General features: G+C 70.0%; 195 protein-coding genes, 1 tRNA gene, 1 pseudogene and 2 riboswitches (1 of these 199 cut by a window edge). Of the genes and pseudogenes, 92 read left to right on the top strand and 105 right to left on the bottom strand.

Annotated elements, in window-relative coordinates; all coding sequences use genetic code 11:
• Both AFR_RS02750 and AFR_RS02745 read right to left on the bottom strand, forming a co-directional pair.
• On the bottom strand, nt 1–44 hold the beginning of the coding sequence (locus AFR_RS02750) for an SDR family NAD(P)-dependent oxidoreductase (protein WP_023357772.1). It extends 694 nt beyond the left edge of the window; only the first 44 of its 738 coding nucleotides appear in the window; the start codon lies at nt 42–44; its stop codon lies off the left edge, out of view.
• Nucleotides 37–279, bottom strand: coding sequence for an acyl carrier protein (locus AFR_RS02745; protein ID WP_041841717.1), 243 nt, complete (start codon nt 277–279; stop codon nt 37–39). The genes AFR_RS02750 and AFR_RS02745 overlap by 8 nt, the downstream gene beginning before the upstream one ends.
• Nucleotides 280–473: 194 nt before the next feature.
• Between AFR_RS02745 and pseB the strand changes: the two genes are divergently transcribed.
• Genes pseB through AFR_RS02710 form a run of 7 tightly spaced genes read left to right on the top strand, consistent with a single transcriptional unit; the run spans nt 474 to nt 6909 of the window.
• Nucleotides 474–1448: a UDP-N-acetylglucosamine 4,6-dehydratase (inverting) gene (pseB, locus tag AFR_RS02740; protein WP_202964013.1), complete on the top strand. Its 975-nt coding sequence runs from the start codon at nt 474–476 to the stop codon at nt 1446–1448.
• A complete protein-coding gene (locus AFR_RS02735) occupies nt 1448–2572 on the top strand; it encodes a DegT/DnrJ/EryC1/StrS family aminotransferase (protein ID WP_023357769.1) in 1125 nt (374 codons plus the stop codon). The genes pseB and AFR_RS02735 overlap by 1 nt, the downstream gene beginning before the upstream one ends.
• A 4-nt stretch (nt 2573–2576) precedes the next feature.
• Complete coding sequence (locus tag AFR_RS02730; RefSeq protein WP_023357768.1) at nt 2577–3401, top strand: hypothetical protein; 825 nt, start codon at nt 2577–2579, stop codon at nt 3399–3401.
• The gene (locus AFR_RS02725; protein WP_023357767.1) at nt 3398–4807 is read left to right on the top strand and encodes a class I SAM-dependent methyltransferase; all 1410 of its coding nucleotides are present in this window, start codon (nt 3398–3400) and stop codon (nt 4805–4807) included. Before AFR_RS02730 ends, AFR_RS02725 begins: the two co-directional genes overlap by 4 nt.
• Before the next feature lie 5 nt (nt 4808–4812).
• On the top strand, nt 4813–5547 hold the full coding sequence (locus AFR_RS02720; RefSeq protein WP_023357766.1) for a cytidylyltransferase domain-containing protein: 735 nt from the start codon (nt 4813–4815) through the stop codon (nt 5545–5547).
• Nucleotides 5548–5549: 2 nt separating this feature from the next.
• Entirely contained in the window at nt 5550–6593 is a 1044-nt protein-coding gene (locus AFR_RS02715) for a PseG/SpsG family protein (RefSeq protein WP_438829933.1), read from the top strand.
• A 10-nt stretch (nt 6594–6603) separates the two neighbouring features.
• On the top strand, nt 6604–6909 hold the full coding sequence (locus AFR_RS02710) for a MazG nucleotide pyrophosphohydrolase domain-containing protein (RefSeq protein WP_023357764.1): 306 nt from the start codon (nt 6604–6606) through the stop codon (nt 6907–6909).
• Nucleotides 6910–6913: 4 nt separating this feature from the next.
• Here AFR_RS02710 and AFR_RS43315 read toward each other — a convergent pair whose 3' ends face one another.
• The 5 genes from AFR_RS43315 to AFR_RS02690 form a co-directional block, all read right to left on the bottom strand.
• On the bottom strand, nt 6914–9139 hold the full coding sequence (locus AFR_RS43315; protein ID WP_148307859.1) for a putative bifunctional diguanylate cyclase/phosphodiesterase: 2226 nt from the start codon (nt 9137–9139) through the stop codon (nt 6914–6916).
• 51 nt (nt 9140–9190) lie between these two features.
• On the bottom strand, nt 9191–9457 hold the full coding sequence (locus tag AFR_RS44755; protein ID WP_023357762.1) for a hypothetical protein: 267 nt from the start codon (nt 9455–9457) through the stop codon (nt 9191–9193).
• The gene (locus AFR_RS48665; RefSeq protein WP_498368206.1) at nt 9442–9822 is read right to left on the bottom strand and encodes a HipA domain-containing protein; all 381 of its coding nucleotides are present in this window, start codon (nt 9820–9822) and stop codon (nt 9442–9444) included. Before AFR_RS48665 ends, AFR_RS44755 begins: the two co-directional genes overlap by 16 nt.
• Before the next feature lie 315 nt (nt 9823–10137).
• Nucleotides 10138–10380, bottom strand: a complete 243-nt coding sequence (locus AFR_RS45795) for a HipA N-terminal domain-containing protein (RefSeq protein ID WP_023357761.1) — start codon at nt 10378–10380, stop codon at nt 10138–10140.
• Nucleotides 10370–10639, bottom strand: a complete 270-nt coding sequence (locus tag AFR_RS02690) for a helix-turn-helix domain-containing protein (RefSeq protein ID WP_023357760.1) — start codon at nt 10637–10639, stop codon at nt 10370–10372. The genes AFR_RS45795 and AFR_RS02690 overlap by 11 nt, the downstream gene beginning before the upstream one ends.
• Before the next feature lie 193 nt (nt 10640–10832).
• Between AFR_RS02690 and AFR_RS02685 the strand changes: the two genes are divergently transcribed.
• Genes AFR_RS02685 through AFR_RS02670 form a run of 4 tightly spaced genes read left to right on the top strand, consistent with a single transcriptional unit; the run spans nt 10833 to nt 14744 of the window.
• Nucleotides 10833–11309, top strand: coding sequence for a response regulator transcription factor (locus AFR_RS02685; RefSeq protein ID WP_023357759.1), 477 nt, complete (start codon nt 10833–10835; stop codon nt 11307–11309).
• A gap of 50 nt (nt 11310–11359) precedes the next feature.
• A complete protein-coding gene (locus AFR_RS02680) occupies nt 11360–12130 on the top strand; it encodes an oxidoreductase (RefSeq protein ID WP_023357758.1) in 771 nt (256 codons plus the stop codon).
• A complete protein-coding gene (locus tag AFR_RS02675; protein ID WP_041840549.1) occupies nt 12127–13659 on the top strand; it encodes a DHA2 family efflux MFS transporter permease subunit in 1533 nt (510 codons plus the stop codon). Before AFR_RS02680 ends, AFR_RS02675 begins: the two co-directional genes overlap by 4 nt.
• 41 nt (nt 13660–13700) lie before the next feature.
• The gene (locus tag AFR_RS02670) at nt 13701–14744 is read left to right on the top strand and encodes a S66 peptidase family protein (RefSeq protein WP_023357756.1); all 1044 of its coding nucleotides are present in this window, start codon (nt 13701–13703) and stop codon (nt 14742–14744) included.
• Here the strand turns inward: AFR_RS02670 and AFR_RS02665 are convergent.
• A complete protein-coding gene (locus tag AFR_RS02665; protein WP_041840548.1) occupies nt 14728–15249 on the bottom strand; it encodes a TetR/AcrR family transcriptional regulator in 522 nt (173 codons plus the stop codon). The two genes, AFR_RS02670 and AFR_RS02665, sit on opposite strands and share 17 nt — an antisense overlap.
• A gap of 118 nt (nt 15250–15367) precedes the next feature.
• On the opposite strand from AFR_RS02665, the gene AFR_RS02660 reads away from it, so the two are divergent.
• Nucleotides 15368–17275, top strand: coding sequence for a glycosyltransferase (locus AFR_RS02660; protein ID WP_041840547.1), 1908 nt, complete (start codon nt 15368–15370; stop codon nt 17273–17275).
• Nucleotides 17196–18263 (top strand): hypothetical protein, encoded by a 1068-nt coding sequence (locus AFR_RS02655; protein WP_023357753.1) that lies wholly within the window; start codon nt 17196–17198, stop codon nt 18261–18263. Before AFR_RS02660 ends, AFR_RS02655 begins: the two co-directional genes overlap by 80 nt.
• On the opposite strand, the gene AFR_RS02650 is transcribed toward AFR_RS02655, so the two are convergent.
• The 4 genes from AFR_RS02650 to AFR_RS02635 all read right to left on the bottom strand — a co-directional run bounded on the left by AFR_RS02650 (nt 18260) and on the right by AFR_RS02635 (nt 22890).
• Entirely contained in the window at nt 18260–18517 is a 258-nt protein-coding gene (locus AFR_RS02650) for a DUF6582 domain-containing protein (RefSeq protein WP_238547228.1), read from the bottom strand. The two genes, AFR_RS02655 and AFR_RS02650, sit on opposite strands and share 4 nt — an antisense overlap.
• A gap of 298 nt (nt 18518–18815) precedes the next feature.
• Nucleotides 18816–21755: a hypothetical protein gene (locus AFR_RS02645; protein ID WP_023357751.1), complete on the bottom strand. Its 2940-nt coding sequence runs from the start codon at nt 21753–21755 to the stop codon at nt 18816–18818.
• 25 nt (nt 21756–21780) lie between these two features.
• Nucleotides 21781–22404 (bottom strand): helix-turn-helix transcriptional regulator, encoded by a 624-nt coding sequence (locus AFR_RS02640; protein WP_023357750.1) that lies wholly within the window; start codon nt 22402–22404, stop codon nt 21781–21783.
• A gap of 159 nt (nt 22405–22563) precedes the next feature.
• Complete coding sequence (locus AFR_RS02635) at nt 22564–22890, bottom strand: hypothetical protein (protein WP_023357749.1); 327 nt, start codon at nt 22888–22890, stop codon at nt 22564–22566.
• 428 nt (nt 22891–23318) lie between these two features.
• Here AFR_RS02635 and AFR_RS02630 point away from each other — a divergent pair, with 428 nt between their 5' ends.
• Nucleotides 23319–25622 (top strand): BTAD domain-containing putative transcriptional regulator, encoded by a 2304-nt coding sequence (locus AFR_RS02630; RefSeq protein WP_023357748.1) that lies wholly within the window; start codon nt 23319–23321, stop codon nt 25620–25622.
• Nucleotides 25623–25677: 55 nt separating this feature from the next.
• On the top strand, nt 25678–29136 hold the full coding sequence (locus AFR_RS02625; protein WP_023357747.1) for an ATP-binding protein: 3459 nt from the start codon (nt 25678–25680) through the stop codon (nt 29134–29136).
• Here the strand turns inward: AFR_RS02625 and AFR_RS02620 are convergent.
• The 11 genes from AFR_RS02620 to AFR_RS02570 all read right to left on the bottom strand — a co-directional run bounded on the left by AFR_RS02620 (nt 29130) and on the right by AFR_RS02570 (nt 47968).
• On the bottom strand, nt 29130–29462 hold the full coding sequence (locus tag AFR_RS02620) for a YbaB/EbfC family nucleoid-associated protein (RefSeq protein WP_438829923.1): 333 nt from the start codon (nt 29460–29462) through the stop codon (nt 29130–29132). The two genes, AFR_RS02625 and AFR_RS02620, sit on opposite strands and share 7 nt — an antisense overlap.
• Before the next feature lie 16 nt (nt 29463–29478).
• Complete coding sequence (locus tag AFR_RS02615) at nt 29479–32784, bottom strand: right-handed parallel beta-helix repeat-containing protein (protein WP_041840546.1); 3306 nt, start codon at nt 32782–32784, stop codon at nt 29479–29481.
• Nucleotides 32785–32788: 4 nt separating this feature from the next.
• On the bottom strand, nt 32789–35416 hold the full coding sequence (locus AFR_RS02610; RefSeq protein WP_023357744.1) for a hypothetical protein: 2628 nt from the start codon (nt 35414–35416) through the stop codon (nt 32789–32791).
• A 6-nt stretch (nt 35417–35422) separates the two neighbouring features.
• On the bottom strand, nt 35423–36781 hold the full coding sequence (gene eccB / locus AFR_RS02605; RefSeq protein ID WP_023357743.1) for a type VII secretion protein EccB: 1359 nt from the start codon (nt 36779–36781) through the stop codon (nt 35423–35425).
• Between the two features lie 6 nt (nt 36782–36787).
• Nucleotides 36788–38197 (bottom strand): type VII secretion integral membrane protein EccD, encoded by a 1410-nt coding sequence (gene eccD, locus AFR_RS02600; RefSeq protein ID WP_023357742.1) that lies wholly within the window; start codon nt 38195–38197, stop codon nt 36788–36790.
• Nucleotides 38194–42165, bottom strand: coding sequence for a type VII secretion protein EccC (locus AFR_RS02595; protein ID WP_023357741.1), 3972 nt, complete (start codon nt 42163–42165; stop codon nt 38194–38196). The genes eccD and AFR_RS02595 overlap by 4 nt, the downstream gene beginning before the upstream one ends.
• Nucleotides 42162–42503 carry a hypothetical protein gene (locus AFR_RS02590; RefSeq protein WP_023357740.1) on the bottom strand — a complete coding sequence of 114 codons (342 nt, stop codon included), beginning with the start codon at nt 42501–42503 and terminating at the stop codon, nt 42162–42164. Before AFR_RS02590 ends, AFR_RS02595 begins: the two co-directional genes overlap by 4 nt.
• The gene (locus AFR_RS43300; RefSeq protein WP_023357739.1) at nt 42484–46323 is read right to left on the bottom strand and encodes a WXG100 family type VII secretion target; all 3840 of its coding nucleotides are present in this window, start codon (nt 46321–46323) and stop codon (nt 42484–42486) included. Before AFR_RS43300 ends, AFR_RS02590 begins: the two co-directional genes overlap by 20 nt.
• A 68-nt stretch (nt 46324–46391) precedes the next feature.
• Nucleotides 46392–47222, bottom strand: coding sequence for a hypothetical protein (locus AFR_RS02580; RefSeq protein WP_023357738.1), 831 nt, complete (start codon nt 47220–47222; stop codon nt 46392–46394).
• A gap of 87 nt (nt 47223–47309) precedes the next feature.
• Nucleotides 47310–47612 (bottom strand): WXG100 family type VII secretion target, encoded by a 303-nt coding sequence (locus AFR_RS02575; RefSeq protein ID WP_023357737.1) that lies wholly within the window; start codon nt 47610–47612, stop codon nt 47310–47312.
• Nucleotides 47613–47647: 35 nt separating this feature from the next.
• The gene (locus AFR_RS02570; protein WP_041840545.1) at nt 47648–47968 is read right to left on the bottom strand and encodes a WXG100 family type VII secretion target; all 321 of its coding nucleotides are present in this window, start codon (nt 47966–47968) and stop codon (nt 47648–47650) included.
• Nucleotides 47969–48252: 284 nt separating this feature from the next.
• Here AFR_RS02570 and AFR_RS02565 point away from each other — a divergent pair, with 284 nt between their 5' ends.
• Together AFR_RS02565 and AFR_RS02560 are read left to right on the top strand one after the other, a co-directional pair.
• On the top strand, nt 48253–48669 hold the full coding sequence (locus AFR_RS02565; protein WP_023357735.1) for a YbaB/EbfC family nucleoid-associated protein: 417 nt from the start codon (nt 48253–48255) through the stop codon (nt 48667–48669).
• The gene (locus AFR_RS02560; RefSeq protein ID WP_023357734.1) at nt 48666–49793 is read left to right on the top strand and encodes a hypothetical protein; all 1128 of its coding nucleotides are present in this window, start codon (nt 48666–48668) and stop codon (nt 49791–49793) included. Before AFR_RS02565 ends, AFR_RS02560 begins: the two co-directional genes overlap by 4 nt.
• A gap of 602 nt (nt 49794–50395) precedes the next feature.
• Here AFR_RS02560 and AFR_RS43295 read toward each other — a convergent pair.
• Nucleotides 50396–50719, bottom strand: coding sequence for a hypothetical protein (locus AFR_RS43295; RefSeq protein WP_148307856.1), 324 nt, complete (start codon nt 50717–50719; stop codon nt 50396–50398).
• A gap of 104 nt (nt 50720–50823) precedes the next feature.
• On the opposite strand from AFR_RS43295, the gene AFR_RS43290 reads away from it, so the two are divergent.
• From AFR_RS43290 to AFR_RS02485, 14 genes are all read left to right on the top strand, one after another.
• The gene (locus AFR_RS43290; RefSeq protein WP_023357731.1) at nt 50824–51279 is read left to right on the top strand and encodes a hypothetical protein; all 456 of its coding nucleotides are present in this window, start codon (nt 50824–50826) and stop codon (nt 51277–51279) included.
• A gap of 1697 nt (nt 51280–52976) precedes the next feature.
• Nucleotides 52977–71234, top strand: coding sequence for a DUF8616 domain-containing protein (locus AFR_RS02545; protein ID WP_023357730.1), 18258 nt, complete (start codon nt 52977–52979; stop codon nt 71232–71234).
• A 20-nt stretch (nt 71235–71254) separates the two neighbouring features.
• Nucleotides 71255–72295, top strand: coding sequence for a hypothetical protein (locus tag AFR_RS02540; RefSeq protein ID WP_063749573.1), 1041 nt, complete (start codon nt 71255–71257; stop codon nt 72293–72295).
• Between the two features lie 129 nt (nt 72296–72424).
• Entirely contained in the window at nt 72425–73144 is a 720-nt protein-coding gene (locus tag AFR_RS02535) for a hypothetical protein (protein ID WP_041841709.1), read from the top strand.
• 5 nt (nt 73145–73149) lie between these two features.
• Nucleotides 73150–73632 carry a type VII secretion system-associated protein gene (locus AFR_RS02530; RefSeq protein WP_238547227.1) on the top strand — a complete coding sequence of 161 codons (483 nt, stop codon included), beginning with the start codon at nt 73150–73152 and terminating at the stop codon, nt 73630–73632.
• Nucleotides 73629–74606, top strand: a complete 978-nt coding sequence (locus AFR_RS02525) for a hypothetical protein (protein WP_023357726.1) — start codon at nt 73629–73631, stop codon at nt 74604–74606. The genes AFR_RS02530 and AFR_RS02525 overlap by 4 nt, the downstream gene beginning before the upstream one ends.
• On the top strand, nt 74593–74910 hold the full coding sequence (locus tag AFR_RS02520) for a YrhB family protein (RefSeq protein ID WP_041841707.1): 318 nt from the start codon (nt 74593–74595) through the stop codon (nt 74908–74910). Before AFR_RS02525 ends, AFR_RS02520 begins: the two co-directional genes overlap by 14 nt.
• Nucleotides 74907–75815, top strand: a complete 909-nt coding sequence (locus AFR_RS02515) for a GlcNAc-transferase family protein (protein ID WP_023357724.1) — start codon at nt 74907–74909, stop codon at nt 75813–75815. The genes AFR_RS02520 and AFR_RS02515 overlap by 4 nt, the downstream gene beginning before the upstream one ends.
• Nucleotides 75816–76062: 247 nt before the next feature.
• Nucleotides 76063–77157, top strand: a complete 1095-nt coding sequence (locus AFR_RS02510; RefSeq protein WP_041840543.1) for an ABC transporter substrate-binding protein — start codon at nt 76063–76065, stop codon at nt 77155–77157.
• A 185-nt stretch (nt 77158–77342) separates the two neighbouring features.
• Complete coding sequence (locus AFR_RS02505; RefSeq protein ID WP_041840542.1) at nt 77343–80096, top strand: AbfB domain-containing protein; 2754 nt, start codon at nt 77343–77345, stop codon at nt 80094–80096.
• A gap of 95 nt (nt 80097–80191) precedes the next feature.
• Complete coding sequence (locus AFR_RS02500) at nt 80192–81727, top strand: sugar ABC transporter ATP-binding protein (RefSeq protein WP_023357721.1); 1536 nt, start codon at nt 80192–80194, stop codon at nt 81725–81727.
• On the top strand, nt 81720–82691 hold the full coding sequence (locus AFR_RS02495; protein ID WP_023357720.1) for an ABC transporter permease: 972 nt from the start codon (nt 81720–81722) through the stop codon (nt 82689–82691). The genes AFR_RS02500 and AFR_RS02495 overlap by 8 nt, the downstream gene beginning before the upstream one ends.
• Nucleotides 82688–83704 (top strand): ABC transporter permease, encoded by a 1017-nt coding sequence (locus tag AFR_RS02490; protein WP_023357719.1) that lies wholly within the window; start codon nt 82688–82690, stop codon nt 83702–83704. Before AFR_RS02495 ends, AFR_RS02490 begins: the two co-directional genes overlap by 4 nt.
• A 12-nt stretch (nt 83705–83716) precedes the next feature.
• A complete protein-coding gene (locus AFR_RS02485) occupies nt 83717–84094 on the top strand; it encodes a thiol-disulfide oxidoreductase DCC family protein (protein ID WP_023357718.1) in 378 nt (125 codons plus the stop codon).
• A gap of 78 nt (nt 84095–84172) precedes the next feature.
• Here AFR_RS02485 and AFR_RS02480 read toward each other — a convergent pair whose 3' ends face one another.
• From AFR_RS02480 to AFR_RS02455, 6 genes are all read right to left on the bottom strand, one after another.
• Entirely contained in the window at nt 84173–85192 is a 1020-nt protein-coding gene (locus tag AFR_RS02480) for a hypothetical protein (RefSeq protein ID WP_023357717.1), read from the bottom strand.
• A gap of 2 nt (nt 85193–85194) precedes the next feature.
• Complete coding sequence (locus tag AFR_RS02475) at nt 85195–85719, bottom strand: RNA polymerase sigma factor (protein WP_052359299.1); 525 nt, start codon at nt 85717–85719, stop codon at nt 85195–85197.
• Between the two features lie 41 nt (nt 85720–85760).
• Entirely contained in the window at nt 85761–86465 is a 705-nt protein-coding gene (locus AFR_RS02470; protein WP_023357715.1) for a zf-HC2 domain-containing protein, read from the bottom strand.
• Nucleotides 86462–86983 (bottom strand): sigma-70 family RNA polymerase sigma factor, encoded by a 522-nt coding sequence (locus AFR_RS02465; protein WP_041840541.1) that lies wholly within the window; start codon nt 86981–86983, stop codon nt 86462–86464. The genes AFR_RS02470 and AFR_RS02465 overlap by 4 nt, the downstream gene beginning before the upstream one ends.
• 118 nt (nt 86984–87101) lie before the next feature.
• On the bottom strand, nt 87102–88154 hold the full coding sequence (locus AFR_RS02460) for a neprosin family prolyl endopeptidase (RefSeq protein WP_238547226.1): 1053 nt from the start codon (nt 88152–88154) through the stop codon (nt 87102–87104).
• Between the two features lie 637 nt (nt 88155–88791).
• Nucleotides 88792–89925 carry a glycosyltransferase family 4 protein gene (locus tag AFR_RS02455; RefSeq protein WP_238547225.1) on the bottom strand — a complete coding sequence of 378 codons (1134 nt, stop codon included), beginning with the start codon at nt 89923–89925 and terminating at the stop codon, nt 88792–88794.
• A gap of 130 nt (nt 89926–90055) precedes the next feature.
• On the opposite strand from AFR_RS02455, the gene AFR_RS02450 reads away from it, so the two are divergent.
• The 3 genes from AFR_RS02450 (at nt 90056) to AFR_RS02440 (ending at nt 92777) form a co-directional block, all read left to right on the top strand.
• Nucleotides 90056–91609, top strand: coding sequence for a serine/threonine-protein kinase (locus AFR_RS02450; protein ID WP_023357711.1), 1554 nt, complete (start codon nt 90056–90058; stop codon nt 91607–91609).
• Between the two features lie 290 nt (nt 91610–91899).
• A complete protein-coding gene (locus AFR_RS02445) occupies nt 91900–92373 on the top strand; it encodes a cysteine dioxygenase (RefSeq protein ID WP_023357710.1) in 474 nt (157 codons plus the stop codon).
• Nucleotides 92367–92777, top strand: a complete 411-nt coding sequence (locus AFR_RS02440; protein WP_023357709.1) for a rhodanese-like domain-containing protein — start codon at nt 92367–92369, stop codon at nt 92775–92777. Before AFR_RS02445 ends, AFR_RS02440 begins: the two co-directional genes overlap by 7 nt.
• Before the next feature lie 149 nt (nt 92778–92926).
• Here the strand turns inward: AFR_RS02440 and AFR_RS02435 are convergent, their stop codons facing one another.
• Nucleotides 92927–93541, bottom strand: a complete 615-nt coding sequence (locus AFR_RS02435) for a TetR/AcrR family transcriptional regulator (RefSeq protein ID WP_023357708.1) — start codon at nt 93539–93541, stop codon at nt 92927–92929.
• Nucleotides 93542–93591: 50 nt separating this feature from the next.
• Between AFR_RS02435 and AFR_RS02430 the strand changes: the two genes are divergently transcribed.
• Nucleotides 93592–93993, top strand: a complete 402-nt coding sequence (locus AFR_RS02430; protein WP_023357707.1) for a PPOX class F420-dependent oxidoreductase — start codon at nt 93592–93594, stop codon at nt 93991–93993.
• Between the two features lie 54 nt (nt 93994–94047).
• Here AFR_RS02430 and AFR_RS02425 read toward each other — a convergent pair whose 3' ends face one another.
• The gene (locus AFR_RS02425; RefSeq protein WP_023357706.1) at nt 94048–94752 is read right to left on the bottom strand and encodes an anti-sigma factor family protein; all 705 of its coding nucleotides are present in this window, start codon (nt 94750–94752) and stop codon (nt 94048–94050) included.
• A complete protein-coding gene (locus AFR_RS02420; protein ID WP_238547324.1) occupies nt 94749–95252 on the bottom strand; it encodes a sigma-70 family RNA polymerase sigma factor in 504 nt (167 codons plus the stop codon). The genes AFR_RS02425 and AFR_RS02420 overlap by 4 nt, the downstream gene beginning before the upstream one ends.
• A 248-nt stretch (nt 95253–95500) precedes the next feature.
• Between AFR_RS02420 and AFR_RS02415 the strand changes: the two genes are divergently transcribed.
• Complete coding sequence (locus AFR_RS02415; RefSeq protein WP_023357704.1) at nt 95501–96280, top strand: COG4315 family predicted lipoprotein; 780 nt, start codon at nt 95501–95503, stop codon at nt 96278–96280.
• On the opposite strand, the gene AFR_RS02410 is transcribed toward AFR_RS02415, so the two are convergent.
• The 3 genes from AFR_RS02410 to AFR_RS02400 form a co-directional block, all read right to left on the bottom strand.
• Nucleotides 96274–97179 (bottom strand): DUF1996 domain-containing protein, encoded by a 906-nt coding sequence (locus AFR_RS02410; protein ID WP_023357703.1) that lies wholly within the window; start codon nt 97177–97179, stop codon nt 96274–96276. The two genes, AFR_RS02415 and AFR_RS02410, sit on opposite strands and share 7 nt — an antisense overlap.
• 60 nt (nt 97180–97239) lie before the next feature.
• Nucleotides 97240–98940 (bottom strand): LamG domain-containing protein, encoded by a 1701-nt coding sequence (locus AFR_RS46630; RefSeq protein WP_023357702.1) that lies wholly within the window; start codon nt 98938–98940, stop codon nt 97240–97242.
• A 74-nt stretch (nt 98941–99014) separates the two neighbouring features.
• The gene (locus AFR_RS02400; protein WP_148307853.1) at nt 99015–99518 is read right to left on the bottom strand and encodes a hypothetical protein; all 504 of its coding nucleotides are present in this window, start codon (nt 99516–99518) and stop codon (nt 99015–99017) included.
• Between the two features lie 166 nt (nt 99519–99684).
• On the opposite strand from AFR_RS02400, the gene AFR_RS02395 reads away from it, so the two are divergent.
• Complete coding sequence (locus tag AFR_RS02395) at nt 99685–101244, top strand: GGDEF domain-containing protein (protein ID WP_023357700.1); 1560 nt, start codon at nt 99685–99687, stop codon at nt 101242–101244.
• Between the two features lie 107 nt (nt 101245–101351).
• Entirely contained in the window at nt 101352–101768 is a 417-nt protein-coding gene (locus AFR_RS02390) for a GNAT family N-acetyltransferase (RefSeq protein ID WP_023357699.1), read from the top strand.
• On the opposite strand, the gene ygiD is transcribed toward AFR_RS02390, so the two are convergent.
• The 5 genes from ygiD to AFR_RS02365 are packed head-to-tail and all read right to left on the bottom strand — an operon-like array spanning nt 101765 to nt 105285.
• On the bottom strand, nt 101765–102616 hold the full coding sequence (ygiD, locus tag AFR_RS02385; RefSeq protein ID WP_023357698.1) for a 4,5-DOPA-extradiol-dioxygenase: 852 nt from the start codon (nt 102614–102616) through the stop codon (nt 101765–101767). The genes AFR_RS02390 and ygiD overlap by 4 nt on opposite strands.
• Nucleotides 102617–102633: 17 nt before the next feature.
• Complete coding sequence (locus AFR_RS02380; protein ID WP_023357697.1) at nt 102634–103203, bottom strand: hypothetical protein; 570 nt, start codon at nt 103201–103203, stop codon at nt 102634–102636.
• Nucleotides 103204–103223: 20 nt separating this feature from the next.
• Entirely contained in the window at nt 103224–104297 is a 1074-nt protein-coding gene (locus AFR_RS02375; protein ID WP_023357696.1) for an AAA family ATPase, read from the bottom strand.
• The gene (gene pnuC / locus AFR_RS02370) at nt 104294–104899 is read right to left on the bottom strand and encodes a nicotinamide riboside transporter PnuC (protein ID WP_023357695.1); all 606 of its coding nucleotides are present in this window, start codon (nt 104897–104899) and stop codon (nt 104294–104296) included. Before pnuC ends, AFR_RS02375 begins: the two co-directional genes overlap by 4 nt.
• Nucleotides 104900–104931: 32 nt before the next feature.
• Nucleotides 104932–105285: a hypothetical protein gene (locus tag AFR_RS02365; RefSeq protein ID WP_023357694.1), complete on the bottom strand. Its 354-nt coding sequence runs from the start codon at nt 105283–105285 to the stop codon at nt 104932–104934.
• A 155-nt stretch (nt 105286–105440) separates the two neighbouring features.
• On the opposite strand from AFR_RS02365, the gene AFR_RS02360 reads away from it, so the two are divergent.
• Nucleotides 105441–106874 (top strand): glycoside hydrolase family 76 protein, encoded by a 1434-nt coding sequence (locus tag AFR_RS02360; protein WP_023357693.1) that lies wholly within the window; start codon nt 105441–105443, stop codon nt 106872–106874.
• A 71-nt stretch (nt 106875–106945) separates the two neighbouring features.
• Nucleotides 106946–109624, top strand: coding sequence for a putative bifunctional diguanylate cyclase/phosphodiesterase (locus AFR_RS43285; RefSeq protein WP_023357692.1), 2679 nt, complete (start codon nt 106946–106948; stop codon nt 109622–109624).
• Here AFR_RS43285 and AFR_RS02350 read toward each other — a convergent pair.
• Nucleotides 109587–110195 carry a TetR/AcrR family transcriptional regulator gene (locus AFR_RS02350; RefSeq protein WP_041840538.1) on the bottom strand — a complete coding sequence of 203 codons (609 nt, stop codon included), beginning with the start codon at nt 110193–110195 and terminating at the stop codon, nt 109587–109589. The two genes, AFR_RS43285 and AFR_RS02350, sit on opposite strands and share 38 nt — an antisense overlap.
• Nucleotides 110196–110367: 172 nt before the next feature.
• On the opposite strand from AFR_RS02350, the gene AFR_RS02345 reads away from it, so the two are divergent.
• The gene (locus AFR_RS02345; protein WP_023357690.1) at nt 110368–111264 is read left to right on the top strand and encodes an ABC transporter permease; all 897 of its coding nucleotides are present in this window, start codon (nt 110368–110370) and stop codon (nt 111262–111264) included.
• Complete coding sequence (locus AFR_RS02340) at nt 111257–112042, top strand: ABC transporter ATP-binding protein (RefSeq protein ID WP_023357689.1); 786 nt, start codon at nt 111257–111259, stop codon at nt 112040–112042. Before AFR_RS02345 ends, AFR_RS02340 begins: the two co-directional genes overlap by 8 nt.
• Nucleotides 112043–112063: 21 nt before the next feature.
• On the opposite strand, the gene AFR_RS02335 is transcribed toward AFR_RS02340, so the two are convergent.
• On the bottom strand, nt 112064–113143 hold the full coding sequence (locus AFR_RS02335; protein ID WP_023357688.1) for a coiled-coil domain-containing protein: 1080 nt from the start codon (nt 113141–113143) through the stop codon (nt 112064–112066).
• Between the two features lie 3 nt (nt 113144–113146).
• Nucleotides 113147–113283: riboswitch (cyclic di-AMP (ydaO/yuaA leader) on the bottom strand.
• A gap of 279 nt (nt 113284–113562) precedes the next feature.
• Nucleotides 113563–113699, top strand: a riboswitch (cyclic di-AMP (ydaO/yuaA leader).
• Between the two features lie 5 nt (nt 113700–113704).
• On the opposite strand from AFR_RS02335, the gene AFR_RS02330 reads away from it, so the two are divergent.
• Nucleotides 113705–114727: a coiled-coil domain-containing protein gene (locus tag AFR_RS02330; RefSeq protein WP_023357687.1), complete on the top strand. Its 1023-nt coding sequence runs from the start codon at nt 113705–113707 to the stop codon at nt 114725–114727.
• A 66-nt stretch (nt 114728–114793) separates the two neighbouring features.
• Here AFR_RS02330 and AFR_RS02325 read toward each other — a convergent pair whose 3' ends face one another.
• The 6 genes from AFR_RS02325 to AFR_RS02300 all read right to left on the bottom strand — a co-directional run bounded on the left by AFR_RS02325 (nt 114794) and on the right by AFR_RS02300 (nt 124350).
• On the bottom strand, nt 114794–117160 hold the full coding sequence (locus tag AFR_RS02325) for a glycoside hydrolase family 65 protein (RefSeq protein ID WP_023357686.1): 2367 nt from the start codon (nt 117158–117160) through the stop codon (nt 114794–114796).
• 39 nt (nt 117161–117199) lie between these two features.
• Nucleotides 117200–117937, bottom strand: coding sequence for a beta-phosphoglucomutase family hydrolase (locus AFR_RS02320; protein WP_041840537.1), 738 nt, complete (start codon nt 117935–117937; stop codon nt 117200–117202).
• A gap of 78 nt (nt 117938–118015) precedes the next feature.
• Nucleotides 118016–118612, bottom strand: coding sequence for an ATP-binding protein (locus AFR_RS02315; RefSeq protein WP_238547224.1), 597 nt, complete (start codon nt 118610–118612; stop codon nt 118016–118018).
• The gene (locus AFR_RS02310) at nt 118603–119901 is read right to left on the bottom strand and encodes an ABC transporter ATP-binding protein (RefSeq protein ID WP_023357683.1); all 1299 of its coding nucleotides are present in this window, start codon (nt 119899–119901) and stop codon (nt 118603–118605) included. The genes AFR_RS02315 and AFR_RS02310 overlap by 10 nt, the downstream gene beginning before the upstream one ends.
• A gap of 214 nt (nt 119902–120115) precedes the next feature.
• A complete protein-coding gene (locus tag AFR_RS02305) occupies nt 120116–122290 on the bottom strand; it encodes a bifunctional glycosyltransferase/CDP-glycerol:glycerophosphate glycerophosphotransferase (RefSeq protein ID WP_023357682.1) in 2175 nt (724 codons plus the stop codon).
• Entirely contained in the window at nt 122290–124350 is a 2061-nt protein-coding gene (locus tag AFR_RS02300) for a CDP-alcohol phosphatidyltransferase family protein (protein ID WP_023357681.1), read from the bottom strand. The genes AFR_RS02305 and AFR_RS02300 overlap by 1 nt, the downstream gene beginning before the upstream one ends.
• 221 nt (nt 124351–124571) lie before the next feature.
• Between AFR_RS02300 and AFR_RS47595 the strand changes: the two genes are divergently transcribed.
• Nucleotides 124572–124754: a PspC domain-containing protein gene (locus AFR_RS47595; RefSeq protein WP_084298321.1), complete on the top strand. Its 183-nt coding sequence runs from the start codon at nt 124572–124574 to the stop codon at nt 124752–124754.
• Nucleotides 124755–124852: 98 nt separating this feature from the next.
• Here the strand turns inward: AFR_RS47595 and AFR_RS02290 are convergent, their stop codons facing one another.
• The 7 genes from AFR_RS02290 to pdxH form a co-directional block, all read right to left on the bottom strand.
• A complete protein-coding gene (locus AFR_RS02290) occupies nt 124853–125590 on the bottom strand; it encodes a DUF4230 domain-containing protein (protein WP_023357679.1) in 738 nt (245 codons plus the stop codon).
• Nucleotides 125591–125650: 60 nt separating this feature from the next.
• Nucleotides 125651–126820, bottom strand: a complete 1170-nt coding sequence (locus AFR_RS02285; protein ID WP_023357678.1) for an acyl-CoA dehydrogenase family protein — start codon at nt 126818–126820, stop codon at nt 125651–125653.
• A gap of 19 nt (nt 126821–126839) precedes the next feature.
• Complete coding sequence (locus AFR_RS02280; protein WP_023357677.1) at nt 126840–127136, bottom strand: type II toxin-antitoxin system VapB family antitoxin; 297 nt, start codon at nt 127134–127136, stop codon at nt 126840–126842.
• A gap of 61 nt (nt 127137–127197) precedes the next feature.
• Complete coding sequence (locus tag AFR_RS02275) at nt 127198–127815, bottom strand: nitroreductase family protein (protein WP_023357676.1); 618 nt, start codon at nt 127813–127815, stop codon at nt 127198–127200.
• Nucleotide 127816: 1 nt separating this feature from the next.
• Nucleotides 127817–128746 (bottom strand): aldose 1-epimerase family protein, encoded by a 930-nt coding sequence (locus tag AFR_RS02270; protein ID WP_041840536.1) that lies wholly within the window; start codon nt 128744–128746, stop codon nt 127817–127819.
• 10 nt (nt 128747–128756) lie between these two features.
• A complete protein-coding gene (locus AFR_RS02265) occupies nt 128757–130067 on the bottom strand; it encodes an MFS transporter (RefSeq protein ID WP_084297885.1) in 1311 nt (436 codons plus the stop codon).
• Entirely contained in the window at nt 130064–130690 is a 627-nt protein-coding gene (pdxH, locus tag AFR_RS02260; protein ID WP_193786366.1) for a pyridoxamine 5'-phosphate oxidase, read from the bottom strand. The genes AFR_RS02265 and pdxH overlap by 4 nt, the downstream gene beginning before the upstream one ends.
• A gap of 205 nt (nt 130691–130895) precedes the next feature.
• Here pdxH and AFR_RS02255 point away from each other — a divergent pair, with 205 nt between their 5' ends.
• The 3 genes from AFR_RS02255 to AFR_RS02245 are packed head-to-tail and all read left to right on the top strand — an operon-like array spanning nt 130896 to nt 134474.
• Nucleotides 130896–132002 carry a citrate synthase 2 gene (locus AFR_RS02255; protein ID WP_023357672.1) on the top strand — a complete coding sequence of 369 codons (1107 nt, stop codon included), beginning with the start codon at nt 130896–130898 and terminating at the stop codon, nt 132000–132002.
• A gap of 30 nt (nt 132003–132032) precedes the next feature.
• Nucleotides 132033–133154: a phosphoserine transaminase gene (gene serC / locus AFR_RS02250; RefSeq protein ID WP_023357671.1), complete on the top strand. Its 1122-nt coding sequence runs from the start codon at nt 132033–132035 to the stop codon at nt 133152–133154.
• Between the two features lie 60 nt (nt 133155–133214).
• Nucleotides 133215–134474, top strand: coding sequence for a pyridoxal phosphate-dependent aminotransferase (locus AFR_RS02245; protein WP_041841694.1), 1260 nt, complete (start codon nt 133215–133217; stop codon nt 134472–134474).
• Here AFR_RS02245 and AFR_RS02240 read toward each other — a convergent pair.
• The gene (locus AFR_RS02240; RefSeq protein WP_023357669.1) at nt 134471–134911 is read right to left on the bottom strand and encodes a GNAT family N-acetyltransferase; all 441 of its coding nucleotides are present in this window, start codon (nt 134909–134911) and stop codon (nt 134471–134473) included. The genes AFR_RS02245 and AFR_RS02240 overlap by 4 nt on opposite strands.
• A gap of 65 nt (nt 134912–134976) precedes the next feature.
• Between AFR_RS02240 and AFR_RS02235 the strand changes: the two genes are divergently transcribed.
• From AFR_RS02235 to sepH, 3 genes are all read left to right on the top strand, one after another.
• Nucleotides 134977–135489 carry a SigE family RNA polymerase sigma factor gene (locus AFR_RS02235; RefSeq protein ID WP_023357668.1) on the top strand — a complete coding sequence of 171 codons (513 nt, stop codon included), beginning with the start codon at nt 134977–134979 and terminating at the stop codon, nt 135487–135489.
• Nucleotides 135486–136583: a hypothetical protein gene (locus AFR_RS02230; protein ID WP_023357667.1), complete on the top strand. Its 1098-nt coding sequence runs from the start codon at nt 135486–135488 to the stop codon at nt 136581–136583. Before AFR_RS02235 ends, AFR_RS02230 begins: the two co-directional genes overlap by 4 nt.
• A gap of 142 nt (nt 136584–136725) precedes the next feature.
• Nucleotides 136726–137802, top strand: a complete 1077-nt coding sequence (sepH, locus tag AFR_RS02225) for a septation protein SepH (protein ID WP_023357666.1) — start codon at nt 136726–136728, stop codon at nt 137800–137802.
• Here the strand turns inward: sepH and thpR are convergent, their stop codons facing one another.
• The 3 genes from thpR to AFR_RS02210 all read right to left on the bottom strand — a co-directional run bounded on the left by thpR (nt 137803) and on the right by AFR_RS02210 (nt 140528).
• The gene (gene thpR, locus AFR_RS02220) at nt 137803–138378 is read right to left on the bottom strand and encodes an RNA 2',3'-cyclic phosphodiesterase (RefSeq protein ID WP_148307852.1); all 576 of its coding nucleotides are present in this window, start codon (nt 138376–138378) and stop codon (nt 137803–137805) included.
• A 407-nt stretch (nt 138379–138785) separates the two neighbouring features.
• Nucleotides 138786–139241, bottom strand: a complete 456-nt coding sequence (locus AFR_RS02215; protein ID WP_041840535.1) for a hypothetical protein — start codon at nt 139239–139241, stop codon at nt 138786–138788.
• Between the two features lie 84 nt (nt 139242–139325).
• Complete coding sequence (locus AFR_RS02210) at nt 139326–140528, bottom strand: CynX/NimT family MFS transporter (protein ID WP_052359296.1); 1203 nt, start codon at nt 140526–140528, stop codon at nt 139326–139328.
• 23 nt (nt 140529–140551) lie between these two features.
• Here AFR_RS02210 and AFR_RS02205 point away from each other — a divergent pair, with 23 nt between their 5' ends.
• Both AFR_RS02205 and AFR_RS02200 read left to right on the top strand, forming a co-directional pair.
• Nucleotides 140552–141226 carry a FadR/GntR family transcriptional regulator gene (locus AFR_RS02205; RefSeq protein WP_041840534.1) on the top strand — a complete coding sequence of 225 codons (675 nt, stop codon included), beginning with the start codon at nt 140552–140554 and terminating at the stop codon, nt 141224–141226.
• A gap of 421 nt (nt 141227–141647) precedes the next feature.
• Nucleotides 141648–142610, top strand: a complete 963-nt coding sequence (locus tag AFR_RS02200) for a threonine ammonia-lyase (protein ID WP_041840533.1) — start codon at nt 141648–141650, stop codon at nt 142608–142610.
• Nucleotide 142611: 1 nt separating this feature from the next.
• Here AFR_RS02200 and AFR_RS02195 read toward each other — a convergent pair whose 3' ends face one another.
• The 3 genes from AFR_RS02195 to AFR_RS02185 form a co-directional block, all read right to left on the bottom strand.
• On the bottom strand, nt 142612–143931 hold the full coding sequence (locus AFR_RS02195; RefSeq protein WP_041840532.1) for an MFS transporter: 1320 nt from the start codon (nt 143929–143931) through the stop codon (nt 142612–142614).
• A 92-nt stretch (nt 143932–144023) separates the two neighbouring features.
• The gene (locus AFR_RS02190) at nt 144024–144467 is read right to left on the bottom strand and encodes a MarR family winged helix-turn-helix transcriptional regulator (protein WP_023357659.1); all 444 of its coding nucleotides are present in this window, start codon (nt 144465–144467) and stop codon (nt 144024–144026) included.
• Nucleotides 144468–144569: 102 nt separating this feature from the next.
• A complete protein-coding gene (locus AFR_RS02185) occupies nt 144570–146042 on the bottom strand; it encodes an NCS2 family permease (protein WP_052359295.1) in 1473 nt (490 codons plus the stop codon).
• A 250-nt stretch (nt 146043–146292) separates the two neighbouring features.
• On the opposite strand from AFR_RS02185, the gene AFR_RS47220 reads away from it, so the two are divergent.
• The gene (locus AFR_RS47220; protein ID WP_052359632.1) at nt 146293–146505 is read left to right on the top strand and encodes a DUF2530 domain-containing protein; all 213 of its coding nucleotides are present in this window, start codon (nt 146293–146295) and stop codon (nt 146503–146505) included.
• On the opposite strand, the gene AFR_RS02175 is transcribed toward AFR_RS47220, so the two are convergent.
• Nucleotides 146502–147323, bottom strand: coding sequence for a DUF3027 domain-containing protein (locus AFR_RS02175; protein WP_041840529.1), 822 nt, complete (start codon nt 147321–147323; stop codon nt 146502–146504). The genes AFR_RS47220 and AFR_RS02175 overlap by 4 nt on opposite strands.
• Nucleotides 147324–147424: 101 nt before the next feature.
• Between AFR_RS02175 and AFR_RS02170 the strand changes: the two genes are divergently transcribed.
• The 3 genes from AFR_RS02170 (at nt 147425) to AFR_RS02160 (ending at nt 150875) form a co-directional block, all read left to right on the top strand.
• Complete coding sequence (locus tag AFR_RS02170; protein ID WP_023357655.1) at nt 147425–149302, top strand: MFS transporter; 1878 nt, start codon at nt 147425–147427, stop codon at nt 149300–149302.
• A complete protein-coding gene (locus tag AFR_RS02165; RefSeq protein ID WP_023357654.1) occupies nt 149299–149964 on the top strand; it encodes a futalosine hydrolase in 666 nt (221 codons plus the stop codon). The genes AFR_RS02170 and AFR_RS02165 overlap by 4 nt, the downstream gene beginning before the upstream one ends.
• 95 nt (nt 149965–150059) lie before the next feature.
• A complete protein-coding gene (locus tag AFR_RS02160) occupies nt 150060–150875 on the top strand; it encodes a 1,4-dihydroxy-6-naphtoate synthase (RefSeq protein WP_023357653.1) in 816 nt (271 codons plus the stop codon).
• Here the strand turns inward: AFR_RS02160 and AFR_RS02155 are convergent.
• Genes AFR_RS02155 through AFR_RS02145 form a run of 3 tightly spaced genes read right to left on the bottom strand, consistent with a single transcriptional unit; the run spans nt 150872 to nt 152140 of the window.
• Entirely contained in the window at nt 150872–151258 is a 387-nt protein-coding gene (locus tag AFR_RS02155; protein WP_023357652.1) for a cold-shock protein, read from the bottom strand. The genes AFR_RS02160 and AFR_RS02155 overlap by 4 nt on opposite strands.
• Nucleotides 151259–151304: 46 nt before the next feature.
• Complete coding sequence (locus AFR_RS02150) at nt 151305–151901, bottom strand: HAD family hydrolase (RefSeq protein WP_169739467.1); 597 nt, start codon at nt 151899–151901, stop codon at nt 151305–151307.
• A 26-nt stretch (nt 151902–151927) separates the two neighbouring features.
• Nucleotides 151928–152140, bottom strand: coding sequence for a hypothetical protein (locus tag AFR_RS02145; protein WP_023357650.1), 213 nt, complete (start codon nt 152138–152140; stop codon nt 151928–151930).
• An 84-nt stretch (nt 152141–152224) separates the two neighbouring features.
• Here AFR_RS02145 and AFR_RS02140 point away from each other — a divergent pair, with 84 nt between their 5' ends.
• A complete protein-coding gene (locus AFR_RS02140) occupies nt 152225–154660 on the top strand; it encodes a helicase-associated domain-containing protein (protein ID WP_023357649.1) in 2436 nt (811 codons plus the stop codon).
• Between the two features lie 186 nt (nt 154661–154846).
• The gene (locus tag AFR_RS02135) at nt 154847–156508 is read left to right on the top strand and encodes a DNA repair helicase XPB (RefSeq protein WP_023357648.1); all 1662 of its coding nucleotides are present in this window, start codon (nt 154847–154849) and stop codon (nt 156506–156508) included.
• 54 nt (nt 156509–156562) lie between these two features.
• Here AFR_RS02135 and AFR_RS43280 read toward each other — a convergent pair whose 3' ends face one another.
• Genes AFR_RS43280 through ligD (AFR_RS02115) form a run of 4 tightly spaced genes read right to left on the bottom strand, consistent with a single transcriptional unit; the run spans nt 156563 to nt 159448 of the window.
• On the bottom strand, nt 156563–157213 hold the full coding sequence (locus AFR_RS43280) for an HAAS signaling domain-containing protein (RefSeq protein WP_023357647.1): 651 nt from the start codon (nt 157211–157213) through the stop codon (nt 156563–156565).
• Entirely contained in the window at nt 157210–157551 is a 342-nt protein-coding gene (locus AFR_RS02125) for a PadR family transcriptional regulator (RefSeq protein WP_023357646.1), read from the bottom strand. Before AFR_RS02125 ends, AFR_RS43280 begins: the two co-directional genes overlap by 4 nt.
• A gap of 48 nt (nt 157552–157599) precedes the next feature.
• Nucleotides 157600–158505 carry a non-homologous end-joining DNA ligase gene (gene ligD / locus AFR_RS02120; RefSeq protein WP_023357645.1) on the bottom strand — a complete coding sequence of 302 codons (906 nt, stop codon included), beginning with the start codon at nt 158503–158505 and terminating at the stop codon, nt 157600–157602.
• The gene (gene ligD / locus AFR_RS02115) at nt 158495–159448 is read right to left on the bottom strand and encodes a non-homologous end-joining DNA ligase (RefSeq protein WP_023357644.1); all 954 of its coding nucleotides are present in this window, start codon (nt 159446–159448) and stop codon (nt 158495–158497) included. The genes ligD (AFR_RS02120) and ligD (AFR_RS02115) overlap by 11 nt, the downstream gene beginning before the upstream one ends.
• Nucleotides 159449–159543: 95 nt before the next feature.
• Here ligD (AFR_RS02115) and ku point away from each other — a divergent pair, with 95 nt between their 5' ends.
• Both ku and AFR_RS02105 read left to right on the top strand, forming a co-directional pair.
• Nucleotides 159544–160503 carry a non-homologous end joining protein Ku gene (ku, locus tag AFR_RS02110; RefSeq protein WP_041840528.1) on the top strand — a complete coding sequence of 320 codons (960 nt, stop codon included), beginning with the start codon at nt 159544–159546 and terminating at the stop codon, nt 160501–160503.
• 13 nt (nt 160504–160516) lie between these two features.
• On the top strand, nt 160517–161005 hold the full coding sequence (locus AFR_RS02105; protein WP_041840527.1) for an NUDIX domain-containing protein: 489 nt from the start codon (nt 160517–160519) through the stop codon (nt 161003–161005).
• Nucleotides 161006–161008: 3 nt separating this feature from the next.
• On the opposite strand, the gene AFR_RS02100 is transcribed toward AFR_RS02105, so the two are convergent.
• Both AFR_RS02100 and AFR_RS02095 read right to left on the bottom strand, forming a co-directional pair.
• Nucleotides 161009–161548: a type 1 glutamine amidotransferase domain-containing protein gene (locus AFR_RS02100; protein ID WP_023357641.1), complete on the bottom strand. Its 540-nt coding sequence runs from the start codon at nt 161546–161548 to the stop codon at nt 161009–161011.
• A 25-nt stretch (nt 161549–161573) separates the two neighbouring features.
• Entirely contained in the window at nt 161574–162035 is a 462-nt protein-coding gene (locus AFR_RS02095; protein ID WP_023357640.1) for a DUF2231 domain-containing protein, read from the bottom strand.
• 176 nt (nt 162036–162211) lie between these two features.
• On the opposite strand from AFR_RS02095, the gene AFR_RS02090 reads away from it, so the two are divergent.
• The 7 genes from AFR_RS02090 (at nt 162212) to AFR_RS02060 (ending at nt 166414) form a co-directional block, all read left to right on the top strand.
• Nucleotides 162212–162565, top strand: coding sequence for a DUF1304 domain-containing protein (locus AFR_RS02090; protein ID WP_023357639.1), 354 nt, complete (start codon nt 162212–162214; stop codon nt 162563–162565).
• 274 nt (nt 162566–162839) lie between these two features.
• On the top strand, nt 162840–163283 hold the full coding sequence (locus AFR_RS02085) for a DUF6232 family protein (protein ID WP_023357638.1): 444 nt from the start codon (nt 162840–162842) through the stop codon (nt 163281–163283).
• Between the two features lie 256 nt (nt 163284–163539).
• On the top strand, nt 163540–163980 hold the full coding sequence (locus AFR_RS02080; protein ID WP_023357637.1) for a DUF6232 family protein: 441 nt from the start codon (nt 163540–163542) through the stop codon (nt 163978–163980).
• Between the two features lie 192 nt (nt 163981–164172).
• A complete protein-coding gene (locus tag AFR_RS02075; RefSeq protein WP_023357636.1) occupies nt 164173–165066 on the top strand; it encodes a helix-turn-helix domain-containing protein in 894 nt (297 codons plus the stop codon).
• A gap of 78 nt (nt 165067–165144) precedes the next feature.
• The gene (locus AFR_RS02070; RefSeq protein ID WP_023357635.1) at nt 165145–165348 is read left to right on the top strand and encodes a DUF397 domain-containing protein; all 204 of its coding nucleotides are present in this window, start codon (nt 165145–165147) and stop codon (nt 165346–165348) included.
• Nucleotides 165349–165591: 243 nt separating this feature from the next.
• Complete coding sequence (locus AFR_RS02065; protein WP_023357634.1) at nt 165592–165792, top strand: DUF397 domain-containing protein; 201 nt, start codon at nt 165592–165594, stop codon at nt 165790–165792.
• A 67-nt stretch (nt 165793–165859) separates the two neighbouring features.
• Nucleotides 165860–166414, top strand: coding sequence for a DUF6226 family protein (locus AFR_RS02060; RefSeq protein WP_052359294.1), 555 nt, complete (start codon nt 165860–165862; stop codon nt 166412–166414).
• A 6-nt stretch (nt 166415–166420) separates the two neighbouring features.
• On the opposite strand, the gene AFR_RS02055 is transcribed toward AFR_RS02060, so the two are convergent.
• Nucleotides 166421–167557: a geranylgeranyl reductase family protein gene (locus AFR_RS02055; protein WP_023357632.1), complete on the bottom strand. Its 1137-nt coding sequence runs from the start codon at nt 167555–167557 to the stop codon at nt 166421–166423.
• Nucleotides 167558–167617: 60 nt separating this feature from the next.
• On the opposite strand from AFR_RS02055, the gene AFR_RS02050 reads away from it, so the two are divergent.
• Genes AFR_RS02050 through AFR_RS02025 form a run of 6 tightly spaced genes read left to right on the top strand, consistent with a single transcriptional unit; the run spans nt 167618 to nt 172733 of the window.
• Nucleotides 167618–168184, top strand: a complete 567-nt coding sequence (locus AFR_RS02050) for a sugar O-acetyltransferase (RefSeq protein ID WP_041840525.1) — start codon at nt 167618–167620, stop codon at nt 168182–168184.
• On the top strand, nt 168181–168747 hold the full coding sequence (locus AFR_RS02045; protein ID WP_023357630.1) for a TetR/AcrR family transcriptional regulator: 567 nt from the start codon (nt 168181–168183) through the stop codon (nt 168745–168747). The genes AFR_RS02050 and AFR_RS02045 overlap by 4 nt, the downstream gene beginning before the upstream one ends.
• The gene (locus AFR_RS02040) at nt 168744–169961 is read left to right on the top strand and encodes an MFS transporter (RefSeq protein WP_023357629.1); all 1218 of its coding nucleotides are present in this window, start codon (nt 168744–168746) and stop codon (nt 169959–169961) included. The genes AFR_RS02045 and AFR_RS02040 overlap by 4 nt, the downstream gene beginning before the upstream one ends.
• Nucleotides 169962–169988: 27 nt before the next feature.
• On the top strand, nt 169989–171578 hold the full coding sequence (locus AFR_RS02035; protein ID WP_023357628.1) for a methyl-accepting chemotaxis protein: 1590 nt from the start codon (nt 169989–169991) through the stop codon (nt 171576–171578).
• Nucleotides 171579–171595: 17 nt separating this feature from the next.
• The gene (locus AFR_RS02030; protein WP_023357627.1) at nt 171596–172099 is read left to right on the top strand and encodes a YcxB family protein; all 504 of its coding nucleotides are present in this window, start codon (nt 171596–171598) and stop codon (nt 172097–172099) included.
• Between the two features lie 37 nt (nt 172100–172136).
• On the top strand, nt 172137–172733 hold the full coding sequence (locus AFR_RS02025) for a hypothetical protein (RefSeq protein ID WP_023357626.1): 597 nt from the start codon (nt 172137–172139) through the stop codon (nt 172731–172733).
• Between the two features lie 51 nt (nt 172734–172784).
• Here AFR_RS02025 and AFR_RS02020 read toward each other — a convergent pair.
• Nucleotides 172785–172858 (bottom strand) — tRNA-Thr (locus AFR_RS02020).
• A 167-nt stretch (nt 172859–173025) separates the two neighbouring features.
• Between AFR_RS02020 and AFR_RS02015 the strand changes: the two genes are divergently transcribed.
• Both AFR_RS02015 and AFR_RS02010 read left to right on the top strand, forming a co-directional pair.
• Nucleotides 173026–174717 (top strand): metallophosphoesterase family protein, encoded by a 1692-nt coding sequence (locus AFR_RS02015; RefSeq protein ID WP_023357625.1) that lies wholly within the window; start codon nt 173026–173028, stop codon nt 174715–174717.
• Between the two features lie 111 nt (nt 174718–174828).
• The gene (locus tag AFR_RS02010) at nt 174829–176295 is read left to right on the top strand and encodes a recombinase family protein (RefSeq protein WP_023357624.1); all 1467 of its coding nucleotides are present in this window, start codon (nt 174829–174831) and stop codon (nt 176293–176295) included.
• Here AFR_RS02010 and AFR_RS02005 read toward each other — a convergent pair.
• On the bottom strand, nt 176292–177131 hold the full coding sequence (locus tag AFR_RS02005) for a PSP1 domain-containing protein (protein WP_023357623.1): 840 nt from the start codon (nt 177129–177131) through the stop codon (nt 176292–176294). The two genes, AFR_RS02010 and AFR_RS02005, sit on opposite strands and share 4 nt — an antisense overlap.
• A gap of 151 nt (nt 177132–177282) precedes the next feature.
• Between AFR_RS02005 and AFR_RS02000 the strand changes: the two genes are divergently transcribed.
• On the top strand, nt 177283–178788 hold the full coding sequence (locus AFR_RS02000; RefSeq protein ID WP_148307850.1) for a hypothetical protein: 1506 nt from the start codon (nt 177283–177285) through the stop codon (nt 178786–178788).
• 245 nt (nt 178789–179033) lie between these two features.
• Here AFR_RS02000 and AFR_RS01995 read toward each other — a convergent pair whose 3' ends face one another.
• The 5 genes and pseudogenes from AFR_RS01995 to tmk form a co-directional block, all read right to left on the bottom strand.
• On the bottom strand, nt 179034–179639 hold the full coding sequence (locus AFR_RS01995) for a hypothetical protein (protein WP_023357621.1): 606 nt from the start codon (nt 179637–179639) through the stop codon (nt 179034–179036).
• Nucleotides 179639–179935 (bottom strand): type VII secretion target, encoded by a 297-nt coding sequence (locus AFR_RS01990; protein WP_023357620.1) that lies wholly within the window; start codon nt 179933–179935, stop codon nt 179639–179641. The genes AFR_RS01995 and AFR_RS01990 overlap by 1 nt, the downstream gene beginning before the upstream one ends.
• Complete coding sequence (locus AFR_RS01985) at nt 179935–180261, bottom strand: YbaB/EbfC family nucleoid-associated protein (RefSeq protein ID WP_023357619.1); 327 nt, start codon at nt 180259–180261, stop codon at nt 179935–179937. Before AFR_RS01985 ends, AFR_RS01990 begins: the two co-directional genes overlap by 1 nt.
• 99 nt (nt 180262–180360) lie before the next feature.
• The gene (locus tag AFR_RS01980; RefSeq protein ID WP_438829932.1) at nt 180361–181506 is read right to left on the bottom strand and encodes a DNA polymerase III subunit delta'; all 1146 of its coding nucleotides are present in this window, start codon (nt 181504–181506) and stop codon (nt 180361–180363) included.
• Nucleotides 181507–182605: 1099 nt separating this feature from the next.
• Nucleotides 182606–184678, bottom strand: a pseudogene (gene tmk / locus AFR_RS01975) (dTMP kinase); the annotation flags it as partial.
• Nucleotides 184679–184921: 243 nt separating this feature from the next.
• On the opposite strand from tmk, the gene AFR_RS01970 reads away from it, so the two are divergent.
• Nucleotides 184922–186127, top strand: a complete 1206-nt coding sequence (locus AFR_RS01970) for an amino acid deaminase/aldolase (RefSeq protein ID WP_023357616.1) — start codon at nt 184922–184924, stop codon at nt 186125–186127.
• A gap of 4 nt (nt 186128–186131) precedes the next feature.
• On the opposite strand, the gene AFR_RS01965 is transcribed toward AFR_RS01970, so the two are convergent.
• Nucleotides 186132–186761: a TetR/AcrR family transcriptional regulator gene (locus AFR_RS01965; protein WP_041840524.1), complete on the bottom strand. Its 630-nt coding sequence runs from the start codon at nt 186759–186761 to the stop codon at nt 186132–186134.
• Between the two features lie 137 nt (nt 186762–186898).
• Here AFR_RS01965 and AFR_RS01960 point away from each other — a divergent pair, with 137 nt between their 5' ends.
• Entirely contained in the window at nt 186899–188212 is a 1314-nt protein-coding gene (locus AFR_RS01960) for a D-arabinono-1,4-lactone oxidase (protein WP_023357614.1), read from the top strand.
• A gap of 33 nt (nt 188213–188245) precedes the next feature.
• Here AFR_RS01960 and topA read toward each other — a convergent pair whose 3' ends face one another.
• The 6 genes from topA to AFR_RS01930 all read right to left on the bottom strand — a co-directional run bounded on the left by topA (nt 188246) and on the right by AFR_RS01930 (nt 196201).
• Nucleotides 188246–191062: a type I DNA topoisomerase gene (topA, locus tag AFR_RS01955; protein WP_041841686.1), complete on the bottom strand. Its 2817-nt coding sequence runs from the start codon at nt 191060–191062 to the stop codon at nt 188246–188248.
• 198 nt (nt 191063–191260) lie between these two features.
• Nucleotides 191261–192049, bottom strand: a complete 789-nt coding sequence (locus AFR_RS01950) for a hypothetical protein (RefSeq protein ID WP_023357612.1) — start codon at nt 192047–192049, stop codon at nt 191261–191263.
• A gap of 44 nt (nt 192050–192093) precedes the next feature.
• Nucleotides 192094–192624 (bottom strand): hypothetical protein, encoded by a 531-nt coding sequence (locus tag AFR_RS01945; RefSeq protein WP_023357611.1) that lies wholly within the window; start codon nt 192622–192624, stop codon nt 192094–192096.
• Nucleotides 192625–192699: 75 nt separating this feature from the next.
• The gene (locus tag AFR_RS01940) at nt 192700–195066 is read right to left on the bottom strand and encodes a sodium-translocating pyrophosphatase (RefSeq protein ID WP_041840523.1); all 2367 of its coding nucleotides are present in this window, start codon (nt 195064–195066) and stop codon (nt 192700–192702) included.
• A 326-nt stretch (nt 195067–195392) separates the two neighbouring features.
• Nucleotides 195393–195833, bottom strand: a complete 441-nt coding sequence (locus tag AFR_RS01935) for an ATP-binding protein (RefSeq protein WP_041840522.1) — start codon at nt 195831–195833, stop codon at nt 195393–195395.
• Nucleotides 195830–196201, bottom strand: coding sequence for an STAS domain-containing protein (locus AFR_RS01930; RefSeq protein ID WP_023357608.1), 372 nt, complete (start codon nt 196199–196201; stop codon nt 195830–195832). Before AFR_RS01930 ends, AFR_RS01935 begins: the two co-directional genes overlap by 4 nt.
• A 133-nt stretch (nt 196202–196334) precedes the next feature.
• Between AFR_RS01930 and AFR_RS01925 the strand changes: the two genes are divergently transcribed.
• The gene (locus AFR_RS01925; protein ID WP_023357607.1) at nt 196335–198710 is read left to right on the top strand and encodes a DEAD/DEAH box helicase; all 2376 of its coding nucleotides are present in this window, start codon (nt 196335–196337) and stop codon (nt 198708–198710) included.
• Here AFR_RS01925 and AFR_RS01920 read toward each other — a convergent pair.
• The 7 genes from AFR_RS01920 to ssd form a co-directional block, all read right to left on the bottom strand.
• Nucleotides 198684–199028, bottom strand: a complete 345-nt coding sequence (locus AFR_RS01920; protein ID WP_238547223.1) for an Rv3654c family TadE-like protein — start codon at nt 199026–199028, stop codon at nt 198684–198686. The genes AFR_RS01925 and AFR_RS01920 overlap by 27 nt on opposite strands.
• Before the next feature lie 98 nt (nt 199029–199126).
• The gene (locus AFR_RS01915; protein WP_023357605.1) at nt 199127–199510 is read right to left on the bottom strand and encodes a TadE family protein; all 384 of its coding nucleotides are present in this window, start codon (nt 199508–199510) and stop codon (nt 199127–199129) included.
• Nucleotides 199507–199683 (bottom strand): DUF4244 domain-containing protein, encoded by a 177-nt coding sequence (locus tag AFR_RS01910; RefSeq protein WP_084298317.1) that lies wholly within the window; start codon nt 199681–199683, stop codon nt 199507–199509. Before AFR_RS01910 ends, AFR_RS01915 begins: the two co-directional genes overlap by 4 nt.
• A 41-nt stretch (nt 199684–199724) precedes the next feature.
• A complete protein-coding gene (locus AFR_RS01905) occupies nt 199725–200372 on the bottom strand; it encodes a type II secretion system F family protein (protein ID WP_023357603.1) in 648 nt (215 codons plus the stop codon).
• A 324-nt stretch (nt 200373–200696) separates the two neighbouring features.
• A complete protein-coding gene (locus AFR_RS01900) occupies nt 200697–201374 on the bottom strand; it encodes a hypothetical protein (protein ID WP_193786349.1) in 678 nt (225 codons plus the stop codon).
• A gap of 134 nt (nt 201375–201508) precedes the next feature.
• Nucleotides 201509–202741, bottom strand: coding sequence for a TadA family conjugal transfer-associated ATPase (locus AFR_RS01895; RefSeq protein ID WP_023357601.1), 1233 nt, complete (start codon nt 202739–202741; stop codon nt 201509–201511).
• Nucleotides 202738–203835 carry a septum site-determining protein Ssd gene (gene ssd, locus AFR_RS01890; protein ID WP_052359291.1) on the bottom strand — a complete coding sequence of 366 codons (1098 nt, stop codon included), beginning with the start codon at nt 203833–203835 and terminating at the stop codon, nt 202738–202740. The genes AFR_RS01895 and ssd overlap by 4 nt, the downstream gene beginning before the upstream one ends.
• Before the next feature lie 217 nt (nt 203836–204052).
• Here ssd and AFR_RS01885 point away from each other — a divergent pair, with 217 nt between their 5' ends.
• Entirely contained in the window at nt 204053–204409 is a 357-nt protein-coding gene (locus AFR_RS01885; protein WP_023357599.1) for an STAS domain-containing protein, read from the top strand.
• A 300-nt stretch (nt 204410–204709) separates the two neighbouring features.
• Nucleotides 204710–205510, top strand: coding sequence for an HAD family hydrolase (locus AFR_RS01880; RefSeq protein WP_023357598.1), 801 nt, complete (start codon nt 204710–204712; stop codon nt 205508–205510).
• A gap of 308 nt (nt 205511–205818) precedes the next feature.
• Here AFR_RS01880 and AFR_RS01875 read toward each other — a convergent pair whose 3' ends face one another.
• Nucleotides 205819–206298: a PH domain-containing protein gene (locus AFR_RS01875; protein WP_023357597.1), complete on the bottom strand. Its 480-nt coding sequence runs from the start codon at nt 206296–206298 to the stop codon at nt 205819–205821.
• 82 nt (nt 206299–206380) lie between these two features.
• Complete coding sequence (locus AFR_RS01870; protein WP_023357596.1) at nt 206381–207124, bottom strand: Fic family protein; 744 nt, start codon at nt 207122–207124, stop codon at nt 206381–206383.
• A 209-nt stretch (nt 207125–207333) separates the two neighbouring features.
• On the opposite strand from AFR_RS01870, the gene acs reads away from it, so the two are divergent.
• From acs to AFR_RS01840, 6 genes are all read left to right on the top strand, one after another.
• Complete coding sequence (gene acs / locus AFR_RS01865) at nt 207334–209319, top strand: acetate--CoA ligase (RefSeq protein WP_023357595.1); 1986 nt, start codon at nt 207334–207336, stop codon at nt 209317–209319.
• Between the two features lie 273 nt (nt 209320–209592).
• Nucleotides 209593–211962: an immune inhibitor A domain-containing protein gene (locus AFR_RS01860; protein ID WP_438829931.1), complete on the top strand. Its 2370-nt coding sequence runs from the start codon at nt 209593–209595 to the stop codon at nt 211960–211962.
• Between the two features lie 97 nt (nt 211963–212059).
• A complete protein-coding gene (locus tag AFR_RS01855; protein ID WP_023357593.1) occupies nt 212060–212398 on the top strand; it encodes a hypothetical protein in 339 nt (112 codons plus the stop codon).
• Between the two features lie 187 nt (nt 212399–212585).
• A complete protein-coding gene (locus AFR_RS01850; RefSeq protein WP_438829930.1) occupies nt 212586–214955 on the top strand; it encodes an immune inhibitor A domain-containing protein in 2370 nt (789 codons plus the stop codon).
• A 115-nt stretch (nt 214956–215070) separates the two neighbouring features.
• A complete protein-coding gene (locus AFR_RS01845) occupies nt 215071–215532 on the top strand; it encodes a hypothetical protein (protein ID WP_023357591.1) in 462 nt (153 codons plus the stop codon).
• Between the two features lie 17 nt (nt 215533–215549).
• On the top strand, nt 215550–216470 hold the full coding sequence (locus AFR_RS01840) for an alpha/beta fold hydrolase (RefSeq protein WP_041840518.1): 921 nt from the start codon (nt 215550–215552) through the stop codon (nt 216468–216470).
• Between the two features lie 3 nt (nt 216471–216473).
• On the opposite strand, the gene AFR_RS01835 is transcribed toward AFR_RS01840, so the two are convergent.
• The 4 genes from AFR_RS01835 to AFR_RS01820 all read right to left on the bottom strand — a co-directional run bounded on the left by AFR_RS01835 (nt 216474) and on the right by AFR_RS01820 (nt 221315).
• Nucleotides 216474–216839 carry a UCP033725 family protein gene (locus AFR_RS01835; protein ID WP_041840517.1) on the bottom strand — a complete coding sequence of 122 codons (366 nt, stop codon included), beginning with the start codon at nt 216837–216839 and terminating at the stop codon, nt 216474–216476.
• Nucleotides 216836–220387, bottom strand: coding sequence for an SseB family protein (locus AFR_RS48755; RefSeq protein ID WP_438829922.1), 3552 nt, complete (start codon nt 220385–220387; stop codon nt 216836–216838). The genes AFR_RS01835 and AFR_RS48755 overlap by 4 nt, the downstream gene beginning before the upstream one ends.
• 211 nt (nt 220388–220598) lie before the next feature.
• Nucleotides 220599–220892, bottom strand: a complete 294-nt coding sequence (locus AFR_RS01825) for a WXG100 family type VII secretion target (RefSeq protein ID WP_023357587.1) — start codon at nt 220890–220892, stop codon at nt 220599–220601.
• A gap of 18 nt (nt 220893–220910) precedes the next feature.
• Nucleotides 220911–221315: a WXG100 family type VII secretion target gene (locus tag AFR_RS01820; protein WP_238547222.1), complete on the bottom strand. Its 405-nt coding sequence runs from the start codon at nt 221313–221315 to the stop codon at nt 220911–220913.
• Between the two features lie 346 nt (nt 221316–221661).
• On the opposite strand from AFR_RS01820, the gene eccE reads away from it, so the two are divergent.
• The 4 genes from eccE to rarD all read left to right on the top strand — a co-directional run bounded on the left by eccE (nt 221662) and on the right by rarD (nt 225386).
• A complete protein-coding gene (gene eccE, locus AFR_RS01815; RefSeq protein WP_238547221.1) occupies nt 221662–223401 on the top strand; it encodes a type VII secretion protein EccE in 1740 nt (579 codons plus the stop codon).
• A 118-nt stretch (nt 223402–223519) separates the two neighbouring features.
• On the top strand, nt 223520–223906 hold the full coding sequence (locus tag AFR_RS01810) for a phage holin family protein (protein ID WP_023357584.1): 387 nt from the start codon (nt 223520–223522) through the stop codon (nt 223904–223906).
• A gap of 22 nt (nt 223907–223928) precedes the next feature.
• Nucleotides 223929–224381, top strand: coding sequence for a GNAT family N-acetyltransferase (locus AFR_RS01805; protein WP_023357583.1), 453 nt, complete (start codon nt 223929–223931; stop codon nt 224379–224381).
• Nucleotides 224382–224432: 51 nt separating this feature from the next.
• Nucleotides 224433–225386 (top strand): EamA family transporter RarD, encoded by a 954-nt coding sequence (gene rarD, locus AFR_RS01800; RefSeq protein ID WP_023357582.1) that lies wholly within the window; start codon nt 224433–224435, stop codon nt 225384–225386.
• 12 nt (nt 225387–225398) lie between these two features.
• Here the strand turns inward: rarD and AFR_RS01795 are convergent, their stop codons facing one another.
• The 3 genes from AFR_RS01795 to AFR_RS01785 form a co-directional block, all read right to left on the bottom strand.
• A complete protein-coding gene (locus AFR_RS01795; RefSeq protein WP_023357581.1) occupies nt 225399–226109 on the bottom strand; it encodes an anti-sigma factor family protein in 711 nt (236 codons plus the stop codon).
• Nucleotides 226106–226600 (bottom strand): sigma-70 family RNA polymerase sigma factor, encoded by a 495-nt coding sequence (locus AFR_RS01790; protein WP_041841678.1) that lies wholly within the window; start codon nt 226598–226600, stop codon nt 226106–226108. Before AFR_RS01790 ends, AFR_RS01795 begins: the two co-directional genes overlap by 4 nt.
• Nucleotides 226601–226703: 103 nt before the next feature.
• A complete protein-coding gene (locus AFR_RS01785) occupies nt 226704–227498 on the bottom strand; it encodes an IclR family transcriptional regulator (RefSeq protein ID WP_023357579.1) in 795 nt (264 codons plus the stop codon).
• A 153-nt stretch (nt 227499–227651) separates the two neighbouring features.
• On the opposite strand from AFR_RS01785, the gene AFR_RS01780 reads away from it, so the two are divergent.
• Complete coding sequence (locus AFR_RS01780) at nt 227652–228857, top strand: MFS transporter (protein ID WP_041840515.1); 1206 nt, start codon at nt 227652–227654, stop codon at nt 228855–228857.
• A gap of 48 nt (nt 228858–228905) precedes the next feature.
• Here AFR_RS01780 and AFR_RS01775 read toward each other — a convergent pair whose 3' ends face one another.
• Entirely contained in the window at nt 228906–229922 is a 1017-nt protein-coding gene (locus AFR_RS01775) for a polyprenyl synthetase family protein (RefSeq protein WP_023357577.1), read from the bottom strand.
• Nucleotides 229923–230686: the final 764 nt, after the last annotated feature.

Raw genomic sequence — 230686 nt, 5'->3', positions numbered from 1 at the left:
ATACCGCGGGAGGCTCCCGTGACGAGAGCAACCCGTTCACTCATTGAAGTCCACCCCGTATTTACCGAGAATTCGCATGGCCTCGCCGAAGCTGGACATATTGATGACGTCGTCGGTGTCGATCATTACCGAGAATTCATCTTCGATGGCCGCGACCAATGACATGTGCGCGAGCGAATCCCACTTCTCGTTGTCCTGGTAGTGCAGGTCGTCGACGGGTGCATCGGCGGGCAGATCCAGCGACGTCCGGAACGCTTCACGCAGTCTCTGCAGCTCAATCACGGGGTTACTCCAAGCACGGGTGGACGAAGGAACCCACCTTGCCTCAGCGGTCGCGACGCGGCGACAAAGCCGAGTTGAACTCGACATGAATTGCGGCAGGCGTTTCTTTCAGCCTCTGGAAATGCCTTGCGCCGCGGTTATGCTTCCGCCTCGTGAATGCCCGTGCCACCCCCCGGGAGCAATTAATGAGTGTGTTGAGTGGATCGTCGATCCTGGTCACCGGCGCGACCGGGTCGTTCGGCAAGGCCTTCCTGGGTCACGCGCTGGCCAACCTGGACCCGCAGCGCATCGTCGTGTTCTCCCGCGACGAGCTGAAGCAGTACGAGGTCCGGCAGATGTTCGGCGACGACCCGCGCCTGCGGTTCTTCATCGGCGACATCCGCGACCGTGACCGCCTGGCCCGCGCCATGCACGGCGTCGACCACGTCGTGCACGCCGCCGCCCTGAAGCAGGTCGACACCGCCGAGTACAACCCCTCGGAGTACGTCGCGACGAACATCAACGGCTCGCAGAACGTCATCGACGCCGCGATCAACGCCGGCGTCCAGCGGGTCGTCGCCCTGTCCACGGACAAGGCCTCCAGCCCGATCAACCTGTACGGCGCCACCAAGCTGGTCGCCGACAAGCTGTTCATCGCGGGCAACCACTACGCCGCCACGCACCCGACCCGGTTCGCGGTCGTGCGGTACGGCAACGTGATGGGCAGCCGCGGTTCGGTCGTGCCGCTGTTCCGCCGGCTCAACGCCGAGGGCAAGAGCCTGCCGATCACCGACAAGCGGATGACGCGCTTCTGGATCAGCCTCGACGCGGCCGTGAAGTTCGTCGTCGACTCGTTCGACGTGATGCAGGGTGGCGAGCTGTTCGTGCCGCGCATCCCCAGCATGCGGATCCTCGACCTGGTCGAGGCCGTCGCGCCGGACGCCCCGACGCACGAGATGGGCATGCGGCCGGGCGAGAAGCTGCACGAGGAGATGATCGCGGCCGACGACAGCCGTCGCACGCTGCGTTTCCCCGACCGTTACGTGGTGCAGCCGGTCGTCGCGAGCTGGGGATACCAGACCCCCGAGGGTGGCGAGCGTGTCGCCGACGGCTTCAACTACCGGTCGGACAACAACGACCTGTGGCTCGAGGTCGACGAGATGAGCGCCCTGCTCGAGGAGAAGTGATGCTGCCCTACGGGCGGCAGAACGTCACCGAAGCGGACATCGAAGCCGTCTCGACGGCACTGCGCAGCGACTGGCTCACCACCGGTCCCCGCGTCGACCTGTTCGAGAACGATCTCGAGCGGATCGCCGGTGCGCCCTGCGTCGCGGTCATCAACGGCACCGCGGCGCTGCACACGGCGTACGCGGCGGCCGGGGTCGGCCCGGGCGACGAGGTCGTCACCACGCCGATGACGTTCGTGGCGACGGCGTCGACCGCGGCCATGCTCGGCGCGACCGTGGTCTTCGCCGACGTCGAGGACGACACCGCCAACCTCGACCCGGCGGCTGCCGAAGCCGCGGTCACCTCGCGGACCAGGGCCGTCACCGCCGTCGACTACGCCGGGCACCCGGCCGAGTACGACCAGCTGCGCAAAGTCACCGATCAGGCCGGTGCGGTGCTGATCGCCGACGCCGCGCACGCGATCGGGTCGACGTACCACGGTCGCCCGGTCGGGACGCTCGCCGACCTGACCACGTTCTCGTTCTTCCCGACGAAGAACCTGACCACGGGTGAGGGTGGCGCGGTCGCCGGCACGGTTCCCGAGCTGCTGGACCGGGCCCGGAGGTTCCGCACGGTCGGCATCACCCGGGACAAGGCGATGCTGCGGCACCCGGACGAGGGCGGCTGGCACCAGGAGGTCCCCGAGTTCGGCCTCAACTACCGGCTCCCGGACGTGCTCTGCGCGCTCGGCAGCTCGCAGTTGCGGCGGCTGTCCGCGTTCAAGGCACGCCGGACCGCCCTGGCCGAACGGTACGACGAGTTGCTCGCGGGCGTGCCGGGGCTGCGACTGCCGGTCCGGCGGGCGTGGGCCGACCCGATGCGTCACCTCTACCCCGTACGGATCCAGGACGGCCGGCGGCGTGAGGTCTACGACCGGATGCGGTCGGCGGGCATCGGCGTGCAGGTCAACTACATCCCCGCGTACTGGCACCCGGCGTTCGAGGACCTCGGGTACCGCCGCGGCATGTGCCCGGTCGCCGAGGGTTTCTACGCCGAGCAGCTGTCACTGCCGCTGTTCGTCGACCTCAGCGACGCGGACCAGGACCGCGTCGTGGACACCTTGCGCACGATTCTGGAGAGCTGAGCCCGTGCACCACGCCAACCACTTCTACGGCCACGCGCACGTGCTGGCCGGCTACTGCGGGCTCGACCCCGAACATCCACCACGGATCGACGGGTACGTGCAGCACGGCTGGAACGTGGTGGACGGACTCGGCGCCGGGACGCCGTACGTGTCGGGTCGTCCGATCTTCGTCTGGTCGGAGCAGACGCGGCGGCGCGCCTGGTCGATGGGCCGCCGGTACGCGACCGTGATCGGCGCCCCCTTCCTCTATCTGCTGTCGACACAGCCGGCTTCGCAGGCACCCCGTGAAGGCACGATCTGGTACCCGTTCCACGGCTGGGAGGGCCAGCACATCGCCGGTGACCACCAGCGGCTGATCGACGAGATCCTCGAGACCGAGGACGGGCCGGTCACCTTCTGCCTCTACTGGCACGAGTTCCGCGACGACAGGGTGCGGCGGCGCTACGAGCAGGCCGGGCGGGTCATCTGTCACGGGTACCGCGGGCTGCGCTGGCTCGACACCGACACGAAGTTCCTGCACAACCAGCTCGCGGAGCTGCGGGCGCACCGCCGCGTCGCCTCCAACCGGCTCAGCAGCGCGGTCCTCTACGGCGCTGCCACCGGCTGCGAACCGGCCGTCTACGGCGACCCGATGCACCTCGACGGCGAGGTCCGCGTGACCGCCGAACGCATCCGCCGCCAGTGGCCCGAGCTGCACGGCACACACCCGGACCCCGCCGACGCCACCGCCTCCGCGCTGTACGAGCTCGGTGCGGGCACCCTCGCCTCACCCGCCGAGCTGCGCGCGATCCTCGGCTGGACCGGCGCCCGGACGGCGGTGCCCGCATGAAGCTCATCGGTGGCGAGATGGCCGGCTTCTCGGACCGCGAGCCCGTCGGCGGCCTGCTGCTGACCGAACTGATCGGGCTGCTCCGGCCGCTCGGTGACCGGGTCCTGGTGGCCGGCCCGCACGCACCGGAGCTGATCACCGCCCTCGCGGGCTTCGCGGAGGTGACCTGTCTCGTCCGCGGTGAGCCCGACGCGGCCGCCCTGACCGGCAGCGGTGTCACCGTCCTCTGTGGAAGCCTGGCCAAACTCACCGACACCGAGCAGTACGACGTGGTGGTCGCCCTCGACGGTGTCGACCGGTTGTGCTCGGTCGAGGGCCCGCAGTACGACTGGGCCGAGAGCGTCCAGGTGCTGCGCCGGGCCCTGCGCCCCGGCGGCGCCCTGCTGCTGTCGGTCGAGAACGAGCTCGGCGTGCACCGCCTCGTCGACCGGGTGACGGTCACCTTCGCGCACACCACCGACGCCTGGCGTCCGCTCGGGGAGTTCGGCACCAAGCCCGGAAACCCGGCCCGGCTCGAGGCGGGTCTGACCGCCGAGGGCCTGAGCATCGGCTGGCTCGGCGCCGCCTGGCCGCTGCCGTCCACCCCCACGTTCGCCGCCACTCCCGCGGGACTCCGGGAAGGAGCCGCCGGAGCGCTCGCCACGGCAGCGGTCGCCTCGGCCTTTGCGGGCCGCCCGGTCCTCAGCGACCCACGCCGGCTCACCGCCGCGGCAGTGCGGGCCGGCCTCGGGGCCGAGCTCGCGCCGTCCTGGCTGGTGCTCGCCTACCGGGGTCCGGCCGGCAGCCTGGTCCTCCCTCAGGTGCTGGGCCACGCCGCCGGGAATCTCCCCGAGGGCCGGCTGCTGGAGGAGCTGCTCATCGGCGCGTGCCTGCGCCACGACCTGCCCGCCATCCGTGGCCTGCTGTCCGGCTGGGCCGCCGCTGTGCCCACAGCGAGCTTCGACAACGTGCTGGTCGACGGCGACACCTTCGCGGTGCTCGACCCCACCGCCGCCGACGGCACTCCGGCCGAAGCGCTGCAGCGCTTCGCGCACACGCTGCTCGCCGGTGGTTATGCGCAGCCCTGGCCCGGCGCGGCCGACGTGCCGTCGCTGACCACGATCCTGCTCGCCGCGGCCGGGCTCGACCCCGATTCGCCCGTGCCCACCGCCGTCCCGGTCGTTCCCGACTCCCTGCGGGAGCACGAGGAACACGTCCGGCGGCTCGAAGAACAGCTGGCCGACGCGGCCGAACGCATCGCCTACGTCGAGACCGAACTTGTCCTGCGCGACGCCGAACTGCGCCGCGCCCGCCTCCAGATCGACGCGTTCAGCGGCCGGGCCGTCTACCGCATCACCAAGTTCAGCGCCCGCGCCGCCCGCAAGGCCGTCAGAGCAGCACGTCGTTCCCCCCTCTTCAAGGACTGAATCTCATGCGTACCCTCGGCATCGTCCAGGCCCGGATGGGCTCCTCCCGGCTACCGGGCAAGGTGCTCCGGCGCCTCGGTGGCCGTACCGTCCTCGACCGTGTGGTCCGGGCCGCCCGTGACAGCGGTGTCCTCGACGACCTGGTCGTCGCCACCACCACCGAGGAGATCGACGACCCGGTGGTCGCCGAGTGCGATGCGATCGGTGTGGCCGTGCACCGCGGCCCGGTCGACGACGTGCTCACCCGCTTCCTCGGTGTCCTCGACGAGTGCGAGTACGAGTCCGACGCCGTCCTGCGCTTCACCGCCGACTGCCCGCTGCTCGACCCCGAGCTGATCATGCTGGCGACCGACGTCTTCGCCGCCACCCCGGCACTGGACTACCTGAGCACGTCGATCGCCCGGACACTCCCCCGCGGGCTCGACGTGGAGATCGTGCGGACCGAGGTGCTGCGACAGCTGGACAAGCTGGCCACCGACCACCACCGGACGCACGTCACCTCGTACGTCTACTCCCACCCGTACGACTACAACGTGCTCGGGCTCACGCTGCAGCCCGATCTGTCCCACCTGAGGCTTACCCTCGACACCGAGGACGACTGGCGGCTCATCGAGGCTGTCGTCGCCCACTTCGGGGACCGGCCGGTGCCCGTACGCACCCTCGCCGACTGGCTCGCCGGACGGCCGGAGCTGACCGTGCTCAACGCGCACGTCCGGCAGAAGGAGCTCGCACAGGCGTGACGATCACCATCGGGATCCGCTGCGACGCCGGACCACGGACCGGGGTAGGGCATCTGCTGCGCTGCGTGGCCCTCGCCGAGGAGCTCACCGCACGCGGCCTGGCCGTGCACTTCCTCAGCGACCTGGGCGGCCTCGAGTGGGCGACCCAGCAGCTGACCAGCCGCGGCCTGCCGTGGCATCCGGCGCCCTACGACACCGTCGGGATGGTCGGCGCGGCGGACCGGCTCGGCCTCGACGCGGTGGTCATCGACTCCTACGAGGTGCCGGCGGCGCACTCCCGTGCCCTGCGGGCGAGCGGACGGGCCGTCGTGGCGATCGTCGACGGGGACCTGCGCGACCAGGACGCCGACATCTTCGTCGACCAGAACCTGGACGCCGAACGCCGGCACCCGCCGCTGCCCCCGGGTGCCGTGCGGCTCGCCGGGCTCGAGTACGCCTTGCTGCGCCACGCCGTCCGCGACTTGCGGCCCGCCACGGCGCCGAGTGGCGGCTCCGCGCGTACCCCGAAGGTTGTCGCCTTTTTCGGCGGGACCGACGCCTACCGGGCGGCGCCGGTCGTGGGCCGGCTGCTGGTCCGCACCGGCATGGACTGCACGGCCACGATCGTGGCCGCCGACGACAGCCTGCGCCGCGAGCTGCTCGCGCTCGAACCCGAACCGGGCCAGCGCTTCGACATCATCGCGCCGACCGACGACCTGCCCAAACTGCTCGCCGACGCCGATCTGGCGATCAGCGCCAGCGGCACGTCGACCTGGGAGCTCCTCTGCCTCGGCCTGCCCGCCGCCCTGGTCTGGGTCGTCGACAACCAGATCATCGGGTACGGCCGGACCACCGCACGCGGTCTCGCGGCCGGCCTGGGGCACCTGCCCGACCTGACGTCGTCCCCGTTCGAATCGGGGGCAGCGGTCGACCTGCTGCGCACCCTGCTGGTGAGCCCGTCACGCCGCGCCGCCCTGGCCGCCCGGGCCTGGTCCGCGGTCGACGGACGCGGCACCGCCCGGGTCGCCGACGCCCTGCTCGACCGTCTGCGCCCGGCCCCGCAGTAACTTCCACCGCATGGACCTGCACCGGCTCACCGAAGACCTCGAAATCGTCTCCCAGCGGTACGCCGAGGAGTTCGGCTTCCGCCGCGACGACACGTGGTTCCTGCTCAAGCTGCAGGAAGAGGTTGGCGAGCTGACGCAGGCCTTCCTGGCGCAGACCGGTCAGGCCCGCGCCAAGGGCCGCAGCCCGGACGAGCTGGCCGCGAACTTCCGGGCGGAGATCGCCGACGTGCTCTGCCAGGTGCTGCTGCTCGCCCGCCACCACAACGTGGACGTCGAAGCCGAAGTAACCCGCAAGTGGCTCTCCCGCCCCTGGTGACGGGTCAGCCGAGGGCCGCGGTGACCAGCTCGGAGATCTGCTCCGCGGGCTGGGGGCGGGCGAAGTGGAAGCCTTGCGCCTTGGTGCCGCCGAGCAGGGTCAGCTCTCTGGCCTGGGCGGCGGTCTCGACGCCCTCGGCAACGGTGTCGAGCCCCAGCACCCGGCTCAGGCGCAGCACGGCCTGGGCTACGGCGGCGCCCTCGGCCGTACCGTCGAGGGAGGCGACAAAACCGCGGTCGATCTTGAGGGTGTCGATCGGGAGCTGAGTCAGGTAACGCAGGGACGAGTAGCCCGTACCGAAGTCGTCGAGGGCGATCCGGATGCCCTCGTCGCTGAGGATCTGCAGGTGCGCCCGCGGCACCTCCTCCGCGATCAAGGCGCTCTCGGTCACCTCCAGCACCAGCAGTCCCGGGTCCATCCCCGTGGCTCGCACGATCGCGCGCACGTCGGTGCTGAAACGGTCCTCGTCCAGCTGACACGGTGACACGTTGACGTTCACCTGCAGGCCCGGCCACCGCTGCGCGCTCGTACAGGCCTCCCGCAGCACCCACAGACCCAGCTCACCGATGACACCGATGCGCTCGGCCAACGGGATGAAAACGTCGGGCGCGATCGTGCCGCGCCGCGGGTGCTCCCAGCGGACCAGCGCCTCGACACCGATCAGCTCCCCGTCCGGCAGCCCGACGATCGGCTGGTAGAGCAGGCGCAGCTGACCGCCGGCAACCGCGGTCCGGAGGTCGTCCTCGAGCGACGGCTCCCCGTCGTCGCCGCCCATCAGGTCGTCGAAGCAGGCCCAGCGGGTGGCGCCGCCGCGGCGCTTGGCGTGGTACATCGCCACGTCGGCGCGGTGCAGGAGCTCGTCCGGGGACAGCTCCGCCGGGCCGGACACCGCGATGCCGATGCTCACGGACACGCGGACGGGCGTCCCGTCGATCATGACCGGTTCGTCGGTCGCCGCGGCGATCCGGCGAGCGACCGCCTCAGCGTTGGCCACACCACCGATGTCGTGCAGCACCACCGCGAACTCGTCACCGCCGAGCCGCGCCGCGAGATCGGAGCCGAGGATCCCGTCCCGCAACATCCGGGCGAACGCGGTCAGCAGCGCATCACCGGCCTTGTGCCCCATCGTGTCGTTGACCTGCTTGAAGCCGTTCATGTCGACGAGCAGCACGGCCGTGGTGTGCCCGTTGCGGCCGCCGCGGTCCAGACCCCGGCCCAGCACCTCGGAAAAACGGAAGCGGTTCGCCAGACCGGTGAGCCCGTCGGTGGCCGCGACCTCGTCACTCTCCCGCTGCACCATGATCTGCCGCAGCACGACCAGGACGGTGATGGCGATGCCGCCGACGGTGAGCCCGCTCCACGGGAACCGGTTCTGCTCGTGCCAAGCCGCGATGATCATGAGCCCGTAGCCGACACCGATGGCCGCGTACGGGAGATTGCCGCCGAGCCGGTAACGGCCGGGCCGGGACGCGAGCCCGGTCCGCGGCCGGTTCTGGTCGATCGCGGCCGCCGTGAAGAGAAAATGCATGGTCAGCACGCAGGCAAAATCCCACTTGCCGTCCCGGTAGACGTCGGGCGTGTGCGCCTGCATGTAGCCGACCCACGCATCACCGGCGAAGAGGAAAAGCGTGCCGACCGCCAGCAGCAGAATCGGCCGCCGGGCCGAACTGTCGGTGCCGCGCAGCAACACCCGAGCCAAACCAAAGATCAACAGCAGGTCCAGCATCGGGTACACGGCCGCGGCGGCGACGATGCCGGCCGAGGTGCCCCGGTCCGCCATGTACGGCCCGAGGATCAGGTACCAGAGCAGCATCGACCCGGAAACCACCACGGTCAGCGCATCGAGCACCGACTTACGCCGCTCCAGCGACGTCGCCCGGCTCAACGGGAACGCCCACGTCGCCACGCACAGCAACACCACAAAGCTGATCCGCGCCCCGTCCGCCGGCGCGGGGAAGGTCATTTTCGCCCCGGGCACCGCGAACAGCACCATGGTGGCGATCTGGAACAGAAAACTCACCGCGATCAGCCGCCAGATGAGCCGGCTGCGCCGATCCGTACCGGGCCGGCCCGCAGCCCTGAGCCCCGCCACGAACCCGACCCCGGTGGAGAGCAGAATGCCCATCCCGAAGGCGATGGCAGCCACCTCCGGAGAAGCGGCGAAGACGATGACCAGGCTCACGACGTATCCGCCACCGACCCCGGCCAGCACACGGTTTCTCCAGCTCACGTCCCCCTATCGGCCTCGAAACCCCGCACAGTAGCCAAGCGCCGACCCTGGTCAAGCGTTCGCGAGAGCCTCCCGGCATCGCTTGGTGTGCTGCAAGACCCGATCGGCCAGCCGCTCCGGCAGATCGGAGCCGATGCCTGCGACAGCCGCGCTACCCCCGACCTCCCGGAACGCCTCAGGCAGCCGACCGGCCAGCTCATCGACCCGAGCGATGGTGCGCTTCGGATCCAGGCCGTTGGCAACAGCGAACGCGGTCCAATGGCGGCCTGTGATCGCCTCGATCCGATATTCAGACCCCACTTTCATCGCGAGGCGCATGCGCATCGGTCCCCGCAAATGAGCCAGTTGAGGGCGAGGGCATCCACAAATCGACCGACTTCCGCCTCCGCGACCCGAGCGGGCGAGACGGCCCTCCGCAGCAGCGTGATGATCGATTCCGGTGTCGGGCCACCGTCGCTCTGATATTTCAGAGTCGGCTCCAACCCGTTGGCCTGACACAGGTCCTCCTGGTGGATCCGGGTCACAGTGCCGCCACCAACCGGGAGCCGGTCGTAACGTTCGACGACCACAGCCCGTTCGGCCCCGAACGACACGACCTGCGAGACCGCCGCCCGTAGGCCGACCGATCGCGCAGCGGCCAGGCACAGGTGCTCGTTCAGATCATGGTCGTCAAAGCCTGCGATCGCCGGCTTGATGATGTGCGTGGTCGGCGTGACTCCACCAGGATCTCCCCATTGGCCGGACTCAAAATCCCGGTAGAGCGCCGTCTTGGCCTACGCGCCGGCAAGGCTGAATTGACCGGTGCCCGCCAAGTGCCAGGCCGACGGGTCACCACGCAAAGTTCGTAGCCGCTCGGCTATCTGATCCGCAGAGAGCGGAACGATTCCACCCTGCCTTGCGAGCAGAGCCTCGACACGTTCAGAACGGACAAATTGCACTGCGCCGGCGCAGTCCTCACCCACGTGGCTGAGCAGGGAGAACGGATTTCCGGCCGAGACCTAGAAGTCGCGCGCCCAGCGTTCGAGCACTCGTTCGCTGTCCGGCAGCAGGCCTTGGCAGTAGGCACGGACGACCGCACCGGTGTGGACGCGGGTCGTGAGCGGCATTGACAGCGAGATCGGTAGGGCACCGGCCGATTCGGTCCAGCCGGCCTCGTACTGCAGCGTGAGCACACCGCCCCGCCCCTGGGTGAGGGTGCCGATCCTACGACCGGACAGCAGGACGCTCAGTTCAGTGGTCATCTGAACCGCCGAGGTTGTCGAGGAACGCATCCAGGTCGATCTCCGGAGTGGGGGCCGGGCCGACTTCGAGAATGAGGTCCAAGGCGGCGATCACCTTCAGTGTCAGGCCTGCTTCCACCGTTACCTTGCCGCCCTCCAGGTCGGACAGCCAGCGGCGGCTGGTGCCGGACCGGATGGCGAGTTCTTCCTGGCTCAGGCCTTGCCGGCGTCGCTCGTCACGGACAAACAGGCCTAGATCGCCGATGCTGTCGATTCTCACCACGGCCTCCTGAGAACGTTCGTGCACATGTTAGCCGATGTGCACGTACGTGCGCATGACACATCTGGGGAACGTACGCGCTCAGAGGGGATCGGGTGTCAGATCCGGTCGGGGGAATGTGCTGGAAGGGCTCAGCGATCGAAACGGGTGTGCCGAACAGTTCTGCGAATGCCCACTGGCTGGAGGTGCTGCCGTGCCGACCGTGCTCATCGCCGATGATGATGCTGACCACCGCGAGCTGATCACGCTTGCGCTGGCGAAGCTCGGCCACCGGTCCGTGGAGGCCGCGGACGGGGAGACCGCACTGCGGCTGGCCGACGCCGGTGGGATCGATGCCGTGCTGCTCGATGTGCGGATGCCCGGGCTGTCGGGGATCGAGCTGTGCCGGCGGCTGCGGTCCGAGCCGGCCACCGCGCACCTGCCGATCATGATGATCAGTGCTGACGTGAACGGCCACCGGATCCTCGCCGGGATGGATGCGGGCGCCGACGACTACCTGACCAAGCCGTACCACCGGTCGGAGCTGTTCACGCGGCTGGAGACGCTGCTGGGCCGGAAGCGGACGCCGGTGAACAAGCCGGCGACTGCGGCCTCGGCCGCACTGCTCGCCGCGCGAGGCGGGATGGCCCGGCCCGTGCCGGCTGCGCAGCCGCTGCGGCGCACCGCCTGACCGTCGGTTGACGGATGCCGGGGGTGCCTGCCCGCGCGTAGGGTCCGGCCATGGATCTCGGGCTGGCAGGCAGAACCGCGGTGGTCACCGGCGGCAGCAAGGGCATCGGACTGGCCATCGTCTCGGAGCTGGTCGCGGAGGGCGTGCTGGTCACGGCCGGGGCCCGGAAGTTTCCGGGTGACGCGGCCGCGGGCGTGCGCACGGTCGAGGTCGACCTCAGTACGCCCGACGGCCCGCAACGCCTCGTCGACGACGCCGTCTCGGCGTACGGGAGGCTGGATCTGCTGGTCAACAACGTGGGCGCGGCGCATCCACGGACGGGCGGGTTTTTGTCGATCACCGACGAGGACTGGCTCGCGACGCTCACGCTGGACCTGCTCGCGACCGTGCGGGCGAGCCGGGCCGCGCTTCCGCACCTGCTGGAGAGCCGCGGGTCGATCGTGACGGTCTGCTCGGTCAACGCCACCCTGCCCGACCCGCTGGTCATGGATTACAGCGCCGCCAAGTCGGCGCTGGCCAGCTTTTGCAAGAGCCTGTCCAAGGAGTTCGGCCCCCAGGGTGTACGCGTCAACACCGTCAGCCCCGGACCGGTGGCGACGGATCTCTGGCTGGGCAAGGATGGCGTGGCCGCCACCGTGGGTTCGTCGGCCGGGGTCGACCCGGAGGCGGTCGCCGCGCAGGCGGCCGGCGGCTCGGTGACGGGTCGTTTCAGCACTCCGGAGGAGGTGGCGGCGTTGGTGGTGATGGTCGCGAGTGACCGGGCCGGCAACGTGACGGGCGCCGACTTCGTCATCGACGGAGGGCTGGTCAGCACCCTGTGACAACACCGCTCATCGAATATCGTAGTTCCGCCGGACGGTGGGTGCTGCTGGCGACCGTGCTCGGTTCGAGCCTGGCGTTCATCGACGCCACGGTGGTCAACATCGCGTTGCCCGCGATCGGGCGGGATCTCGACAGCAGCGCGGCGGGCCTGCAGTGGACCGTCAACGGGTACGCCCTGAGTCTCGCCTCGCTGATCCTGCTCGGCGGCTCGCTCGGTGACCGGTTCGGGCGCAAGCGGGTGTTCATGATCGGCATCGGCTGGTTCGCGCTGGCGTCGCTGCTGTGCGGGATCGCGCCGAACATCGAGACGCTCATCGCCGCCCGGACCCTGCAGGGCATCGGCGGCGCGCTGCTGACACCGGGTGCGCTGGCGATCCTCGAGGCGTCGTTCGTCCGTGAGGACCGGGCCAAGGCGATCGGCGCCTGGTCGGGTCTCGGCGGCATCGGCGGCGCGCTGGGCCCGTTCCTCGGTGGCTGGCTGGTCGAGGTGGCCAACTGGCGGTTCATCTTCCTGATCAACGTGCCGCTCGCGCTGCTGGTCATGGTGGTCGCGGCCCGGCACGTCCCCGAGTCCCGCAACCCGAACGCCGCCCGCCGGCTCGACGTCACCGGTGTCCTGACCGGGGCCGCGGGCCTCGGCGGGCTCACCTACGGCTTCACGGCCTGGCCGGCGAACGGTCCGGGCAGCCCGCAGGTGCTGGTCTCGCTGCTGATCGGTGTCGCCGGGCTGGCCGCGTTCGTGCTGACCGAGCGGCGGTCGGCCCACCCGATGCTCCCGCTGGGCGTCTTCAGCTCCAAGGCCTTCTCGGGCGCCAACCTGGTCACCTTCCTCGTGTACGCGGCCAACGGCGGTGTCTTTTTCCTCGTTGTCCTCAATCTGCAGGTGGTGTCCGGCTTCAGCCCCCTCACCGGCGGTCTGGCGCTGCTGCCCGTGACAGCGCTGATGCTGGTGCTGTCGGCGCGGGCCGGCGCCCTGGGCCAGCGCATCGGCCCCCGCCTCCCGATGACCGTCGGGCCACTCATCTGCGCCGTGGCATTGGCCTGGATGAGCCGCATCGGCGTGGGCGCCTCGTACTGGACGGACGTCCTGCCCCCGGTGATCATCTTCGGGCTCGGCCTGTCCCTGCTGGTGGCGCCGCTGACCGCCACGGCTCTGGGCGCGCTGGACGACACCTTCGCCGGCATCGCCAGTGGCGTGAACAACGCGGTGGCCCGGGCAGCCGGGCTGCTGTCGGTGGCCGTGCTGCCGCTGGCGGCGGGCATCGGCACCGGGAACCTCACCGACGCCCAGGACCTGCACCCGACCTACCGCAACTCGATGCTGATCTGCGCGGCCCTGATGGTGATCGGTGGTCTGCTGGCGGCCGTTCTCATCCCGCGCCGCCTGCCCGCGCACACGCCGGCAAAGAGGTCGCCCGTCGACGGCCGGGACGTGGTGACGATCGAACCGGTCGGCGGCGACCAGAGCCCGGTGCAGACGTACTGCGACATGGCCGGGCCGCCGGTCCACCCCCGGAGCCGCGCCTAAATGACGTGCGCCGACCGGCTGGACGCGGCTTGGATGTGTCCATGCGTCCTGTTTTCGCCGACCCGCCCAAGCTGTCTCCCGGCGACCGTGTCGCCGTCGTCTCGCCGGCCTTCGCGGCTCCGGCGGAGTTCCCCGCCCAGCACGAGCAGGGACTGCGCCGGCTCCGCGAGGAGTTCCAGCTGGAGCCGGTCGAATACCCGTCGACGCGCCGGCATTCGTCGGCAGCCGAACGGGCCGCGGATCTGACTGCAGCCTGGGCCGATCCGTCGATCCGCGCCGTCCTGGCGACGATCGGCGGTGACGACCAGATCACCGTGCTGCGGCACCTCGATCCCGGGCCGTTCCGGGCCGATCCGAAGCCGTTCTTCGGCTTCTCGGACAACACCAACCTGCTGAACTGGCTCTGGACCCACGGTGTCGCCGGGTACCACGGTGGCTCGACGATGATGCACGTCGCCCGGGGCGGCGGCCTGCAGGCAGTCTCCGCCGACTCGTTACGGGCTGCGCTCTTCACGCCGGGTGACCTCGAGATCCGGCCCCTGGAACGCTTCACCGACGAGGAGGTGGAGTGGAACGAGGGGACCTCCCTGACGCAGGCGCCGCCGGACTTCCCCAGCCCCGGGTGGTTCTGGCATCAGCCCGACCGGGTCGTCTCCGCGCCTGCGTGGGGTGGCAGCCTCGAGATCCTGCACTGGACGCTGGCGGCTGACCGGTGGGTCCGGCCCGTCGAGGACTACGCCGGGTGTGTGCTGCTGCTGGAGACGTCCGAGGAGATGCCGTCCGGTGGGGAGGTCCACCGGATGCTGCGCAACTTCGGCGAGCGCGGCCTGCTGGAGCAGTTCCCGGCGATCCTGGTCGCCACGGCCAAGGCCACGGTGTTCTTCGACCCCAGGCCCGTCGAGGAACGTGACCGATACCGGGAGGAGCAGCGGGAGGCCGTGCTGCGGGCGCTGGAGGCCTACAACCCCGGCGCCCTGGCCGTCTTCGGCGTGGACTTCGGGCACACCAGCCCGCAGTGGGTGCTGCCCTGCGGCGGGCGCATCACCGTCGACGGGCCGGCGCGGCGGATCACCGCGCACTACTGAGGGCTTCGACCTCGGCGGCGAAGAGGCCGTCGGGGTCGACTCCCATCGACGTGAAGTTGCCCTCGATCTCGAGGCTGACAAAACCGTGCAGGCGGCTCCACACGGCAACGGCCCCGAGCACGGTCAGCATCCGCTGCAAGGCGTCGTCGAGGCGCTCGTCGTGGGCGTCGTACCCGGGCAGCGGCGCGCCGAAGAGCAGCCTGTACCGGTGGGGATGGACAGCCGCCCACGTGCGGTAGGCCGCGGCCAGCTCCGGCAGACGGCGCGATGCGGCGGAGATCGCGGTGGTCAGGTCGGTGTACGCGTCCAGGATCAGCTCGGTGAGCAGGGCGTCGCGGCCGGCGAAGTAGCGGTAGAGCGCCGGGCCGGAGACGCCGAGCTCCTTGGCGATCGCGTTGATCGACAGCGCCTGCGGTCCGCCCTCGGCGAGCTGGCGCAGGGCCGCGTCCTTGACCTCCTGGCGCATCTGCGCGCGGAAACGGTCCCTGATCCCCCCGGGCGTCATCCCCCGAAGTTACAGCCGTGGCGCAAGGTGAGACCCACTAACTACCCGGATCGGACCTACCGTACGTCCGGTTTCTCCTAGCCTGACCTGGGGAGCCGACGGCGGTCAGGGGGACGGCATGGTTCAGTCACCTGTCGCACCCATGGCCGTGGGCGACCTCCTCGTCAACGCGAACCTGCTCACCCCGCAGCAGATGGCCGACGCGATCCGCGCCCGGATCCGCACCGGTTCACGCCTGGAGAGCATCGTCATCGCGGCCGGGATGGTCCGCCGGCACGACGTCTACCGGGTGCTCGCCGAGGCCTGGGACCTGCTCTACCTCGACGCGCTCGAGGAGGAGGACTTCGACGACGATCTGGTCGCCGGTCTCGATCCCGCCCAGCTCGTCGACGAGGGCTGGTTCCCCGTACGCCACATCGGCGGTAATCGGGTGCTGGTCGCGACGGCCGAGGCGCCCACCGACACCCGTCGTGCACACGTCGCCGGCATCCTCAAGGCCGACGTGGTCTTCGCCGCGGCCACCGGACTCGACATCGACACCGCCGTCGTGCGGGCGTTCCGGGGTCAGGTGCTCGACGAGGCGTGCCTCGGGTTGTGGCGGCGCGACGAGGACCGCTCCGCGCGTACCGTGCTCAACGGCCGGCAGAAGGTCCTGCTGGCGATCGGCCTGGTGCTGCTCCTGGCCGGCCTGGTTTTTGCCACCCGCTGGACGATCGTGGTGATCTCGGCCGCCGTTGGGCTCGCGTTCCTGGTCAGCGTGACGTTCAAGTTCGTCATGTGCCTCACCGGCGTGCGGTACGAGGGACTGCAACGTGTGACCAAGGAAGATGTCGACGCGCTCAAGGACACGGATCTGCCGCCGTACACGGTACTTGTCCCGGTGTTCCGGGAGAGCGAGGTGGTCAAGGACCTGGTGGCGAACCTCGGTGCGCTCGACTATCCGACCTCGAAGCTGCAGATCCTGCTGCTGCTGGAGGAGGACGACCGGGAGACGCGGGAGGCGGCGCTGGCGTCGAACCCGCCGGAGACGATCACCTTCGTCACCGTGCCCAGCGGCTCGCCGCAGACCAAACCGAAGGCCTGCAACGTGGGGTTGTTCCTGGCCCGCGGCGACTACCTGGTCATCTACGACGCCGAGGACCGGCCCGACCCCGACCAGCTCAAACGGGCCGTGGTGGCGTTCCGGCGCGGTGACCGGTCACTGGTCTGCGTGCAGGCGGCCCTGAATTACTTCAACGCCGACGAAAATGCCCTGACCAGGATGTTCACGCTCGAGTACTCGTTCTGGTTCGACTACATGCTGCCGGGGCTCGAGGCTTGGCGGATGCCGATCCCGCTCGGCGGCACGTCCAACCACTTCCGGACGAACGCCCTGAAGGTCCTCGGCGGCTGGGACCCGTTCAACGTCACCGAGGACGCCGACCTGGGCATCCGCGCCGCGGCGCTGGGCCGGACCGTCGGTGTCATCGAGTCGACGACGTTCGAGGAGGCGAACCGGGCGTACGGCAATTTCCTCCGCCAGCGCTCGCGGTGGATCAAGGGATACATGCAGACGACGCTGGTGCACCTGCGGCATCCGGTGAAGCTGTTCCGGCAGACCGGACCGCGGGCGGCGTTCGGCTTTGTGATGCTGGTCGGCGGCACGCCCGTGAGCTTCCTCTGCGTACCCCCGCTGTACGCGCTGTTCCTCGTCTCGCTGCTCGTCCCGCCGGACGCCCTCGCCCCGTACTTCCCCGGCTGGGTCATGTGGATGAGCCTGCTCAACCTGCTCCTCGGCAACGCCCTGATGATCTACGTGTCGATGATGGGCGCGTTCAAACGGCGCCGCTACAAGCTCGTCGCGTGGGCGCTGCTCAACCCGGCGTACTGGCTGATGCACTCGATCGCCGCCTACAAGGGGCTGTGGCAGCTCATCACCAAGCCGCACTACTGGGAGAAGACCGCCCATGGTCTCAGCACCGTCGACGCCAACGACCCGGCGCCCGGGAGCGCACCACAAACCGCCGACCACCCGGTCCGCACCTGAGTGGGTTCGCCGCCTGGCCCTCGGCGGCGCCATCGCCCTGCCCTACGTCCTCCTGGCGATCTTCCGCGGCGTCGGCCCCGACACCCCGAACGCCAAGCTCGACCGCCTCGGCAGCGAGATCAAGTGGGGTTCTAGCGACCTCGGTTTTGTCCGCGACATGTACCCGCCCCTGCCCTCCGGCATCGCCGGCGCCCTGCCCGGCGGCAGACTGGCCCTGGGGATAGCCGGCGCGCTGCTGGCGGCGTTCGTGCTGGAATTCCTGATCACCCGCCTCCGCCGCCGGCAGCACCCGTGGTGGCTGATCGCCCCGGTCATCATCGGCATCGGCGCGATGCCGGTCTACGCCCGCACCGCAATCGACGACCTGGCCACCTTCGCCGGCCTGGCCGCCCTGATCTTCGCCGTGGCGGGACTCCTCGAATTCACCGGCCTCGGCGACACCGGTGGTGGATTCCGCGCCGGCCTGGCCCTGGGCATCGGCGTTGCCTGCGACCTCAACGTGGCCGTCTACGCCGTGGCCATCGGCGTCGCGGCACCCCTCATCGCCCGCCGGCGCTACCAGGGCATCCCGTACGCCACCCAGGCCGCGATGCTCGTGCTGATCTTCCCCGCGTGCGCGGCGCTGACCGGCTGGGCGTACCTGGAATGGCGCTTCAGCGGCGGCGCCTTCCACGCGGTCCACCTCGTCGGCGGCGGCACGGACGGCCTCACCGCCACCCTGCTGGCGATCGCCACCTCGCCGGTCTTCCTGCTCTCCGCGGTGATCCTGCTCCGCCAGAACGCCGCAGCCGCCGTCGCCCTGGCCATCCCGGTCCTGAGCCTGATGATCAGTACCGGCCTGGGCCTGACCAACGGCGGCGGCACGGACCACATCGTCCTCGCCCTGATCGGCGCCTTCACCATCGCGGCAAACCCGAGCCTGACCGTCATCCGCCTCTACGCCCTGGCGGTCGTCATCCAGGTCGGCCTCGGCTCAGTCCTGGCCTAATGACTGCTGTTCGTGGTGTGCGGCTTCTTCCCGAACTGCCGCCAACTCGTCTCGGTCATCTCGATCCCATAATGCTTCGCGGCGACCTTGATGTTCTCGAAAGCCTCGTCCCGCTCAGCGTCCGTCACACCCTTCACCTGATCGAACCGAGCCATCGCATTCCGCACATGCTCAGCATCGGTCATCGGTTCCTTACGCTTACCCGCAAAGGCATAGGCGCTGTCCGGAAGCTCCTTACGCTCCTCAGCCGACAACGTCCCATGCTCATCCACAGGCTTCCAAGAAGTAGCCATGACCAGGAGATACCCCACTCTCAGGGATAAGAACATCCAATGAAGGCGATAAGGCCGACCACGCACGGGCCCCCGCACGGTGGCTACGGAACAAAACCACGACGAACATCCCACAGTGCCAGCAGTTGACCTGAACAACGAGCGCCACCGACCCGCAGCGGGACACCAACCGCAACCAACTACGGACACCATCCCCGCCGCCGGTGCGCAGTAACCCCGCCAACCACGCAGCGCTAGCAAGCGACGGCCGCACCGAGGGTCAGTAAAGACCGGGAACTGTCGTGAAGCGGTGAGTAGCAGCGGGCCCAAGAGCAGGCTGACTCGTCGACCGCGCCCATTGTTCGACAGAGCGCCGCAACGACGACAGAGCCAGATCATCGAAGGGCACATGACCACGGTCGGGTTCGTCGGTGGAGAGCTCACGAAGGAGCAGGTGGCCACGAGTCTCCGAACCAGGTTCGGCCGCGTCGAGAACCTTGAACGAGGTACCCGGCAGGAACAGCACACGACCATCAGCACGGTGGTCGTCATCGGGTTCGAGCAGACGGGTCCGCCGCGCGGTCATCGACCAGATGAGGATGTCGACGTTGCCCGGAAGGCCAGGCGGGGGCTCGGTCAGAGCCGAGGTGAAACCCCAGTCGGTGAGGACACCCCGGTCACGGATCTCCCGCAGGTCGGCGTCGGACAACTCAGCGGACAGCACCGTCGCACCACGATGGGAGGGCAACCGGCCAAGACCGCTGGCGACGCAGCGAGCGAACGGAACCTGCGGGCCGATCGCCCCGTCACGCAGAGCCGCATCGAGGCCCACACCCAGCGCCGACAGGTAGAGGCGGACGGCCACCGCGTCGACCATGGTGTCCGGCCCCGCCTGAAAGCCGGGGTGTTCGGACAGCACACGAGACACCGAGCTGGCCGCCGCGTCGTACTCACGGCTGAAGGTGCTGCGCAGCCAGGCACGCTCCTCCGCAAGACCCACCGGGGTCGGCAGGCCGCGAGCATCGGACTCAGGCGTGGTCTGGAACCGCAGGTGACGCGGAGTCGCGGCCAGCGGCAACACCGCGGGACCATCCTCGGGCTTGCCGGACTCGAAACGAACGGGCTCACTCGGCCCCGAGTCCCGTTGACCGGGCACGGTCGGCGCGGGCGGGTTGAGAGGCGGCCCCAAGCCTACGGTTCCGGAGTAGCCGAGAGCGGGAGAGCTCGGAGCCGATCCGGAGCGGCCGAGGTCGGACGGGTCGAAGCTGAGTTCAGCTGGTCTAGAACCGGCGCCCCCGAACCGGCCAAGATCCGACGAGCCGAGATCCGACGAGCCGCGGCCTGTCAGTTCGGAGGGGCCGACCCGGGACGGGCCGGCATGGGCGGGAACGTAGTCCGTCGCAGGAGGATCCTCGAGAAGGACCGACCCGGAGCCGTCCACCGTGGACGCGCTACGGGACACCGACTCGGCCACGGGACGACCACCGGCCTGGTCGAGGGCTTCCAGAACCCGGACCGCAACCTCAGGCGTGATCACCCGCTCACCCGGCGACGAGGCCTGCCCCGACCGTGATCCAGACGGCCGGGTCGGGAGCCGTGTCGGATGCGGGTCGAAGCGCGGTATCACTACGTCCGACGAAGCCTCGTCCCAGAGCGGAACCGAAACGCTGCGGTCCTGCTGCGGACCAGGCCGCGACGGAGGGCTGTCACGCACGCGCCGCTCGGGCACAGCCGGTTCGGCAGCAGCCAGGCTGCCGCCCGCCTTGCCGCGACTAGCAGCCCCGAGCACCACCGCCGGCGCTGCGTGACGGTCGGATTCCAGCTCGTCGGAGGCCAGACCGGCGGGAACCGCAACCTCCAGACTGCCGGCTGCCGCCACCTCGATGCCTGCGGCGGGAGGCGTCGGGATCTGGTCCAGCGCCAGATCGGCCTTGCTGAAGCGGAACGTCGAGCCGTCGGCCACAACACCCCCCGCCGCGGCCTGGGCACGCTGGCCGGTGCGGACGACCGCCGTCGCCAGCTGCATGGCGCTGCGGGAGCGGGTCGGGGGGTCGAGGCGGGCGACGAGGTCCTCGGCGAGTTCGCGGAGGCGGACCACGCGGGACGGGTCGGTGTCCTCGACGACGACGGCGTGCAGGGACGGGTCGGCGGCGCGGGCGCGGACACGTTCGGCGTGTCTGGGCGCCACCGGGCCGCGGATCCACAGCCCCGACTGGATGATCTCGACGACGGCGTCTTCCGCGTACCGGTAGATCAGGGGGCCGGCGGGGTCGCCGAGCATGAGGGGCGCGCGGTAGCTCAGGATTTTGGGGGTGCGGGCCGGCATCGTGGATCGGACGCGGGGGGTGTAGCCGAGTTCGCGGGCGAAGACCTGCCAGCCGAGGTCGCCGTCCTCGGTGACGGTGTGGATCCGGGGGCGCTCGGGGCGACCCACCGGTACGCCGGTGAAGCAGACGATCGGTGCTTCGAGCAGGTCGGCGAGCGCCTGCCCCAGTGGCTCACCCTCAGGGAGCTGCACGGGTCCGTAGTGGACGAAGCGGGCGCGGCTGCGACCCTCCTCGCCCAGGTCACGCCAGAAGCGGGCCACGTCGTCGAGGGCCAGGGGCGGGGTGCCGGGGCAGCCGAGCACGATGGTCAGCGCTTGCGGCTGGCAGGGCAGGGCCGCGGCGAGGCGCTGCCAGTGGTCGCCGATCGCCGGCTGGTCGCGGGTGTCGCGGATCCAGACGCCGCCGGGCAGGGGTTCGACGGCGCCGACCGCGCTGGTCGGCAGGAAGTCCGCGGCAGCGCCGTCCCAGGCCGGGGTCGGGTAGCGCTTGGCCTCCCATGCGGGCGGGCGGCCGGGGCTGTAGCGGACCCAGCCGCTGCCCTCGGCCGCGTGGACGAACAGGCCGCCGTGCGCGCCGCGGATCATGTGCCCGTAGGGCGCGATGACCGGGCGGCCGAGCCGGTCGGAGAGCCACTGTCCGGCGAGGACGGTGGTGTCCTGACCGGCGCCGCAGATGACCAGGCGGATGCCGCGCCGCTGCCGGTGCAGGGCGCCGGCCACCGACTCCCAGATGCCGACGGGCAGGTCGTCGTGCAGGTCGAGGACAACGATGTCATTGTCGGCGTCCTCGTCGACCGCGAGCGCCAGCGACTGTGCCTCCGGGCTGATCCGCTCGCGGGCGTGCAGGACCAAGGCGTTGCCTACCGTGTGTTTTTCGATCGACGCCGTGCGCACCGCTCACCTCCCAGCCGCAACGACCTCAGATCATGCCGGAGCGCAACGCGTACGCGACCGCGTGTGACCGGTTGCGCAGCTTCAGGCGATGGGTGACCCCGTAGATGACGTTCTTGACGGTGCGCTCGGAGTAGCAGAGCTCGCCGGCGATCTCGTTGGTGTCGAGCCCGTCCGCCATCAGCCGCAGCACGTCGATCTCCCGCGGGGTCAGGCCGGACGCGTTCAGGCCGTGCGGGGTGAGGACGTCGCGCTGGAGGCGTTCGATGTGCTTGAGGAGCTCACCGACGAGGTTCGGGGGCATGACGCCGCCACCGGCAGCCGCGGCGAGCACGCTGTGCACCAGGCGCTCGGCGGTCACGGCGGGCCGGGGCAGGATCGCGACGACCCGGCACTCGACGGCGGTCAGCAGCTCCGTCTCGGTGATCTCGTTGGTGATCAGCACGACGGGCGCACCCACCTCGGCCGCGGAACGGCGCAGCATGGCGACGACGTCGGTGGTGAGGCGGTCGACGGAGACGACGAGGACCTTGGCGTCGGCCCGGTCGGCGCTGCGCAGCAGCGTGAGCTCCGGGCGCGACTGCAGATAGCTGGCAAGTCCCGCCTGGCTGAGCGGATCCGATGCCTGCAGGGCTACGCGCACCTGTTCCACTGCTACCTCCGGTTTGGTCGTTATGGCCGGGTCAGTCTCCGGAAGCGTTCTTCAGAAAATCTCCACGGCGTCTTCATCGCCGTGAAGAAGTCCTGAAGGTTTAGCCATAGACGCAGCTCATTGCCGAACTATAAAAACATCTTCATGTTCTGCGGCGGGTTAATCGACGGGCGGGAGCAGTCCCCGGGCCCGGCGCAACGCCTCGATGTACTTCGGCAGCTCGGCGACCGCGCTCTCGAGACGCCCGGGTGCCAGCTGGTCGACGAAGACCGCGTCGACCACGTCCTGGCGCAGCTCGGGCGGCAACGCGTCCAGCTGCTGCACGGGCAGCTGCTGCCAGATGCGAATGACCCGCAGCCTCGCCCTGATCATCGCGAGGGTGCGCTCCAGCCCGGCAATGACCTCGTCGGCGTTGACCGGGTCCAGCACGAGGCGGCCCTCGGTCGCGAGCGTGAGGAACAGGTCACCGGCGAAATCCCCGCTCATCGACCCCTCCTCAGCGCACCCGGCAGGCACCTGGCACGGCAGCGAGTCCACCAAAGAAGCCGCGGTCACGGAAGGCCGTGGGCCCGGTCATGCCCGGGTCTCCCGCCTTCTTTGCCCGCGTCGTCGCGGGCGGGTTGACCGATCGCTGCCCGGATACGCGGCGCCACTGTGGGTTTTTGTGGATTCTGCCGGGAGCCCCGAACGGTAAAGAATCTGCAAAGGGCGACGCGCGGACCTGCTAAGGCAGCGCTATGGTGGTTCGCGCGCGGCGCATTCACACGCTTGCGCGGCCCCATTAAGAATGGGGACGGGGATTTTCGCACCTAGCAGGGCACCTGACGGGGACGTTGGTCGGCGGTGAACGAAAGCTTGCACGTTCAACTGCTGAGTGGCGGGAGCGATCCCACGACGACGAGGTTGGGAAACCGATGGCGGTAGCGCACGAGGGCATGGACCTTCGTCTGCTCGGCCCTGTCCGCGCCTGGCGTGACGGCGCCGAACTCGCCCTGGGGTCCGCCCGGCGTACGGCGGTCTTCAGCGTGCTCGCCCTGCACGCCAACCACGCGGTCTCCCGGGAACAGCTGGTCGCCGCGGTCTGGGGTGACGATCCGCCCGCGAGCGCGACCGGCAACGTCTACACCTATGTCTCCTCGCTGCGGCAGGTTCTCGAGCCCAGCCGCGACCGGTGGGCCGCCGGGCAGATGCTCACCTCCGGTGGCGGCAGTTACTGCCTGCACGTGCCGGGCCACGTTGTCGACGTCTACCGCTTCGAGTCGCTGCGGGAGGACAGCCGCCGGCACCGGGCCGCCGGTGACCGCCTCGGCGAGCTCGCCGCGCTGGAGGCGGCCATGGGCCTGTGGCAGGGCGAGGCGCTGACCGGCGTCCCCGGCCCGTACGCCGAGGCCCAGCGCCTGCGCCTCACCGAGCTGCGCCTGGCCACGGTGGAACGGCACGCCGGACTGCTGGTGGAGCTGGGCCGGCACGAGGAGGCGATCGCCGCGTTACGCACGCTGGTGGCGGCGTACCCGCTGCAGGAAAACCTGCACGGCCTGCTGATGTCCGCCCTGCACGCGAGCGGCCGCCGGTCCGAGGCCCTGGAGGTGCACAGCCGGCTGCGGACGCTGCTCCGGGACGAGCTGGGCACCGAGCCGAGTGCGGCGCTGCGCGCGGTTCACACCCGGGTCGTCGGCGGGCAGAGCAGCCCCGCCGCCGCACCGGTGGCCGACGTTTTCATCGGGCGGGCCGCCGAGCTGTGCCTGCTCCGTGACGCGGTCACCGAGGTCGCTGCGGGTCGTGGTGGCAGCGTCTGGCTTCAGGGCACCGCCGGCATGGGCAAGTCGGCCCTGCTCACGGCCGCGCTGCGGGACGCGACACCGGCCGGCTGCCGGGTCGGCTGGGGTGTCGGCGACGAGGTGGCCCGGCGCATGCCGCTCGGTGTGTTGCGCGAGTGCATCGAGTCGGCCCTGTCCGGCGAAGAGAGCCCTGAGCTGGTGACGGCGGAGGCGGCGGTGGCCGTGGTCCGCCGGATCGCCGCGTCCGGTCCCCTGGTGCTGATCATCGACGATCTGGAGCTGGCCGACGACGCCACGCTGCGGGTCTGGACGGAGCTGCACGCTCTGACCCGGGAGCTGCCGCTGCTGCTCGTGGGGGCGGGGGCACCGGCCACCGACGATCATCGCCTAGATCCGCTCCGGGCGGTGCGGCCGCGCCCGGTGCTGCTCGGCGGGCTGCCTCCCGGTGATGCGGCCGCGCTGATCCGCCTGCTGGCCGACGAGCTGCCCGAGCCCCGGGCGCTGCGGCGCCTCCTGGCCGACGCCGGCGGCAACCCCTTCTACCTGCGGCATCTTGCGGCCGCGGTGGGCGCGGAGACCGAGGCCGGCGACCCGCTGCCGGCCGAGGTGCTGGCCGCGGTCTCGGCTCATCTCGATCCGCTCGGTGAGGAGACACGGCAGATCCTGCGGGCCGTGGCCTACCTGAGCGCCGACCACACCGGTGCGGGCAGTGACGTCATCTGCACGGTGCCGGAGGTCGCGGCGGTGACCGGCCGCCCGATCGAGGAGATCGACCGGGTGCTGGCCCCGGCCCGTGCGGCGGGAGTGCTCGGCCGGGGACCACACCTGGTGTTCCAGCACCGGATCGTGGCCCGCGTCCTGCACGAGGGCACGCCGACCGCACTGCGGGTGATGCTGCACCGTTCGTTCGCCGAGAAGATCGCCGCCGCGGGGGCCGCTCCGGAACGTGTGGTGGCGCAGCTCCTGGCCGGGCCGGTGCCGCTGGACCCGTGGGCGAGTCAGTGGCTCACCGCGCACATCGACGAACTGCGCGTACGCGCCCCCAAGCCCACGATCGCCGTGCTGCAGCGGGCACGCGCGCAGTACAACCTCGACCACGACACCCGGCTCGAGCTGACAGCCTGGCTGGCCCGGCTGCTGTTCCGGGAGAACCGCAACGCCGTCGCGGAGGCGGGCTGGGTGGCGGCCCGGGCCACCGACCTGACCCTGGAGGCGGAGATGCGCTGGATCGTCGCCGCGACCCACGACCGCAGTGGCGACTATGCGGCCGCCGCCGAGGTCGTGCGTTTTGTGCTCAGCGCCCGCAGGGCCCCTGAGCAGTGGTTGAACCGCTTCCGGACGCTGCTCGCCCAGCTGCGCCCGAACCTGCCGGGTAACCCGACTGTGCCCCACATGCGGCGCTCGATCACCTCACCTGATCCAATTTCTGTTATCCGCTGACGGCTGCGTGGTCTCCACGTGTATGGGATCCCCGAACCTCGGAGACGGAGGACAGGTGCCGACCTCTTCCGATGACCGGCTCCGGATCTCGGTGCTGGGCCCGGTCCGGGCCTGGCTCGGGGAGCGGGAGCTCAATCTCGGTCCCGGCCGCCAGCGTGCGCTCTTCGCCGCGCTGACGGCGAACGCCAACCGGATGGTGAACCGCGACGAGCTGATCGAGGCGGTGTGGGGTGCGTCGGCCCCGGCCACCGCGACCGGCAGCGTCTACACCTACATCTCCGGGTTGCGGCGCAGCCTCGACCCGGACCGCACCCACCGGGGCACGGACGAGTTGCTGGCCTCCGGCCCGTCCGGTTACCTGCTGCGCGTCTCGCCGGGTGCGCTGGACAGCGACCGGTTCGCCGAGCTGTGCGCGCAGGCCACCGAGCTGCGCGAGTCCGGTGACCTCGCCGGCGCGGCGGCGCAGCTCGACGAAGCGCTGGCCCTGTGGCACGGCGAGGCGTACGGCGGCCTGTCCGGTCACCGGCTGGAGGTCGAGCGCGCCCACCTGGCCGAGCTCCGCCTGGCCGCGGTCGAGCAGCGGGCGCGCATCGTCATGGAGCTGGGTGACGACGGCCTGGTCGCGGAGCTGGCCGGACTCGTCCGTGACCACCCCCTGCACGAGCCGTTGCACGAGTTGCTGATGCTGGCCCTGCACCGCACCGGACGGCACGCCGAGGCGCTCGAGGTCTTCCGGGCGGCCCGGCGGACCCTGGTCGCGGAGCTGGGTGTCGAGCCCGGTCCCGCGCTGACCGAGCTGCACCGGCGGGTGCTGGCGGGATCGTCCGAACCGGACACCGCTCCCGGTCCGCAGCCGGTCGCCCCCATCGTGCCGACACCGGTGGCCAAGGCCATCCGGGACGGCCTGGCCGAGCGCCCGCTGGTCGGCCGCGACACCGAGCTCGGACGCCTCCGCGACCTGGTCCGCGCGGTCAGCACCGGCACGGGTGCCGCCGTCTGGATCGAGGGCGAGCCCGGCATCGGCAAGACCGAGCTGCTCACCGCCGCTTTCGCCGCTGTCGGGGACGACGGCTGCCAGCTCGCCTGGGGTGTGGCGGACGAGCTCGACCAGCACGTACCCCTGCAGGTGGTCACCCGCGCCCTCGGCATCGAGGTGGAGTCACCCGACCCGCGGCGGGCGGCCCTCGCCGGTGAGATGCACGGGGCCGACTCCGAGGATGCCGGTGCCGCGGAGCGTGTGCTCGCGTACGTCCGGGCGACCTGTGCCGTTGCGCCCCTCGTCCTCGTCGTCGACGATCTGCAGTGGGCCGACGACGCCAGCGTCCTGCTCTGGGACCGCCTGGTGGCGGCGACCCGGCGGATGCCGCTGCTGCTGGTGGCCGCGGCCCGGCCCGAGCCGAACGGTCGCGCGCTGGCGCAGCTGCGGCGTGGTGTCCAGTCCCGGCAGGGGCACACGCTGATGCTCCAGGCGTTGCCGGCCGCTGACATCGAGGCCCTGGTGACCACCCTGGTCGGGGCCCGGATCGGTCCGCATCTGCGCGGCATCGTGCCCCGCTCCGGCGGCAATCCGCTCTGCGCCCGCGAGATGGCGACCGCGCTGCTGCGCCGTGGGGTCGTGGAGATCAGCGACGGCCGGGCCGAGATCGACGCGTCGGTGTCCGTGGAGGCACCGCGGTCCCTGCTGGCCGTGGTGCGGGCGACGCTGGACTTCCTCACCGAGGACACCCAGGAGGTGCTGCGGCTCGCGGCCCTGCTGGGCACCGAGTTCGCCGTCGACGACGTGGTCGCCGTGACCGGCCGGTCACCGTTCGACCTGATGGTCAATCTCGAGGAGGCGCTGGCCGCGAACGTCGTGGTCGACGCCGGCACCGACCTGGCTTTCCGGCACCCGTTCCTGCGGCAGGCGCTGCACGAAAGCATCCCCGCGGCGGTCCGGTCGACACTGCACCGGCACACCGCCGAGGTCCTCTCCCGGGGTGGCAGCCCGGTGACCCGGGTCGCCGAGCAGCTCGCCGCCGAGACCCCGGTGGTCGACGAGTGGGTGGTGAGCTGGCTGGTCACGCATCACGCGGAGGTCGTCAAACGCACACCCCGCATCGCGGGCGAGCTGCTGCGTCAGGTGCTGGCCACGACCCTGCCCACGGTCGGGCAGCGGGAGGCCCTGCTGGTCGCCCTGGTCAAGCTGGAGTTCCGCCACGACCGGTACCCGATGGACGAGGCCCGCGAAGCGCTCGGCATCACCACCGACCCGGCCGACCGCGCGGAGATGCGCCAGCTGCTGGCGGCGATGCGCTTCCGGCGCGGTGACCCGGACGGTGCCATCGGCATGCTGGCCGGCGCCGTCGACGACCCCGACGTGCCGGAGATCTGGCGGACCCGGCACCGGGTGCTGCTGGCCAACTTCCGCCGCGGCGAGCTGAACGACCTCGACCGCGCCGACCGGAACGCGCAGCGGGTGCACGACGAGGCTGTTGCGGTGGGCCAGCCGTACGAGGCCGCGTTTGCGCTGCAGACGACGTGGCTGACCAACTCGATCCGCCGCGATCACGAACGCGCCCTGGAGTACGTCGATCGGGCGCTGGACATCATGCACGACCACCCGACCTTCGCCGGCATGTACTTCGACCTGCTCGACAACCGCATGTTCACGCTGCAGAACCTCGACCGGCTGGACGAGGCTGAGCGGACCCTGCGCGAGGCGGCACTCTTCGCCATTCGCCACCGGCTGCCCGCCAGCCTTCAGGTCGCCTCGGCCGTGCAGTACTACTGGCTCGGGCGCTGGGACGACGCGACCGCCGAGGTCAGTGCGGTCACCGACGACGCACCCGGTGTGACCTTCCTGGGCATGCGGGAGCCCGGTGCGGTGACGATGCTGCTGCACGGGGTGGCCGCCCTGATCGCCGGGCACCGCGACGACGCCGATCTGGCCGCAGCCCACCTGGACGCCGCCGACGCGCTGCCGGCGACCGACGCCGAGCGGGAGAGCTGCGACTTCCTGCTGGTCGCGCGGGCTCTGGGCGCCGAGCAGCAGGACCGGCCGGCCGACGCGCTGGCGATCCTCGCTCCCCTGCTGACCCCCGAGTACGCCCCGATGATGCTGCGCCATCAGTGGCTGCCGGACGCGATGCGGATCGCGCTGCAGATCGGCCGGGAGGACGTGGCCCGCCAGGCCACGAAGATCTGTGCCGACGAGGCGGCCAAGGAGGTGCGGCCCGCCCGTGCCTGGGCCGCCGCCGCCCGCTGCCAGGCGTTGCTCTCGGGCGACCCGCAGCCCGTGCTGGAGGTCGTCGCGCACTACCGGGCCGTGGGGCGGGTGCCCGAGCTGGCCGCGGCCTGCGAGGACGCCGCCGTGCTGCTGGCCGCCCGGCGCCGCCCGCACGAGGCGGCCCTCTGCGGCGGCGAGGCGGCCGAGGTCTACACCGTGCTCGGCGCGCGCTGGGACCTGCGCCGGCTCCGTCGCCGGCTGGCCGAGTACGGCATCGACCCCGTCCGGGTGGCGGTACCGGCTCAGTAAAGGTTGATCTCGACCGGGCCCATCTTCTGCTGCGCCAGCCGTCCCGCGGCCGCCGCCGCTGCCCGCACGGCCTCCGCGATCGCGTCCTGCAACTGCCGCGCGTCCCGCAGATCAAAAACCCGCGGATCTACCTGTACGGCCTTGAGCTGCCCGAGTCCACTCGTCAGCACCGTGACGGTCCCGTCGCCGGAGCGCCCGGTCACCACGGCACGCTCCAGATCGGACTGTGCGTCGATCATCTGCTGCTCGAACGCGCGGGCGTTGTCGAGAAAACCCTGGAAATCGGGCTGCACAGCTGCCTCCTCGCTCCTGTCAGCCGAGCTCATGTCAGCCGAGCTCATGTCAGCCGACCGCGGCCAGGCCGCCGGCCTGGCGGGCGGGGACCGGATCCGGGCTGCCCCGGCCGGCCAGTCCGGTGAGGTCGGCGAGGGCCAGCGTCCGTGACGCCGCCGTACGCGTGAGCCCCCACGAGAACAGGTGTGCCGCACGGACGGTCCGCTCGCTGAGCCCGGTGGTGAGACCGGTGATCGCCTGACGGACGTCGTCGGGCACCTCGTGGCCCCGCCGGACCAGATGCCGGACGACGATGTCGGCGAGCTCGGCGGTCGTGTAGTCCGGCACCGACCACTCCTGGCCGAACGCCTCGGCGAGGCCCGGCACGGTTGTCCGCAGGTGCGCCAGCGCGGCGTCCTCACCGATGAGCACGACCACGGGGTCACCGGGGCCGGCCCGCATCTGCTCGACCAGCGACTCGACGATCTCCACGCCGTTGCCCGAACCGTCGTCGGTGTAGTCGACCACCAGCACACCGCCCTCGGCGTCCTGCATCGCCGCCCGGACCAGGCTGCGTGCCTGACCCGGCCACTGCGGTGCCAGCTCCTGCCCGGTCGAGACCCGGACCAGGTGACCGACCGGTACGAGGTCCAGCTCGGACAGTCCGGCGGCGTAGAGGCGGGCGAACTCGCTGCGCCCGCTGCCCGAGCGGCCGCCGAGCAGGACGTTGCCGTGGCGCCCGTACGCGCGGCGCCGGTTGCGCAGCTCGCACAGCTGCAGCAGGGTCTCGCCGACGGCGTCGCGAACCCCCGTCGCGCCGACCAGATCGCAGACGCGGCGCCAGCTGCGCGCGGCGTTGATCGCCCCGGTGGGGTTGGTCGCCGAGTCCGGCTGGGTCACGTGCTCGACCGGCAGGTCCTCGAGCAGTGCCAGCTCGGGCGCCAGGTCCGCGCCGGTGAGCCGGTTGAGCTCGATGTCCTTGGTCGGCGGCACGGTGGCCAGCCGCGAAGCTTGGTTGTTGATCATTGCTTCGAAGAGCTTGCGGGCCACACGGCCGTTACCGAACGTCGAGTTCTTCGGGACCCTCTCGAAGTACGTGGTCAGCGCGTCGATCGCGTCGTCGGTGAGGTCGTAGTAGTGCTTGCTGCACAGGTTCGAGGTGATGGTGACGAGCTCGGCCACCGAGTAGTTCGGGAACTCCACGGTCCGGGTGAAGCGGGACGCCAGACCGGGGTTCGACTCGAGGAAGCGTTCCATCAGCTCCGAGTAGCCGGCCACGATGACCACCAGCTCGTCGCGGTGGTCCTCCATCATCTTCATCAGCGCGTCGATGGCCTCCTGACCGAAGTCCGGCCCCGAGCCGCCCGACCCCGCCGACAGCGTGTACGCCTCGTCGATGAAGAGCACCCCGCCGAGCGCCTTGGTGACCAGCTCGGTCGTCTTGATCGCCGTCGAGCCGATGTACTGCCCGACCAGGTCGGCGCGGGCCGCCTCGACCATGTGGCCCTTGGACAGGATGCCCAGCTCGGCCAGGACCGAGCCGTAGAGCCGGGCGACCGTGGTCTTACCGGTGCCGGGAGGACCCGCGAAGACCAGGTGCCGGCTCATCGGCGGCATCGGCAGGCCCATCTGGAGCCGGACCTGCGACATCTTGATCAGGTTGATCAGCGCGGTGACCTCGTGCTTCACGCCGCGCAGACCGATCAGGCTGTTCAGCTCACGCAGCGGGCCACTGAGCTCACCCTCGGGCTCGGGCGGCGCGCTCTCGTCGGCCTGTTCGGGCTCGGGAACGTAAGCGGCCGCAGCGGGCGTCGCGCGGCCACCGGTCGTGAGCGACTCGACCACCGGCTGGGCGTCCGCACCGCGATGGAGGTCCTCGGCGCCGCTGTCCTGCACCACACACCGGGTGATCGACACGGGCTCGGTCGTCTCGACGCTGATCCCGGCGCCGCCGCTGCCGAGGATCTCGCAGTCGGTCAGCGCACCCCGGGAGCCGGCTTCCCAGCGGACACCGGCCAGCCGCGCGGCGCGTACGCGGGTCTGCGTGGCGGTGACCGTGGCACCCGCGGTGACCAGCAGTCCGTCACCGGACGCGTCGACGATCTCGCTGTCCCGGATCTGCAGCTCGGAGGCGTCCCCCAGGCGCAGCCCGGCGCCGCGGAGCACGGTCGAACGCAGGTCCAGGGTGGAGCCGCCGTCGATCGTGAGGCTCGCTGTACCCGTACCGGTGAAGCGGGCCTCGCGGACCGTGCCGCGGGCGGCGCCGACCAGCTCGAGGGCCACGGCGTTGCCGCTCTCGACCTGGAGGTCACTGCCGTCCAGGGAGGCACCGTCCTTGACCAGCAGCCCGGCGCCCTGCGTCACGGTGGACCGCAGCCGGTCGACGGTCGCGGAGGCCTCGGCGCTGACGATCGCAACGTGGTCGGAGGTACCCCGGACGGTGAGGCCGGTGAAGCGGGGAGCCGCGGCACCGTCGACGTTGACGCCGATCTTGGAGTCCGTGACCGTGCAGTCGGTGAAGACGGGCCGGGCCTTGCCGGTGATGTGCGCGGCGGTGTGGCCGGCCGAGGCGAAGGTGCAGCCCTTGAACTCCGGCGCCGCACCGTCGGCGATGTGCACCGACTGCAACGCGGCACCGGTGAACTCGGAGTCGGTGATCACCACGTCGACCTCGCTCCGCAGGAAGACGTCGACGTTCGCGCTGCCCCGCACGGTCAGGCGGTTGACCCGCGCCCGGCCGCGCTGCTCGACCACCAGGGCCGGCTTGCCCGCACCGATGATCTCGCACTGCTCCATGACGAGCTTGGCGTCGCCGTTGACACAGATGCTGTTCGCGCCGGTGTCCCGGACCACGCAGCGGCGCAGGATCAGCGAACCCTGCTCACCGACGACGATGCCCGAAGTGCTGACGTCCCGGACCACGGTGTCCTCGACCGTGCTCGTGCCGGGGGCCGTGACCACGATGCCGGCGCCGCCGCTGTTGCGGACCTCGCAGCCGCGCAGGGCCAGCGACCCCTGCAGCCGGGCCAGCAGCGTGACCCAGGCCGAGCCACTGATGCGGCAGTCGTCCAGGGCGACCTCACCCGAGTACACGTCGACGGCGGCCAGCTTCGGGTCGGCGCTGGACAGCGTGATGCCGCGCAGCTGGGCACCCTCGCCGTGCACCGCGAGGACACTGCCCTCCTCGACGAAGACCTCGACGGCACCACCGGGTTCGGCGCTGATCGTGATGCGGTCACCGACGACCAGCTTCTCCGCGTACCGGCCGGGGTGGACCGAGATGGTCGCCCCCGCCTGGGCCCGGGCCAGCGCGGCACCGATCGTCGGGAACGATCCGGCCCGCTGGCCGCCCACTGTCAGCACCTGTCGGCTCATGGGGTCACCCCTTCCGCTCCAGGCCGGGCAGGACGCCGAAGCGGCCCGCCGAGGCCGCGCCGATGCGTTGCCTGGTCTCGGCACCGGTCCAGCGCTCGACGCTGCGGCGCAGCGAGGCGACCGCCAGCTCGTCCAGCGAGACCCGGTCCGGGTCGACCCGGCCGCCGTCGTCGATCTCGTTGCTGCCGATCTCGCGCAGCAGGATCGCGCCGCGCTCCGCACCGGACGGCGGGCGGCACTCGAGAACCTTGAAATTGGTCCCGGGCAGGAACAGCACCCGGTCCTCGATCCGTTCGTCACCCTCGGGCTCCAGCAGGGCCGTCCGGCGTGCGGTCATCGACCAGATCAGCACGTCGGTGCTGCCCTCCTGACCGGCGCAGGGCGCAGTCAGCATGCTGACGAAACTCCAGTCGGTGACCAGCTTGCGACCTGCGTAGACGTCCCACTCGGCGGCCGTCGGGGTGGCCCGGTAGACCGTCGTGCCCCGGAACGAAGGCAGGCGCGACAGACCCGAGACCGCGCACCGCGCGAAGGGCACGTGCGGGCCGTTCTTCCCGGACCGCAGCCCGGCATCGATGCCCTGACCTCTCCGGGACAGATACAGCCGTACGGCCACAGAATCGGCGAGCACGTCCGCGGCGGACAGGGCACCACCCTGCATGCCTGGGTGCTCGGACATGATGCGCGAGACGGAGCTGGCCATCGTGTCGAACTCGCGGCTGAGCATGCGGCGCAGCCAGGCCCGTTCCTCGTCGAGCGGGCGGCCCGGGAGCAGCGCGCTGGCGCCGGACGCCGGGACGGGCTGGACCCGCACGTCACCCTCGACCGGCTCCGGCTCCAGGACCTGCAGCTTTACGGTCTCCGGCTCGGGCTCGCGGGGTGGCAGCGGAACAGCCACCTGCACGGGCTCGACCACGGGCTCGACCACCTGGGCCTGGATCGGCTCGGCGACCGGAACCTGAACCGGCTCGGCCTCAACCGGCTCGGCCTGAACCGGCTCGGCTTGAATCGGCTCGGCCTGAATCGGCTCGGCCTGGATCAACTCGGCGTGGATCGGCTCGGCGACGGGGATCTCGACCGGCTCGGCCACCGGGGCCTGGCTGGGTGCCGCCACCGGCACCTCGGCCTGCGCGCGGACCGGCACCTGGATCGGGGTCTGGATCGGGGCCTGGATCGGGGTCTGGACCGGGGCCTCGATCGGCGCGGCCACCGGCTCGACCGGCACGGAGATCTCCGCGACCACCATCGCCGCGGGCGACGCCACCGGCGGCGTGAACTCCGCGACCGTCATCGCCGGCACCGCGGTCACCGGCGCGATGGCCTCGACGTGAGCATCCACGTACGCCTCGGCCCGGCCCGGACGCTTCATGCCCGGCACCAGCACCGACGCGGGCAGCAGCGCACTGCCGGCACCCGCCAGCTGGTCGAGCCGCGCGGCCAGATCCTCGGCGAGTTCCCGCATCCGCCCGGACTGCGTGTCGATCGTGTCGTCGAAGATCAGCGTGCTGCCCTCGGGGTCGAGTGCGGCTCCGCGGACGCGTTCGGCGTTGACCGGCTCCTCGGCGGCACGCACCCACAGACCGGCCTGCACGACCTCGACCACCGCGTCCGGGGCGTACCAGTAGACCCGGGGTGCGATCTCCTCGGTCCAGCGCAGCGGCGGGCGGTGGCTGAGCACCGACGGGCGGCGCGCCTTCGAGTTGGGGTGTGCCCGTGGCGAGTAGCCGAGCTCGAGCGCGAACGGCGGCCAGCCCAGCACGCCGTCCGGGCGTACCGTGCGGATCTCGAATTTGTTCGGGCTGCCGACCGGGACGCCGGAGTAGCAGACGATGTTGGTGGCGAGCAGGTCGGCGAGGGTCTGGCCGAACGACTCACCCTCGGGCAGGCGCAGGTCGCCGTACTGCACGAAGCGCGCCCGGGAGCGGCTGTCGTCGTCGAGGTCGCGCCAGAAGCGGACCACGTCGTCGAGCGACAGCGGCGCTGTCCCGGGGCAGCCGAGGAGCACGGTCATCGTCTCGGGCTGGCACGGGACGTCGGCGATCAGGCGTTCGCGGTGTTCGGTGACCGTCTCGGTCTCGCGGACGTCGTGGATCCAGACGCCGCCGGGCAGCGGCTCGATCTCCCCCGTGGAGCTGGACGCGCGCTTCTCGGTCGCCGCCTTGTCCCACAGCGGCGTCGGGTACCGCTTGGCGTCCCAGGTCGGCGGTTTGCCCGGGCGGAACCGCACCCAGCCGCTGCCGGGTGTCGAGTGCACGAAGAGCGCGCCGGCCGAGCCGCGGATCAGGTCACCGTCGGGCGCGATGACCGTACGGTTCAGGCGTTCCGACAGCCACTGCCCCGCCATCGCGGCCGCGTTCCGGTGCTGGCCGCACGCGACCAGGCGGATGCCGCGGCGCCGGCGCGGCAGCACACCGGCCATCGACTCCCAGGAACCGATCGGCAGTCCGGGACCGAGGTCGAGGACCACCACGTCGTTCTCGGTGTCCTCCACCACGGACAGCGCCAGCGACTGTGCCTCCGAGCTGATCTCGTCCTTGGCGTGCAGGACGAGCGCGTTGCCCACGGTGTGCTGGACGACCCCGCCGGGACCGCCCTTCCCACCGCGCAGCAGTGCTCTGATGCCGGTTGCCATGACGACCTACCTCCCTGCGAGACCGGAAACGGCCTCGCGGCTCAGCAACGGCCCCTGCGGCAGCGTCGCCAGCAGGCTCTTGGGGAACGGCACCAGTCCGATTTTGTCGAACTTGAGGGCCGACACGGTCGCCGAGTCGGCGAGCGTGAAGGCGGTGCCCTCCTCGGAGATGAGGGAGACCTCGGGGGTGATCCGTGACTCCTTCGGTACGGCGACGACAACCATCCCGGTGCCCGGACGGGCGTACACCGAGGTCCGGCCGTCGGGGTCCACGGCGGACCGGTCCTGCGGCACGTAGACGACCGTGCTGCTGAACGAGTCGGCCGAGGCGGGTTGCTGGCGCAGGCAGAGGACGGCTCGGCCCGGGTCCTGCCAGCGCAGGCCGGCCAGGTCGGGCAGCCGTGAGGTCAGCGACCGGTCCTCGGACTTGGGTGCGTCGACCACCGCGGCCGCGTCGAGCTCCACCGGTGCGCCGGCGCCCTTGGCGTCGGCGAAGAGGAACTCGGTCCGGCTCATCGGCGCGAGCCCGTCACGGCGGAGCACGAACAACTGTTCCTCACCGGCGGCGGGCTTCTGCCGGAAGAGCGTGCCGATGGCACGACGCTCCCCGCCGACCTCCGGTCCCTTCGTCCCGGCGCCCGGGATCGCCGCGGGGGCGAGCGCCTCACCGTCCGGAAGCCAGTCCAGCCAGACCTGCGGGGCCCGGATCGGGCGGACGTTCGCCGCGCCGAGCGCCACCAGCACGGCGTCGTCGGCGACGCGGAACTTCCTGCCCTCGGCCAGCAGGTACGGCACACCCTTGGCGTTCTGTGCCACCGCAAACCGGTCACCCGGCAGCGGCGCGTTGTCCGTACGCGGGTCGAGGTTGACCCCGAGCTGCGGTCCCGGGTTGTCGATGACGGATCCGGGCAGGCAGGTCAGCCACGGCCCGGGCACGAGGGCGTCCGCCGCGGGCAGCGACTGCGGCGCACCGGCGATGCCGATCGCGGCGCCGCGCGGCACGTCCTTGAGGGAGTTGCGGGAGATCAGCTTGACCTTGGCCGCGTTGCCCTGGATCAGCATGGCCGACGTGAGGTTCGGGGTCGGGTGCAGCACGCCGTTCAGGTAGACGTACCGGGTGCCGCTCTCCTTCTCGACCAGGATGGCCCCGGCCTGCCGGAACGCCTTGCTGCCGCCGGGGACGATCCAGCCGTAGACCGCAAAGCCGCCGGCGACGAGGACGACCAGGATGATGCCGATCAGCAGTCCGGTCTGCGCGCGACGGCCGGGGATCTCGGCGCTGGTCGGGTCGCCCTGCACGAGGGCGGAGCTGAGCCGGCCCATCATGAAGGTGTGGGCGTGGACGTGGTCCCGCTGGGTCTGCACGCGCGCCTACCCGAACAGTCCGCGGGCCCAGGCGTAGATGCCGAGCACCTGCGCCAGGACCGGGAGTACGGCCAGTCCGGTGGTCACGTCGAGGAACGTCGCGGCGTACTCCCAGAACGGCAGCATGCGCCTCGGCCACGGCCGCAGCGCCGCGAGGATCAGCGGCAGGAGCAGCGCGAGGAGAGCGCCCAGCATCGCGTACCGCCAGCCGGGCGTCATCATCTGGGAGAACTTCATGACGACCATGAGGTAGCCGACGGTACCGGCGCTGACCAGCGCGATCCGTTGCCAGACACCGAAGAAGGTACGCGCGCGCAACAGGATTGCACTGGCGACCACGAGCACCAGCGTCCAACCGGACCAGCCCGCCACCTGCATCGTGAAGTAGAACAGCACCGGCAGCACGATCGCGGTCGAGCACATCGCCACGGTCAGGTACGTGTCGGCGTCGTTGGTGCGGTCGCGGACCTGGTCCGACGGCGCCGGCTCGATGTCGTACGACATGTCCTCGCCCGTCTTGGGCAGCTGGGGCCCGCGCAGCCGGGAGAACTTGACGGCGGCCCGGGGTGCCAGCACCACGACCGCAAAGACCAGGGCAATCGCGGCCGCGGCCGTACGCTGCGACGTCATGTCCGAGCCGGACTGCATCAACAGCACGCCGATGATGACCAGCGCCGTCACGCCCACGACGAGCAGCGGCGCGAACGGCATCGCCGGCGTGACGGTCCGCTGGGCCAGGAGCAGCACCGCCACCACACCGGCGGCGGCCACCGACCCGGCGAGCACGGCCGGGCCGTTCCAGGCGAGACCGGCCGGGTCGCCGTCGACGGCACTGGACGCCGCCAGCGCCGCGAACGCCGCGGACGCACCCCCGAAGAGCAGGGCAAACGCGCCGTCGGTCAGATTGCGGGCCGACACCAGAGCGGCCGCGAAGAACACCCCGCCCAGGACACCGGCCCCGACAACCTGCGGCAGCACCGGCCCCCGGTCGACCAGGACGGCGGCGATCGCCCCCATCGCGATGACCGACAGCAGCAGGAAGAGGATCCGGCGGTACTCGGGCTGCCAGCGGTCGGAACGCCGGTTGACCACGGTCGCGACACCCTCGGCGAGGTCGTCGAAGTCGAGTTCCGGCAGCGGGTCCTCGGCCCGCCTGAGGTGCAACTCCTCGCCTTCGAGCCAGTCGAGCGTCTCCGGCGTACCGGTGAGCTCGAAGGGTGTCTGGCCGAGCCGTTGCAGCACCCAGGCGCCCTCGGGGGTGTCGCCGTCGACCGGCCGGCCCGCCGCCGTGGTGTGCTGCAGCAGCATCGGCAGCAGGTTCGCGACCGGCGTCGTGGCCGGCACGGCCAGGTCGACCTTGCGTTCCGGTCCGATGACCGTGATCCGGCACAGTTCGCCGTTGAGAGCGGTGGTCATCCGCGGTTTCCTTCCGCTACGTAGCCGGTCTGCATCAGGCGCACGCCCCGCCGGGTGACGAGCTGCGCGCGGCCCGGCGGCAGGCGCCGCGGCGCCGCCTCGCCGAGGAACTTGCCCTCTTCCTTCGGGTACGACAGGAGCGTCGCGGGTGAGCCCAGTTCCCACATGCGGCGGATGACCGGGTCCATCATCGCCCGGATCGCACCGGAGGTACTGCGGGCGACGATCACGTGCAGGCCGATCGAGACACCCTGCGCCAGCAGCGGCAACAGCGGCTCCAAGGTGGACCCGACGCCGATGCCCTTGGTCATCAGGTCGTAGTCGTCGACGATGACAAACAGCTCCGGGCCCTCCCACCAGTCGCGGCGGCGCATGCGCTCGGAGGAGATCTCCGGGCCGGGTACGCGCCGGTTCATCGAGACGGACGCCTGCGCGGCGAGCTCGTTGAGGCGGTCACCGGTGAAGCCGAAGCCGACCTGGTACTCCGGCGTGATCGCGGTGTCGAGGTCACGCCGCGAGTCGCCGAGCACCACCTTCGCCTGCTCGGGCGTGTAACGGCGCTGGATCGCCCGCAGCACCAGCCGCAGCATGTTGGACTTGCCGGTCTCGTTGTCACCGAAGACCAGCAGGTGCGGTGTGGTCATGAAGTCGTGCCAGACCGGGGCGAGACGCTGCTCGTCCTGGCCCAGGCAGACCTTGAACTCCGGCTGCGGCTCCGGCAACTGCTCGACCATCAGACGCGCGGGCAGCATCCGGACCGCGGGTGCGACCGGCCCCGGCCAGAAGGTGCTGATCTCCTCGGTGACCGACTTGGTGGCCTCGGCCAGGTCGTCGGTCGTCGAGCTGCCGTCCATCCGGGGCAGCGCGCCCAGGAAGTGCAGCCCGTCACCGGTGAGTCCACGGCCCGGCTGGTTGGGCACGGTCGCCGCCTTGCGGGAGCCGACGTCGGACTCCATCGCGTCGCCGAGCCGCAGCTCCAGCCGCGTACCCATCAGGTCGCGCAGCCAGGTGCGCATCTCCGACCAGCGGGTGGCCGTGACGATGACGTGGACACCGAAGGACAGACCCCGCGAGGCGATCTCCTGGAACTTCGTGTCCAGGTCCTGGAAGTCCTGCTTCATCGTGTACCAGCCGTCGACGACCAGGAAGACGTGCCCGAACGCGTCGTCGATCTCGCCGCGCGCCCGCAGAGCCAGGTAGGAGGTCATCGAGTCGAGGCCGCGGTCGGCGAACTCGTTCTCACGCTTCTCCATGACCTGGCGGATCTCCTCGATGGTCCGCACCACCCGGTCGCGTTCCATGCGGGTCGCGATCGAGCCGACGTGCGGCAGCCCGGCGATCGAGGCGAGACCGCCACCACCGAAGTCCAGCCCGTAGAACTGCACCTCCTTCGGTGTGTTCGTCAGGGCCAGACCGAGGATCATGCTGCGCAGCAGGGTCGACTTGCCGCTCTGCGGTGCACCGGCGATGCCGACGTGACCGTCCGCACCACCGAGGTCGGCGACGAGCAGCTCGCGCAGCTGGTCCTGGGGACGGTCCACGATGCCGACCGGCACCCGCAGGCGGCCCTGCGCGGCCGGGTCGTCGACCGTCATGCCGCGCCGCGGATCCGGCACGACGCTGGGCAGCAACGAGTCCAGGCTCGGCGCGGCCGACAGCGGCGGCAACCAGACCTGACGTGCGGGCGGACCCGAACCGGCCAGCCGGTCGAGCAGCACCTCGACGAGGCTCGGCCCGCCCGTGGTCTCCGGCTCGGCGGGCTGCTCCGAGGAGAGCTCGGCCGGCCGCGTACGCCCCGGGTCGTGCCGCACGGCGACCTGCCGCGTGGTGAACGGCACGACGTCGGTGCTGGTGACCTGCTCGTCGTCCTCGGTACCGCCGATCAGCCCGGTGCCGGTGTACGGACCCGACACGTACGCGGACTTGAACCGTACGAGATTGGTGGTGTCGACCTTGAGGTAGCCGTTGCCGGGCTCGGGTGGCAGCTCGTAGGCCTTGCCGACGCCGATGACCGCCCGCGACTCCATCGACGAGAACGTCCGCAGCGCCAGCCGGTACGACAGGTGGCCCTCGACGCGGTTGATCCGCCCCTCGTCCAGCCGCTGCGAGGCGAGCAGCAGGTGCACACCCAGGCTTCGCCCGAGCCGGCCGATCGACACGAACAGGTCCATGAACTCGCTCTTGCTGGACAGCAGCTCGCTGAACTCGTCGACGATGATCAGCAGCACCGGGAACGGCACGAGCTGCGCACCGGCCGCCCGCGCCTTCTCATAATCGAACAGCGAGGCATAACCGCTGGCCCGCAGCATCTCCTGCCGCCGGGTCATCTCACCGTTGAGCGCGTCCTGCATGCGGTCGACCAGCGGCAACTCGTCGGCCAGGTTGGTGATGACCGCGGAGGTGTGCGGCAACTTCTCCATGCCGATGAACGTCGCACCGCCCTTGAAGTCGACCAGGACGAGGTTCAGGATCTCCGAGCTGTGCGTGGCGGCGAGCGCGCAGACCAGCGTCCGCAGCAGCTCACTCTTGCCCGAGCCGGTCGCGCCGATCAGCAGCCCGTGCGGTCCCATGCCGCCCTGCGCCGACTCCTTGAGGTCCAGCTCGATGACCTCGCCGTCCTCGGTCACCCCGATCGGCACCTGCAGCCGGTTGCGCTGCGACTGCCTCGACCTCCACAGCGTCGGTACGTCGAAAGTGTTGGCGTCCCGGATCCCGAGCAGTGTGGTCAGCTCGAAACTGGTCTCCAGCGGCTCCTCGACGACGTCGAGCGTTCCACTGGTCCGCTTGGGCGCGATGATCCGGGCCAGCGCCTCGGCCTGCAGGGTGCCGAGCCCGTCCCGGACCGCCGACCCGACCGTGTCACCGGCCGGGAACTGCACGACCTGGTCCTCGAGGGACAGTCGCAGCACCTTCGGGCCGCCGGGCATCGACCCGGTCAGGTCGAGCAGCACCACGTTGCGCATGCCGGCGCCGAGCAGCCGCGAGCTGTCCGGCAGATCCACCAGGTGCGCGATGATGACCACGAACGGCTCGGTCGACGCCGGACGCGCGGCCCGGTCGTGGTCACCTCGGTCCGCGATCTCCGGCCCGAGCAGGTCCATCAGGTCGTCGTGGCTGCTCGCGAACATGCGTACGGGCCCGGCGGCGTCGAACGCCGTCGGGTGCGCGTTGTGCGGCAACCACTTGATCCAGTCCCACGGGCCGCGGTGCACCTCGGTGGCGAGCACCGCGACCCGCAGTTCATCAGGGGCGTGGAAGGTGACGAGTTGCGCCACCATCGCCCGGACGAGCTCGATCGCCGGGTCCGCGGCGCCCTCGAACTCGATGCTCGTGAAACTGCGCAGCCCCACCGAGGTGGGGATGCCGGAAACCGTCCGGTACGCCTCCGAGAAACGCCGCAACGAGATCGACGCGAGGGGTTCCAGGTCCTCGATCGGTTTGGTCTGCGGCGGCAGGAACCGCAGCATCGCGTTCTGCCGCCCGAGCCCGATCCGCACCCGCCCGAAGTCGTCGTGGCTGGGCCGGCGCTCCCACAAGCGGCTGCTCATCGCGACCGACCAGAGCCAGTCCGGCTGCGGGTTGTTCCACATCACCGACTGCCGCTGCTGATCGGCGGCCGCCCGGGCCTGCTTGCGCAGCTGGGCGATGTACCGCAGGAAGTCCCGCCGCTCACCGCGCATCTTGCGCTTGCGGTCGGAGGCGGCCTTGCCGATCTGCATGACACCCATGAGCAGCATGCCGCCGGCCATGGCGCCACCCATCACGTACATGATCGGCGCCCGGCTGTAAAGACCGAACATGGCCATCATCGCGCCCATGCCCAGACCCATCGGCACGATCATCGCGAACGACCGGAAGTCGAGCGGTGCCTCCTCCGCCATCAGCGGCGGCTCCTGAAGCTCGATCTCCCCTTCCGGCGCCTCGGGTCCGGCGGCACGCGGAGGCCGCTTGATGGTGACGGTACTCATCCGAGCATCCCCGAATCCGCGCCCGAGCCGCCCCAGGCCGAGTCGTCCTGGCGGAGCAGCTTCACGGCGTACCGGTCGTTGCGGCGGCGCTCGGCCGCCTTGTCCTCGTCCTCGTCGTCGTCCTTCGGCGGCTCGACCGGCTCCGGCTCAGGCTCCCGCCGCGCCGCGGCCTCTTCCGCCCGGCGCCGCATCCGCTCGGCCCGCCGCATGGCCAGCACCTCGGCGCGCGTGTAGCTCGGCCCGCCGCACCGCAACGGACGATCCTCGACAACGTGCTCGGCGGTGGCGGACCGTTCCCGCTTCCAGACCGGCAGGGCCTCATCCCGGGAGTCGCGCATCGGTCGCCCTCTCCTCGTGTCCGGTGTCCTCGTCGCCCCGCAACCACCAGGCGTCCCCGGTGTCGTCCCAGCCCGCGACGTCCTCGGCGACCTCGGCGGGCTGCACGACCGGCACCCGGTCCTCACCCTCCGCGCCGGCCCAGGTCACAACCTGCTCCTCGAGCAGCTCGGCAGCGTCGGGCCGCTCGGCCTCGTCACGCTCCCCGGCCCCCGGCAGAACAGGCATCATCCCGGGTACGGGCACACCGGCCTCGGGCAGACTCACACCCTGATGCCAGCCGCTCGCGGGGTCGACGGGCGGCGGCGGTGCTCCCGCACTCGGCACCTCGGCAACCCCTTCGGGCTCCCACATCTCCCCGTCACCCTCGACCAACCCGGCAGCATCCGGCCGCTCCGCGGCAGCCGCCTTCTCCCCCGCGCCGGCCCCGGGCATCATCGGCATCCCCGGTACGCCCCCAGCAGCCGTTTCGCCGGGCTGCCAGTCGCTCGTATCGCCCTCGACCAGCTCGGCCACGCCGGGCGTGCCATTGCCACTGCTGGGCTCGCCCTGAGCGGGCATCCCTGAGCTCGGCGCGCTCGGGGAGCTGTCGAACCAGTCACCGGGCACCGCCGGGGACGGCACCGCAGCATCGAGCCCAGCACCACCCGGTATGGCACCTCCGGGAGCACCAGGAATGTCCACACCGTCGCCGGTGCCGGACGGCGACCAGTCACTCGCATCCCCATCGACCAGCCCGGACGCATCCGGCCGCTCCGGAATGCCGTTGCCACCACCAGCGCCAGGAGAACCGCCACCGGGCATTCCCGGCATCATCGGCATTCCCGCACCCGGCGCACTCGACGAACCCTCAACGGGCGTTGTCAACGACGGCGCAGGCACGTCTAGGCCCGCACCACCCGGCGTCGCACCGCCGGGCGCGTCGGGAATGTCCACGCCACCACCGGCGCCGGACGGCGACCAGTCACTGGCGTCGCCACCGACCAGCCCTGACGCATCCGGACGCTCGGGCAGACCGTTGTTGCCACCAGCACCGGGCGAACCTCCGCCGGGCATCCCGGGCATCATCGGCATCCCCGCACCCGGCGACGAACCCTCACCAGGCGCGGTCAACGACGGTGTCGGCACGTCAAGACCAGCACCACCCGGCGTTGCACCGCCGGGAGCATCGGGAATGTCCACACCGCCGCCGGCACCCGACGGCGACCAGTCACTGGCATCGCCACCGACCAGCCCTGACGCATCCGGACGCTCGGGCAAACCGTTGTTGCCACCCGCGCCGGGCGAGCCACCGCCGGGCATCCCGGGCATCATCGGCATCCCCGGAGCAGACGGCGAATTCTCGAAACCCTCGGTCTCACCCGGGGCAGTCAACGACGGCGTCGGCACATCAAGACCAGCACCACCCGGCGTCGCACCACCGGGAGCATCCGGAATGTCCACACCACCACCGGCACCGGACGGCGACCAGTCACTCGCATCGCCACCGACCAGCCCAGACGCATCCGGACGCTCCGGCAGACCGTTGTTGCCACCCGCGCCAGGCGAACCACCACCAGGCATACCCGGCATCATCGGCATCCCCGGAGCAGACGGCGAATTCTCGAAACCCTCGGTCTCACCCGGGGCAGTCAACGACGGCGTCGGCACATCAAGACCAGCACCACCCGGCGTCGCACCGCCCGGCGCATCCGGAATGTCCACACCACCGGCACCCGACGGCGACCAGTCACTCTCGTCACCACCGACCAGGCCCGACGCGTCCGGACGCTCCGGAATGCCGTTGCCGTTGCCGTTACCGGCACCACCGCCACCCGGCGAGCCGGGCATCATCGGCATGCCACCGCCAGGAACCTGGCCGGCACCCGGGAACTGCCCGGTCTCGCCCGGACCGGAAACCGACGGCGACTGCACGTCAAGACCAGCACCGCCGGGCGTCGCACCACCAGGGGCATCGGGAATGTCCACACCACCGGCACCCGGCGCCGACCAGTCACTCTCGTCACCACCGACCAGCCCCGACGCGTCCGGACGCTCCGGAATGCCGTTGCCGTTACCGGCACCACCGCCACCCGGCGAACCCGGCATCATCGGCATGCCACCGCCGGGCATGCCCAGGCCGGCGCCACCGGGGTTCGCCCCGCCCGGGGCGTTCGGCACGTCAAAACCGGTGCCTGCGCCCGGCGGTGCCCAGTCGCTCGGGTCGCCGCCGACCAGGCCGGACGCGTCCGGGCGTTCCGGGGCGCCGGAGTTTCCGCCGCCGGCGCCGCCACCGGGTGAGCCCGGCATCATCGGCATGCCGCCGCCCGGGCTGCCGACACCTGGTGCGTCGAAACCGGGTGCGTTGGCGTTGGGTGCGTTGACGCCGGGCACGTCGACACCGTCGAAGGCACCGCCACCGGGGGCTTCCGGAGCGTTCACACCGCCGCCGCCGGAGCCGGGAGCGCCCGGGATCTCGGGTGGGTTGAAGTTGCCCACGCCGCCACCGGCGCCGGGCGAGTCGGGCAGGTCCGCGACCGGCGGGGGAGCAGCGCGACGGTTGTTGTCGCTGCCGCCACCCGAGGCCGGCGGGGCCGGGACGACCGGCGGCACGATGGGAGCGTTGTTCTGCGCGTTCACGCCCTGCGGGTCCGTGATCGGCGAGCCGTCGGGGTTCGTGAGGTTCTGGGAGTCGAAGCCCGGCAGGCCGCCCGGACCGTCGACCTGCGGGGCGTTCACGCCCTCGGGACCGCCCGGGATCTCGGGGGCCGCGAAGCTGTCCACCGGGCCACCACCGCCACCACCGGGGCCTTCGCCGATCGGCGGCGCCTCGAAGGCCTCCGGGCCGTTGACCGGGGGCGGCGAGACCGGGCCACCCGGACCGTTGACCGGCGGCGGGGTCACGAAGTTCTCGCCACCGGGCGGCGGCACCGAGCCGGACGGCGGGGGCGAGACCTGCGGAGGCGTGATCGGCGGTGGGGTGGTGATGTTCGGTGGCGGCGCCGTGGTGATGTCGACCGGCGGCGGCGTGGTGATGTTCAGGGGCGGCGGAGTGGTGATGTTCGGCGTGGTGAACAACGGTGTGGTGATCGAGCTCAGCACCGGTGTCGTGATGTTCTTCGGGTCCGGGGTGGTGAACTCCGGGCTGCCGTCACCGCCGGGGTGCTGCACCTTGTTGTAGGTGAGCTCGTACTGGCCGGCGAGGGTGCGGACCACCTCGAGCATCTGGTCCGTCATCGGCCGGGCGAACTTGGTGCTGCTGATCGCCACCAGGCCTTCATCGGTGTGGTTCGCGCCGTTGGCCGCGGCGATGTTGGCCCAGGCGACGTCCAGGTAGTCCATCGTGGACTGGGCCCAGGCCAGGTAGTTGGCGCTCTTCAGCAGCTGGTTCGGCACCGAGCTCTCGCTGCCCGTGCCGTCGCCACCCGCGATCCGCTCGGCCTGGTTGCCCAGGTAGTCGGCCAGGTACTCCATCTTGGCGATGAAGGCGTCCGCCGCGACCCCCTGCCAGGCCCGGTCGGGACCGGCGATGGCCTTCGAGTGGTCGCGGACGAACGTCTCCAGATAGCTGAGCGTGTCGTACGCCTGCTGGAACGCGCCCGCCGCCGTGGCCAGCGACTGCGGGTCGACGCGGTCGAGCGCCACCGCCTCCGCGTCGGCCGTACTCATGGCGGAGCCGCCGTTGACCGCGGCCTTGAGCTTGCGCCAGCCGGGCGGGTCCTCCCGCGCCCAGTCCTCGAAGTCGCCGAGGTTGGTGGTGGTGACGTTCGTCTGACCGAACGTGGCACCCTCTTCGGCCGGGTCCGTCCAGGCGTCGGAACCCGAGGGGTCTTCTGGGGGCATGACTGACCTCTTCGAGCGAGCAGGGCTACGGGCGAACGGGGGCGGGAACGCCGGTGATCAGGTGTGACCTACGTGCCGTCACCGTTGCCTTCGCCTTCGCCTTCACCGTCGCCGGCGCCGCCACCGGCGGTTGTGCTCTGGTTGCCGTAATCGTTGATGCTCTCGATGTAGCCCCAGCTGTCCTTCATCGCGTCACCCAGCTGGTCGGCGGTCATCTTGTTGAAGTCCTCGGCGTTCTGGTACTCGGTGACCATCTCGCGGAGGTTCTTCTTCAGGTCGAACAGCGCCGAGTGGACGGTCTCGAGCAGGCCCATGGTGTCGCCGCGCAGGCCCGCGTCGTTCGCGCTGGCGCCGGCGACACGCTGCCGCAGCACCTCGGCGATCGCAAAGGTGCCGGGCTTCATGTCGATGCCCTTCAGCGAGTTCCGGGCGTCGAGCAGGATGCCCTTGCCGTCCGGGGCGATCGCGTCGAGCTCGCGGCAGAAATACTCGATGGCCTCGGTGCTGACGACCATCTCGCCGTTCGGGTTGTTGCTGCCCGAATACTCCTTGGGGTTTCCCCCCGGTACACCCTCGAAGTTCGAGTCGATGTCGTATTTCGGATCCGTGTCACCGTACGCGTCGTACGGGACCTCGTTCGGATGGTCGTCTTTGGTCGACTCGTCCTGGACGTTTCCACCATGGTCCGCGAGAACGTCGTCGTAATGGTGGTAGGCGTCCTCGAAACGCTCGAAGAGAGCCGTTTCCTCGGGCGTGAACTTGTCCATGTACCAGACACTTGAGCCGTCGTACTGGCCGAACCAGTCGTCGATGTACTTGTCGGTCTCTTCCTTGGTGAAGATCCCGGCAGCCTCGGCCTTGTCCGGATTGAATCCGGAATAGCTGTCGTCCCAGCCCATGATGAGCCTCCGCGTAGACGTGATCGAGGGAAGGAAAAGGCAGCCGGGGCTGCCGGGCGGTCCGGCCCGGCAGCCCGGCAACGGCGGTCAGCCGCCGCGGACGTCGTTCCAGATCTGAGCGTGACGCTGCTCGGTGGTGCCGTAGTTGTCCGAGATCTGCAGCAGCGTGTTGCGCGCCTGCTCCAGGTAGATCGTCATCTCGTTCGCGGCCTGGTTCCAGGCGGCCTTCGACGCGTAGTACTGCGTCTGGGCGGCACCGGTCCACTCCTGCAGGGTCCGCTCGACGCTGCTCTCCATGTCGCTGAGCGCAGTCTTGATGCGGGTGTTGATCTGGTTCATGTCGGTGAGGGTGGCGTCGGCCTGGGTGAAGTCGAACCGGTAACTGGACACCGTCACTTCCTTTCGCAAAAGAGCAGGGGAAACGGTCAGATGCCGGGCAGAGCGGAGGCGAAGGACTGCGCGCTGGAAGCGGCGGTGTCCTCGGCCTGGGCGTAGCCCTTGGTGTTCACGCCCATCACTTCCATGATGTTGATGAGCTCGTTGATGACCTTCTGGAACGACGCTTCCCAGTTGTCCATCGCCTGGTTGAAACCGTTCGAGGCGGTACCGGTCCAGGTGGACTGCAGCGTGGCCATCTCGCTGTTCACGCTCTGCAGGTGGCCGGTGAACTCGGTGGCCCGGGCGGAGAATTCCTGAGCGGCCGCCTGCATGCCCGGTTCGGTGGTCTGCACCACTGGCATCGTCACAGCGACACTCCTTTCGTCGTGAGGACGCAGAACTCATCGATGGCTCGGCGTTCGTGCCAAGAGTGTTGGTGGACGTGAACCCGGCGCGGCAAGGTGAGCGGCCTCCGATGTCCGAACGTCGGGCCAACATTGCCTGCTTCGACTCCCATGGCAGCGATTTTTATCAATGTTTCTGCTGACTCGGGAAGACCGGCTGCACGTTTGCGCCCTGCCCGGCCTCCAACCCTTTCCGCCGGCGGTCCCGGGACCTCTACTGGAGCCTCTGACGGAAGGGGCCGGGCCGGATGGACTTCAACGAACGCATCGAGCACCTCTTCGAGGAGTACCAGCGCCAGCGCGCCAGTTTCAGCACGCTGCAGCAGCAGATGCGCGAGATCTCGGCGTCCGCGACGTCGGCCCGGCACGAGGTGACCGTGACCGTCGGCCAGAGCGGCGTCCTCACCGACATCCGCTTCCCGACCAGCGCCTACAAGCGACTGACGCCGGCCGAGCTCACCGCGACGATCATGCAGACCTTCGCCGAGGCCAAGGAGGAGGCGACCAGCCAGGCCGCCGCGATCCTGGCCCCGATGCTGCCCGACGGCATGGACGCGCGGGCCATGGTCAGCGGCCAGGCGGGTGTCGACACGTACCTGCCGGCGGAACCACGCATGGCGACCAGCGTGCGCGAGATCCTCGGTCTGGGCCGGGCCGCGAAGTGAGCCAGCCCAGCGGCCAGATCTGGGTCAACCCCGAGGGTGTCACCCAGCTCGGCGACAACTACGGCGAGCACGGCGCGCTCTACCAGGGTTACCTGGATCAACTTCAACTGCTCCGCGCCCAGTACGGCAACAGCTGGGGCGACGACGACATGGGCAAGCAGTTCTCCGAGAAGTTTCTCAAGGGCCTCGACGCGCTGGACGGCATGGTCACGGGCGTCAAGGAGACGCTCGACTACACGTCGGCCGGTCTGCGCGAGAGCGGCAAGGCGTACCGGCTGGCGGACGACGACGCCCGTGACACCGGGCACAAACTTGCCCGTGACTTCGAGGGCATGCCGCAGGGTGCGGGGCTCAACGCGTACACGGCGGGGGAAGCTCAGGAAGCACAGCCGGCGCAGAAGCTGCTGGGCCGGACCCGGAGGGTCGCTATGTCGGCCGGGGAAGTCCGCGAGGCGGAGCCGGCCCAGCGACTGCGCGGACGGCTGGCGGTGCGGGCCGAGCCGGTGGAACCGGTCCTGCGCAGCGAGAAGAACCTGCAGACCGGCCAGGACGAGCAATTCGTCGACGTGGGTGATCAGTCGTTCCGGCTGAAAGAGATCGTCTGGGCTTCCAACGACGAGTTCGTCCGCAAGGACGGCAACACCCGCCTGGTCTCCGAAGGTGTCGACCCCGAGACCGGCGAACCGAAATACACCCGCATCTCGATGGACGGCAAGGCCTACGAGCTCGAACCCCAGCTCCGCGCGATGATGTCGGTGATGCCGGCCCAGGAGGCCCAAGCCCACCAGGCCTTCCCGGCCATCTCGTCCTACCGCATGACCCCGGAGTACGCGACCGCGCTCGTCGACGGCCGGCCACTGGCCGAGGGCTACCACCTGCAGGCGCTCAACCGGTTCCCGGACGGCACGACCCGCGTGGACGCGAACCTCTTCGAGTCGATCGCCCCCGTCGTCGGCAGCACGGTCACCGGCGCCGACGGACAGCCCCTCGACCCGGGCGACGACCAGTTCTTCGTCGTCAAGGAGAACCCCGCCGCCGACGCGACCGCCGAGAACTACCAGCCGTTGATCGTCAGCTTCACCCCCGACGGTACGGCTGTCCCCCTCGTCACCGACCTGTACTGAGCACCCGTGGTCGACTTCCACATCCCCAACGACCCCGAGTGGCAGTGGGCCTACGACCTCATCCTGTACGGCGTAGGCGAACAGTTCCCCGAGGCGGACCCGACAGCGCTCCGCGCCATGGGCGACGAGCTGTACGGCTTCACCGGCACCCTGCTCAATGGCGTCTCGTCCACTGCCGCCCTCGGATACCAGCTCAACGGCAGCCTGGACGGCCCGGCCGCCGACGCCTTCGCACAGTTCCAGAACGGCATCACCCAGAACGTCCCCGTCGGCGCCAACGTCTCCACCCAGCTCGGCGGAGCCGCCTACCAGTACGCCCTGGACTCCGAAGCCACCCAGTACAACATCGTCATCGCGGCCTTCACCCAGGTCGTCGAGATCGCCATCGCCCTGGCCACCGGCTTCGGCGCGGCCCTGGTCCCGTCGTTCATCAAAATCGGCCAGGAACTCGTCAACGTCCTCATCTCCCAGCTCCGCAACCGCCTGGCCCAGTCCCTGGCCCGCCTGACGGTCGAAGCGATCGAGGAAGGCCTGGAAGAGCTGTGGCAGGGCGCAGCCGCCCAGCTCACCCAGATCCTCGAAGGCAACCGCAAAGGCATCGACTACAAAGACCTGGCCCTGAGCTTCCTCGGCGGCATGTTCATCGGCGGCGGCGCCAGCGCCGTCCAGATGATCGGCGGCAAGTGGTTCCCCAAGGTCGGCAAAAACCCGTACGGCCGTGAAGGCTTCTCCGGCGCCGGCGAAACCCTCTTCGAGGGCCTGTTCACGATGATGATGGGCGGCGGCGGCTTCAACCCCTTCGCCACCATGTCCTCCTCCATCCTGGGCGGCGTCCTCCACCACTGGGCGTCCGAATTCGGCGGCAACTTCAACCCGAACGGCACCGGCCCGTTCACACCGGCGCCGCCACCGCCCCGCTCGGGCATCGAAGGCCCGGAATCCCACTCACCCCCACCCCCGGCCGAAGGCCCACCCGTCCCCGCAGCCGGCCCGGGCGAGGGCCAAGGTGCCGGCCCGGCCGAGGGTCCGGGTGTCGGTTCGGGTGGCGGCCCCGGTGCTGGTCCAGGAGCCGGCGTTGGTGCTGGCGCTGGTTCGGGAGTCGGTGCTGGCGCTGGTGCCGGTCCGGGAGCCGGTGCCGGTTCTGGTTCGGGTGCGGGTCTTGGCGCTGGGCCGGGTGCGGATGCAGATGTCAGTCCTGGCGCCGGTCCAGGCGCCGGCTCGGGAACGGGTCCGGGTGCCGGTCCCGGTTCAGGCCCGGGCGTTCCCGGTTCAGGTCCGGGCGTTCCCGGTTCAGGTCCAGGCTTGTCCCCGGCAACCGGTCCCGGCGCGGATCCGACGACTGGTCGTGGCCTCGCTCCTGGCACTGGCCCCGGCGCTGCGCCTGCCACCGGAACCAACGTGGGCCCCGCGGCTGGGCCTGCTGTCAGTCCGAGCACGGATCCGGCAGCTGGGCCCGGCACGAACCCGGCCACAGGTCAGGGCGTGAACCCGGCCACAGGGCCCGGAACGAACCCGGCCACAGGTCAGGGCACGAACCCAGCCACTGGGCCAGGCGCAAACCCAGCCGCTGGGCCGGGCGCAAACCCAGCCGCTGGGCCGGGCGCAAACCCAGCCGCTGGGCCGGGCGCAAACCCAGCCGCTGGGCCGGGCGTAAGCCCAGCTACTGGGCTTGGTGCAAACCCGGCCACAGGTCAGGGCACGAATCCGGCCACCGCACCCGGCGCGGGTCCTACCGCTGGACCTGGTGCCAACCCAGCCGTGGACCCTGCCGCCGGATCAGGTGCCGGCCCGGTTGCAGGCTCCGGCACGAACCCCGCAGTGAGCCCACCTACCGGACCAGGCACGTCCCCGGTTGCCGGCCCCGGCACGAACCCTGCTGAAAGCCCAGCCACCGGATCAAGTGGCGGCCCGGTAGTCGGCCCCGGCACCAACCCCGCAGTAAACCCGGCCACCGGACCAGCTGACAGCCCGGCAACCGGCTCAGGTGCGGGCCCGGCCGCTGGGCCTCGTGCAGAACCTGCCGCGAGTCCGGCCACCGGGCCAGGGGCGGCGCCGAGCGTCGGACCCGCTGCCGCCCCGGTGGTTTCGGCCGGCTCGAACCCGGTCGGTGCACCCAGTTCTGGCCCTGGCACGGCACCCGGCGCGATCGCGCCTGCTCCGTCGACCGGCGGCGGTCTGCCTGGCTTCGACGCGCCTCCGTCTGCGGTGGAGCAGGGATCACCTCCGCCTCTGACCGGAGGGCTGCCTCCCGCCGCGGTTCAGATTCCCGTCGACGAGTCCTCCGATGCCCCGCAGAACAGTGCTCCTCCCGCCCAGGTGTCCTCCCCTGCACCGGTCCCCGGCGTCCAAACGGGCACCCAACCCGGCGGCAACACCACCACCGGCGCCCCACCTGCACAGACACCCGCCGCCGAATCCCCCGCCGCGCAGCCGCCACTCGGGCAAACCTCAGCCGCGCAGCCGCCTTTCGCACAGACTCCAGCCGCGCAGCCTCCGCTCGCACAGACTCCAGCCGCGCCGTCACCCGCGGCTCAGACGCCGACGGCACAGAACCCCACCGCGCAGCCACCCACCACGCAAAACCCAACCGCGCAGCCACCCACCGCGCAGAGCCCGACCGCGCAGCCACCCACCGCGCAGAACCCGGCCTCGCCGTCACCCGCGGCGCAAAACCCCACCCCGCAGTCACCCACCGCGCAGAACCCGGCCGTGCCGCCGCCGGTTGCATCGAACTCGGCTGTGCCGACGACCGCCGTGGACGTGCCGACTGCTCCTGCTGAGACGCCGGTCGAGCAGGCTACTGGTTCGACCACGCCTACGGCGCAAACGCCTGACGCGGCGTCACCGACTCCGGCCACGGAGACGCCCGCCGACCAGGACCGGGCGGCGGGGCAGACACCCGCTGCGCAGTCTCCCGGTCCCCTACCGAGCCCGGCGACACCAAACCCTGCTGCGCAGACGCATAGCGAGCCGGTCTCCGAAGGACAGACGCCCAGCGGGCCATCACCCATTGCCGGGCCGTCACCGATCACGGACACCAGGGCGCCGCAGTCGATCACCGCGCCGAGCACGCAAACGCCCGGTCAGCCGCCGCCCGCAGCATCGCCGCCGTCTTCACAAGGACCCAGCTCAAGCAACCAAGCACCCACCGCACCAACCGCGCCGACCGCGAACGGCCCGACCATGGTCGACGCTCCGACGGACATCGCCGACAACCCGGTCGAGGTCAGCCCGGTGGAGCATGCTTACGGCGCCCCCGACGCGGACGTCGACATGGCCGATGCCCCCGCGATGCCCGTGGAGCAGCCGACCGACGACGCCATGGACGTTGATCCGGCGCCGCAGCCCTCGCGGGGTGATCAGCTTCTTCAGCTGCAGCAGCAGGCCGTCCAACCCGGACTGAGCCAGCCCGAGGTAGCCGCGCTCAATCAGCAGATCGGCAACGCCCGCCTCGACCTGCTGAATCACGTGGCGATGTCGCCCGACAACGGCCCACCGCGTGTCCTCGCGGGCAACGTCAATGCGGGTCCGCACACCGCAGCCGACATCACCGTCCTGACCCGCGACCTCTTTCCGGGGTTGGACGGCATCAACCCGGTCAAGCTCGGCCCTCTGGACACGAACTGTCACATCACCACGCAGATCGTCGACAGCATGCTGGCCGGGAATCCGCCGCAGGTTGCGCCCAAGGCCGGCACCATTCCGGATCTGAAGTCGCTCGAGCAGCGGATGGGCGGCCGGTTTCAGGCGCGGGGAAGCCTGCGCAATCTGGTGGCCTACCTGGACACGCTGCCGCCCGGGTCGCGGGGGATCATCGCCTACGACAAGCCGTTCACCAACGTCACCGGCCATCTGATCAATGTGGTCAAGCTTGATCCGGGGCATCTGGTTTTCCTCGACGGGCAGAGCGGCGGACTGGCCACGTTGCCGCCGGCGGCCGGCAACCCGCGGTATTCGTTCATGCCGACGCACATTCCCGGCGTGCAGACGATCAGCAGCCCGTACCAGCCGCATTCGACCAACACGACACCGTTCGGTGGTGTGGCCACTGATCCCCGGACGGTCACCGCGACCACGTACGACGTCGTCGAGCTGCCGGCTCATCAGGGCGTACCGAAGGTCGTGGCTGACTCGTACCGGTCGGCGGGTCTGGATGTGCCGACCGAGGCCCGGCCGGATGTGGGCCGGATCGACGGGCTGATCGCTTTTGATCATCGGACGTTGCCGGGTGGCAAGCAGGACTTCACGGTCCGGGTGCACCTGAATCCGACGGACAGCACGGCCGCCCAGCAGCAGAAGCAGGTTGAGCAGCAGACGCGGGACGCTGTCGACAGCCTCTTCAACACCGATGACCGGCTCAATGTCACGGTCGAGTTCACCGATGATCCTGCCGCCGCGCACACCACCATCAACCTGTCGAGTACGCCCGTCGACACCACGCAGACGCAGTGGTCGACCAGCGATTCGGGGATCCAGAACGCGCACGAGATCGGGCACTACCTGGGGCTGCCGGACGAGTACGCCGACACCGGCCCGATCCGGCGGGTCCTGAACACCACCGCCCGCGATGACAACTCGCTGATGGCGACGACCGACCCGGACAGCAGTCCGGAGGTGCTCCCGCGCCACGTCGACAAGATTCTCGAGACGGCGGAGACGGCACCGGGCTCGACCACCGAGGATCACGAGGGTGCTCTCGGGACGCGGCCGGCGCCGCCGCCGCGGGTACCCGGTGGCACCAATCAGGCGTTCGACAATCTGGTGCGGAACCGCATCCCTGTGACGGCCGACTCGTACCGGTCGATCCGCGACAACCTGATGTACCGGGACACCAAGACTTCCGAAGCCCCGATGGGTTTTGTCGTCAACATGATGGTGTCCGCGGCGGACGTGCACCGGCTCCCGCAGGTGATCAACTCGATTGCGGCCGGGATGCGGCCCGACACCCCGGTGGCCTTCGTCGTGGGCGTCAACACCACCGCGACCAGCCCGAACAGTGCTTTGCAGCGCGGTGTCGACCAGGCCACGCAGCTCGCGCAGTCCATGCCGTTCCCGATCGCGATCGCCGGTCACGCGGTCGGTGCGGGCAAGAGCACCTTCCCGTACGGCAAGGCGCGCAACGCGGTCCTGAACAGTTCCGAGACCAAGGCGGCCGTGGAGGCGTTCGCCGCAAATCGCGCGTACCCGTATGTGGCGTTCCAGGATTTTGACACCGGCGCCCGGACCACGGGTTCGGGCAAGCACGTCTTCAACCAGTTGCAGGATCTGACGGCCTATTCGGACGACGAGCCGGACCGCCCGATGATGATGACCGGTGGTTACCGGGTCGGCGACGCAGCGGAGTTGATCAAAGACACCCGGCACCGGCTCGAAAGCCGCGTGGGCAACGAGAAAGGACCGGCAAAGCAGCGGATCGAGAACGCGATCGCCCGCCTGAACCATCCGGGCAACGCCGCGCAGTTCGTGTCCGACTTCTCGCGGGCGATCAGCGACGACATGCAGACCCGCGACCGGCAGAGCAAGATCCACCCCTTGCTCCCGTACGCGCCGGAGCCGAACCTCTTCGTCGACGGTCTACTGATCAGGGGTAACCGTGACGTCCAGTTCGGTGACGGTGCCGCGGAGTACGGCCAGCTCAGCACCAGCCTGAACCGTGCCTACGCGGAGGAGCTGGCCGCCGATTACGGCCACGGCACGCTGAAGCAGGTGCCGAAGGAGGTCCGCCAGGGCCAGCTGCAGGTCGACGCGCAGAACTACCGGCATCCGAAGCGTGGTCAGGCGTTCCTGGTCGACTACGCCGATTCGGCCGTACCGACCGACCTGTCGCGGCTGGCGGCCGACGTCATCATCGGCAAGGCCCTGCCGCAATCGCACACGAGCATGCTGACGGTCTCGGGCCGGTTCTTCGGTTACGACGCGGGTTACCAGGTGCCGGGCGGTCCGAGCGGCCCCAAGCAGGCCAAGGCCGGTACGGGTCTCACGGGGTACGCGACGAGCAGCGCCTCGACCGCGAGCGCGTTCACGACCCCGGTGTACCACCCGGCGACGATGTCCCCGTACTTCGGTGGCAGCGGCCAGACCGCCGTGCAGACCGCACCCTCGTGGACGACGTCGCTGACACCGCAGCAGAAGCAGCAGCTCGGCGGTCAGACGCACAACACGCTGAGCCCGGCCATCTCGATGGGCATCCCGGGCACGAGTGACACGATCGGGCTGCCGTCGAGTCAGAAGCTCTACGCCGCGCAGCAGCTGTCACTGTCGAACACGGCGAACACCATCCGCCAGGAGTTCGCCAACGCGGCGAGCGTCGTCAACCAGTCGAACCTCGGCGTCCGCGACACCTCGATCTACAGCGCGCTCGCGGCCCAGCTCAACCTGGACGCCAACCGCATCCGGGAGCGCACGCTCGCTACGGGCCAGAACGCCAATGCGAGTCTGCTGGAGCAGCTGGCGGATCAGCGGCGCGAGAACCCGTACCGGAACGGGCATTTTGTGGTCGCGGCGATCGGCGCGCCGCGCGCCGACACGCGCGCCTATGTCCCCTCGGCCGCGAGGGCCGAGTCGACGTCGCAGGAGCGTGACCAGCTGCGGTCGGCCTACGACGTGCTGACCGATGTGATCGCGCGGGATCTCGGCCTGAACATCCACGTGCACACCCCGCAGGGCACGGTCCGGCACACCGCACCGGGCGCCACGCAGACGCTGCACGTCGACCGCACGCGCGACAGCCACGACCGGATCGTCTTCCGCCCGCGGCCGTCGTCACGTCCGTCGCCGCTCGGGTCCGGCCCGGTCACCGGTGGCAAGCAGGACGCGCGGACGCCGGACCTCGTGCCGTCGCCCGCACCGAAGAGCGAGATCGACGCCCAGCGCAGCACCGTGACACCGCGGACGGCGAACACGTCGGCGTTCGACGTGGTCGAGTCGGCGCCGACCGGTCGCGGGGTGCCGGACATCGTCGCGGAGTCCTACCGGGCGGCCGGCCTGGAGGCACCGGCCACGGCCCGGCCGGACGTCACGCGGGTCGAGGGTCCGATCGCGTACGACTACCGGGCGCTACCGAACGGCGTGCGGGACTTCACCGTCAAGGTGCACCTGGACCCGCAGGACGCAACCGCCCGTGAACAGCGCGCCGACGTCGAGCAGCGGGCCAAGGACGCCGTCGACAGCATCTTCAACCAGGGCTTCCGCATCGGTGACGGCCAGCTCAACGTCAATGTCGAGTTCACCGACGACCCGGCCGAGGCCCACACGACGGTCGAGCTGCACGGTGATGTCCGGACAACGCAGACCGAGTGGTCCACCACCAGCAGTGACGTCGATCTGGCGCACGAGATCGGCCACTACCTCGGCCTGAGCGACGAGAACGTCGACAACCGCGTCTTCAACCGCACGCCGGAGTCCGCCGCGGTCTACAGCGACAACTCGCTGATGACCTCGGCCGACCCGGACAGCCGGCCCGAGGTGTTCCAGCGGCACCTGGACAAGATCGACCAGACCGCCGAGGCCGTTCTCTCGGCCGACCGCGGTGACAACGCGGCCCCGCGACCGTCGGCCGACCGTGATCGCGGTGGCCTCGGCTCACGGCCCGCACCGCCGCCGAAGGTGTCCGGCGGCCGCAACCGCGCCTTCGACGACCTGGTCGCCCGGCAGGTCCGGGTCGACGGCCGGTCGTACCCGATCGTGCGTGACGACCTGATCGGGCGCCGCGCCCCGATGGCCTTTGTGGTCAACATGATGGTCCCGGCCAGTGACGTCGCCCGGCTGCCGCAGGTCATGAACTCCATCATCGGTGGGATGCAGCCCGGCACCCGGGTCGCGTTCGTGGTCGGCGTCAACACCCCGTCGAGCTCGGTGAGCCGCGACCTCGAACGCGGTGTCGCCCAGGCCGTGCAACTGGCGAACCAGAGCCCGTGGCCGGTCGCCGTCACCGGTCACGCGGTCGGCAAGTCCAAGAGCACCGGCTCCTTCCTGTACGGCCGCGGCCGCAACGCCATCCTCGACAGCTCGGCCCTGACCTCCGCCGTGCAGGCCTACGCGGCCACGGGCGCCTACCCGTACGTGTCGTTCCAGGACTTCGACACGGGTGCCCGCACCACCGACTCCGGCACGCACGTGTTCGACCAGTTGCAGGAGCTGACCGCGTACGCGGACGACGACCCGGACCGGCCGCTGATGCTGACGGGTGGTTATCGCGTGGGGTCGGCGGCCGAGCTGATCCGTGACACCCGTGACCGGCTGGACCGGCGTATCGGCAAGGAGAAGGGTTCGGCCCGGCAGAAGTTGCGGGACGCGATCGACCGGCTCGACGATCCCGGCAACGCCGCGCAGTTCGTCCGCGACTTCACCAACGCGGTCCGCGACGACATGCAGACCCGGGACCGGCAGGCGGAGATCCACCCGCTGCTCCCGTACGCGCCGGAGCCGAACCTCTTCGTCGACGGTCTGCTCACCGTGGGCCGGCCGGGGGTTCGTTTCGGTGAGGGTTCCGCGGAGTTCGGGCAGCTCAGCACCAACCTGAACCGCGCCTACGCCGACGAGCTGGCCACCACCTACGGCGACGCGCGGGACACCCGTGTGCAGGTCGACTCGCAGAACAACCGGCACCCGAGCCGTGGTCGCGGCTTCCTGGTCGATTACGCCGACTCCGCTGTGCCGACCGACCTGTCGCGGCTCGCGGCCGACGTCATCATCGGCAAGGCCCTGCCGCAGTCGCACACCAGCATGCTGACCGTCTCGGGCCGGTTCTTCGGTTACGACGCCGGCAATCAGGTGCCGGGCGGTCCGAGCGGCCCCAAGCAGGCCAAGGCCGGTACGGGCCTCACCGGGTACGCGAGCAGCAGCGCCTCGACCGCAAACGCGTTCACCACCCCGGCGTACCACCCGGCGGCCACGTCGCACTACTTCGGCGGCACCGGCGCGAACGTGGTGACGGCCGCACCCTCGTGGGCCACCACGTTGTCGCCGGCGCAGAAGCAGCAGCTCGGCGGCCAGTCGCACAACACGCTGAACCCGGCGATCTCCCTGGGCATCCCGGGCACGAGTGACAGCGTCGGCCTGCCGTCGAGTCAGAAGCTCTACGCCGCGCAGCAGCTCTCGCTGTCGAACACCGCCAACACGATCCGGCAGGAGTTCGCCAACGCGGCCGCGATCGCCCGGCAGGGTGTCAACCTGCGCGCCGACTCGGTGTTCAACGCCCTCGCCGCCAATCTGAACCTCGACGGCTTCCAGATCCGCGACCGGGTGCTCGGCACGACGCCGTCCGCGGGCCTGCTCGAACAGCTCGCCGATCGGCGGCGGGAGAACCCGTACCGCAACGGGCACTTCGTCGTGGCGGCTCTCGGTGCGCCGCGGGCACAGACCGGCAGCTACGTGCCCGATGCGAGCACGGCCGAGAGCAGCCGCCGGGAGCGCGAGCAGCTGCGCGGCGCGTACGACGTGGTGCTGGACGCGTCGGCGCGGGCGCTCGGCCTGAACATCGACGTGCACACCCGGCAGGGGACCACGCGATATGCGGCGCCGGGCGCGACCGGCACCGTCCACGTCGAGCGCAGCCGCGACAACCAGGACCGTGTTGTCTTCGGCCCGTACCCGCCGACACGTCCCTCTCCGCTCGGCACCGGCCCGGTGGTCGGCGGCAAGCAGGACGCGCGGACACCGGAGACGGTCGAGGCACCCGCGTCCCGGGCACAGATCGACGCCCTGCGGGAGCAGACGCCGCCGCGCCGGGCGAACACGTCGGCGTTCGACGTGGTCGAGCAGCCGGCCACCGACCGTGGTGTCCCGGACTTTGTTGCCGAGTCCTACCGGGCCGCCGGGCTGGAGGTGCCGACAACGGCACGCCCCCAGGTCGGCCGGGTGGACGGGCCGATCGCCTACGACTACCGGGCGCTGCCCAACGGCGTGCGGGACTTCACCGTCAAGGTGCACCTGGACCCGCAGGACCCCACGGCCCGCGACCAGCGTGCCGAGGTCGAACAGCGGGCCAAGGACGCCGTCGACAGCGTTTTCAACCAGGGCTTCCGGATCGGTGACGGCCAGCTCAACGTCACCGTGGAGTTCACCGACGATCCCGCCGACGCCCACGCCACCATCGAGCTGCACGGCGACGCCCCGAACACCCAGACCACCTGGTCGACCACCGCCACCGACCTCGACCTGGCGCACGAGATCGGGCACTACCTGGGCCTGCGGGACGAGAACGTCGACAACCGCGTCTTCAACCGCACGCCGGAGTCCGCCGCGGTCTACAGCGACAACTCGCTGATGACCTCGGCGGATCCCGCCGACCGGCCGGAGATCTTCCAGCGGCACGTCGACCGCATCAACGAGATCGCCGACGCGTCGCTGTCCCCGGACAACCAGCAACAGATCGACGACAACCCCGAGGGGATCGGCGTTGCCCTCACCACCGACGGCGACCTCGCCCTGCCCGCCCCCGAGGCGGTACGCCAGAGTCTGCCCGCGTACCTGAAGGAAAGCCGGACCCTCGGTCTGGCCGAGCAGACGCGGGCGACCGACCGGGCCGATCTGGCCACTCCCCTTCGGGCGCTGGCACCGGGCCTGCCGGCCGAGGTGGTCGCCGACCTGCAGCAGGACATCCGGGACGACGTCGACCAGTTCCTCGGCACCGGGCGGCCCTATCCGGTGGTCATCGACGGCAAACCGGCCGAGCTGATCGTCACGGCCACGCTCGGCTGGGACGGCGTCCGCGTGACCGGCAAGTCCGACGCCGCGGGCCAGGCCTCGAGCAAGACCGAGGCCACCGGTACGCACTCCCTGCGGCACAGCCGCGACAAGCACCTCGAGCCCAAGGCCACGGTCACCGTGATGCCGCCGGCGGTGTTCGGCGCGGGTGCGAGCATCCCGACCGGCCCGGCGACCACACACTCGACGGCCAACCGCACGACCTTCACGACCACCACGTCGGTCGAGGTCGAGGACCAGGCCGAGGTCAGCGTGCCGATCACCTTCACCGCCACGCTGCGCGGAGTGGGCACGGCGACCGCCGAGGGTGAGGTGCCGCTGCGGGTGCCGACCAAGCTGGCGAAGCCGCCCGCGCTGCCGGCGCGGTCCCCTGACGATCCGCCGCTGGATGCCGCACCGCCCAAGCGTTTCGGTGTGGAGAGCGTCGTCAGCCGGCCTGCCGACAACACGTTCTTCGACCAGGCCGCGAAGCTGCTCGAGGACCAAGGACTCGGCGACATCACGCGGCTGGGCGCGCCCGGGCGGACCGTGCTGCAGCAGTTCTTCAGCGAGGCCAACATCTCGGCGAAGCTCGGCAAGATGGTCGTTCACGACCCCACCGACCGGCACCAGGGCTGGGTCACCTCCGACGCGCTGCTGCGCGCGCACGAAAAGCCGTGGCGGCGGCTCTTCCCGGGGCGCAACCGTGCGGTGCAGATGCGGCTCGTCGCCCGTCAGGTGCAGGTCGTCGAGACGGTCGACCGGGCGACACACACGGACACGTCGGCGTTCGCGAGTGAGAACACCGACCTCAGCAGCGCGGACCGGCCGTTCAACCTGTGGGGCATGGCCGGCGGCGGCACCGATGTGCCACTGGTGACGTTCCTCGTCGGGCCGAAGGTCTCCGCCACCCGCAAGGGGCCGAACACCCAGGAGATCAAGGAGGAGTCCGGCACCCGGCAGACCCTCACGGCGTCCGGCCCGGCGGTCCGCTACCGGACCGTCTACGACCTCCAGGTACGCCCGATCGGGCAACCGGCCCGCGAGCTGGACGGCACGGTCGAGACCCTGCAGTGGACGACCCAGGACCGGATCCGCGACACCGCCCTCGACCCCGACCGTGACCTCGCGAGCTGGCGGGGACGGACGGGCACCGGCCGCACCCACTTCGCGCCGCCGCCGATCGAGCACGGCAAGTCGTTCGGTGGCGCGTTCATCAACGACCTGCGCGGCGGCGACAAGATCTACGAGGCCGTCGCCGAGGCTCTGCGCAGCGTCCCGGGCAAACGTGGCTTCACGCTGCACCCCGACACCTTCGTGCAGCAGTTCGACGACCCGGCCTTCGCCGAGGGCATCAACGCCGGTGTGCAGGCGATCCTCTCCCGCGACACCGATGCCCGCACGATGCTCTCCAACCGGCAGCTGCGTTATCTGCTCGACCGCATCGTCGGTCCCGGCCTGCAGATCCCGCTGATCAAACAGGGCAAGCTGTACGACTACACCTCGGTCGTCACGGTCAGCGGCGCTCTCACCGACCTGTCCGACGGCGACCTGATCGACCGCGGCGATTTTGAGGCCGGCGACAAGCACAAGTCGAAGACGACCACCACCGCCGGTCAGGAACGCAGCCGCACGGTCGAGCTGAGCCTGGAGGCGCGCATCCTGGGCCCGGTCGGCCGGGCGTTCTCCACGCTGCTCGGCGGCCCGAAGGCCAGCCGCACGTCCACGAAGGCGCACGAGATCGGCGTCAGTCGTGGCCGCACCTCGGAGGCCACACATGCGCCCGGCCTGACCGAGGAGGGCAAACTCGGGGACCGGCCGATGCGGGAGTTCGCCGGCACCCTGCAGATCACGGCGACCACCGAATCGAGTGTCCGGCCGAACCAGAACGCCCGTCACCTCGTACCCGGAAGCCCCGGCCGTGGTCTGCCGGACGTGGTCGCGACCACCAGCAACCCTCCGACCTCGTACGAGCTGAAGGTGCACCTGCTCGTCCCTGAGCACCGGGTCTCCACGACCCCGCCGCCGGCCGTCCCGAGCCGGGAGCCGCGCGACCCGGAGTGGATCGAGCACCCGGCGCCGCTCAGCCGGATGACCGGTGGTTATCCGCACGACCTCACGGGCAGCCAGGTCGAGTCGTTCCTGGGCGCCGAGCACCTGCAGGCCGCGGCCAAGGAGGCGCTGACCGCCGCGTCGAAGGATCCGATCTACGGCTTCGCGGACGGGCGGATCTCGACCGTCATCGCCGACGCGCTCTCCCCCGAGCGGCTGGCCGGCGACCCGGAGGTCTTCACCCGACCGGTGGCGCTGAGCAACCTGCGGCACGGCCGCCGGTCCGCCGACGCGGACGCGGACGCCCGGGTGCGGCTGCGACCGACCAACCCGCGAATCCTGCCCGACTCGGAGTTCGCACGGGTCAAGGACGTGCTCTCCGGCGGCTCGGCGACGCGCAGCAAACACGGCCGCTCGTACGAGGTCAGCACCGCGATCACCGGCGTCGCGTCGGTGACCGGCACGGCCACCGACCACGGCGACACGAAGAGCACCCCCGGCGGTGTGGTCGTCGCGACGCTGACCCCCTGGCAGCGCACCTGGGGCGGTACGACCGACGACAGCCTCACCGGTGTCGGGAAGCTGAAGATCGGCAGCCGTCCCGAGCGGCGGGTGCTGGTGCAGCTGGACGTCGCCGCCGAGGTGATCGCCGAGGCTCGCCACGAGGGCAACCTCGACGTTCTGGACGTGCTGCCGGGTGAGAAGACGCAGCGGGCCGGGCAGAGCTTCACCCTGCCGGACTCGGTGCTGATGTGGATGACCGAGTCGCAGGTCCAGCAGATGCGCGAGCACGACCTGGCGCGGACGCAGCAGGACAACGACGTGAAACTCCAGCAGTGGCACGCCGGCCAGGCCACGCAGCAGCAGGCCGAGCACGACGCCGAACGCGCCCGCCAGACCGCCGAGCACCGGCGGGAACGCGCCGACCTGCGCCGCCACCAGTGGAATCAGGAGCAGCAGGACCGGGCGTTCGCCGAGCGGGTGGACCGCCGGACCGAGCCCGCCCGCCGCGAGCAGCTGGCCGCCGCGATCCAGGCCCGTGTCGCCCAGCACCACGCCGAGCGTGTCGCGCTGACCGCGCGGCAGCAGATCGAGACCGCCGACCTGCGGCAGAGTCAGCAGGACCGGCAGGACAGCCGTCTCGACCGCCAGCAGCGGGAACGCGACATCGTCGCCCGCGAACAGCAGCGGCAGCGTGACGACCTGGCCGGGCAACGACCGGCGCCCGCGGCCGAGGATCCGCGCGGTGCGGCGCTGGGTCCGGCACCCGACCGCTCGCTCGGCCTCGGGGGTGTCGACACGACCGTCGACCTCAGCGACCGCATCCCGCACCTGCGGCGACGAATCGCGGACACCGTGGGCGACGAGATCGCGGACGCGCTGCTGCCGCAGTCGGCTCTGGACACCCCGCACGACAACGTCCGGGCCCTGCAGACGTTCCTCGCCAACGCCCAGAGTCACGTCGGCGGGGCGCTGAACGGTGGGCGGACCCTGCCGCTGCGGATCGAGGGGCGGTTCCGCGGGCACACCTATCAGGCCACGCTGACGGCCGACTTCGTGCAGGCGCCGACGTTCACCGGCATCGAGCAGGTCGAGGACCTGACGGTCAGCGACAGCACGACAGTCAGCCACGCCGACACCCGCAGCAAGGGCAGCACGGTCGGCTCGGTGTCGGTGACGCTGCGGGCGCAGGGCACCGTCACCGAGGACGCGCAGTCCCCCGCACACGGCCCGGCGAGTCAGACCGTGGGTGGTGGTTACGTCGGCACCGCCAATCTGGGCGTACGGACGACGGACGAGACCAACACCGAGGCGCGGACCTATGCGCAGTCGCTGACCACGCACGGGCCCGTGGCGGCGTACCGGGGGAAGCTCGGTCTGGACATCACCGTGACGGGGAACGGCCTCGGGCCCGACGGCCTGACGCTCCGGGACGTGCGGGACGTGGGGCTGCACACGCATCCGGGGAGCTCCCGGCCGAACGGTCCGCTGGGTGTCGCGCGGCCCGCCACGCGCCTGCCCGCCGACCAGCTCACCGACGACGCCCGCGAGCAGTGGCGCACGGCCGAGGGTCACGACACGCTGCCGGAGAACGCCGCGGTCGAGCACGTCCTCGTCGATCTGACGGACCTGCACCGGGCCGGAGAGCAGGCGCTCGCCGACTCGGGTGTCCAGGTCGACGAGACCACCCGGTCCGCGATCCGCGACGGTCTGACCGGCACCAACCTCAAGGCCGGCCTGCCCGCGATGCTCGCCGGACGCTTCCCGGTGCCCGTGCCGGGCCGCCTCGGCCGCGACCTGTTCGTCGACGCGCGTCTGGTGCCGCTGCCGCGGTTCGCCGGGGCCGACGCGACCGTCGAGGTCACCAGCTCGGTCGAGCGCGCCCGCGGTCGCAAGGTGGAACGCAGCACCGGTCACACGTACGCGGTGAAGATGAACGGCCCGGTTGTCGCCGGTGGGGTCAACCATCCGGCGTCCGACAACGCGGTCGGTGAACGCGACAACTTCGGTGCGGTCAACGCGTCGACCTTCTACGAGCAGCCGCTCTACAGCACCGACCCGACCCGCCGGCAGAAGGCGGAGGCGGCGCTGCGGGACGACCACACCGGCAGCAAGCCGGTGACCGAGCCGGCCGACGACACGATGACCCGCAGCCTGTCGTACGGGATCGAGTTCCGGCTCGTGGCCCGCTCGCAGGAGACGACGCCGAAGCACAGTGCGGGCTCTCAGGTCACGGTTGCTGATGCGGCGACCGTGCGGATGCCCGACGCCGCCGCCCGCGAGCGCACCGGCACCGACCTGTCGCCGGAGCTGCGGCGGACCGCGACCGAGGTGGCCACGCGGGGTCGGGAGTGGACCACCGAGGACGCCTGGTGGGACGCGCAGCGGGCCCATCAGGCCGAGCTCGACAAGACCCGCCGGCAGGAGGACCACGACCGCGCGACGCCGGCGTACCTGCGCACCCAGCGTTTTGATCCCGCGGCCGATCCGATCGTCAGCGGCACCCACCTGCTGCGCGGTGAGAACACCACCATCAACTTCCGGGTGCGGGAGCTGCCCGGGCCGGTCCGGGCCTTCGACGTGCACCTCGACCTGGTCTCCCGCAACAACACGGTTCCGGCCGACGCCCGGCGGGAGTACGCCGAGAGGATCCGGCAGACCGTCGAGGAGAACATCAACGGCCGGTACACCTTCGCCGACGGCCACCGGCTGCAGGTCAACCTCACTTTCGACACACCGGCCTGGCGCGACGGCATGCTGGACGACTGGGACGGCGACCCGGACCGCAACCCGCCGGTCGAGATCACCACCAGCGGCGACACCCATCAGCACAGCTGGAACCTGACCGACTCACCCGACGTGGGTGTCCACGAGGTGCTGCACTTCCTCGGCGCGAAGGAGGGCTACAGCTCGGCGGACCGTCTCTTCCGGACTCCGGACCGTCCCGGGGTGATGGGCACCGAGGCGCGCACGGGTCCGGCCGACTACCTCACCGACACCGACCTCGCGACGATCGCGGACGTCGCGCGTACGGCCGGGCCGCGGCCGGTGACCGTGGCCGCACCCACCGAGGCCACGCCGGTGCAGACCCCGTCGCGGGCTCCCGGACGCCCGGAGACCCGGCAGGAGGCCGCCGAGCAGTACGAGCAACGCCTCGCCACCCACCTCTACCAGTCGGACCGTGTGCGGCAGGCGGCCACGCGGACCGTCGAGCGGCTGCGTGAGGTGCTGGCCCAGGTCACCCCGAACCCGCCCGCGCAGGGCGTACGCCGGTCGTTCGTCCAGGACCTGCTGGACAGCTCGGGGCAGGCCGGCACGCAGACCACCGGCGAGGACCTGCGCGCGTTGCTCACCGACGGCAACCTGCGTGAGGTCATGACGGCGTACTACAACGGCGCCTACTTCAACCGCACCCCACCCGCGGGTGAGCCCAGCCTCAAGGACGTGGTGCTCGACATCGTCCGGAGCAAGGACTGGGCCCGCTCGGACGCGCTCGGGCTCAACACCGCGGAGCTCAGGTCGTACGCGGAGTTCCTGGACAACCCGCTGCGGCCGGCGGTGAACGCGGCCCTGACCGCGCAGGGGAAGAACCCGGCCCCGCTGACCGACGATCCGTTCACGCCGGCCAACCTGATCGCGCGGTCGCAGCACTGGCAGGCGGACGCGTCCGAGCAGCAGCGCAGCCGCCGGGTCGCCCGCAGCGAACGCGACCAGAAGCGCGGCCCGCAGGCCGTCACCCCGCGGCAACTGCGGACGTCCGGTGCCGAGCTGGGCCGGTACGAGACCGCGTACCTGCAACGGCCCGGTCAGAAGCCGTTTGTCGTCGACACCGAGGAGGGCACGGCCGAGCACACCGAGCCGTGGCGCTCCTGGCTGCGGCCCGACGAGCAGGGTCCCGAGTTGCCGCTGCCGTGGGTCAGCGGGCACTCGTACTTCGCGTTCGACACGACGAGCGACTGGTACAAGGAGGTGCACGACGACGCCGCGATCCCGGTGACGGCCGGGCCCTCGCTGACCACGAGCCGGTTGCTGACCGCGTTCCGCTGGCTGAACGTGCCCGGCGTCTCCGAGCAGGAATTCCTCGGTGCGCTCGCCGGCTGGATGATGGCGGCCGACGACCACTCGCTCTACGAGATCCTGCGCGGCGGCGAGATCGCCGGTGTCCCCCTCCCGGGCCTGCGCCTGCACGACCTGACGTCGTCGGACGAGCTCTACGACAGCCTGGCGCGGATCGGCCTGGACACCCCGGCTGGTGATCGCCCGGCGGACGTCTCCGTCACGCGGAGCTTCCTCGACCCGGGCATCCAGAGCCCGTTCCCCGGGCCGGCGGGGCACTTCACCCTGCTGGCGCACGGCACGGCCGACGGGGTGGTCCGCGACGGCCGGCCGATGACCCCCGAGCAGCTCGCCGACTTCGTCCGGACCGACCCCGCGTGGCACGGGCAGCCGATCACGCTCGCCGCGTGCGACACCGGCATCCCCCAGGGGTACGCCCACCGCCTGTCGGAGCTGCTCCCGGGCACGACGATCCACGCCCCGGACGGTCCCGTGTGGACAACACCGTCGGGGGAAGCGTTTGTCACCGGCACTGCGGGTTACGACCCGGACGGCCGCCCGCGCCCCCAGCTGCCACCCACCGGCAGCTGGCGGACCTACTACCAACCTTCCGACACCACCGGTACGCGGACCGGCCCGTACCTCTCCGGCACCACCGCGACCAGGCCCCTGAACCCCGAGCTGTACGACGCCGACCGCATGGCACCGTGGGGACGGCCCTTCGCCGAGCGCCCGCTGCTGACCGAGCCGCAGGGCCCCCAGCGGTACGCCGAACTGGCCCGCGCGGGCACCGGCCCCCGGACGCCGTACGAGGCGCTCTACCAGCAGCGGCTCGACGGCCGGTTCGGCTCGTTCGCCAGTGTCGGTGCGGACGAGCAGGCCGACATCGCCGCCATCTACGAGAACCTGAACATCGTCAGCAGCAACGACCCGTCGGTGCCGCCGGAGGACAAGCAGGTCTACGCCGACTGGGAGACGCGCAACGGCATGACCCTGGCCGACGTGCTCGCCCGGGTCAGCCCGGCTCAGGCGGCGGCCGTCTACATGTACACGAACGGCAACTATCCGCTGGTCAACGCCGTTCTGGAGCAGCCGTCGGACCACGCCGCACCGGAGACGCCCGACGAGGTCCACCGCAAGCTCACGAAGATCACCGACAAGGATCTGCGGCAGGGTGCGCAGAACGGCCCCAACACCGCGGGCATCCTCAAGTACGACCCGCGCCTGGCCGATCTGCGCCGCATCTACCGCCGCACCCTCGAACTCCAGACCGGCGACTTCGTTCTCGACGCCGTCGCGAACCGGATGCACGAGCGCAACGCCGAGATCGCACCCGAGGTCTTCCAGGAGATGCGCATCCACGGCGACATGGCCATCGACGGCCTGCGCCGGCTGCCGGCGACCCGGGACACCGCGGTCTTCCGGGGCAACGAGGACCAGCCGGCACTGGTGGTGGGTCACGAGTTCGCGGTGAAGAGCCTGACCAGCACCAGCCGCGACAACCGCCAGGCCGTCGAGTTCCTGCCCTCGTCCGGACCACGGATGCTGCTCGACCTGCGGCTCACCGGGTACGGCGGCCGCGACATCAACATCTTCTCGGCGTTCCCGGTCGAGGCCGAGGTGCTGCTGCTGCCGGGGACGAGGTTCCGCGTCGACGAGGTGACCGACGTGGACGACCTCGACGGGCCGTACAGGCACATCGTCGCCACCGAGATCCCGCCGGCCGGTTTCGACCCGGACGCCGATCTGGTCGACCTCGACGCCGAGCCCGTCGCGTTCGAGCGCCAGATCGAGGACGAGCCCTCGGTGTCGCCCGAGCCGACCGTGGTGCGCTCACTGCTGAACCCCGAGGAGGCGGCCACCCGGGCCATGCCGGCGCACCCCGGGCACTACACGCTCTATGCGCACGGCACCGCCGACGGTGTGGTCGTCAACGACGTGACGATTCCCGCGGAGCACCTCGCCGACCTGATCCGCCAGGACCCGGCCTGGCACGGGCAGCCGATCACGCTGGTCGTCTGCGACACCGGCCGTCCGGACGGGTACGCCGCCCAACTCGCCCGTCACCTCCCCGGCACGCGCATCACGGCACCGGACCACGCCGCCTGGACCACACCGGGCGGGCACGCGTACGTGTCGGGCACGGTCGGCTACACCCCGGACGGCCGTCCGAAGCCGAAGCTCCCGCCGACCGGCGCCTGGCACACCTTCGTGGCGAGCCCGGCCGAGGTCGAGGAGGTCGGCGAGCCGGTCCAGTTCCTCACGCAGACGGCACCGAACCCGTTGACGGCCGACCTCGCCGACGCGCAGCGCTGGGCGCCGTGGGGGCGGCCCTACCAACAGCGGCCGATGCTCGACGAGCAGGGGATGAAACCGCGGGTCAGACCCCTGGAGATCGAGTACGAGGACCGGCTCGGCGAGACGTTCCGCAAGTCGCAGCGGGCCCACACCGCTGTGCAGCTGGCGGCGCAGAAGCTGCGCGCGGTCATCCTGACCTACCACCACCAGAACGCCGCGTGGGTGAAGGGCCATCCGGTGTTCCAGCAACTCGACTCGGACAACGTCGGTGTGCAGATGTCCGCCGTCTTCACCGCCACCGCGTCGATCGACGGCGGGCAGGAGAGCATCTTCAAGGCTCTGGTCCAGGACATCTTCAACGACAGGAAGTGGGCGCTGTCCGACCAGCTCGGGCTCTGGACGCCACAGCTGAAGAAGATGCGCGCGTTCGTGGACAATCCCGCGCTGCGCAACAGGGTCCGCGACGTGCTCGAGGACAACGGTGTGGTCATCACCAAGGCGAACCGCGACATCTTCGCGCCGGACGTCCTCGCCTCACAGCTGGTCGGGCTCAACCCGACCAAGGCCGACCTGGCCAACCTGGCCGCGCTGGCCCGCGACGAGCTGTCGTGGAAGGCCGCCCGGATGATGACGATGTACCGGCTGCTCAACATCACCAACGCGAAGACGGCCGACTTCCTGCAGGCGTTCTCCGGCTGGATGATGCTGCCCAAGAACAACAGCTACCTGCGGAAGCTGATGGTCGGCGCCGAGGTGGCCGACACCGCCATCCGCGGTGTGCGGATCTCCAGCATCAGCTCGGCCGAGGAGGTCTACGCGCGGCTGATCCACTCCGGCATCGTCAACGGCAACAAGTGGGGTGACCTGGGCCCGAACACCCGGCGCAAGCACACCCCGTACGAGTCGCTCTACTGGCAGCGGGTCAAGGGTGAACTGGGGTCGTTCGGCGCCATCAACTCCACCGAGCGCGCCCGCTTCAACACGCTCTACGACAACCTGCTGGCGATGGCCTGGGACCAGAAGAACCCGACCCGGCAGCTGATCAACTGGGAGCGGCGCAACGACGCCGACATCCGCCAGATGCTGTTCCGCATCAGCAAGGCGCAGATCTTCGCGGTCTGGATGTACACCAGCGGCAACTACCCGCTGATGAACGCGGCCCTGGAACGCGAGGCCAACCACGAGTCGCCGACGATGTCGCTGAGCACCGAGAAGAAGCTGCTCAAGCTGGTCGGCAAGGACATCAAGGGCGGCGCGCAGAACGGCCCCAACACCGCCGGCTTCCTCAAGTACGACCCGGTCCTCGCCGATCTGCGGGCGCGGTACCGCAGCGTGCCGTACATCGACTACTACGAGCCGTGGAAGGCGAAGAGCCTGACGGCGCAGATGGAGGAGCGGGCCCGGCTGATCGCGCCGTCCGTCTTCCGCGAGATGCGGATCCACAACGACATGGCGGTCGACGGGCTGCGGATGCTGCCGGCCGCCCGCGACATCTCGACCTACCGCGGCAACCCCGACAAGGCCGAGTACCAGGTCGGTCACGAGTTCTCGGTGAAGAGCCTGACCAGCACCAGCCGGGTCAAGGACAACGGCATCGGGTTCATGCCCGACAGCGAGCCGGCGATGCTGCTCGACCTGCGCCTCAAGGGTTACGGTGGCCGCGACATCGACATCTTCTCGGTCTTCGTCACCGAGGCCGAGGTGCTGCTGCTGCCCGGCACGCGGTTCCGGGTGGTCAAGGTGACCAAACGCTACGACCCGGACAAGGGCGGCTACCGGCACATCGTGGCGGAGGAGATCCGCCCGATCGGGTACGACCCCCAGCTGTGGGCCGGTTGGGCCGGCTGATGGACTCCCAGGAGGCGACGATGGCGCAGCCCGACGATGAGCTGCTCACACGGCATCACCAGCTGCTGCTGCGGGTGGCCGGCTGGGCACCGGACGACGTGGTCAGCGCCGCGCGGCAGTGGCTCGCCGAGGGGCGGGTGACCGAGGCGGCGCGGGCGGTCCTCGGCACGGTGCTCGCGGACCGGGTGCCGATCCGGCCCGACGACGCCGAGCTGCTCGTCCGCACCCTGCCGGACGTCAGCCAGGTCACGCAGCTGGCCGGTGCCACTCCGGCCGGTGATCCGGCCGCACATCCGGCGTTCGACTTCGCACCCGTACGCCCGGAGCCGTTCTCCCCCGCCCCCGCGCCCCTGCTGCTCGATCTGACCACCGCCGAACTCGATGCGGAGGACGCGGCCGCCGTCGCCGCCCTGGACGAGGTGACCGGCCCGGTGGCCCTGTGGCGGGTCTGGCGGTCACCGCAGCCGGACCGGGCCGCGGGTGGACCGGTCCGCGTCCACGTGCTGGAGACCAGCGCCGATCCCGCCCTGCTGCCGTCCGCGACCGCTGCACTGCAGAACGCCCTGGAAGCCGCCGGGGTCGAACACCCGCAGGTCGAGGCGTACACGACAGGTGTTGAACTGCCGTCCTATCAGCGCCTGGCCCGGGGGCGATCGGCCTTGCTGTGGGCCACTGCGAAGGCGCAGCCGATCACCATCGCGCGGGTCTTCGACTCCTACGACGCCGGGGGCGGGCAGTTCCGGGCCGACCATCCGGTGCTCTCGGCGGGCACCGAACCGGCCCAGGTGCTCGCTTATCTGGAGGGTGGTCAGGTGCTGCTCGCAACGACCGCCAAGGAGACGGACGTCTTCGACCCGGGCGCCGGTGCCGTCGTGCCGATGAGCTTCCGCACCGACGGCCGCTGGATCTGGACGGACACGGTCGCCTACTACCTGAGCACGTACGCGCTGAGCCCCGACGAGGAGTTCCTGGCCCACATCCGCGCGCTCGACTACCGGCTACCGACGGTCGACGCCGTGGCCGAGCACCGGGCGATGAGTGTCCTCGCCGACCCGGGGTAAGAACGGGTTCGGCCGCGGGACCGTTGGGGCAGCACCACGTCCGGGCCACGCCGCGCACCGGTCCTGTCATGTTCGAATGCTGATCGGGGTCGTGCCGGACGGGCGCGGCACAACACGAGGGTGACGGTGATGATCGACCAGGATCTTGCGGTGTTCGTGCCGGCGCTTCCCGACCCCGGGACCTTCGGCACCGCCGTACCGCCGCTGCTGGACCTGGTCGGCCGGTCCCTGCTCGACGACGCCGACAAGGCCGCCGTCGACGCCGTGACCGGTGCTTCCGGCTCGGTCGCCCTCTGGCGGGTGTGGCGGCTCACGCCCGACTCCCCTCCGGTACGCCTCTACGTGCTGGAGACCGCGGCCGCGGCTCCGGACGGCCTCGACGCCCTGGTCTACCGGACCGGTGACGAGGTGCCGGCCGAGCTGCGGCGCGCCCGCAACTCCGGCGCTCTGCTGTGGACGGCCGCCGATCCCGCGCCGCTGCGGGTGGCACCGGTCTTCGACAGCAACGCGGGATTCGACCCGGCGCACGTACGCCTGGACGACCCGGACCGCGACCGGATCGCCGACCGCCTCGACGGGGGTTCACCGATTCTGGCCACGGCCGACCGGCTGACCGACGTGGTCGACCCGGCGCGCGGCGCGGTTGTCCCGATGAGTTACCGCACCGACGGCCGCTGGATCTGGACAGAGTCGGTCTCCTACTACCTGCGCACCTACGGCCTGGCCCCGGGCACGGAGTTTCTCGCGCACCTGCGCGCAGCCGGCCGCCCGGCCACCGATGCGGCCGGTGAGCACCGGGCCCTCGCAGCGCTGTTCCAGTCGGCCGCCGCTGTCCGGGTGCAGGGGTGACGCCGGTGCTCGTGGATGATCACTTTCTGCTGCTGGACCCGGAATGGCAGCCGGACGACAGCACCGCGACGCCGCCCTTCGAGGCCGTCATCGGTCTGTGGCCGCGCCAGGCCGACGGGTCGGTCGGCCCGTTCCGCAGCAACCCCGAATACGTCCCGCGGTACGAGAACTCGCCGTCCGACCCGGTCGACGCGCTGCTGCGGCTGGCGCTGCGCGGCGACGCCGAGCTGGAAGATCTGCAGGCGGTGCTGCGTGACACCGTCGTCGACCTCGCGCTGAACGGTGACGGCCGGCCGCTGATCCAGGACTCCTGCGTTGTCGTCACGACCAGCGCGCTGCACCGCTCCCGGGTCTCCGCACCGGACTGGCGGCAGGCCGGGCTCACCGACGTTCTCGCCGTCCTGGCGGACTGGGACCTGCTGATCAATCCCGGCGGTCCGGCACCGGTACGCCTGGCCGGCGCCTTCGTCCGGGAGACCGCACGATGACCGGGCCTCTTGCCGGTCTGCCCGCGCCCGCCCAGCTGCACCTGCTGCTGCTGCGGGCCGCCGGCCGGATCACCGACGCCGAACTGACCGACCTTCGGCTGCGGCTCGCCGAGGGACGGTTCGGCGAATGTGCCGCGCGGCTGGCCGGTCGTTTCCCGACGACCGCCGACGAGATCGATGTCCTCCGCGCGTGTGCGCCACCGGGCACGCCGATGCCCCGGCCCGCGGACGGCCCGGTGGATGCCGCACCCGGTACGCCGTTCATCGCCGTACCGCCCGCGACCCTGCAACTGGCCGGTGAGGTGATCCCGCCGCTGCTCGACGTGACCGGGGACGCGGAGGCGACCGACGCGTACGACGCCGTGGTGCTCGAGGCGCTGGACCTGAAGGAGACCGTCGGCGTGTGGCGCTGCTGGCGCATCTCCGTCGACGCGGCCGGCACCGCCTCGGCCGCCCGGATCTACGTGGTCGAGATCGACGTGGCCCCCGCCGACCTGCCGCTGATCACCGCCGACGTGCAACGGGCGCTGCTCGACGCCGGTGACCGGATCTCGCAGATCGAGGTCTACCGGCCCGGTCTGCCGCTGCCCTCCTACCAGTGGGCTGCCCGGGCGCACGCGGCGCTGATCTGGGCGTCCTACCCCACGCCGGACATCCGTTTTGCGGTCGACCGGCCGACCGGCACCGAGGAGAGGCTGAGCCCCGACGAGCAGGCCGCCGCCTCGGACTACCTGCGCTCGGCCGCCGTCATGGCGACCGATCCCGCGCAGCAGGCGGCGCTGTTCACCGACGGCTGGTGGGTCTGGCCCGACAGCGTCGTCAGCCAGGTCGAGCAGCACGGGGTGCTGACCGATCCGGACCTGCTCGCACATCTGCGGGCCATCGCGTACACCGGCTGGGACATCGACGCCGTTGCCGTGCACCGGGCGATGGCCGCACTGCAACGTGCCGGGAGTGACCGTGGACCTCGCTGAGGCGCGCGACCGCGCCGCGGACAAACTGCGTGAGCTGCAGGACCCGGCAACACCGCTGCGACTGTCGGACGATCCGCCCGACGAGTACGCCTGGTGCTGGGTGTTCGGCTTCAACACCGAGCGCTGGTTCCGTACCGGGGAGCTCACCGACGGCGCCGTCAGCGGACCGGTCGTGGTGGACAAGGACGGTGGTGCCGTGTGGATCGCCCCGTCGGCGCCGCCGCTCGAGCGCTGGCTGAACGTCCACGCCGCCGAACGCGGACTCGGCCCGGTGCCTGTTCCGGAGGCGGGTGACCCCTGGTGACGATCTTCGTGTCGGTCGCGGCGTACCGGGATCCCGAGCTGGTGCCGACCGTGCTGGACTGCCTGGCCAAGGCCCGCCATCCGGAGCAGCTGCGGATCGTGGTGTGCTGGCAGCACTTCGGCGACGAGGACGTCTCGCCGCTGACCAGCCATCCCCGGGTCGAGCTGCTCGACTTCGACGCCCGGGAGAGCCGCGGTGCCTGCTGGGCGCGCGCCGAGATCATGCGCCGGTACGCCGGCGAGGACTGGTTTCTCCAGGTCGACAGCCACACGCGTTTTGCCCCCGGCTGGGATGTCCGCCTGATCGAGCTGGCCGCCGCGACGGGCGCCGACAAACCGCTCCTGAGCTGCTATCCGCCGACCTACGAGCCGGACGCGGCGTTCACCGGCGCGGGGCAGCCGACGCAGATCACGTTCGACCGGTGGACCGGTGACGGGCTGCCGGTCTTCGGCCAGGAGCACATCCCGGACTGGGAGCTGCGGGAGACGCCTGTGCCGGCCCACTACATCGCGGCCGGGTTCCTCTTCGCGCCCGGTTCCTTTGTCCACGAGGTCCCGTACGACCCCGGCATCTACTTCCACGGCGAGGAGATCACTATCTCCGCGCGGGCCTTCACCTGGGGTTACGACCTGTTCCACCCGGCCGAGGTGCTGTCCTGGCACTACTACATCCGGCAGGACAACCCCCGGCACTGGACCGATCACCTCGACAGCCCGGCCGGCAAGGGCTGGTTCGCGATGGACCGCGCGAGCCGCCGCCGTGTGGCCAACCTGCTGCGCTTCCCCTCGGTCGGCCGGTACGGCATCGGTCCGAAACGGACCATGACGGAGTACGAGACGCACATCGGTGTCGACTTTCGAAACCGTAAGCGCACGGCCGCGGATCCTCGGTACGTTCAATTGTGATCGGTAACAAACCTTCCGATCGACGGCCGTGATACGGCAAAATCACCCTTCCGACCTGCAGCTAAGCCTCTGACCTGCACGTCTGTTATCCCGGAGTCGAACCGCGACGCAGCGTCGCGTTCGTTTCTGATTGGTTATGACGGTGACCTTGACAGGAAAAGTTCGATAGTGCGTGAATGTGTTTCGGGATGGTTAAGCGTCGAAGCCCACCCGACGACGCCGCAGTCACCACTAAGGAGCCCATGTCATGAGCGCTATGTCCGGCCGCTGGAGGCCGGCGGTTCTTACCCTCGGCGCGGCCCTTCTTCTTGCCAGCGCGAGCGCGTGCGCGAAGTCCGAGGACAGCGACACGGCCGGCGGCAGCGGGACGTCCGCCTCCGCCGGTGCCCAGGTCGCCCAGTCGGCCGCACCCGGTGCGAAGAGCTGCACGCTGGAGCAGTTCGGCGGCACGAAGATCGACCTCAAGACCGCCAAGGTCGGCTTCTCCCAGTCGGAGAAGGAGGCGAACCCGTTCCGGATCGCCGAGACCAAGTCCATCAAGGACGAGGCGGCCAAGCTGGGCATCCCGGCCGGCAACCTCCAGACCACCAACGCGAACTCGCAGTTCAACAAGCAGATCAGCGACGTCGAGCAGATGATCGACTCGGGTGTGCAGCTGCTGGTCATCGCCCCGCTGAACTCCGACGGCTGGGACTCGGTCTTCGCCAAGGCCTCCGCCAAGAAGATCCCGATCATCACGATCGACCGCAAGATCAACGCGACCTCCTGCACCGACTACCTGACCTTCATCGGGTCGGACTTCGAGGAGCAGGGCAAGCGGGCGGCCGACAAGATGGCGGCGGCACTCGGCAACAAGGGCACCGTGGCGATCCTGCTCGGCGCGCCGGGCAACAACGTCACCACGCTGCGGACCAAGGGCTTCAAGGACCAGATCGCCAAGGTCGCGCCGGAGATCAAGATCTCGTTCGAGCAGACCGGTCAGTTCTCCCGCGAGGAGGGCCAGAAGGTCTCCGAGCAGCTGCTGCAGTCCAACTCGGACATCAACGGCATCTACGCGGAGAACGACGAGATGGCGCTCGGCGCCGAGGTGGCCCTGAAGGGTGCCGGCAAGAAGGCCGGTGACGTCAAGATCGTCTCGATCGACGGCACCAAGGGCGCGGTCCAGGGCATCGTCGACGGCTGGATCTACTCGGTCATCGAGTCCAACCCGCGCTTCGGCCCGCTCGCCTTCGAGACGGCCACCAAGTTCTTCAACGGTGAGCCGATCCCCGAGGACATCATCATCAGCGACCGCGAGTACGACGAGAGCAACGCGAAGACGGACCTGAACAGCGCTTACTGAGCACCACCTGTCGGCCTGTGCGGCGGCGTCGGACCCGTGTCCGGCGTCGCCGCGCGGCATCTGTACACATTGACTTATCTCTATTGTTCCCGGTGTTCAGTTACGTCAATATGTGTTTCAAGCTGGTTACCACCGCCGCCAGCACTCACCCCCCGAGCAGCACACTCCCTCGAAGGAGAGAGCACGTGACTGAACACCGACCCAGGTCCTGGCGACGCTTCCTCGCCGTGACCGTTGCGGCCCTGACCGCCTCAGCCGGCACCCTGATCGTCACGACGGGTCCCGCCGCGGCGTTCGTGCCGAAGACCCCGCCGCTGGTCACCCCGTGGACCAACCAGGTCTCGACGACCAACCCGCTCCCCGAATATCCCCGCCCGCAGCTCACCCGGCCCGACTGGCAGAACCTCAACGGCATCTGGCAGTTCGCCGGCGCCTCGAACATCAACACCCCGCCGGTGAACCAGACGCTGGCCGAGGAGGTCCTGGTTCCGTACCCCATCGAGAGCGCTCTCTCCGGGATCATGCGGCACCAGGACTACATGTACTACCGCCGGACGTTCACCGTTCCCGCCGGCTGGAGCGGCCGCAACGTGCAGCTCAACTTCGGCGCCGTCGACTGGCAGTCGAAGGTCTGGGTCAACGGCACGCTGCTCGGCACGCACGAGGGCGGTTACGACAAGTTCTCCTACGACGTGACCAGCACCCTGCGCGCCGGCGCCAACGAGGTCATCGTCGGCGTCTGGGACCCGACCAACGGCCAGGACATCCCGGTCGGCAAGCAGCGGACCAACCGCGGCGGCATCTTCTACACACCGTCGTCCGGCATCTGGCAGACCGTCTGGCTGGAGCCGACCAACCCGGCCCGGATCACCCGCCTCGACACCACCCCGAACGTCGGTGCCGGTGGTCTCGACCTGGTCGTGCAGGCCGCCAACGCGAGCGGCCAGGCAGTCACCGCGCAGGTGCTCAGCGGCGGCACGGTCGTCGGCACGGCGACGGGCACGGTCGGCACGAGCTTCCGGATCCCGGTCCCCAACGCCCACCTGTGGACCCCCGACGATCCCTTCCTGTACGACCTGAGGGTCACCCTCGCGTCCGGTGACGCGGTCGGCGGCTACTTCGGCATGCGCTCGCTCGGCAAGGCGATGCTCGGCGGCACCCTGCGCCCGACGCTGAACGGCAAGTTCGTCTTCCAGCTCGGCACCCTCGACCAGGGCTACTGGCCGGACGGCATCTCGACCGCACCGACCGACACCGCGCTGCGCTTCGACCTGGAGCAGCAGAAGGCGCTCGGTTTCAACATGGTCCGCAAGCACATCAAGGTGGAGAACGACCGCTGGTTCTACTGGGCGGACCGCCTCGGCCTGATGGTCTGGCAGGACATGCCGGCGCTGGCCAGCGGGCGCGACCCGTCGGCCATCGGGCGTACGCGGTTCGAGAAGGAACTCAAGGAGATGATCGACGAGCACAAGGGCATCACGTCGATCGTCCAGTGGGTGCCGTTCAACGAGGGCTGGGGCGAGTACGACGCCGGCCGCATCGCCGACCTGGTGAAGAGCTGGGACTCCACCCGTCTCGTCAACCACAACTCGGGCTCGAACTGCTGCGACTCCGACCCGGACCCGGGCAACGGCGACGTGATCGACGACCACATGTACGTCGGCCCCGGCATCACCCGCGCCCCGACGGCCACCCGCATCGCGGTCAACGGCGAGTACGGCGGCCTCGGCCTGCGCGTGCCCAACCACGAGTGGCCGACCGCCGGCAAGTTCGCCTACGAGTGGCTGCCCGACACCAACTCGCTGACCAACCGGTACGTGCAGATCACGAGCAAGCTGGTCGACCTGATCTCGGCCAACGGGCTCTCCGGTTCGGTCTACACCGAGCCCACGGACGTCGAGGAGGAGCTGAACGGCTTCTACACGTACGACCGGCAGATCCAGAAGATGAACTTCGCCAGCGTGCGCGCGGTCAACCTGCGGGTGCTCGGCGCGGCGACCGGCACGACGTTGCCGCTCAACAAGCTGGCCTCGCTGCGGGTCACCACACCCGGCTTCACCGACCGTTACCTGCGGCACTCGAACGGCACGGCGAACACCGCGGTGATCAACGGTTCGAGCCCCACGAGTGACAAGCAGGACGCGACGTTCTGGGTGCGTCCGGGTCTGTCCAACAGCGCCTGCTACTCCTTCGAGTCGCGCAACTTCCCGGGGCAGTACCTGCGGCACCGGGCGTACCGGGTCTACCGGGAGGCGAGCACCGGCGGCACATTCAACGCCGACGCCACCTTCTGTGCGCGGCCCGGACTGTCCGGCGGCGGCACGTCGCTGGAGGCCTCGAACCTGGCCGGCTACTACCTGCGGCACCGCAACTCCGAGGTCTGGATGGACCCCAACAACGGCGGGTCGTTCACCAACGACGCGACGTGGAGTGTGGTCAACCCGTTGTGGCGCAGCGGTGCGGACCTGACCGTCGGGCAGAACCGGTCGTTCCGGGTCACCACCGCCGGGTACGACACCCGGTACCTGCGGCACCGTGACTCGCTGGCCCGGACCGACGTGATCAGCTCGGGCAGCGTGCTGCAGGACCGGCAGGACGCCACCTTCACCGTGCGGGCCGGCCTCGCCGACAGCACCTGCTACACGTTCGAATCGGTCAACTACCCGGGACGTTTCCTGCGGCACGCCGCCTACCGGGTGCAGACCGCGACGAACGACGGCACCACCACCTTCCAGCAGGACGCCACCTTCTGTGCCCAGCCGGGCCTGAACGGCGGCAGCGGCAACGTGTCGCTGGAGTCCTTCAACTACGCCGGTTACTACTGGCGGCACTACGGCGAGGCTGTCTACATCGCCACCAACGGCGGCGGCAACGCCTGGGACAACCCGGGCGGCTTCAACGCCGACGTCACCTGGAACAACGCGGCCCCACTGGGCTGATGCACCGAGGGTGGGCCGGGCGGCCGACAAGCCGCCCGGCCCACTTTATGTTCGAAGTCTTGACGGATTATGTTGAGAAGTGAGTGAATGCGTTCATGGCGCTGCTAGAAGTCGTCGATGTTTCCAAGGTGTTCCCGGGCGTCCGCGCCCTGGACGACGTCTCCTTCACTCTCCAGGCGGGCGAAGTGCACGCCCTGGTCGGTGAGAACGGCGCCGGTAAATCCACTCTCATCAAGGTGCTGACCGGCGTCTACCAGCCGGACGGCGGCGAGTTGCGCTACCGCGACGAGCCCGCCCAGTTCGGCACACCGATGGACGCCCAGCGGGCGGGGATCTCCACGATTTACCAGGAGGTCAACCTCATCCCGCTGATGAGCGTCGCGCACAACCTCTTCCTCGGCCGCGAGCCGCGCACCGCGTTCGGCCTGCTCGACGAGTCCCGCATGCACCGCGAGGCGAGCGAGATCCTGGTCCGTTACGGCGTCACGACCGACGTCCGGCGGCAGCTCGGCACGCTCGCCCTGGGTGCACAACAGATGGTGGCCCTGGCCCGTGCCGTGATGATCGACGCCAAGGTCGTCATCATGGACGAACCCACCTCGTCGCTGGAGCCGCGCGAGGTCCAGACCCTCTTCGGTGTCATCCGCGACCTGCACGCCCAGGGCATCGGCATCGTCTACGTCAGCCACCGCCTCGACGAGCTCTACGAGATCTGCGACACCGTCACGATCCTGCGCGACGGCAAGCTCGTGCACACCGGCAAACTCGCCGACCTGGAACGCATCCAGCTCGTCTCGCTCATGCTCGGGCGCGACATGTCGGCCGTACGCCGTGAGGGCTTCACCGGTTTTGCCGGCGAACACGCCACCGAGGCGGACGCCGCACCCGTCCTCAAGGTGACCGACCTCAACAGCCGCCACAAGCTGCACGACGTCAGCTTCTCCGTACGCCCCGGCGAGGTCGTCGGGCTGGGCGGGCTGCTCGGCGCCGGTCGCAGCGAGACGATCAAGGCGATCGGCGGGGCGTACCCGATCGACAGCGGCACCATCGAGGTCGACGGCAAGGACCTCAAGCGGCCCACCACCGTGCAGGCCGTCAAGGCCGGCATCGCCGTGCAGCCCGAGGACCGCAAGGCCGAGGGCATCGTCGCCGGCCTGTCCGTGCGCGAGAACATCGCCCTCGCCGTGCTGCCCCGGCTGTCGAAGTTCGGCCTGGTCTCCGACCGCAAGATCGACGAGATCGTCCGCACCTACATGAGCCGGCTGCAGATCAAGGCGTCCAGCCCGGACCAGCGTGTCGGCGACCTCTCCGGCGGCAACCAGCAGAAGGTCCTGCTCGCCCGCCTGCTCGCCACCCAGCCCAAGGTCCTGCTGCTCGACGAGCCCACCCGCGGCATCGACGTCGGCGCCAAGGCCGAGGTGCAGTCGCTCATCGACGAGCTCGCCTCGGAAGGACTCGGCGTGGTGCTGGTGTCCTCCGACGCGGAAGAACTGATCGAGGGCGCCGACCGCGTCGTGGTGCTGCGCGACGGCGCCGTCGTCGGCGAACTGCTGAACGAGAACGTCACCACCGAAGCCCTGCTCGAGACGATCGCCGCGGCGGCAGTAGTGCTGGAGGACAACAATGAGTGAGGCGACGGCCACGGTCTCGCGCCCGGCCATCGACCTGGCGCGGATCAAGGCATGGCTGCCGGCGTACGGCGTCTACGTGGCGATCGCGCTGCTGCTGGTCTACAACGTGCTGTTCACACCGAACTTCCTGGCCTGGAGCAACCTGCGGATCCAGCTGATCCAGGTGGCACCGATCGTCATCGTGGCGCTCGGCATGGCCCTGGTCATCGGCACCGAGGGCATCGACCTCTCGGTCGGCTCGGTGATGGCGCTGGCCGCGGCCCTGATCCCGCTCTACCTCGGGTACGGCGTCATCGCGGCCATCCTCGTCTCGCTGGTCGCCGGGGTGCTGGTCGGCCTGATCAACGGCACGCTGGTCGCCAGAGTCGGGTTGCAACCCATCGTCGCGACGCTGGCGTTGTTCGTCGGCGGGCGCGGCCTGGCCCTGGTCATCTCCGACGGTCAGCTCAAGGACGTCCGCAACGACGACCTGATCTACCTCGGCTCCGGCGACTTCCTCCGGATCCCGGTGCTGGTCTGGATCGCCGCCCTGCTGGTGCTGGTGGTCGCGTTCGTGGTGCGGCGCACCGTTTTCGGCCGCCGGCTGCTCGCGATCGGTGGCAACCGGCCCGCGACCGAGCTGGCCGGCGTACCCGTCAAGCGGGTCCTGATCACGGTCTACGTGGTCTGCTCGGTGCTCGCCTCGATCGCCGGTCTGCTCGCCGTGGCCCGCATCCAGTCCAGTGACGCCTCCGCGGTCGGCCTGCTCATCGAGCTCTCCGCGATCACCGCGGTGGTCGTCGGCGGCACACCCCTCACCGGCGGCAAGGTCCGCGTCCTCGGCACCGTCGCCGGCGCGCTGCTCATGCAGCTGGTCGTCGCCACCATGATCAAGCACAACCTGCAGCCGTCGACGACCGAGATGGTGCAAGCCGTCATCATCCTCATCGCCGTGTACGTCGCCCGAGAGAGGAAGTCCCGGTGACCCAGATCGTCACGGATCCGGAGGTCGCGGCCACCGTCGCCGCCGACGAACGCCGGGCCGAACGCACCGACCGCATCGTCGGCCTGGTGCAGCGCCAGGGTGCGCTCGCGGTGCTCGTCGTGGTCGTCCTCATCGCGGCCGCCTCGTTCCCCAACTTCCGCAGCTTCGACAACGCCGGCACGATCCTGATCGCGGCGGCACCGCCCGCGCTCATCGCGCTGGGCATGACCTTCGTGATCATCACCGGCGGGATCGACCTGTCGGTCGGCTCGCTCTACGTGCTGGGTGGGGTCGTCTCCGCGTACGCGTCGCAGTGGGGTCTGGTCCCCGCGGTCCTCGCGCCGCTCGCGGTCTGTGGGCTCATCGGGGTGATCAACGGTGTGCTCATCGCGTACACGCGGATGGCGCCGTTCATCGTGACCCTGGCCGCCCTGCTGGGGGCGCGGGGTCTGATGCGCGCGATCAGCAGCGAGGGCTCGAACACCTACCTCGTCGAGAGCGACGCGTTTCGCAGCTTCGGCACCGGCTCGTTCCTCGGCATCGGCTACCCCGTCTGGCTCGTCGTGGTGATCTTCGTGCTCGGCATGGTGCTGCTGTCCCGCACCCGCTTCGGCCACGCCGTCTACGCCATCGGCGGCAGCGAGGACGCCGCGAGCCTGATGGGCATCGCCGTCCGGCGTACCAAGGTCTGGGTCTATGTGATGTCCGGCCTGCTCGCCGGTCTGGCCGGGGCGATCAACGCCGCCAAGCTCGGCTCGGGTGTCACGGTTCTCGGCACCGGCATGGAGCTCGACGCGATCGCCGCCGTTGTCATCGGCGGCACACTCCTGACCGGCGGCGCGGGCACGATCGCCGGCACCATCGCCGGTGTCCTCCTCCTCGGCGTGATCCAAAACATGATCAACCAGGTCGGCAACGTGCCCAGCAGCTACCAGCAGGTCATCAGCGGTGCGTTCCTCGCGGTGGTGGTCGTCGCCCAGACGTACCTGGTCAAGTTCCGCCGCGTGACCTGACAAGATAGGACCATGCAAAAGCCCACCTTCGTGTACGACGGCGACTGCTCGTTCTGCACGTCCTGCGCGCAGTTCATCGAGCGCCGCATCCCGTCACACGCGACCGTGGTGCCCTGGCAGTTCGCGGACCTCGACCGGCTCGGGCTCACCCTCGAGCAGGTCGAGGAAGCCGTGCAGTGGGTCGGCCCCGACGGCACGGTCGCCTCGGGCCCGGACGCCATCGCGCTGCTGCTGCGCGACGCCGGCCGCTTCTGGGAGGTCCCCGGCCGGGCCCTGCAGTTCAAGCCCGTCGGCCTGCTGGCCTGGCCGGCCTACCGCTGGGTCGCGGGCCACCGCCACCTTCTGCCCGGCGGCACCGCCGCCTGCTCCCTCCCCCAGGCCCAGCGCTAAAAGCTCTACGGCCCCACCGCCCGGCCCTGACCGCCCCCTGCACACGTTCCCGCGCGTGCACTTCCGGCATCGTGCGCTCTACGGCCCGGCCGTGATCGTGAAGGCCCGAACCTGCTGAGCTGGGCCGGCGGCAAAGGTCGCGACGCGCAGCTTGCGATCGTCCTGCCACGCGAGCGCCACCCTCGGCGCCGTCGGTATCTCCTGGTCAGCCTGGACCTTGCCGCCGTCGAGGCTGACGATCACCACCCGGTGGCCATCGTCCGCCTGGTAGGCCACGGCCAGGGAACGCGCGTCCGGAGACAACCGCAGACCGAGCACCCGGTCGCAGCGCAGCGGGGACAGGTCCGTCCACGCGACCACATCGTCGGTGCTCGTGTCGAGCACGGTGGGCCGGCACCTCGAGGACCGGGGAACCGCGGCCAGCCGATCACCGGCCACGTCGGCGGCGACGATCGTTCCGACCCGGTCCGCCGGCACGAGTGCAAGCTCGTTCCCGGTCGACAGGTCGTGCGCCACCAGACCGGTGCGGCGCCACAGGTACGCGGTGGTGGAGGTCGCGCCGACCAGGGTGAGCGGTGCACCGGCCTGCCCCGCCTCGCGAATCACTTCGGTGCTTCCGGTCGGGCCGACGACCACCAGTTGGTCACGCAGGGCCATGGGGACACCCCGGACAAGATTGCGGGGGCCGATAGCCACCACACGACCGTCGGGCGTACCGACAACGTGGTTCCAGGCGTCGGCGCCCACGACCCGATGCGCGACGAGGCGACCGTCCGGCAGGAGTTCACCGACCGCGTCCTCCTCGCCCAGGGAGACCGTGGCACCTCCGGCACCCGTGTAGGAACCGGCTGCGCCGTCGAGCATGAGCCGCTGGGCCACGGCCACGTCGGGGACAGCCGCGGGAGGCGGAGCCGGCTCAGCCGCGCGGTTCACCGACACCCCGATCCCGAGCAGCACAACCACCACGCCGGCGCAGGCCCCGGCAGCCGTTCGGCGACGCCGGCGCCGGTCGCGGACGCGCCGGTAGACGTCGTCGAGGCTCCCCGGATAACCACCCGTCGCCTGCGCCGCCGCCCGGATCGCCGTCTCCACCCGCATGGTCATTCCTTCTCTCCCAGCGCGGTACGCAGCACGGCCAGCCCCCGGGACAGCCGGCTCTTGACGGTGCCTTCACTGAGGCCGAGGGCCACAGCCGTCTCGGCGGTTGTCAGGTCGAGCAGGATGCGGCAGGTGACCACCGCACGCTGCGGTGTCGGCAGCTGCGCCAGAGCATCACGGGCCGCCAGTGCGCTGTCCGACGGTGGGGCCAAGGGCGACGCCGTGTCGGCGGCGGGCGGGCGTTCGCGGCGGACCTTCCGCCACCACGAGGTGGCCCAGTTGAGGCCGACCCGGAAGACCCACCCGGCGGGGTTGTCGAGGTGTCGGACCGTCGGCCATTTGGCGTAAGCCCTGGCCATCGCCTCGTCCACGGCTTCCCGGGCCAGCTCGTCGTGGCGCAGCGTCACCGCGAGCGCGCGAAAGACCCGGTCCACGTTGGCCCGGTAGAAAGCCTCGAAGGCTTCCGGTTCCGGGTCCCCGTGGCCGGGCGCCGCATCGTCGTCGACCGCCACCGGCAGAACTCCCATGCCTGGTACACGCGGCAGCATGCCCGGGGGTTCCCGATGATTCAGTTGAGGTGGGCCGTGCCGAGCACGTGGCCCTCGGTGTCGGCCACTGCGACGGCACTGACGTTGCGGAGCTGGATCGAGCTGGCCCCGGTGACCTTGGCGTTGCCGCTCGGGGTCGGGCCCCAGATCGCGGCCTGTTCGACCTGGCCGTCGGCGTTGCTGACCCGGCAGACGAACGGGCCGGCACCCGACAGCTTGGAGACCTGCAGGTCGATGGAGACACCCCAGGTCTTGCCGGTGAGGACGGCCTGGCCGGCCAGACCGCTTCCGTCGGACGGTTCAAAAACGGCGGTGATCAGCGGCTGGCTCGGCGCTGCCGCGATCGGCGGCGGAACGGGAGTCTCGTCCTGGTCGCGGCTGACGATGAAGCCCACCGCACCGGCCACGAGCAGCACCGCCGCGGCGACAGCAGCCAGCCGGCGGCCGAGGGTGCGGCGGCGGTCCCGGGTGCGTTCGGCGCGCATCCGGCCCAGCAGGCTCTCGATCCGCGCAGGGCTCGGCCTGGTGCCGGCCGCGACAGCAACCGGCGGGGCATTCTCCAAAGACCGGAGCAGCTCCGGTACGGGGGCGAGCCGGTCGAGTTCGGCGCGGCACTCGTCGCAGTGGAGCAGGTGTGCGTCGAGGCGGTCGGTGTCGGTGTCGTCGAGACCGCCCAGCAGATATCCGCCGAGCAGCCGGCGCAGGTCGTCGTGGTCGGCGCTCATCGCAGCACCCCCATCTCCTCGAACGCCTGCCGCAGCGCCCGCACCGCGTAGTAGGCGCGCGACTTGACCGTGCCCTCGGGCACCGACAGCTTGCGTGCCGCGTCGGCCACCGTCTGCCCTTCGTAGTACATGGCCTGGACGACGGCCCGGTGGTCGTCGGAGAGCCGTTCCAGCGCCTCGGCGACCAGCCAGCCCTCGACCAGCTGGTCGACGTTGTCGGCGGACGGTACGGACTCGACGACACCCTCGTCCGCGACCAGGTGGGGGCGGCGCTGTTCGGCCCGCCAGGCATTCGTGACGACGTTCCGGGCGATGGTGAGCAGGTAGGAACGCGTACGCCCGGGGTCCGGCTCCAGGTGGTCGATGTGCCGCCAGGCGCGCAGCAAGGTCTCCTGCACGAGGTCCTCGGCCTTGTGCCGATCCTGCACATATCGGGAGATGAAGCTGAGCAGCACCGCATAGTGCTCGGTGTAGAGCGCGGTCATCAGCTCCTCGTCGGGACTCACCCGTCGCCTCATCCGCTGCCCCCTCGTCGTCCCACCGCATCGTTGTACCCCGCCGGCGGCCCGCCGGTTCAGTACGCACAAAAAACGCCCGGTCCCACGACGGGGACCGGGCGTCTTCAGCGCTGAGCGATCAACACTTGAGGGGCAGCTTCTTCGCGTCCTCGGTGTCGGCGTCGTAGGGACCGCCGTACTGGAAGGTGTAGTCGCCCGACATGGCCGCCGAGTAGTACGGGCTCGTCGACCGCGGCTCGAACTTGACCTCGGGGCCGTTGGTGAGGGTGATGCTGCCGATCCGCGCGAAGTAGTCCTTCTGCTCGGGCAGGAGGGGCGCCCCGTTGCCCATCTCGCTGCAGGGCTTCTTCTTCGGGGAGGCGACCTCACCGAACCACTGGATCAGTCCGGCCTTGGTGTACTTGCCGTCCCAGAGGCTGTCCGGGAAGAAGCCGATCCACTCGGAGTCGTACGCGATCCACCAGACCGAGCCGGAGTGCTGGATGCCGAACCGCTTCTGGGTGCCCACCGGCAGGGTGTCACCGGGCTTGACCGTCTTGCTGTACATCTGGAAGCCGCAGGCGTTGTAGCAGGAGGGCTCGCGGTCCTTCCAGTAGTAGACGAACAGGTGCGGGTCGGAGTCGCCGTTGACCTTGCGGTCGATGTTCCAGCCGACCTCGACGATCTGGCGGCCGTCGGCGGACTGCACCGCCAGCTCGGCCAGCGTGTGGTAATCGCCGTCGGCCAGCTTGGGCTTGTGGACGGTCAGGTTGGCCCAGGTGCCGTCGGCCTCGGCGGTCTGGGTGCCGACCGCGTAGTGGAAGTAGACCTCGGTCGCGGCGGCAGCCTTGCCCGTGGTGGGCGGCGCCGGCGGCACGATCGTCGTCCTCATCGACTTGAGGGTGTTGCCCCGGGAGCTGCGGCCCTTGGGGGCGAACTCCGGCTCGGGAACCATCGAACCGCTCTTGTCCGCGGGCGCTGCGTCCGCACCGGCGGCGGCGACGGCGGCACTGCTGGCGCCGGCCTTGCCACGTGTGAGCTTGCGGGGCCGCTCGCCCCAGGGGAGCACCGCCGGCGGCACCGGGACGGGCTCGGCTGCGGGCTCGGCGACCGGCGCCTCGGCCGCTGCGGGCGTCTCGGCGGCCTGGGTCGTCTCGTCAGCGTTGGCGTTCAGGGTCCAGACGACCCCCATGGAGCCGACTACGGCGGCGGCTAGGCCGGCGGCGAGCAAACCGCGGCGTGAGTTCGACACGTGTCCGTCCTCGTTCATCGGGGGCTCGAAGGTCGGTGTGAGAGGGGAGTCTCAAACACCGGTCCTCAGCGGCAGAGGGACCATATAACGTTCTGAATACCGAACGCGCGGGTCGAGCGGCCTTTCCGCCTGAACGGTGGAGTCGATGGGCCGATCCGGTGAACGAACGCCCAAAGTGGTCGACGGTGCGTGTTCACGCAGTCGCTGTGGGGCATATTTTCGAGGACTGTTCTGAAAGAAGCTAACCGGCGCGAGGCTCTTTCGGGTCTGCTGCACCGAACAAGGGCGCCGCCAGGGCTCCGCAGCACGCGGACGAGGGTGGCAAATCGTCCTTTGTGGCGCAGTCAGGGCTTTGCCGACCTCGGACCGGGGCGGGCTCGGCCGTTCGATCCGGCCGCTCCCGGTTAATGATCTTCAACCGGCGATCGACATTGTTGATCAATTAGGCCGTAACGGTGATCTTGCCGACGAGGAGCGTTATATCCGGGGCAGAAAATGATCGGCCGCAACCGCGCATTTCTCCATTTGCGATCAAACACATCTGCCCCGGTTGCGGTGACCCTGTCCGCATAGGTGCTCAGCTGGGCGAAGCGCCGCGGCTGGTGCTGAGCTCGGTGAAGAGCCGCTCCCACTCCTGCCTGACCGTGAGCATCGAGTGGCGGTAGCTGCGCTCCCGGGCCGCTGCGCCCATCGCCCGGCGGTCGTCGGGGTGCTCGATGAGCCGGCAGATGCCCTCGGCCAGCGCTTCGACGTCCTCCGGCGGGATCAGCAACCCGTCCTTGCCGTCCGCGATGACCTCGGCCGGACCGGTCGGGCAGTCGAACGCCACCGCGGGCACCCCGGCGGCGGCCGCCTCGAGCAGCACCATCGGCAGCCCCTCGAAGCGGGAGCTGAGCACGTAGATCGACGCCTGCGACAGCTGCTCGTCCAGCCGCTTGTCGAGGCCGCGGAGCTCCACACCGCCCTCGAGACCGAGTTCGTCGATCTGCGCGGCCAGGCGCTTGTGCTTCGCGCCCGTACCGAAGATGCGCAGTTGCCAGTCCGGGTGCTTCGCGTGCACGCGGGCGAAGGCGTCGATCAGCAGGTCGAAGCCCTTCTGCGGGACGAGGCGGCCGGCGGCGACGAGCACCTTCGACGTCAGCTCGGCGGGCGGCAGCGGCCAGGGCGGGATGCCGTTGGGGATCCGCTCGAGGCGTACGCCGGTGCCGTCGAGCCCGGCGCGGTAGGTCTCCCGGTCGTGCTCGGTCAGCACCGCCACGGCGTCGAGCCTCGGGTACGCCTTCAGGATCGCCGCGCGCAGCGCAGGCTTGTAGTGGTCGAAGTTCATGTGGTCCTGGGCGACCCGGACCAGCCGCCGCGGCGCGAACCACGCGGAGAAGAGGTTGAGCCCCGGGCGCGTGGTGACCAGCACACCGTCCTTCGCCGCCCAGAGGTACCGCAGGATCGCCAGGTCGACCAGCGGGTCCCAGCGCTTGTAGCGGAAGTCGTTGCCGTGCGGCAGGCGGTTGGCGAACCGGCGTGTCTTGTGCGGCAGGCGGCGGCGCTTGCGCTCGGGCGGATCGGTCCACACCCGGCCGTCCCCGCGCAGGTTCGTCAGCGGCACCAGGCGCACCCGGGGATCGACGGCGAAGATCGGCACTTCGGCGCTGCGGTACACGCTGGCGATCTCGACGTCGTGGTCGGCGCAGAGCGAATTAGCCTGATTCACCACGGTTCGAATCGTTCCGCCGGTGCCGTAAGCGTTATGGAGGAGATACCGGATCTTCACGCGCGCCAACCTAGCAACGACCATAAAACGATCCTGGCCCATCCGCGGCATCCACGGCGCCGAATCCCCCCGTATGAACGCAGCGCAGGATCTGGTCGGCGGCCGCTACCGGCTGCTCGAAGTGATCGGCGCCGGCGGCATGGGGCGGGTCTGGCTCGCCGATGACGAGTTGCTGCGCCGCCGCGTCGCTGTCAAGGAGATCGGTACGCCCACCGACGTCAGCACGTCCGAGCTGCTCGACCTCCAGCTCACCACGATGCGCGAAGCGCGGGCCACCGCCCGGCTCGACCACCCCGGAGTCGTCGGCGTCTTCGACGTGGTGTGGCGCCCCGACCGCTCCTGGATCGTCATGGAGTACGTCGAATCGCGCTCGCTGCAGGACGTCGTCCGCGAGAACGGCCCGCTGCCGCACCGCGAGGTCGCCCGCATCGGCCTGAACGTCCTCGGCGCCCTGCGCGTGGCCCACGCCGCCGGAGTGCTGCACCGCGACGTCAAGCCGCACAACGTTCTCCTGGCCACGGACGGCCGGGTCGTTCTGACGGACTTCGGCCTGGCCAAGCTCGAGGGCATCGACCAGGGACCCGAGCCCCTGCTCGGCTCCCCGCACTTCGTCGCACCCGAGCGCCTGAGCGGTGTCGAGTCCAGCCCCGCCTCCGACCTCTGGTCCTTCGGCGCGATGCTCTACGCCGCCGTCGAGGGCCGGGCGCCGTTCCAGCGCGGCACGGCGACGGCTTCGCTGACCGCACTGACCAAGCAGGAGCGTCCGGACGGCGCCCAGCATCCCGGACCGCTCACCCCGATCATCGACGGTCTCCTGGTGAAGGATCCCGCGAAGCGGATGACGGCCGAGGACGCCGAGGACCGGTTGCGGCGCGTGGCCGACCGCGCGGTCGGGGTCTTCCCGATGCACATCCCGCGGCCGGGCACCGCGGCCGCCATCGCCTCCGCGCTGGGCCGGTCCATCCCGGCCCGGCCCGCACGGCGCCGGATCGCCCGCAGCACCAAGATCGCTCTCCTGGCCGCGGCCGTCCTGCTCGTCGGCACCACCGGCACGGCCTTGGCGCTCGACGTGCGGCCCGGCTCCTTCCCGGGCACCACCCCGAGCGCCGACGCGGTCTCGGCGATGGCCGCGGTCTGCGCCGCGGGAGGCCAGGCCGTCTCCGGCACGACCGACAACCGGGGGTACGCCGTACCGGCCGGCTGGCTCTGGCACTCCGACCCGAACGGCTTCGACGTCGCGGTGCCGCAGGGCTGGACCCGGTCACAGGACGGTACGACCGCCTGCTTCCGCGACCCGGGTGGCAGCCGCTCGTTCCGCGTCGACGCCACGGCCCGGCTCACCGGCACAGCACTGGCCTACTGGCAGGACCAGGAGCAGACGGCACTGACCGAACGCTCGCTGCCCGGGTACACCCGCGTTGCCATGACGACACTGACACAGAAGCAGGGCGGCGCCGACTGGGAGTTCACCTGGCAGCCGCCCGGCGAGCCCGTACGCCGCCACGAGCGCCGGGTCCTGCTGTCGATGGCTCCGGACCGCACGTACCTGGTGCAGTGGACGACCCGGGACCAGGACTGGACGAGCAACGAGGCGTACCTCGAACTGATCCTCGCCAGCCTCTCCTGATCGCCGTTCCCGCATGTTGGTACACGTTTGATTTTGCCCGTCCGGCCCGACGACGATGGGCGCATGCAGCGGCAGGGCATCCCTCTCACAGCCCGCCGGGTCATCGACCTGGCGCGCTGCGCCAGCGCGCGCTGTCCCCGCTGATCTGCGCTTTCTGCGCCCCCTTCGGGTAATTCCACCGGCCTGAGCGCCGGTTTCCAGGTTCTCTCCGCGCGTCGTCCGCTCCCGGCCGTACTGTGGCTGTAAACCTATAGAACTGATAGGCAATATATGCAAAGCGAGGAGCAGCAGTGACCGTCGTCGACATCCGCCTCGACCATCTCGCCACGGCCACCCGGTATGCCGCCGATCCGGACTCCTGGCCGGTCGCACCCCGGTACAACGCCGCCGACCGCTGGTACCACCGCCTGGCGCAGGAGCCCGACCACGAGGTGTGGCTGCTGACCTGGCTCCCGGGCCAGGGCACCGACCTGCACGACCACGGCGGCTCGGCCGGCGCGTTCTACATCCACTCCGGCACCCTGACCGAGGACACCGTCGCGACCAGCCCCGACGGACTCCCCCGGATCACCGCCCGCGAGCTGGGCGAGGGCGCCGGCCGCCGCTTCGGCACCCGGCACATCCACCGCATCACGAACCGCTCGAACCGCCCCGCGATCAGCATCCACGCGTACGGGCCGGCCCTGAGCACCATGACCCGGTACCGCATCGGCGCCGCCGGCCTGGACGTCGTGACCGTCGAGCGGGCGGGGGCCCAGTGGTGACCACGACACTGCTGCCCACCGCACCCGAAGGCTCCCAGGGCATCGACCAGCTGCTGTCCGCCGCGCGCGCCCGCCTCACCCGCGTCGGCCCCCACGAGACGTACCGTGCCCTGGCCCGCGGCGCGGTCCTGGTCGACATCCGCCCGGCCGCCCAGCGTGCCGAACACGGCGAGATCCCCGGCGCGATCGTCATCGAACGCAACGTCCTCGAATGGCGCCTCGATCCCCGCAGCGACGCCCGCCTCTCCTTCACCCGGTACGACCTCGAGGTGATCGTGACCTGCCAGGAGGGATACACGAGCAGCCTGGCCGCGGCCGCCCTGCAGGACCTCGGCCTGCTCCGCGCCACCGACCTCGACGGCGGCTTCAAAGCCTGGCAGGAAGCGGGACTCCCCACCGCCTGACGAGCGGGCCGTCGTCCGCTGGGCCGGTGCGATCGCGGCGGCCCGGATCGAAGGATCCGAGGCCGGCGCCCGGGTGCGCGCGGAGCTGTCCGCGGGGGCGGCCGGCGGCACCGACCGTCGCATCCCTACCTGGCCGGCGACCTCGGCGCCTACGCGTCCCGCACCCTGGCCCTGTGCGGCTGACCCGGTCCGCCGTGCGAGAGCAGCGGTAGCAACACCTCGTCGACCAGCGCGGACTGGTCGGCGGTGGTCGGTGGGGCGCCGCCGAGCAGCGTGGTGAGGAAGAGCTGGGCCACGGCCAAGTCGAGCACGCGCGCGACCCGGGCCGCGTCCACCTGCTCACCCCGCCCGGCGGCGCTGCCCGCGATCAGGGCGCCCTGGGCGATGCTGCGGTCGGCGATCTGGGCGCGTACGAGATCACGCAGGGTTCTGTCCTCGCGGAGGGCCTGCGTCAGGCCGATGATCGACGGGCCGGTGTGCCCGGTCAGGGCGCGGGTGATCGCGGCGACCGAGGCGAGAAGGTCTCCGCGCACCGTGCCGGTGTTCGTGGCCTGCGGCGGAACGGCTTCGGCGGTGCGGCGGACGGCTTCGGCGATGAGCGGCGCCTTGCCCGGCCACTTGCGGTAGATCGTGGCCTTGGAGGCGCGGGCGCGGGCGGCGATCGCGTCCATGCTGACCCGGTCGTACCCGATCTCGGCCACCAGCTCGACGGCGGCGGCCAGGATCGCCTCCTCGCGTGCGTGTCCGCGTAGGGCGCTCGTCACGTCTCCCGCTCCTTGACTTGTGTACGAAACGGTACCGTACAGTATTTGTCATGACCGATCTGCCCGCCGCCCTGCTGGAACTGCTCCGCAAGCCCAGCCCCTGCTTCATCGCCACGACCATGCCCGACGGTTCACCGCAGCTGACCCAGACCTGGGTGGGCACCGACGGTGAGCACATCCTGCTCAACACCGTCGAGGGCTTTCGCAAGGTCAAGAATGTCGAGCGTGACCCGCGGGTGGCAGTCACGATCGCCGACCCGGAGAACGTCTCGAACTACTTCTCCGTCCGCGGCCGTGTTGTCGACATCACCGACAAGGGCGGCGCCGAGAGCATCGAGGAGCTCGCCCAGAAGTACCTCGGCGGGCCGTACCCGTGGTTCGGCGGCCGTGACCAGGTCCGGCTGGTGCTGACCATCGAGGTGGAGAAGATCGTTCACGCGCCCTGGGGCTGACCTGACGAGCCGGGGACGGTCCTGGGCAAACCGTCCCCGGCTCGAGCTCCGCGGTCAGACGTCGACGCTGGTGTACTGCTTCCCGGCCTCGGTCACGACCCGGACCGAGCTGACCTGGTCCGGCGGCACGAGTGCGCTTCCGTCCAACGTGGTTCCCTCGGCGGCGCCCTTGTCGGACACCACCCAGCTGCCCGCGAGGACGGTCGTGCCGTCCTTGCCGATCACCTCGAGCCGGCAGCGCTCACCGGCCGGGATGCCGACCACGGCGGCCTTGATCCGGACCCAGCCGGGCGCCGGCGCCACCGCCACGGTGATGCGTGCCCCGGTGCCGGCGTCGACAGCGGTCGCCGTCTTCGTCCCCGGGATCGTCGTCGGTTCGGACGCGACCGGCGTGGGCAGCGCGACCGGCGCCGCCGGGTCCACCGACAGGCGGCCGACCGCGGCTCCGGAGGCGATCGCCGCGGCGACCACCACGGCCGCGGCCACACCTACCAGTGCGTTCCGCCGATGACGCCTCCCGGAGGACTCGTCACGGATCTGCCGCAGCGTGCGCTGCAACAGCAGGTCACCGCCCTCGGGCGGCCCGTCCAGCAGCATCGCCTCGGGCACGGCCTCGAGTGCCATCGTCCACTCCTGCAGGGATTCCACCTCGGCCCGGCACTCGGCGCAGCCGGCGAGGTGCTCCTCGACCTGCCTGATCTGCTCCGCGTCCAGCGACTTCGTCAGGTAACCGGCGAGGTCCACGTGATTGGTGTTCATGAGGCAGACCGTTCCGTTCCGGCGGCGCTCAGCGACCGGAGCTCGCGTAGTGCCCGGAGGGCGTAGAAGGACCGCGACTTGACCGTCCCGGGCGGAATGCCCAGTGCCTTGGCCGCTTCCGCGACCGTGCTGCCGAGCAGGTAGACCTGCTCGAGCACCTCGCGATGTTCGGTGGAGAGCCGGCTGAGTGCGTCGACCACCACCACCGAGTTGACCACCTGCTCGGCGTGGTCGCCCTCGATCGCGGTCTCGACCGGGGTCTCCCGGACCTCGGTCGCCCGGGCTCTGCGGGCCCGGACCTGGTCGGTGACGATGTTGCGGACGACCGTGAGCAGCCACCCGCGCACCGAACCCTTGCCGTTCACCAGGCTGTCGGGATGCCGCCAGGCCCGGACGAGCGCCTCCTGGACGACGTCCTCGGCTGCGGCACGGTCCCGCGTCAGCTGTGTCGCGTAAGCGAGCATCGCCGCCCCGTGTTCCTGGAACAGGGATCTGACCAGTGCTTCATCGGCCACCTCCCGGCGACGTTGGAGTCTCAACCCCGGCATCTCTTCCCCCCGGTGACGGCGGATCTTTCGCCGAGGCTGGCCGGACGGAGCGCGTGCCCGGCCACCCTCGACCCCCGTTTCGTCGGTCTGACTCCACACACACGAGGGGGTGCGGGAATCGGTTCAGATGAATTTTCTCCTGAACCGGATCGGGAAGCGACGCGTGTGGATGGCGTACCGGCTCACTCACAGGGGGAATCATGAAGCGCAGCCGAACCGTCTTCGCCGCAGTGGCACTGACCAGCGCTCTTGGTCTCGCCGCGTGTGCACGCACCGACCTGCCCACCGCCGTCAACTACGTCGCCGCCGACGACGCGCCGGCCGAGCCCACGGCCGACCCGACCGGCGTGCCGGAGCCGGCCATCGACACCGAGAAGCTCGCGGCCGAGGCCGAGGAGCGGGCCGAGGAGCCCGAACCGGAGGCCGCGCCCATTCCCGAGCCGACCGTGGCCAAGACCCAGAAGTGGGTGAAGATCTTCAGTGGAGCGTCCGACGAGGACATCACGCCGCCGAAGAGCATCCGCAAGGGCAGCAAGACCGTCGAGCTCAACACGGCCGAAAACAAGATCATCGGTACCTACGTCACTGACGGCGCCGGCCGCACGCTCTACCGCTTCGACGAGGACTCCAACAAGCCGCCGGAGGCCACCTGCAACGGCGACTGCGCCAAGGCCTGGCCGCCGCTGCTGATCAAGTCACCGGGCAAGATCTTCCCGCAGGGCCTCAACCCCAAGATCCTCGGGTACGTCGAACGCGCCGACGGCACCTGCCAGGTCACGATCAACGGCTGGCCCGTGTACTACTTCGCCAAGGACAAGAAGGCCGGCGACATCAACGGCCAGGGTGTCAAGGGGACCTGGTTCGCGATCGACCCCAAGGGTGGCAAGACCGGAGACCTGCCCGAGTCCGCCGGTGGCACGGGTGGCAACGACAGCGAGACCCCGCCGGAGGACGACGCCCCGACCGGCGACGGCTACTGACAGATCTGCCCGGTGTTCAGGCACCGCACGATCTCGCGCATCAGGGCACCCGGCATCAGATTGACAAAAAACGCGTGATCGGTGAGCGGACTGTGCCGCTGCGCGTGGAAAGCGTCGATCCGGTACCGGGTGCCCTTGCCGATGGCGTACGCGACGACGATCTCGAGGCGCGGCACCGCGAACGTCGAGATCGGACAACCACCGCCGGGCTGGGGGAAGACCAGATGCGCACGGTGATCACTGCTGTCGGTGCGGCGGCCGTCCCAGCAGCTCGGGAAGTCGAAGACCCGCAGCACCCGTTCACCACCGGGGCAGATCGGATAGCGGGTCGTACGCCGGTCCGGGCTTCCGGAGCAGCTCCAGACGGGTTCGGCGCGGGCACCACCGTTGGTGAAGGCGTACGCGTCACCGACCGCACCCCGCAGCAGCCGGGGCATCTCGACCACCGGACTGCGGACGTTGCCGTAGTAGGTCAGCGTCAGCGACACGGGCACCTGCACCGCCCCGCCGGCAAGACGCAGCACCGGCCAGTAATAGGTCGACCGATCACCGTTCGCGCAGCTGGTGTTGCCTTCAGCCAGCGACTTCACCGTCGAGCCGACGTCGACCGAGAGGTTGCCGACATAGTCGTGCACGTGGTGCGCCGGGCCGGCCTTCCCCGGTGTCACCACGACGTTGGCGGTGTTGCGGTGACCGCGCTCGTTGCGACCACAGTCCCAGGTGAAGGACCCGGTGCCGGCCACCGCAGGTCGCGCGGTCACGTCGGCGATGTTGACGTAATCCGGCCCGAGGGGATCGTGCCGCAGCACACCGGCGCCGATGGCCACACCGGCGAGCAGCAGTTCGATCGCCAGGGCCCACGACAGGGCTCTGCGCCGGCCACCCGCGGCATACGCCATAAATTCACCATACGCACATACGCGGTTGCTCAGGGTGGCGCAAACAGGACAGTTGCGGTCCTAGGTGCCGCGGCCGGCGCGGTAGTGGTCCGTGATCGTCGCCGGGGACAGCACCTGGCTGTAGACGGCGACCTCGTCGAGTGATCCACCGAAGAAGTAGGCGCCGGTGGCCGACCCGACCGTGAAGCCCGAGCCGTCCACAGTGGTGTCCAGCGTGGCGGTCAGCGGTGTCAGGCCGGTGCCGTCGAGGTAGACCCGCAGCACACCGCCGTCGTAGGTGACAACCACGTGATGCCAGACGTTGTCGCTGGTCGGGTAGGGCAGCGTGAAGTCGCGGTCCAGGGCGAAACCCCAGACCCGGAGGTTGTTCGCCGACGTCAGCCGGGCCGCGAAGAGCTTGGCGGCACTCGCCGACCCGTAGGAGAACAGCGCCGCGTCGGTCGTACCGCTGCGTTTGAACCAGATCTCGACCGACCGGGAGGCCGCGCCGACCGGCAGGCCCGTCGCCGGCGCCACCCGCATCGCACCGGTGGAGCCGTTGAGGACAACCGCGGCGTTCAGGTCACCGGCCAGGGCACCCGGCTCGTTCTGGACGACCGAGCCGAGATAGGCGCCGGAGTTGGCACCCGCGCTGTCGGACGCGGCCGAGCCGGAGTTCCGGAAGACCCTGAAGTTGTCGGCGTGCAGCCCCGTGCTGTCCGAGACGGCGGCGTTGACACCGTTCTCGCCCAGCTGCAGCCCGGCACGACCGGTCGCGGCCAGGGTCGCATCGGTGGCCGTGGCCACCACCATCCCGTCGATCGACAGCGTCAGGGTGGTGCCGGCCAGATCCAGCCGGACCCGGTACGTCTGACCGGCGCTGAGTGTCGCACCCGCGGAAGCGAGACTGGTGTTCGTGCCGCCGGCTGTCCGGTACAGGTGCCAGGACTGGTCGGACATCCGGTACCGCGCGGAGTAGTAACTGCTGGTCGACGTGTTGAGCCGGCCCACCACACCGATCGAGTCGCCGGCAACGAGCGTCGCGGCGTACACGTCGGCCTCGACGGTGTAGTCGGCGCTTGCCGGCGCCGTACCGGAGTGGACCAGCGACCAGCCCGGGACGCTGCGGCGGACACGGTTCGCGGCGGAGAGCACCGGGTCGGTGCCGGCGAAGGTCGTCCAGCTCGTCGCGACCGTACCGGTGTGGGCGGGCAGGGCGGTTGCGGGCGTACCGGTGAAGTTGTCCGCCACATCGGGATCCGCGCCCAGCCGCCAGTAGCTGACCAGCCCGGACGTGTTCCGGACCGCGGCGTAGGCATCGCGGTCGGTGGCCAGGTAGACGGAGAAGGTGGCGCCCTGGCAGGCGTTGGCGGCGGCGGTCGTCATGGTCAGCGCCCCGGCGAGCTGCAGGCTGAGTGCGCCGTTGGCCGGGATGGTCCAGCCGTCACCGCCGTTGCTCTGGGTCGCGAAGGCGAGCGACGCGACACCGCAGGCGGCATGGCCGGCGTCAACGGCAAACCCGCCGGTGCCCTGGGCGGTGTCGAGGGCCAGACGGCCGACTCTGACCGCGTACGGGTTGGGGTTGGTGACGGTGACCGCGACATCCGCGCTGCCGCCGGGGTAGAGACGCGTGGTGGGCGTGCCGGGGGTGAGCGTGAGCGGTGCGGCGGTTCCGGTCTGCGCCGAGCCGGAGCCCGTCCCCATCGTGCCCCAGTAGCCGTAGGCAGCGCCGGAGGCGAGCAGCGACAGCACGGCACCCGCGATCATGGCGCGCTTCACCACCGGCCTCCTTCCTTGATCATCTACAGCGACGGGTACGGCGGCAGCACGCCCGAGGCGTGCTGCCGCCGACCGCGTCAGGCTGCGGTGAGGTTGAGGCTCAGAGTGACGTTCTTGCAGCCGTTCTGGTTGTAGTTCGTGTTTTTCATGGCGATCGTCGCGTTTTTTGTCGTGAAGAAGGTGTCGCCGGGGTCGAGGTCGGTGTCGAGCGCGTCGGGCTGACGGATGTCGAAGTCAGCAGCCGAGCAGCCCACGGCGGTCAGGCTCGTCACGTTGCTGATGATGCTCCCGACCTGAATATCGACGCTGGAGATGTACTGCTTCGTCGACTTCGGGTTATTGATCTTGAAGTTGATGGCCTGCGCCGCCCCTCCGGGCACCAGACCGGTCACGGTGCTGGTCTGCGACACGGTGACAACATCGGAGGTGCCCGACGTACCGGAACCGGTACCCGTGCCGGACGTGGTCCAGTACGCGAAGGCGGTGCCGGCGACGAACACGCCCGCAACGGTCGGTACGAGGACGATGGCCGCCCGCCGACGACTCCTGCGACGCTCCTTGGCACTGCTCTTCGTAGCCATCCACCACTCCATTCCCCTGATCCGATGTGCGGCCGTCCCGCCGTCGTTCACCTGCACTTTCGGACGGCGTACGGGGCATCTTCGTAAAAACTCCAACTATCTGGAAAAGTCCGGCCATCCGGACGCGGCCATTTACTTGAGAAGTAAACGGCTGATACTTGGGGTCATGGCGGACTGGATCTCGCGGGGCGACCGGCTGCCCGTGCCCGTGACCGCGTACGGTCCGCTGCACCTGCTCGCCCGGCAGGTGCACCGGCTCGCCAACACCGGGCAGCCCCACGAGGCGATCACGGCGGCCGATGCGTTCCTGGTCATCGCCCGTACCGTCCGCGACGAGAAGACGATCCGCCTCCTCACCCAGGGCAAGATGTACGCCCTCCTGGCCATGGGCCGGTACGTCGAGGCGACGATGCTGGGCGAGGAACTCCTGCGCACCGCGGGATCGCTGCTCAACGAGGCCAAGACCCTCTGCGACCTCGCCCAGCTCCACCTGCTGCGCGGCCACTACGTCGACTGCATGCGCAACCTCGCCCGCGCCGGCGTACTGCTGAACGCCGGACCCGCGGGCACCGACCGGCACCGGTCCGCGATGTGCTCGTTCGCCGAAGCCGCCACCGTCGCCGAGATGTACGAGACCGCGGCGATCGCGTACGACCAGCTCTGCGCGGACGACTCCCCGAACCGCTCGACGTCGTTCGACCTGGTCCACGCGGTGACACTGCTCTACTGGGGTCTGCGCCTGGCCCACGTCGGCCGCTCCGAGGAGTCCCGCAGCCGCCTGCGCCGCAGCGCCGAGATCACCCGCAGCCGCCTCGACGACCAGCCCGACCTGCAGGTCATGGCCGTGCACGCCCTGGCCCTGGCCAAACTCGGCGAGACGACGGTCGCCGAAAAACTGGCCCGGGAAGCGGTGCTGCCGCTGCGCACCGGCGAGACCTACCAGTACGCCCGGATGGCCCACCTGGCCCTCGGCATCAGCCTGCGCGCCCACGGCCTGCTCCACGAGGCCCGCCGCGAGTTCATCGCCGCCCGCGACCTGAGCGAACACGGCTGCCGGCCCGACGAACGCCCGATCATCCGCTTCGAACTGGCACTGACCGCCCTGGAACTCGACAACGGCCAGTCCAGCCGCGACCTCTTCGAAACGGTCGAGGGACAGGTGCGCGAGCTGTGGCGCCTGCGACTCCAGCGCCTGGCGATGCTCCGCCAGGCCGGCCAGCGCGAGGAAGCCGAAGCCGCCCGCGCCCGGGCCGAACACGAGGTCATGCTCGACCCGCTGACCGGCCTCGGCAACCGCCGCAAGTTCGACCTGCTCCTCGACACCGTGGACGCCGGACGCGACCGCGGGCCCCTGACACTGCTCCTGATCGACGTCGACCACTTCAAGGCCGTCAACGACGCGTACTCCCACAGCGCCGGCGACCGCGCCCTCCGCGAAGTCGCCACGATCCTGCGCGCCCACTGCCGCACCGGCGACGAAGCGGTCCGCTACGCCGGCGACGAGTTCGTGGTCTTCCTCCGCGGCGACAGCACAGCCGGCCGCGACGTCGCCGAACGCATCCGCACGGCCGTCGCCGCAGCCACGATCCTCCCCGAGGCCCGCCTCACCGTCAGCATCGGCGTCGCCACCTGGTCCCCTGCCCTCACCGGCGACGCCCTCTTCCGAGCCGCCGACGACCGCCTCTACGCCGCCAAATGGAGCGGCCGCAACACCACGGCCGCATGAGGGAAAGCCGAGCAGTGCCGCAGCGCGTACGGGTTGTGCAGTTGGGTGGGGCGGTTTTTGCGGCGTTGGCGCGGGGGGATCTGGCGGGGGCCGAGGCGGTGAGTCCGGTGCGGCTGTCTGCGTTTCTGGCCGGGCCGGAGTGCCACGGCGTGTGGACGCGGCGCCTCGGTCAGGTGCAGCTGGATCCGGCCGAGGCGGCCTGGGTCACCGGCGTGATCTGGGACGTGGACAGGGAGATCGCCGTGGGGCGGGCCGGTTTTCACGCGAAGCCGGATGCGAGCGGCCTGGTGGAGATCGGCTACGCGGTTGATCCCGGGCAGAGACGCCAGGGTTACGCGCGGGCCGCTCTGGAGGTGCTGCTGGCCCGGGCGGTGGCTGAGCCGGAGGTGCGGCGTGTCCGCGTGAGCATCCGGCCGGACAACATCGCGTCCTTCAACCTGGCGATGCAGTACGGCTTCACGAAGGTCGGCGAGCAGTGGGACGACGAGGACGGCCTGGAGATCTGCTACGAGGTGGCGGCTTAGATGTTGACGCCGTCGGCGGGCAGCCCGTCCGGGATCGCCGCAGCGCTGCCACCCGTGGTCTGCGCGGCGGCGGGCATCCCGAGGGTGTACGCCGTCATCGACAGGCTGCCGTAGGCGTACCCGTCGACCAGCACGTCCGCGCCTTCGTGGCTTGCTCCGGCCAGGCCGGCCAGGTAGAGCAGCGGCAGGAAGTGGTCCGGGGTCGGGACGGCGTGCCGGAAGTCGCGGTGGGCGTCGAGGCGGGCGGCGTTCAGCGGGTCGTCGAGCATCGTCTCCTTGGCGTCGGAGTCGAAGCGCTGGGCCCAGTCGAAGCCGTCGTCGGGCATGTTCCTGTTCACGCCGCCGAGGTTGTGGACGACGTTGCCGCTGCCGAGGATCAGGACGCCGGAGTCCCGCAGCGGGGCGAGCTTGGCGCCGAGCTCGAGGTGGTAGTCGAAGCCCTTGTCGGCGTTGATGGAGAGCTGGGTGACCGGGATGTCGGCGTCCGGGAACGCGTGCACCAGCACCGACCAGGTGCCGTGGTCGATGCCCCACGAGTCGATGTCGGCGCCGACCCAGGTCGGCTTGACGATGTCGCTGACCTCCTCGGCCAGCGCCGGCAGGCCCGGCGCCGGATAGTCGACGTCGAAGAGCTGCTGCGGGAAGCCGAAGAAGTCGTGGATCGTGCGCGGTCGCGGCATCGCCGTGACGGCGGTGGCGTTGATGTACCAGTGGGCCGACACCACGAGGATCGCCCGCGGCCGGGGCACCGAGGCGCCGAAGGACCGCCACGCGCTCGTGTAGCGGTTGGTCTCGAGCGCGTTCATCGGGTTGCCGTGGCCGATGAACGCGGCGGGCATCGTGGTCATGGTTGCAGCTTAAACCTTCACAGCGGGTAGACCACCCCGGAGCGACCGCTGTACGGATGGCGCGTCCCGTCCAGCTCGTGGCCGGTGTTCGGCGCGTCGAGCCAGACGATGTAGGGCGTGCCCTTCTTGAGCCCGCTGATCGTGGCGGTGACCGTGCAGCCGGAACCGGCCGCGACGGCCTGCCACGGGTAGTCGGGCTGTTTGCCGAAGATCAGCGGCTGCTTCACCGCGGTGATCCGGTAGTCGGAGTTGTACTGCCGGGGCCAGGTCACGGTCAGCTTGCCCGCACCGGGCACGACCTCGAGCGGGATGAGCGGCTTGGCCACGGTCCAGTCCTTGGCGCAGCCCGGGTCGACAGGCAGGAATTTCACCGGCGGCAGCACCGGCGGTCGTGATTTGCCGGGCGACGGCACCGGGCTGGGGGTGGCGCTGCCGTTGGCGACGACCAGCCAGTTGTCGCCGGACTCCGGCGTCGCGCTCGCGGACGAGCCGGGTGTGCCGGTCGCCGAGTCGAGTCCGAGCATGCTGCAGCCGCCGAGCGCGACCGGCAGGGCGAGCAGCGGGAGCAGGAGCTTCATGAGCCGCATGCACCCTCCTTCGGCCCCGATCAGGAATGGCTTAGGGGAGGCGCAAAAGACCACCCCGACGCGAGCACCTCGTCACAGGCGGCCACCGCGGCGCGCAGCCGGTCCCCATAACTCCCGGTCAAAACCCGCCACGGTACGCCCTGAGCAGCCAGAACCTCACGGAAGCGCCCGGTCATCCAGGCCCGCACGGCCTCACCGTCGCGCAACCCGTCGTCGACGAACGGCACCTGCTCGTGATCGGTGAGGAGGTAGAGGGACGGCGGGCGCACCCGCTCGCGGACGGCGGCGGAGCCACTGCCGAGGTAGCGCTCCTCCCAGATGGTCGTGGCCAGCGCGTCCGTGTCGCCGATGACGAGGGGTGAGCTCTCGCGGGCCGCCCAGTCCTCCGCTGCGCTCTGCTCGTCGGCCACCGTCATGAAGTCGTCCCTGCCCCAGACCACCTCGTCGACCGTGGCCTCCGGGCGGGACCGCCGCAGCGCGTCGAGCTTGCGGACCGTCAGCTCGCGTCCGAACTCCGGCACCCAGCGCGTCTGCGCCCAGACGCCGCCCCTGGTGCGGTAGTGCCGGGCCAGGGCGCGGGCCATCGTGGTGGTCCCGGACGACTCGGCGCCGACAACGATGACGCGGCGGCACAGCCAGCTCCGCACGCCCGGCCCGAGCAGGTCCCAGTGAGCGACCGGATCGGCGCGCACCGCCGTACCGGAGACGGGGACCTTGATCCGGTCGAGGTCGACGGTGACCGCCTCCGCGCTGAACCGCCGGGCCAGTTCCTCGCCGTAGGCCTCCGAGGAGAAGACGGCGTCGACCGGGCCAGGGCCGGCCGCGGCCCGGAAGACGGCCACGTGGAGGTCCCAGACTGCAGGATCGGCGTAGTCGACGGGATGGTCGTCGTGCACACCGACGAAGCGGACGTTGGCCGTGTGTGTCTCGCGCAACCAGGCGAGCCGCAGGTCGAGCGGCACCGACTCGTGTGAGGAGGGCGCCACGACGACGGTGACCCGCTCGCAGGCCGCGGCCGCCGCGTCGATCAGCGCGTGGTGCCCGGCGTGCGGCGGATAGAACTTGCCGACGATCAGCCCGTGACCCCAGGTCATGCGCGCTCCGCGGCTCGCCAGGCCCGCAGGCCCAGGATGCACAGGATGAGGAAGGCGACGTAGAGGATCGCCGTCAGCCAGAGGTCCTTGTATCCGTAGAGCGGGATGTAGATCAGGTCGGCGGCGATCCACAGCCACCAGCTCTCGACCAGCTTGCGGGTCTGGCCGTAGGTCGCCAGCAACGACAGCGCGGTGGTGACCGCGTCGGCGAGCGGGACCGTCGAACCGGTGAAACGGTCGAGGAAGAACCACATCACGCCGGTCAGCAGCACACCGGCGACCGCCAGCAGCAGCCACTCGTGACGGGTCGTGCTGCGGACCACCAGGCGGGTGTGGCGCGCGCCGCCGTAGAGCCAGGCCCACCAGCCGTAGAAGCCCAGGATCACGTAGACGATCTGCAGGCCGGCGTCGGCATAGAGGCCCGCGGACCAGAAGACGAGCATCAGCAGCAGGACGTTGAGGATGCCGACTGGCCAGTTGAGGATGTGCTGACGCACCAGCAGACCCACGTTGACCAGGCCGGTCGCGAAGCCGAGCACCTCGGCCCAGGTGGTGCCCACGCCGAACGTGGTGAAGGCGACGCTGGAGAGCCAATCGATCACGCGGTCAGCATGGCATCAACCACCGACATTTCTCAGGCCCGGAAGAGCTGGTGTCCGGCCATCTCGAGGACGTCCTCGGCGACCGCCACCGCCGTACGCAGGCCGGAGACGTCACGCAGCACCAGGCCGGCGCCGTCGGGCCGGTAGGTGCCCTTGGCGCCGCGGTCCCGTCCCTCGACGCGGCCCTCGAACGACCAGTCCGCGGACAGGCGCAGCCGGACGGTGTGGTCGGGGTTGAGCCACTCCCCGATCAGCAGTGGCAGCTCGTCCGGGGTGATCGGCGTGGTGGCACCCTCGGTGATCCGTTCGGTGGGCACACCGCCGAGGGCCAGGGCGAGCAGCGGGGCCGCGCCGAAGATGGTCGCGTCTACGCGAGGTGATCGCATCGGTGTGCTCCGGGGGGACGGTGCGGGTGGGGGCCCCTAACTTCGGCAGGCCTGACGCGCGGCTTAAGAATTCACATCAGGCATTGACTGTTAACAATCTGCGTACTTTATTAACAGATAGCCCATGTGCACCCACCGGCACGGAGGTATCCCCCATGCGCCACAAGTGGATCGCGGCTCTCACGGTCGCCGCCACCGTCCTCCTCCAGGTCCAGACCAGCTCGGCGGCCCAGGCAGCCACCATCTGCAACCGCTACTGCGACGGCCGCGACCCCGCCCTGTCCCCCGGCGACCGGGTCGCGACGACCAGCACCCTGCACGGCCGCTCCTTCAAGGTCCACATCAACGACACCGACGCGATGATCTGGGCCACCGTCGAGAACGGTCAGGCCGGCGACCAAGTCTGGCTCGACCGCTCCTTCGACGGCGGCCGCACGTGGTCGGGCGACAGCCGGCTCGGCGACACCACGGTCCCCGCGGGTGCCGGCGGCTGGCGTACCAGCATGTTCAACGTCGACAACTGGGGCTCCCGCGGTGTCGGCGTGCTCCGCGCCTGCGGCAAGGCGAGCGACCGGCCCGAGCTCACCTGCACCGGCTGGGCCCGCAGCAACTGGAACGCCGCGGACCGGCGCACGGCCGCGGCCACCGCCCTGATGATGCGCTTCGACCAGGGCACCGGCCTCTTCGACACCAACGGCTGGTGGACGGGGGCGAACGCCCTCACCGCGCTGATCGACAACAGCCGGATCACCGGGATGCACAGTTACGACTACGCGATCGCCACCACGTACGACAAGCAGATCAACGCGCGGCAGGGGCAGTTCCGCAACGAGTACCTCGACGACACCGGCTGGTGGGGACTCGCGTGGGTGGCCGCGTACGACCGGACGGGCGACAGCCGCTACCTGAGCACCGCCCGTGCGGACGCCGACCACATGTTCAGCTACTGGGACACGCGCTGCGGCGGTGGCATCTACTGGCGCACCGACCGCACGGTCAAGAACGCCATCGCGAACAGCCTCTACATCCAGCTCAACGCGGCCCTGTCCCAGCGCATCGGCGGTGACAGCGTTTATCGCGGGCGCGCGCAGGCGGGCTGGAGCTGGTTCCAGAGCACCGGAATGATCAACAGCTCGAACCTGGTCAACGACGGTGTCAACCTCAGCACCTGCCGCAACAACGGTGACGTCACCTGGACCTACAACCAGGGTGTGCTGATCAACGCCCTGGTGCAGCTCAACCGGCTGACGGGCGACGCCAACGCGCTGACCGTGGCCCGCCGGATCGGCGACGCGGCCACCACGAGCACCTATCTCAACAACAACGGCATCCTGCGCGAGCCCAACGAACCGGACCAGTGCAGCGGTGACGGCGTCTCGTTCAAGGGCCCGTTCGTCCGCGGGCTGGGCGTCCTCAACGCTGCTGTGGGCCGGCCCTACGATGCCTACCTGCGGCGACAGGCCGATTCCGCGTACGCGAAGAACCGCACGAGCTTCGACGCGTACGGCAGCCACTGGGCCGGTCCGTACGTCAGCACGAACCATTCCTGCCAGCACAGCGTGCTCGACCTCTTGAACGCGGCTCCGTAGTCCGGAATGCTCATCCGGCTCCCGCCGGAACCGATCGTGCGGGTAACGGCGCCCCGCACGAGAGGAGAACCATGGACCACGCACCACGCACTTCGGCGTGGGACCGGCGGCTGCTCCTGATCTCCGGATCATTGGCAGTCGCCGGGACCGTGTGGTTCACCGTCGTCTACGCGTTCGGGGAGATCGGTCCGACGATCCTGGGCTGGGCGATGATGCCGGTCAGCGCCGCGGTGGCGACCGTGGTGTGCCGGCGCAGCAGCACCGACCCGAGCCTCACCGACGCCGCACGCCTCTTCTGGCGGCGGTTCGGTTTTGCGTTCGCCGTCCTGACCGCCGCGATGACCTCGCACGTCATCGACTCGATCGGTCCGGGGCTCGCCATGTCGACCCGGGTCGGCGCGGTCACCGGGCTGCTGCACGCGGCGTTCCTGCTGCTGCTCTCGTGGCCGCTCTTCGGGTTGCCGCTGGGTGCGCGTACGCGGGGCCAGCTGGTGACCACGGGCCTGGACGTGGGCATCCTGGTCTCGGGCGCGGCGGTCTTCTTCTGGCACTTCTCCGCGCAACGGCTCTTCGAGGGCTCGGCAGCCGGCACGGTCTCGATCGTCGCCAGCGTCAGCTTCGTGATCACGGGCCTGGTCACCATGCTCGCCATCGCCAAGGTCGCCGCCACCGGCGCCACGTCGCTCGGGCACCGCTCGATGTGGGCCCTGGGCTCCTCGCTGGTCGCCACCGGTCTGGTCACCGCTCTGACACCGCTGCTGGCGACCCGGCCCCACCTCGACATCACGCTGCTCGGCGTCCCCGTCGCGGCGTTCCTGGTCGCGTTCGGTGCGGCCGGGACGCGGGCTCACGGCCTGCCGCCGGCCCCGAACCGCCGCCGGACCTCCCCGCTGCCGTACGTGATGGCCGCCGCGACCAACGCGCTGCTGATCTACGTCGTCGCGGTCGACAGCAGCGACCGCCTGCCGGTGACCGTCGTGGCGGTGCTGCTGACGGGCCTGGTGATCATCCGTCAGCTCATCGCCCTGCGCGACAACGACAACCTGGTCACCCGGCTCGAGCACCGGGAAGAGCGCTTCCGCCTGCTGGTCCAGAACTCGACCGACGTCGTGACGATCACCGCGCCCAACGGCCGGATCCACTACATCAGCCCGGCCGTGCGGCGGGTCCTCGGCTCGGAGCCGGAGCCGATGGCCGGCACCAACATCGCGCACCGGGTGCACCCCGACGACCGCGAAGTCGTCGCGACCAACGTCGCGCACGTGATCAGCCGGCCCGGCAACTCCGCCACCTACCAGGCCCGGATGTCCCACGCCGACGGCTCGTGGCGGACGCTGGAGATCATCAGCGTGAACCTGACCGACGTGCCGAGTGTGGCCGGTGTGGTCAGCAACTCGCGGGACGTGACGGAGACCGTCCAGGCGCACGAGCGGCTCAGCTACGAGGCCACGCACGACGTGCTGACCGGGCTGGCCAACCGCGCACTCTTCGGCGACCGGGTCCAGGCCGGCGTGGCCAACGCGGGCCCCGGCAACACGATCAGCATCGTGCTGATCGACCTCGACGACTTCAAGACCGTCAACGACACCCTCGGCCACTCGGTCGGCGACGGGCTGCTCGTCGCCGTGGCCGACCGGATGCGCGCCAGCGTGCGCCCGACCGACATCGTGGCGCGCCTCGGCGGCGACGAGTTCGCCATCCTCTTCGAGGGGGTCGGTGGCGACACCGTCGACCGTGTGCTCGAACGCATCGCCGACGCGCTCGCCGTGCCGGTGGAGATCGACGGCCACCTGCTCGGCGTGCGTGCCAGCTTCGGGGTGGTCGACGGTCAGGCCGGTGACGACGACGCGGGTGACCTGCTGCGCCGGGCCGACATCGCCATGTACGAGGCCAAGGAACGCGGCGAGGGCGGCTACCAGCGGTACAGGCCCGGCATGGAGGCGCGCGGCGCCGAGCGCAACCGGCTCACCGCCGCTCTGCTGGCCGCGCTCGACCAGGACGAGCTGGTCCTGCGCTACCAGCCGGTGGTGACGCTGCCCGAGGGCCGGCTCACCGGTGTCGAGGCCCTGGTCCGCTGGCAGCACCCGGAGCGCGGGCTGCTCGGCCCGGGCGAGTTCATCCCGGGCGCGGAGGAGACCGGCCTGATCGTGCCGCTCGGCCGCTGGGTTCTGCGCGAGGCCTGCCGTCAGGCCACCGCGTGGATCGACGACCTGGGCGACCTGGCGCCGGGCACCATGTCGGTGAACGCGTCCGCCCGGCAGCTGCAGGAGCCCGGCTTCGCCGCCGAGGTGGCGGCCGCGCTGCGCGACTCCGGGCTGGCCGCGGGCCGTCTGACGATCGAGATCACCGAGTCCACGGCCGTGGGCGGCGGCGCGACGCAGGACAACCTGCGCGGGCTGCGGGCGCTGGGCGTACGCCTGTCGCTCGACGACTTCGGCACCGGCGCGTCGACGCTCAGCCTGCTGGCGAACTGCCCGGTGGACCAGATCAAGCTGGACCGGTCGTTCGCGCCCGGCCCGGGACCCGACGCCATCGCCGGCGCCGTGCTGCAGCTGGCCCGGGCCCTGGGGGTCGAAGCGGTGGCCGAGGGTGTCGAGACGCCGGCCCAGGCCGCGAAGCTGGGAGATCTCGGTTACGTCCGGGCGCAGGGTTTCCACTTCGCCCGGCCGATGACGCCGGAGGACGTGGGCGCGGGTATCCGCGCCCGGCAGGTCACTGAGCTGGCCGGCTCGTTTTCAGCGCGGCCATGACGGCGGTGCTGAGGTTCTCGAGGTAGTCGTCGTCGATCGGGGTCCGTGAGACCGCGAGCCGCCAGTACAGCGGGCCGAGCATCAGATCGACGGCAAGATTGGCGTCGGTGCCGGCCGGAAGCTCACCGCGTGTGACTGCCTGACCGACAATCTGGTCACCCACCGCCTGCTGGTGGGTGCGGAGTGCCCGCTGGAGAGTTTCGGCGATCTTCGGATTGCGCGCGGCCTCGGCCATCAGGTCCGGGATGATCTGCGAGGCGATCCGGTGCTGGAGCGCCTTGCTGACGATGAACATCATCAGTTGCAGGTCGCCCGCGAAGCTACCGGTGTCGGGCATGGGCACGCTACGCTCTGCAACGGCGGACACGATCTCGAGCACCATCTCGAGTTTGTTGCTCCACCGGCGGTAGATTGCGGTCTTGCCGACACCCGCCCGGCGGGCGACCGCCTCGATGGAGAGCCGGCCGTAACCGACTTCGGCCAGTTCGTGCATGACCGCATTCCGGATGGCCGCGGTGATGTCCCCGCGGAGCACCGCCGCTCCGGCGGGTGCACGTTTCGCTGTTGCCACGGGGTCACTATACGCGAGGACGCAACGGTTGCGTTCTGGCGCTCATTCGGATAGTTTCGGGCCCAGCGTCGATACGATCCCGTTCCATCGGCGCACACTTGTCAGTGTGTTCCCGGACGATGCACCGAGGTCTTCGACCCCCACCGGACCGACCAGATCGGAGCGCCACCCCATGCCCCCTACGGCGGTCGCCGATTCCGAAACCGGCCTCTCGCTCAAGGAGCTGGCCCGCAAGCACGGCCTGAGCGCTGCCGGCAAGCTCCCCAGCCTGCGCGACTACTCGCGGCAGCTGTGGTCCTACCGGCACTTCATCACGTCGTTCGCCAATGCCAAGGTCTCCTCCGCGCTCGGCCGCACCCGGCTCGGCATCTTCTGGCAGGTGCTGACGCCGCTGATCAACGCAGCGGTCTACTACGTGATCTTCGGTGTCGTCCTCAACACCAAGAGCGGCATCGACAACTTCGTCGCGTACCTCTGCACCGGCGTTTTCATCTTCGGCTTCACCCAGTCGGTGGTGCAGGCCGGCATCCAGGCGATCAGCGGCAACCTGGGCATGATCCGCGCCCTGCACTTCCCGCGGGCCAGCCTGCCGCTGGCCATCGTCATGGTCGAGATCCGCAACATGATCGCCTCGCTGGCCGTCCTCATGGTCATCGTGCTGGCCTTCGGTGAGCGCATCACCTGGGAATGGCTGCTGATCGTCCCGATCTTCCTGCTCCAGTCGATCTTCAACGCCGGTCTGGCGATGGCCGTGGCCCGCCTCGGCTCCAAGGTCGCCGACTTCAAGCAACTGGTGCCGTTCATCATGCGGATCTGGCTGTACGGCTCGGCCGTGCTCTACCCGGTGACCCGCTTCACCGAGCACCTCAGCGGCTGGAAGCTGGCCGTGGTCGAGGCCAACCCGCTGCTCGTCTTCATCGACCTCATGCGGCACGCACTGATGGAGGACGTGCCGCTGGCGGCGCCCGCCGGCGTGCTGTGGCTCGAGGCCGTCGCCTGGGCCCTCGTGGCCGGGCTCGGCGGTTACGTCTACTTCTGGCGCGGAGAGAAGGGGTACGGCCGTGGCTGACGTCTCCAGCAACGACCGGCGCGATCCGACGATCATCGTCGACGACGCTCACGTGGTCTACCGGGTGCACCAGTCGGCCACGCCCGGCACGGGCAGCCCGCTGGCGAGCTTCAAGCGCATCGTGACCGGTGCCAAGCCCGCGACACTGCGCGAGGTGCACGCGATCAAGGGCGTCAGCTTCGTCGCGTACAAGGGTGAGGCCGTCGGTCTGATCGGCACCAACGGCTCCGGGAAGTCGACCCTGCTGCGGGCCATCGCCGGTCTGCTGCCGGTGGAGAAGGGCGCGATCTACGCCGCCGGGCAGCCGTCGCTGCTCGGTGTCAACGCCGCCCTGATGAACGACCTGCCGGGCGAGCGCAACGTCGTCCTGGGCTGCCTCGCCATGGGCATGAGCCCGGCCGAGGTGAAGGCCCAGACCAAGGACATCATCGAGTTCTCCGGGATCAACGAACGCGGGGACTTCAGCTCGCTGCCGATGCGGACGTACTCGTCGGGCATGGCGGCGCGGCTGCGGTTCTCGATCGCGGCGGCAAAGAAGCACGACGTCCTGCTGATCGACGAGGCGCTGGCGACGGGTGACGCGAAGTTCCGCCGGCGCAGCGAGCAGCGGGTCCGCGATCTGCGCGCCCAGGCCGGCACGGTCTTCCTGGTCAGCCACAGCGAGCAGTCGATCCGGGACACCTGCGAACGCGCGATCTGGCTCGAGTCGGGACTGATCCGCGCGGACGGCCCGACCGACGAGGTCCTGAAGGAGTACGAGGCCTACACCAAGCGGTAGGCCCCGCACTCCCCGCCGGAGCTAGCGCATCGAGAGATGCACGTGGTTGGTGTGATCACTCGACGGATCCCCACCGGCCCCCGAGTACGACTTCCAGCCGCTGCTCGGTAGCCAGATCCGCCGGAACCAGATCACGTAGAGCACACCCAGCCGGCTCGCATTGTTGATGAAGTAGTTCGCCAGCTGGTTGCCGTACGTCTTGCTGCTGCCTGTGGCGTCGCCGCCGAAGCCGTTCTTGTCGGCGGCGAAGTCACAGGCACGACCCTTGGGGTGCTCGCCGCTGTTCTGCTGCCGGAAGCATGCGACGAAGCGTGTGAAGCCGTCCTTCTTGGCTTCCTTCATCGCGTGCAGCGTGCGCGGCGTGATGCAGCCGGACGAGGTGGGGTCGTTGATGCTGCAGGACTCGTTGGGCAGCTCACCGTTGGAGTTCCGCGGCGCCGCGGCGGCCTTCGAGCTGCTGCCGCCGTCGCTGGAGCTGCTGCCACCGGACGAGTCCGAGGCGTCGGAGCTGCCACTGGCCGCGTTGGCGGCCTTCAGGGCGTTCTCGGCCTGCGTCTTGCGCTTGGCCATGACGGTGAGCTGACGCTGCTGGTCGCGGATCTCGGCGTCGATCGCGACCTTCGCCTGCTCCTGCTGCGTCTTCGAGTCCTTCAGATCGCGGACGGCCCGGTCCTGCTTGACCGCGATCGTCTCCAGGGTCTGTACGCGGTCCAGCATGCTGCCGGTGGAGTCGGCGGTGACCAGCGCGGTCATCGGCCCGAGCCGCCCGGTGCGGTACGACTGCTGGACGATGTCGTCCAGCGCCGCCTGCTTCGGGCCGAGCTCGGTGTTGATCTCCTTGAGCTTGTCGATCAGCTGCTGCTGGCGCTTCCTGGAGGTCGCCAGGGCCTCCTTGGCCTCGACGAAGCCCTTGGACGCCGCCTCGAGCTGCTGGACCAGGGACTTCGAGCCGCCCTCACCGTCGTCGCCCGAGTCACCGGGCGCGGCGAGCGGCCGGGGTGACGCCGAGGCGGAGGACGGGGCGACGAGTGCCAGACCCGTGGTGGCGACGAGCGCCGCGAGGACGGTCGCTAATCGCCGGCGGGCAGGTTTGAGCCTCACGTGCTTTCCTTCCGTCGGCCGCCGACCGAGTTAGCTGACGGGTTCGGGACGGAAGCGATCCCTACCACTGTGACGTGGATTCACCCCATAACACGGGTGGGTCCCCGGCTCGCCTTGCGGCGATTAGGCGGCGGTCTGCTGTGAGACCGTGACGAACACTACCCATCGATGTCACGAATCGACAGGTGTCGTACTGAGCGCAACAATGCAAATACGCGGCGTGATTTCGTGACGGAAAGAATGCAACGACTCACATTGATGTGCCGTTACGGGCTATGACCTGCGTCATTCCATCGAGCAGTAACGGAAAGTCGTTGCCGGGTAACGCTTTTCACCACCGTTGCCGGACTGTCACCAGGGCAGTTGTCAGGTAAGCTGGCCGCCGGTCACTGCCAAGAAGGCACCGCCCCCAAGGTGCCGGCAGCCCACCGCCTAATCGCCGCGAGGCGAGCCGGGGACCCATGTGTAGTAGTGGGGTGAATCCACGTAACCGTGGTAGGGATCGCTTCCGTCCCGAACCCGTCAGCTAACCCGGTCGGTGGTCACGCGGAAGGATTGTGAATGACGGCAAGACCCCGCCGGTGGCTCGTTCTCGCCCTGGCACCGCTCGTAGCGGTCACGATGCTGCTCGTGCCCGCATCACCGGCGAGCGCCGACCCCGACGACGACAAGAAGTCGTCGACCGCCGACGACGGCGATGACGATCCGCTCCTGAACGACGTCCTCGACTCCACGGGACGACGCTTCCTGGCGGCCAAATCAGCGGTTGCGAAGTCGACCAAGACCCAGCTGGGTCTGGCCCTCAAGGTCAAGAATGCCGAGACCCGGCGGGACTCTCTGCTCCCCGAGGTCGGCGCGGTCGCGGCCCAGCAGTACCGCACCGGTGGCATCTCGACGATGGGCTTCCTGCTCAACACCGACGGCCCGGACGGCTTCCTCAAGAAGGCGGTCTCCCTCGAGGAGATCAACGCCATCAACGACGGCAAGCTGCACGAGCTGTACGAGGCGATCGACGACGTCAGCACGCAGAAGGCCCGCCTCGATCAGGAGGTCAAGGCCCAGCAGCAGAATCTGGCCTCGATGAAAAAGCAGAAGGAGTCGGCGGAGAACGCCCTGGCCAAGGTCGGCGGCAAGTCCGTGACCGGCGGCTTTGTCCTCTCCAAGTCACCGGTGGCGGCCCCCGCTCCCCGCAACTCCGACGGCGATTTCGGCCCGGAGTCGTGCAGCGTGAACGACCCGACGACCAGCGGCTGCATCACCCCGCGGACCTTCCACATGTACAAGGAAGTCAAGAAGGCGAAGTTCAAGAGGTTCGTCGGCTGTCACCGCAACGGCGGACCGTTCGAGCATCCCAAGGGCCGGGCCTGCGACTGGTCCCTGCAGAACAGCGGCTTCGCCCCCTGGCACAACCAGGACACCCGGGAGTACGGCAACAACCTGATGGCGTTCCTGGTCCGTAACGCCGACCGGCTCGGCATCCTGTACGTCATCTGGAACAGACAGATCTGGTTCCCGGCGACCGGCTGGAAGTCCTACTCCGGCCCGTCCGACCACACGGACCACGTCCACGTCTCGATGCTTTAGCGCTGCTCCGGACCAACAGAAAGCCCCCGTCCTCCTCGAGGACGGGGGCTTCTTGCTGTAGCTCGGTCAGCTGCCGGTGGCCCGGCGGACCGGGGCCCGACCGGCCGGCTGCGTCGGCGCCGGGCCCATCGGGCCCTGCGGCGGGATCGGCAGCACGACCGGCTTCACCTGGGTGATCGTGACCTCCTTGCCGTGGTGCAGGAGGTCCAGCCGGGCCGAACCACCGCCGTTGCGCAGCGAGTAGGTGACCTCGTCCGCCGTGACCTCCACCCGCAGCCGCAGGCCGCGCCAGAGCAGGGAGAACTCCAGGCCGTTGATCCGGCTGGGCAGGCGCGGCGCGAACGACAGCTGGCCGTTCGAGTCCCGCATGCCGCCCAGACCGGCCACGAGGGCGATCCAGGAGCCGGCCAGGGAAGCCACGTGGACGCCGTCACGGGCGTTCTGGTGCAGGTCGTGCAGGTCCATCAGGGCGGCTTCACCCAGGTAGTCGTGGGCCAGCTCGAGGTGACCCACCTCGGCCGCCATCACGGCCTGGATGCACGCCGACAGCGACGAGTCCCGGACCGTCCGCGCCTCGTAGTACGCGAAGTTGCGCGCCTTCTCCTCGGGGGTGAAGGCGTCACCGCGCACGTACATGGCCATGACCAGGTCGGCCTGCTTGACCACCTGCTTGCGGTACAGGTCGAAGTACGGGTAGTTCAGCAGCAGCGGGTAGACCTCCGGCGGAGTGTTCTGGAAGTCCCACTCCTGCAGCCGCGTGAAGCCCTCCGACTGCTGGTGCACCCCGAGCTCCCGGTCGTACGGGATGTGCACCGAGGCCGCCGCGTCCCGCCACGACGCCGACTCCTCGTCGTCCACGCCCAGCTTGCGGGCGAGGTCCGGGTGCCGCTTGGCCGCGTCGGCCGCGGCGAACATGTTCTGCTGCGCCATCAGGTTGGTGTAGATGTTGTCGTCGACCACGGCGGTGTACTCGTCGGGGCCGGTGACGCCGTCGATGTGGAAACGGCCGTGCCGGTCGTGATGCCCCAGCGAACGCCACAGGCGGGCGGTCTCCACGAGCAGCTCGAGACCGTAGTCACGCTCGAAGTCGTAGTCACCGGTGGCCGAGACGTACCGGCGCACCGCGTCGGCGATGTCGGCGCCGATGTGGAAGCCCGCGGTGCCGGCCGGCCAGTAGGCCGAGCACTCCTGCCCGCGGATGGTGCGCCACGGGAAGGCCGCGCCCTGCAACCCGAGGGTCTGCGCGCGCTCCCGGGCAAGATCCAGAGTGGAGTGCCGCCAGCGCAGCACGTCCGCCGCGGCGGCCGGCTGCGTGTAGGTGAGCGCCGGGAGGACAAACGTCTCGGCGTCCCAGAAGGTGTGGCCGTCGTATCCCGGGCCGGTGAGGCCCTTGGACCCGATGGGCCGCTGCTCGGCGCGGGCACCGGCCTGCAGCGTGTGGTAGAGCCCGAAGCGCACGGCCTGCTGCACCTCCGGGTCACCCTCCACCTTGACGTCGGAGTGGTCCCAGAAGGCGTCGAGGTAATCACGCTGGGCCTCGACCAGGCCCTCCCAGCCGTCCAGACGGGCGCTGGCGAGCGCGGCACCGACCTGGTCCCGCACCGCGGGCAGCGAGCGGTTGCTGGACCAGCCGTACGCGGCCAGCTTGACGACCCGCAGCTTCTGCCCCGGCTCGAGCTTGGTGGCGACCGTGGTCCGGAGCCAGTCCGGGTGCCCCTCGGTGGTGATGGCGTGCTTGCCCGGCGCCTCGACGAGGTGTTCCATCGCCGCGGCCATCCGCAGGTCACTCGCCTTGGTGCGGTGCACGAGCAGGCCGCCGGTGCGCTGCTCCAGCATCTCCTCGGCCTGCAGCGGGTGATCGAGCACAGCCGCGACCCGGGGGTCCTTGCTGGTCGGCGGGAGCTGCTCGTTGGCGACCAGCTCCGACTGGAGGATCAGCCGGGCGGAGCTGGTCAGCGGCTCGACCTCGTAGAGGAAGGCGACGACCGCCCGCTGGGTGAACGACACCATGCGCACGGTGCGGACCCGGATCGCCTGCCCGGAGGGCGAGACCCATTCCACGATCCGCTCGAGCGTGCCCGCGCGCAGGTCCAGGGTGCGCTCGTGGGAGCGCAGCTCGCCGTACCGCACGTCGAACGGCTCGTCGTCGACGAGAAGCCGCATGAGCTTGGCGTTGGTGACGTTGACCATGGTCTGGCCCGACTCGGGGAACCCGTAGCCCGCCTCGGCGTACGGCAGCGGCCGCAGCTCGTAGAACGAGTTCAGATAGGTGCCGGGCAGGCCGTGCGGCTCGCCCTCGTCCAGGTTCCCCCGGATGCCGATGTGGCCGTTGGCCAGGGCGAAGACCGACTCGGACTGAGCCAGCAGGTCCAGGTCCAGCCGAGTCTCCCTGATGTGCCAGGGGTCGACGGGGTAGGCCCGTTCACGGATCACGGTGGTGCCTCTCGAAATGAGAAAGTCTGTAAAGGGGTCTTACTTCAGGAGCTCGGCGAGGTCCTGCACGACGATGTCAGCGCCGTGCTCCCGCAGTGCGTCGGCCTGACCGACACGGTCCACACCGATCACGATGCCGAATCCGCCCGCCTTGCCGGCGGCCACACCGGCGAGCGCGTCCTCGAAGACGGCACAGTTTTCCCGTGCCACACCGAGCAGCTTCGCGCCGTAGAGGAAGGTGTCCGGCGCGGGCTTGCCCGGCAAGTGTTCCGCACGAGCGGTCACACCGTCCACGCGCACCTCGAGAAGATCTGCGATACCGGCCGCTTTCAATACGTCCGCACAGTTGGCGCTGGCCGAAACGACAGCCCGGCGTAGCCCGGCGTCCTTGGCGGCGTGCAGATAGTCGACCGAGCCGGGGTAGACCTGCACGGCCCCCTCGGCGATCTTCTGCAGGACGAGCTCGTTCTTACGGTTGCCGATGCCGTTGACGGTCTCCGCGTCGGGACTGTCGTCGGGCGTGCCTTCGGGCAGGGTGATGCTCCGGGAGGCGAGGAAGGTCCGGACACCGTCGGCGCGCGGCCGGCCGTCGACGTACTGGTGGTAGTCGGCGCCCGAGTCGAACGGCACGAACGGCTGCCCGTGCTGGGCGGACCAGATCTGGAGGAACGCGTCGAACGTCTGTTTCCAGGCCGCGTTGTGCACCAGAGCGGTTTGCGTGAGCACACCGTCGAGGTCGAAGAGGCAGGCCGTCACATGAGGAGGTAGTCCTAGCACTGGCCCAATGTAGTCGTCCCGGATGGCCAACACGCCTCAATGCGCAGGACGACATTTCCACGGCGTTTCATTCCGTGTTCAGTTGCCTGTTGATGCCCCGTTGACCAGGTCAGACGTGTTATTGCGTGGGGAGACGATTACGCGTAGTCCGATAGTCGTCCCGATCGGGCCCGTCGCCATCGTCACCTCGTCGCACAGTTGGTGCGCCAGCCAGATGCCCCGGCCGCCCACCTCGAACGCCTCCGGGACCTCGGGCGGGTGCCGGTATCGCTCCGGGATGCCGGGGCCGGAGTCGGTCACCGTGCACCACAGCGAACCGGAGGTGCCCCAGAGCACGATCCTGCCGTGGCCCCCGGCGTGCAGGACGACGTTGGTGATGACTTCGTTGATCGCGAGGACGAAGCCGGAGAGACGGTCGCCGAGCCCGGCCCGGTCGAGCCGCGCGGTGACCTCGTGGCGGACCACGGTGATCTCGTCACGGCCGAACGTGCGGTCCAGCAGGGTGAACTGCCGATCGGGATTTGCGGGCACCGCCGTGCCGTCCGGCGACTCCCTGCCCGGAGCCGGACGCAGCACGTCATGGTCGACAGTTTCCTTCACCGCCGAGCAGCTTACGCTGTGTACCGCCTCCGTGGCAGCCGCAAGAACCACCGAAAATCCGAGTTTCAGCGCCAACCGACGTCGATGCGGTCACCGCGTTCGTCGAAGAAATGCAGAGCGTCCATCCGCACGCTGATCGCGAGCGGGTGACCCGGTGAAACGGCCGGGTACGGCGCCAGCCGCACAGCCAGCTCGGCCGGGCGCCGGTGGTGCCGGCCCGGGTCGCTGAGCACCGAGGTCTTCTCGGGGTCCTCACGCTCGAGGACCGCCTTGTCGCCCCGGCCGGTGAGCCGCTGGAGCGCTCCCCCGATGCGCTTGAGGGCGCCCGTCTCGGTGTTCGTCTCGGTGACCGCGCCGCCGAGCTCGTCGACGACGATGGCCGTCGCACCGATGTCCAGGAACGCCAGCGACTCGTGCCCGTGGTGCTCGAGATAGCGGATGCGCCCCTGCAGCACGTCGCCCGGGGTGTCGGGGGCGACCGGGGTGAGGGCCTCGGCCCGCATGCCGACGACGATGCGCTCGCCGTGGTAGTGCGCGATGGCCCGCGCCCGGATGTCGGTCCAGGGCAGGTAGAGCGCCTGCTCACCGAGGTTGAGGGCGATGTAACGGTCGAGGTGCACGTAGACCGAGGCCTCGAGGAGGTTCATCCGGGGTGCGCCGAGGAACGCCGCGACGTAGAGCGTGGCGGGGCGGCCGTACACCTCGGTCGGGGTGCCCAGGTCCTGCAGCACACCCTTGCGCATGATCGCCACGCGGTCGGCCATGGTCAGCGCCTCGGCCTGGTCGTGGGTGACGTACATCGTGGTGACGCCCAGCTCACGGGTCAGTCCGGTGATCTCGGCGCGCAGCTCGGCCCGCAGGCCGCTGTCGAGGTTGGACAGCGGCTCGTCCATCAGGAAGAGGCCGGGGCGGCGCACGATGGCCCGGCCCATGGCGACCCGCTGGCGCTGACCGCCGGAGAGCTGCCCGGGCTTGCGCGCGAGCACGTCGCCGATGCCCAGCGCGCTGGCCACGTCGCCGATCCGCTCGCCGCGGGGCACCGGCTCGACACCCGAGAGCTTCAGCGGGAAGCCGATGTTGTCGCCCACGGTCATGTGCGGATAGAGCGCGAAGTCCTGGAAGACCATGGCGATCTGGCGATCGCGGGGTGCGAGGTCCATGACGGGTTCGCCGTTGAGCAGGATGGCGCCGGCGGAGGGATCCTCCAGCCCGGCGATCATGCGCAGGATGGTCGACTTACCGCAGCCGGACGGCCCGAGGAGGACCAGGAACTCGCCGTCCTCGACGTCCAGGCTGACCTTGTCGACCGCGACCGTACCGTCCGGCCAGACCTTGGTGACGTCCTTGAGCGCGACGGTGGACACCGTCAACCTCCTGCGTTTGAGCTGCGACGATGGCTTAGCGTGACCACACCCATCGATGCCTGCCATCGGGTGAACGTGCCATTTGCCGACAGTCACCGGATCGTCACCCATTTATGGACGTCACAAGATCAACCAAATGCATCGTCTGCGCAGGTGGCGGTGCACGAGGCCCGGCCGGACGCCTTCAGCGGCGGCGCGGCGGTGTCCTCAAGATTTACTTCCCGGAATCGCCCAGTAACACGCGGCGCACTACCCGTTCCGCCGCCCGGCCGTCGTCGAGGTAGCAGAAACGCTCCCGGAAGCGGGCCCGCAGAGCCGCCGCCTCCCTGGTCGCGTACGCCTCGGTGGCAAAAACGGCGACCAGGTCGGCGAAGGTCCGCGCGACCACACCCGGCGGAAGATCCATCAGGTCGAAGTACACACCGCGGAGCTCCCGGTACGCCTCCCAGTCCGGCGCGAAGATCACCAGCGGGCGGTCCAGGACGGCAAAATCGAACATCGCCGACGAGTAGTCGGTCATCATCACGTCGGCGGCCAGATAGAGGTCCTCGACGACCGGGTGCGCCGACACGTCCACGATCCGCCCGCGCCGCGCCGGCGACTTCTGCTCGGGCGCGACGTAGAAGTAGTGCGCCCGGACGAGCAGCACCGTGTCCGGGCCGAGCTGGTCGGCCAGCGCCTCCACGTCCAGCACCTGCTGACCCAGCGGTAGCCACTCGCGGTGTGTGGGCGTGTAGAGGACAACACGTTCCGTCGGCGCGATGCCGAGCTTTGCGCGTACCGAGGCGGTCTCGCCGGGTGAGGCGGCAGCGAGCCGGTCGTTGCGCGGATAGCCGGACTCGAGGGTCTCGTAACCGCAGGGGTAGGCACGCTCCCAGGCCACCGTGGTGTGCGCGTTGGCCGAGAGGCTGAAGTCCCAGCGGTCCGCGCGGCGCATCTGGGCGTGGAAGTCCTGGTCCTTGGCCGCCGCGGGGTGGTCCACCTGGTCGAGGCCCATCATCTTGAGCGGGGTCCCGTGGTGGGTCATCAGGTGGACGGCGCCGTCCCGCTTGACCACCCAGTTCGGCCAGTTGACGTTATTGATCAGCCAGCGGGACCGCGCCAGCGCACGGTAGTACGGCAGTGAGCCGGCGATCACGTAATCGGTGCCCGGCGGGACCGAGCGGGCCCGCGCCCGGCCGACGACCCACACGTTGTGCACGTCCGGCGCCAGCTCGGCGGCCTTCCGGGAGATCGCCGCCGGGTTGCAGGTCACCCCGCGGTACCAGTACGCGGCGTACAGCGCGAGTTTGTCGTCCACCGGTAGCCGCAGTTGCAGCTGGTAATAGCCCCGGTAGGCGGCTTGGCGCAGTCGCTTGGTCAGGCCGCGCAGCTTCAGGGCCGGCACCCGCCGCCGGCGGTTCAGGGTCTTCGCCACGGCCACCGCCCGGTCCAGCACCCGGAACGACAGGAACGACCGCCGCTCGATCAGCCGCAACCGCAGACCCATCGGTCCCGGTGGCGGCTCATACCCGCTGTCCGGCCGGTACCGGTGGAAGTCCTCGACGATCCGGTCGAAGAAGCGCCGCCGCGAGCCCTGCGGCATCCGCTCGGGATTGCGCAGCACGGTCACGTAGTGCCACATCATCCGCTGGAAGAGCTGCGGCCGGATCACCTCCGGCTGCTCGGCGTACTTCTCGACCAGCGCAAACGCGTGTGCCCAGTGATCGAAGATCTCAAAATGCCGGTCACCGACCGTACGCGTGATGGCCCCGGTCCGCCGCTGCCGGTAGTGCACGCAGGTGCGGCCCAGCGCGCTGATCCGGTCCGCCGCCGCCAGCACGGGGAAGGTGAACGAGACGTCCTCGTACCATCCGGACTCGAAGCGCAGACCGAGTCTGATCAGCAGCTCCCGGCGGACAATCTTGTTCCAGGCGACGTGCAGCACGGACAGCACGCGGGGCCACTCGGCGACCGTGAACGTCCGCGGCGCGGTGGACAGCAGCGAACCGGCACCCGGCCGGGCCACGCGCCCGTCCCAGTGCACGCGGTCGAACCCCACGACCAGCACGTCGGCGTCCGTGTCGGTGAGCCGGTCGGCGACCGCGGTCAGAGCGCCCCGGGCCAGCCAGTCGTCGCTGTCGACGAACCAGACGTAGTCGCCGGTGGCCTGGTCGAGCCCGATGTTGCGGGCGCGGCCCAGGCCGACGTTCTCCGTCAGCGTGACCACCCGGATACGCGGGTCACGCGCCGCGTACTCGGCGAGGATCGCGCCGCTGTTGTCCGGTGAGCAGTCGTCGACGGCGACCACCTCGAAGTCCGTGAAGACCTGCTCGAGCAGTGAGTCGAGGCACTGGCGCAGATAGCCCTGCACCCTGTGGACCGGCAGCACCACGCTGAGCAGGGGCACTACGAACCTCCGGATCTCCAGTCCCTGACCGCCCCCACCAGGAAGGCGCCGCCCACGGCGACAGCGAGCAGCAACTCCCCCATCGTCGCCACCCCGGACAGAGCACACACCACGAGCAGCACGACCCGGCCGTCCCAGCCGAACCAGGCGTGCGTGGACACGTCCGGGGCACCCTTCTCCATCCGGGCGGTCAGGTCGTAGTGCTGGAGTGCCAGGACGAACAACAGCAGGTAAACAACTGGCGGCGGCACCGAGCAGAGCAGTCCGACGGCCACCACGACCAGGTATTCGGCCGCCCGCAGACCGGCCGGGATCAGCCAGTCGAGCGGCCCGCCGTGCCGGGACCGGGCCACCAGACCCGCGCCGAGCACCAGGACCGCGGTCACCACCAGCGCGATCGCCGCGCCACCGTCGGCGCGGACCAGCGGCACCAGTACGTCACCGTTGACCCAGGTGCCGTACTCGGTGCCGAGCGGCACGAGACCCGCCAGCACCGCGGCCACCAGCACCAGCGGCGCCAGAGCCGCCACCAGGGTCGCCGCCAGCGGCGCCTTGACCTTGGCGGCACTCAGCACCGCCCGCACCAGCAGCCCGTCGTCGCGGTGCTGCGAAGTGTCGACCGTGTCCAGCACACCGACACGCATCGAGAGCGACCGCAAAGAGCGCAGACCCAGCGTGTACGCCGCAGCAAGCAACCCCCAGACCACCACCGCGGTCAGGGCGACCCGTCCGTTGCTCAGCGCCGCCAGCACGGCGATCAGGGCCCAGCGCTCGCCGATCGGGAAGACCACGATCCGCTTCAACCAGTACGCGGCCGAGCCGGTGTCGGCCTGCACACGGTTGGACGCACGGCTCAGCCGCGCACCCACACCGCCACCGGCATCGGTGTTGCCCGCGGTGCCGACTGACTGCCGGGCGGCCGCCTCGTCGTGCAGTGCGCCGTACCAGGTGTCGGTCATGTGCCGCACGGTCTGCAGCAGGATCGCGGTGATCGCCAGCGGCCAGGCGAAGGGCAGCCCGGCCCGCTCGGCACCGGCCGCGAGACCGGCGTAGACCGCGTACTCCTTCGCCCGGTCCGCCATCGTGTCCAGCCAGCCGCCGAACGCCCCGAACCGCCGGGTGTACCGGGCCAGCTGCCCGTCCACGCAGTCGAGCACAAATCCCAGGTAGAGCAGCACCGCACCGGCGATCATCGCGGGCCGGGAGGCCTGCCAGAACGCCAGCGCCGCGGCCACGGCGAACAGCACCGACAGCGCCGTGACGCCGCTCGGGCTGAGACCGAGGCGGGCACACCACTTGGTGACCAGGGGCGACCAGTTGCTGACCGCGTACGTGGTGAAGAAGTCGTCTTTTTCCTTGACCGCCAGCCGCAGCAGGGCGGAGTCCTCGTCGACGGCGGCGACCGCGGCCCGCGCGGCGGTCAGCTCGGCGTCGGTGTGCACCCGCTCGGCATGCAGCAGCCGCACCCGCGTCGCGATGGGCACGAGCCCCCCGGCGAGCAGCTCCGGCAGCAGAACATCCACAGCATCCCGGCCGGCTGAACTGCGGGACGCCGGATCCGTGATCGCGGCGGTCGCGGCGGGCGGCCCACCCGATGCCGGCAGGTGGCCCACAGGGCCGGAGCCGAACCCCGAGTCTCCGGCCGCGCGGGCAGCACTCGCGGCAAGGATGGGCAGGTCGGCCGGAGCGATCGAGATGGCACCCAGAAAACGGGAGGTGCCGTCGGTCGCGGCCACCAGACGGCCGCGCTCCTCGCGGAGGTCACCGCCGTCCTCGGCGACAACCAGGGCGGTGCTGCGACCGGCCGGCTCGGTGGCCAGGGTCCACAGCAGGCTCGGATGCGCGACAAGGTTGTCCGCGCACAGCAGCACGGGCCCGTTTGCGTCCGCGGCGATCCTGGCGATCTCCCGGAGCTGACCGGCGACATCGAGGCCGTTCACCGGCACGACCGCGGTGGCTCCGGCCGCGGTCAGCGCCGCCGTGAGCTCGTCGGCGAGCCGGCGGGCCGCACCCGGATCGAGGTCGTTGCCGGTGCTCCCGCACAGCACGGCGAGTGTCACCGAGACATCCCCTCCCACCTGAACCGCCCCCGGTGACAGGGCGTCAGGGGGCGGAATTTGCCCCGATGTTAACAGTGGTTTCACACGGGGTACGGGTAGCCCTTACGGGAATGCGAATGCGCTTCTCCACCTCAGGATCGAGGGCGGAGTCGCGCCGGGCACCTACCGTTGAACATGGTTGCGGCGCAGGGCCGCAACCAGAACTGAGTGGAGTGAGTGACTTGGCCCGCCGACTGGCCCGCCCCCGCGACGACCGACGGATCGCCGGTGTTTGTTCCGGCCTGGCACGCCGGTTCGGGATGTCCTCCGGCATGGTGCGACTGATCTTCGTCCTGTCCTGCCTGCTGCCCGGCCCGCAGTTCCTGATCTACATCATCCTCTGGGCACTGCTGCCCAACGAGTGACCTCGACCGTTCGGCGCCCCTCCCTCGTCGGGAGGGGCGCCGCCCTGTTTCACGGACCCATTGACCGGGCGCTCTGACGGGCGCTCTGACGGGCGCTCCTACGGGCTGGCGAAGGTCACTGTCACCGAGGTGTAGCCCAGGCTGGTGAGGAGGCCCTGGAGCATCTTCTGGGTGTTGTCGCGGGCGCGCTGGTCGAGGCCACTGCTGCGCGCCGCCTCGGAGATGCGTTGCTGGGCCATCTGGTAGACGCGCTGCTGCTGGTCGGGGTTGCTGCTGAAGGCGCCACCGATGCGGTTGAGCAGGCCGCGCTCCTCGGCCACGACGTAGCTGCGCTCCATGTCGAGGGCGGCCTGGCCCTGCTGCGGTGCGGGCAGCTCGATCTTGACGGACTTGTCGTCGTTGTTGACCGTGATCGCGCCCTCGGCGAGGGTGCTGAAGTCGACGTACTCCTCGACCGTGCCCGAGCCGACGAAGAGCGTCCGCTTGTTGAGCAGGAAGTCGGGGATGTTCTCCTTGTTTTCCTGCAGGTCGACGATGACCTGGAAGGTGCCGTCGGCTGCGACGTAGCGGCTGAGGTCGCGCATCGACTGCAGCAGCACGGGCTGGCTGCGGTCCGTCGTCTTGTCGGAGAACGGGTTGTCGAAGCTGGGCAGGACGTTGACCGCGCGCAGGCCGAGGCACATCGCCACGATCAGCGCGAAGACGACACCGGTGAAGACGAGAACACGGGCGAAGCCGCCCATGCGGCGCGCGGGCTCCGCCGGTGCAGGTGTGGGCTGGTCCTCGACCTCGGGATACTCCCGTGTCGGTTCGTCGGTCTCACTGGACTGGGCCATCGGTGCTCACCCCCTTGGTGACACCCACGGTACGGAAGGGGTACGACACTCGCAGCGCGGTCAGCCGCCGAACGCGTTGAGACCGGTCAATTTCTGCCCGATGACGAGCTGGTGGATCTCCGAGGTTCCCTCGTACGTGAGCACACTTTCGAGGTTGTTCGCGTGCCTGAGCACCGGGTACTCGCCGCTGATGCCGTTCGCGCCGAGGATCGTGCGGCACTCCCGGGCGATCTTGATGGCCTCGCGGACGTTGTTGAGCTTGCCCACGCTGACCTGCTCGGGGCGCAGACCCACCTCGTCGTGCCGGCGCCCGAGGTGCAACGCCAGCAGGTAGCCCTTCTGCAGCTCGAGGGCCATGTCGGCCAGTTTGGCCTGGGTCAGCTGGAAACCGGCGATCGGGCGGCCGAACTGCTCGCGGCTGCCGGCGTACGCGAGGGCGGTGTCCAGGCAGTCACGGGCGGCACCCAGCGCGCCCCAGATGATGCCGAAGCGGGCCTCGGTGAGGCAGGAGAGCGGGGCCTTCAGGCCGCGCGCGTCGGGGAGCCGGGCCGATTCGGGCACGCGGACGTCGTCGAGGGTGATCTCACCGGTGGCCGAGGCGCGCAGCGACAGCTTGAGCTTGACCTCCCGGGCGGAGAAGCCCGGGCTGCTGGTCGGGACGGCAAAACCGGCCACCCCCTCGTCGGTCCGGGCCCAGATCACGGCCACGTCGGCGACCGGCGCGTTGGTGATCCACATCTTGCCGCCGGTCAGGATCCAGTCGTCGCCGTCACGGCGGGCCCGGGTCGCCATGTTGCCGGGGTCGGAGCCGTGGTCGGGCTCGGTCAGCCCGAAACAGCCGATCAGCTCACCCGCGGCCATGCCGGGCAGCCACTGCTGCTTCTGGTCCTCGCTGCCGTATTTCCAGATGGCGTACATCGCCAGCGAACCCTGCACCGAGACGAGGGAACGCACCCCGGAATCGGCGGCCTCCAGCTCGAGACAGGCCAGGCCGTACGCGACCGCGGAGGCGCCGGCGCAGCCGTACCCGGTGAGGTGCATGCCGAGGAGGCCGAGCTTGCCGAACTCGAGGGCGAGGTCGCGGACGGGGACCTCACCACGCTCGTACCAGCCGGCGATGTGGGGTCGGACCCGGTCGTCGACCACCCGGCGGGCGAGCGCGCGGACGTCGCGCTCCTCGTCGGTCAGCAGGGCGTCGAGGTCGAGGAGATCGAGCGGTGAGACGGCCATACGGTCAAAACTAGCGGTGTTAGTTGCCGATGACGAGGACCCGCGCGTGAATCTGGTTGCGCTGCTGCAACGCGGCGCGCAGCGCACGGTGCAGGCCGTCCTCGAGGTAGAGACCGCCGTGCCACTCGACCACGTGCGGGAAGAGGTCGCCGTAGAAGGTCGAGTCCTCGGCCAGCAGCTTGTCCAGCGCGAGCTCGCGCTTGGTGGTGATCAGGTCGGCCAGCCGGATCGGGCGGGGCGGGATCTCGGCCCACCTCTTGAGTGTCGTGTGATGGTCGGGGTACGGCGCTCCGTCCCGTACCGCTTTGAAGATCACTACGGCACGCTCCCCTCGGTCCTCACGCACGCCTTACCCGACGGGCAGGCCGATATGCCTGTCAGCCTAGCGAGCCTGCCCATCGGCCATGATGCACCACCTCGTCCACCGGGCGGTGCCCCCGGCGTAGTGACGGTGACCTCTTGTCCGCCGCCGGGTATCCGACGGTGAGCGCGCCGACCGGCACGAACTCCTCAGGAACGCCGAAAGCCTCCCGGAACGGACCCACACGCTCGGCCGGCACACCGAAGAACAGTGACGCCAGCTCCTCGTTGACCGCGGTCAGGTGGATGAGCAGCGCGGCGAAGCCCGTGTCGATGTCCCAGTAGGGCACCGGCCAGCGACTCTCGTCGCGGTCGGTCCAGCCCTTGTCCGCCTGGGCGTACCGGTCGAGATAGACCGATTTGTTGGAGAGCGCCACGATGATCAGCGGCGCGGTGCGCATGCGGTCCAGCCAGGAGCCGGCGGCCGGCTCGTCGGCCGGGGCGGTCACCGACCAGTAGAGATCGCGGTCGGCCTGCTCCTGGAGCACGAGGAAGCCCCAGCCCTGCGAGAAGCCGGCCGAGGGCGCGCGCAGAGCGTGCTTGATCAGCTTGTCGACGAGCTCCGGCGGCACCGGGCGGTCCGGGTCGTACGTGCGGATCATCCGGCGCCGGCGGAGGACCTCGTCGAACTCCATCTCAGGCCGCCGTGGACCGGACGCCCCAGGACGCGCGCCAGGTCTGCCCCGGCTCCAGCACGATCAGGTCCCGACCCGACCTGTACGCGTCCGGCGGGCAGGTCATCGGCTCGATCGCGAACGACCGGCGGAAGCGCTCACCGGTCAGGGTGTCGCCGCTGAAGACCTGCCACCAGCGGAAATTCTCGTCGCCCCAGACGGTCACGGACTGATCGCCCGACGGCGCGGCGATCGTGACCGCGGAACCGCCGTCGGCGTCGTGGTCGATGTCACCCCACGTCGTGTCCAGGACCGCGGAACCGACGCGGCGCGGCTCCGTGAAGTCGTAGTCGGTGCCGGCGACCTTGACCGCGCCGATCGGCAGGAGCCGGGCGTCGGCCAGCACCCGGCTGCGACCGGGCACGTGCAGCAGCGTGTCGTCGACCGCGACCCCCTGCAGCTGGAGGTACGGGTGGACCGAGAAGCCCCAGGGCGCGTTCCGGTCGCTGGTGTTGACGACCTCCTGGTCGGAGCGCAGGCCGTCGGCGGAGACGCTCCACCGGGTCCGCAGCGTCAGTGACCAGGGGTAACCGATCTGCGGCGGCAGGTCGAACTCGACCGTCACCGAGTCGCCGGTCTGCTCGGCGAGCTTCCAGCGGGACCAGTTCGTGAGCCCGTGGATGGCGTTGTGCTTGTCCGGCTCGGTCAGCCCCAGCTGGTAGGACGTGCCCTCGAAGGTGTAGTGCCCGTCGCGGATCCGGTTGGGCCAGGGCGCGAGGATCTGACCGGCCGAGGCGGGGGACATCTCGTCCGGCCCGAAGCCGTCCAGGATCTCCCGCCCGTTCGCGGAGTAGCCGCGCAGGACGCCGCCGACCTCCACGATCACGGCCCGGTGGCCGTCGGCCTCGATGGACCACTGCAACCCAGATTTCGCCGCCACGACGTCAGTCATGACGCTGACATTATCGGGTGACCTCCGCGTCAGCGGGAGGACGGTAGCGAAGCAGGGCGGGGAACGCGAGCGCGAGCACCACCGCGAGGCCCGCGGCCGCGAACCCGCCGCCCGCCCAGGAGGCGGTCGGGCCGGTGATGTCGGCTGTCGCGCCGGCCCGGAGATCACCCAGTCGCGGCCCGCCGGCCACCACCACGGTGAAGACGCCCTGCAGCCGCCCGCGCAGCCGGTCGGGAGCGAAGGTCTGCAGGATCGACTGCCGGTAGACCGCGCTGACCAGGTCGGCTGCGCCGCCGACGGCCAGCAGCAGCACCATCAGCCACAGCGAGTGCGCAAGACCGGCCAGGCCGACCGCGACACCCCAGCCCACGACGGCGATGACCAGGGCCACACCCTGTCGTTTGATCCGGCCGATCCAGCCCGAAGTCAGACCGCCGATCACCGAACCGATCGCGATGGCCGCGAAGAGCCAGCCCACCGCCGAGCCGCCACCGAAGCGGTCCTCGGCGATCTCCGGGAACAGCGCCCGCGGCATGGCCAGCACCATCGCGATGATGTCGACCGCGAACGAGAGCAGCAGCACCGGCTGCTTGACGAGGAAGCGCAGGCCGTCGGCGATGCCACGCAGGCCGGCCGTGGGCTTCTCGGTCACCCCGTCGTCGAGCACGGGCGGGATCGGCGGCAGCCGGTAGGTCGCCCAGAACGAGATCGTGAACAGCAGCGCGTCCACGGCGTACGCGACGGTGACGCCGGTGTCGACCGACCAGGCACCGAAGATCAGGCCCGCGGCCAGGGGTCCGAGCACTCCCCCGGCGGTGGTCGTCGTGTAGGCGAGGGTGTTCGCCGCCGGCACCAGGTCGGCCGGCACGATCCGGGGGATGATCGCCTGCCGCGCGGGTGAGCTGATCGCAAAACCGGCCGACTGGATCGCGGTCAGCGCGAGCAGCACGATCGGGCTGTGCAGGCCGAGGACCGCCTGCACCAGCAGACCGACGGTCGCGATCCAGGCCAGCGTCGAGCTGGCCAGCAGCAGTTTGCGCCGGTCGACCACGTCGGCCGCGGCGCCACCCCACAAGCCGAAGATCAACAGCGGCACGAGACCCGCGATGCCGAGCAGACCGACCCAGGCGGACGAGTGCGTGATCGCGAACATCTCGACCGGCACGGCGACCGAGGTGAACTGGAAGCCGAAGTACGCGACGCCGTTGCCCACCCACATCCGCCGGTAGGCGACGCCGCGCAGGGGCCGGACATCGATGACCCAGCTCTTGCGCTTTCCCTCCACGACCTTCTCGGTCGCCTCCACCGGCTCCTGACTCACGGTGCGAGCCGTTCCACCACAAAGCCCTCTTCGGTACGCCGGAAGCGCAGCCGGTCGTGCAGCCGGTTGCTGCGGCCCTGCCAGAACTCGACCGTCTCGGGCACCACCCGCAGCCCACCCCAGTGCGGCGGCGCGGGGACGTCCCCGTCATTCCCGAAGCGTTCGAGCGCCGCTTGCAGCCCGGCCTCGACGGCAGCCCGGTCCGGCACGACCTGACTCTGCGGGCTGGCCCACGCCCCCAGCTGCGAGCCGCGCGGACGGGTCGCGAAGTAGGCCTCGGTCTCGGCCCGGTCCACCTGCTCGACGGCTCCGGCCACGAGCACCTGCCGCTGCATCGGGAACCACGGGAAGACCAGGCTCGCGGCCGGGTTGGCCAGCACCTCGGTGCCCTTACGGGAGGCGTAGTTGGTGAAGAACACAAAACCGCGCTCGTCGTACCCCTTGAGCAGCACCGTGCGGGCGCTCGGGCGGCCTTCGGTGTCGGCGGTCGCGACGATCATCGCGTTGGGCTCGGGCAGCCCGGCCGCGCTCGCCTCGGCGAACCAGCGGCCGAACTGACCGGTCCAGTCCGCCGCCAGGCCGGTCTCGAGCAGCGCGCCGTGCTCGGTGTAGTCGCGCCGCATGCCGGCGGGCGAGGGGGAATCCGGGGTCACACGCGCTCCCTTGTCCAAGATTGACCCAACGAACCTAAGTCCCGGACGGCGGCCCGTCAGGTCGGCGAGGATAGGTGTCGCAGACAGCACACTCCCGCGGGTCGACCAGCCGGTCACCGAGCGGCAAGATGAAACACCCACGGCTTTCGTCCGGCGGGTCCTCAGGAGGCGCGACGTGTCCGATTTCAAGCCGGGCCTCGAAGGCGTCATCGCCTTCGAGACCGAGATCGCCGAGCCGGACAAAGCGGGCGGATCGCTCCGTTACCGTGGTGTCGACATCGAGGACCTCATCGGTCAGGTGTCCTTCGGCAACGTCTGGGCCCTGCTGGTCGACGGCCGGTTCGGCCCCGGGCTGCCGCCGGCCGAGCCGTTCCCCGTGCCGGTGCACTCCGGTGACATCCGCGTCGACGTGCAGTCGGCCGTCGCCATGCTCGCGCCCTACTGGGGCCTCGACCAGATGCTCGACATCGACGAGGACCAGACCCGCGCCGACCTGGCCCGCGTCTCGGTCACCGCGCTGTCCTTCGTCGCGCAGGCCGCCCGCGGTCTGGGCCTGCCCGCCGTGCCGCAGAAGGACATCGACAAGGCCCAGACGATCGTCGAGCGCTTCATGAAGCGCTGGCGGGGCGAGCCCGACCCCCGGCACGTCAAGGCGGTCGACGCCTACTTCATCTCGGCGGCCGAGCACGGGCTCAACGCCTCCACCTTCACCACCCGCATCGTCGCCTCCACCGGCGCCGACGCCGCGGCCTGCATCTCCGCCGGCATCGGCGCCCTCTCCGGCCCCCTGCACGGCGGCGCACCGTCGCGGGTGCTGCACATGATCGAGGCCGTCGAGCGCAGCGGCGACGCAGAGGGTTACGTCAAGGGCGTGCTCGACCGCGGCGAGCGGCTCATGGGCTTCGGTCACCGGGTCTACCGGGCCGAGGACCCGCGCGCCCGTGTGCTCCGGCGCACGGCCAAGGAGCTGGGCGCACCTCGCTTCGAGGTCGCCGAGGCGCTGGAGAAGGCCGCCCTCGCCGAGCTGCAGGCGCGGAAGCCCGACCGGGTCCTGATGACCAACGTCGAGTTCTGGTCCGCGGTGGTGCTCGACTTCGCCGAGGTGCCCGCACACATGTTCACGTCGATGTTCACCTGCGCCCGGGTGGCCGGCTGGAGCGCGCACATCCTCGAGCAGAAGAAGCTCGGCCGCATCGTGCGCCCGAGTGCCCTCTATGTCGGACCCGACACCCGCAAGCCCCAGGACGTCGAGGGCTGGGACGCCGTCCCGCATAATCTGTAACTGCTGATCCACCCGCTGGAAGGACCCCCCGTGGCTGACCCGATCCGGATTCCCGACGACCTCAAGCCTGTCGACGGGCGGTTCGGTTCCGGCCCGAGCAAGGTCCGTCCCGAGGGGGTCGAGGCGCTGTCCCGCGTCTCGACGACGTTCCTGGGGACCTCGCACCGGCAGAAGACGGTGAAGGAGCAGGTGGCCCGGCTGCGCGCCGGCATCGCCGAGTTCTTCTCCGCCCCCGACGGCTACGAGGTCATCATCTCGAACGGCGGCACCAGCGCGTTCTGGGAGTCGGCCACGTTCGGGCTGATCCGCGACAAGGCCCAGTTCGCCGAGTTCGGTGAGTTCGGCGCCAAGTTCGTCAAGTCCGTCACGGACGCGCCCTTCCTCGCCGACCCGACCGTGCACAAGGCACCCGGCGGCAGCGCGGCCTACCTCACCGCCGAGGCCGGTGTGGACGCCTACGCGAGCGTGCACAACGAGACCTCGACCGGTGTCGCCGTGCCGGTGAAGCGGGTGGCGGGTGCCGACCCGGGCGCGCTGCTGCTCACCGACGCGACCTCCGGCGGCGGCAGCCTCGAGGTCGACCTGACCGAGACCGACGTCTACTACCTCGCGCCGCAGAAGGCCTTCGGGTCGGACGGCGGCCTGTGGATCGCCCTGATGTCGCCGGCGGCGATCGAGCGTGCGTTCGAGATCAAGGCGTCGGGGCGGTACATCCCGCAGTTCCTCGACCTGGTGACGGCGATCGAGCAGTCCCGCCTGGAGCAGACCTACAACACCCCGGCCCTCGCGACGGTGTTCCTCGCCGCCGAGCAGGTCGACTGGATGAACGCGCAGGGCGGTCTCGGCTGGGCGGCCAAGCGCAGCGCGGAGAGCGCCGCGGCCATCTACGGCTGGGCCGACCGCTCCGACGTGGCGACGCCGTTCGTCACCGACCCGGCGCTGCGGTCCAACGCCGTCGCGACGATCGACTTCGCCGAGGGGGTGGATGCAGCGGCGATCGCCAAGGTTCTCCGCGCCAACGGCATCGTGGACACCGAGCCCTACCGCAAGCTGGGCCGCAACCAGCTGCGGGTCGCGCTCTACCCGACGGTGGACCCGGCTGACGTCGAGGCGCTGACGCGCTGCATCGATTACGTCATCCATAAGTTCTGAACGATCCCGTCGCGTCTCCCGTACTGCCCGGCGGCAATGTCGCTGGACTCGGGAGGCGCGATGGCACGGACGGGTATCGATACCTCGATCCTGCACAAGGGGGCGCACAGCGCCTCTTATTTCGATCTTTCCCGAAGCATGGACGAGGGCGCGGAGATCGTCGACTTCTGCATCCCGTGCAACCCGTACTTCCCCACGCCGGAGATGTTCGACGAGCTGTCCCGGGACCTCAAGAACATCCTGAAGTACTACCCGAGCGACTCGTCCAGCATCACCAACAAACTGGCCAGTGTGCTGGGACTGCACCCGCAGACCGTGGCCATGGCCAACGGCTCCACCGAGCTGATCACCTGGATCGACCACCTCCTGATCAAGGAGAGCATCGCGATCCCGATCCCGACGTTCGGCCGGTGGACCGACCAGCCACTGGAGACCGGCAAGCGGGTCGACATGTTCCCGCTGCAGGAACGCGACGGCTTCCGGCTCAACCTCGACGACTACGTGCGCTTCATCCGCGACCGGGGCTCCCGCGTCGCGGTGGTCTGCAACGTCAACAACCCGGACGGCGGCTACCTCGCCCGCCGGGACGTGATCCGTTTCATGGACGCGCTGGGCGACCTCGACCTGGTGGTCATCGACGAGTCGTTCATCGACTTCTCCGACGCGGAGCAATACCCGTCCGTCGGCCCGGACGCGGTGATCCGGCCCAACACGGTTGTCCTCAAGAGCCTCGGCAAGAACTTCGGCCTGCACGGGATCCGCTTCGGCTATCTGATGGCCAACCCCGCCATCGCCGGCCGGATCGGCAAGGCGCTGCCGAAGTGGAACCTCAACTCGCTCGCCGAGAAGGTCGTCTACATGATCCAGGAGCACGACGACGAGTACGAGGACAGCCTGCGCCTGCTCAGCCGCGACCGCCGCACGATGGCCGGTGAGCTCGCCCGCATCCCCGGCCTGACCGTCTTCCCGTCACAGGGCAACTTCATCCTGGTCAAGCTGCCGACCGAGTGGTCCGGTGTGTCCCTGCGCGACTACCTCGTCGCCAACCACGGCGTCTACACCCGCGAGTGCGGCAACAAACTGGGCATGACCAGCCAGTTCATGCGTCTTGTCGTACGCCCGGCGCGCGACGTCGACCGGCTCATCGACGGCATGCTCGACTACGGCCGCCAGTTCCGTACGCGCCCCGCCTGGGAGGACGAGCCGGTGGAGACCGGTCGCCGCTGGACCACCACAGTGGACGAGGAGCCGGACAACCTGATCCAGTACCCGACCCACCGCACCACCGAGTACACCGCGCGCCGGGCTGTGAACGGCTAGATCTCGCGGACCATGACGACTTCGCCGTGGTCGATCTCGCCCGTCTCGACGAAGCCCGCGGAGCTGTACAGGCCGCGGGCTTTCTCGTTCGCGGGCACCACGCTGAGGCGTACGCGCTGCGCGTTGTGCTCGCGCACCGCAAACGCGACGGCCTCCTCGAGCGCCGCACGACCGAGGCCCTGCCCCTGGAAGCGGTGATCGATCATCAGCCTCACGATGCCGTGGCCCCGGCTGTCGCTGTCGAGCGGATGGAACAGCACAAAACCCACGAGCTCGTCACCGGAGTAGACAGCCCGCGGCTCGGCCTTCGGATAAACGTAGGTCTCGGCGATGCTGACGGCGTTCGGCGCCACAAAATCGCTCTGCTCGGGCCGGACCTCCAGCTTGGTGACAGCCCGGAGGTTCTCCTGCGTGATCGGGCGCAACTCGACTGACATGCCGTCTTTGTAGAACTCTCACTCACGGCATGCAACGTTTTATCCGTGCCGATGCTCCATAGGTTGTGAATGCCGACGCGGAGGACGACTTCCTGACCTTCGTCCGCCTGTCGACGCCGTCCCTCATGCGGGTGGCGTTCGCCCTGACCGGGCAGCAACAGGCGGCCGAGGACCTGGTGCAGACCGCACTGGAACGTGTCGCCACCCGATGGACCCGGCTCACCGAGCCCTACGCGTACGCGCGCCGGATCATGTACCACGAGCACATCTCCTGGTGGCGGCGCTGGCGACGGCAGGAAGTGCCGGTGCCACAGCCCGAGGACCGAGCTGCGCCCGGCGACCTCGCCGGCGACGTGGCGCTGCGCGACGACCTGCGGACGGCGCTGGACCAGCTCGGACCGCGGCAACGGGCCGTGCTGGTGCTGCGCTATCTGGAGGACCGCAGCGTCGACGAGGTCGCCGAGGTGCTCGGCTGCTCCGCCGGCACCGTGCGCAGCCAGACCTCGCGCGCCCTGCTGCGACTGCGCGAGTTCACCACCGAACAGGTCGAACTGGCCACGGAAGGCGGTACCCGATGAAGGACATCACCGTCGAGGGGGTCCGCCGAACCCTCCAGACCCTGGCTGACCAGGCCCGCCCGGTGGAACTCGGAGAGGCGGCGCTGGCCGGGGCCGAACGGCGTCGACGCCGTGCCCTGGTGGGCGGGGCTGCCGCTGTGCTGCTTCTGATCACGGTTGTCGCCGTACCGCTGGGTCTGTCGAGTGTGCGGCGCGGAGCCGCACCGCCGGCAGCGGGCCAGCCGACCACCGGGCCGCGGGTGGTGACCTCGTATGTCGTGGGCGGGCGATCCTTCGTGATCGACCCGACCACCGGTCGTTATCGCCAGGCCCCCGGTGGTGTGGCCGCGGTCTCGCCCAACCTCGACCGTTACGCGAACGTCGTGACCGTGAACGATCGGTCCACCCTGCGGATCATGTCGACCTCCGGTGACCCGGCCCCGCGGACCCTCGACCTGGCCGGTTGGGCCGGGCAGCCGGCGTGGTCGCCGGACGGCAACTGGCTGGCCCTGCCGATCTGGGAGGTCCCGGCGGACGAGCTCACCGCCCACGGCTTCCACGACATTTATCTCGTCGACACGATCAACCTGACCGCCCGCCGCCAGACCTTGGAGCTCGGCGCCGGGCCCGGCGAGTCGCTGCGCTGGGACGAGACCGACCGCCTCCTGGTCACCACCCCCGGCCGGCTCTCCACGGTACGCACGGACGGCACGCTGGTCGCCTCGCGGGCGCTGCCGCAGGGCCTGCCCTGCACCCGGCAAGCGACGACGATGCTGCCGGCGCCGCTCTTCAACGGCAGGCTGCTGCTCTGCAAACTGGACGGGTCGACGGCGTCGCTGTTCACCGTGGTGCCGTCCGGCGCGGACGAGCAGGGCTCGGACATCGGCAGTTTCACGGTCACCGACGAGCAACGCCTGACCCCGGTGGCGTGGGCGGGTGGCGACACGGTCGTCCTGTCCGTCGAAGCTTTGGGGCGGAACTCCGTCAACGTCGTCCGCCTCGGTTACCCGGCCCTGGGCCCACCGGCCGGCCGGCTGCCCCGCGGCGCCGACCAGATCCTCGTCGGATCGACGGACGGGCTCGCCGGCACCGCCACCGCAGTGGTGACCTTCTAGAGTGAAGATCATCTCCGCAGGTCAATGACTTTGACGGCGTGGCTTACCACCATCGGGTGACCGGGGCGCGTACCGTGTTCCGAAACGCGCCCGGGTGGCTGACTCTCGGGAGCACAGGCCAGCGACGGGACGGAGGCAACGCATGCGGCCGGTACGCTTCGTGGCCCTCTCCGAGGACGGTCAGGCCCTGGTGCTCGCCGACGAGGTCGGCAGACTCCTGGCACTCCCGATCGACGACCGGATCAGCGGCGCGCTGCAATCCGACGGCACACCGCACCCGATCGGCACTGCCGTCGCGGTCGCGAACGCCGAGGTGATGGCGTCCCTGTCACCCCGCGACATCCAGGCGAGGATCCGCTCCGGCGAGTCCGCCGAGGACGTCGCCCGGGTCGCCGGTGTCCCGGTCGACCGGGTGCTGCGTTATGCGGGACCGGTGCTGCAGGAGCGGGCCATGCTGGCCCAGCACGCACGCCGCACCCGCCTCAAGACCTCCGACTCCGGTGCCCCGCTGGCCGAGGTTGTCGACAGCCGCCTGTCCCAGCACGGCATCGACACCGAAAAAATCTCCTGGGACGCGTTCCGCCGCGAGGACGGCACCTGGCGCATCGTCGCCACGTGGCCGTCGGGCAAGGCCACCGCCCAGGCGATGTGGGATCTCGACAAGGGCCGCCAGGTCGTGGCCCCGCACGACGACATGGCGCAATATCTCTGCGCCGAGCGTCCGACCCAGATCCTCGGTCAGGAACCGGTCCCGGAACGCACCCCGCACGAGCGCGGCGGCCACGGACTCCCCGGCCCGTCCCGCATCAACGAGCCCTCCCGCGGCGGCCGCGGCCTGCCCTCGACCGACTCGCCCCGCCCGACGCGCGACCCGATCCGCGCCGGTCGCGACGCGCTGCTGGCCTCGCTGGACCGCCCCCTCAACCAGGGCTCCGGCCGTGGCCTGGAAGCGGCCCCGCAGGAGTCCCGGCGCCCGGTCGCCGGCGGTGCCGCGGCACTGCTCGGTGGTGGCCCCGGCTCCGCCTTCGACGACGACGCCGACCTCCCCAAGGAGGTCCCGGCCGTCCCCAGCCTGGCGGTGCTGCGCCCCCGGCGCACGGTCGGCCAGCCCCAGGGCGAGTCGTCGGAGTCCGAGGAGACCGCCAAGCCCCGCAAACGCCTCCCGAGCTGGGACGACGTCCTGTTCGGCGGCGGCCCGGCGGCCCGCGAAAGCTCCTGACTACCAGGTCCTCAACCGCGTGTAACCCTCGTTCGGATCACTCCGGACGAGGGTTATCCCGTCCAGAACCCACGACGGCCCCCGGTACCCCTCCAGCGCGTGGCTGACCGCCGAATCCTGCGTGTACGCGACCGTGAGATGCGGCGTGAAATCCCGCCCGTCCTGCGGCAGCCCGGCGTCCGCCAGCCGATCCACGATCTGCGCGCGCAGCCCCCGCAGGTCGCCCTCGACGGCCGCCCACAGCACGGTCGACCGCCCACGCCCGAACTCACCACCCCCGGCAAGCCGCAGCTCAACCCCACGTGGCACGTCCACCTGGTCGAGGGCGCTCTCCACATCGGGGAGCTGCTCGCCGGGCACCTCGCCGAGGAACGCCAAGGTCACGTGCCACTTGTCGATCGCGGTCAGGCGCATACCGCCCTTGTGCCGCTGGGGCAGAGCGGGATCCACTTCGGGCGCCGCCGATCGCCTGCTGTCACCGTTGCGCCTGCTGTCACCGTTGCCGGCGGCAGCGAGCCGCCGCCGAAGATCCCAGCGCACATCGTCCGGCGGGAACACCGCCACAAAGAGCCGCACGCCGCGACTGTAGAGCCCCGCGGGGCCCGCCCGCACCTGCCCCGCCCGCCGGATCCCGCCCACCCAGGCCGCGGCACCCGCCCGCACGTGGTCAGGCCGCGTGCGGATGCAGTCAGGCCGTGGGGCTCTCGTGCGATGCGCTGCCCGGCCAGACCGCGGTCGCGGTCGCGGTCGCGGTTAGGCCGTAACGGTCTCGCGCGGAGTGCGGCGCCGTCAGGTCTTCGCGCGCGGCCAGGCCGTGAGATTCGCGCGGCGCCGCCGGGCTATGCGTGCGGTCAACCCGCGTGGGCGCGGTTTCAACTGCGCGTGGGCGCGGTCAGGCCGGGTGAGCACGGTCAAGCTAAGTGGGCGCGGTCAAGCCGCGTGGGCGCGGTCAAGCCGCGTGGGCGCGGTCAAGGCGGGCGGGGTCAGGCTGTGCGGAGGCGGAGGCCGGCGGCGTGGAGGAGGCCTTCGACGCGGACGCGTTCGATTTCGCGGTCCATGCCTTCGAGCTGGGCGAGGTGTTCGTCCAGGCCGAGGTGGCGGCTGGCCAGCTCGAGCCGCTCGTCGTAGGCCTCGAGCACCGCCGCCAGCCAGGTCGCCGAATGCCGGGTCGGGCCGCTGCGACGCTGCCGGTTGAGGCGGCGCAGGTCGGCGACCAGCTCGGCCATGTCGGGCTCGGGCGCCGGCGGGCGGCTCTCCAGGTCGGCGGAGGTGAGGTCCCGCTCGAGGCAGCGCAGGGCACGGATCTCCCGGCGCCCGTGCCGGGTCCAGGTGCGCCGCGCGACCAGTTCGTCAGCACAGACGACGACCGCGACAGCGCATGGCAGGCACAGCAACGCCAGCAGCGCTGTCGCGAGCACAACTATGTGCGAGATTGCCACGGTCTGACGCTAAGGCTTCCTCCGGGAGAACGGAGAGGGCCGTTCGGATGAGCCGGTCTGCCAGAGATATCCACAGGTCTGTCCTCAGCCGATCTGGCGGTCGCGCCCGGCGAGGAACCCGGCGATCATCTGCGGCACCATCAGCAGCGCCAGAACGGCCAGGGGGATCTTCCAGCTGCCGGTGTGTTCGTACAGGATCCCGACCGCGATCGGACCGGGAATGGACAGCAGGTATCCAGTGCTCTGCGCGAACGCGGAGAGCCGGACGACCGTTGCCGTGTCTCGTCCCCGCAGCGCGATCATGGTCAGGGCCAGCGGGAACGAGCAGTTCGCGACACCGAGCAGCACCACCCACAGCCATGGCGCGGCAGCCGGGTCGGCCCACAGCCCCGCGTAACCGGCCAGCCCGAAGAGTCCGATGATCACGGCGACGCCGCTCTGCCGCGGCAGACGGCCGGCCACCGCCGAGAGCACGAACGACAGCGGCACACCGAGCAGCGCGGTGACGGCGAAGAGCAGTCCGGCGGTGCCCGCCGAGATCCCCGCGTCGCGGAAAATCTGCGGGAGCCAACCCATGATCACGTACGCCACGGTCGACTGCAGCCCGAAGTAGACCGCCAACGACCAGGCAATCGGATTACGCGTGAGTCGCAGCGCCGGCGCGGCTGTGACGGGTACGGAAGGGGTGGTTGAAGGGGTGCGCTCACGGGCGAGAAGCACCCAGGCGGGCAACGCCGACGCAGCGACCAGCGCCCACACGCCGATCCCCCACCGCCAGTCGCCGCCGAACGCCCCGGTCAGGGGAACAGTCACCGCCGCCGCCGTCGACGCACCGAGATTGAGCGCCACCGAGTACAGGCCGGTCATCGCGCCGACCCGGTCCGGGAAGCGCTGCTTCACCACCACGGGAAGCAGCACGTTGGCCAGGGCGATCCCGGCGAGCGCCAGTGCGGTCAGCGCGATGAAGGAGGCGGTCCCCCCGGCGAACGGCCGCACGGTCAGACCCGCAGCCAGCGCGGTCATCCCCAGGGCGATGACTCCGCCGGTGCCCCAGCGTCGCGCCAGCAGCGGCGCGGTGAAACCGACCAGCGCAAAACACAGCGCCGGCACCGAGGTCAGCAGTCCGGCGACGGCGGCGCTCATGCCGAGGCTGGCGCGTACCTCCTCGAGCACGGGTCCGAGGCTGGTGACCGCGGGGCGGAGGTTGATGGCGGCCAGCACCAGGCCCACAACTGCGAGAACACGGATCCGTCCCTTCGTACGTGGTGGGGTGCTGGTTATCGTCATGGAACCCATCATAGAATGATGGGATGAATCTGGGTCCAGTCCCGCGTGGCGCATCTCTCTCCGATCAGGTGATCGCCCGCCTGCGCCAGCAGATCACCTCGGGCGCCTGGCCGGTCGGCTCCCGGATCCCCACGGAACCCGAGCTGGTCACGCAGCTGGGAGTGGCCCGCAACACGGTACGAGAAGCGATCCGCGCGCTCGCCCACAACGGCCTGCTCGACATCCGCCAAGGCTCAGGCACCTGGGTGATCGCCACAAGCGAGCTGGCCGGCGTGATGCAGCGCCGCTTCGCCACCGCCGACCCCGACCACATCACCGAACTCCGCGGCACGCTGGAAGCAGCGGCCGCCGGGTTCGCCGCCCGCCGCCGCACCACCGACGACCTGGAGCGACTCGACATGCTGCTGGGTCAGCGCGAACAGGCGTGGGCCACGGGCGTGCGTGATGCGTTCGTCGACGCCGACACGGCGTTTCATTCGGCGGTGGTTGCGGCTTCTCACAACGATGCGCTGATCGCCCTGTACGCCGACCTTGGCCAGGTGATCCGGGAGTCGCTGCGGGGGCATTTTGGCGCTGAGCTCCGGCCTGAGGAGTACATGGACCACACTCGTTTGGTCGACGCGATCCGTGCCCAGGACCAGGGCGTAGCGACTGCCGAGGCAGCCGCACATACGTCCAGCTGCGAAGCAGCCCGCTGACTCGAAGGCTTCGGGGTTAGTAAACGCTCACCAACCGGGGGCGCACAGCCGCCCGACCCAGGGGTTAGTAAACGCTCACCAACCGGAGACGCGCGATCGCTCGGCCCGGGTTAGTAAACGCTCACCAACCGGGGACGCCGACCACCCTGTTCGGGTTGGTAAACGCTCACTAACCGAGCGCGTCCAGCCAGCCCAGCGGCGTTGGTAAACGCTCACTAACCGGCGGCGTCCAGCCAGCCCAGCGGAGTTGGTAAACGCTCACTAACCGGCGGCGCCCAGCCACCCGCTGGAGTTAGTAAACGCTCCCAACCGGGGGCGCAGCCATCCCGCTGGTCGGTAGCGGACCGAGAGACACAGCCGCCCGCCCCAGTTGGTAAACACTTACTAACCGAAGCCCGGCGAGTCGCTAGATTGACCGACTGTGATCCAGACCCGACTAGACCTTGACCGGATCCGCGCCGCCCGCGAAGTCATCAACCCCGTCTTCCTAGCCTCACCCCTGTACCACTGCGGCCCGCTGAGCAGCCAACTCAACTGCACAGTGAGCATTAAGCTCGAAACCGCCAACCCCGTACGCAGCTTCAAGGGCCGCGGCATGGAACTGGTCGCAAGCCGCCTCGCCGACCAGGGCGCCACCGCGGTGGTGTGCGCCAGCGCCGGCAACCTGGGGCAAGCTCTGGGCTGGTCAGGCAGTCGCCGCGGCCTGGATGTGACCGTGGTGGCACGACGCCTCGCGCCGGCGGTCAAGCTCGACCGGATCCGTTCCTTCGGGGCAAACCTGGAGCTGGTCGACGGCGACTTCGAGGTGGCAAGGGAACGAGCCGTGACCCTCGCGCGTCAGCGTGGCGTCCGGCTGGTCGAGGACAGCCTGGACCTCGACACTTGCGAGGGTGCGGCGACCATCGGCCTGGAGCTCGTCAGCGCCCTGTCGCCCGGCGATGTTGTCCTGATCGCCCTCGGCGGGGGCGCCATGGCCACCGGCATCGGCCACGTCCTGAAGACCCTGGCACCCGGCGTCGAGGTGGTCTGCGTGCAACCCCAAGGCGCACCCGCCCTGACTCTCTCCTGGCGCGCACGCAGGGTCGTCACCACCGACTCGATGGACACCATCGCCGACGGTGTGGCCGGCCGGTTCCCCATCGCGGCGGTTCTGGACGATCTTCTCCAGGTCGCCGACGACGCCGTCCTCGTACGCGAGGAGTCGATCATCGCGGGGATGCGGATGCTGCTGGAGCACGCCGGTCTGGTCGTCGAGCCGTCGGCCGCTCTCGGTGTCGCCGCCGTGCTGGAGGATCCGGACCGCTTTGCCGGCCGTCACGTGGTCACGGTCATCTGCGGCAGCAACGTCGACCTGCACGCCTACCAGGGGTGGGTGGCCGGGTGAGTCAGGCCGCGACGCGGGCCGGGACCGGCTCGACGATCGGCTCGTCCTCGGTTGTCCGGACCAGGGTCAGCCCGGGGCGTGAGCCGTTCCGCAGTGAGAAGTGGTCGCCGCTGGACCGCAGCTGCCACACCAGCGCCGCCACGCCCGCGATCAGGCAGAAGATGCCCGCCGTCCAGATGCTCGACGGCACCCCGAAGTGCTCGCCCCACCAGCCGGCCAGGGACGCGCCGATCGGTGTGGTGCCCAGGAAGACCAGGACGTACAGCGCCATTACGCGGCCGCGGTAGGCCGAGTGGAGGCCCATCTGGACGCGGTGGTTCGCCGCCTGGGCCAGGTAGATCGAGAAGAAGCCGGTGGGGACGAGCAGGATCATCGCCACGATGAAGTTCGGCGAGAAGCCGACCGCGATCTCGAACACCGCGAAGGCGAGGGCGGCGCCCAGGACCACGTACACGCTGGGCCTGCTCCGGCGACCGCTGCCGGCCAGCGCACCGCCGAGCGCGCCCACCGCCAGGGCCGTGGTCAGCAGGCCGAAGGTCGACGGGCCGGCGTTGAAGTTGATTTTGGCGAGGGCGGCCAGCGTGACCGGGAAGTTGAAGCCGATCATGCCGACGGCGGCCATCAGGACGATGGGGAGCAGCAGGTCGTGGCGGCGCCACACGTATTTCAGGCCGTCCACGATGCGGGTGTCGCCGGCTGACGGGCGGGCGGTCGAGCGGAAGAGGTCGACCGTGCGCATCATCAGGTAGCTGAAGATCGGGGCGACCGACAGGACCGTCGCGATGAGGAAGACCGGGCCGGTGTCGAACAGGGCCAGGAACACACCGGCGAGTGCCGGGCCGCCGATGCGGGCCGTGTTGAAGGTGGCCGCGGACAGCGCGAGGGCGTTGGGGAGCAGCGGGAGCTCGACCAGCTCGGAGACGAAGGCCTGGCGGACCGGGGTCTCGATCGCGTTGGCGACGCCGAGCAGCAGGGCGAAGAGGAAGACGTGCCAGAGGACGACCACGCCGCTGGCGACGAGGATCGCAAACACGATGGCTGTCACCGCGAACGCCGCGTTGGCGCTGATCAGGAGCTTGCGCTTGTCGAAGCGGTCGGCGAGTTTGCCCGCCCACAGCGTCAGCAGCAGCACGGGGAGGAACTGCAGGGCGGTGACGATGCCGAGCGCGCCGGGTGAGTTGCCGGAGAGGTCCAGCACCAGCCAGTCCTGCGCGGTGAACATCATCCACACGCCGATGAGCTTCACCAGCTGGCCGGTGGCGAACAGCCGGTAGTTACGGACCTGCAGGGACCGGAATGTCGTGCTCAGCACTGCCCGCACTCGGGTTGCGCCTCCTCATCCCGCACAGTGCGCGGGAACATCGGTCGTACGCGTCAACAACGTGTGACGGAACGACCGGGAGCGCGGAACGCTCAGTTTCGGGCGACCTGCTGCAGGATCTGCGCGGCCCGCTCGAGCGTGTCGCGTTCGTCCGGGGTGAGCTCGGCCAGTTGCAGCGCGAGCCACTCGTTGCGCGCTTTTTCGAACTGCGTGTAAACGGCCCGGCCCTCTTCGGTCGCCGCCAGGATGACCTGGCGGCGGTCGGTCGGGTGGGGCGTCCGTGCGACCAGTCCGCGTTCCTCCAGCTTGCCGACGATCTTGGTCATCGTCGGCGGCTGGACCCGCTCGATGTCGGCCAGCTCCCGGGGTGTCAGCGCACCGGCCAGCTGGAGGCTGGTCAGCGCGGAGAGCTGGCTGAACGTGAGATCGCCGACCGGACGGGCCTGACGGACCCGCCGGTTGAGCCGGGTGATCGATTCGCGCAGCGAAATGGCCAGTTGCTCGGCTGTAACCCGCTCCGCCACCGACCGCTCCATCACAGTTTCTTAGCCTAGCTAATGAGCTTGGCTAACGACATCGTTTCCGCCTATGACCGTAGTCACCGGGCACGGTAACGCACCCGGTGACCACGCCCGACGTCAGAGCAGCACGGACTCCAGCGGCCCACGGAGGAAGTACAGAACGAAGAGCACGGCGACGCCGTACAGGATCGGGTGCACCTCTCGCGCCTTGCCGAGGGCCAGCTTGATGACCACGTACGAGATGACACCCGCGCCGATGCCGTTGGAGATCGAGTAGGTGAACGGCATGAGGGTGATCGCCAGGAACGCCGGGATGGCGATCTGGTAGTCGGTCCAGTCGATCTGCCGGACCGCCGTCATCATCAGGAAGCCGACCACGACCAGCGCCGTCGACGCCGCCTCGAACGGCACGACCACGACCAGCGGCGCCAGGAACATCGCGAGCAGGAAGAGCACACCGGTGACCAGGTTCGCCACACCGGTCCGCGCACCCTCGGCGACACCCGAGGCGCTCTCGATGTACGACGTGTTGCTCGACACGCTGGCCGCGCCACCGGCGGCCGCGGCGATCGAGTCGACGAGCAGGATCTCCTTGGTACGCGGCGGCATGCCCTCCTCGTCGAGCAGGCCACCCTCCTGACCGACGGCGACCATCGTGCCCATCGTGTCGAAGAAGTCGGTGATCAGCAGCGTGAAGATGAACATCAGCACGACGAGCCAGCCGGCCCGGCTCCACGAGTCGAACACGTTGAACTTGCCCAGCAGCGACAGGTCCGGCAGGTCCACGATCTTGTCCGGTAGCGCCGGCACGTTGAGCGACCACCCGCTCGGGTTCGGCTTGCCGTCGACGAACGACGGGCCGACCTTCGCGATCGCCTCCACGATGATCGCGAAGATGGTCGTGACCAGGATGCCGATCAGGATGGCGCCCTTGACCTTGCGCACGAACAGCACCAGCGTGAGCAGCACACCCAGCACGAAGACCAATGCGGGCCAGCTCGCCAGCTTGCCGCCGATGCCGAGCTCGACCGGCACGGTCGTGCCCGCCGCGTCCGGGATCCGCCGCACGAAGCCCGCGTCGACCAGCCCGATGATCATCAGGAACAGGCCGATGCCGACACCGATCGCCGTCTTCAGCTGCGTCGGCACCGCCCGGAAGACCGCGGTCCGCAGACCGGTCAGCACCAGGATGCCGATGATGACGCCCTCGATGAACACCAGACCCATGGCGTCGGCCCAGGTCATCTCCGGGGCGATCTCGTACGCCACCAGCGCGTTCACGCCGAGCCCGGCCGCCAGCGCCAGCGGGAAACGCGCCACGACACCCATCAGGATCGTCATCACGCCGGCCACCAGCGCCGTACCGGCCGCCAGCGCCGCGACCGGCAGCGTGCCGCCGACCGCGTCCACACCCGCGGCGAGGATCAGCGGGTTGAGCACCACGATGTAGGCCATCGTGAAGAAGGTGGCAAAACCACCCCGAACCTCCCGGCCGACGGTCGAGCCGCGCGCCGAGATCTCAAAAAATCGATCAAATCCGTTCTTCGGGGTACGCCCGGACGAGACTTCTTCAGCAGCAGCAGTGGACATACGCGCCCTTCCACAGGACCAACAGGGGTCGATGGGCGCATCAAATCAGAACGCTGACCTCGGCAAAAGATCAGAATTGTTACAACCGTCACGGGGCCACACGGACGATCTCCGCGGACGTAGTCTGATGGTCGTGGCCGACCTGTCCCCTGCCCCGCACGACGAGCACCTGCGCGAGCAGGATCATCACCTGCATGGTCTTGATGCGGTGACGGGCACGAAGCCGCGACCCGAGCCGCTCGACCCGCCGATGGTGCCGTTTGCGCTCGGCGGCATCGGCGCATTTGCCGTCGCCGGAGTTGTCCTGCTGCTCGCCGGAGCACCCGAGCGCTGGCTGTGGACGTGCCTGGCCGGCCTGCTGTGCGGCATCCCGGGCCTGCTGACGATGCTGCGCCACGACGCCAACCGACGGCGGCGCCGGGCGCTGAGTCACCCCGATTTCAAGGTGACCGGCACTCCCTAGGAGTGGCCGTAAGGCTCCGCGGGCTCGCCGGACTCGACCGAGCCGGGCGCGCGGCTGACCGCCACGGCCTCGACCTCACTGTCGTCGTAAACCGTCGGGAGCTCCTCGACGGGCTGTTCGGTCGTGCCGAGCAGGGCCTCGGAGTGCGCACCGCAGCCGTGGTCGGCGCTGACGGCCCGGGCGTCGTCGGGGGCGTAGAGGTTGCCGCAGACGCCGAACATCGAGCGCATCGAACCGGCCAGCGGAAGGTAGAAGCCGCAGGTGCCGCACCGGGCGTTACGGGGGGCGGCGGTCGCGATCGGCGCTTCGGGACCGGAGTCGCCGTCGTACCAGCGCTGTGCGGTCTCGATCCGGCCCTCCTGCGACATCACCCGGGACCGGCCGAGGCCGAGCTCCCAGGAGACGTCCTCGACGGCGGGGTCGTCACTCAGCACGTAACCCGGCGCGAGCCGGTCGTCGTCGGGCGCGGTCGGCATCAGGTCACCGACACCCAGGTCACCGGCCTGCACACGCTCGTTCCAGGGCAGCCAGGCGGGCGCCATCATCGCGTCGGGGCCGGGCAGCAGCACGGTCTCGCAGATGGTGACGTGGCGGGAGCGCGGCACGCGGGTCACCGTGACGGCCCAGCGCCAGCCGCGGTAACCGGCGAGGTGGCTCTCGAAGAAGTGGGTCACGACCCGGTCGCCCTCGGCCACAGCCTCGAGGTGCTCGCCGATGTCGCTCGGGTCCACTTCGGTGATGGCACCCCGGGCGATCCCGACCGCATCGGCACAGACCTGGTCGAGTCGGGCGGCGCGCACTGCAGTCCTGGTCGTCACAGCATCATTGTCCCTTACGCAAGGACGGGGAACACAGCGACTCCCCCAGATCTCCGCCCCGGGAGAGGACGGAAGTCGCTTCGATGAGACAGGATGGGGCGATGCCGCTGCTTCCCACCATCGGACGCACCGTCGGCACCGGTGTGAAGGCACTCCGGATGCTGGTGCGTGGTTCCGTGCGCGGCAGCGCCTGGGCGACGCGCCGGGTCGGCGACGCCCGGGCCCGCGGCGCGGCCAACGAGGTCGGCATGGTCCGCCTCTTCGACCTGCACGCGCTCTCCTGCGCCGGTGACACCCTCATCGCGATCGGCCTCGCCGGCACGATCTTCTTCAACGTCCCGCTGGGCGAGGCCCGCAGCAAGGTCGCCCTCTACCTGCTGATCACCATGGTGCCGTTCGCCCTGCTGGCGCCGGTGGTGGGCCCGCTCCTCGATCACTTCCGGCACGGCCGCCGGTACGCCCTGGCCGTGACGATGCTCGGCCGGGCGTTCCTCGCATACGTGATCTCCGACAACCTGCTCGGCTGGGGCCTCTACCCGGCGGCGTTCGGCGTGCTCGCGCTGTCCCGGGCGTACGGTGTCGCCCGCTCGGCCGCGGTGCCCCGCCTGCTGCCCGAGGGCATCGGTCTGTCCCAGGTGGGCGCCCGCGCCAGCGTCTACGGCACGTTCGCGGGTGCGGTCGTCGCGCCGATCGGCCTGGCAGCGTTCTGGTTCGGTCCGCAGTGGCCGTTGCGCGTCGCCTCACTGATCTTCCTGGTCGGCATGGTGATCTCACTGCGCCTGCCACCGCGAGCCGACTCCGATCCACCCGAGGCGGTCCCGCGGCCGTTCCGCGCGATGCTGCGCCTGCGCCGCGGCAACGACCGTCCACTCTCCGGCAAGCTGGTCATCTCCACCCTGGTTGCCAGCGCCAGCTTCCGCTGCCTGTACGGCTTCCTGCTGCTCTATTTCGCCTTCGCCGTCAAAGCCGGCGCCCTGAGCACGTCGTTCCTCGGTCGTGACATCGGCAGCCAGGGTGCCGTGGCTCTCGTCGGCGGCTCGCTGGCGGTCGGCACGTTCCTGGCGACGGCGGTCGGCACCCGCCTGCGCATCCGCCGCCCCCTGGCGTTGCAGTCCAGCGGCCTGACCATCACCGCCGGCGTGGCTGTGCTGGCCGCGATCTTCTTCACGCTGCCGATGGTGGCCCTGCTGTCCCTGGTCGCCGCCATCTTCAGCGGCATCTCGAAACTCGCGGTCGACGCCAGCATCCAGGAACGCGTCCCGGAACGCCTCCGCGCCAGCGCCTTCGCCCACTCCGAAACCGTCCTGATGATCGCCTGGGTCGTCGGCGGCGCGGTCGGCATCATCCCGTTCAACGGCCGCCTCGGCGTTACCGTCGTCGCGGTCTTCGCGGTCGCCGCAGCCGTCCGCGGCACGATCATGGCGAGCCGCCTCCACAACGAACGCCTGCACGGCCGCCCGGACATGTCCGCGGACGACCCGGCGTCCACGGACGGCGTTGTGTCCACGGACGAGGCGGTGACGGTGGACGAGACCCCGGCCGGCGACAGCTCGGACCCCCGCTCCGACCCACTGCCGGACTCGGTCACCCCGCCCGCTCCCACCGGCCCGACCCGGCCGTCCGGTTCCCGCCCACCGAAGGCCCCGACGCCCAAGACCGGGCCGGATGAACCGGCGCCGTCGGAGCAGCAACCCGAACCCAAGGCGAAGCGCCGCCTCTTCCCGCGCTCCACCAAGCGCTCCGCAACACCCCAGCCGTCACCTCCGGCCACGCCGACGGTCGCCGCCGAGCCCGGTCGATCCCAGGCCGGCAGCAGCCAGACCGTCGGTGCCTCCCCGGCGTCAGCGGGCCAGGGCCGCACCGGTCCGGACGAGACGGGCAACGAGACTCCAGCCCCGCCGGGCTTCCACATCTACCGGCCGTCGTCCGCCACGACTGGAAACGGCAACAAAACGCCCAGCGACGAGCCCGACCGATGACGGCGGCCGGTCTGGTGCCCGGGCGGCTGCTGATCGTCACCGCGGTCGCCGCCGAGGCCGAAGCGGTCCAAGCCGGAGTAAACGCCGGCAGCGCGGACCCGGCGACCGTCCACGTGGCACCCGTCGGTGTCGGTCCGGCCGCCGCCGCGGCGGGCACAGCGCGCCTGCTCACCCTGGCCGAAGCCGCCGGTGTCCCCTACCGCGCGGTGATCAGCGCCGGCATCGCCGGCGGTTTCCCGGGCCGCGCCGACGTGGGCGCCACGGTCCTCGGTGCCCGTACGATCGCCGCCGATCTGGGCGCCGAGTCGGACGACGGCTTTCTGCCGATCGAGGAACTCGGCTTCGGCACGAGCATCCTCGAGGCCGACCCCACCCTGCTCGAGTTTCTGACAGCCGCCCTCCCTCACGCAGTTATCGGCGACATCCTCACGCTCGCCACGGTCACCGGCACGGCCGCGACCACGGCCGCCCTGCAGGCCCGCCACCCGGCCGCCGTCGCGGAGGCGATGGAGGGTTACGGCGTGGCCAGCGCCGCCGCCTCGGTCCCCTTCGCCGAGTTGCGGACCATCTCCAACCCGATCGGCCCGCGTGATCGAGCGGCATGGCGTCTCCGAGAAGCATTCTCCGCGCTGACCGAGGCAGCCGCCGCAGCCTGTGGATAACCCTGTGGACAACCACTGTGGGGCAGACGACGTGTGGTGATGCAGACACCTTCGGTTGCGGGTGTCGGGGCGTACACGTCGTTACGGTGAAGGGCGTGGCGCTTTCTCTGGCGGTTTCGCCCTGCCCCAACGACACGTTCGTCTTCCACGCTCTGGTGCACGGGCTCATCCCCGACGCCGAGCCCGTGGAGCTGACGTTCGCCGACGTCGACGTGACGAACACCGCGGCTGAACGCGGCGAGTTCGACCTGGTCAAGGTCAGCTACGCGGCGCTGCCCTGGCTGCTCGACGACTACGAGCTGCTGCCCTGCGGGGGTGCGCTGGGCCGGGGTTGCGGTCCGCTGGTGCTGACCCGCGAGGGCCGCACGGATCTCAGCGGCGCCACGGTGGCCGTGCCCGGCGACCGGACCACGGCGTACCTGTTGTTCCGCCTCTGGTCGGAGAAGAACCCGCCGGCCCGCATCGAGGTCGTGCCGTTCCACGAGATCATGCCGGGGGTGGCCGAGGGGCGTTACGACGCCGGCCTGGTCATTCACGAGGCCCGCTTCACCTACCCGCGGTACAACCTCACCGCGCTGGTCGACCTGGGCGAGTGGTGGGAGGGCGACACCGGCCTGCCGATCCCGCTGGGCGCGATCCTGGCCCGCAAGGGCAAGGTCGACCCGGTCGAGGCGGCCGAGTGGATCCGCAAGTCGGTGAGCATGGCCTGGGCCGACCCTGACGCGAGCCACGAGTTCGTGCTGGCCAACGCCCAGGAGATGGAGCCCGAGGTCGTCAAGCAGCACATCGGGCTCTACGTCAACGAGTTCACACTCGACCTGGGGCCGGAAGGATTCGCCGCCGCCGACGCCCTGCTCGGACGTGCGGCGGCGGCGGGAATCACACCTGCGGTGAAACCGCTGCGGGGCTAGATCTCCAGCTCGCGGGCCACCGCGTGGACGAGCAACGCGACCTTCTCGGCCGTGCGCTTGTCGGGATATTTGCCGCGGCGCAGATCCGGCTGGATCTTCGCCTCGATCACCTTGATCATGTCTTCGACCATGCCGTGCAGCTCGTCGGCCGGGCGCCGGCGCAGCTCGGCCATCGACGGCGGAGCGTCGAGGACCTTCACACTCATCGCCTGCGCACCCTTGCGGCTGTCGACCACACCGAACTCCAGCCGCTGACCGGCCTTCAGGTCGGCGGTCCCGGTGGGCAGGGCGCCCTTGGGCAGGAACACGTCCCCGCCCTCGTCACTGGTGACAAACCCGAAACCCTTCGCCGCGTCGTACCACTTCACTCGACCCGTGGGCACCGCTGACCTCAACTTCACTCATTGGACTCGATTGCTCACGGCAAGGTTATCCAGCGGTCGTGCCAGGCCCAACCGTAATCTTGGCGAGCAGCGCCGGGAATGCCGTCAAGTCGGACAGCACGTGCGAAGCTCCGGCGTCCCGCAACTCGTCCTCGCTGCACGGACCCGTGGCCACTCCGATGCCCGGAACGCCCGCCGTCCGTGCCGCGACCATGTCTCCGACGTGATCGCCGACATACCACCGCACCCCGTGCTCGACCAGCGCCGTCGCCTTGCCCTCGGCGAACAGGTCACCGGCGAGTTCGTCGGCGATCAGGCCGAGGTGCGACAGGTGCAGCGCAGCGAGCCGCCCGAGTTTCGACGTGACAACCACCACCCGCAGACCCTGATCGCGTACGGCCGCAAGCGCCTCGACCGCACCGGGTGTAGGCACGGTCGGAGTGATCGCGTAATCGGGGTACAGGGCTCGGTAGGTGGTGACCGCTTCCTCGACCTGCTCGGGCGGGAACCACTCGCTCAGCTCGGTCCGCAGCGGCGGGCCGAGCCGGCTCACGGCCAGCTCGGCGTCGACCCACACACCGGTCTTGGCCGTGAGCGCACGGTAGGCCTCGCGGATCCCCGGCCGGGAGTCGATCAGGGTCATGTCCAGGTCGAACCCGACCGCCGGGGTCACGGCGTGGTCGTCGGGGTGTACCTCAGCTCCTCCGCCGGCAGCGGGAAGGAGATGTCGTCACCGAACGGGGACGGAGCGGCCGGGCGGTCGGCGATGAGTTCGGAGACGGGCAGGTGCCCCTCCTTCACCGAGGCAGCCTTGCCGGGGCCGTCCGCGGCCGAGCCTTCGCGGACTCCCGTGCCCGGGACCTTCTCGTGTGAACGCGCCACAGGTAACTCCCCCTCAGGTCTGAACAGATCCGGCCACGCCCCGGACCCTTCACCATCGTCCCACGACGGCTAGCGTTGAGAGCGATGGCCACCGCATTCGCCGACCAGCTCCGGTCGCTCACCGATGACGCCCTGGGCGCGCTGATCCAGCTGCGCCCAGATCTTGTCGTGCCCGTTCCGGCCGACGTCTCCGCGCTGGCCGTACGAGCCCAGTCCCGCGGCTCGGTCTCCCGCTGCCTCGACACGCTGGACGAGTTCACGCTGGCCGTGCTCGACGCCGCCCGCCTGAGCCGTGCGGTGGAGACCGCGCAGACCTCGGTCGCGGCGATCCTCGAGCTCACCACTGGCAGCGCCGATCCCGCCGACGTGCGCGTCGCGATCGACCGTCTCCGCGCCCGGTTCCTGCTGCACGGCCCGGAGGAGGCGTTGCAGGTCGTCGGGGCCGTCGACGAGGTGACCTCGCCCTATCCGGCCGGGCTGGGCCGTCCCGCCGACTATCTGGACGCGCAGGCCGCCGCGCTGTGTGCGGACAAGGCCAAGCTCCGCCGGACCGTCCTGGCGGCCTCGCCGGGTGCCCGGGCCGTCCTCGACCGCCTGGCCGCCGGGCCGCCCGTGGGGGCGCTGAGCTCGAACGGCAGCGTCGCCGAGCCCGTGCAGTGGCTGATCGACAACCACATCCTGGTGCAGGTCTCCGAGGCCGGCCGGGCGCCGCGGGCCGACGGGGAGCTGGTCGAGCTGCCGCGCGAGGTCGGCATCTTGCTGCGCCGCGACACCGGGCCGCTGGGTCAGCTGCGACCGGTGCCACCGACGCCCGACAGCCCGGTCCGCGACCCGAAGGCAGTCGACTCGGCGGGTGCGGGGCAGGCCATGGAGGCGGTCCGGCACGTCGAGACGCTGCTGGAGTCGTTGTCGGGCGAGCCGGCCGTGGTCCTCAAAACCGGCGGTCTGGGCGTCCGCGACCTCAAGCGCCTGGCCCGGGCGGCCAACCTCGACGAGCCGTCCGCCGCCGCGCTGATCGAGATCGCCTACGCGGCCGGTCTGCTCGGCGAGGCCGACGCGGCGGGTACGGGCCGCGGTGTCACGACCAGTCGCGCCTCCGGCCTGGTCGACGAGATTTTCCTCCCCACCAGCGCCTATGACCTGTGGCGGGCGCTGAGCATCGCGCAGCGGTGGGAGGCGCTGGCCAACTCCTGGCTGGCGATGACCCGGCAGCCCGGACTGATCGGGCAGCGTGACGACCGGGACCGCCCGATCAACACGCTCGCCCCGGACGCCGAACGCGCCGGAGCCCCGCAGGCCCGGCGCGAGGTGCTGGCCGCGCTGAGCGACGTGCCGCCCGGCACCGCCCCGAGGGCGGACGAGGTGCTGGAGCTGCTGGCCTGGCAGTCACCGCGACGCGCCCGTGGGCGGGAATCGGCACACCGCGACGCCCTGACCGGGGCGGCTGCCCTCGGCGTGACCGGACTCGGTGCGCTCACGTCGTACGGGAAGCTCTTGCAGGTCGAGGCGCAGATCGGTGACCGGGACCCGCTGGGGGCCGGGCCGGACGGCGGCCGGATCCCGGGCGCCTCCGACGCGGTCCGGGCCCTCGACGCCCTGCTGCCCGCGCCGGTCGATCACGTGCTCGTGCAGGCCGACCTGTCCGTGGTCGTGCCCGGGCCGCCCGAGCCGGAGCTGGCGGCCGAGCTGGACGTCATCGCCGAGCCCGAGTCCGCGGGCGGCGCCAGCGTCTACCGCGTCACCGCTGCCAGCGTCCGCCGCGCGCTGGACGTCGGTTACAGCGCCGGTGACCTGCACGCGGTCTTCCAGCGCCGGTCCCGCACCCCGATCCCGCAGGCGCTGGCCTACCTGATCGACGACTCCGCGCGGAAGCACGGCGGTCTGCGGGCCGGGTCCGCCGGCTCCTACCTGCGCAGCGACGACGAGGCCCTGGTGGCCGAGGTGCTGGCCGACAAGCGCCTGAGCACCCTCGCGCTGCGCCGGCTGGCACCGACCGTGCTGTGCAGCCCGCTGCAGCTGGCGCGACTGCTGGGCGCGTTGCGGGACGCCGGTTTTGCCCCGGTGGCCGAGGACGCCGCCGGCGCCGCTGTGCTCGCCCGTCCCAAGGTCAGGCGGGCTGCTCCGCGTACCTCGGCCTCGGCCCGGGCGGGCGATCAGGCCGGGCCCCCGCTGCTGGCCGGACCACGGCTGGCCGGGGTGGTCGAGCAGATCCGGCGCGGTGACATCGCGACGCGGGCTGCCCGCCGGGCGCCGGTGACCGTGCGTGCGGCGAACGGCCAGAGCGTGCCGGGTCTGACCTCGGTGCAGGCGCACACGCAGGCGATGGCGGTCCTGCAGCAGGCGGTCCGCGACAAGGCCCGGGTCTGGGTCGGTTACGTGGATTCGCACGGTGCGACGCTGTCCCGCCTGGTCAGGCCGGTGTCACTGAGCGCGGGTTACCTGCGCGCCGAGGACGAGCGCACCGAAACGTTGCACACCTTCGCCCTGCACAGGATCACGGCAGCGGTCTTCGAGGAGTGACGGTCGGGACCGCGCGCCCCCGTTGCCTGCCGCGCGCGATCCGTTCCCGGTCCGCTTGGTTCCAGGTGGTTCCACTTGACTAACGCCCAGACTGTGCGAAGCGTTGCACACGGGATCAACCTTCTTCAGTACGTCCGTCACCGTGCAACACTGGAGGGTCTTCTCTCGCTCGTCGAAGGGCACCTGGTGACCGGCGGACCCCTGATCGTTCAGTCCGACAAGACCCTGCTGCTGGAAGTTGATCATCCTGATGCGCAGGCGTGCCGCATGGCGATCGCCCCGTTCGCGGAGCTGGAGCGCAGCCCCGAACACGTCCACACCTACCGCCTGACCCCACTGGGTCTGTGGAACGCCCGTGCCGCCGGCCACGACGCCGAGGGTGTGGTCGACTCCCTGCTCAAATACTCGCGCTACCCGGTTCCCCATGCGCTGCTCGTCGACGTCGCCGACACCATGGACCGGTACGGCCGGCTCCAGCTGGTCAACGACCCCACGCACGGCCTGGTCCTCCGCGGACTGGACAAGATCGTGCTGATCGAGGTGGCCAAGAGCAAGAAGCTCGCCGGCATGCTCGGCGCCCGCATCGACGACGAGACGATCGCCGTGCACGCCTCCGAGCGCGGCCGGCTCAAGCAGGCCCTGCTCAAGCTGGGCTGGCCCGCCGAGGACCTCGCCGGGTACGTCGACGGTGAGGCGCACGCGATCTCGCTGGCCGAGGACGGCTGGACACTCCGGTCCTACCAGCAGGAGGCCGTCGATGGCTTCTGGGCCGGTGGTTCCGGCGTGGTCGTGCTCCCCTGCGGCGCAGGCAAGACGCTGGTCGGCGCGGCGGCGATGGCCACCGCCTCGGCCACCACCCTGATCCTGGTGACCAACACCGTCGCCGGCCGTCAGTGGAAGCGCGAGCTCGTCGCCCGCACCTCGCTGACCGAGGACGAGATCGGCGAATACTCCGGCGAGCGCAAGGAGATCCGCCCGGTCACCATCGCCACCTACCAGGTCCTCACCTCACGCCGCGGCGGTGCCTTCACCCACCTCGACCTCTTCGGCGCCCGCGACTGGGGCCTGGTCATCTACGACGAGGTCCACCTGCTCCCGGCCCCGATCTTCCGCTTCACCGCGGACCTCCAGGCCCGCCGTCGCCTCGGCCTGACCGCCACCCTGGTACGCGAGGACGGCCGCGAGGGCGACGTGTTCTCGCTGATCGGCCCGAAGCGGTACGACGCCCCGTGGAAGGACATCGAGGCGCAGGGCTGGATCGCCCCGGCCGAGTGCACCGAGGTCCGGGTGACCCTCACCGACGCCGAGCGCATGACCTACGCCGTGACCGAGGCCGAGGAGCGCTACCGGGTCGCGGCCACCGCCCGCACCAAGCTGCCGGTGGTCCGCGCGCTGGTCGAGAAGCACCCGGACGAGCAGGTGCTGGTGATCGGCGCCTACATCGACCAGCTGCACCAGCTCGGCGAATACCTCGGCGCCCCGGTCCTGCAGGGCTCCACGACCAACAAGGAGCGCGAACGCCTCTTCGACGCGTTCCGCACGGGAGAGCTGCGCACGCTGGTGATCTCGAAGGTCGGCAACTTCAGCATCGACCTGCCCGAGGCGGCGGTGGCGATCCAGGTGTCGGGCACCTTCGGCTCACGCCAGGAGGAGGCACAGCGGCTGGGACGCGTCCTGCGCCCGAAGGCCGACGGTCGTCAGGCGCACTTCTACACGGTCGTCTCCCGCGACACCATCGACACCGAGTACGCCGCCCACCGCCAGCGGTTCCTCGCGGAGCAGGGGTACGCGTACACGATCGTCGACGCCGACGACGTGCTGGGCCCGCCGCTCCCCCAGATCGACTGAGGTCGTGTCACACCCGGGCCGTGACGTCCCGGGTGTGACCGTCGTCGAGCGCTGCTAGTTGCCGTCGGGTCGCGGCGGCAGCGGTGCTTCGTCCGGCGGCGCGGGCGCTTCGACGGTGACCGCGGAGGGCGCTTCCCCGGGCGTGCTGTTCGCGAGCAGGAAGGCTCCGCCGAGACAGCCGAGGAGCAGGAAGGCCGCGGTCACGGCGGCCAGCACCACGGCGACCCGCATGCCGGTGGTCGTGCCGCTCTTGCCCTCGGGAGCCCCGGTGTAGGGCGGCAGCGGCGCACTGAAGGGCGGCCCCGCGAAGGGCGGCCCGTCGAAGAGCGGCGCGCTCGAGGCGCCTGCTCCGGCGAACGGCGGTGGGGGTTTCGGGCCGGCGATCGGCTCGGCGTCCGGCGGTGGCGGGACGGCCGGGAGCACTCGTGCCCCGGCCCGCGCCGGCGCCGCGGAAGCACCCGCCGGCTGCAGCAGGCCGGCTTCCTCGTAGGCCGCGGCCGCGACCACCTCCGGGCTGCCGAGGCGTTCGAGGATGTCGAGCACCTCACCCTCGGAGACCACCGCGCGCTCGATGCGCTCGCTGGTGATGTGCGCCTCGAGGTCGGCGAGCAGTTCGCGCCGCTGGAGCACCGGGAGGCCGCTGAGCCGCAGCTCCAGCTCGTGCAGATATTCGGCGACTGCGTCGTCGGTCTTGTTGATGCTCATGCCACACCGGTCCCTACGAGACGGTCGACGGTCTGTCGAAACGAAACCCACTCCGTGCGGAAGTGTTCGAGTGCCGACCGGCCGCTGTCGGTCAACGAGTAGTAGCGGCGCGGTGGCCCCGAGGGCGACTCGCTCCACTTGCTGTCCAGCCAACCAACCCGGCGCAACCGGGACAGCAGGGGGTAGATCGTGCCCTCCGACGCCGCGAGATTTCGTTCCTCGCCGAAGCGCCGGACGATCTCGGTGCCGTAGCGGTCGTCGTGCTCGACCATGGCGAGCACGCAGAACTCCAGGGTGCCGCGTCTGAGGCTCGTCGAGAGCTGCGCGCCGTCTGCCATGCGTCACAGAGTACCTGGCGACGCAAGGTACCTCCAGGCGTGCGACTGTCAGGGCAGGCGCGGACCGGGCTCGAGGAGGTCTTCCAGCAGGTCACCGTGCTCCTCGACGCGCTCCAGCAGCTCGGCGGCGCCGAACTGCCGGGCCTGCGCAGCACCCGTCGCGAAGGCCTCCACCTCGTCCCAGGTGAGCGGCGTCGACGCGCTCGGCGACTCCAGCGCCCGCAGCGAGTACGGCGCCACCGTCGTCTTGGCCGCGGCGTTCTGGCTCCAGTCGATGAAAACCTTGCCGGGCCGGATCGCGCGGGCCATCTTGGCGGTGATCGAGCCCGGGACCATGGCCGCCAGCTCCTCGGCCACCTTCCGGGCATAACCCGAGACCACCTCGGCGTCCTGCTCACCCGAGATCGGACAGCACAACTGCATGCCCTTTTTCCCGGACGTCTTCGGGTACGCGGTGATGCCGTCCTCGGCCAGCCGGTCTCGCATCAGCACCGCCACCCCGCAGCACTCCGTGAGCCCCGCCGGCGCACCCGGATCCAGGTCGACCACCATCAGGTCGGGGTCCTCGCCGATACGCCACTGAGGTGTGTGCAACTCCAGTGACGCCAGGTTGGCGACCCAGACGAGCGTGGCCAGCTCGTCGACCACCACGAAGTCGATCGTCTCGCGGGATTTTGTCGAGCCCGGGACCGGCAGCGTCTCCAGGCGTACCCAGGAGGGTGTCCCGCCCGGAGCGTTCTTCTCGAAGAAGTGCGCGCCGTCGACGCCGTTCGGATAGCGGATCCGGGTCAGCGCACGACCCTGGAGGTGCGGCAGCAGCACCGGAGCGATCCGCGTGTAGTAGTCGATGACCTCACCCTTGGTGAAGCCCGCGGCCGGGTACATGACCTTGTCGAGGTTGGAGAGCTCGAGGTCACGTCCCTCGATCTGGACCGGTACCCGGCTAGGAGCCATCGTCGTCCTCCTCCACGCACTCGCTCGGAGACTTATCCGGGCGCAGCCGCAGGAAACGCGGAAACCGCAACCGGCCGTCGGGGGTGCGGTTGCCGTAGCGGACCTCGACCACCAGATCGGGGCTGACCCAGTGGGCACCGCGGGAGTCCTCGCGGGGCACCGCACCGGTGGCGAACGGCGACTCACGCGTGACCAGCGGTGCGAGCGCCGCCAGCAGTTCCTGCTCCGACGCCGACCCGATGCCCCCACCGACCCGGCCCCGGAAGCGCAGGCGGCCGTCCGGCCCGGGCACGCCCACCAGCAGTCCACCCAGCTTGCGGGCGCCGGAACGCCAGCCCCCGATGACGTAGTCGCCCGTCCGGTCGAACTTGACCTTGATCCAGTCCGGCGACCGCGCCCCCGGCAGGTACGTCGCGTCCAGGCGCTTCGCCACGACACCCTCGAGCTTGTTCTCCCGGGCGGCAGCCTCGGTCGCCGCACCGTCGGTGAACGCGGGCGGCACCATCCACGACCCCGGGCCCAGGTCCAGCTTCTCGAGGCGATCGCGCCGGTCGGCGTACGGGAGACCGAGCAGTGACTCGCCGTCGTACCGGAGCAGGTCGAAGATCATGTAGGTGACCGGGAGGGTCGCCGCCAGCCGGGCGGCCCGGCCGGGATCCCGGACGTGCATGCGCTCGGCGAGAGCGGTGAACGACGGCCGGCCGGCCGCGTCCAGCACGACCATCTCCCCGTCCAGGAGTGAATCCGGCGGAAGCGACAGCGAGGCGACCTCGGGATACGCGAGGGTTACGGCAGCGCCGGAGCGCGCCCAGAGCCGTGGTGGGCCGTCGGAGAACGACGAGAGGACACGAACGCCGTCCCACTTGAACTCGTAGCTCCAGCCCGGGCCACGCGGCAGCGTGCCCGCGGTCGCGAGCATCGGCGAGAGCGGCGCACCCGGCACCTGATCACCATAGGCAGGAACGAACACCTTACGCAGGCGTCTCTCTGATGCAATCCTTGATCGGGGGAACGCTCACGGGTGGGTTGGAGACGAAGATGCGAGCGATCTGGAAGGGTGCGGTCTCGTTCGGCCTGGTGTCGATCGCCGTGAAGCTCTTCTCCGCGACCGAGGAGAAGGACATCCGGTTCCACCAGGTGCACCGCACCGACGGCGGCCGGATCAAGTACAAGCGCACCTGCTCGATCGACGGCGAGGAGGTGACCTACGACGACATCGCCAAGGGGTACGACCTCGGCGGCGGCGAGATGGTCATCCTCACCGACGAGGACTTCTCCGAGCTCCCGCTGACCACCTCGCGGGCGATCGACGTGCTGCAGTTCGTGCCGGCCGAGCAGATCGATCCGCTGCTCTTCGCCAAGGCGTACTACCTGGAGCCCGAGGGCCAGGCCGCCAAGCCGTACGTGCTGCTCAGGGACGCTCTGACCGAGTCCGACCGGGTCGCCATCGTCAAGGTCGCCCTGCGGCAGCGGGAGCAGCTGGCCACACTGCGCGTCCACGACGACGTCCTGGTCCTCAACACGATGCTCTGGCCCGACGAGGTCCGTACCCCGGACTTCGGTTTCCTCGACGAGGACATCGAGACCCGGCCGGCCGAGCTCGCCATGGCCAGCTCGCTGATCGACTCGATGGCCGGCAGCTTCAAGGCCGACGAGTTCACCGACAACTACCGGGCCGCGCTGCAGGAGGTCATCGACGCCAAGGTCGAGGGCCGCGAAGTGGTCGCCCCCGAGGAGACCGAAGAGGCGCCTGCCGCCGCGGTGGACCTCATGGCGGCGCTCAAGGCGAGCGTCGAACGCGCCAAGAAGGCCCGCGGCGAGGCTCCCGAGGAGCGTGCCAAGGCAGTCGAGGCCACACCCATCTCGTCGGCCAAGAAGGCGGCACCGGCCAAGAAGACCGCCGCCAAGAAGGCCGCACCCGCCAAGGCCACCAAGTCGGCCACCAGCACCGCAGCCAAGAAAGCCCCCGCCAGGAAGGCAGCCAAGAAGTCGGCGTGACTAGTCTTGTCCCGTGGCATTGACGTGGGCTGAGTCTTATCTGGGTCGGGTTCGCACGAGCGTCGGTGATGCCGACACGATCCTGTTCGTGGGGGCTCGCGGCGTCATCCTCGACGACCAGAACCGCCTCCTGCTGATCCAGCGGTCCGACAACCGCCGCTGGGCGATCCCGGCGGGCGCGATGGAGCTGGGCGAAAGCATGGAGGAGTGCGCGATCCGTGAGGTGTGGGAGGAGACCGGGCTGCGGGCGACTTCGCTGACCCCGTTCGCCTTCTACAGTGCCTACACGTACACCAACGAGTGGGGCCACACGTACCAGCAGATTCTGATGTCGTTCCGGATCCACACCTGGGAGGGCGAGCTCCAGAAGGTGACCGACGAGTCCGTCGACGCCGGCTTCTTCCCCCTGGACGCTCTGCCCGGCCCCAAGTCGATGATCATTGACGAGACGCTGGCCGACCTGGCCTCCTTCGAGGCGACCGGCCGGATGGTCCTGAAGTAGCGGCTACCGGCTCAGCTCTTCGAGGAGCTTGTCGCAGAAGGCCGGGATGTCGTCCGGCTTGCGGCTCGTGACCAGGCCGTTGTCGACGTAGACCTGCTCGTCGACCCACGTCGCGCCGGCATTCGCCAGATCGGTACGCAGGCTCGGCCAGCTGGTAAGCGTGCGACCGTCAACAACACCGGCCTCCACCAGGGTCCACGGGCCGTGACAGATGGCCGCGACCGGCTTACCCGACGAGAAGAAGTCCCGGACGAAGCGAACCGCGTCGAGATCCATGCGGAGGAAGTCGGGGTTCGCGACACCACCGGGAAGCACCAGCGCGTCGTAGTCGTCGACCACCGCGTCCTTGACCTGCCTCTCCACGGGGTACGTGCCGGCCTTGTCCAGGTGATTCACGGCCTGGATGTCGCCGTCCTTGATCGAGACGAGCTCGGCCGAGCCTCCGGCCGACTCCACCGCCTTACGCGGCTCGGTGTACTCGACTTCTTCCACGCCGTCGGTCGCGAGGAACGCGACACGCTTGCCCTTGATGGATGTCGCCATCGTCCGTTTCCCTTCGTCACTGCGTTCAGTAACTGCGGTTCCCGGCCTCGGCGCGGGCAAACGCGGGGACGCGGCGATTGACCAGCTCGCCGCCGTACCAGGCGGCAAAGACGGCACCGGCCAGGGCGAGCAGCTCGACCACCAGCAGGCCACCGCCGGCCACCCGGTCGGGAGTGCGCATCCGCACCATGAGGATGACGGCGAAGATGAGCAGCACACCCATGTTGACCAGGCCCTGCAGCACACCGATGCGCTTCGCGGGTGTGCCGTTGCGGACGAACATCATGTCGATGGCGCCGGCCAGCGCGGCCAGGACACCGCCGACCAGGCCGGCCACGATGTTCCAGTAAGCGAGCGCGCCGAGCATGTCGGGGCCGCCGAGCACGTTGGCAAGATCGAAGAGCACGGCCATGGCGAACAAGCCGAGCGGGAACATCACCAGGACCGGTTGCACGGCCTGGTTCGCGATTCGGAGTCGACTGTCCATGCCGGGCGTACCCTCCCCTACCTGCTCTTCTGCTCGATCGTCGTTGCCCTACCCGGGCGCCGTGTCAATGAAACGCACCGTGTCAGCGGTTACGTCCGTCGATGACGGGCGTGTCCTAGGGTGTCCTCAAGATCCGGCCCGCGCGGTGCGCGCCGGCGGCCGGAAGGTGTGCTTGCATGGAATTGGCTGCTCAGATAGTCGTCGGCCTGGTGGCCCTCATCCACTTTTACATTCTGGTCCTGGAAATGTTCCTGTGGCGGACAGATCGGGTGCGTGCCACGTTCGGTACCTCCGCCGAGTTCGCCGAGGAGAGCGCCGCACTGGCCGCGAACCAAGGCCTCTACAACGGCTTCCTGGCCACCGGACTCGCCTATGGGCTGGTCACCGATGATCTCAAGTTCCAGGTTTTTTTCCTGTCTTGTGTCATCGTCGCCGGAATTTATGGCGCGCTGACCGCCACACGCAAAATCTTGTTTGTCCAGGTCATCCCCGGTGCGCTCGGTCTGCTGCTGGTGCTGCTGGCCTATTGATCTTTCCATCGGCCGGTAAGCAAGGTGCGATGTGGCAACTTGATGTGTAGCGGCCCGCCTGGTAGCCGTGCTCTACTGGATGCAGGAACAAGGGCGGAGTCGCAGGACAAAGCAACGGCACCCGGCGGCAACCGGGTGCCGTTCTCGCCTCCAACAAGCGCAACTTCGTCGCATTACAAGCTCTGAGAAGCACGAGCGAGGCGGGGAATTCTCTCTGCGCCAATGGTGGCTCGCCTTCCCTCTCCTCGCAAGGAGTACGGGAAGGGAGTTCGCCATGCGCACCTACTACCGTGGGCCCGATGCCGTGGTGACCAGCGACATCTTCGCCGGCAGCAGTGCACCGACGAGGACGTTCGCGATTCACGACCTGAGGAACGTCTGCATCACCCGCACGGACGTGGAGAACTTCCGTCCGGGCGCCCTCCACGTCAGCGCCGGGCTTCTGCTGATCGCCGTGGCGGCCTGGCCACTGTGGAAAGCGTCCCCACTTCTCGCCCTGGGCCTGGTGGCAATGGGCATGCCGGCGTTCATCGCCGGCGCGGTCTTCTGGCGGCTGCGCCCGCAGCGCTGGGAGTTGCGAGCGACCTATCGCGGAGCCGACGTAGCACTCTTCACGTCGTCCGACGAACGCGTTTTCAACCAGGTGAGCCGCGCACTGCGGCGGGCCATCGAGGACGCCGGACCACCCACTGCCTGGGAAAACAGGGCCGCAGCCTGACCAAGGTCACAACATGCTTGTTCGCAATCTGCAAGGTGGCATGTTGAACGGTAGCGATCAGACTGGTGGCCATGCTCTACTTTGAACAGGCACCGAAGGGCGGAGTTCGAGGGGAGAAACCACAACGGCACCCGGCGGCAACCGGGTGCCGTTATTGGCTCTCGAAGTCCGGCCCGAGGCGCGAGGCGGGAATTCTCTCCAGTCGCACCGGCGACGTTCTTCCCTCCTCGCAGAGGAGCACGGAAGGAGTTCGCAGATGCGCACCTACTACCGCGGGCCCGACGCACTCGTCACCGACGAGCACTTCGTCTGGCGCACTTCCTCGACTCAGATCTTCGCCGTCGGCGAGTTGCACAACGTCGGACTCGTCGAGGGACGGGCCACGTTCCGGCCGATCGCGACGATCGTCGTCGCCGCGAGCCTGATCACCGCCACCGCAGCCGTGTGGGCCTCGTTCGGCCCCGCCGCCGGCTACTCCCTCGCCGCCCTGGCCCTCGTCATCACCGCGCTCACCGTGGCCACCCAGCACCAGCGGGCCGCCCGCATCTGGCACCTGCAGGCGTCCTACCGCGGCCTCGAGACCACTCTCTACTCGTCCGCCGACGCGCGGGTGTTCAACCAGATCGCCCGGGCACTGCGGCGGAGCATCGAGGACACACGGCCGACCCCTCGGGCGTACGGCCTCGCAGCCGCCTAGATCACCGAAAGTCTCGGACGGATCACAGGTTTCTTTTCGGTGAACTTCCACGCGCCGTCAAACGTTCTGATAGGACAGTGAGTAGGCTGACGCGCGACCTCGCTGGGTGCCTCGTGGCAGCCAGCGAGGTGGCCGTTCCACGCTCAATTGTTCGCAACTTCCGGCTCCACCGGCTTCCCGGACGAAGGAATCATGGCTGAGGGCGACTCGCCGACCGTTGCGCGCCGACGCGTGCGCATCGTGCTGCGCGAGGCCCGAGAACGAGCCGGACTCACTCAGCTCGAGGTCGCCGAAGAGATGGAGTGGAGCCTCAGCAAGGTCATCCGGATCGAGAACGGCGACGTTGCCATCGCGCCGAACGATCTGCGACCGCTGCTCGCTTATCTCGGCGTCAAGGACCGCGCGCTCATCGCCGAGATGCTCGCGAGCGCGAAGATCGCGCGCACCCGGCAGACCCAGCGGCAGGTCTGGTACCAGAGCCCGGAGTTCCGCGAGCACCTGACCGACGGCACGCGTCGCTTGATCGAATACGAGGCCGAGGCCGCGTCGATACACAGCTACTCGGTCTTCCACATTCCTGGCCCGCTGCAGATCCCGTCCTACTCCGAAGCGCTCATGAACATGTGGCGCGACGAGATGAGCGAGGAACAGCGCAAGGTCGGCCTCGATGCCCGGCGCCGCCGCCATGATGCCGTCGTCGAGCGGGTCGGGTCGCTGCGGTTCACGGCCCTTCTCGACGAGTCCGTCTTCATGAGGGCCGTCGGCGGGCCGAGAATTTTTGCTGACCAACTTCAGGAGATCCTCCGCCTGGAGCAGCAAAAACTTGTTTCAATCAGGATGTTTCCTTTTTCCGCTGATGCCGCGCTCTCGTACAACGCCGGCTTCGACATCCTCTTCATCGGCACCGACAACGACCTGTCCAACGCAGTGATGTACCGCGAGACAGGCACCTCCGATGAGATCGTCGAAGACAGAGCGACTACAGAGCGTCACCATCTGCGGTACCAAAAACTCTGGGATGCGGCACTCACCGAAGTTGAAACCTTACAGTTCGTGAAGCAGCGAATTCGTGATCTCACGCGGTAAAGAATCTAGTAACCAATTCCCGGAGGAAAGGTTGTACATCCGATGTAGTCCGCCTACTTGGAAGGCCCAATAGAACCGATGAACCTCAACGACCAGACTCCGTCTCCTTGGCGCCGTAGCAGCTACTGCGGCACCAACGCCTGCGTCGAGATCGCGGAGGCCCCCGGCCAGATCATGGTCCGGGACTCCAAGAACCCGGACGTACCCCCTTTCGTTTTCACCACCGACGAGTGGACCGCATTCGTCCGGGGCGTCAAGGCTGGCGAGTTCGGCGGAGTTTAAGACTTTTAGGCGGCGCGCGGGATGACTAGGTTTTTGCCTGTTTGTCCCGCCGCAGTTTGAGTTGATCGTGTGGTTCACCGTCAGTAACCCGGCCGGGGTCTATGCACGGCCGGGCAAAAGTACGTACATCGGTTCCAATGCCGCCAAAAGTGAGCCTCATCGGAGTTTCACTCACTTTTACTCCTGTGACAGGAAGCGCCCATCCCTTACCGTTGGTTCGGGAACCGTCACGGAGGAGTGAGCATGACAAAACAGACGGACGACGCAGGTTGGCGTAAAAGTAGCCTCTGCGGAAGTGGTGCTTGCGTCGAGGTCGCCAAGGTCGGGGACGAGTACCTGATCCGCGACAGCAAGGACCCGGGCATGACGCCCCTGACCTTCACCCAGGACGAGTGGCTCGCATTCGAGGCCGGCGTCAAGGCCGGGGAGTTCCGGTTCGAGTAAACGGGCCGAACGCTGATCTTCACTGATACCGGCAGTTGCCGCGGGCCGAGCGCGGCATACTTCGCTGGTGGGCGACACGGAGCCGCGGCCGAACAGTTTCACCACCCGGGTCACCGATCCGGGACGATTTCACGTATTGCACGAGGCCGCCGAAACTCTGCTGGACGAGTTGACCGAGCGTTACGTCGTCGACCGGCGGGAGGCCAAGGAACCCGTCGGTCCGGAGCCCGGTGCCGAGGTCGTGCGTACTGTCCGGCTGGTTCCGCGCAGTCCTGCGGCCGGGCCGCTGTCGATCGCCTTCACGGACTTCCCCGGCGTGGTGCTGCGGCTGGGGCGGTGGTTTCTCGAACCGCTGCCGGACTGTGGTTGTGACGACTGCGGCGAGGATCCGGCCTTGTTGGTCACTGATCTGCGCGCGCGGGTCGCCGCCCATGTCGAGGGTGGCCTCTGGGAGCGCGTACGCCGCGGCCTGACCAGTTCGTGGCTCGAGACGCGCCTCATCGGATCCGGTCTGCGGACCAGCCGGCAGGCGCCGATCGAGGCGGCGGAAGCGCGGGCAGCGCGCCGCGAGGGCTTCGCTGCGCCCGTTCAGTGGGCACCGTGGCCGCTCCGGGCGCCGTGAGTCGGCTCAGCGGCCGCCGAGCAGCGTGATCAGGGCGTGGATGGCCGGCCGCCGCACGACGTTGGCCATCGACAGGTCACCGCGGCAGAACGCCTCGAACGCACGCCAGCCGATCGGCGTTGCCATCGCGGCGTGCACCAGCGCCCGGCGCCGGGAGAAGACCTGCAGCAGGCGGCGTCCGGCCGTCATCTCGGGCATCAGCTCGTGGGTGATCAGCCGGTCGTACTCGGCGAGGTCGGCGGGGATCTCCGCGCGGGCGGCGACCTCACCGGCCCACGTCCCTGACCGCAGCGCGTAGCTGATGCCTTCCCGGGTCCACGGTTCCAACAGCCCCGCCGCGTCACCGACGACCAGGATGCGGCCCTTGCGCAAGGGCGCGTCCGGTCGGCGGCAGCGGGTGAGGTGGCCCGAGTCGCGTACCACCCGGCGGTCGGTCAGACCGAGCTGGGCGCGGAAGTCCGCCAGGTATTGCTTCGTCGCGGCGCCTTTGCCCTTCGCCATGATCACGCCGACGGTGAGCTCGTCGTCCTTGGGGAAGACCCAGCCGTAGGAGCCCGGCACCGGTCCCCAGTCGAGGAGCACGCGGCCGCGGTAGGCGGCCCGGTCGGCGTCGGTCGCGGCCAGCTCGACCTCGAGACCGAGGTCCTGCTGCTCGAAGGTGACGCCGACGTGCCGCGAGGTGATCGCGGCGGAACCGTCGGCGCCGATGATCACTCGCGCGGTGATCGTCTCGCCGCTGACGAGGGTCACCGTGGCCGTGTCGGCGTCCTGGTCGACCGTACGGACCTGGGCGTTCTGGCGTACCTGCGCACCGGCGGTCACCGCCGCCTTGTACCAGGCGAAGTCGAAGTCGTCGCGCCGGACCATCGTCAGCACCGGGTGCTGCGCCGAGCGCCGGGTGAAGGCGCGGCGGCCCCGGTCGGTGAAGGTGATGGCCGAGACGGTGTCGCGGGCGGGCACGGTGATCCGAGGGTCGGCGACGGCGAGTGACGCGCCGATGAGGCCGCCGCCACACGTCTTGTAGCGCGGATGTTCCGCGCGCTCCAGCACGATCGTCCGGGCTCCGGCCGAGGCCGCCGCAAGGGCCGCCGCCAGACCTGCCGGACCGCCGCCGACCACGGCGACGTCCCACTCCGCTACCACGACCGGAGTCTATCCAGATCGCTGTGTACAGCAGTACACATCATGTGTACGGTTGTACGCATGCCCGAACGGAGTATGCGCGAGCGGATGCTCGCCGGTGATTTGTACATCGCCGACGACCCGGAGCTCGCCCGTGACGCCGCCCGGGCGCAGGCCCTCAGCCACCGCCTCAACACCCTGGACCCGACCGACGACGCCGCTCGGCGAGCGGTGCTCACCGAGCTGCTCGGTGGGTTCGGGGAGGGCAGCGAGATCCGGCCGCCGTTCCACTGCGACTACGGCTCGCAGACGTTCATCGGCGCGCGAACCTTCGCGAACTTCGGGCTGATGTGCCTCGACGTGGCCACCGTGACGATCGGCGACGACGTGCAGATCGGGCCGAACGTGCAGCTGCTGACACCGACCCATCCGGTTGCGGCCGGTCCCCGCAGGGACAAGTGGGAGGCCGCACTGCCCATCACCATCGGTGACAACGTGTGGCTCGGCGGCGGCGTGATCGTTCTGCCGGGCGTCACCATCGGTGACAACACCGTCGTCGGCGCCGGTGCGGTCGTCACCCGGGACCTGCCGGCGAACGTCGTCGCGGTCGGCAACCCCGCCCGCGTGATCCGGACGGTCGAGCCGTGACCGCGCCGGCCCGGTCGCCGCGCCGCTACGACCCCGAACGCAAGACGCGGATCGTGGACGCGGCGGTGGACGTCATCGCCGAGCACGGCGTTGCCGGCACGACTCACCGCAGGATCGCGGCTGCTGCGGACGTACCTCTGGGGTCGCTGACCTATCACTTCGACGGCCTGGACGATCTCCTCGCGCAGGCTTTCCGCCGGCATGCGGAACGCATGTCGCGGTCCTACGAAGCGGCATTTTCGCAGGTGGAGACGCGCGAGCAGCTGATCGACGCGATCACCGACCTGATCCACGGAGGCGCCGGGGCCGACCCGCACGACTGGGCCGTGGCCTACGAGCTATACCTCGCCGCCTTGCGCGATCCGGCGCTGCGGAGCGTCACCGAGTCGTGGATGCGGACGAGCCGGACCGTGCTCGAACGCTTCATGGACGCGACCACCGCACGGGGCGTCGACGCGCTCGTCGAAGGCCTCGTCATGCACAAGACCCTGTCCACCACCCGCGGCGCGACACGCGCCGAGACCCGCCAGATCGTCGCGCGCCAGCTGGGAGCAGCAGCATGAGCACCACCATCGTCACCGAACCCGCCGTCGAAGTCCGCGGCGCGAGGCGGGCCGTCTACATCGCGTTCATCGCCAACGGCGTCACCATGGCGTCCTGGGCGACCCGCATCCCGCAGGTCCGCGACGGGCTGCAGCTGACACCGTCCCGGCTCGGGCTGGTGCTCCTCGCGATCGCCGGCGGGTCGATCGTGTCGCTGGTCCTCGCCGGTCAGATCGTCTCCCGCTTCGGATCGAAGCGCACGGTCATGGCGATGGCGGCTCTCCTGCTTGTCGCTCTGAGCGCGGTCGGGCTCGGCTACCCGTACGGTGTAACGCCCGTGGTGGTGGGGCTGTTCTTCTTCGGCTTTGCCAACGGCGCCTGGGACGTCGCCATGAACGTGCAGGGTGCCGTGGTCGAACGCCACCTCGGCAAGGCGATCATGCCCCGGTTCCACGCCGGTTACAGCGTCGGCACCGTGGCGGGCGCACTGGCCGGCGCGGCTGCCGTGGCCCTGCACGTGCCCGTCAGCGTCCACCTGGTCGCCTCGGCGGTCCTGGTCGGGGTGATCGTCATGCTGTCGGTCCGCACCTTCGGCCCGGACGACGTGCACCCCGAGACCGGCAGCGACAACAGCGACGGTGGTCTGAGCCGTACGCTCGCGACCTGGCGGGAACCGCGGACACTGCTCATCGGCCTCTTCGTGCTGGCGTTCGCCTTCGCCGAGGGCACGGGCATCGACTGGATCAGCGTCGCCGTGATCGACGGTTACGGCGCCCAGGCCACGATCGGCACCCTCGCCTTTGCCACCTTCCTGACCGCGATGACCCTCGGCCGCTGGTTCGGCCCGGCTCTCCTCGACCGGTTCGGACGCGTCGTCGTGGTCCGCGCGCTCGCCGTGATCAGCCTGGTCGGACTGATGCTCTTCGTCTTCGGGCCGAACACGGCGACGGCCTTCGCCGGTGCGCTGCTGTGGGGTCTCGGCGCCTCGCTCGGCTTCCCCGTCGGCATGAGCGCCGCCGCCGACGATCCGGCCAAGGCCGCTGCGCGGGTCAGCGTGGTCGCCTCGATCGGGTACTGCGCGTTCCTCGGCGGGCCACCCCTGATCGGCTTCGCGGGTGATCACATCACGGTGCTGAAGGCGCTCACGGCAGTCGCGGTCCTGCTCGCGGTGGCTGCGGCGCTCGCCGGTGCGCTGCGCCCGATCACCTCCGACTTTTCGGGAAACGCGAAGTAACACCCGGATCAGCCATATTTTCGAGGGATGACGCGTTCTCCCGCCGATCTGAGCGTGCGGATCAAGATTCAGGCTGCTGTCGGCTTCGCCGCCCTGGTCGCCCTGGCGGTGGGTCTCATCGGCCTGGTCGCGCTGAGCTCCGTCAACTCGTCCGCGCAGCACCTCTACCGGCACAACGTGGCTGGGGTGACCGCCGTCGGGCAGATCGACGCTGCTCTGTCGTCGGCGCGGCTCGACACCGCCAACCACCTGATCTCCGACACCACCGCCACCGAGGCCAAGAACGCCTCGGACTTCAACGCCGACGCGAACGCGTTCAAGACGGCGCTGGCGGCGTACCAGGAGACCGATCCGGCGGGTGACCGGTCGGTCATCACCGACCTCGAGGCCAAGTGGCTGGCGTACGAGAAGATCGCCCTCGGCAAGCTGCTGCCGGCCGGCGCCCGCAACGACGTCGAGGCCTGGCAGACGATCCGCGACGCCGAGGTGTCACCCCTGATGGCCACCGCCACCGGGCACATCGAGGCGCTCATCGCGGCCGAGACCGCCGACGCCGCACACACCGCGGCACTGGTCGAGTCGAAGTACCAGGACAGCCGTACCCAATCGATCGTGCTGTTGGTGGCCGGCCTGACCGGAGCGCTGTTCATCGGGTTTTTTGTCTCCCGCGGCATCCTGCGGTCGCTGGGCCGGGTCGAAGCGGTCTGCCACGGCCTCGCCGCCGGTGACCTGACCCGGTCGACCGGTCTCACCTCACGCGACGAACCCGGCCGGATGGGCCGCGCGCTGGACGCCGCCCTGGGCACCCTCCGCGGAACGGTCTCGACCATCGACAGCTCGGCGTCGTCGCTGGCCGGCGCCTCCGAGCAGATGTCCGGCGTCGCCCAGCAGATCGCCGCGTCCGCCGAGCAGACCTCCGCCCAGGCCGCGACCGTGTCGTCCGCCGCCGAGGAGGTCTCCCGCAGCGTCGACTCGGTGTCCGCCGGCAGCGAGGAGATGGGCGCCGCGATCCGCGAGATCTCCCAGAACGCCACCGAGGCCGCCCGGGTCGCCGGCGAAGCGGTCGAGCTGACCGCCGCCACCTCCCGGACCATGAACAAACTCGGCGAGTCCTCGGCCGAGATCGGCACCGTCATCAAGGTCATCACCGCCATCGCGGAACAGACCAACCTGCTGGCCCTGAACGCGACGATCGAGGCCGCCCGCGCCGGCGAGATGGGCAAGGGCTTCGCCGTGGTCGCCTCGGAGGTCAAGGACCTGGCTCAGGAAACAGCCCGGGCGACCGAGGACATCTCCCGCCGGGTCGAGGCGATCCAGTCCGACACGGGCGGCGCGGTCACCGCGATCGAGGAGATCACCCGGGTCATCGCGCAGATCAGCGACTTCCAGACGACCATCGCGAGCGCCGTCGAGGAACAGACCGCCACCACGGCCGAGATGAACCGCAGCGTCGGCGAGGCCGCAGCCGGCACCGGCGACATCGCCCAGAACATCACCGGCGTCGCCGAGGGCGCCCGCCTCACCAGCGAGGGCGTCACCCAGTCGCAGCAGGCCACGCGCGAACTGGCCCGCATGTCGACCGAGCTCACCACGCTGGTGTCCAACTTCCGGTACTGAGCCTATGCTCTGCGGCCATGGAGATCCGGGTCGAGCGGGCGTTCGACGAGCAGCAGACGCTCGCCAACCTGAGGGCCGCCTACGCCGACGCGCTGCGCCTCCAGCGGTCGGTCGGCACCACGGTCGCGGTCGTTTTTGCCGTCCTCGCCGTGCTGCTGCTGGTCTTCTCGGACGCCACCGGCCTCGCCTTCATCCTCCTGGTCGTGGTCGCCGCCGGCCTCTTCTACCGAGGACTCGGCGACCGCAAACTCCGGGCCATGACAGCCAAACTTCCCGCCCTCGTCCGGCAGGTCCAGGTGATCACCCTGACCTCCTCCCGGGTACGCGCGGAGTACCCGCTCATGAGTGTGGAGATCGCCTGGGAGGCGTTCGAGAAGTTCGTGGAGACCGACACCGCCTGGCTCCTCTTCTACGGCGGTGACCAGTTCCTCGCCGTACCGAAAACCGGTCTCACCGCCGACAAAAGCGACGAGTTCCGGAAATTTCTGTCGGGGCGTTTCCCCGCCCTCCCCGTCACCTAACATCGGCCTCCTTGATCCATCCACTGAGGAGACCCGCATGTCCCTGCTCCGCCGTGTCGTCGTGCCGATCGGCGCCGCCCTGGCCGCGGCCGCACTGATCGCCACGCCCGCGACGGCCGCCCCCGCGCCGGCCCTCTTCGAATCCGCACACGCAGGCTTCGACGACCCCGAAGCCGCCCGCACCCTGACCGTCGACCTCGAACGCTTCGAGGGCGCCGCCCAGGTCGACGTCGAATACTGGACACGCTCCTGCGCCGGCGACACCTGCACGACCATCTTCCGTACGGCCTACGACCAGACCCCGCAGCGCGCCAAGATGTCGCTCAAGGCCGCCTCGTTCACGGCGACCGTGGCGTACTCGGAGACGATCCGCACCTGCGTCTCCACCGCCGACGGCGAAGAGGCGGAATGCACCGACGCACCCGCCACCACCGGCACCACCCAGGTCAAGATCGCCTGGACCGGCACCGGCGAAGCCACCAAGTCCCGCTGGCGTGACGACGAGGGCCGCCTCCACGTCACCCGCCAGAAGACCGCGGCCGTGAGCGGCGAGGCCTTCGGCGAGTCGTTCCCCGTCGACCAGGGCATCATCACGTCCCTGGCCCGCACCCTGATCTACCCCGCGGCTGCCTGAAAAACCCGGCAATAGCAAAAGCCCAGGTCTCTGACCTGGGCTTTTGTACTGAGCCGCCTGACGGAATCGAACCGTCGACCTACGCATTACGAGTGCGTCGCTCTAGCCGACTGAGCTAAGGCGGCAACGGTCATTGAGTGTACGGCATCGGCGAGCGTGCCCCTGAACGGGTCGGTCAGCGGCGCGTCGGAACCGGACTAGTCTGCCTTTTGTGAACGATCGAGAGCCTCCTCAGCGGCACCGCCGGCAGTCCGCCGAGGCCGAACCTTCCGCGGCGCGGCGGCCGGTGAGCATGGAGCCGGAGCAGCTGGGTTTCACACCGCAGCGACCGGTGGGCTGGCTCGCGCCGCTGCTGCTGCTCAACACCGGCCTGCGTACCCTGATGGCGATCCTCTTCGGTGCGTACCTCGACAAACGCGAGCTGCAGAACGCCCTGCCCGGCGACGCCTTCACCCAGCCGGGCACCGCCGACGGCGAGCTGTGGTTCGACTACGTCGCCGACCTGGGTGACGGCTTCCACGCCACCTACTCCGTGGCGTACCTGCTGGCCCAGCCGCAGCTCGAGGTCGACGGCCAGGTGCTGCCCCGCGGCCAGGTGCTGCTCATGGGCGGCGACCAGGTCTACCCGCTGGCCAACGGTGACGGTTACGAGAACCGCACCAAGGGCCCCTACCGCGCCGCCCTCCCCGAGCCTCCCGCTGACGGCCCGCAGCCCACGCTCTTCGCCCTCCCCGGCAACCACGACTGGTACGACGGGCTGACGGCTTTCCTCCGCCTCTTCGCGCGCCGCAAGGACGGGCACATCGGCGGCTGGCGCACCCAGCAGTACAGGTCCTATTTTGCGGTGGAGCTGCCCGCCAACTGGCACCTGTTCGCGATCGACGAGCAGTTCGGCGCCTACATCGACGACCCGCAGCTGCTCTACTTCGAGGAGGCGGCCCGCAAGCTCGGCCCCGACGACCGGGTCATCCTCATGACACCGTCGCCGGTCTGGGTCAAGGCCGCCAAAGAGCCCGACCGGTACGACGCCGTCGACTACTTCATCCGGACCATCCTCGCCCCGACCGGAGCCCAGGTACGCCTGCTCGTCTCCGGCGATCTGCACCACTACGCGCGCTACACGGGCGAGGACCGCGATCTGATCACGTGTGGCGGCGGCGGGGCCTACCTCGTCGCCACGCACAACTTGCCCGAGCAGCTGACCGTCCCACCGAAGGAGACGCTCACCCGCAGCGCCAGCCGCAGCCGCGACTACAAGCTGGTCTCCCGCTTCCCGAGCGTCGAGGAATCCAAGCGCCTGCGCTGGGGCGTCTTCAGCAAGGTGCCGATCCGCAACGCCGGCTTCGCCACGATGCTCGGCATCATCCAAACCCTGACGATGCTCGCCATGGCCGGCGCAGCGAGCCAGGGCGGCACACTCCAACGCCTCTTCAGCATCCCGCTGGTGATCATGCTGCTGCTGATCCTCGCTGGCACGGTCCTCTTCGCCCAGCCGCCAGGCGCCGACGCCGCCAAACACTCCCGCCACTGGATCCTCGGCGTGCTCCACGGCTTCGCCCAGATCGGCCTGGCCGCCGCCGGCACCTGGGTCTGGTTCCACCTGCCGTTCCGTAACTGGGAATGGCCAGGCCCCCTGATCGTCGCCGCGATCCTCTACGGGCCGGTGATCGCCTACCTGGCCACGCAGCTGCTGTCGCTCTACCTGCTGATCGCCAGCCTCTTCGACGTCAACACCAACGAGCTCTTCGCGGGCCAGGGCATCGAGGACGCCAAAAGCTTCCTCCGCATGCACATCTCCCCCGACGGGACTCTCACCGTGCACGCCATCGGCATCGACAAGATCTGCCACAAGTGGGTCGCCGACCCCGACAACACCCCGGACAGCTCCTGGCTGCTCCCCCAGGAACCCCTGACCCCCCACCTCATCGAGCCCCCCATCATCATCGACGGCCCGGCCGCTGCAGACAGCAGTCAGCTGCCATAAGTACAGGCGCGGCCTGGGATTCTGGTTGAGCTTGACCACGCTGGTGCGCGCTCCTAGCCTAGTCGCGTGACAAGTTCACCGCGTATCAAGAGTGCGGCCAGACGACGCGCCATGCAGTCCGCCGCGCTGACCCGCACGACCTTGCGCGCTGTGCTCTACCTCCGCATGAGCGTGGACAGGACCGGGAACAGGGCGGCCCTGAAGAGCCAGGAACTGGCGTGTCGCGCCCTCGCTCTGGCGAGAGGATGGGAAGTGGTCGACGTCGTCGATGACACAGTTTCCGCCACCACTGTCCGCCTCGCCGATCGCCCGGGTTGGCAGCGTGTGGTCCGGAAGATCGAAGCCGGCGAGGCGGACCTCATCGTCGCCTGGCACCTGGACCGCGTGACCCGCTCACTCAAGGATCTCGAGTTCTTGATCGACCTGGCGCTGGAACGCGACATCGGCCTGGCCACCGCCACCGGCGACATCGATCTGACCACTGACGTCGGTCGCATGGTCGCCCGCATCCTGGCCGCTGTCGCAACGGCCGAGACGGAACGGAAGGCCGAGCGGCAGATCCTGGCGAACGATCTACGGGTGAGCACCGGCCGGCCACAGTGGATCAGGCGGCCGTTCGGCTACGAACTGGACGGCACGCTGCGCCGAGCGGAGGCGGCGGCCGTGCTGAGGGCGTACCAGGATGTGCTCGCGGGCAAGGCGTTGACGACCGTGGCCCGGGAGTGGAACGAGGCAGGCTTCAGGACGTCCGCGCCCGACCCAGCGACCGCCCGGGCGCGCGCACCGCGCCGAAATGACTACGACCCGTCCGGCCGGTGGAGCAACGTCGCCGTTCGATCTCTCCTGCGGGCTCCGCGCAACATGGCGAAGTCGACCCTGTACGGAGAAATCATGGGCGACGGGAACTGGACGCCCATCGTCGACGAGACAACCTGGCGCGCGATGGACCTGTTCCTGGCCGGCCGCGAGCGACCGGGCAGCACCGTGGGCAAGTTGGCCACCCTGTTGTCCCGGATCGCCTCCTGCACGGTTTGTGGCGGGCCGATGGGCGCGAGCAAGCGCGGCTCCGCGCCGATCTACGTGTGCCAAGGACCCGTGGACGAGACCCTGAGCCGTGGACACTGCCAACTCCCACTGGACTTCGCTGACCGAGTGGTCGTGTCCCGGTTGCTGCAGCAGATGGAGGCTACGGGGCGGACCATGTCCGGGCAGCAGCCCGCGCCGATGGACGTGGCTCCGCTGAAGGCACGCGAGAACGAGATCGAGCTGTTGATGGCCGAATTGGTGGAGGACCGAGCCGCGGGCCTACTGGAGCGGGCCGCCGTGCTCACAGGCACCGCCAGGCTCCGCGAGGAGTTGGCAGGCATCCGAAAGTCGGTTCTCGAAGCGGGACGACGAGAGACGGCCGACGAGGAGTTCGGCAAGCTCGCCCTCGTGGAGCAACGAGCAGTCCTGCGAGATGCCTTCACCTTCATCCGAGTGATCCCACGCGGAAAGGGGCGACCGAAGGCGGGTCAGCCGACCTGGCGGGCGGCACTGATCGAAACGGAGTTCACACCCGCCTGGTCATCCCCTTAGCTGCCGTAGTGCTGATCATGGCTTTGCCGAGGAGCGCAGACCGAGGCCCGGCTGCAGGAGCACCGGGAGCCGTCGGCGTCCATGCGGACCACCACCGCGTCCTTCGGGACGCTGTGAGCCACGACCCTGCCGTCACCCTCGGGAGTTGTCACCCGGCTGCCGACAGCCGGGGCATCCGCCTGAAAACGGGCGTACAAGGGATGTTCATATTTGAGGCAGCACATGAGGCGGCCGCAGGCGCCTGAGATGCGGAGGGGGTTGAGGGGGAGGTCCTGGTCCTTGGCCATGCGGATGGTGACCGGCTCGAAGTCCGTCAGGAAGGTCGCGCAGCAGAGGTCGCGGCCGCAGGAGCCGATGCCGCCCTGGACGCGGGCGGAGTCGCGGGCCGAGAGCTGGCGGAGCTCGACGCGGCAGTGCAGGGTCGCGCCGAGGTCACGGACCAGGGAGCGGAAGTCGACGCGGTGGGGCGCCGTGAAGTAGATCGTGGTGCGGGCGCCGCCGGTGCCTCCCTGCTCCAGGACGTGATCGACGGCCACGACCTTCATCGGGAGTTCGTGGGCCTTGATCAGCTTTTTGGCCGCGACCTTCGCCTCGGCCTTGCGTTTGCGGAGCAGCTCGTCGCGGCGCAGGTCCTTGTCGTCGGCGAGACCGGCGACCTTGGGGAACCCGTCGGTGTCCTCGCTGACCCATTGCGCCGCCCAGACGCACTCCGCCACCTCGGGTCCGTCGTCGGTCGGGACCAACACGCGGTCACCGACCTGAGGCGAGAACTCGCCCGGATCGAGGTAGTAGAGACGGCCGTACCGGTTGAAGCTGACCGCGCACAGCATGCCCATGGACCCACCTTACGGCGACGGACCCGTGGTGCGAAGTGGCGCAGAAGTACATAGATCCGCGCAACCCCTTCGCATCGACTCTCGTTGGGCCATCCCGTAGACGCCGCTCGTTGCGGCAATCCTTGGGGGAGGACTTTTGATGATGCCCGCCGTGCCAGCACGGGTTGATCTTGTGACACCCGCCGGGCCCGCCCGGGCCTCTTCGAGAACCGCCACGAAACGGACGGCTGCGGCTGCTTTCGGGCTGGTCAGCGCCCTTCTGGTGCCATTGCCGGCCGGTGCCGCGCCGGCCCCGTGCGAGCAGGCTCAGCGGTACGCCGCCCAGTCCGGCTCCGGGATCCTGCGGCTCGCCAAACTTGATCTCGGCCCGGCCGGCCGCCAGGAGAAGCCGATCACGGATGTCGGTGTCGGTGATGCCAAGTCGGCCCTGGTGGCCCAGTCACCGATCAACTCGGCGGCGCTCGCGCGGGTTCTCGACGGCGGACCCGCGGACCGCGAGGACCTGACCGACGTCCTGCAGCAGCAGGCGCCACCGAGCCACAAGAAGGCCAAGAGCCGCGACATCGACGCTACGGAAATCGGCCCCATCCGGCTCGGGCGCGGTGAGATGACCGTGCATGCCAAGTGGGACCCGGGCATGGCCTGCGGCGCGGCCGAGGGCGACGTGACCCGCTCCGAGGCGGAACTGAACCGGGCCGGGGTCCTCGAGCCGCTGGTGCGCGTACCCCGCAAGGTGTCGAGCGTGAGCACCACGGCGGTCGAGGGGCGCGGGAAGGCCGCGCGGACGGTGGCCTCGGCGTCTTTGACCGGCGGTGACGTGTCGGTGCTCGACGGGGCCGTCAAGGTCAAGGTGATCGAGCCGCCGTCGCTGCTCGCGGGCATGTCCCTCGCGAAGGGCGGCGAGGTCCGATACCTGCCTGCCGTGATCGAGGTCTCCGGGAAGGGCATCAAGACCGAGCGCCTGGACACGGCCGGCGACAACATCGAGGTTGTCGTCGACGAGGGCACACCAAAATCCCTTTCCGGTACGGGTGAAGCGGCCGACGACAGCGGCGACGAGGACACGACGCCGGGCCAGGACTCCGAGAGCGCCACGGCCCCGCACGATGACGAGTCGCCGAACGGCGCGCCAGGTGCCAACGAGCCCGCTGACCAGGGTGACGGCAAGGTGGGTGTGCTCAGCGGTCTGCCGAAGATGGGCGGCTTGAAGTCCGCCTCGCCGACGCCTGCGCCCGGTCTTCCTGCCATCCCGGACCTGCCGCTGATCAAGGAGACGGACACCGAGGCCACTCCCGCTGCCGGCCCCGGCACCCGCGTCAAGGTTTCTCTCGGTGACGTCCGGCAGGCGGCTTCCGGTCACGCCATCGCCGCGAAGGCGACCGCGATCCACATCGCAGTGACGCAGGGTTCCGACCCGCAGGCCTACGGGGACAGCGGCACCGGTGTTGTCCTGGACCTCGAGATGGGTCTGCTCGAAGTGGCCGCCGTCTCCCCCGAGCCGGCCGGTGGCGCCGGTGTGTCCGACGTGGCCGGAAGCGGTGGCGGCCTGCCGATCACCGGCCCGCGCGTCGACGTGCTGGCCCTCTCCGGTCTGGCCCTGTTGATCGCCGGTGCCGCGGCGCTGGTCTTCGGCATGCGGGGCCGTCCTCGGCCCTGAGCAACTTCGATATGGCCCGTCGAGGTGAAACGTGCCGACCGTTGGCAGGGTTTGCTTACGCCGCAGGGGTTGTCCTGCTTCGACCGAGCGGCCGATTCACAGCCGCACCCGGCGACAAAGCCCCGCCTGAGGCGTTGAGTGGGACCTGAGCCTGCGGGGGGTGCAGGAGGTCGCGGCGCCGCTCTCGGAACCGGTATCCGAGCGCGGCGCCGTTGCCATGCCGGCTCGATGGCAACCCGGCCGGCTCAGTGGGCTTCGGCCAGCTCGGCGGTGTCGTGCAGGAGGTCGGTGGCCGTGACGCAGCCGTCGGCGACTGCGGCCAGCAGCAAAGCTGCCACGTCAGCCGCTGCCTCGAGTTCGCGGGCCGAGGCCAGGTCCGGCTTGTCGCCGGCCAGCGCGATCGCCTCCGTCGAGCTCAGAGCTTGGGCCAGTGCGTCGGCCACCGCGTCGCGGGTGTCCTGCATCCAGGCGATCAGGTTGTCGGCCAGGTCCGCTGTTCGGTCCAGGCGGGCGCCCAGACTCTGTTCAGTTCCGCTGAGATGGTCGGCCGCTCGGCTGCGGGCCCGGTCATAGTTGTCAGCTGCGGCGCCTGCCCACTCACCAGGGCCGGGGAGCGACGCAGCAAGCACCACGTAGGCCCGGGCGTCGGCACGAAGCTCCGGGGCCGCGTCGAGCAGCTCCTCGGGCCGCAGCACCGCCACGCTGCGTACGGCGTCACCCGGCAGCAGCCGGACCCGGCGCAGCTCGGCCCACACACGGTGCTGCGGTGGCGCGCCGCCGGCGGCGAGGATGGCGTCGATGCGGCGCAGCAGAGGCGCGGCCGTGTCGAGAATGCGGTCGAGTCGGTCCATCAGATGCCCCGGCGGATCCGGCGGGCGACCTCGTCGTCGGTCTCCGTGTAGTTCTTTGCGGCCAGGCGAACGTCCGCCGCGAGTTCCGTCAGCCGGGCGGCCGCGGCGGCAGCCTCCTGAGAACGGGCGGCGAGCACGGCCAGCCAGCGTTCATGAAGCTGGCGGCCCAGGCGACCCGGCACACCCTCGTCGTCGGCGCCGAAAGCGCTCGCGGAAGCAGCGTGCGCGGACAGCGAGCGGTCCACTGTGGTCAACGCGTCAGCCGCGGAGTCCAAGCGCTCGGCCAGCTTTTCCATCAGCGCTCCCCCAGCGATCGGAACGCACCGAACACCTCGTCGTGGAGCTTCTGCCTGGCCCAGCGGGCCGCCTCGGTTGCCGTTGTCACCACCGCTTGCACCTCCCGGGCCAGCTCGGCTGCGCTGCGGTGCTGCAGGCTGCCGCGGATGCGGACGTCGGTGATCTCGCCCGCCGCGGTCACCAGCACCTCGATCGAGTCGTCCGGTGAGTGCACCGAGACCACGTGACCGGCGACCGCCTTCTCGAACTCGCCCCGCAGCACGTCGAGGCGGCGGTAACGGTCGATCGCCTCGTCGATCCATGCCTCGTCGATCTCGCGGGGCATCCGCAGGCTCCTCACCGGGCGTACCGCCATGGTTGCGTTACGACACCGAACCGTACCCGTTCGAGTGACCCGTGTGCAGCCTTTCGCGTCCCCTGTGGATTAACCGCGCCAGAGGTTGAGCATCATCGCCTCGACGGCGATCTTCGGCTTGACGTTCTGCTCGATCGCGTCGCGGCAGGCCAGGATCGCCTCGAGCCGGCGCAGGGTGCTTTCGGGCGACCACTTCTCGGCGGCGGCCGACGACTGTTGCGCGATGTCGGAGTGCACCACCGCGACCGGTGCGCGCAGATTTGTCACCAGCACGTCGCGGTAGAAGCCGGCCAGGTCCACCAGCGCACGGTCCAGGGCGTCACGCTGCGACCGTGTCGACCGGGACTTCTGGCGCTTCTCGAGCTCCTTGATCTGTCCGGCCGAACCCCGCATCGCGCCCGCCGCGCCCCGGCCCGTGCCGCCGGCGCCGAGGGCCTGCTCGAGGGCAGCCCGTTCGGTGCTGTCGTTCTCGGCGAAGGCCGTGGCAGCCTCGGTTTCGGTGGCCGCAATCAGGGCTGAGGCCGCGTCGAAGCAGGCGCCCACACCGGTCAGCCGGCGCGGAACGGCCAGCACTGCCTCACGCCGGCCACGGGCCTCAGGGTCGTTCGCGAGCCGCCGGGCGCGACCGACATGTCCCTGCGCGGCGGCCGCAGCCCACGATGCGACGTCCGGCGCGATCCCGTCACGACGGACCAGCATCTCGGCCACGGCCTCGGCCGGGGGCTGCCGCAACGGCACGACCCGGCACCGCGAGCGGATGGTCACCGAGATGTCGTCCGGATGGGTCGACGGTGTGCAGAGCAGAAAAACGGTGCGCGGAGGAGGCTCCTCGATCGCCTTGAGCAGGGCGTTCCCGGCCGCCTCGGTGAGCCGGTCCGCGTCCTCGACCACCACGGCCTGCCACCGCCCGCCGGAAGGCGCGGTGCCGGCGCGCAGCACGAGGGCGCGCATCTCGTTCACACCGATGGACAGGCCTTCGGGAACCACAAAGCGCACGTCGGCATGCGTCCCGCCGAGCACGGTGTGGCAGCCGTGGCATTCACCGCAGCCGGTGCCGTCGCGTTCGCATTCCAGGGCCGCGGCCAGCGCGCGGGCGGCCACCGAGCGGCCCGATCCCGGCGGCCCGGTGAAGATCCAGGCGTGGGTCATCGCACCGTTGGCCGTGACGTTGTCACCGGCGACGATCCGGGCGGCGGCGGCCGCGGCCCGGCTCATCGTCTCGACAGCCTCGTCCTGCCCGACCAGGTCGGCGAACACACTCATGGCGTCGATTCTCGCTCTTTCACGCCCGCGTGCCCACCTGCGGTGGCTCATCGTCCCCGGCAGCCTGCGCCCGGTTCCCGGTCAGATCTTCCAAGATTTCGTACGGCGTCTCATCCTCATCAACCGCACCCACGCGCTCGACCCGCTCACCAGCACCAACCCGCTCAGCACCCCGCGCCCCGCCCTCGCCCCCAGAAGCAGAACCGGCGCGCTCACTGACCTCACCGTCAACCGCCCCCAGCTCGCCGTCACCGGAAGATGCCGGCGCAGCCGAAACCCCGTCGGCGTCGGCGTCGGCGGAAGTCGTAACCGCATCCGCAGAAGTCGTTTCCTCAGACTCAGGGGCGGGACTTCCGACGGAGCCCGCGTCCGCGTCGTCGGAGCCCGGCTCCGCGACGGCAGGCTGCTCGACGGGGGCGGACGACACCACCGAGCTCGCCTCCAAGTCATCAGCAGACGCACCCACGACCGTCGTCGCCTCAGGATCGTCGGACGCTGGTCCGACGACCGACGTCGCGTCCGCATCGTCAGCAGGCGCACGCACCACGGAAGTTGCATCCGGGTCGGTGGACGGCGACCGCACGACCGACGTCGCGTCCGGGTCCGTCGAAGGCGAGCGAACGACCGACGTCGCGTCCGGGTCCGTCGAAGGCGAACGAACAATCGACGTCGCGTCCGGGTCGGTCGAGGGCAAACGGACAATTGAGGTCGCGTCCGGGTCGGTCGAGGGCGACCGCACGATCGAGGTCGCGTCCGGGTCCGTCGAAGGCGAGCGAACGATCGAGGTGGCGTCCGGGTCGGTCGAAGGCGAACGGACCACCGACGTCGCGTCCGGGTCGTCGGACGATGGGGCCCGGACGACCATGGTCGCGTTCGGGTCCGTGGAGGCCGGGCGGACGACCATCGTGGCGTTCGGGTCGGTGGAGGCCGCGCGGACCACCATCGTCGCGTTCGGGTCGTCGGAGTCGGCGGGTCGGACGAGCATCGTGTCGTCGGGGCCGGCGCCCGGGCGGATCACCATCGTGGCGTCCGGCGAGGCGCCCGTTTGCATGATCAGCGTTTCGTCCGGGCCGGCGTGGGACGCGGCCAGGTCGGGGGCGTTCAGGTCCGGGCCGGGTGGGACCGCCGTCGATGCGGGCTCCGGGTGGCTGTCGTCGCCGGAGGTCAACAGGCTGTTGAGTCTGGTGGCGACCACGTCCGCAATCTCTTCCGCGGGCCGGGCCGCGTCGAGGACCAGGTAGCGCTTCGGGTCGGCGGAGGCCAGGTCGAGGAAGGCGTAGCGGACGCGTTCGTGGAAGGAGCGGGATTCGCTCTCGAGCCGGTCCGTGCCCTGGCCGCGGCTGTCGACGCGGCTCAGTCCCACGGTCGGGTCGACGTCGAGCAGGACGACGAGGTCGGGTTTGAGGCCACCGGTCGCCCAGGAGGACAGCCAGGAGATTTCCTGGACGGGCAGCGTACGGCCGGCGCCCTGGTAGGCCAGGGAGGAGTCGACGTACCGGTCGCTGATCACCACGGCGCCGCGTCCGAGTGCCGGGCGGACGACAGTCGCCACGTGGTGGGCGCGGTCTGCGGCGTAGAGCAGGGCCTCGGCGCGCGGGGACGGCGCGTCCGAGTTGTCGCCGTTGGAGAGGACCAGGCTGCGGATGCGGGCGCCCATGTCGGTCGCGCCGGGTTCGCGGGTGACGACGACGTCATGGCCGGCTTCGATAAGGGCTTCGGAGAGGCGGGTGACCTGCGTCGATTTGCCGGCGCCCTCGCCGCCTTCGAAGACCACGAAGATGCCCTGGCGGGTGAACTGCTCGCCCGGGGAGAGCGGGCGGCCGCGGATCGAGCTCCAGAGGTCGGCGAGGACGGGTACGCCCTGCTTGTCGTCCATCTGCCGGAACGCGCTGATGCCTGTCCAGACGCCGATGACCCCGGCGACGAGCAGCAGGATGCGGGTCGACGAGATGTCGACGGAGATGCTGCCCGCGGAGACCGTGCGGGAGCTGCCCAGGCCGACCAGCAGACCGGCGAGTGAGATCGCCAGGAGCAGGACCAGGCGGGCGCCGATCTGCACCACGGCAAAGACGCGGCCGCGGACCTCGTCGTTGACCTGGCCGCCGAGCAGGGTGACACCGGCGAGGAACGCCATGCCGGCGCCCGCGCCCACGAAGAGCGCGCCGAACAGCGCCATGGACAGGTGGAACGCCACGGACAGGAAGCCGACGGCGCCGCTGGCGAGCACGATGCTCATGCCGAACCAGCGGCGGCGCGACAGTTCCTTGACGATCATCGGGCCGAGGCCGATGCCGATCGCGAGGCCGATGAACAGGGTCGCGAAGAGCAGGTAGAAGGCCGCGTCACCGGCGCCGAGGGAGGCGGTGAAGAAGCGGGCGGTGCCGATGACGATGCCGGCGCCCGCGAACGCGCCGAAGATGCCCAGCACGAGACCGCGGACGAAGGGCGTGCCGCCGATGTATTTCCAGCCCTCGACGAACTGGCGGAACATCGAGGTCTCGGCGTTCTTCTCCTTGCGTTCCCGATGGCCCTCGCTGATCTCCTTGATGCCGAAGAAGACCACCGCGGCGGTGGCCGCCCGGGAGAACGCGTTGATCCAGAGCGCGATCTGGACGGGCTCGGCCCAGTCGGGCAGGCCGCCGATCGGGCCGCGGACCACACCGTCCAGCGCCGCGAGGGCGAGTGCGGCGAGGATGGGCGTGATCCCGTACGTGGTGATCAGGGTGAGCTGGTTGGAGACCTCGAGGCGGCCCTTGGGGATGAGGTTGGGGACCGCGGCCTCCTTGGCCGGGATCCACATCAGGGTGACGGTCTCGCCGAGGAAGGTCGCGATGACCGCCCAGGTGACCGTGAGGCCGCCGGAGTCGCTGAAGAGTGCGACCACGGGGATCGAGCCGTAGATGACAAAGCGCAGGATGTCGCAGATGACCATGGTGTAGCGCCGGTCGAACCGGTCGGCCATGACACCCGCGATCGGGCCGAGCAGGAGGGCGGGCAGCAGGCGGATCGCGATCGTGCTGGAGAAAGCGCTGCCCTGGGCCACGCTGCCGGTCACCTGCTGGGAGGCGAAGAGCGCGGTGGCGAGGGTGCCGATCCAGTCGCCGAACGAGGCCACGCTGAGCACGAGCCACAGCCGGCGGAAGGGCCGGATCCGCAGGACGGAACGCAGAGCGGCGGCCCCCGAGAGGTCTACCGGTCCCGTTTCCTGGCGTGCTGAGCTCGTTTCGGTGCTGATGGCTCTTACCTCCCCGTGGTCACTGCTCGAAGCACTCTAACGGGCGGTCGCAGCTCACCGTGGTTGCGCTCGTTCGGGTGGCGCATAAATGAAGGTGTTTCGCATAAGACCGCCAGCGGTTAAGTTGCTGGCGTGATCGTCGAACGCAGTGCCCTGCGGAAGCGCCTGGATCGTGCAACCGGGCACCTGGAGACACCGCTCGCCGTCGTGGACCTGGCCGCGTTCGACGCGAACGCGTCCGCGCTGTCGGTCCGCTCGGCCGGGAAACCCATCCGGGTCGCCAGCAAATCGGTACGCGTCCGCGCCCTCCTCGAGCGCGTCCTGGCCCGTCCGGGCTGGTCAGGAGTGATGGCGTACACGTTGCCGGAGGCGATCTGGCTCGTGCGCAGCGGCGTCACGGATGACGTGCTGGTCGCGTACCCGAGTGTTGATCGGACCGCGATCGCGGAACTGGCCTCGGATCCGCAACTGGCCGCCGCGATCGCCATCATGGTCGACAATCCCGCCCACCTGGACCTGGTCGACGCCGTCGCCGCGCCCGGGCAACGTCCTGACGTGCGGATCTGCCTGGAGCTGGACGCGTCCTGGCGGCCCGCCGGTCCGCTGCACATCGGGGTCCGGCGGTCTCCCATTCACTCGGCAGCGCAGGCCGGCTCGCTCGCCGCCAAACTGGTCAAGCGGCAGGGTTTCAAGCTGGTCGGGATGATGGCCTACGAGGCGCACATCGCCGGGCTCGGTGACAAGCCGCCGGGTCAGGCGCTGCGAGCCCGGGGCATCCGGATGATGCAACGGCGCAGCCTGCCCGAGCTGCTCAAACGCCGGATGGCCGCGGTCCGGGCGGTCCGCGAGCACGTCGACCTCGAGTTTGTGAACGGTGGCGGCACGGGCAGCATGGCGGCCACCGCGTCGGACCCGTCGGTGACCGAGATCGCCGCGGGTTCCGGCCTCTACGGCCCGACGCTGTTCGACGCCTATCGCACGTGGCAGCCCACACCGGCGGCGTTCTTCGCGCTGTCGGTGGTCCGCCGCCCGGCGCCGAAGATCGCCACCGTGCTGGGTGGCGGCTGGATCGCCTCGGGACCGCCCGGGACGTCGCGGCAGCCGACGCCGTGGCTGCCCGAGGGCCTGCGCTTCCGCGGCGACGAGGGCGCCGGTGAGGTGCAGACGCCACTGGTCGGCGCCGCGGCCGACGAGTTGCAACCCGGTGACCGGGTGTGGTTCCGCCACGCCAAGGCCGGCGAGCTGTGTGAGCACGTCAACGAGGTGCACCTCGTTGACGGCGACACCGCGGCGCCGACCCCGACGTACCGGGGAGAGGGGTATGCGTTCCTCGGTTAGCGCGTCACGCGGGAACGTGACGGTGCAGGTATTCCCTGATCAGCGCCTTGGCCTCGGTCAGCACGGCCTCGTCACCGGTCACGTCGCGCCGGAACGCCAGCTTGATCAGCGCGTCCGACGCCTCGACGGCGATCAGCAGCGCGAACCGGAGCCGGCCACGGTCCATCAGCTGGAACTGGTCCACCAGGAGTTCGGCGAGCCGGTCACCGATGACGGCGTTGTTGTCACGCTCGGCGTCGAGCAGATGGAGGTCCACCACGTCGCCGAAGTGCAGCGTCCGGAAGCCCGGCACGCTGCGGTGCATGTGAATGTAGGCGTCTATCGCCGCGTCCACGCCGTCCCACCAGTGGGCGAACGTCTCGTTGGCGAAGCGTGCCGACAGACTCTGCAGGTACGCGTCCATGTTGCGCATGGCGAGGGCCTGGACGATGGCCCGCTTGTCGGGGAAGAACTGGTAGACCGAGCCGATGGCTACCTCGGCCCGCTCGGCGAGCAGGGTCGTGGTCAGGCCCTCGTACCCGACCTCGTCCACCAGCTCCGCGCAGGCGTCGAGCATGCGCTGGACCCGGGCAACGCTTCTGCCCTGCACCGGAACCCGCCGCAGCGGTCCGGTGGTGACGGTTGGTGTCGACACGCGTCGCCACTCCCTCTCAGCAGTGATAATCGGAACGTTACTCGGATCAACGAGCGAGACGCATCGACGGGACGCCGGGGACACGCGGCATTCCCGGTTTTGTGCGACTGTCCGCTCGTCGGGAGGACATAGCCGGAATGACCAGTGACAATTCACCCCCCGTAGCCGCGCGTCACTGGCGCAACTGGGGTGGCAACCAGAATTCGGTCGCCGTCGAAGTGTTGACCCCTGGCAGCGTCGACGAGGTGGCGGCCCTCGTCAAGGAGGCGTCCGCCACCGGACACAAGGTGAAAACCGTCGGTAGTGGGCATTCGTTCACCGCCATCGCCGTCGCCGACGATCACCGGATGTTGCTGCACCGGCTCGGTGAGCTGGTGTCCATCGCCGGAAACCTGGTGACGGTGCAGGCCGGGATGCCCCTGTACCGGCTGAACAAACTCCTGGCGGAGAACAACCTGGCGATGCCCAATCTGGGCGATATCGACCAGCAGACCGTCGCCGGCGCGATCTCCACCGGTACGCACGGCAGCGGCCAGTCCCACTCGACGCTGGCCTCGTGCGTCGAGTCGGTCACCGTCGTCACGGGCGCCGGTGTGGTTCGGAAGATCGACTCCACCGACCCGCTCTTCCCGGCGGCACGGCTCGGCATCGGCGCGCTCGGCGTCCTGGTCGAAGTCACTCTCCGGTGTGTCGAGGCGTTCACCCTGCTCGCCGACGAACGGCCGCTGCCGCTGGTCGAGGTGCTGGCCGGGCTGGACGAGCAGATCGCGACCAACGACCACCTCGAGTTCTACTGGTACCCGTACACGGACCGGGCGCAGCTCAAGCGCAACAACAAGGTGCCGGTGTCGGACCGGCCGCTGCCCCGCTTCCGCGGCTGGCTCGACGACGAGTTGCTGGCCAACACCGTCTTCCAGGGCGTCTGCCGCCTGGGCCGCGTGCTTCCGGCTGCCGTGCCGACGATCAGCGCGGTCGCCGCCCGCGCCCTGACGGCCCGGACCTACACGGACCGGTCCGACCGCGTCTTCTGTACGCCCCGACGGGTCCACTTCACCGAGATGGAGTACGAGATCCCCCGCGAGTGCCTGTCCGAGGCGCTGTCCGCCCTGCCCCGGATCATCGAGAAGCTCCCGTTCAAGGTGCAGTTCCCGGTCGAGGTGCGCTTCACCGGGCCGGACGACGTGTGGCTGTCGCACGGCTACGGCCGCGACTCCGCCTACATCGCCGTGCACCAGTTCTCCGGCAGCCCGTACGAGCCGTACTTCCGGGCGTTCGAGGCGGTCTGCGAACCCCTCGGCGGCCGGCCGCACTGGGGCAAGATGCACTACCGGGACGCCGATTCGCTGCGGAAGGCGTACCCGAAGTTCGACAACTTCCTGGCCGCCCGGGACGAACTGGACCCCGGCCGGGTCTTCTCGAACGCCTACCTCAACCGGGTCCTGGGAGCCTGAGGAAAGTTATCCACAGGCTCGTCCACAGGGCTGTTACTCGGCGTTGGCGGTGGCCTTTGCGGGTGCGGCCTTCTTCGCTGCGGCTTTTTTGGCGGCGGGGGCGGCGTTGGTGGCCTTTTTGGCCGGGGTCGCCTTCTTGGCCGGCGCCTTCTTGGCTGCGGTCTTCTTCGCCGGGGCGTCGGCCGCTGCCTTCTTGGCCGGGGCCTTCTTGGCGGCGGCCTTCTTCTTGGGGGCCGGGCCCTTGGCGCGCTTCTCGGCGAGCATCTCGGACGCCTGCTCGATGGTCAGCTCCTCGGGCGTCTGACCGCGGCGCAGCGAGGCGTTGAACTCGCCGTCCGTCACGTACGGGCCGAAGCGGCCTTCCTTGATGACCATCGGCTTCTCGGTGGCCGGGTCGACGCCCATCTCCCGCAGCGGCGGTGCCGCCGCCTTGCGCTGACGGGTCTTCGGGGCCGCCAGCAGGGCGAGTGCCTCGTCCAGCGTGACCGTGAAGAGCTTGTCCTCGTTCTCCAGCGAGCGGAAGTCGTTGCCGCGCTTCACGTACGGGCCGTAACGCCCGTTGGCCGCGACGATCTCCTCACCCGCCGGGTCCTTGCCGACCGCCCGCGGGAGCTCCAGCAGCCGCAGCGCCTGCTCGAGGGTGAGCGTGTCCGGCGTCTGCGTCTTGAACAGCGAGGACTTCTTCTCACCGCTCGAGACGTACGGACCGAAGCGGCCGGACTTGAGCACGACCGGCTCGCCCGTCGCCGGGTCGTCGCCGAGGCTGCGCTCGCCGCCACCGCCGAGGTACAGCTCGGTGACCTTCTCGACCGTCAGCTCGTCGGGTGCGAGGCCCTCCGGGATCGAGACCCGGTCCTCCGGCGCCTCCACATCGGCGTCCGGCAGCGCCCGCTGCAGGTACGGCCCGAAACGACCGACCCGGACCACGACGTTACGACCGTCGTCGTCCTTGAAGAGCGGGATCGAGTTGATCGCGCGGGCGTCGATGTTCGTGAGGTTCTCGGTGACCATCTTCTTCAGGCCGCCGGCCTTGGCGATCGAGTCGTCCGCGCCGAGGTCGCTGCCGAAGTAGAAGGAGGTGAGGAAGTCCAGCGCGGCGTGGTCGCCACCGGCGATGTCGTCGAGCTGGGTCTCCATCGCGGCGGTGAAGTTGTAGTCGACCAGCCGCGGGTAGTGCCCCTCGAGCAGGCCGATGACCGCAAAGGCGATGAACGACGGGATGAGCGCCTGACCGCGCTTCTCCACGTACCCGCGGTCCTGGATCGTCCGCATGATCGACTCGTACGTCGACGGGCGGCCGATGCCGAGCTCTTCCAAGGCCTTGACCAGCGAGGCCTCGGTGTAGCGGGCGGGCGGCGAGGTGTGGTGACCGACCGCGTTGAGCTCCTCGGCCGTCAGCGCCTGGTCCTTGACGAGGTTCGGCAGGCGACGCTCGGCGTCCTCGGCCTCGGCGTTCTCGTCGTCGGAGGACTCCACGTACGCCCGCAGGAAGCCGGGGTCGGTGATCGTCTTGCCGCTGGCGCCGAAGTCGACCTCTTCGCCCGCGGTGGAGATCGCGCGGATCCGCACCGAGACGGAGTTGCCGACGGCGTCGGTCATCTGCGACGCGACCGTCCGGCGCCAGATCAGCTCGTAGAGCTTGAACTCGTCGGTGGAGAGCTCGTTGGCAACCTCGCCGGGGGTGCGGAAGTTGTCACCCGCGGGACGGATCGCCTCGTGCGCCTCCTGCGCGTTCTTCACCTTGCCGGTGTACCGGCGGGGCTGCGGCGGCACGTTGTTCGCGCCGTACAGCTCGGCGATCTGGCGGCGGGCGGCGGTGATCGCGGTCTCGGACAGGTTCACCGAGTCCGTACGCATGTAGGTGATGTAGCCGTTCTCGTACAGCCGCTGGGCCGTCCGCATGGTCTGCGACGAGGAGAACCGCATCTTGCGGGCGGCTTCCTGCTGCAGCGTCGAGGTGATGAACGGCGCGTACGGCTTGCGCCTGTACGGCTTCTCCTCGACCCGGGTGACGGTGAACGGGCGGTCCTCGAGACGCGCCGCGAGCCCACGGGCCCCGTCGCCGTCGAGGTGGACCACGCCGGCACCGGGCTTGACCTTGCCCGTCGTCGGCTCGAAGTCACGGCCGGTCGCGATGCGGTCGCCGTCCAGCGCGACCAGGGTGGCGCTGAACGAACGGGTGCCCTCGACCTTGCCGGTCACCGCGAGCTGGGCGTTGATGTCCCAGTACTCCGCCGACCGGAACGCCATCCGCTGCCGCTCACGCTCGACCACGATCCGTGTCGCCACGGACTGGACGCGCCCGGCGGACAGGCGGGGCATCACCTTCTTCCACAGGACGGGGCTGACCTCGTACCCGTAGAGGCGGTCCAGGATACGCCGGGCCTCCTGCGCGTCGACCAGGTCGCGGTCGATCTCGCGCGGGTTGGCCACCGCGGCCTGGATGGCCGACTTGGTGATCTCGTGGAAGACCATCCGCTTGATCGGGACCTTGGGCTTGATCGTCTCGACCAGGTGCCAGGCGATGGCCTCGCCCTCGCGGTCCTCATCCGTCGCGAGCAGGATCTCGTCGACTTCCTTGGCCAGCTTGGTCAGCTTGGCGATCTGCTGCTTGCGGTCCTGGGAGACGACGTAGAGCGCGTGGAAGCCGTTGTCGACGTCGACACCGAGCCTCGCCCACGACTCGCCCTTGTACTTCGCGGGCACGTCGGCGGCGTTGCGCGGCAGGTCACGGACATGCCCGAAGGAGGCCTCGACAAAATAGTCGGGCCCCAGGTAGCCGGCGATCGTCTTGGCCTTCGACGGGGACTCGACGATGACCAGACGGGTCGTCCTGGCTTTCTCCGGCACGGGCACTCCCACACTTCTCGCTCATTCGGCGGTCCGTCGCGGACGACGGACACGCGGACGTTCAACGTAACGCGCCGGACGAGCACACATTCCCCGGGCATGGGGAAGTCGGATGGTAACGGTCCGGCCACCGCATGCGTCCGACGGCGACACCGTACACCGGGAACATGGCGTCGTGTCGTACACAATCGGGGAAGGTCATGCAGCTGCGCTGCCCGGCCACAACCTTTCGGGTGCTGCTGACGGCCGTTCGCCGACCAGCTCGGCGAGCCGTGCGAGACGTCTCCGACCTGCGATGACGTACGCCGGACCCTCCTGGATCGTGCCGGCGAGCCCGGCCCGGGTCAGCGCGGCGTCGGCGGTCTTGTCAAGAATCCCGTCGGGATCCAGACCGAGCGCGTATCCCTGGGGCCGCGGCGCGCCCGCCGCGGCGACCCACAGCCGGAGCCGCGGCCCGCTGAGGAAGAGCTTGTCGGCGGCCGGCGGCCAGGCGCGGGCCAGCCCGTTCAACCTGCTGCTGTACGCGGTCCGCACCTCGAACGCGACTGTCGCAGCGGCAGCCTTCTCCTCTTTATCTACAGGCGCTGTTTCGAGCGGCTGATCCTGGTCCTCGTCCGGCGCCAGCGTCTGCTCGAACGGCTCCGCCGTGAGCTCCGCCACCTGCTCCTCCACGGGCTCGGCCGCGACCGGCGCCCAGTTGACGACCAGGCCCCGCGACACGAGCTCCTCGACCAGCACGTGGACACGCCAGGCCGCGTCGACCCGGACCGAGACTCTGGCCGTACCGCCCATCCGGCCGAGGCGGCCGGGACCCGCCAGCAGACCGGCAAGATCGGCGAGGGAGGGATCCGCGGCCTCGACCCCGAAGATCGACAGCTGGCGACCGGCCGGGACGGAGGTGATCGTCCGCCGCCGGCCCCGCTGGGCGGGCTGAACCGGCGCGGGCAGAACCTCGCGCGGAATCAGCGGCCACCCGGGATCGGTCATGGTCAGCGGCGCTCCATCATCGGCGCGAAATCATCGGCGCGGAGTCATCGGCATTCGGGGGCCTCGTCGAACGCCTTCTTGAGCTCTTCGGAGTCCAGTCGGCTGGTGTCCAGTTCGCTCTCTTTGTACTCGGTGTTCAGGGTCGCCACGACCGCTTGCACCTTCGAGTAGAAATCTTTCGACGGGCTGGTCGCGAGGCCTTCGACACCGGTCCTGGCCCGGCCGTACGCGTCACGCATCGCACTGAGCGAGGTGGTGAAGCTGTCGGCGACCTCTTTACCCTCGTCGACGTCGGGCACGCCCGCCTTCTGGACGCCGGCGCGGGCCTTCTCGCTCGCCGACTCGGCGCCTCCGAAGAGCCGCATCAGGTTTTCCTTCGCCTGTGCCGGCGTCGTCTCGGCCGTCATCTGCTGCTGGGTACGCGTCGTCAGGGTGCCTATCTCGCTCCGCCACGGCGACAGCACCGTGCAGACCGAGGCGGCCCACGCGCGGGGTGCGGGACCGCCGGCGCAACCACCCAGTGTCACGACGAACGAGAGAACGATGAGTAAGGGTGCGGAGCGGGCCGTGCGCATGGGTTGCAGACTACGGCCAACACACGGAAGAGGGCACCCGGCGAGTGCCGGGTGCCCTCCGTACGTCGATCTTGATCAGGCGCTGATGCGTTCCGACGGCGTCTCCGTCGTCGGTGCGTCCTCGCCCATGGAGATGGGCTTGCTCTTGATCCACACGACCGCACCCGCGACGATCAGCGCGGAGACGACCGCGAGGATGATCCGGACCGGGGTGTTGGCGTCCTTGCCGATGCTCAGCGAGACCACGGCCGGTGCGATCAGCAACGACACGAGGTTCATGACCTTGAGCAGCGGGTTGATGGCCGGACCGGCGGTGTCCTTGAAGGGGTCACCCACCGTGTCGCCGATGATGGTCGCTTCGTGCGCCTCGGAGCCCTTGCCCCCGTGAGCGCCGTCCTCGACCAGCTTCTTGGCGTTGTCCCACGCGCCACCGGAGTTGGCCAGGAAGACGGCCATCAGGGTGCCCGCACCGATCGCACCGGCGAGGAACGAGGCCAGCGCGCCGGCGCCCAGGCCGAAGCCCACCGCGATCGGCGCCAGGATGGCGAGCAGACCCGGGGTGAGCAGCTCACGCTGGGCGTCCCGCGTGCAGATGTCGACAACCTTGCCGTACTCGGGGCGCTGGGTGCGCTCCATGATGCCGGGGAACTCGCGGAACTGGCGGCGAACCTCCATCACGACCGCACCCGCGGACCGCGAGACGGCGTTGATGGCCAGACCGGAGAAGAGGAACACCACCGCCGCGCCGATCAGCAGACCCACCAGGTTGCGCGGGTTGCTGATGTTCAGCAGGTTGAGGATCTCGGTGCCGATCCGGTCGGGCGAGATGCCCGCCTCCGCCAGCGAGGACTGCAGGGTGTTCGTGTACGAACCGAACAGCGCCGTCGCGGCGAGAACGGCCGTGGCGATCGCGATGCCCTTGGTGATCGCCTTGGTGGTGTTGCCGACCGCGTCGAGCTCGGTCAGGATCTGCGCGCCCTTCTCGTCGACGTCACCGGACATCTCGGCGATGCCCTGCGCGTTGTCGGAGATCGGGCCGAACGTGTCCATCGCGACGATGACGCCGACGGTGGTCAGCAGGCCGGTGCCGGCCAGCGCCACCGCGAACAGCGACAGCGTGATCGACGTGCCGCCGAGCAGGTACGCGCCGAAGACGCCGGCGCCGATCAGCAGCGCCGAGTAGACGGCCGACTCGAGGCCGACGCTGATGCCGGCGAGCACCACAGTGGCCGCGCCGGTCTGCGACGACTTGCCGATGTCCTGCACCGGGCGCTTCTCGGTCTCGGTGAAGTAACCGGTCAGCGCCTGGATCGCGGCGGCCAGCACGATGCCGATGACCACGGCGCCGATCGCGACCCAGCGCGGGTTGGCGCCGCTGGCGATCACGTCGGCGTCGATCGCAGCGTCCGTGCCGAAGCCGGCGAAGGTCGACGGCAGGTAGATGAAGCTGATGATCGCCACGATGACCGCGGACAGCACGGCCGAGATGTAGAACGCCCGGTTGATGGCCGTCAGGCCGTTCTTGTCCGAGGCCCGCAGACGCGTGATGAACACACCGACGATCGCGATGACCACACCGACCGTCGAGACGATCAGCGGGAAGATCAGGCCGTCCTGACCGAACGCGGCCTGGCCCAGGATCAGGGCCGCGACCAGCGTGACCGCATACGACTCGAAGAGGTCGGCGGCCATGCCGGCACAGTCGCCGACGTTGTCGCCCACGTTGTCGGCGATGGTCGCGGGGTTCCGCGCGTCATCCTCCGGGATGCCCTGCTCGACCTTGCCGACCAGGTCCGCACCGACGTCGGCGGCCTTGGTGAAGATGCCGCCGCCGACCCGCATGAACATGGCGAGCAGCGCGGCGCCGAAGCCGAAGCCCTCGAGCACGGTCGGGGCGTCGCTGCGGTAGATGAGCACGACCAGCGCGCCACCGAAGAGGCCGAGGCCCACGGTGAGGAAGCCGACCACACCACCGGTGCGGAAGGCGATGCCCATGGCCTTCTCACGACCACCGGACTCGCCGGCCGCCGCGGCGACCCGCAGGTTGGCGCGGGTGGCGAGGGCCATGCCCGCACCACCGATGAACGAGCTGAAGACCGCACCGACGATGAAGAACAGCGACCGGCCGACCTTCACCGCCGTCTCGCTGTCGGTGTCGTGCACCGGCAGGAGGAACAGCAGTACGACCGCGATCACCACGAAGATGGCGAGAGTCTTGAACTGCCGGAACAGGTACGCGGACGCGCCTTCCTGCACCGCCCCCGCGATTTCTTGCATGTTGGTCGTGCCGCGACCGGCAGCGAGCACCGATTTGACGAAAACAGCAGCGAAGGCCAGAGCCACCAGCGCGAAGACGATCGCGACGATGACAAACGTGACGTTGTCACTGCTGAGGGACACCCCGCCGCTTTCCGCGGCGAGGGTTATGGAGGTCCCGGACATCAATGTCCTCCTGTACACCGACAACACCCGGACAGCGGACGAGACCTCCGGGCGCACTCCCTGCTCGAGGAGACGACAACCAGGTCCCACGGACGCGGGACCAGGGAGCAGTAGCTGATTACCGGCGTACTGTAACGGCCAGACGTGGCAATGGTCACACCTGGATCCGGCCGTGTCGTGGTGATGTTTACCGCTGTGTTAGCGGTTGGCGCCCGATTCGTTCAAGGCTTAGGCTCCGGGGTCCCCTTCGGAGTTTCCCGGCCTTTGCGCCGAGCGGCGGCTTTTATGCGCTGAGCGGCGATTCGTCCGCCTGAAGCGGCGCGGTGTCAGTGCCGGCTGACGGGCCAGACCATGCGGACCTCGGTCCCGGCGCCCTCTTCGACCGGACGAACCTGCAGATCGTCCACAAAACCGGCGAGCAGGGCGAAGCCGACACCGGTGGTCAGCGCCTCGTCGGTGAGCGACTCGTCGGCCAGCTCATCCGGCGGCAGCTTGGTGAGACCGACGCTCGCCTCGATCGGCGCACGGTCGATCACCCGCACCGTGTACGCGTCGGAGTCGGACATCTCGACCATGACCAGGTCGGGCAGGCCGTACTGGCGATGCAGGGCGACCGCACGGGTGCAGGCCTCACCGATCGCGAGCCGGACCTCGTCGAGCAGCTCCTCGGCGACTCCCGCCCGCCGGGCCACCGCGACGCCGACCAGCCGGGCGGTGCGGACATGCACCGGCGCCGGGGAGAACGAGAGCCGGACCGTCGCCATCACGCCGTCGGGGGGTTGTCGACGCCATCTCCGGCCGACGTCGAGATGGCCGCCTCGACGGAGGGGAAGATCGGGAACACCTGGTCGAGCGCGGTGATCCGGAAGATCTTGAGCAGTGGTTCCTTCGAACAGACCAGGCCGAAGGTGCCGTTGGCGGCGCGCAGCCTCTTCAGGGCGCCGACCAGCACACCGAGACCGGTGGAGTCGAGAAAGTCGACACGAGCGAGATCCACGACGATGTTGCGCGAACCGCCGTCGACCAGCTCGACCAGGCGTTCACGCAGGCGCGGCGCGGTGTAGACATCGACCTCTCCGCCGACGTCGAGCACCGTGTGCTCGCCGACGGTCCGGGTGGTCAGCGACAGCTCCATCGGTCCTCCTCCCTAACAGGGCAAGCCTTCAGGCAGCCGATCTCCACGACGAATCTAACCACCGTCGGTCCGGGAGCGACGCGTCGGCACCTCCGTCGTACCCGTTTGAGGTTCAGGCCATACCGGTGTCACAGTGCAGGACGTGACCACGACCGTCCCGGACATTCCGGCCGCCCGCGGCGCATCACCCCGGTTCGGACCTGCAGAACTCCTCGATCGGCTACGCCATCGCACGAGCGATTCCCCCGTCACCCACGTCGAGCGGATCGCCGCCCGTGCCGGGCGGACGACGTCGTGGCCCGGCTGGCTGGCCCGCCCGCTGATCTCCGCGTACGAGGACAGGGGCATCTCGGCGCCGTGGGAGCACCAGGCGTCGGCGGCGACACTCGCCCACGACGGAACGCATGTGGTGCTGGCCACGGACACGGCGTCGGGCAAGTCGATGGCGTACCAGATGCCCGCGCTGACCACCTTGCTGGACGACCCGCGTGCGACGGTGTTGTATCTCTCGCCGACCAAGGCGCTGGCCGCCGATCAGCTGCGCGCCCTGACCCGCCTGGGACTCGACGGGATCCGGCCGGCCACATACGACGGTGACACTCCCCGCGAGGAACGTGAGTGGATCCGCCAGCACTCTCGTTTTGTCCTGACGAACCCTGACATGCTGCACCACGCCCTCCTGCCGGGCCACGCCCGCTGGGGTGCTTTTCTCCGTCGCCTCTCGTACGTCGTGATCGACGAGTGCCACAGCTACCGCGGCGTGTTCGGCTCCCACGTGGCCCACGTCCTGCGCCGCCTGCGCCGGGTGGCGGCCCGTTACGGCAGCTCGCCGACGTTCATCCTGGCCTCGGCAACCTCGGGTGATCCGGCGGACGCGGCATCCCGCCTGACCGGCCTTCCGGTGGAGGCCGTGACCGAGGACGCCTCCCCTCGCGGGGCAGTGACCTTCGCGCTGTGGGAGCCGCCGTTGCTGCCCCCGTCCCTCGACGACCTCAACATCGAGATGCCTCCCGTACGCCGCTCGGCGCTGTCCGAGACGGCTGACCTCCTGACCAACGCGGTCGTGGCGGGCACCCGCACCCTGGCCTTCATCCGCTCCCGCCGCGGCGCGGAGGTTGTCGCCTCGATGGCCAGTCGCGGCCTGCACGAGGCGGTGCCGGGGCTCGGCGATCGTGTCGCGGCGTACCGGGCCGGCTATCTGAAGGAGGACCGCCGGGCCATCGAACGAGCCCTCCTCTCCGGTGAGCTGCTCGCCCTGGCGTCGACCAACGCCCTCGAACTCGGCGTCGACCTCGTCGGCCTCGACGCGGTCCTGATCTGCGGCTACCCCGGCACACGGGCGTCGCTGTGGCAGCAGGCGGGCCGGGCCGGCCGCGCTGGTGGTGAGGCGCTGGCTGTGCTGATCGCCCGTGACGATCCGCTGGACACGTACCTGGTGCACCACCCCGAGGCGCTCTTCGGCCGCCCGGTCGAGGCAACGGTCCTGGACCCGTCCAACCCCTACGTGCTCGGCCCTCAGCTCTGCTGCGCGGCGTCCGAGGCGCCACTGACGAAGGCCGACCTTTTGCTGTTCGGTGGCACACCGGCGTTGGAGGCGGTCGAGGCGCTGACCGCTTCCGGCGCCCTGCGCCGCCGCCCGTCCGGCTGGTACTGGACCCACCGCGGCCGCCCCGAGGTCGACCTCCGCGGCACCGGCGGCGGCCCGGTCTCGGTGGTCGAGTCGTCCACCGGCCGCCTGCTCGGCACGGTCGACCAGGGCTCGTCCCACGTCATGCTCCACACCGGCGCGGTCCACCTCCACCAGGGCACCTCTTATCTGGTCGACAACCTTGATCTCGACGACGCGGTGGCCCTGGTCCACGCGGCCGAGCCGGACTGGTCGACCCACGCCCGCGACGTGACGGACCTGGCGGTCGTGTCGGTCCGCGAATACGTGGATGCGGGCCCGGTGGGCCTCTTCCTGGGCGAGGTCGACGTGACCAACCAGGTCGTCTCCTACCAGCGCCGCCGCCTCAGCACGGGCGAGGTCATCGACACCCGCCCCCTCGACCTCCCACCCCGTGACCTGCGTACGGTCGCCGTCTGGTTCACCATCTCCCCGCGCCTCCTGGACGCGTCCGGCGTCGAACCGCCGGACATCCCGGGCGCCCTCCACGCGGCCGAACACGCGGCGATCGGCCTCCTGCCCCTGATGGCAACCTGCGACCGCTGGGACATCGGCGGCCTCTCCACGGCGAACCACCCCGACACCGAAGCCCCGACCGTCTTCGTCTACGACGGCCACCCCGGCGGCGCCGGTTTTGCCGAACGCGCCTACGCCACCGCCACCGCCTGGCTGTCAGCAACCCGCGAAGCGATCGCCTCGTGCGGCTGCGAAACGGGCTGCCCCTCCTGCGTCCAGTCCCCGAAATGCGGCAACGGCAACAACCCCCTCGACAAGAAAGGCGCCGTCTCGGTCCTCGACGCGGTACTGGCCGCCCTGTCAGATCGGCCCCGCACGAGCAACTGACGTCGCCCGCCGTGTCAGCAAGGGCAGCGGCGTCACCGTCACCTCGACGGCGACCACGATGTCCAGCCCCTGAAGCCGGCAGGCCGTCATCCGGCCACCGTTGGCCCCGACGAGCTCGGCCGCTCTCGCGCAGGCGGCTGCGACGCCTTCGATGGTCCGGGTCGCGCCGGCCAGAGCCCCGAGATCAGCCGCGGTCCGGGCCTCGTGCCGGCCCACTCGGGCCGCACCGACCGCCGCCCCGGCAAGCCCGGCCGCGACCAGCACCAACCCGACCGCCAGCACAAAAATCGACGCCGCCCCCCGATCACCCCGAACCACCCGCCGTCCGCTCCCCCACTTTTGCTGGACTGCGATCCGCAAGGGCGGTGACAGGGACCGTGGCCGGATCACCAACCGCCGGCGTGCCGGGTGGCCGCTCATCCGGTTCCCGTTCCGTCAGGCTCGAGGGAGGCGACGGCGGTGGCTCGGACGGTGATTGCCGAGAGGAAGCCTCCGAGGATCGGGACCGGGGCGCGGACAGTCACGGTCACTGTTTCCTGTCCTTCGGAGACTGCGACCGCTGCGCCGGAGGGTGCGATCCGCAGAGCGTCCTGGTCGCCTGCACCACCGCGGGCAGCGATCAAGGCTCCCTCCCGGGCCGCGTCGACACATTGGATCTTCGCGGTCACCGCGCCGACCGCGGTGAGGCCGGCGAAGAGCAGAAGCATGAGCGCCGGGAGCCCGGCCGCCAGTTCGGCGGTGAACGCACCGCGGTCGCTGGTGAGCCTGCGCAGCCGGCCGGGCCACCGGCGCCCGGTCACTTCAGGGCCTCGTTGATGACTCCCGTCAGAGCCGCCTGCACGCTCGGGCTGCTGACGACCTTGTAGAGCACCCCGGCGAAGGCAACCGCGGCGAGCGTGCCGACGGCGTACTCGGCGGTGTTCATGCCTTCGTCGTCGTGCAGGCCGGCGAAGCGGGCAGTGAGAGCGCGGATGGTGAATCTGTGCACAGAAAACTCCTTCTTGTCGCGTGGTGTCACAGGACGTCGCCGAGCACGGCGACCACGACCGGCACGAGGCCGGCGAGCACAAAAGCGGGCAGGAAGCACAGCCCGAGCGGCAGGACGATGAGAACCCCGGCGCGCTGCGCGGCAGCATCGGTGACCACGGCACGGTCACCACGCAGGTCGTCGGCGATGCGGGTCAACGCCCGGCCGAGTGCACCGCCACTCGCGCTGGAACGCAGGGCCGCCGCGACCAGGCGTTCAGCGCCGTCGACGCCGGACATGTGCAGCCAGGCGTCCGGCGGGTCGGCGCCGAGCCGGAGTGATCGGCCGACCCGGTCGAGGCGCTCCCCCAGCGGTCCGCCGAGAGCTTCCGCAACCGCGCAGATCGCCCGGTCGACGGGCGCGCCCGCCCGTAACGCGGCAGCGAGCAGATCGGCGCCGATGGGCAGGTCGGCGATCGCCCGCAACCGCGCGGCTCGAATGTCGGCCGGCTCCCGGCTCGCCAGGAAACGGTCGACACCGAACCCGACGGCCACCCCGGCCAGCGCTCCCCACCAGTGCCCGATGAACACGGTGACCCCGAGGCCGACGGCCAGATCCATGCCCAGCCGCAAGGCCCTGCCGTCCTTGGTCGTGGACGTTCTGTCCAGCCGGGCCAACCGCCGCGCGGCCTTCACGGGGTCACCTTGCCGAGGAGCGCAGCCTCGGCGGGCAACTCCCGCCGAGGGCAGAAGGGCGGTTCCTCGGTTCGGGGCGCCTTCGCGGCGAAGAGGATCGCCGCCGCACAGCAAGGCTGGAAAGGCACCTGCACCGGCCCACCGGGCCGAAGCAGTGCCGCCACACCGCAGGTGGGCTCGCTCATCGCGCCAGCCCACGAGCCGGCCGAAACAAGAACGCACCGCATCTCGGTGCCGGTCCGGTCGTGACCAGACGAGCGCCGCACCAAGGTTCGATCATCAAAACCACTCCGTTCGCAAACAGAAAGACGCACCGGCGACCGCTCACCGCACCGCCCCCGCGCCGACGCGGTCCGGAGCCACGGTGAGACCGATCGGGGCGGCGGTGGGGCGGTCCGGGCCGGTGGTGAGGCGGTCGGCCCAGAGCAGGCCGGCGACCTGCAGCACCACCGCCCCCGCGGCACATGCGGCACCGAGCGGCGTATGCAGTAGGACCTGCAGCGGATCAACCCCGACGCTGTAGCCGAGACCGATCCCGCCGAGCGGCAACGCCGCCAGCAGCACCGCGGTGGCCTGGGCGCCGGCGGCCTGGGCTGCGGCTGCGGCCCGGGAGCGTTCGGCGGCGCGGGCGTCGGCCTCGATGCGCTCGACCAGGTCCGCGGCCGGCGCGCCCGTGGACTCCGCCAGCCGCCAGACCGCCGCGGTCAGGTCGGCCAGGCGCTGATCCGAGGGCTGCGCGGCCAGAGATGTCTGCGGCGCGAGCCCTGCACGCAGGTCGGCCGCCAGCGCGTTGAGGTCGTCGAGGCCCCGGGACCGTGCCGCCGTCACGCGTCGCCGCACCGACCGCCGCACCGCAGCGCGCATCCCGAGGACGCTGTAGGCCGCGAGGACAAAACTTGCCACCGGCCCACCGGCGAGCAACCCGACCGTCGCCCCCGAGAGACCCGCAGCGGCCACCGCGCGGCGTGGCTGCCGGTCGACGAGTGCACGCAGCTGCCTCAAGTCCACATTCGGCAGAGCTGCACGCCGCACCGGTTGCTCGGCCCGCAGCCGACGCAACACGGGTCGAGCCGGCCAGGCCGCCACCGCTGCGGCAATCACGAGCAGAGCGGCGGCGATGATCCAGGACGTCCCGGTCACGCCCGGACTCCCAGGATCGGCGGCACGGCCACACCCCGTTCGGTCAGCTGCCGGGCCAGCGACTCCGCGCCCGGTCCCGCACCCCGTCCGCGCCGCCAGGCCGGTACGACCGTGACGAGCCGTTGCTCCCCCGCGGGCAGCAGCACCCCGACCGACTCCAGGACCCGCCCCCGGTCGGTACGCCGAACCTGCAGCACCACCTGCAACGCCGCCAGCACCTGAGCATGCAGCGCCGCCCGGGGCAGCCCGCCGAGCATGCCGAGCGCTTCCAGCCGCGCCGGGACGTCAGCGGGGGCGTTCGCGTGCAGCGTCCCCGCGCCGCCTTCGTGACCGGTGTTCAGGGCGCCGAGCAGGTCGACGATCTCGGCGCCCCGGCACTCGCCGACGACCAGCCGGTCCGGGCGCATCCGCAGCGCCTGGCGTACAAGATCGGTAAGGCCGACGACACCCGCACCTTCGACGTTGGCGGTGCGCGCCTGCAGAGCCACCACGTGCGGGTGCACCGGTCGCAACTCGGCCGCGTCCTCGACCAGCACGATGCGCTCGGTGGGCGGTACGAGCCCGAGCAGCGTCCCCAGCAAGGTCGTCTTGCCGGAGCCCGTGCCGCCGGTGACCAGGTACGCCAACCGCGCACTCACCACAGCCGTGAGCAGCGGCGCCACCGCCGCGGGGACCGTCCCGTGCTCGACAAGATCAGCCAGGCTGAACGGCCGTTGCCGGAACGTGCGCAACGACAGGTACGGCCCACTGGTCGCCACCGGTGGCAGGACGGCGTGCAGTCGTGTGCCGTCGGGGAGCCGCGCGTCGGCGTACGGCTGACCGTCGTCCAGCCGCCGCCCGCACGCGGCCGCGAGTCGCTGCGCCAGCCGCCGGACGTCTTCGGCGCTGCCGAGGGCCACCGCCGCGCGTTGCAGGCCGGCACCCCGGTCGACCCACACCTGTGCGCCGTTGACGAGGACGTCGGTGACCGCGGGGTCGGCCAGCAGTGGTGCCAGCGGGCCCGCGCCGACCAGCTGGTCGTGCACCCGGTCGGCCAGTCGCAGGACGGCGGTGTCGCCGAGCACCACCGCGCCCGGTTCGTTGCGGACCGCGGTGACGACGGCGGCCGGGGTGGCGTCAACCCCGTCGGCGGCGAACCGGCGTCGCACCCGGTCCGCGACCCCGGCGGGTTCGTGACGGCGTTGTGCGTGTCTGCCGGTGGAGGCCGAGGCCACGAAGGGTGTTGTCATGCCGGCACCCCGGTCCGCTCGTCCTGGGTCAGCTGGCGGATCAGGCGTTTGCTCAGCTCGGCCAGCGGGCCGCGGCCGTCGGCGGCGGGCGCGTCGCCGTTCTCCAGGGCCCGGCAGACGGCCGCTTCGGGTCGCAGCGATCCGGCGAGCGGCAGTCCGATCGACCGGGCGACCTCGCTCGCTTTGAGCCGTCCCGGCGCCGGCCCCCGGACGACCACCGCGATGTCGGGGCAGTGCAGGCCGGCGATCGCCGCGATGCGGGTGGCCGCCGCGGTCGCCCGCAGTTCGGCGGGAACGATCAGGATCGCGCGGTCGGCCGCGTCGAGGGCCAGGGCGGCAGCGTCGTCGAGGCGGCGGGGCAGGTCCGCGATGATCACGTCGCGTCCGCGCCGGCCGGCGTCCAGGGTGGTTGCCATCGCCTCGCTCGGGACCGCGAGCATCTGGTCGCGGGCGAACGACAGCAGCACCAGGTCGCCGCGATGGGGCAGCGCCTGGAGCAGCGCGGGCGGGCTCACACGACCGCCCGTCTCGGCGAGCGCGGGCCAGCGCAGGCCGTCGACGGATTCCCAGCCGAGGACCAGGTCGAGGCCGCCACCCATCGGGTCGGCGTCGACAAGCAGGGTGCGATGGCCGGTGCGGACGGCGGTGACGGCCAGCGCGCCGGCCAGGATGCTCGCGCCCGCGCCGCCGCGGCCGCCGATCACGGCGAGAATCCGGCCGGGAACCGCCGCGTCCAGCCGTTCGGCGAAGCGGTCGACCAGCCAGGGTTCGGCCAGGGGCAGGGCGGCGACGTGTTCGGCGCCGAGGCTCTCCGCGACCTCCCAGGCCCGTTCCAGCTCGGCGGTGTGGCCGACGATGACCGTTCGCGGTCGCCGGGGCAGCCGGGCCCGCAGGCAGGCGGTCGCCTGGTCGGCACCGATAAGCACCAGCGGGGCGGCGGCGTAACGGCCCCGGGCCGCCACCGGGTCGGTGGCGACGTCGACCTCCGTGCCACCCGCCGCGGCCAGGCGCAGCAGGTCGTCGAGGAGGTCCGGATCGGCTGTCACGACCAGTGGCAGGCGCGGACCGGGTCGGGCGGAAGGACGGGCTGACATCGTGGCTCCACGGGGTGCGGCGGGCGGTTGGGCACCCACCGTTCCGCTCCGCCGTGATCCCCTCAACCGGCATCGCCCGGCCTGTGGACAACGCCCCGACCTGTGGGATAACGCGTACCCGGACGCTTGATCTGATATCCGGAGCCGGCGGACACGCAGCGCGTGGGAAGACGCGCGGTTGGGTATGTTGGTGCCGACCCGAGCCGATGGAGTTGGCATGGAGAACCCGGTCGAGAGCAGCCTCGGCGATGACGGACACGCCCGTGTGGCCGTGCTGGGCGAGATCGACTTCTCGAATGCGGACGAGGTCGCCCAGGGGATCCGCGATGTCATTGCCGACTGGTCGCCGGCAGAGGTCCAGGTCGACCTGCGCGAGGCCACCTTCATCGACTCGACCGGTCTGGGCGCCCTGATCGAGGGCTACCGCGCCGCGACCGAAGGGGAAAGCCGGTTTGTCGTCACCAACCCGAGCGCGAGCTTCCGCCGCGTGCTCAGCGTGACGGGACTGTGCGAGCTGTTCGGCCTGACCGACCAGGACGAATCCGTCGCACTCAGCTCGGCCACCGGCGCCTGATCCCCGTTATGGGAACGACCCCCGACGGGGGAGTCGGGGGCCGTCCTGAGATTCGGCTCCGGGGGGGTCGAGCCGAATCGGACCCGGTGATCGCGGGGGGCGCAACCACCGAGAATCTGTGGTGGGGTGGGTGGGACAGCAGGCGTCAACATGAATCCCTGTCGCAACACCAGCATGCCTCAGTACCGGCTTACCGTCGAGTACCCAGTGTGACCGTCTCTCCCTCCCGTCGCATTTTGGTGAACACCGATCGCGTCTCCCGGACCGCTGCGATGCATCCAGCGGCTACACTTTCGGCCCGTGGGCCCGAGCGCCGCATTCTTCGACCTCGACAAGACCGTCATCGCCAAGTCCAGCGCGCTGGCCTTCGGACGGCCTTTCTATCGTGATGGGCTGATCAGCCGTCGCGACGTCGTCAAGTCCGCCTACGCGCAGTTGATGTTCCGGCTGGGCGGCACCGACGAGCAGACCATGGCGCGCACCCGCGACTACCTCGCCGCACTCTGCAAGGGGTGGAAGGTCGAGCAGGTCCAGCAGATCGTCGCCGAGACCCTCGAAGAGCTCATCAACCCCTACGTGTACGCCGAAGCCGCCATCCTCATCGGCGAGCACCAGGCCGCAGGGCGGGACGTCGTGCTGGTCTCCGCCTCGGGTGACGAGATGGTCCGCCCGATCGGCGCCCTGCTCGGGGTCACCGACGTGATCGCGACCCGCATGGGCATCGTCGACGGGCGTTACAGCGGCGAGGTGGAGTTCTACGCGGCCGGTCCGAGCAAGGTCGACGGTGTGCGGGAGCTGGCCGACGAGCGCGGGTACGACCTTGCGGAGTGTTACGCCTACTCCGACTCGAGCAGCGACCTGCCACTGCTGGAGGCGGTCGGTCATCCGAGTGTGGTCAACCCCGACCGGACCCTGCGCAAGGTCGCGCTGGAGCGTTCGTGGCCGGTGCTCGAGTTCCGTCACCCCGTACCGTTGGGCCGGCGCCTGAGGGACCGGCCGGCGGTGCCGATCACGGCGGCCGCGCTCGGTGTGGGGGTCGGTGTGGCGATCGGGATCGCCCTCTACGGCCGGCACCGCCGCACCCGCGCCGCGCTCGCCTGAGGCCGCGCCGACCGCAATGTGAAGACCTTTGCGCCAAGCGTCTGACAGCTGACCGTGAGTGACTTTTCCCTGGTCAACCCCTGGCGATCAAGGGGCGATCGGCGTAGAAAGAACGGGCGGACCTCGGAGCAGGATCCGTGTACGGCCACCGGGAACCCACGCGCGATCAGCCACGGCAGGCACGTTGCGGCGGCACCTCATCAGGACTGCCGACAACGACCCAGGTGCACGCTTGATAACCCGGTAGGACGTGCGAAGCGGCGGCGCCTCCTCGGAGGCGCCGTCCTCATGTCACGGGCGTGAACGCGTCAGGCGGGTGCGACTGCGGCCAGGTGCCGGTTGCGCAGTTCGTGGTAGACCTCGCGGAAAAGATGCGGCCGCGAGTGGAAGTCGATGCCCTGCGCCCACAACTCCGTGTTGACCATCGTCCCGTCGCGGCGCTCGATCAGGACGGTCATGCCGCCCTCCAGCTGGAAGCCACCGATCTTGCGGGTGTGGCGGTGCAGCCGGACGTGCGCGACGTCCTCCCAGCGCATCGTCCGCGACCGGAGCAGGCCGCGGATGCGGACGCCGCCGGGACCGACGTAGACGCCCATCTCGCGGATGCGCCACCCGCCGATGACCCACAGGGCCGCGATCGCCGTGGCGAGGACGCGGATGCCGGGGCCGGCCAGGCCGAACTGTTCGACTGTCGACCAGCCCAGCAGGCCCAGGGCGATGGCTTCCCAGCCGATGACCAGCCAGCGGCCGGTGCCGGGTGTGTACGGACGGGTCCACTCGTCTCCCACCCGCCTGAGTATGCCAACGAAGCCAGGGAGCAATCGGACGATTTGCCACATCGATGCAGATGGGGACCAACCGGGTGAGGCGCTACGTACCCGAAGGGGTAAGCACGTCGTCACCGATCTGCGCGATCTCGTCGGCGCCCGCGGAGACAGCTGACGCATAGTGACGCAGCCACGACCGCACACCGTCAGGAGTGCCGGTGGCGTAGGCGCCCGCGGATCCGGTGTACTCCGGCTCGCGGGCGAGGTGCCCGGCCTCGACACCGACGATCCCGCGCGGGTCGAAACCGCGGCCGATCAGCGTGAGCCGTGCGGCCGCGCGGGCTACGAGTCCGGCCGGACCCGCGAACGGCTTCAGGGTGATCAGCTCCGCGTGGACGATCGCGGCCAGCAGCAGGGGTGGTGTCCGATCGTTTCCGGCCACCAGACCGGCCAGGGCGTCGATGCGGTCCGCCGCGGACGTCAGCCGGCCCAGGTCGTCGTCGGGGACCACACCGCGGGCCGCCAGGACGTGCAGACGGGCCAGGACCTGGCGCGGAGCCCGGGGCCACAGGTCGACCAGGCCACCGACGCCTTCGGCGACGCGGAGGGCGCCCTGGAGCACGGGATCGGTGACTGTGCCGGCGCGTACCTCGTCGAGGTCGTACCGGTGGTCCTCGAGGGCGGCGCTGGCGACCGCGGCCCGGAGGCTGACCTCGGCGGCGACCTGGCCGCCGTTGCGGCGCAGCGCGCGATGCCGCATCGCGGCGTCGACGTGCTCCCGGGCTTGGGTGAAGGCGGGCTCGACATCGGCGAGCGCGAGCAGCGGGGCAAGTGGATCCGAGGTCACCGCGCAACGGTATCCGGAAAAAGACTTGAAACACGGGATGCGCGAAGAGGCTCGGAAGTGGCAGGATTCGCGCAGCACCGATCATGGTTTGCGCGCCGGCTGCCATTCGGCGCGCCCAGATGGCGCTACAGCCTGCAACCCTCGCCGGGCTCACCTGGCAGAACTAGTGTTCACACGAAGCGACCCGGCATGGCAGAGGAGCCGCCCTCATGAGCGAGACCCTGGAGAACTTGTACTCGGAGACGCGGACGTTCCCGCCGCCGGCCGAGCTTGCCGCCAACGCCAACGTCAAGGCGGAGGCCTACGACGAGGCCGACGAGAACCGGCAGTGGTTCTGGGAGCAGCAGGCCAAGCGTCTCAGCTGGGCCAAGCAGTGGGACCAGGTGCTGGACTGGTCCAACGCGCCGTTTGCGAAGTGGTTCGTCGGCGGTGAGCTGAACATCGCCTACAACTGCGTGGACCGTCACGTCGAGGCCGGCCACGGTGACAAGGTCGCCATCCACTGGGAGGGCGAGCCCGGCGACAGCCGCACGGTCACCTACTCCGACCTGCTCAAGAGCGTCAGCCAGGCCGCGAACACCCTCACCGAGCTCGGCGTGACCGCGGGCGACCGTGTCGCGATCTACCTGCCGATGATCCCGGAGGCGGCCGTCGCGATGCTGGCCTGCGCCCGGATCGGCGCGCTGCACAGTGTGGTCTTCGGAGGCTTCTCCGTCGACGCGCTCGCCACCCGCATCCAGGACGCCGACTGCAAGGTCGTCATCACGGCCGACGGCGGCTACCGGCGGGGCAAGCCGTCCGCTCTCAAGCCGACGGTCGACGAGGCCGTGGCGCAGTGCCCGAGCATCGAGCACGTCCTGGTCGTCCGGCGTACGGGTGAGGACGTCACCTGGGGCGACAAGGACCTGTGGTGGCACGAGACGGTCGAGCAGGCGAACGACCAGCACGTGCCGCAGGCGTTCGACGCGGAGCACCCGCTCTTCATCCTGTACACCTCGGGCACGACGGGTAAGCCGAAGGGCATCCTGCACACGACCGGCGGCTACCTGACGCAGGCGTCGTACACGTTCAACGCCGTCTTCGACATCAAGCCGGAGACCGACGTCTACTGGTGCACCGCCGACATCGGCTGGGTCACCGGCCACTCCTACATCGTCTACGGCCCGCTCTCCAACGGCGCCACCCAGGTCATGTACGAGGGCACCCCGGACACCCCGCACAAGGGCCGCTTCTGGGAGATCATCGACAAGTACAAGGTCAGCCTGCTGTACACCGCACCCACCCTCATCCGCACGATGATGAAGTGGGGCGACGACATCCCGGCGAAGTACGACCTGTCGTCGCTGCGCCTGCTGGGCAGCGTCGGCGAGCCGATCAACCCCGAGGCCTGGATGTGGTACCGCGAGCACGTCGGCCACGACAACGCCCCGATCGTCGACACCTGGTGGCAGACCGAGACCGGCGCGATGATGATCTCGCCGCTGCCCGGTGTGACGGCGTCCAAGCCCGGCTCGGCGATGACCCCGCTGCCCGGCATCTCCGCTGACGTGGTCAACGACGAGGCCGAGTCGGTCCCGAACGGCGGCGGTGGCTTCCTGGTGCTGCGCGAGCCGTGGCCGTCGATGCTGCGCGGGATCTGGGGCGACGACCAGCGCTTCATCGACACGTACTGGTCGCGTTTCGGCAAGGGTGCCGGCGTGGGCGACGAGTGGATCTACTTCGCCGGTGACGGCGCCAAGAAGGACGACGACGGCGCGCTCTGGCTCCTCGGCCGGGTCGACGACGTCATGCTGATCTCCGGTCACAACATCTCGACCACCGAGGTGGAGTCGGCACTGGTCTCGCACCCGTCGGTGGCGGAGGCCGCGGTGGTCGGCGCGACCGACCCCACGACGGGTCAGGCGATCGTCGCATTCACCATTCCGCGCGGCAATGTGGACACTTCCGGCGACGCGGGCGAAAAGCTGATTCAGGAACTGCGGAACCACGTCGCCAAGAAACTCGGCCCGATCGCCAAACCGCGGCAGATCATGCTGGTGGCCGAGCTGCCGAAGACCCGTTCCGGAAAAATCATGCGACGCCTGCTCAAGGACGTTGCCGAGAACCGTTCCCTGGGTGACGTCACGACGCTTCAGGACTCCACGGTCATGGACCTGATCTCGTCGGGCATGCAGGAGAGCAAGTCCGAAGACTGAGACAATTGTCGATGTACGGCGGCAGACCTGAAATCGTAGGGGTCTGCCGCCGTTTCATGTGGACGGTCCATTTTCTGGCATTTGCCGGTGCTTGCATTATGGAAAAACCATAACGGGTAACTATCGTTCATCAATGTCTCGCACCTCTTCCTACGCATCGTTGTGTTTGCATACGTTCACCTGAGCCCCGAATCCCGGGGCCGTTTGCCGCCGTTCGCTGTACCCCAGCGTGCGGTCACGTCAACGGAGGTACACGTAGTGCGCAAGGTGGTCGTGGGACTACTCGGCGCCGCGATGGTCACCAGTGTCGGGATCTTGGTCCCCGCCGGTGCCACCGCAGCCCCGCCGGTCGATCCGGCACCGGTCGCTAAGGCGTCCGGCGCCAACTCAGCACCTGTCGACGATCTGCCCAACCCGCTCGAGGACAAGCGCCGCGCACTGCGCGAGGCCGCCGTCGCCGACGTGGTCAGCGGCAAGGCCAAGGCTGTCAAGAAGAACGGCAGCACGGTCGTCAAGGTCGGACGCACCCAGGGTTCGGGCGTGAGCAACCGCGCCGTGGCCAAGGCCGGCGAGGACCAGTACGTCGAGCTCGGCCGCGAGCAGACCGACCGGATCTTCGTGATCCTGGCCGAGTTCGGCAACGACCGGCACCCGAGCTACCCCGATGTGGACAGCAACCCGGCGATCCCCGGGCCGACCACCTTCGAGGGCCCGCTCCACAACAAGATCCCCGCCCCGAACCGCGCGGTGGACAACTCCACGGTCTGGCAGGCGGACTACGCACCGTCGCACTACCGCGACCTGTACTTCGGCACCGGCGCCGGCAAGGAGTCGGTCAAGACCTACTACGAGACCCAGTCCTCCGGCCGGTACTCGGTCGACGGCAAGGTCACCGACTGGGTCAAGGTCAACTACAACGAGGCCCGGTACGGCCGTGACCTCTGCGGCAGCAACGTCTGCAACAACACCTGGGCGCTCGTGCGCGACGCCGCGAACAAGTGGGTCGCCGACCAGCAGGCCCAGGGTCGCAGCGACGCCGACATCGCCGCCGACATGAAGTCGTTCGACCAGTACGACCGCTACGACTTCGACGGTGACGGCGACTTCAACGAGGCCGACGGCTACATCGACCACTTCCAGATCGTCCACGCCGGTGGCGACGCCGCCGACGGCGACCCGCAGCAGGGCGAGGACGCGATCTGGAGCCACCGCTGGTACGCGTACGGCACCGACCAGGGCCGCACCGGCCCGTCGGGCAACCTCCTCGGTGGCACGCAGATCGGCAACACCGGCATCTGGATCGGTGACTACACGATCCAGCCCGAGAACGGCGGCCTGAGCGTCTTCGTCCACGAGTACGGCCACGACCTCGGCCTGCCGGACGACTACGACACCTCCGGTGGCGGCGACAACAACAACGAGCACTGGACGCTGATGGCGCAGAGCCGCCTCAACGCCGCCGGTGAGCCGCTCGGCACCCGTCCCGGTGACCTCGGCGCCTGGAACAAGCTCCAGCTCGGCTGGCTCGACTACGAGACCGTCGTCGCCGGACAGTCGAAGACGCTGAACCTCGGCCCGCAGGAGTACAACACCGCGAAGGCCCAGGGGGTGGTCGTGGTACTTCCGGACAAGGAGGTCACGACCGAGCTCGGTGCACCCTTCGCGGGCAACGGGCAGTTCTTCTCCGGTAACGCGGACGACCTGAACACCTCGATGACCAAGGACATCAACCTGGCCGGCAAGACGACGGCGGCGGTGACCCTCAAGGGCCGCTACGACATCGAGGCCGACTACGACTACCTCTACTTCGAGGCGTCGACGGACAACGGCGCGACCTGGACCCGGCTGGACGGCACGCTCAACGGCGCCGCCCTCCCGCGGGACGCCAGCAACACGCCGGCACTGACCGGCAGCTCCGCGGGCGCCTGGTCCGACATCGCGATCCCGCTGAACGCGTACGCCGGCAAGGCTCTGAAGTTCCGTCTGCACTACCTGACGGACGGCGGCGTCTCCGACGGCGGCTTCTTCGGTGACGACGTCACCGTCACCGCCGACGGCGCGACCGTGTCGGCCGACGGTGCCGAGGGTGCCTCCACCTGGGCCCTGAACGGCTTCTCGATCGTCGGTGCCACGTCGACCAAGGAGTTCGACAACTTCTACATCGCGGGCCACCGCAGCTACGTCTCGTACGACAAGTACCTGAAGACGGGCCCGTACTTCTTCGGCTACCTGCCGGCGAAGCCCGACCTCGTGGACCACTACGCGTACCAGGAGGGTCTGCTGATCTCCTACTGGGACACGTCGCAGGTCGACAACAACACCAACGTCCACCCGGGCATGGGTCGCAACCTGATCATCGACAGCCGTCCGGCGCCGTTCTACAACCTCGAGGGCCTGCCGTGGCGCGCCCGCATCCAGGTCTACGACGCGCCGTTCAGCCTGAAGAAGGCCGACTCGTTCACGCTGCACATCAACGGCAAGGCCAGCTACATCCGTGGCCAGGACGCGCAGCCGACGTTCGACGACACCAAGAAGTACTTCTACGCGGAGCTCCCGAACCACGGCGTCAAGCTGCCGGCGGTGGGCGTGAAGATGAAGGTCGTCAGCGTTGACGGCACGACCCTGAAGGTCAAGATCAGCTGACCTGGGACACCTGAGCGGCGCCCGGGGAGGGAACTCCCCGGGCGTCGTCGCATGTGGGGGACGGAACCCCGGACAGCCCACGGCCGTCCGAGCAGGCATGGCCAAAATTCTGCTCGCCCTGCTGGCAGCGATCCTGCTCGCCGGCTGCAGCGAACCGGTACAGAAAGTGCAGCAGCCCGTGAGTACACCGCCGAGCACCCCGACCGACCAGTTCCAGTACGACGACCTCATCGTCGGCACCGTCAACCGCGGCGGATCCGGCCCCTGCTACGGCCTGGTCACCGACGACGGCCGGCAATTTGCGCTGTACGAGAATCAGGGCCGTGAATTGATCAAGGGGGTCCGGGTCCAGGTGCGCGCCGAGCCGTCGACGCTGCGAATCGACTGTGGACCGGGGGAACTCCTCCAGGTCAACGCCCTGGACGAGATGCGCTGACCCTTTTGTCCCTACGCATCGGCACATTCACGTAAAGATCTAAATTCATTTGTCACAGCCACTTCCATACATCTGAGTGTTTGCATACCTTCACGTGAGCCCCGAAACACGGGGCCGTTTACCGCCGTCCGCTGCACACAGCGCGATCGGTCACGTCAACGGAGGTACGGTAGTGCGCAAAGTAGTCGTGGGACTACTCGGCGCCGCGATGGTCAGCAGCGTCGGGATCATGCTCCCGGCAGCAGCGATGGCGGCGCCCCCGGTGGATCCGGCCCCGGCCCAGGCCAGCAAGAAGGCCCCGGTGGACGACCTCCCCAACCCGTTCGAGGACAAGCGCCGCGAGCTGCGCCAGGAGGCCGTCAACGGCATCCTCAAGGGCACCGTCAAGACGCAGAAGCGCGGCGGCAGCACTGTTGCGAAGGTCGGCAAGACCCGCGGTGGCGGCGAGACCAACCGCAAGGTCGCGAAGGCCGGCCAGGACCAGTACGTCGAGGTCGGCCGTGAGCAGACCGACCGGATCTTCGTGATCCTCGCCGAGTTCGGCAACGACCGGCACCCGAACTACCCGGACGTCGACAGCGACCCGGCCACGGCCGGCCCGACGACGTTCGAGGGACCGCTGCACAACGCGATCCCGTCACCCGACCGCACCAAGGACAACAGCACGGTCTGGCAGTCCGACTACAACCAGGCGCACTACCAGGACCTGTACTTCGGCGAGGGCAAGAACGCCGAGTCCCTGAAGACCTACTACGAGACCCAGTCGTCCGGCCGTTACTCGGTCGACGGCGAGGTCTCCGACTGGGTGAAGGTCAAGTACAACGAGGCCCGGTACGGTCGCGACTGCGACATCACCGGCCTGTGCACCGACACGAACATGTGGGCGCTCGTCACCGACGCCGCCAACCAGTGGGTCGCCGACCAGAAGGCCTCGGGTCGCACCGACGCCCAGGTCAAGGCCGACATGGCGAGCTTCGACCAGTGGGACCGGTACGACTTCGACGGCGACGGCAACTTCAACGAGCCCGACGGGTACATCGACCACTTCCAGATCGTCCACGCCGGCGGCGACCAGTCCGACGGTGACCCGCAGCAGGGTGAGGACGCCATCTGGGCGCACCGCTGGTACGCGTACAACACCTCGGCCGGCGTCACCGGCCCCGCCACCAACAAGGCGGGTGGCACGCAGATCGGCAACACCGGCATCTGGATCGGTGACTACACCGTCCAGCCCGAGAACGGCGGCCTGAGCGTCTTCGCTCACGAGTACGGCCACGACCTCGGTCTGCCGGACGACTACGACACCTCCGGTGGCAGCAACAACAACAGCGAGTTCTGGACGCTCATGGCCCAGAGCCGTCTCTCCGGCGCGGGCGAGCCCCTCGGCACGCGCCCCGGTGACCTCGGCGCCTGGAACAAGATGCAGCTCGGCTGGCTGGACTACGAGACCGTCGTCGCGGGTCAGAAGAAGACCCTGAACCTCGGCCCGCAGGAGTACAACACCAAGAAGGCGCAGGCCGCGGTCGTGGTCCTGCCCGACAAGGAGGTCACCACCGACCTCGGTGCGCCGTTCGCCGGTGAGAGCCAGTACTTCTCCGGCAACGACGACAACCTCAACACCACGCTGACCAAGTCGGTCGACCTCACGGCGGCCACCTCGGCGTCGTTCGACCTCAAGGGCCGCTACAACATCGAAGAGGGTTACGACTACCTCTACTTCGAGGGCTCCACCGACGGCACCACCTGGACCGCGCTCAACGGCACGGTCGACGGTGCCCCGCTCGGCGTCGACGGCGCAGTGCCGCCGCGCCCGGCTCTCGGTGGCGACAGCGGTGGCGCGTGGAAGGACATCAGCATCCCGCTGACGCAGTACGCCGGTAAGAAGGTGCAGGTCCGCCTGCACTACATCACCGACGGTGGCCTCTCCGCGGGCGGCTTCTTCGGCGACGACCTGACCATCACGGCGAATGGCGCTGTGGTCTCCACCGACGGTGCCGAGGGCACCCCGGAGTGGACCGCGGCCGGCTTCTCCGTCGAGGGTTCGTCGATCACCGCCGAGTACGACAACTTCTACATCGCGGGCAACCGCACCTACACGTCGTACGACAAGTACCTGAAGACGGGCCCGTACAACTTCGGCTGGGCGACCACCAAGCCGGACTGGGTCGAGCACTTCGCGTACCAGCAGGGTCTGCTGATCTCGTACAACGACACGTCGTTCGCTGACAACAACGTCAACGTGCACCCCGGCGGCGGTCGTAACCTGATCATCGACAGCCACCCGGCGCCGTTCTACAACCTCGACGGTGTCCCGTGGCGTTCGCGGATCCAGCTCTACGACGCGCCGTTCGGCACGACCAAGGCGGACTCGTTCACGCTGCACATCAACGGCAAGCCCAGCTACATCCGGGGCCAGGCCGCGCAGCCGACGTTCGACGACACCAAGAAGTACTTCTACGACGAGATCCCGTGGGCCGGCGTCAAGCTCCCCGCGGTCGGCGTGAAGATCAAGGTTGTCGAGCAGAACGGCACCTCGCTGAAGGTCAAGTTCTCCTGATCGACCGCACCACAGCGACGCCCGGGGGCTTCGGCCCCCGGGCGTCGCCCCTTTTTCCGCCCCTCCGCCGGGAACCCTCGGCCGCCGATCCGGGTCTCACTCACGGAGGTTCGTCATGATCGCTTTTCCCCGTACGGCTCCAGCAACGCTCCTGGTCCTCGGCTTCCTCACGGCGTGCTCCGGGCCTGCCGTGACACCGGGCACCTCCGTGCCGGTCACGCCCAGCGGCGTCACGCCGAGTGCCGCCCCCAGCTCGACCGAGCCCACACCGGTGCCCAGCGGCCCCTACAACTCGGTGCCGACCGGTGCGCCGCCCTCGAAGCCCGCCGGCATCCCCAAGACGCCGACGGACAACATCCCGGCCGGCTGGACCGAGGGCACGGTCACCCGCGGCGGCACCGGCCCCTGCTACGGCCTCGTCACCTTCGACGGCGTCCCCTACGCGATGTACTCGGACGCCGGCGTCACCCTGACCAAGGGTGATCACATCAAGGCCCGTCTGACCCCGGCGAAGCTGCGCATCAACTGTGGCGAAGGCACCCCCGTCGCCATGGGCGCCGTCCAGCATTTCCCCTGACCCGTACCCTGTTTTTTATGAGTGCCCAGGTGGACGAGACGTGCGTCCTGACGGAAGGTCCGTGGACCCACCGTTTTGTCGGCGCCAACGGCAGCCGCTTCCACGTCGTCGAGGCGGGCACCGGGCCCCTCGTGCTTCTGCTGCACGGCTTCCCCGAGTTCTGGTGGACGTGGCACGACATGCTCACCCGGATCGCCGACGCGGGCTTCCGGGCCGTCGCGATCGACCTCCGCGGTTACGGCGCCAGCGACAAACCACCGCGCGGCTACGACGGATACACGATGGCCGCCGACGTCACCGGTCTGATCCGGGCACTCGGCGAACGCTCGGCGATGATCGTCGGTGCGGGCGCCGGCGGCATGATCGGCTGGGCCGCGGCGGCGTTCCACCCCAAGATGGTCAGCCGGCTCGTGGTGCTCGGCGCGGCCCACCCCCTGCGGCTACGGGCGGCGCTCTTCGCCGACCCGCGCGGCCAGTTCTCCGCGAGCGCCGGACTTCTCCGCTTCCAGGTCCCCCGGTACGAGCACGTGCTCACCAAGGACGACGCGGCCCTGGTCGGCGAGCTGATCGAGCGCTGGAGCAGTCCGAGGTGGACGGAGACGCCCGAGTACGCCGAATACGTCGCCCGGTGCCGGGAGGCCATCCAGATCCCGCAGGCGGCGTTCTGCGCGCTCGAGGCGTACAGGTGGGTGTTCCGGTCGGCGTTGCGGTTGCAGGGATACCGCTTCGTCAAGCTGATGCAGCAGCCGCTGGTCACCCCGACGCTGCAGATGCACGGCGCACTGGACACCGCGGTGCTGCCCAGGACGGCGCAGGGTTCGGGTCGATATGTGATCGCGCCCTACGAGTGGCGCCTCATCGAGGACGCCGGCCACTTCATCCACCAGGAAGCACCCGACGTCGTGACGGGTGAGGTCCTGCGCTGGCTGAAAGCCTAGAAGTCAGACCCGGTGTTCGTAGAGGTCGGTGACCTCGTGCGCCGGGGCCCACCCCTGGTAGACGCCGAAGTCGAACTCCTCGAGCCCCAGACCGTGCGCGACCGGCGCCCGGCCGCCCGTGTATTCCAGGCGCAGCCACGAGTCGGCCTCGGCCAGCACGATGAACGGCTCACCCCGCCACGAGCACGTCGTGCGCACGTAGACAAGATCACCGAACTCGCCGGGCTCGAGCACACGGACGTACCGGCCCGGCCGGGCCTCCTCGAAACCGTCACCGGGCTCGGGCGCGTAGATCCGCACATTCTCGCCGTCGGGCGCCGCGTCGTACTCCCGGCCGTGCCACGTCACCACGTACCCGTCGCGCATCACTGCTCACCGACCCGGCGCCACACCGGCGCGTCGCAGTCGAACATCGCGATCATCCGCTCGTCGCCGTTCTCGTCCATGCGCCACAGCTGCGTACCGTGCGGAAGCCGCACGCTGTCCACCTTGAACTCCGCGATGACGTCCTTGCCCTCGCCGGGCGCAAACCCGTTGCCCCGGAACGGCGGCCGCTCGATGACCCACCCGTCCATGGCCCGCAGCGCCTGCTCGCTCTGCCCGCCGTACGGAATGCGGTAGAGGCTGGGCCGGTGCGCCGGCCAGCGAAGCACAAAGGCCTCCTTGGCGTCCGGCTGGTACGGCGAACCGTCGTAGAGCAGGCCGAGCGCCGCAAAAAGCTCCCCCGGGCTGCGCAGATGCTCGACCTCGCCCGCCCGGTGCACAAACCCGGCAACCCGGTCGTAGCCGCGTTCGAGGTAGTAGTCGATCTGCTCGGCCGGCACGGCCTTCTGCATGGTGGTCAGCTGCGCGGACTGCTCGGTCGGCAACGGCGTCACGGCACCGGTCTCGACCGGCGCATCCGCCGGGTCGCCGCCGAGCCCGGCCTCCACGGCCCAGCTCGCCAGCGCGATGACCTGCGGCCCCGGATACTTCGCGCCGATCGCCGACGTCGGGTTCACCGCAAACGACCAGGCCGGATCCGGCCAGTTACGGATCAGATCGACAAACCGCACCCCGACCGTACGGGTGGGCTCGGCGAAGTGCTCGCCCAGCCTGTCCCGGCTGGTGAAGACGACCAGGAACCGCTCGTCGTCGATCTCCTCGGTCCGGAACGCAAACCCGGACTCACCGGGAGCACTGCCCGGCCGCGAGTTGTGCGCGACGGGCACGAGCACCGTGGCCAGCAGCAGCGTGGAGAGGAACGAGTCGGTGCTGCTCTCGCCCACGGCCTGGTAGAGGTCACGCTCGACCTCGTTGGCGGGCACGAAGTCGTCATCGTCGTCGGCCGGCTCCCGGCTAACCGGCGGCGCTGACACCGGCGCCTGCGCCGGAGCGGGTGCCGGCACGGACGGCCTTGCGGCAGCCGCAGGAACAACCGGCGGCGTCGAGGAACGACCAGCACCACCCGCACCGGGAATGACCGGCGGAGCCAGGCCAGGCTGCGGTGCGGGGGCAGGAGGCTCGGCGGCCGGCGCGCGCCCGGCCAGCGCCTGAGCAGCGGCAGCCATCGACGGCGGACGCTCGGACGGCGGCGTCACCTGCCGTCGCGGCAGCCCACCCGGAGCGCTGTCGTTCTCGTCCGGGCCCTCGTCGACCTCGACCGGCGGCGGAATGTGCGCAGGCAGCGGCGGCGTCTGCGCCATCGGCGTCCGCGTGGGCAGCTTGGCGTCCGGACGCTGCAACGGCGGCATCTCGGTGGCACCCCGACCTCCGCGGCTCCCCAGCGCATCGAGCGCACTGGACCCACCGGTCCTGCTCGCCAGCGCATCGAGGGCGCTCGGGACGTTCGGCCGGGCTGCACCGCTGGATGCCTCACGAGCCGGAATCGTCGGTGACCGGTAAGCGGCCGGGACCTCACTGCTGCTCGCGCCCTGCGCTGACACACCGGACGGAGACGACTCGGCGTCCCCGGAGGTCGGCTGATCCTCGTCCCGCGAGGCGGTAACGGTGTCACTGTCATCGTCCGTCGCCGCCGACGCTGCGGAGACGCCGGACGGCCCCGCAAACCCCGTGGGCCGGCTGGACGGACCGGCGGCACCCGCCTCCGACCCACCACCCAGCCGCGGCGAAGTGGGTTGCCCGGACGCGCCATCAAGACCCGACGCCGGCCGCGAGGAAGACCCGCCGGACTCACCGGCGTAGGCAGTGGGCTGCATGGACCTGCCACCCGCACCACCGGGCTGACCGGAAGAACCAGGCTGATCCGCGTAACCACCGGGCTGCGCGGAACCCGACCCGGGCTGATCCGCGAAACCGCCCGACTGGGCGGAACCGCGCTGATCCGCAAAACCACCGGGCTGCGCGGAACCCGACCCGGACTGATCCGCAAAACCGCCCGACTGGGCCGAACCGCGCTGATCCGCAAAACCGCCAGGCTGCGCGGAACCCGACCCGGACTGATCCGCAAAACCGCCCGACTGGGCCGAACCGCGCTGATCCGCAAAACCGCCAGGCTGCGCGGAACCCGACCCGGACTGATCCGCAAAACCGCCCGACTGGGCCGAACCGCGCTGATCCGCAAAACCGCCAGGCTGCGCGGAACCCGAGCCGGACTGATCCGCAAAACCGCCCGACTGGGCCGAACCGCGCTGGTCCGCAAAACCACCGGGACGAGCGGGGCCGGGACCGGACTGATCCGCGTAACCACCGGGGCCACCGGGGCCGGAACCAGGCTGGTCCGCGTAACCGCCCGGCTGAGCGGGAGCCGAACCGGACTGGTCGGCACCGCCGCCAGGCTGGGCGCTGGCGCTGCGATCGGACACGCCGAAGCCGTTGAACTGGCCGCCCGGGATGTCGCTGCCCCGGCCGCCACCACTGAGCCCGGGCGGAGTGCCCGGCACGCGGGAGGGAAGGCCACTGGGCAGCACCGCGCCGGGCGTTCGCAGCGGCAGACCACCCGGTCCGACCGGCGCATCAGCCGGCGCACCCGCCCTGGAGGCAGGCGCACCCGGCCCAGAAGGAGCACCGGGCCCGGAAGCAGCACCCGGTCCCGAAGGTGCACCCGGCCTGGAAGCAGGACCCGGTCCAGAGGGTGCACCCGACCTGGAGGCGAGACCACCAGCACCGGAAGCATTCACTCCGGAATTGAGCCCGCCGGGCCGAGCAGCAAGCCCACCAGGCGAAGAATTAGGCGCACCAGACCCGGAAGCGGACCCACCAGGCCCGGCAGCGGGCATCGGACGCTCGGAACCGGGCACGCCGCTTGCGGAACCAGAACCACCGGCAGCCGGACTCTGAGCGCCCGAGCCACCCGACGCCGCGGCACCGTAGCCGGAGCCGCCATAACCCGCGCCGCCCGCGGACGATCCCCCAGCCACCCCAGCGCCCGACATCGGGGCGCCGGACATCGGCTGGTCGGTCATCGGGCCGCCGGGCTTGTTGGCTGCGTAGCCCTGAGCTGCGGCAGTCGCCGCCAGCGTCGCGGCCGCGTGGAGGTCCTGGATGCGGTTGGGGGCGTTGCTGCCCTCGCGGCCCGGGCCGCGGGTGGGCAGGCGCAGGTCACCGCGGGAGAGTTGGGCCACGAACCAGGCCGGGAGGTATCCCTCGATCGGCAGACCGGGGTTGACCGCCAGCCACCATTCGAGGTTGGGCCAGGTGTCAGCGAGCTCCGCGTAGGCGACACGCCGGGCGGAGCCGGTGTAGTCGGCCAGGCAGGCCTGCAGCGCGGACGGGGAGGTAAAAGCCAGCACGTGAGTGCGGCCGCCGGTGCTCCACGTACCCCAACCGAGCGGCGCGAGGCCGGCGAGGGCATCCGCCGAGACCGGTAGGAGTAGATCGACACCGGCGAGAATACGGAAGTAGGACTCCTGGTCGTCGGTGCGCAGAGCGTTGCGCATCGCGACTTCGGCGTCCGTAGCCGGTTCCCACTCGGTCACGTCCACCTCTCCCTTCGCGGCGAACGGGCCACCTCAACGCGTACAACCTACAAGGTCAGGCCACGATCACAATGGGCGGCCGTATGCATACAGCCGAGAAGGGGCGCCGGAACCGGTCGGCGTCGCGCAGCGACACGGCCCGATGACCGAAAGTAGCTGCGGAGACGGGAACGGCCGGAACGATCGTTCCGGCCGTTGCACACCACGAAGATCAGGTGAAGCGCTTCTCCGCGTTGCCCTCGGTCGTGGCGTAGTCCGTGGCGGACTGGTCGACCGCGACCTTGATGTCCCGGAGGATGCCCTTCAGATCGGTGGACGCCTGGGTCCACTGCTGCTGACGCAGGGCGTAGGCGGTCTGCGCCTTGCCCTCCCACGTCGCCACCAGCGGACGAGCATCGGCCTCGAGCTGGCTGAGCTGCGACTCGAGCTCGTTCAGCGCCTTCTGAATGTCCGCTCCGGCCTGGGCCAGGGCGCTGAAATTGACCTTCAGCAAACCGTCGTTCATGAAGTGATCCTCCCCCGCTTAGTTTTCGAGCGGCAGTGAGTAGCCACCGCCACCGGACTTGGTCACCATGCTGGCCGCCGAGTCATCGGTGTTGGTGTAGCTGATGCCGGAGGTCTTGATCGCCTCGGCGGTGTCCGCCAGGGCCTTGTTCAGCTTCGACAGGTCGTTCTGGTACTGGACCTTGACCGTCTCGAACGCCTTGCCGCCGCTGCCGACCCATGCGGTCTGCAGCACAGAAAGCTCGTTCATCAGCTTGTTCAGCATCGACGTGAGCGAATTGTTGACACCTTCGAACTGCGTGGCGGTCTTCGCCATCACCGCGGCTTCTGCCTGCGTCTCGGACACTCCGGACGTCACCCCGCTTTCTTGAATCGTCTGTCGTCGCGCCGGGTCCTGAGTGGACAAGTCGTGCGGAACGACCACCGGCGCATTGACGTAGCCCTCAGATTAACCGTTTCCACCAGCTGGTGGGGGGCACCTCTGAGCAGCTTGTTTCCTGTTGGCGTCGCTGACGGTAGCGACTCCGACGCAGTCACGGTATCCCCGCCGGGCAACCTGTGGATATCGATGCTGCCCCCTGCTCCGGCCGCCCGGGCCATACGATGAGGCCGCTCAGGCAGGCGAACCACGGAAAGGCAGGCGCACGGTGACGGCAGAGGTGGCGGGTGGCCGCAGCTTCCCCGAGCTCAGTGGCGCCGGACAGCAATTGCCCAAGGTGCGCACCCAACGTGTCCGGCATGGACGATTGTTCGGTATTCGCACCGGTCAGTTGGTCAGCACTCAAGTGGCCGCCGCGGCCTTACTCGTCGGCGCGATCAACGGCCCGATCACGTTCGCCGCGGCCGCGTTCCTCGCCGTGATCCTGCTCGCCGTGACCTGGCTGCGGCTCCGCGGCCGCTGGGCGTTCGAGTGGCTGGGCACGGGCATGCACTTCGCCGGTCGCAAGCATGCTGTCCCGGTCGCCGATGCCCCGACCGCGCTGCTGGAGTTCGTCGCGCCCGGGTCGCGGATCGATCAGGCCGAGCTCGGCGGTGATCCGGCCGCGGTGATCGTCGACGGGCACGGCCTCACCGCCGTCCTCGAGCTCGGCGACCCGAACGGCCTGCTCGCCGAGGAGACCGTGACGCTGCCGTCGCCGGTCGGCCTGCTGCCGCCCGCGGGTGCCGAGCATCCGCCGTGCCGCCTGCAGCTCCTGCTCATCGGCGCTCCGGCGCCGTCGCTGCGGGCCGGCGGAGGCACGCCTGCGAACTCGTACAGGCAGCTCACCGACGGCCGTCTGCTCGGCCACAGCCGGGCCTTGCTCGCCGTACGCGTGATGCGCGCCGAGGGCTGGTCCGAGGAGGATCTGCGGCGGGCGCTGTCCGGGCTCGTCCGCAAGCTGCTGCGCCGGCTCAATCCGACCCCGGCGCGTCCGCTCGGTGAGGCCGCGGCCCTGCGGGTCATCGCCGAGCTGGCTCACGACGACGGCATCGGCATCGCGCAGGAGACGTGGCCCGGTCTGCGGGTCGGCAGCCTGACGCAGGCCACGTTCCGCCTGCGCCGCTGGCCCGACCTGCGGATCGAGACGTCACGCCGGCTGGTGGCGCGCATGCTGACCCTGCCCGCCGCGGCCACGACCGTCGCGCTCGGTGCGGGTCCCCGCTCGGCCACCGGCACGGACACCGAGATCGACCTGACCGTTCGTCTCGCGGCGCCGGACACCGCCTCGCTCTCGGTCGCGACCCAGGCGCTGCGCAAGCTCCTGGCCGGCGAACGCGCCACGGCACGGCGGCTCGACGGCGAGCACCTCGACGGCCTGACCGCGACCCTCCCGCTGGGCATTCCGTCGGCACCGGGTCTGCCCGGCCGCCCGAGCTTCGACGCCGCCCGCGCCGACCTGCTCGACGACCTGCAGCTGCCGATCAGCAGCGCCGGTCTCATGATCGGCAGCAACCGCAAGGGCGAGCCGGTCATCGCGCGGCTGTTCCGGCCCGAGCAGACCCGCGCGCTGCTCGTCGGCGGTGTCCGCTGCGCCCAGCTGGTCGCGCTGCGGGCCATGGCCCTCGGGGCCCGCGTGGTCGTGCAGACGGCCCGCCCGCAGGCCTGGGAGCCATTCGTCCGCGGCGCGGCGGTGCCCGGCGAGGCGATCGCCGTGATCCCGCCGGGCCGCGCGGTGGAGGTCCCCCCGGGTTCGGCCCTGCACCCGCTGCTGGTCGTGGTCGACATCGGTCCCGTGGGCGCCGACAACCGCCCCGGCGCCGGCTGGCAGGCCACGCTGGTGGTCCGCGACGACTTCAGCCCGGCCGATGCCGACGTGGCTTCACGGGCCGACCTGCTGGTGGTCCAGCCGCTGCGCCCGGAGGAGGCGACGCTCGTGGGCGCCGCCCTCGGCCTGGGTGAGACCGCCAAGTGGCTGACCCAGATCCGCTCGGACATGGTTGGCGTCATCAACAGGCGCGCGGTCCGCTGGGCGACCCTGTCGCAAACTCCGATCGAGGCACAGCTGATCGGCCCTCCGGTCCGAGGCTGAGGGCCGGGAGCAAAACCGGCTATTGATCGGAATTGTCGGGACAGGCCGGGCAACGAGCCGGTCAAGATCGGGGAGTGTCGCCCGCTTCGGTGGCCCGGTCGTGGCACCATCCGGTGCCATGGGCATCCTCATCCGGCTGGTGATCACCGCCGTCTCACTGTGGATCGCGACTCTGCTGATCGGCGGCATCCGCCTCACCACCGACTCCATCGGCGGTCAGATCGGCACGCTGCTGGCGGTCGCGGTGATCTTCGGCATCGTCAACGCGGTCCTACGCCCGATCATCAAGACGATCGGCTGCGGGCTCTACGTGCTGACGCTGGGCCTGATCTCCCTGGTCATCAACGGTCTGCTGTTCCTGCTGGTCAGCTGGATCGCCGGGCAGTTCGACCTGCCGTTCCACGTGGACGACTTCTGGCCCAGCGCCGTGCTCGGTGCGCTGCTGGTCGGCGTCGTGAGCTGGGTGCTGAACATGCTGGTCCCGGACGGCGGGGACGACGACTGACCCGGGAGAACGGGCGCACCGCGTGCTGAACGAACGCCGCGACGACGGCTTCGTGCTGACCGATGATCCCGAGCGGGTCGACCACGACCTGGTGCACGAGTGGATCGCCGGGACCTACTGGGCGACCGGGCGGCCCGCCGACGTCATGCGCCGGGCGACCGCGGGTTCGGAGCCCGTCGGCATCTACCGCGAAGCCGACGGGAGCCAGGTCGCCTTTGCGCGGGTGGTGACGGATGGCGTCGTCTTCGCGTACCTGTGTGATGTTTTTGTCGATCCGGCCTGGCGGGGGCGCGGTCTCGGGCGGTGGCTGGTCCGGGCCTTGCGCGATGATCTGGCCGCTCGCGGCCTGAGGCGGTTTCTGCTCGTGACGCGGACCGCGCAGGGTGTCTATGCGCCTCTGGGCTTCACGCCGGTCGACGGCGAACGCTGGATGGAGTGCGACCTCCAGGCCACTGCCGGCGGATTGGCCCGGTGAGCTGGAACATATGCAAGGACCGCATCACGCCACGACCCTTACCGTGAGGGCATGGGCGAGGAACGACGCGGTTATCTGTACGGCTTGACGGCCTACGTGTTGTGGGGCTTCTTCCCGATCTACTTCAAGCTGCTCGCGCCGTCGCCACCGCTGGAGATCCTCGCCCACCGGGTGATCTGGTCGGTCGTGTTCATCAGTCTGCTGCTGCTCGTCCTGCGCAACTGGCGTTTCCTCGGCCAACTGGCCCGTGACCGGCGGCTGCTCGGTGGCATCACGCTCGCGGGTCTGCTGATCGGCGTCAACTGGGCGACCTACATCTACGGCGTCAACTCGTCGCGGGTGGTCGAGACGGCGCTCGGGTACTTCATCACGCCGCTGGTCGTGGTCCTGCTGGGTGTCACCGTGCAGCGTGAACGGCTGCGGGCGTGGCAGTGGGCCGCTGTCGGGATCGGCGGGCTGGCCGTGGCGGTGCTGACCGTCGACTACGGGCACCTGCCGTACATCGCGCTGGCGCTGGCGGCGAGTTTCGGGTCGTACAGCCTGGTGAAGAAGCGGCTGGGGCTGCCGCCGGCCGAGGGTCTGTTCGTGGAGTCGGCCGTGCTCGCGGTGCCCGCGCTGGTCTACCTCGGGTGGCTCAACGCGACCGGCGGCGCGGAGTTCGGGCACGTGTCGGCCACGCACACCGTGCTGATGCTGTTCTCGGGCATTGCTACGGCCGTACCGTTGCTGCTCTTTGCCGGGGCGGCCAACCGCGTGCCGCTGGTCGGGCTCGGGATCCTGCAATATGTCGCGCCGATTCTGCAGCTGGCCGGGGGGGTGCTGCTCTTCCACGAGCCGATGCCGGCCGCGCGGCTCGCGGGTTTCGGCCTGGTCTGGATCGCGCTGATCATCTTCACCGTGGACGGCCTGCGATCGGCCCGGGCCACCAAAGCCACCAAAGGGAGGACGGCGGCTGCCTCAGCGGCCGCCACCGCCGAACCAACCGCCGCCCTTCCGCCGCGCTGACGAGGGGTCTCGTCAGGGGACGTCGTACGACAACAGTGTCTTGTCGTCGTTGCGTACCAGTGCCAGCCGGGACAGCGTGCCGTCGGTGAAGTGCGTGACACCGGACATGCTGAACTCCTTGCCGGGCGAGGCCACCCACGAGCCGAGCTGCTCACTCTCGTCGTCGGGCCCGTACGCCATGAGCCGGATCCGGTAGGGCTCGGACTCGGAATTGCCCCGGTTGTAGAAGCAGACCAGGTTGATCTTCGTGCCGCCGGCCGCACCCGTCAGGTTGATCTGGGCCGTCACCGGGACCCGCTCGTTCGCCGGCGTCATCGCCACCGTCGGACCGGGCACCACCGGCGGAGTCGCGTCACGGCCCATCCAGAAGACCGCCCCGACACCCACGACCAGCGCGAGGCAGGCAGCCGCCAGCGCGGAGCCGAGCACGCGGAAACGGACCTTCCGGCGTTCCTGACGCCTGGTCGTCTGAGCGGCCGAGACCAGCTCGGGCATGCTCGTCCGCCGGTTGCGGGGTGGCGGCGACGGGAAGTCCGGGGCGAGCAGCTTCTCGAAGTCGGCGGGGTCGAGCCGGCCGAGCAGACCCGGGAGCACCGCGATGTCCGCGACCGCCTCACGGCAGAACGAACAGGTCGCGAGGTGGCGTTCGTAGGCCGCGCGTTCGGCGGGAGAGAGGGCACCGAGGACGTACGCACCGTCGTCGTGCTCGTGGTCGCACCTCATCCCGTCACCCCCATCTCGTCCAGAACCATGCGTAGCGAGCGCAGCGCGTAGTGCGTGCGCGACTTGACCGTGCCGGGTGGGACCCCGAGTCTCGCGGCGGCCTCGGCAACGGAACGCCCCTGGTAGAAGCACTCCACCAGGACTTCACGATGGCTCGTGGAGAGACGCCCCAGTGCCTCCGCGACCGTCCAGGCCTCCACGGCCCGGTCCGCCTCGTCCGCGCTGGGCGGCGGCTCGGGAATCATGTCGGTGACCACCTCGCCCACCCGGACCGACCGGCGCCTCCAGGCATCGATCGCCAGGTTGCGCGCGGTGGTGAACAGCCATGACCGCACCGCGCCGCGCTCGGGGTCGAGCGCTTCGGGATAGCGCCAGGCCCTCAACAGCGTCTCTTGCACAAGATCTTCTGCCCGCTGCCGGTCGCCGCCGGAGAGGCGTACGGCGTGCGCGAACAGGGCTTCCCCGTGCTCGTCCTGCAGAGCGCGCAGCAGCTCGGCATCCTGATCTTCCAAGCCTGCCGACCTCCTCCGCGCGTTCCAACCCGTATTACGTGCACACGGGTCGGGCGGTTCAAAGGAGTCTTAAGCCTGCAGTTCAGGCGGTGGCAGCATCACCCGTCGAGAGTGCTTCCGCGACATTCCGGGCAGCGGCGGTGAGCTTCGCCCGGACGACGCGGGCCGAGGTCAGCATCTCGGCGGCCGGGAGGGCGCAGGCCAGCACGAGCCGGCGTTCCATGTCGCGGTCGCTGACGACGTTGACGGCGGCGCAGGCGAGCCCTTGCCGGAACTGCCCCATCTCCAGCTGCATGCCACGGCGTTCCCCGGCGGCCAGGTCGGCCTCGAGCGCCTCGGGTGAGGTCAGCGTGGCCGGGGTGAACGCCCGCATGCCCCAGTCACGCAGATAGCGGGCGCGCTGGTCGGCGGTGAGCGTGGCCAGCAGGGCCTTGCCGAGCGCGGTCGCGTGGCCGCCCTCGTCGAAGCCGGGTGCCATGTCGTCCATGAACGGCGACCGGGCGCCCTCCGCCGAGGCGGTGACAGCGATCCTGCCGCCGACGAACCGGCCGAGGTAGTGGCTGTAACCGGTCTCGACCGCCGCCCGCCGCAGCGCCTCGCCCACCGAGGGCGGTCCGCGGAACGCCGACACCAGCTCGCGATAGCGGTCCGCGATCTCCAGACCGACGATGTAGGTACCGTCCTCCCGGCGGATCACGTAGCCCTCGTAGGCCAGGGTGCGGACAAGGTGATAGGTCGTCGCGACAGTCAGCTCGCACCGCCGAGCGATCTGTTTCACGGTGAGACCACGCGGGGCCCGACCCACCGATTCGAGCACACGCAGGGCGCGTGACACGCTCCGGATGAGATCTGACGGCTCCGCCAGGGGGTCGCGCACAGCCACCTCCGACGCCGGGGACTTACACCATATGAATAATCTTCCCCCGACGGAATGCCTGAAGCGTGTCGATCAAGACCGATCTTTACGGCACGTGTGGTCATTGACACTCACCGTCCCGGGATCACCACTGCGGGGCATAACCTCCGTTTGATGGCCGAGCCGCAGATCTCCTCCGCCCAAACCGCATCTACCAGCACTGATGCGGTTCAGCCGCGGCGTGCGGTGACCGGCGCGCTTACCACGACCATCGCCTGTTCGGTCCCGGTCTTCCTCGTCGGCGGACTCGCCGTACAAATCGGAGAAGAACTCAGGTTTTCCCCGGCAGGCCTCGGACTGGCCGTCTCGGCGTACTTCGGGGCAAGCGCCCTCGCCTCCGTGCCCGCCGGCGCCCTCGTCGAACGCTTCGGCTCGACCACGATCGCCCGCGCCGGCATCGCGCTCGCGTCCGTGTCACTGCTGACGATCGCCGTCGCGGCCCGATCACTGTGGACACTCATCGCGATCCTGGCCCTCGGTGCGGCCGCCAACGCTCTCGGCCAGCTGGCGAGCAACACCAGCCTGTCGCGGCACGTCCCGGTCCGGCGCCAGGGCCTGTCGTTCGGCGTCAAACAGGCCGCGATCCCCGTCAGCACGCTGCTCGCGGGTGCGGCCGTACCGGTGGTGGCGTTGACCGTCGGCTGGAGGTGGGCGTTTGTCCTCGCGGCGGTCGGTGCTGCGGGCGCGCTCTGGCTCGTACCGTCGGAGAAGGATGAGACAAAACGGCGCCAGACGGGCGGCGGAGAGCGGGCCACCGCGGCCCTGATCGTGATCGGTGTGGGCGCGACCCTCGCGGCGGGCTCGGCGAACGCGCTCGGCACCTTCCTGGTCGACTCGGCGGCGGCCCGCGGAATGGCCCCCGGCACGGCCGGTCTCGCGCTGACCCTGGGCGGCGCGGTGTGCGTGATCGCCCGGGTCTTCGGCGGCTGGCAGGCCGACCGCTTCCCGTCCCGTCAGATCGCCGTCATCGCCGCCCTGCTCGCCGTAGGTGCCGTCGGCCTGGCCCTGATGGCCGTGGCGGGCACGGTGACGCTGGTCGCCGGTGTGGTGCTCGGCTTCGGTTTCGGCTGGGCCTGGCCCGGCCTGATGAACTTCGCGGTCGTCCGCCTCCACCCCCAGGCGCCCGCGGCCGCCACGTCGATCACCCAGACCGGCGTTTACGCGGGCGGCTGCCTCGGACCGCTAGGCCTGGGCGCTCTGGCCGCCGCAGCCGGCTATCCGGTGATGTGGACCGTCGCCGCCATCGCCATGGTGTGGGCCGCAGCCGCCATGGTCGTCGGCAGCCGCATGCTCGCCCGCCACGCGGCGGCGATGAGCTGACCTGCTCGTGCTTGGCCGGCTCGTGCTTGGCCGGCCTAGGTGGCGCCGTCAGCTGGTGCGGTCGGCGATGAAGTCACACAGCGACTCCATCGCCTTGCGGGGCGAACCGGCCGGCAGCGGCGCGAGCTGAGCCCGAGCCTCCTCGGCGTAGGTGCGAACGGTTTCCCGCGCACGCTTCATCGCCGCGGACTCCCGCAGCAGGCCCAAAGCCTCAGCATGCAGAGCGTCATCAACGAGCGGCCCGGACGCCAGGAGCTCCCGCAGCCGCACCGCGGAAGCATCGGTGTCATCACCGGCCAGCGCATAAAGCACCGGAAGTGTCGGCACACCCTCACGAAGATCGGTGCCCGGCGTCTTCCCCGACTGCACCGACTCGGAAGCAATGTCCAGCAGATCGTCGGACAACTGGAAAGCAATGCCGATCGTCTCGCCATAACCGGTGAGCGCCTCGACCTGCTCCGGCGTCACCCCCGAAAAAAGCCCCCCGAACCGCGCCGACGTGGCGATGAGCGAAGCCGTCTTCTCAGTGATCACATGCAGGTAGTGCGCAATCGGATCAGAACCCCGCGGCCCGACCGTCTCCGCGATCTGCCCGTGCACCAGCCGCGCGAACGTCCGCGCCTGCAGATGAACAGCCTCGGTCCCGAGCGAAGCCGCAATGTCCGCAGCCCGCGCAAAAAGATAATCACCGACCAGAATCGCGACCGAATTACCCCACCGCGCATTGGCACTCGGCGCCCCGCGCCGCACAGCCGCCTCATCCATGACATCGTCGTGGTAAAGCGTGGCCAGATGCGTCAACTCGACAACCAGCGCCGCAGGCACAATCTCAGCCCGCGTCGGATCACCCATCTGCGCACCCAGGGCCAGAATCAACGGCCGAAACCGCTTCCCCCCAGCATCCATCAGATGCCGCGCCGCCTCGGCCACCAGCGGATCAGCACTGGCAACATTGCTGCGCAGCTCATCCTCCACAGCAACCAACGTCGCCGACACCGACACGTCGACCCCAGGATCGATGTCAAGTCCAAGCGACGTCAGCGCGCTGTCACCGATGCTAACCACACTTTCACGATGCCATACGCCCCCGACAACACCGGGCCCAGGGGTCACCCGAACAAGATCAAAAACGATTCTCCCGTACGCGTTCGCCTTTGCACCCTCCGTCACCCGCCCCCGGCACCTGCCCACTCCCCCTGATCAGAAGGCCGCCGCCCGGGTAACCCCGGTCGCCCGCGACGCCAAAACTTGGCACACCGCAATACATCACAGAGCCCAGTTCCCACCCCAAACCGGACCCGCGGCCGTGCGCCCTCAAAGCCTCAGCCAGTCCCCACCCCTGTCTGCACGGAACCAGCCAGGGCCCGGACAGCCGCTTCAAGGGTGGAGCTGAGACCCACGGAGCCAGAACCTCACTTCGCGCGCGGATCGACCGGACGCGGTCACACCGCGCCAAGGTCAACACAACATCAATGAAATCGGCCCCTCAAAGCTTCAGACCAGGCCCAACTTCAACGAAGTTGGGCCTTCAAAGGCTTAGGCAGGGGCGACTTCCTTGAAGTCGGGCCTTCAAGGAGGGCGGGTAGGACCGACTTCAAGGAAACCGGGCCTTCAACCAGCTCGGGTAGGACGGACTTCAACGGAACCCGGGCCTTTAACCAGCCCGGGTAGGACCGACCTCAGTGAAATCGGTCCTTCAACGGGCTCAGGTAGGACCGACTCAGCGATGTCGAGGCTCAGCGTGCAGCTCAGGCCGGCCCGGTGCCGACACTGGCGCTACGCAGGTGAGGTCGAGGCCTACTTGGAGACCGAGACCGTCGCTTCGCGGA

Origin of the sequence: Amorphoplanes friuliensis DSM 7358 (assembly GCF_000494755.1) — a bacterium.
Classification (GTDB): Bacteria; Actinomycetota; Actinomycetes; order Mycobacteriales; family Micromonosporaceae; genus Actinoplanes; species Actinoplanes friuliensis.
This window is presented reverse-complemented; position numbering and strand designations above follow the sequence as displayed.

Bases quoted from the DNA above. Each gene is read 5' to 3' on its own strand.
- AFR_RS02525 (WP_023357726.1), top strand. From the start codon at position 73,629: ATGACCGGGCCTCTTGCCGGTCTGCCCGCGCCCGCCCAGCTGCACCTG.
- AFR_RS02545 (WP_023357730.1), top strand. From the start codon at position 52,977: ATGGTCGACGCTCCGACGGACATCGCCGACAACCCGGTCGAGGTCAGC.
- AFR_RS02415 (WP_023357704.1), top strand. From the start codon at position 95,501: ATGAAGCGCAGCCGAACCGTCTTCGCCGCAGTGGCACTGACCAGCGCT.
- AFR_RS02205 (WP_041840534.1), top strand. From the start codon at position 140,552: ATGAATCTGGGTCCAGTCCCGCGTGGCGCATCTCTCTCCGATCAGGTG.
- AFR_RS02465 (WP_041840541.1), bottom strand. From the start codon at position 86,983: ATGAGGCGACGGGTGAGTCCCGACGAGGAGCTGATGACCGCGCTCTAC.
- AFR_RS02330 (WP_023357687.1), top strand. From the start codon at position 113,705: ATGACGGCAAGACCCCGCCGGTGGCTCGTTCTCGCCCTGGCACCGCTC.
- AFR_RS01980 (WP_438829932.1), bottom strand. From the start codon at position 181,506: ATGAGCCGGGCCGCGGCCGCCGCCGCCCGGATCGTCGCCGGTGACAAC.
- AFR_RS02125 (WP_023357646.1), bottom strand. From the start codon at position 157,551: ATGGCAGACGGCGCGCAGCTCTCGACGAGCCTCAGACGCGGCACCCTG.
- AFR_RS01885 (WP_023357599.1), top strand. From the start codon at position 204,053: ATGGAGAACCCGGTCGAGAGCAGCCTCGGCGATGACGGACACGCCCGT.
- AFR_RS02035 (WP_023357628.1), top strand. From the start codon at position 169,989: ATGACGCGTTCTCCCGCCGATCTGAGCGTGCGGATCAAGATTCAGGCT.
- AFR_RS01845 (WP_023357591.1), top strand. From the start codon at position 215,071: ATGATCGCTTTTCCCCGTACGGCTCCAGCAACGCTCCTGGTCCTCGGC.
- sepH (WP_023357666.1), top strand. From the start codon at position 136,726: ATGCGGCCGGTACGCTTCGTGGCCCTCTCCGAGGACGGTCAGGCCCTG.
- AFR_RS02485 (WP_023357718.1), top strand. From the start codon at position 83,717: ATGCAAAAGCCCACCTTCGTGTACGACGGCGACTGCTCGTTCTGCACG.
- AFR_RS02470 (WP_023357715.1), bottom strand. From the start codon at position 86,465: ATGAGCGCCGACCACGACGACCTGCGCCGGCTGCTCGGCGGATATCTG.
- AFR_RS02270 (WP_041840536.1), bottom strand. From the start codon at position 128,746: ATGACTGACGTCGTGGCGGCGAAATCTGGGTTGCAGTGGTCCATCGAG.
- AFR_RS01985 (WP_023357619.1), bottom strand. From the start codon at position 180,261: ATGCCCCGCGAGATCGACGAGGCATGGATCGACGAGGCGATCGACCGT.
- AFR_RS02210 (WP_052359296.1), bottom strand. From the start codon at position 140,528: ATGACGATAACCAGCACCCCACCACGTACGAAGGGACGGATCCGTGTT.
- AFR_RS02595 (WP_023357741.1), bottom strand. From the start codon at position 42,165: ATGAGTACCGTCACCATCAAGCGGCCTCCGCGTGCCGCCGGACCCGAG.
- AFR_RS02475 (WP_052359299.1), bottom strand. From the start codon at position 85,719: ATGGGAGTTCTGCCGGTGGCGGTCGACGACGATGCGGCGCCCGGCCAC.
- rarD (WP_023357582.1), top strand. From the start codon at position 224,433: ATGGGCGAGGAACGACGCGGTTATCTGTACGGCTTGACGGCCTACGTG.
- AFR_RS02085 (WP_023357638.1), top strand. From the start codon at position 162,840: ATGCGCACCTACTACCGTGGGCCCGATGCCGTGGTGACCAGCGACATC.
- AFR_RS02070 (WP_023357635.1), top strand. From the start codon at position 165,145: ATGAACCTCAACGACCAGACTCCGTCTCCTTGGCGCCGTAGCAGCTAC.
- AFR_RS02240 (WP_023357669.1), bottom strand. From the start codon at position 134,911: ATGTCAGTCGAGTTGCGCCCGATCACGCAGGAGAACCTCCGGGCTGTC.
- AFR_RS02095 (WP_023357640.1), bottom strand. From the start codon at position 162,035: ATGGACAGTCGACTCCGAATCGCGAACCAGGCCGTGCAACCGGTCCTG.
- AFR_RS02360 (WP_023357693.1), top strand. From the start codon at position 105,441: ATGCGCCACAAGTGGATCGCGGCTCTCACGGTCGCCGCCACCGTCCTC.
- AFR_RS43300 (WP_023357739.1), bottom strand. From the start codon at position 46,323: ATGCCCCCAGAAGACCCCTCGGGTTCCGACGCCTGGACGGACCCGGCC.
- AFR_RS02565 (WP_023357735.1), top strand. From the start codon at position 48,253: ATGGACTTCAACGAACGCATCGAGCACCTCTTCGAGGAGTACCAGCGC.
- AFR_RS02620 (WP_438829923.1), bottom strand. From the start codon at position 29,462: ATGAGCTCGGCTGACAGGAGCGAGGAGGCAGCTGTGCAGCCCGATTTC.
- AFR_RS01930 (WP_023357608.1), bottom strand. From the start codon at position 196,201: ATGGAGCTGTCGCTGACCACCCGGACCGTCGGCGAGCACACGGTGCTC.
- ligD (WP_023357645.1), bottom strand. From the start codon at position 158,505: ATGGCTCCTAGCCGGGTACCGGTCCAGATCGAGGGACGTGACCTCGAG.
- AFR_RS02410 (WP_023357703.1), bottom strand. From the start codon at position 97,179: ATGGCGTATGCCGCGGGTGGCCGGCGCAGAGCCCTGTCGTGGGCCCTG.
- AFR_RS02510 (WP_041840543.1), top strand. From the start codon at position 76,063: ATGAGCGCTATGTCCGGCCGCTGGAGGCCGGCGGTTCTTACCCTCGGC.
- AFR_RS02065 (WP_023357634.1), top strand. From the start codon at position 165,592: ATGACAAAACAGACGGACGACGCAGGTTGGCGTAAAAGTAGCCTCTGC.
- AFR_RS02665 (WP_041840548.1), bottom strand. From the start codon at position 15,249: ATGACGCCCGGGGGGATCAGGGACCGTTTCCGCGCGCAGATGCGCCAG.
- AFR_RS02010 (WP_023357624.1), top strand. From the start codon at position 174,829: ATGCAGTCCGCCGCGCTGACCCGCACGACCTTGCGCGCTGTGCTCTAC.
- AFR_RS47220 (WP_052359632.1), top strand. From the start codon at position 146,293: ATGGTGCCGTTTGCGCTCGGCGGCATCGGCGCATTTGCCGTCGCCGGA.
- AFR_RS02005 (WP_023357623.1), bottom strand. From the start codon at position 177,131: ATGGGCATGCTGTGCGCGGTCAGCTTCAACCGGTACGGCCGTCTCTAC.
- AFR_RS02275 (WP_023357676.1), bottom strand. From the start codon at position 127,815: ATGGAGTTCGACGAGGTCCTCCGCCGGCGCCGGATGATCCGCACGTAC.
- ku (WP_041840528.1), top strand. From the start codon at position 159,544: ATGCGAGCGATCTGGAAGGGTGCGGTCTCGTTCGGCCTGGTGTCGATC.
- AFR_RS02040 (WP_023357629.1), top strand. From the start codon at position 168,744: ATGAGCACCACCATCGTCACCGAACCCGCCGTCGAAGTCCGCGGCGCG.
- AFR_RS02495 (WP_023357720.1), top strand. From the start codon at position 81,720: ATGAGTGAGGCGACGGCCACGGTCTCGCGCCCGGCCATCGACCTGGCG.
- AFR_RS02655 (WP_023357753.1), top strand. From the start codon at position 17,196: ATGGTCTCAGCACCGTCGACGCCAACGACCCGGCGCCCGGGAGCGCAC.
- ssd (WP_052359291.1), bottom strand. From the start codon at position 203,835: ATGTCAGCCCGTCCTTCCGCCCGACCCGGTCCGCGCCTGCCACTGGTC.
- AFR_RS01945 (WP_023357611.1), bottom strand. From the start codon at position 192,624: ATGCGCACGGCCCGCTCCGCACCCTTACTCATCGTTCTCTCGTTCGTC.
- AFR_RS02500 (WP_023357721.1), top strand. From the start codon at position 80,192: ATGGCGCTGCTAGAAGTCGTCGATGTTTCCAAGGTGTTCCCGGGCGTC.
- AFR_RS02375 (WP_023357696.1), bottom strand. From the start codon at position 104,297: ATGACCTGGGGTCACGGGCTGATCGTCGGCAAGTTCTATCCGCCGCAC.
- AFR_RS02140 (WP_023357649.1), top strand. From the start codon at position 152,225: ATGGCCACCGCATTCGCCGACCAGCTCCGGTCGCTCACCGATGACGCC.
- AFR_RS02170 (WP_023357655.1), top strand. From the start codon at position 147,425: ATGCCGCTGCTTCCCACCATCGGACGCACCGTCGGCACCGGTGTGAAG.
- AFR_RS01780 (WP_041840515.1), top strand. From the start codon at position 227,652: ATGGCCGAGCCGCAGATCTCCTCCGCCCAAACCGCATCTACCAGCACT.
- AFR_RS43295 (WP_148307856.1), bottom strand. From the start codon at position 50,719: ATGCCCGAGCGGGGCGGTGGCGGCGCCGGTGTGAACGGGCCGGTGCCG.
- AFR_RS02450 (WP_023357711.1), top strand. From the start codon at position 90,056: ATGAACGCAGCGCAGGATCTGGTCGGCGGCCGCTACCGGCTGCTCGAA.
- AFR_RS45795 (WP_023357761.1), bottom strand. From the start codon at position 10,380: ATGACCACTGAACTGAGCGTCCTGCTGTCCGGTCGTAGGATCGGCACC.
- AFR_RS02735 (WP_023357769.1), top strand. From the start codon at position 1,448: ATGCTGCCCTACGGGCGGCAGAACGTCACCGAAGCGGACATCGAAGCC.
- AFR_RS02150 (WP_169739467.1), bottom strand. From the start codon at position 151,901: ATGACCCTGATCGACTCCCGGCCGGGGATCCGCGAGGCCTACCGTGCG.
- AFR_RS02630 (WP_023357748.1), top strand. From the start codon at position 23,319: ATGGCGGTAGCGCACGAGGGCATGGACCTTCGTCTGCTCGGCCCTGTC.
- AFR_RS02540 (WP_063749573.1), top strand. From the start codon at position 71,255: ATGGCGCAGCCCGACGATGAGCTGCTCACACGGCATCACCAGCTGCTG.
- AFR_RS02615 (WP_041840546.1), bottom strand. From the start codon at position 32,784: ATGAGCCGACAGGTGCTGACAGTGGGCGGCCAGCGGGCCGGATCGTTC.
- AFR_RS02535 (WP_041841709.1), top strand. From the start codon at position 72,425: ATGATCGACCAGGATCTTGCGGTGTTCGTGCCGGCGCTTCCCGACCCC.
- AFR_RS02245 (WP_041841694.1), top strand. From the start codon at position 133,215: ATGGCACGGACGGGTATCGATACCTCGATCCTGCACAAGGGGGCGCAC.
- AFR_RS01940 (WP_041840523.1), bottom strand. From the start codon at position 195,066: ATGTCCGGGACCTCCATAACCCTCGCCGCGGAAAGCGGCGGGGTGTCC.
- AFR_RS02030 (WP_023357627.1), top strand. From the start codon at position 171,596: ATGGAGATCCGGGTCGAGCGGGCGTTCGACGAGCAGCAGACGCTCGCC.
- AFR_RS02660 (WP_041840547.1), top strand. From the start codon at position 15,368: ATGGTTCAGTCACCTGTCGCACCCATGGCCGTGGGCGACCTCCTCGTC.
- AFR_RS02400 (WP_148307853.1), bottom strand. From the start codon at position 99,518: ATGGCTACGAAGAGCAGTGCCAAGGAGCGTCGCAGGAGTCGTCGGCGG.
- AFR_RS01855 (WP_023357593.1), top strand. From the start codon at position 212,060: ATGGCCAAAATTCTGCTCGCCCTGCTGGCAGCGATCCTGCTCGCCGGC.
- AFR_RS43285 (WP_023357692.1), top strand. From the start codon at position 106,946: ATGGACCACGCACCACGCACTTCGGCGTGGGACCGGCGGCTGCTCCTG.
- AFR_RS02670 (WP_023357756.1), top strand. From the start codon at position 13,701: ATGCGTCCTGTTTTCGCCGACCCGCCCAAGCTGTCTCCCGGCGACCGT.
- acs (WP_023357595.1), top strand. From the start codon at position 207,334: ATGAGCGAGACCCTGGAGAACTTGTACTCGGAGACGCGGACGTTCCCG.
- AFR_RS01810 (WP_023357584.1), top strand. From the start codon at position 223,520: ATGGGCATCCTCATCCGGCTGGTGATCACCGCCGTCTCACTGTGGATC.
- AFR_RS02285 (WP_023357678.1), bottom strand. From the start codon at position 126,820: ATGGCCGTCTCACCGCTCGATCTCCTCGACCTCGACGCCCTGCTGACC.
- AFR_RS01895 (WP_023357601.1), bottom strand. From the start codon at position 202,741: ATGACAACACCCTTCGTGGCCTCGGCCTCCACCGGCAGACACGCACAA.
- ygiD (WP_023357698.1), bottom strand. From the start codon at position 102,616: ATGACCACGATGCCCGCCGCGTTCATCGGCCACGGCAACCCGATGAAC.
- AFR_RS02365 (WP_023357694.1), bottom strand. From the start codon at position 105,285: ATGCGATCACCTCGCGTAGACGCGACCATCTTCGGCGCGGCCCCGCTG.
- AFR_RS01990 (WP_023357620.1), bottom strand. From the start codon at position 179,935: ATGGAAAAGCTGGCCGAGCGCTTGGACTCCGCGGCTGACGCGTTGACC.
- AFR_RS02075 (WP_023357636.1), top strand. From the start codon at position 164,173: ATGGCTGAGGGCGACTCGCCGACCGTTGCGCGCCGACGCGTGCGCATC.
- AFR_RS02230 (WP_023357667.1), top strand. From the start codon at position 135,486: ATGAAGGACATCACCGTCGAGGGGGTCCGCCGAACCCTCCAGACCCTG.
- AFR_RS01950 (WP_023357612.1), bottom strand. From the start codon at position 192,049: ATGACCGATCCCGGGTGGCCGCTGATTCCGCGCGAGGTTCTGCCCGCG.
- AFR_RS44755 (WP_023357762.1), bottom strand. From the start codon at position 9,457: ATGCGCCTCGCGATGAAAGTGGGGTCTGAATATCGGATCGAGGCGATC.
- AFR_RS02480 (WP_023357717.1), bottom strand. From the start codon at position 85,192: ATGCGGGTGGAGACGGCGATCCGGGCGGCGGCGCAGGCGACGGGTGGT.
- AFR_RS02185 (WP_052359295.1), bottom strand. From the start codon at position 146,042: ATGTCCACTGCTGCTGCTGAAGAAGTCTCGTCCGGGCGTACCCCGAAG.
- AFR_RS02725 (WP_023357767.1), top strand. From the start codon at position 3,398: ATGAAGCTCATCGGTGGCGAGATGGCCGGCTTCTCGGACCGCGAGCCC.
- AFR_RS02720 (WP_023357766.1), top strand. From the start codon at position 4,813: ATGCGTACCCTCGGCATCGTCCAGGCCCGGATGGGCTCCTCCCGGCTA.
- AFR_RS02610 (WP_023357744.1), bottom strand. From the start codon at position 35,416: ATGGCAACCGGCATCAGAGCACTGCTGCGCGGTGGGAAGGGCGGTCCC.
- eccD (WP_023357742.1), bottom strand. From the start codon at position 38,197: ATGACCACCGCTCTCAACGGCGAACTGTGCCGGATCACGGTCATCGGA.
- AFR_RS02635 (WP_023357749.1), bottom strand. From the start codon at position 22,890: ATGAGCGGGGATTTCGCCGGTGACCTGTTCCTCACGCTCGCGACCGAG.
- AFR_RS02290 (WP_023357679.1), bottom strand. From the start codon at position 125,590: ATGGCCCAGTCCAGTGAGACCGACGAACCGACACGGGAGTATCCCGAG.
- pdxH (WP_193786366.1), bottom strand. From the start codon at position 130,690: ATGCGGCGCGACTACACCGAGCACGGCGCGCTGCTCGAGACCGGCCTG.
- AFR_RS01840 (WP_041840518.1), top strand. From the start codon at position 215,550: ATGAGTGCCCAGGTGGACGAGACGTGCGTCCTGACGGAAGGTCCGTGG.
- AFR_RS01795 (WP_023357581.1), bottom strand. From the start codon at position 226,109: ATGAGGTGCGACCACGAGCACGACGACGGTGCGTACGTCCTCGGTGCC.
- AFR_RS02710 (WP_023357764.1), top strand. From the start codon at position 6,604: ATGGACCTGCACCGGCTCACCGAAGACCTCGAAATCGTCTCCCAGCGG.
- AFR_RS02015 (WP_023357625.1), top strand. From the start codon at position 173,026: ATGGAGCCGGAGCAGCTGGGTTTCACACCGCAGCGACCGGTGGGCTGG.
- AFR_RS02345 (WP_023357690.1), top strand. From the start codon at position 110,368: ATGCCCCCTACGGCGGTCGCCGATTCCGAAACCGGCCTCTCGCTCAAG.
- AFR_RS02430 (WP_023357707.1), top strand. From the start codon at position 93,592: ATGACCGATCTGCCCGCCGCCCTGCTGGAACTGCTCCGCAAGCCCAGC.
- AFR_RS02590 (WP_023357740.1), bottom strand. From the start codon at position 42,503: ATGCGCGACTCCCGGGATGAGGCCCTGCCGGTCTGGAAGCGGGAACGG.
- AFR_RS02100 (WP_023357641.1), bottom strand. From the start codon at position 161,548: ATGGCGACATCCATCAAGGGCAAGCGTGTCGCGTTCCTCGCGACCGAC.
- AFR_RS01960 (WP_023357614.1), top strand. From the start codon at position 186,899: ATGACCAGTGACAATTCACCCCCCGTAGCCGCGCGTCACTGGCGCAAC.
- AFR_RS02380 (WP_023357697.1), bottom strand. From the start codon at position 103,203: ATGCGGCTCATGAAGCTCCTGCTCCCGCTGCTCGCCCTGCCGGTCGCG.
- AFR_RS02025 (WP_023357626.1), top strand. From the start codon at position 172,137: ATGTCCCTGCTCCGCCGTGTCGTCGTGCCGATCGGCGCCGCCCTGGCC.
- AFR_RS02050 (WP_041840525.1), top strand. From the start codon at position 167,618: ATGCCCGAACGGAGTATGCGCGAGCGGATGCTCGCCGGTGATTTGTAC.
- AFR_RS01995 (WP_023357621.1), bottom strand. From the start codon at position 179,639: ATGGACCGACTCGACCGCATTCTCGACACGGCCGCGCCTCTGCTGCGC.
- AFR_RS02580 (WP_023357738.1), bottom strand. From the start codon at position 47,222: ATGGGCTGGGACGACAGCTATTCCGGATTCAATCCGGACAAGGCCGAG.
- AFR_RS02080 (WP_023357637.1), top strand. From the start codon at position 163,540: ATGCGCACCTACTACCGCGGGCCCGACGCACTCGTCACCGACGAGCAC.
- AFR_RS02460 (WP_238547226.1), bottom strand. From the start codon at position 88,154: ATGGGGGTCGTCTGGACCCTGAACGCCAACGCTGACGAGACGACCCAG.
- AFR_RS02190 (WP_023357659.1), bottom strand. From the start codon at position 144,467: ATGGAGCGGTCGGTGGCGGAGCGGGTTACAGCCGAGCAACTGGCCATT.
- AFR_RS02165 (WP_023357654.1), top strand. From the start codon at position 149,299: ATGACGGCGGCCGGTCTGGTGCCCGGGCGGCTGCTGATCGTCACCGCG.
- AFR_RS02395 (WP_023357700.1), top strand. From the start codon at position 99,685: ATGGCGGACTGGATCTCGCGGGGCGACCGGCTGCCCGTGCCCGTGACC.
- AFR_RS02680 (WP_023357758.1), top strand. From the start codon at position 11,360: ATGGATCTCGGGCTGGCAGGCAGAACCGCGGTGGTCACCGGCGGCAGC.
- AFR_RS02425 (WP_023357706.1), bottom strand. From the start codon at position 94,752: ATGAACACCAATCACGTGGACCTCGCCGGTTACCTGACGAAGTCGCTG.
- AFR_RS43280 (WP_023357647.1), bottom strand. From the start codon at position 157,213: ATGAGCATCAACAAGACCGACGACGCAGTCGCCGAATATCTGCACGAG.
- AFR_RS01825 (WP_023357587.1), bottom strand. From the start codon at position 220,892: ATGAACGACGGTTTGCTGAAGGTCAATTTCAGCGCCCTGGCCCAGGCC.
- AFR_RS02090 (WP_023357639.1), top strand. From the start codon at position 162,212: ATGGAATTGGCTGCTCAGATAGTCGTCGGCCTGGTGGCCCTCATCCAC.